This window comes from Aureimonas ureilytica (genome assembly GCF_001475935.1).
Lineage (GTDB): Bacteria > Pseudomonadota > Alphaproteobacteria > Rhizobiales > Rhizobiaceae > Aureimonas > Aureimonas ureilytica_A.
The window spans coordinates 113977-336888 of sequence record NZ_LDQA01000028.1; the positions used below are offsets into that span (position 1 = coordinate 113977).

227 protein-coding genes, 3 tRNA genes, 2 other RNA genes, 1 pseudogene and 1 other annotated feature (2 of these 234 cut by a window edge) are annotated in these 222912 nt (G+C 65.5%); of the genes and pseudogenes, 61 read left to right on the forward strand and 172 right to left on the reverse strand.

Annotated elements, in window-relative coordinates; all coding sequences use genetic code 11:
• The 23 genes from NS365_RS12965 to NS365_RS13075 all read right to left on the reverse strand — a co-directional run.
• Nucleotides 1–284, reverse strand: the beginning of a protein-coding gene (locus NS365_RS12965; protein WP_244498442.1) for an ATP-binding protein. It extends 1120 nt beyond the left edge of the window; 284 of the gene's 1404 nt are visible here — the first part of the coding sequence; the start codon lies at nt 282–284; its stop codon lies off the left edge, out of view.
• A 5-nt stretch (nt 285–289) separates the two neighbouring features.
• Nucleotides 290–952 (reverse strand): response regulator transcription factor, encoded by a 663-nt coding sequence (locus NS365_RS12970; RefSeq protein WP_058600709.1) that lies wholly within the window; start codon nt 950–952, stop codon nt 290–292.
• Nucleotides 953–987: 35 nt separating this feature from the next.
• Complete coding sequence (locus tag NS365_RS12975) at nt 988–1311, reverse strand: hypothetical protein (protein ID WP_058600710.1); 324 nt, start codon at nt 1309–1311, stop codon at nt 988–990.
• Between the two features lie 82 nt (nt 1312–1393).
• Complete coding sequence (locus NS365_RS12980) at nt 1394–1600, reverse strand: hypothetical protein (protein ID WP_058600711.1); 207 nt, start codon at nt 1598–1600, stop codon at nt 1394–1396.
• 22 nt (nt 1601–1622) lie between these two features.
• On the reverse strand, nt 1623–5498 hold the full coding sequence (locus tag NS365_RS12985) for a baseplate multidomain protein megatron (protein ID WP_058600712.1): 3876 nt from the start codon (nt 5496–5498) through the stop codon (nt 1623–1625).
• Between the two features lie 3 nt (nt 5499–5501).
• Nucleotides 5502–5939 carry an NlpC/P60 family protein gene (locus NS365_RS12990; RefSeq protein ID WP_430515422.1) on the reverse strand — a complete coding sequence of 146 codons (438 nt, stop codon included), beginning with the start codon at nt 5937–5939 and terminating at the stop codon, nt 5502–5504.
• Nucleotides 5939–6826, reverse strand: coding sequence for a DUF2163 domain-containing protein (locus NS365_RS12995; RefSeq protein ID WP_058600714.1), 888 nt, complete (start codon nt 6824–6826; stop codon nt 5939–5941). Before NS365_RS12995 ends, NS365_RS12990 begins: the two co-directional genes overlap by 1 nt.
• On the reverse strand, nt 6823–7446 hold the full coding sequence (locus NS365_RS13000) for a DUF2460 domain-containing protein (protein WP_058600934.1): 624 nt from the start codon (nt 7444–7446) through the stop codon (nt 6823–6825). The genes NS365_RS12995 and NS365_RS13000 overlap by 4 nt, the downstream gene beginning before the upstream one ends.
• Nucleotides 7447–7451: 5 nt before the next feature.
• On the reverse strand, nt 7452–8057 hold the full coding sequence (locus tag NS365_RS13005; protein WP_244498443.1) for a phage tail tape measure protein: 606 nt from the start codon (nt 8055–8057) through the stop codon (nt 7452–7454).
• Nucleotide 8058: 1 nt separating this feature from the next.
• Complete coding sequence (locus tag NS365_RS13010; RefSeq protein WP_058600715.1) at nt 8059–8286, reverse strand: phage tail assembly chaperone; 228 nt, start codon at nt 8284–8286, stop codon at nt 8059–8061.
• A complete protein-coding gene (locus NS365_RS13015; protein ID WP_058600716.1) occupies nt 8283–8618 on the reverse strand; it encodes a gene transfer agent family protein in 336 nt (111 codons plus the stop codon). The genes NS365_RS13010 and NS365_RS13015 overlap by 4 nt, the downstream gene beginning before the upstream one ends.
• On the reverse strand, nt 8618–9031 hold the full coding sequence (locus NS365_RS13020; RefSeq protein ID WP_058600717.1) for a phage major tail protein, TP901-1 family: 414 nt from the start codon (nt 9029–9031) through the stop codon (nt 8618–8620). Before NS365_RS13020 ends, NS365_RS13015 begins: the two co-directional genes overlap by 1 nt.
• 78 nt (nt 9032–9109) lie before the next feature.
• Nucleotides 9110–9523 carry a DUF3168 domain-containing protein gene (locus NS365_RS13025; RefSeq protein ID WP_058600718.1) on the reverse strand — a complete coding sequence of 138 codons (414 nt, stop codon included), beginning with the start codon at nt 9521–9523 and terminating at the stop codon, nt 9110–9112.
• A gap of 27 nt (nt 9524–9550) precedes the next feature.
• Nucleotides 9551–9769 (reverse strand): hypothetical protein, encoded by a 219-nt coding sequence (locus tag NS365_RS13030; RefSeq protein WP_058600719.1) that lies wholly within the window; start codon nt 9767–9769, stop codon nt 9551–9553.
• Nucleotides 9766–10098 (reverse strand): phage head closure protein, encoded by a 333-nt coding sequence (locus NS365_RS13035; RefSeq protein WP_058600720.1) that lies wholly within the window; start codon nt 10096–10098, stop codon nt 9766–9768. Before NS365_RS13035 ends, NS365_RS13030 begins: the two co-directional genes overlap by 4 nt.
• Before the next feature lies 1 nt (nt 10099).
• Nucleotides 10100–10660, reverse strand: coding sequence for a head-tail connector protein (locus NS365_RS13040; protein ID WP_058600721.1), 561 nt, complete (start codon nt 10658–10660; stop codon nt 10100–10102).
• 74 nt (nt 10661–10734) lie between these two features.
• Nucleotides 10735–11985, reverse strand: a complete 1251-nt coding sequence (locus NS365_RS13045) for a phage major capsid protein (protein ID WP_058600722.1) — start codon at nt 11983–11985, stop codon at nt 10735–10737.
• Nucleotides 11973–12527, reverse strand: coding sequence for an HK97 family phage prohead protease (locus NS365_RS13050; protein ID WP_082684589.1), 555 nt, complete (start codon nt 12525–12527; stop codon nt 11973–11975). Before NS365_RS13050 ends, NS365_RS13045 begins: the two co-directional genes overlap by 13 nt.
• Complete coding sequence (locus NS365_RS13055) at nt 12524–12871, reverse strand: DUF6107 family protein (protein ID WP_058600937.1); 348 nt, start codon at nt 12869–12871, stop codon at nt 12524–12526. Before NS365_RS13055 ends, NS365_RS13050 begins: the two co-directional genes overlap by 4 nt.
• Nucleotides 12872–12890: 19 nt before the next feature.
• On the reverse strand, nt 12891–14084 hold the full coding sequence (locus NS365_RS13060; RefSeq protein WP_058600723.1) for a phage portal protein: 1194 nt from the start codon (nt 14082–14084) through the stop codon (nt 12891–12893).
• 54 nt (nt 14085–14138) lie between these two features.
• Nucleotides 14139–15395: a DNA-packaging protein gene (locus tag NS365_RS13065; RefSeq protein WP_058600938.1), complete on the reverse strand. Its 1257-nt coding sequence runs from the start codon at nt 15393–15395 to the stop codon at nt 14139–14141.
• Nucleotides 15396–15457: 62 nt separating this feature from the next.
• Entirely contained in the window at nt 15458–15841 is a 384-nt protein-coding gene (locus NS365_RS13070) for a hypothetical protein (RefSeq protein WP_058600724.1), read from the reverse strand.
• A 110-nt stretch (nt 15842–15951) separates the two neighbouring features.
• Nucleotides 15952–16455, reverse strand: coding sequence for a YcgN family cysteine cluster protein (locus NS365_RS13075; protein ID WP_082684607.1), 504 nt, complete (start codon nt 16453–16455; stop codon nt 15952–15954).
• Nucleotides 16456–16621: 166 nt separating this feature from the next.
• On the opposite strand from NS365_RS13075, the gene NS365_RS13080 reads away from it, so the two are divergent.
• The 3 genes from NS365_RS13080 to NS365_RS13090 all read left to right on the forward strand — a co-directional run bounded on the left by NS365_RS13080 (nt 16622) and on the right by NS365_RS13090 (nt 20068).
• Nucleotides 16622–18808, forward strand: a complete 2187-nt coding sequence (locus tag NS365_RS13080) for a transglycosylase domain-containing protein (RefSeq protein WP_058600725.1) — start codon at nt 16622–16624, stop codon at nt 18806–18808.
• Between the two features lie 86 nt (nt 18809–18894).
• The gene (locus tag NS365_RS13085) at nt 18895–19482 is read left to right on the forward strand and encodes a DUF1214 domain-containing protein (RefSeq protein ID WP_058600726.1); all 588 of its coding nucleotides are present in this window, start codon (nt 18895–18897) and stop codon (nt 19480–19482) included.
• A complete protein-coding gene (locus tag NS365_RS13090) occupies nt 19475–20068 on the forward strand; it encodes a DUF1254 domain-containing protein (protein WP_058600727.1) in 594 nt (197 codons plus the stop codon). Before NS365_RS13085 ends, NS365_RS13090 begins: the two co-directional genes overlap by 8 nt.
• A 209-nt stretch (nt 20069–20277) precedes the next feature.
• Here the strand turns inward: NS365_RS13090 and NS365_RS13095 are convergent, their stop codons facing one another.
• Nucleotides 20278–20475: a hypothetical protein gene (locus NS365_RS13095; RefSeq protein ID WP_058600728.1), complete on the reverse strand. Its 198-nt coding sequence runs from the start codon at nt 20473–20475 to the stop codon at nt 20278–20280.
• 311 nt (nt 20476–20786) lie between these two features.
• On the opposite strand from NS365_RS13095, the gene NS365_RS24515 reads away from it, so the two are divergent.
• On the forward strand, nt 20787–21848 hold the full coding sequence (locus NS365_RS24515) for a hypothetical protein (protein ID WP_058600729.1): 1062 nt from the start codon (nt 20787–20789) through the stop codon (nt 21846–21848).
• A 116-nt stretch (nt 21849–21964) separates the two neighbouring features.
• Nucleotides 21965–22702, forward strand: a complete 738-nt coding sequence (locus tag NS365_RS13105; RefSeq protein ID WP_058600730.1) for a hypothetical protein — start codon at nt 21965–21967, stop codon at nt 22700–22702.
• A 160-nt stretch (nt 22703–22862) separates the two neighbouring features.
• Here NS365_RS13105 and NS365_RS13110 read toward each other — a convergent pair whose 3' ends face one another.
• Genes NS365_RS13110 through NS365_RS13120 form a run of 3 tightly spaced genes read right to left on the reverse strand, consistent with a single transcriptional unit; the run spans nt 22863 to nt 25735 of the window.
• Nucleotides 22863–23201, reverse strand: a complete 339-nt coding sequence (locus NS365_RS13110) for a DUF1491 family protein (protein WP_058600731.1) — start codon at nt 23199–23201, stop codon at nt 22863–22865.
• A 10-nt stretch (nt 23202–23211) separates the two neighbouring features.
• Nucleotides 23212–23961: a peptidoglycan-binding domain-containing protein gene (locus tag NS365_RS13115; protein WP_058600732.1), complete on the reverse strand. Its 750-nt coding sequence runs from the start codon at nt 23959–23961 to the stop codon at nt 23212–23214.
• A gap of 46 nt (nt 23962–24007) precedes the next feature.
• The gene (locus NS365_RS13120; protein ID WP_058600733.1) at nt 24008–25735 is read right to left on the reverse strand and encodes a sensor histidine kinase; all 1728 of its coding nucleotides are present in this window, start codon (nt 25733–25735) and stop codon (nt 24008–24010) included.
• A gap of 356 nt (nt 25736–26091) precedes the next feature.
• Between NS365_RS13120 and NS365_RS13125 the strand changes: the two genes are divergently transcribed.
• Nucleotides 26092–26844: a DUF5330 domain-containing protein gene (locus tag NS365_RS13125; RefSeq protein WP_058600734.1), complete on the forward strand. Its 753-nt coding sequence runs from the start codon at nt 26092–26094 to the stop codon at nt 26842–26844.
• A gap of 63 nt (nt 26845–26907) precedes the next feature.
• Nucleotides 26908–27333, forward strand: coding sequence for a SufE family protein (locus NS365_RS13130; protein WP_058600735.1), 426 nt, complete (start codon nt 26908–26910; stop codon nt 27331–27333).
• Between the two features lie 6 nt (nt 27334–27339).
• Here NS365_RS13130 and NS365_RS13135 read toward each other — a convergent pair whose 3' ends face one another.
• Nucleotides 27340–27810, reverse strand: a complete 471-nt coding sequence (locus NS365_RS13135; protein ID WP_058600736.1) for a DUF6456 domain-containing protein — start codon at nt 27808–27810, stop codon at nt 27340–27342.
• Complete coding sequence (locus NS365_RS13140) at nt 27810–28214, reverse strand: helix-turn-helix domain-containing protein (RefSeq protein WP_058600737.1); 405 nt, start codon at nt 28212–28214, stop codon at nt 27810–27812. Before NS365_RS13140 ends, NS365_RS13135 begins: the two co-directional genes overlap by 1 nt.
• 222 nt (nt 28215–28436) lie before the next feature.
• On the opposite strand from NS365_RS13140, the gene NS365_RS13145 reads away from it, so the two are divergent.
• Nucleotides 28437–28952: a hypothetical protein gene (locus NS365_RS13145; protein WP_058600738.1), complete on the forward strand. Its 516-nt coding sequence runs from the start codon at nt 28437–28439 to the stop codon at nt 28950–28952.
• Here the strand turns inward: NS365_RS13145 and NS365_RS13150 are convergent.
• From NS365_RS13150 to NS365_RS13160, 3 genes are all read right to left on the reverse strand, one after another.
• A complete protein-coding gene (locus NS365_RS13150) occupies nt 28856–29242 on the reverse strand; it encodes a winged helix-turn-helix domain-containing protein (RefSeq protein WP_058600739.1) in 387 nt (128 codons plus the stop codon). The genes NS365_RS13145 and NS365_RS13150 overlap by 97 nt on opposite strands.
• Before the next feature lie 77 nt (nt 29243–29319).
• The gene (locus NS365_RS13155) at nt 29320–30003 is read right to left on the reverse strand and encodes a dihydrofolate reductase family protein (protein WP_082684591.1); all 684 of its coding nucleotides are present in this window, start codon (nt 30001–30003) and stop codon (nt 29320–29322) included.
• Nucleotides 30004–30088: 85 nt separating this feature from the next.
• Nucleotides 30089–31156 carry an NAD(P)-dependent alcohol dehydrogenase gene (locus tag NS365_RS13160; protein WP_058600740.1) on the reverse strand — a complete coding sequence of 356 codons (1068 nt, stop codon included), beginning with the start codon at nt 31154–31156 and terminating at the stop codon, nt 30089–30091.
• Between the two features lie 213 nt (nt 31157–31369).
• On the opposite strand from NS365_RS13160, the gene NS365_RS13165 reads away from it, so the two are divergent.
• Nucleotides 31370–32293, forward strand: coding sequence for a ribokinase (locus NS365_RS13165; RefSeq protein ID WP_058600741.1), 924 nt, complete (start codon nt 31370–31372; stop codon nt 32291–32293).
• A complete protein-coding gene (locus NS365_RS13170; RefSeq protein ID WP_058600742.1) occupies nt 32293–33261 on the forward strand; it encodes a sugar kinase in 969 nt (322 codons plus the stop codon). Before NS365_RS13165 ends, NS365_RS13170 begins: the two co-directional genes overlap by 1 nt.
• Before the next feature lie 221 nt (nt 33262–33482).
• On the opposite strand, the gene NS365_RS13175 is transcribed toward NS365_RS13170, so the two are convergent.
• The 7 genes from NS365_RS13175 to NS365_RS13205 all read right to left on the reverse strand — a co-directional run bounded on the left by NS365_RS13175 (nt 33483) and on the right by NS365_RS13205 (nt 41245).
• The gene (locus NS365_RS13175; protein ID WP_058600743.1) at nt 33483–35729 is read right to left on the reverse strand and encodes a xanthine dehydrogenase family protein molybdopterin-binding subunit; all 2247 of its coding nucleotides are present in this window, start codon (nt 35727–35729) and stop codon (nt 33483–33485) included.
• On the reverse strand, nt 35729–36712 hold the full coding sequence (locus tag NS365_RS13180) for an FAD binding domain-containing protein (RefSeq protein ID WP_058600744.1): 984 nt from the start codon (nt 36710–36712) through the stop codon (nt 35729–35731). The genes NS365_RS13175 and NS365_RS13180 overlap by 1 nt, the downstream gene beginning before the upstream one ends.
• A complete protein-coding gene (locus NS365_RS13185; protein ID WP_082640248.1) occupies nt 36709–37212 on the reverse strand; it encodes a 2Fe-2S iron-sulfur cluster-binding protein in 504 nt (167 codons plus the stop codon). Before NS365_RS13185 ends, NS365_RS13180 begins: the two co-directional genes overlap by 4 nt.
• A 137-nt stretch (nt 37213–37349) precedes the next feature.
• Entirely contained in the window at nt 37350–38510 is a 1161-nt protein-coding gene (locus NS365_RS13190) for an anhydro-N-acetylmuramic acid kinase (protein WP_058600745.1), read from the reverse strand.
• A gap of 99 nt (nt 38511–38609) precedes the next feature.
• Nucleotides 38610–39461 carry a DUF2793 domain-containing protein gene (locus NS365_RS13195; protein WP_058600746.1) on the reverse strand — a complete coding sequence of 284 codons (852 nt, stop codon included), beginning with the start codon at nt 39459–39461 and terminating at the stop codon, nt 38610–38612.
• 96 nt (nt 39462–39557) lie between these two features.
• Nucleotides 39558–40520 (reverse strand): DMT family transporter, encoded by a 963-nt coding sequence (locus tag NS365_RS13200; protein WP_058600747.1) that lies wholly within the window; start codon nt 40518–40520, stop codon nt 39558–39560.
• Nucleotides 40521–40633: 113 nt separating this feature from the next.
• Entirely contained in the window at nt 40634–41245 is a 612-nt protein-coding gene (locus NS365_RS13205) for a DNA-3-methyladenine glycosylase (protein WP_058600748.1), read from the reverse strand.
• Between the two features lie 192 nt (nt 41246–41437).
• Between NS365_RS13205 and NS365_RS13210 the strand changes: the two genes are divergently transcribed.
• The 6 genes from NS365_RS13210 (at nt 41438) to NS365_RS13225 (ending at nt 45102) form a co-directional block, all read left to right on the forward strand.
• A tRNA-Met gene (locus NS365_RS13210) sits at nt 41438–41514 on the forward strand.
• Between the two features lie 432 nt (nt 41515–41946).
• A complete protein-coding gene (locus NS365_RS13215) occupies nt 41947–43140 on the forward strand; it encodes a hypothetical protein (protein WP_153003763.1) in 1194 nt (397 codons plus the stop codon).
• Nucleotides 43119–43721 (forward strand): hypothetical protein, encoded by a 603-nt coding sequence (locus NS365_RS24115; RefSeq protein WP_153003764.1) that lies wholly within the window; start codon nt 43119–43121, stop codon nt 43719–43721. Before NS365_RS13215 ends, NS365_RS24115 begins: the two co-directional genes overlap by 22 nt.
• Nucleotides 43722–43797: 76 nt before the next feature.
• A complete protein-coding gene (locus tag NS365_RS13220) occupies nt 43798–44172 on the forward strand; it encodes a DUF4113 domain-containing protein (RefSeq protein ID WP_058600750.1) in 375 nt (124 codons plus the stop codon).
• Between the two features lie 203 nt (nt 44173–44375).
• Nucleotides 44376–44768 carry a type II toxin-antitoxin system RelE/ParE family toxin gene (locus tag NS365_RS23595; protein ID WP_082684593.1) on the forward strand — a complete coding sequence of 131 codons (393 nt, stop codon included), beginning with the start codon at nt 44376–44378 and terminating at the stop codon, nt 44766–44768.
• Nucleotides 44749–45102: a helix-turn-helix domain-containing protein gene (locus NS365_RS13225; RefSeq protein WP_058600751.1), complete on the forward strand. Its 354-nt coding sequence runs from the start codon at nt 44749–44751 to the stop codon at nt 45100–45102. Before NS365_RS23595 ends, NS365_RS13225 begins: the two co-directional genes overlap by 20 nt.
• Before the next feature lie 106 nt (nt 45103–45208).
• Here the strand turns inward: NS365_RS13225 and NS365_RS13230 are convergent, their stop codons facing one another.
• The 8 genes from NS365_RS13230 to NS365_RS13265 all read right to left on the reverse strand — a co-directional run bounded on the left by NS365_RS13230 (nt 45209) and on the right by NS365_RS13265 (nt 52846).
• Nucleotides 45209–45658 (reverse strand): hypothetical protein, encoded by a 450-nt coding sequence (locus NS365_RS13230; RefSeq protein WP_153003765.1) that lies wholly within the window; start codon nt 45656–45658, stop codon nt 45209–45211.
• A gap of 39 nt (nt 45659–45697) precedes the next feature.
• Nucleotides 45698–46375: a hypothetical protein gene (locus tag NS365_RS13235; protein WP_058600753.1), complete on the reverse strand. Its 678-nt coding sequence runs from the start codon at nt 46373–46375 to the stop codon at nt 45698–45700.
• Nucleotides 46375–47166, reverse strand: coding sequence for a glycoside hydrolase family 108 protein (locus NS365_RS13240; protein WP_058600754.1), 792 nt, complete (start codon nt 47164–47166; stop codon nt 46375–46377). The genes NS365_RS13235 and NS365_RS13240 overlap by 1 nt, the downstream gene beginning before the upstream one ends.
• 54 nt (nt 47167–47220) lie before the next feature.
• Entirely contained in the window at nt 47221–50433 is a 3213-nt protein-coding gene (locus tag NS365_RS13245; RefSeq protein WP_058600755.1) for an SGNH/GDSL hydrolase family protein, read from the reverse strand.
• Nucleotides 50433–50831 carry a hypothetical protein gene (locus tag NS365_RS13250; RefSeq protein WP_058600756.1) on the reverse strand — a complete coding sequence of 133 codons (399 nt, stop codon included), beginning with the start codon at nt 50829–50831 and terminating at the stop codon, nt 50433–50435. The genes NS365_RS13245 and NS365_RS13250 overlap by 1 nt, the downstream gene beginning before the upstream one ends.
• Nucleotides 50832–50893: 62 nt before the next feature.
• Nucleotides 50894–51418, reverse strand: a complete 525-nt coding sequence (locus tag NS365_RS13255; RefSeq protein ID WP_058600757.1) for a hypothetical protein — start codon at nt 51416–51418, stop codon at nt 50894–50896.
• A gap of 11 nt (nt 51419–51429) precedes the next feature.
• Nucleotides 51430–52530 carry a hypothetical protein gene (locus NS365_RS13260; protein WP_058600758.1) on the reverse strand — a complete coding sequence of 367 codons (1101 nt, stop codon included), beginning with the start codon at nt 52528–52530 and terminating at the stop codon, nt 51430–51432.
• Nucleotides 52531–52582: 52 nt separating this feature from the next.
• Complete coding sequence (locus NS365_RS13265; RefSeq protein ID WP_058600759.1) at nt 52583–52846, reverse strand: hypothetical protein; 264 nt, start codon at nt 52844–52846, stop codon at nt 52583–52585.
• Nucleotides 52847–52909: 63 nt separating this feature from the next.
• Here NS365_RS13265 and NS365_RS13270 point away from each other — a divergent pair, with 63 nt between their 5' ends.
• Complete coding sequence (locus NS365_RS13270; RefSeq protein ID WP_153003766.1) at nt 52910–53326, forward strand: hypothetical protein; 417 nt, start codon at nt 52910–52912, stop codon at nt 53324–53326.
• 222 nt (nt 53327–53548) lie between these two features.
• Here the strand turns inward: NS365_RS13270 and NS365_RS13275 are convergent, their stop codons facing one another.
• The 21 genes from NS365_RS13275 to NS365_RS13370 form a co-directional block, all read right to left on the reverse strand.
• A complete protein-coding gene (locus NS365_RS13275) occupies nt 53549–55576 on the reverse strand; it encodes a hypothetical protein (protein ID WP_058600761.1) in 2028 nt (675 codons plus the stop codon).
• Entirely contained in the window at nt 55576–57831 is a 2256-nt protein-coding gene (locus NS365_RS13280; protein ID WP_058600762.1) for a phage tail tip lysozyme, read from the reverse strand. Before NS365_RS13280 ends, NS365_RS13275 begins: the two co-directional genes overlap by 1 nt.
• A complete protein-coding gene (locus NS365_RS13285) occupies nt 57831–59108 on the reverse strand; it encodes a tail fiber domain-containing protein (RefSeq protein ID WP_058600763.1) in 1278 nt (425 codons plus the stop codon). The genes NS365_RS13280 and NS365_RS13285 overlap by 1 nt, the downstream gene beginning before the upstream one ends.
• Entirely contained in the window at nt 59071–59544 is a 474-nt protein-coding gene (locus NS365_RS13290) for a GNAT family protein (protein ID WP_058600764.1), read from the reverse strand. The genes NS365_RS13285 and NS365_RS13290 overlap by 38 nt, the downstream gene beginning before the upstream one ends.
• A complete protein-coding gene (locus tag NS365_RS13295) occupies nt 59544–61154 on the reverse strand; it encodes a hypothetical protein (RefSeq protein WP_058600765.1) in 1611 nt (536 codons plus the stop codon). Before NS365_RS13295 ends, NS365_RS13290 begins: the two co-directional genes overlap by 1 nt.
• Nucleotides 61151–61834 carry a hypothetical protein gene (locus NS365_RS13300; RefSeq protein ID WP_058600766.1) on the reverse strand — a complete coding sequence of 228 codons (684 nt, stop codon included), beginning with the start codon at nt 61832–61834 and terminating at the stop codon, nt 61151–61153. The genes NS365_RS13295 and NS365_RS13300 overlap by 4 nt, the downstream gene beginning before the upstream one ends.
• A complete protein-coding gene (locus tag NS365_RS13305) occupies nt 61834–62607 on the reverse strand; it encodes a hypothetical protein (protein WP_058600767.1) in 774 nt (257 codons plus the stop codon). The genes NS365_RS13300 and NS365_RS13305 overlap by 1 nt, the downstream gene beginning before the upstream one ends.
• A 79-nt stretch (nt 62608–62686) precedes the next feature.
• The gene (locus tag NS365_RS13310) at nt 62687–63175 is read right to left on the reverse strand and encodes a hypothetical protein (protein WP_058600768.1); all 489 of its coding nucleotides are present in this window, start codon (nt 63173–63175) and stop codon (nt 62687–62689) included.
• A 10-nt stretch (nt 63176–63185) separates the two neighbouring features.
• Complete coding sequence (locus tag NS365_RS13315; protein ID WP_058600769.1) at nt 63186–64151, reverse strand: phage major capsid protein; 966 nt, start codon at nt 64149–64151, stop codon at nt 63186–63188.
• A 3-nt stretch (nt 64152–64154) separates the two neighbouring features.
• The gene (locus tag NS365_RS13320) at nt 64155–65207 is read right to left on the reverse strand and encodes a hypothetical protein (RefSeq protein ID WP_058600770.1); all 1053 of its coding nucleotides are present in this window, start codon (nt 65205–65207) and stop codon (nt 64155–64157) included.
• On the reverse strand, nt 65204–65611 hold the full coding sequence (locus NS365_RS13325) for a hypothetical protein (protein WP_058600771.1): 408 nt from the start codon (nt 65609–65611) through the stop codon (nt 65204–65206). Before NS365_RS13325 ends, NS365_RS13320 begins: the two co-directional genes overlap by 4 nt.
• Entirely contained in the window at nt 65608–65862 is a 255-nt protein-coding gene (locus NS365_RS13330) for a hypothetical protein (RefSeq protein ID WP_058600772.1), read from the reverse strand. Before NS365_RS13330 ends, NS365_RS13325 begins: the two co-directional genes overlap by 4 nt.
• Nucleotides 65859–66182, reverse strand: coding sequence for a hypothetical protein (locus NS365_RS13335; protein WP_244498444.1), 324 nt, complete (start codon nt 66180–66182; stop codon nt 65859–65861). Before NS365_RS13335 ends, NS365_RS13330 begins: the two co-directional genes overlap by 4 nt.
• The gene (locus NS365_RS13340; RefSeq protein WP_058600773.1) at nt 66179–68296 is read right to left on the reverse strand and encodes a hypothetical protein; all 2118 of its coding nucleotides are present in this window, start codon (nt 68294–68296) and stop codon (nt 66179–66181) included. Before NS365_RS13340 ends, NS365_RS13335 begins: the two co-directional genes overlap by 4 nt.
• A 62-nt stretch (nt 68297–68358) precedes the next feature.
• Nucleotides 68359–68766: a hypothetical protein gene (locus tag NS365_RS13345; RefSeq protein ID WP_058600774.1), complete on the reverse strand. Its 408-nt coding sequence runs from the start codon at nt 68764–68766 to the stop codon at nt 68359–68361.
• Between the two features lie 48 nt (nt 68767–68814).
• Nucleotides 68815–68997, reverse strand: coding sequence for a hypothetical protein (locus tag NS365_RS13350; RefSeq protein ID WP_058600775.1), 183 nt, complete (start codon nt 68995–68997; stop codon nt 68815–68817).
• 12 nt (nt 68998–69009) lie between these two features.
• Entirely contained in the window at nt 69010–70392 is a 1383-nt protein-coding gene (locus tag NS365_RS13355; RefSeq protein ID WP_058600776.1) for a hypothetical protein, read from the reverse strand.
• Nucleotides 70392–70850, reverse strand: a complete 459-nt coding sequence (locus NS365_RS13360) for a terminase small subunit protein (RefSeq protein ID WP_193753435.1) — start codon at nt 70848–70850, stop codon at nt 70392–70394. Before NS365_RS13360 ends, NS365_RS13355 begins: the two co-directional genes overlap by 1 nt.
• A 3-nt stretch (nt 70851–70853) precedes the next feature.
• Entirely contained in the window at nt 70854–71318 is a 465-nt protein-coding gene (locus NS365_RS13365) for a hypothetical protein (protein ID WP_058600777.1), read from the reverse strand.
• Nucleotides 71319–71422: 104 nt separating this feature from the next.
• Complete coding sequence (locus tag NS365_RS24125; RefSeq protein ID WP_153003768.1) at nt 71423–71668, reverse strand: hypothetical protein; 246 nt, start codon at nt 71666–71668, stop codon at nt 71423–71425.
• Between the two features lie 53 nt (nt 71669–71721).
• Nucleotides 71722–72162: a hypothetical protein gene (locus NS365_RS13370; protein ID WP_058600778.1), complete on the reverse strand. Its 441-nt coding sequence runs from the start codon at nt 72160–72162 to the stop codon at nt 71722–71724.
• A gap of 555 nt (nt 72163–72717) precedes the next feature.
• On the opposite strand from NS365_RS13370, the gene NS365_RS25340 reads away from it, so the two are divergent.
• Entirely contained in the window at nt 72718–72930 is a 213-nt protein-coding gene (locus tag NS365_RS25340; protein ID WP_082684594.1) for an AlpA family phage regulatory protein, read from the forward strand.
• A gap of 103 nt (nt 72931–73033) precedes the next feature.
• Here the strand turns inward: NS365_RS25340 and NS365_RS13375 are convergent, their stop codons facing one another.
• Nucleotides 73034–73318: an Arc family DNA-binding protein gene (locus NS365_RS13375; protein WP_082684595.1), complete on the reverse strand. Its 285-nt coding sequence runs from the start codon at nt 73316–73318 to the stop codon at nt 73034–73036.
• 683 nt (nt 73319–74001) lie between these two features.
• Between NS365_RS13375 and NS365_RS13390 the strand changes: the two genes are divergently transcribed.
• Nucleotides 74002–76449, forward strand: a complete 2448-nt coding sequence (locus NS365_RS13390) for a DUF5906 domain-containing protein (RefSeq protein WP_058600781.1) — start codon at nt 74002–74004, stop codon at nt 76447–76449.
• Between the two features lie 882 nt (nt 76450–77331).
• Nucleotides 77332–78567 (forward strand): tyrosine-type recombinase/integrase, encoded by a 1236-nt coding sequence (locus NS365_RS13395; RefSeq protein WP_058600782.1) that lies wholly within the window; start codon nt 77332–77334, stop codon nt 78565–78567.
• Between the two features lie 7 nt (nt 78568–78574).
• Here NS365_RS13395 and NS365_RS13400 read toward each other — a convergent pair whose 3' ends face one another.
• The gene (locus NS365_RS13400) at nt 78575–78853 is read right to left on the reverse strand and encodes a helix-turn-helix domain-containing protein (RefSeq protein WP_058600783.1); all 279 of its coding nucleotides are present in this window, start codon (nt 78851–78853) and stop codon (nt 78575–78577) included.
• Nucleotides 78822–79094, reverse strand: coding sequence for a BrnT family toxin (locus NS365_RS13405; protein ID WP_058600784.1), 273 nt, complete (start codon nt 79092–79094; stop codon nt 78822–78824). The genes NS365_RS13400 and NS365_RS13405 overlap by 32 nt, the downstream gene beginning before the upstream one ends.
• Before the next feature lie 357 nt (nt 79095–79451).
• Between NS365_RS13405 and NS365_RS13410 the strand changes: the two genes are divergently transcribed.
• A complete protein-coding gene (locus NS365_RS13410) occupies nt 79452–80408 on the forward strand; it encodes a Gfo/Idh/MocA family protein (RefSeq protein ID WP_058600943.1) in 957 nt (318 codons plus the stop codon).
• Nucleotides 80409–80415: 7 nt separating this feature from the next.
• On the opposite strand, the gene mnmA is transcribed toward NS365_RS13410, so the two are convergent.
• On the reverse strand, nt 80416–81570 hold the full coding sequence (mnmA, locus tag NS365_RS13415; protein ID WP_193753436.1) for a tRNA 2-thiouridine(34) synthase MnmA: 1155 nt from the start codon (nt 81568–81570) through the stop codon (nt 80416–80418).
• Nucleotides 81571–81824: 254 nt separating this feature from the next.
• On the opposite strand from mnmA, the gene NS365_RS13420 reads away from it, so the two are divergent.
• Entirely contained in the window at nt 81825–82115 is a 291-nt protein-coding gene (locus NS365_RS13420) for a DUF1153 domain-containing protein (RefSeq protein ID WP_026358527.1), read from the forward strand.
• 243 nt (nt 82116–82358) lie between these two features.
• Here the strand turns inward: NS365_RS13420 and NS365_RS13425 are convergent, their stop codons facing one another.
• Nucleotides 82359–82718: a flagellar FliJ family protein gene (locus NS365_RS13425; protein WP_058600785.1), complete on the reverse strand. Its 360-nt coding sequence runs from the start codon at nt 82716–82718 to the stop codon at nt 82359–82361.
• Between the two features lie 374 nt (nt 82719–83092).
• On the opposite strand from NS365_RS13425, the gene ctrA reads away from it, so the two are divergent.
• Nucleotides 83093–83788, forward strand: a complete 696-nt coding sequence (gene ctrA, locus NS365_RS13430; RefSeq protein WP_058600945.1) for a response regulator transcription factor CtrA — start codon at nt 83093–83095, stop codon at nt 83786–83788.
• A 266-nt stretch (nt 83789–84054) separates the two neighbouring features.
• Here ctrA and NS365_RS13435 read toward each other — a convergent pair whose 3' ends face one another.
• Together NS365_RS13435 and chpT are read right to left on the reverse strand one after the other, a co-directional pair.
• Entirely contained in the window at nt 84055–84429 is a 375-nt protein-coding gene (locus NS365_RS13435; RefSeq protein ID WP_058600786.1) for a response regulator, read from the reverse strand.
• Between the two features lie 113 nt (nt 84430–84542).
• A complete protein-coding gene (gene chpT, locus NS365_RS13440; protein WP_058600787.1) occupies nt 84543–85178 on the reverse strand; it encodes a histidine phosphotransferase ChpT in 636 nt (211 codons plus the stop codon).
• Nucleotides 85179–85466: 288 nt separating this feature from the next.
• On the opposite strand from chpT, the gene NS365_RS13445 reads away from it, so the two are divergent.
• Both NS365_RS13445 and NS365_RS13450 read left to right on the forward strand, forming a co-directional pair.
• On the forward strand, nt 85467–86060 hold the full coding sequence (locus tag NS365_RS13445; protein ID WP_058600788.1) for a DUF1134 domain-containing protein: 594 nt from the start codon (nt 85467–85469) through the stop codon (nt 86058–86060).
• Nucleotides 86061–86222: 162 nt separating this feature from the next.
• Complete coding sequence (locus NS365_RS13450) at nt 86223–87317, forward strand: hypothetical protein (protein ID WP_058600789.1); 1095 nt, start codon at nt 86223–86225, stop codon at nt 87315–87317.
• On the opposite strand, the gene NS365_RS13455 is transcribed toward NS365_RS13450, so the two are convergent.
• Entirely contained in the window at nt 87250–88074 is an 825-nt protein-coding gene (locus NS365_RS13455; protein WP_058600790.1) for a TrmH family RNA methyltransferase, read from the reverse strand. The two genes, NS365_RS13450 and NS365_RS13455, sit on opposite strands and share 68 nt — an antisense overlap.
• 99 nt (nt 88075–88173) lie before the next feature.
• On the opposite strand from NS365_RS13455, the gene NS365_RS13460 reads away from it, so the two are divergent.
• Together NS365_RS13460 and NS365_RS13465 are read left to right on the forward strand one after the other, a co-directional pair.
• The gene (locus NS365_RS13460; RefSeq protein ID WP_193753437.1) at nt 88174–88896 is read left to right on the forward strand and encodes a DUF2161 domain-containing phosphodiesterase; all 723 of its coding nucleotides are present in this window, start codon (nt 88174–88176) and stop codon (nt 88894–88896) included.
• On the forward strand, nt 88893–89420 hold the full coding sequence (locus tag NS365_RS13465; protein ID WP_058600791.1) for a metallophosphoesterase family protein: 528 nt from the start codon (nt 88893–88895) through the stop codon (nt 89418–89420). Before NS365_RS13460 ends, NS365_RS13465 begins: the two co-directional genes overlap by 4 nt.
• Here the strand turns inward: NS365_RS13465 and NS365_RS13470 are convergent.
• The 5 genes from NS365_RS13470 to NS365_RS13490 form a co-directional block, all read right to left on the reverse strand.
• A complete protein-coding gene (locus tag NS365_RS13470) occupies nt 89403–89792 on the reverse strand; it encodes a response regulator (RefSeq protein WP_058600792.1) in 390 nt (129 codons plus the stop codon). The genes NS365_RS13465 and NS365_RS13470 overlap by 18 nt on opposite strands.
• 403 nt (nt 89793–90195) lie before the next feature.
• The gene (locus NS365_RS13475) at nt 90196–90669 is read right to left on the reverse strand and encodes a YbaN family protein (RefSeq protein WP_244498445.1); all 474 of its coding nucleotides are present in this window, start codon (nt 90667–90669) and stop codon (nt 90196–90198) included.
• A 797-nt stretch (nt 90670–91466) separates the two neighbouring features.
• A tRNA-Glu gene (locus NS365_RS13480) sits at nt 91467–91541 on the reverse strand.
• Between the two features lie 261 nt (nt 91542–91802).
• Nucleotides 91803–91877: transfer RNA gene (locus tag NS365_RS13485), tRNA-Glu, on the reverse strand.
• 50 nt (nt 91878–91927) lie between these two features.
• A complete protein-coding gene (locus tag NS365_RS13490) occupies nt 91928–92293 on the reverse strand; it encodes a hypothetical protein (RefSeq protein WP_058600793.1) in 366 nt (121 codons plus the stop codon).
• Nucleotides 92294–92378: 85 nt separating this feature from the next.
• On the opposite strand from NS365_RS13490, the gene NS365_RS13495 reads away from it, so the two are divergent.
• From NS365_RS13495 to recQ, 3 genes are all read left to right on the forward strand, one after another.
• Nucleotides 92379–93365: an RluA family pseudouridine synthase gene (locus tag NS365_RS13495; RefSeq protein WP_244498446.1), complete on the forward strand. Its 987-nt coding sequence runs from the start codon at nt 92379–92381 to the stop codon at nt 93363–93365.
• Nucleotides 93366–93573: 208 nt separating this feature from the next.
• Nucleotides 93574–94485, forward strand: a complete 912-nt coding sequence (gene rpoH, locus NS365_RS13500; RefSeq protein WP_058600794.1) for an RNA polymerase sigma factor RpoH — start codon at nt 93574–93576, stop codon at nt 94483–94485.
• A gap of 147 nt (nt 94486–94632) precedes the next feature.
• A complete protein-coding gene (gene recQ, locus NS365_RS13505) occupies nt 94633–96513 on the forward strand; it encodes a DNA helicase RecQ (protein ID WP_058600795.1) in 1881 nt (626 codons plus the stop codon).
• Between the two features lie 70 nt (nt 96514–96583).
• Here recQ and NS365_RS13510 read toward each other — a convergent pair whose 3' ends face one another.
• The 3 genes from NS365_RS13510 to NS365_RS13520 form a co-directional block, all read right to left on the reverse strand.
• Nucleotides 96584–97375 (reverse strand): YfdX family protein, encoded by a 792-nt coding sequence (locus NS365_RS13510; RefSeq protein WP_058600796.1) that lies wholly within the window; start codon nt 97373–97375, stop codon nt 96584–96586.
• A gap of 275 nt (nt 97376–97650) precedes the next feature.
• Nucleotides 97651–99609 (reverse strand): hypothetical protein, encoded by a 1959-nt coding sequence (locus tag NS365_RS13515; RefSeq protein WP_058600797.1) that lies wholly within the window; start codon nt 99607–99609, stop codon nt 97651–97653.
• Between the two features lie 225 nt (nt 99610–99834).
• Nucleotides 99835–101127 (reverse strand): adenylosuccinate synthase, encoded by a 1293-nt coding sequence (locus NS365_RS13520; RefSeq protein WP_058600798.1) that lies wholly within the window; start codon nt 101125–101127, stop codon nt 99835–99837.
• Between the two features lie 297 nt (nt 101128–101424).
• Between NS365_RS13520 and NS365_RS13525 the strand changes: the two genes are divergently transcribed.
• Nucleotides 101425–102342, forward strand: a complete 918-nt coding sequence (locus tag NS365_RS13525; protein WP_058600799.1) for a DMT family transporter — start codon at nt 101425–101427, stop codon at nt 102340–102342.
• A 69-nt stretch (nt 102343–102411) separates the two neighbouring features.
• Here NS365_RS13525 and serA read toward each other — a convergent pair whose 3' ends face one another.
• The 14 genes from serA to ybgC all read right to left on the reverse strand — a co-directional run bounded on the left by serA (nt 102412) and on the right by ybgC (nt 119082).
• Nucleotides 102412–104004 (reverse strand): phosphoglycerate dehydrogenase, encoded by a 1593-nt coding sequence (serA, locus tag NS365_RS13530; RefSeq protein ID WP_058600800.1) that lies wholly within the window; start codon nt 104002–104004, stop codon nt 102412–102414.
• Between the two features lie 215 nt (nt 104005–104219).
• Nucleotides 104220–105395, reverse strand: coding sequence for a phosphoserine transaminase (locus tag NS365_RS13535; protein ID WP_058600801.1), 1176 nt, complete (start codon nt 105393–105395; stop codon nt 104220–104222).
• A 197-nt stretch (nt 105396–105592) separates the two neighbouring features.
• Nucleotides 105593–106375 carry an outer membrane protein gene (locus tag NS365_RS13540; RefSeq protein WP_058600802.1) on the reverse strand — a complete coding sequence of 261 codons (783 nt, stop codon included), beginning with the start codon at nt 106373–106375 and terminating at the stop codon, nt 105593–105595.
• Nucleotides 106376–106621: 246 nt separating this feature from the next.
• Nucleotides 106622–107422, reverse strand: coding sequence for an outer membrane protein (locus NS365_RS13545; protein WP_058600803.1), 801 nt, complete (start codon nt 107420–107422; stop codon nt 106622–106624).
• A 234-nt stretch (nt 107423–107656) separates the two neighbouring features.
• Entirely contained in the window at nt 107657–109006 is a 1350-nt protein-coding gene (gene glmM / locus NS365_RS13550) for a phosphoglucosamine mutase (RefSeq protein ID WP_058600804.1), read from the reverse strand.
• Between the two features lie 212 nt (nt 109007–109218).
• Nucleotides 109219–111156 (reverse strand): ATP-dependent zinc metalloprotease FtsH, encoded by a 1938-nt coding sequence (gene ftsH, locus NS365_RS13555; RefSeq protein ID WP_058600805.1) that lies wholly within the window; start codon nt 111154–111156, stop codon nt 109219–109221.
• A gap of 35 nt (nt 111157–111191) precedes the next feature.
• On the reverse strand, nt 111192–112550 hold the full coding sequence (tilS, locus tag NS365_RS23605) for a tRNA lysidine(34) synthetase TilS (RefSeq protein ID WP_193753438.1): 1359 nt from the start codon (nt 112548–112550) through the stop codon (nt 111192–111194).
• A gap of 74 nt (nt 112551–112624) precedes the next feature.
• Nucleotides 112625–113629: a tol-pal system protein YbgF gene (ybgF, locus tag NS365_RS13565; RefSeq protein ID WP_058600807.1), complete on the reverse strand. Its 1005-nt coding sequence runs from the start codon at nt 113627–113629 to the stop codon at nt 112625–112627.
• A gap of 194 nt (nt 113630–113823) precedes the next feature.
• Nucleotides 113824–114387, reverse strand: coding sequence for a peptidoglycan-associated lipoprotein Pal (gene pal, locus NS365_RS13570; protein ID WP_058600808.1), 564 nt, complete (start codon nt 114385–114387; stop codon nt 113824–113826).
• A gap of 88 nt (nt 114388–114475) precedes the next feature.
• Nucleotides 114476–115810, reverse strand: a complete 1335-nt coding sequence (tolB, locus tag NS365_RS13575; protein ID WP_193752856.1) for a Tol-Pal system beta propeller repeat protein TolB — start codon at nt 115808–115810, stop codon at nt 114476–114478.
• A gap of 114 nt (nt 115811–115924) precedes the next feature.
• Nucleotides 115925–117097, reverse strand: coding sequence for a hypothetical protein (locus NS365_RS13580; protein ID WP_058600809.1), 1173 nt, complete (start codon nt 117095–117097; stop codon nt 115925–115927).
• A gap of 6 nt (nt 117098–117103) precedes the next feature.
• Entirely contained in the window at nt 117104–117592 is a 489-nt protein-coding gene (tolR, locus tag NS365_RS13585) for a protein TolR (RefSeq protein WP_058600810.1), read from the reverse strand.
• A gap of 44 nt (nt 117593–117636) precedes the next feature.
• Nucleotides 117637–118356: a protein TolQ gene (tolQ, locus tag NS365_RS13590; protein ID WP_058600811.1), complete on the reverse strand. Its 720-nt coding sequence runs from the start codon at nt 118354–118356 to the stop codon at nt 117637–117639.
• Between the two features lie 270 nt (nt 118357–118626).
• Complete coding sequence (ybgC, locus tag NS365_RS13595) at nt 118627–119082, reverse strand: tol-pal system-associated acyl-CoA thioesterase (protein ID WP_058600950.1); 456 nt, start codon at nt 119080–119082, stop codon at nt 118627–118629.
• 140 nt (nt 119083–119222) lie between these two features.
• Here ybgC and NS365_RS13600 point away from each other — a divergent pair.
• Nucleotides 119223–121424, forward strand: a pseudogene (locus NS365_RS13600) (esterase-like activity of phytase family protein).
• Between the two features lie 60 nt (nt 121425–121484).
• Here NS365_RS13600 and NS365_RS13605 read toward each other — a convergent pair.
• Nucleotides 121485–122288, reverse strand: coding sequence for an MBL fold metallo-hydrolase (locus tag NS365_RS13605; protein WP_058600812.1), 804 nt, complete (start codon nt 122286–122288; stop codon nt 121485–121487).
• A 167-nt stretch (nt 122289–122455) separates the two neighbouring features.
• Here NS365_RS13605 and NS365_RS13610 point away from each other — a divergent pair, with 167 nt between their 5' ends.
• Nucleotides 122456–123205 carry a YebC/PmpR family DNA-binding transcriptional regulator gene (locus NS365_RS13610; RefSeq protein ID WP_058600813.1) on the forward strand — a complete coding sequence of 250 codons (750 nt, stop codon included), beginning with the start codon at nt 122456–122458 and terminating at the stop codon, nt 123203–123205.
• Nucleotides 123206–123267: 62 nt separating this feature from the next.
• Here the strand turns inward: NS365_RS13610 and NS365_RS13615 are convergent, their stop codons facing one another.
• Complete coding sequence (locus NS365_RS13615; protein WP_153003769.1) at nt 123268–124365, reverse strand: serine hydrolase domain-containing protein; 1098 nt, start codon at nt 124363–124365, stop codon at nt 123268–123270.
• Nucleotides 124366–124506: 141 nt separating this feature from the next.
• On the opposite strand from NS365_RS13615, the gene ruvC reads away from it, so the two are divergent.
• The 5 genes from ruvC (at nt 124507) to ruvB (ending at nt 127564) form a co-directional block, all read left to right on the forward strand.
• Nucleotides 124507–125025: a crossover junction endodeoxyribonuclease RuvC gene (gene ruvC / locus NS365_RS13620; protein WP_058600815.1), complete on the forward strand. Its 519-nt coding sequence runs from the start codon at nt 124507–124509 to the stop codon at nt 125023–125025.
• A gap of 68 nt (nt 125026–125093) precedes the next feature.
• A complete protein-coding gene (locus tag NS365_RS13625; RefSeq protein ID WP_058600816.1) occupies nt 125094–125363 on the forward strand; it encodes an AbrB/MazE/SpoVT family DNA-binding domain-containing protein in 270 nt (89 codons plus the stop codon).
• A complete protein-coding gene (locus NS365_RS13630) occupies nt 125341–125766 on the forward strand; it encodes a type II toxin-antitoxin system VapC family toxin (protein WP_058600817.1) in 426 nt (141 codons plus the stop codon). The genes NS365_RS13625 and NS365_RS13630 overlap by 23 nt, the downstream gene beginning before the upstream one ends.
• Nucleotides 125763–126383, forward strand: coding sequence for a Holliday junction branch migration protein RuvA (ruvA, locus tag NS365_RS13635; RefSeq protein WP_058600818.1), 621 nt, complete (start codon nt 125763–125765; stop codon nt 126381–126383). Before NS365_RS13630 ends, ruvA begins: the two co-directional genes overlap by 4 nt.
• Before the next feature lie 137 nt (nt 126384–126520).
• Nucleotides 126521–127564 carry a Holliday junction branch migration DNA helicase RuvB gene (ruvB, locus tag NS365_RS13640; RefSeq protein WP_058600819.1) on the forward strand — a complete coding sequence of 348 codons (1044 nt, stop codon included), beginning with the start codon at nt 126521–126523 and terminating at the stop codon, nt 127562–127564.
• Nucleotides 127565–127680: 116 nt separating this feature from the next.
• Here the strand turns inward: ruvB and NS365_RS13645 are convergent, their stop codons facing one another.
• The 3 genes from NS365_RS13645 to NS365_RS13655 all read right to left on the reverse strand — a co-directional run bounded on the left by NS365_RS13645 (nt 127681) and on the right by NS365_RS13655 (nt 129488).
• Nucleotides 127681–127911, reverse strand: coding sequence for a hypothetical protein (locus tag NS365_RS13645; RefSeq protein WP_153003770.1), 231 nt, complete (start codon nt 127909–127911; stop codon nt 127681–127683).
• A 111-nt stretch (nt 127912–128022) separates the two neighbouring features.
• The gene (locus NS365_RS13650; protein WP_058600821.1) at nt 128023–128844 is read right to left on the reverse strand and encodes a TIGR00282 family metallophosphoesterase; all 822 of its coding nucleotides are present in this window, start codon (nt 128842–128844) and stop codon (nt 128023–128025) included.
• Nucleotides 128841–129488 carry a glutathione S-transferase N-terminal domain-containing protein gene (locus NS365_RS13655; protein WP_058600822.1) on the reverse strand — a complete coding sequence of 216 codons (648 nt, stop codon included), beginning with the start codon at nt 129486–129488 and terminating at the stop codon, nt 128841–128843. Before NS365_RS13655 ends, NS365_RS13650 begins: the two co-directional genes overlap by 4 nt.
• A gap of 133 nt (nt 129489–129621) precedes the next feature.
• Between NS365_RS13655 and NS365_RS13660 the strand changes: the two genes are divergently transcribed.
• Nucleotides 129622–130176 carry a CAP domain-containing protein gene (locus NS365_RS13660; RefSeq protein WP_058600823.1) on the forward strand — a complete coding sequence of 185 codons (555 nt, stop codon included), beginning with the start codon at nt 129622–129624 and terminating at the stop codon, nt 130174–130176.
• Here NS365_RS13660 and NS365_RS13665 read toward each other — a convergent pair.
• The 5 genes from NS365_RS13665 to NS365_RS13680 form a co-directional block, all read right to left on the reverse strand.
• Nucleotides 130130–130708 carry a 5-formyltetrahydrofolate cyclo-ligase gene (locus tag NS365_RS13665; protein ID WP_058600824.1) on the reverse strand — a complete coding sequence of 193 codons (579 nt, stop codon included), beginning with the start codon at nt 130706–130708 and terminating at the stop codon, nt 130130–130132. The genes NS365_RS13660 and NS365_RS13665 overlap by 47 nt on opposite strands.
• Nucleotides 130709–130817: 109 nt before the next feature.
• Nucleotides 130818–130976: non-coding RNA, 6S RNA (ssrS, locus tag NS365_RS23610), on the reverse strand.
• 45 nt (nt 130977–131021) lie between these two features.
• Nucleotides 131022–131651, reverse strand: a complete 630-nt coding sequence (bluB, locus tag NS365_RS13670) for a 5,6-dimethylbenzimidazole synthase (RefSeq protein WP_058600825.1) — start codon at nt 131649–131651, stop codon at nt 131022–131024.
• Between the two features lie 2 nt (nt 131652–131653).
• Nucleotides 131654–132019: a cell division protein ZapA gene (locus NS365_RS13675; protein ID WP_058600826.1), complete on the reverse strand. Its 366-nt coding sequence runs from the start codon at nt 132017–132019 to the stop codon at nt 131654–131656.
• A gap of 47 nt (nt 132020–132066) precedes the next feature.
• On the reverse strand, nt 132067–132348 hold the full coding sequence (locus NS365_RS13680) for a DUF4164 domain-containing protein (RefSeq protein ID WP_058600827.1): 282 nt from the start codon (nt 132346–132348) through the stop codon (nt 132067–132069).
• A gap of 434 nt (nt 132349–132782) precedes the next feature.
• On the opposite strand from NS365_RS13680, the gene gap reads away from it, so the two are divergent.
• The 6 genes from gap to NS365_RS13710 all read left to right on the forward strand — a co-directional run bounded on the left by gap (nt 132783) and on the right by NS365_RS13710 (nt 138906).
• Complete coding sequence (gene gap, locus NS365_RS13685; RefSeq protein WP_058600828.1) at nt 132783–133796, forward strand: type I glyceraldehyde-3-phosphate dehydrogenase; 1014 nt, start codon at nt 132783–132785, stop codon at nt 133794–133796.
• 5 nt (nt 133797–133801) lie between these two features.
• Complete coding sequence (locus NS365_RS13690) at nt 133802–134362, forward strand: putative glycolipid-binding domain-containing protein (RefSeq protein WP_058600829.1); 561 nt, start codon at nt 133802–133804, stop codon at nt 134360–134362.
• Between the two features lie 45 nt (nt 134363–134407).
• Nucleotides 134408–135601: a phosphoglycerate kinase gene (locus tag NS365_RS13695; RefSeq protein ID WP_058600830.1), complete on the forward strand. Its 1194-nt coding sequence runs from the start codon at nt 134408–134410 to the stop codon at nt 135599–135601.
• A gap of 25 nt (nt 135602–135626) precedes the next feature.
• A complete protein-coding gene (locus tag NS365_RS13700; RefSeq protein WP_058600831.1) occupies nt 135627–136352 on the forward strand; it encodes an SGNH/GDSL hydrolase family protein in 726 nt (241 codons plus the stop codon).
• A 254-nt stretch (nt 136353–136606) separates the two neighbouring features.
• A complete protein-coding gene (locus tag NS365_RS13705) occupies nt 136607–138412 on the forward strand; it encodes a glucan ABC transporter ATP-binding protein/ permease (RefSeq protein WP_058600832.1) in 1806 nt (601 codons plus the stop codon).
• A gap of 71 nt (nt 138413–138483) precedes the next feature.
• Nucleotides 138484–138906: a VOC family protein gene (locus tag NS365_RS13710; RefSeq protein ID WP_058600833.1), complete on the forward strand. Its 423-nt coding sequence runs from the start codon at nt 138484–138486 to the stop codon at nt 138904–138906.
• Nucleotides 138907–138913: 7 nt separating this feature from the next.
• Here the strand turns inward: NS365_RS13710 and NS365_RS13715 are convergent, their stop codons facing one another.
• Complete coding sequence (locus NS365_RS13715) at nt 138914–139945, reverse strand: ligase-associated DNA damage response exonuclease (protein WP_058600951.1); 1032 nt, start codon at nt 139943–139945, stop codon at nt 138914–138916.
• Between the two features lie 135 nt (nt 139946–140080).
• Here NS365_RS13715 and NS365_RS13720 point away from each other — a divergent pair, with 135 nt between their 5' ends.
• The 4 genes from NS365_RS13720 to NS365_RS13735 all read left to right on the forward strand — a co-directional run bounded on the left by NS365_RS13720 (nt 140081) and on the right by NS365_RS13735 (nt 144948).
• Nucleotides 140081–140998: a class I SAM-dependent DNA methyltransferase gene (locus NS365_RS13720; RefSeq protein ID WP_058600834.1), complete on the forward strand. Its 918-nt coding sequence runs from the start codon at nt 140081–140083 to the stop codon at nt 140996–140998.
• Nucleotides 140999–141152: 154 nt separating this feature from the next.
• A complete protein-coding gene (locus tag NS365_RS13725) occupies nt 141153–141788 on the forward strand; it encodes a YitT family protein (protein WP_058600952.1) in 636 nt (211 codons plus the stop codon).
• Nucleotides 141789–141987: 199 nt separating this feature from the next.
• Nucleotides 141988–142347: a hypothetical protein gene (locus tag NS365_RS13730; protein WP_153003772.1), complete on the forward strand. Its 360-nt coding sequence runs from the start codon at nt 141988–141990 to the stop codon at nt 142345–142347.
• 54 nt (nt 142348–142401) lie between these two features.
• On the forward strand, nt 142402–144948 hold the full coding sequence (locus NS365_RS13735; protein WP_058600836.1) for a ligase-associated DNA damage response DEXH box helicase: 2547 nt from the start codon (nt 142402–142404) through the stop codon (nt 144946–144948).
• Here the strand turns inward: NS365_RS13735 and NS365_RS13740 are convergent.
• Together NS365_RS13740 and NS365_RS13745 are read right to left on the reverse strand one after the other, a co-directional pair.
• Entirely contained in the window at nt 144936–146108 is a 1173-nt protein-coding gene (locus tag NS365_RS13740; RefSeq protein WP_058600837.1) for an HPP family protein, read from the reverse strand. The two genes, NS365_RS13735 and NS365_RS13740, sit on opposite strands and share 13 nt — an antisense overlap.
• A gap of 107 nt (nt 146109–146215) precedes the next feature.
• The gene (locus tag NS365_RS13745) at nt 146216–147700 is read right to left on the reverse strand and encodes a SulP family inorganic anion transporter (protein ID WP_058600838.1); all 1485 of its coding nucleotides are present in this window, start codon (nt 147698–147700) and stop codon (nt 146216–146218) included.
• Between the two features lie 81 nt (nt 147701–147781).
• Nucleotides 147782–147834: a sequence feature (sul1 is cis-regulatory element that is thought to sense ions involved in sulfur or methionine metabolism; They are found in Alphaproteobacteria), on the reverse strand.
• 126 nt (nt 147835–147960) lie between these two features.
• Between NS365_RS13745 and pdeM the strand changes: the two genes are divergently transcribed.
• Entirely contained in the window at nt 147961–148680 is a 720-nt protein-coding gene (gene pdeM, locus NS365_RS13750; protein WP_058600839.1) for a ligase-associated DNA damage response endonuclease PdeM, read from the forward strand.
• On the opposite strand, the gene NS365_RS13755 is transcribed toward pdeM, so the two are convergent.
• The 6 genes from NS365_RS13755 to NS365_RS13780 all read right to left on the reverse strand — a co-directional run bounded on the left by NS365_RS13755 (nt 148644) and on the right by NS365_RS13780 (nt 157203).
• Complete coding sequence (locus NS365_RS13755; RefSeq protein ID WP_058600840.1) at nt 148644–150344, reverse strand: DUF4166 domain-containing protein; 1701 nt, start codon at nt 150342–150344, stop codon at nt 148644–148646. The genes pdeM and NS365_RS13755 overlap by 37 nt on opposite strands.
• Nucleotides 150345–150381: 37 nt before the next feature.
• A complete protein-coding gene (locus NS365_RS13760; protein WP_058600953.1) occupies nt 150382–150807 on the reverse strand; it encodes a thiol-disulfide oxidoreductase DCC family protein in 426 nt (141 codons plus the stop codon).
• 80 nt (nt 150808–150887) lie between these two features.
• Nucleotides 150888–151382 carry a DUF3429 domain-containing protein gene (locus NS365_RS13765; RefSeq protein WP_058600841.1) on the reverse strand — a complete coding sequence of 165 codons (495 nt, stop codon included), beginning with the start codon at nt 151380–151382 and terminating at the stop codon, nt 150888–150890.
• A 4-nt stretch (nt 151383–151386) separates the two neighbouring features.
• Entirely contained in the window at nt 151387–152196 is an 810-nt protein-coding gene (locus tag NS365_RS13770) for a TIGR02186 family protein (protein ID WP_058600842.1), read from the reverse strand.
• Nucleotides 152193–153122 (reverse strand): sulfite exporter TauE/SafE family protein, encoded by a 930-nt coding sequence (locus NS365_RS13775; RefSeq protein ID WP_058600843.1) that lies wholly within the window; start codon nt 153120–153122, stop codon nt 152193–152195. The genes NS365_RS13770 and NS365_RS13775 overlap by 4 nt, the downstream gene beginning before the upstream one ends.
• Nucleotides 153123–153240: 118 nt before the next feature.
• Complete coding sequence (locus tag NS365_RS13780; protein WP_058600844.1) at nt 153241–157203, reverse strand: peptidoglycan-binding protein; 3963 nt, start codon at nt 157201–157203, stop codon at nt 153241–153243.
• A 271-nt stretch (nt 157204–157474) separates the two neighbouring features.
• Between NS365_RS13780 and NS365_RS13785 the strand changes: the two genes are divergently transcribed.
• Nucleotides 157475–157942, forward strand: a complete 468-nt coding sequence (locus NS365_RS13785; RefSeq protein ID WP_244497002.1) for a MerR family transcriptional regulator — start codon at nt 157475–157477, stop codon at nt 157940–157942.
• 468 nt (nt 157943–158410) lie between these two features.
• Here NS365_RS13785 and NS365_RS13790 read toward each other — a convergent pair whose 3' ends face one another.
• Together NS365_RS13790 and NS365_RS13795 are read right to left on the reverse strand one after the other, a co-directional pair.
• A complete protein-coding gene (locus NS365_RS13790; RefSeq protein WP_058600845.1) occupies nt 158411–159289 on the reverse strand; it encodes a 50S ribosomal protein L11 methyltransferase in 879 nt (292 codons plus the stop codon).
• A gap of 34 nt (nt 159290–159323) precedes the next feature.
• The gene (locus NS365_RS13795; RefSeq protein WP_058600846.1) at nt 159324–159944 is read right to left on the reverse strand and encodes an SCO family protein; all 621 of its coding nucleotides are present in this window, start codon (nt 159942–159944) and stop codon (nt 159324–159326) included.
• A gap of 89 nt (nt 159945–160033) precedes the next feature.
• Between NS365_RS13795 and NS365_RS13800 the strand changes: the two genes are divergently transcribed.
• Nucleotides 160034–160702, forward strand: coding sequence for a DapH/DapD/GlmU-related protein (locus tag NS365_RS13800; protein ID WP_058600847.1), 669 nt, complete (start codon nt 160034–160036; stop codon nt 160700–160702).
• Here NS365_RS13800 and NS365_RS13805 read toward each other — a convergent pair.
• A complete protein-coding gene (locus NS365_RS13805; protein ID WP_082684599.1) occupies nt 160677–161873 on the reverse strand; it encodes an MFS transporter in 1197 nt (398 codons plus the stop codon). The genes NS365_RS13800 and NS365_RS13805 overlap by 26 nt on opposite strands.
• A 211-nt stretch (nt 161874–162084) precedes the next feature.
• On the opposite strand from NS365_RS13805, the gene NS365_RS13810 reads away from it, so the two are divergent.
• Nucleotides 162085–163071, forward strand: a complete 987-nt coding sequence (locus tag NS365_RS13810) for a TIM44-like domain-containing protein (protein ID WP_058600848.1) — start codon at nt 162085–162087, stop codon at nt 163069–163071.
• A 70-nt stretch (nt 163072–163141) separates the two neighbouring features.
• Here the strand turns inward: NS365_RS13810 and NS365_RS13815 are convergent, their stop codons facing one another.
• From NS365_RS13815 to NS365_RS24520, 28 genes are all read right to left on the reverse strand, one after another.
• Nucleotides 163142–163441, reverse strand: a complete 300-nt coding sequence (locus tag NS365_RS13815; protein ID WP_058600849.1) for an AzlD family protein — start codon at nt 163439–163441, stop codon at nt 163142–163144.
• Nucleotides 163438–164145, reverse strand: a complete 708-nt coding sequence (locus NS365_RS13820; protein WP_058600850.1) for an AzlC family ABC transporter permease — start codon at nt 164143–164145, stop codon at nt 163438–163440. Before NS365_RS13820 ends, NS365_RS13815 begins: the two co-directional genes overlap by 4 nt.
• 442 nt (nt 164146–164587) lie before the next feature.
• Nucleotides 164588–165463, reverse strand: coding sequence for a 3'-5' exonuclease (locus tag NS365_RS13825; RefSeq protein WP_058600851.1), 876 nt, complete (start codon nt 165461–165463; stop codon nt 164588–164590).
• A gap of 208 nt (nt 165464–165671) precedes the next feature.
• Nucleotides 165672–168152, reverse strand: coding sequence for an NAD-dependent DNA ligase LigA (gene ligA / locus NS365_RS13830; RefSeq protein ID WP_058600852.1), 2481 nt, complete (start codon nt 168150–168152; stop codon nt 165672–165674).
• 104 nt (nt 168153–168256) lie between these two features.
• Entirely contained in the window at nt 168257–169930 is a 1674-nt protein-coding gene (gene recN, locus NS365_RS13835; RefSeq protein WP_058600853.1) for a DNA repair protein RecN, read from the reverse strand.
• Nucleotides 169931–170068: 138 nt separating this feature from the next.
• The gene (locus tag NS365_RS13840; protein ID WP_244498450.1) at nt 170069–170953 is read right to left on the reverse strand and encodes an outer membrane protein assembly factor BamD; all 885 of its coding nucleotides are present in this window, start codon (nt 170951–170953) and stop codon (nt 170069–170071) included.
• Between the two features lie 264 nt (nt 170954–171217).
• Complete coding sequence (gene lpxC / locus NS365_RS13845; protein ID WP_058600855.1) at nt 171218–172159, reverse strand: UDP-3-O-acyl-N-acetylglucosamine deacetylase; 942 nt, start codon at nt 172157–172159, stop codon at nt 171218–171220.
• 320 nt (nt 172160–172479) lie between these two features.
• Nucleotides 172480–174087, reverse strand: coding sequence for a cell division protein FtsZ (gene ftsZ, locus NS365_RS13850; RefSeq protein ID WP_058600856.1), 1608 nt, complete (start codon nt 174085–174087; stop codon nt 172480–172482).
• Between the two features lie 122 nt (nt 174088–174209).
• Nucleotides 174210–175538, reverse strand: coding sequence for a cell division protein FtsA (gene ftsA, locus NS365_RS13855; protein ID WP_058600857.1), 1329 nt, complete (start codon nt 175536–175538; stop codon nt 174210–174212).
• A complete protein-coding gene (locus tag NS365_RS13860; protein WP_058600858.1) occupies nt 175535–176443 on the reverse strand; it encodes a cell division protein FtsQ/DivIB in 909 nt (302 codons plus the stop codon). Before NS365_RS13860 ends, ftsA begins: the two co-directional genes overlap by 4 nt.
• Nucleotides 176431–177354, reverse strand: coding sequence for a D-alanine--D-alanine ligase (locus NS365_RS13865; protein WP_058600859.1), 924 nt, complete (start codon nt 177352–177354; stop codon nt 176431–176433). The genes NS365_RS13860 and NS365_RS13865 overlap by 13 nt, the downstream gene beginning before the upstream one ends.
• Nucleotides 177355–177578: 224 nt before the next feature.
• Nucleotides 177579–178529, reverse strand: coding sequence for a UDP-N-acetylmuramate dehydrogenase (gene murB, locus NS365_RS13870; protein ID WP_244498447.1), 951 nt, complete (start codon nt 178527–178529; stop codon nt 177579–177581).
• On the reverse strand, nt 178526–179938 hold the full coding sequence (gene murC / locus NS365_RS13875; RefSeq protein WP_058600956.1) for a UDP-N-acetylmuramate--L-alanine ligase: 1413 nt from the start codon (nt 179936–179938) through the stop codon (nt 178526–178528). The genes murB and murC overlap by 4 nt, the downstream gene beginning before the upstream one ends.
• A gap of 26 nt (nt 179939–179964) precedes the next feature.
• A complete protein-coding gene (murG, locus tag NS365_RS13880) occupies nt 179965–181068 on the reverse strand; it encodes an undecaprenyldiphospho-muramoylpentapeptide beta-N-acetylglucosaminyltransferase (RefSeq protein WP_058600861.1) in 1104 nt (367 codons plus the stop codon).
• Nucleotides 181069–181073: 5 nt separating this feature from the next.
• Nucleotides 181074–182240: a putative lipid II flippase FtsW gene (ftsW, locus tag NS365_RS13885; RefSeq protein WP_058600862.1), complete on the reverse strand. Its 1167-nt coding sequence runs from the start codon at nt 182238–182240 to the stop codon at nt 181074–181076.
• Between the two features lie 3 nt (nt 182241–182243).
• Nucleotides 182244–183638, reverse strand: coding sequence for a UDP-N-acetylmuramoyl-L-alanine--D-glutamate ligase (gene murD, locus NS365_RS13890; protein WP_058600863.1), 1395 nt, complete (start codon nt 183636–183638; stop codon nt 182244–182246).
• Between the two features lie 10 nt (nt 183639–183648).
• Nucleotides 183649–184731 (reverse strand): phospho-N-acetylmuramoyl-pentapeptide-transferase, encoded by a 1083-nt coding sequence (gene mraY / locus NS365_RS13895; protein WP_058600864.1) that lies wholly within the window; start codon nt 184729–184731, stop codon nt 183649–183651.
• Between the two features lie 6 nt (nt 184732–184737).
• Complete coding sequence (locus NS365_RS13900) at nt 184738–186204, reverse strand: UDP-N-acetylmuramoylalanyl-D-glutamyl-2,6-diaminopimelate--D-alanyl-D-alanine ligase (protein WP_058600865.1); 1467 nt, start codon at nt 186202–186204, stop codon at nt 184738–184740.
• Nucleotides 186201–187652 (reverse strand): UDP-N-acetylmuramoyl-L-alanyl-D-glutamate--2,6-diaminopimelate ligase, encoded by a 1452-nt coding sequence (locus NS365_RS13905; protein WP_058600866.1) that lies wholly within the window; start codon nt 187650–187652, stop codon nt 186201–186203. Before NS365_RS13905 ends, NS365_RS13900 begins: the two co-directional genes overlap by 4 nt.
• A gap of 113 nt (nt 187653–187765) precedes the next feature.
• Nucleotides 187766–189487 (reverse strand): peptidoglycan D,D-transpeptidase FtsI family protein, encoded by a 1722-nt coding sequence (locus tag NS365_RS13910; protein ID WP_058600867.1) that lies wholly within the window; start codon nt 189485–189487, stop codon nt 187766–187768.
• The gene (ftsL, locus tag NS365_RS13915; RefSeq protein WP_058600868.1) at nt 189484–189843 is read right to left on the reverse strand and encodes a cell division protein FtsL; all 360 of its coding nucleotides are present in this window, start codon (nt 189841–189843) and stop codon (nt 189484–189486) included. Before ftsL ends, NS365_RS13910 begins: the two co-directional genes overlap by 4 nt.
• Before the next feature lie 8 nt (nt 189844–189851).
• A complete protein-coding gene (gene rsmH / locus NS365_RS13920) occupies nt 189852–190883 on the reverse strand; it encodes a 16S rRNA (cytosine(1402)-N(4))-methyltransferase RsmH (protein WP_058600869.1) in 1032 nt (343 codons plus the stop codon).
• The gene (gene mraZ / locus NS365_RS13925) at nt 190880–191341 is read right to left on the reverse strand and encodes a division/cell wall cluster transcriptional repressor MraZ (RefSeq protein WP_058600870.1); all 462 of its coding nucleotides are present in this window, start codon (nt 191339–191341) and stop codon (nt 190880–190882) included. Before mraZ ends, rsmH begins: the two co-directional genes overlap by 4 nt.
• Nucleotides 191342–192037: 696 nt before the next feature.
• Nucleotides 192038–192427, reverse strand: an RNA gene (rnpB, locus tag NS365_RS14240) — RNase P RNA component class A.
• Nucleotides 192428–192476: 49 nt separating this feature from the next.
• Nucleotides 192477–193037 (reverse strand): lytic transglycosylase domain-containing protein, encoded by a 561-nt coding sequence (locus NS365_RS13930; protein WP_082684601.1) that lies wholly within the window; start codon nt 193035–193037, stop codon nt 192477–192479.
• Nucleotides 193038–193226: 189 nt separating this feature from the next.
• Nucleotides 193227–193901 (reverse strand): peptidoglycan recognition protein family protein, encoded by a 675-nt coding sequence (locus NS365_RS13935; protein WP_082684602.1) that lies wholly within the window; start codon nt 193899–193901, stop codon nt 193227–193229.
• 77 nt (nt 193902–193978) lie between these two features.
• Entirely contained in the window at nt 193979–194698 is a 720-nt protein-coding gene (locus NS365_RS13940) for a J domain-containing protein (protein ID WP_058600873.1), read from the reverse strand.
• Nucleotides 194699–194866: 168 nt separating this feature from the next.
• Nucleotides 194867–195094, reverse strand: coding sequence for a hypothetical protein (locus NS365_RS24520; protein ID WP_058600874.1), 228 nt, complete (start codon nt 195092–195094; stop codon nt 194867–194869).
• 204 nt (nt 195095–195298) lie between these two features.
• On the opposite strand from NS365_RS24520, the gene NS365_RS13950 reads away from it, so the two are divergent.
• Complete coding sequence (locus NS365_RS13950; RefSeq protein WP_058600875.1) at nt 195299–196096, forward strand: glycoside hydrolase family 25 protein; 798 nt, start codon at nt 195299–195301, stop codon at nt 196094–196096.
• A gap of 70 nt (nt 196097–196166) precedes the next feature.
• Nucleotides 196167–197366 (forward strand): lytic murein transglycosylase, encoded by a 1200-nt coding sequence (locus NS365_RS13955; RefSeq protein ID WP_058600876.1) that lies wholly within the window; start codon nt 196167–196169, stop codon nt 197364–197366.
• A 64-nt stretch (nt 197367–197430) separates the two neighbouring features.
• On the opposite strand, the gene NS365_RS13960 is transcribed toward NS365_RS13955, so the two are convergent.
• The 5 genes from NS365_RS13960 to NS365_RS13980 all read right to left on the reverse strand — a co-directional run bounded on the left by NS365_RS13960 (nt 197431) and on the right by NS365_RS13980 (nt 200699).
• Nucleotides 197431–198384 (reverse strand): glycine--tRNA ligase subunit alpha, encoded by a 954-nt coding sequence (locus tag NS365_RS13960; protein ID WP_058600877.1) that lies wholly within the window; start codon nt 198382–198384, stop codon nt 197431–197433.
• A 117-nt stretch (nt 198385–198501) separates the two neighbouring features.
• The gene (locus NS365_RS13965; protein ID WP_058600878.1) at nt 198502–198693 is read right to left on the reverse strand and encodes a hypothetical protein; all 192 of its coding nucleotides are present in this window, start codon (nt 198691–198693) and stop codon (nt 198502–198504) included.
• 59 nt (nt 198694–198752) lie between these two features.
• Nucleotides 198753–199634 carry a S49 family peptidase gene (locus tag NS365_RS13970; protein ID WP_153003785.1) on the reverse strand — a complete coding sequence of 294 codons (882 nt, stop codon included), beginning with the start codon at nt 199632–199634 and terminating at the stop codon, nt 198753–198755.
• 71 nt (nt 199635–199705) lie between these two features.
• On the reverse strand, nt 199706–200494 hold the full coding sequence (locus tag NS365_RS13975; protein WP_058600880.1) for a tRNA1(Val) (adenine(37)-N6)-methyltransferase: 789 nt from the start codon (nt 200492–200494) through the stop codon (nt 199706–199708).
• On the reverse strand, nt 200472–200699 hold the full coding sequence (locus tag NS365_RS13980) for a DUF2007 domain-containing protein (protein WP_058600957.1): 228 nt from the start codon (nt 200697–200699) through the stop codon (nt 200472–200474). The genes NS365_RS13975 and NS365_RS13980 overlap by 23 nt, the downstream gene beginning before the upstream one ends.
• A 132-nt stretch (nt 200700–200831) precedes the next feature.
• Here NS365_RS13980 and NS365_RS13985 point away from each other — a divergent pair, with 132 nt between their 5' ends.
• From NS365_RS13985 to moaB, 4 genes are all read left to right on the forward strand, one after another.
• On the forward strand, nt 200832–201857 hold the full coding sequence (locus NS365_RS13985; RefSeq protein ID WP_058600881.1) for a polyprenyl synthetase family protein: 1026 nt from the start codon (nt 200832–200834) through the stop codon (nt 201855–201857).
• Between the two features lie 163 nt (nt 201858–202020).
• Nucleotides 202021–203850 carry a tetratricopeptide repeat protein gene (locus tag NS365_RS13990; protein ID WP_058600882.1) on the forward strand — a complete coding sequence of 610 codons (1830 nt, stop codon included), beginning with the start codon at nt 202021–202023 and terminating at the stop codon, nt 203848–203850.
• A gap of 8 nt (nt 203851–203858) precedes the next feature.
• Entirely contained in the window at nt 203859–204767 is a 909-nt protein-coding gene (locus NS365_RS13995) for a 4-(cytidine 5'-diphospho)-2-C-methyl-D-erythritol kinase (RefSeq protein WP_058600883.1), read from the forward strand.
• A complete protein-coding gene (moaB, locus tag NS365_RS14000) occupies nt 204767–205318 on the forward strand; it encodes a molybdenum cofactor biosynthesis protein B (RefSeq protein ID WP_058600884.1) in 552 nt (183 codons plus the stop codon). The genes NS365_RS13995 and moaB overlap by 1 nt, the downstream gene beginning before the upstream one ends.
• Nucleotides 205319–205334: 16 nt before the next feature.
• Here moaB and NS365_RS24525 read toward each other — a convergent pair whose 3' ends face one another.
• The gene (locus NS365_RS24525) at nt 205335–205826 is read right to left on the reverse strand and encodes a hypothetical protein (RefSeq protein WP_058600885.1); all 492 of its coding nucleotides are present in this window, start codon (nt 205824–205826) and stop codon (nt 205335–205337) included.
• A 132-nt stretch (nt 205827–205958) separates the two neighbouring features.
• On the opposite strand from NS365_RS24525, the gene NS365_RS14010 reads away from it, so the two are divergent.
• Both NS365_RS14010 and NS365_RS14015 read left to right on the forward strand, forming a co-directional pair.
• Nucleotides 205959–207116 (forward strand): PA0069 family radical SAM protein, encoded by a 1158-nt coding sequence (locus NS365_RS14010; RefSeq protein WP_058600886.1) that lies wholly within the window; start codon nt 205959–205961, stop codon nt 207114–207116.
• 211 nt (nt 207117–207327) lie between these two features.
• The gene (locus NS365_RS14015; RefSeq protein ID WP_058600958.1) at nt 207328–208017 is read left to right on the forward strand and encodes a ribonuclease HII; all 690 of its coding nucleotides are present in this window, start codon (nt 207328–207330) and stop codon (nt 208015–208017) included.
• A 143-nt stretch (nt 208018–208160) separates the two neighbouring features.
• Here the strand turns inward: NS365_RS14015 and NS365_RS14020 are convergent, their stop codons facing one another.
• The 18 genes from NS365_RS14020 to flgD form a co-directional block, all read right to left on the reverse strand.
• Entirely contained in the window at nt 208161–208643 is a 483-nt protein-coding gene (locus NS365_RS14020) for an ATP F0F1 synthase subunit B (RefSeq protein ID WP_058600887.1), read from the reverse strand.
• A 12-nt stretch (nt 208644–208655) separates the two neighbouring features.
• Nucleotides 208656–209264: a F0F1 ATP synthase subunit B gene (locus tag NS365_RS14025; RefSeq protein ID WP_058600888.1), complete on the reverse strand. Its 609-nt coding sequence runs from the start codon at nt 209262–209264 to the stop codon at nt 208656–208658.
• 73 nt (nt 209265–209337) lie between these two features.
• On the reverse strand, nt 209338–209562 hold the full coding sequence (locus NS365_RS14030) for a F0F1 ATP synthase subunit C (protein WP_058600889.1): 225 nt from the start codon (nt 209560–209562) through the stop codon (nt 209338–209340).
• 72 nt (nt 209563–209634) lie between these two features.
• Entirely contained in the window at nt 209635–210384 is a 750-nt protein-coding gene (locus NS365_RS14035) for a F0F1 ATP synthase subunit A (RefSeq protein WP_058600890.1), read from the reverse strand.
• 118 nt (nt 210385–210502) lie between these two features.
• Nucleotides 210503–210835, reverse strand: a complete 333-nt coding sequence (locus NS365_RS14040) for an AtpZ/AtpI family protein (RefSeq protein WP_244496496.1) — start codon at nt 210833–210835, stop codon at nt 210503–210505.
• A gap of 138 nt (nt 210836–210973) precedes the next feature.
• Nucleotides 210974–212110 (reverse strand): cell wall hydrolase, encoded by a 1137-nt coding sequence (locus tag NS365_RS14045; RefSeq protein ID WP_058600891.1) that lies wholly within the window; start codon nt 212108–212110, stop codon nt 210974–210976.
• Nucleotides 212111–212240: 130 nt separating this feature from the next.
• Nucleotides 212241–213650: a ribosome biogenesis GTPase Der gene (gene der / locus NS365_RS14050; protein WP_058600892.1), complete on the reverse strand. Its 1410-nt coding sequence runs from the start codon at nt 213648–213650 to the stop codon at nt 212241–212243.
• 26 nt (nt 213651–213676) lie between these two features.
• Nucleotides 213677–214465 (reverse strand): tetratricopeptide repeat protein, encoded by a 789-nt coding sequence (locus NS365_RS14055; RefSeq protein ID WP_153003774.1) that lies wholly within the window; start codon nt 214463–214465, stop codon nt 213677–213679.
• 261 nt (nt 214466–214726) lie between these two features.
• Nucleotides 214727–214987 carry a hypothetical protein gene (locus NS365_RS14060; protein WP_153003775.1) on the reverse strand — a complete coding sequence of 87 codons (261 nt, stop codon included), beginning with the start codon at nt 214985–214987 and terminating at the stop codon, nt 214727–214729.
• Between the two features lie 90 nt (nt 214988–215077).
• Nucleotides 215078–217213, reverse strand: coding sequence for a DUF1217 domain-containing protein (locus NS365_RS14065; protein WP_058600894.1), 2136 nt, complete (start codon nt 217211–217213; stop codon nt 215078–215080).
• Nucleotides 217214–217310: 97 nt separating this feature from the next.
• Nucleotides 217311–217826 (reverse strand): hypothetical protein, encoded by a 516-nt coding sequence (locus tag NS365_RS14070; RefSeq protein WP_058600895.1) that lies wholly within the window; start codon nt 217824–217826, stop codon nt 217311–217313.
• Entirely contained in the window at nt 217823–218176 is a 354-nt protein-coding gene (locus NS365_RS14075; RefSeq protein ID WP_058600896.1) for a flagellar protein FlgN, read from the reverse strand. The genes NS365_RS14070 and NS365_RS14075 overlap by 4 nt, the downstream gene beginning before the upstream one ends.
• Before the next feature lie 192 nt (nt 218177–218368).
• Nucleotides 218369–218836 (reverse strand): rod-binding protein, encoded by a 468-nt coding sequence (locus NS365_RS14080; RefSeq protein ID WP_058600897.1) that lies wholly within the window; start codon nt 218834–218836, stop codon nt 218369–218371.
• Nucleotides 218837–218862: 26 nt separating this feature from the next.
• Nucleotides 218863–219267: a hypothetical protein gene (locus tag NS365_RS14085; protein ID WP_058600898.1), complete on the reverse strand. Its 405-nt coding sequence runs from the start codon at nt 219265–219267 to the stop codon at nt 218863–218865.
• Complete coding sequence (locus tag NS365_RS14090; RefSeq protein ID WP_058600899.1) at nt 219264–220019, reverse strand: flagellar biosynthetic protein FliR; 756 nt, start codon at nt 220017–220019, stop codon at nt 219264–219266. Before NS365_RS14090 ends, NS365_RS14085 begins: the two co-directional genes overlap by 4 nt.
• Nucleotides 220016–222106, reverse strand: coding sequence for a flagellar biosynthesis protein FlhA (gene flhA / locus NS365_RS14095; protein ID WP_153003776.1), 2091 nt, complete (start codon nt 222104–222106; stop codon nt 220016–220018). Before flhA ends, NS365_RS14090 begins: the two co-directional genes overlap by 4 nt.
• Before the next feature lie 207 nt (nt 222107–222313).
• Nucleotides 222314–222580 carry a flagellar biosynthesis protein FliQ gene (gene fliQ, locus NS365_RS14100; RefSeq protein WP_058600901.1) on the reverse strand — a complete coding sequence of 89 codons (267 nt, stop codon included), beginning with the start codon at nt 222578–222580 and terminating at the stop codon, nt 222314–222316.
• Nucleotides 222581–222582: 2 nt separating this feature from the next.
• Nucleotides 222583–222912: the 3' portion of a flagellar hook assembly protein FlgD gene (gene flgD, locus NS365_RS14105; RefSeq protein ID WP_058600902.1), read on the reverse strand. 93 nt of this gene lie beyond the right edge of the window; the window shows 330 of its 423 coding nt (coding positions 94–423); its start codon lies beyond the right edge, outside the window; its stop codon occupies nt 222583–222585.

The window sequence follows — 222912 nt, forward strand, 5'->3', positions numbered from 1 at the left end:
AGAACCTCCCAGTACCAGCCCGACAAGGGCTGCGAATAGGCGAGATCGCCGAGATCGGGCACGCCGCGCAGCGCGCCGTTCTCGTCCACCGTCACGGCGTTGACGAGGTTGAACAGCTGTGCTCGCACCACCGCTTCGAAGCCCGATTGGGCCGTGCGCTCGTAGAGCTGTGAAATCAGACCGCCGATGACCAGAAAGGCCGCGATGGCCCAGAGGCTCGACATGCCGACGACGCGAACGGTCAGGCTGCGGCTCCAGCCGCCCGGGCCTTTGAAGATCGGCACGGCCCCTATCCCGAGCTCCGCATCCGATAGCCGAGGCCGCGAACCGTCTCGATCAGATCGATGCCGAGCTTGCGACGCAGCCGGCCGACGAAGACTTCGATCGTGTTGGAATCGCGGTCGAAATCCTGATCATACATATGTTCCGTCAGCTCGCTGCGCGAAACGATCTCGCCCTGATGATGCATGAGATAGGCCAGAAGCCGATACTCGTGCGAGGTCAGCTTCAGGGGCGTCCCATCGATCGTGGCGCGAGAGGATTTGGTGTCGAGGCGCAGCGGCCCGCAATGAATTTCGGACGAGGCGTGGCCGGCCGCACGGCGGATCAGGGCGCGCAGCCGGGCCAGCACCTCCTCCATATGGAAAGGCTTGGCGACATAATCGTCCGCACCCGCGTCGATACCCGCCACCTTGTCGCTCCAGCGATCGCGCGCCGTCAGAAGCAGAACCGGCATGGTGCGCCCGTCGCGCCGCCAGCGTTCCAGAACGCTGATCCCGTCCATCTTCGGCAGGCCGACATCGAGGATCACGGCGTCGTAAGGCTCGGTGTCTCCGAGAAAATGTCCATCCTCGCCGTCCGAGGCGCTGTCCACGACATAGCCAGCCGCGCGCAACGCTTCGCCCAGTTGGCGGCTCAGTTGCGCGTCATCCTCAACGACCAAGATACGCATCGGCTCTCCGGTTCGGCGTTTCGATTCGTGCCGATCTATTGCGGAATCGTGATCGTCTGACGGCGGGGTCGGCTGCCATCGCGCGCCGGCACCAAGACCGTGACGACGCAGACCGTTCGCCCGCCTTGATCGGCGATCTGGACCGACAGAACCTGGCCGCCGCTCTGCGCGGCGGCTTGCGCGGCGGCAGCGGAGCAGCCGCCTTGGGCCAGAAGCTCCGGCCGCTCATAGGCGGCGGCCGGAGCATGCGTCCAGGCCGCCGCCGATCCCGACGCGGACCAGTTCGCGGAGGCAGGCGCGGCCGCCGCCCAAAGCGAAAGGCCGGCGATGAGAAGGGAGAGAGGCGTTCGACGGGTCATCGGCTTTCCCGGTTCATGTCCTCCTTCTTCTAGGCGCTGGCCGCTGAATGTCGAATGAATGTCGGAAATTCGCCTTTTTCCGTCAGCGGATTTCCGATCGCGCCTGGAAGCGCCCGAGGATTGCCACCGCCGCGCCGATCGCCGAGGCCAAAGCCGCCAGTGTGCCGGCCAGTTGGTCCTGCGAGAGCCCGTCCAGTTCGAAGCCGCGCAGCGCCGCGAGGCTCGCGCCCATCGAAACGAGCGCGCCCCAGACCGTCTTGGATTTCCACCAGTCTTTGGTGTCGTTCATATATCCTCCTGAAAGTGCTGTTTCATGCCAATGTTGCAAAAGAGATGCGCCTCGCCTCGCCAGGGCCGACACTGGCGCTGACCTGCGCCACGGCGATGTCGAGCCGTGTGCCGCCGGATGGGAGCACCGCGCGCCAGACCGAAGACTCGACCCGCAAGGCCGGCTCATCGGCGTCGAGAGCGAGGTTCGAGCCGCCTTCGGCCGACAGGGTCACGCGATAGGCCTCGCGCTCCTCGCCGAGCGGCATGTCGGCCTCGTCCCAGCCTTCGACAGCGGCTCGGCTGCGGCGCACCCAGCGCAGCGACAGCGTTCCGTCCGCGGCGATCCGCCCCGCAAGATGGCAGGGTGACAAGGGCAGAAGCGCGCGCCGGCCGAGCGCAACCGTCTGCCGGTCGGCCGCATCGTCGCCCAAGGGTCGGCCGGAGGGCGCGGCCAGCCAATGCCGCTCCATCCCGAGGCCCGAGACAGCAGCGGGAACCGGCACACAGGCCCCGTCCAGGAGAACGAAGGCCGCGCCCTTCGGATGCCCGGCCCGCATTGCCGCCTCCGTTCCGTTGAGCGCACGCAGCAGATGTTGCAGGCGGAAGCGCCCCGGCGCCACCTCTTCGGCCTCGCCGAACTGGATCACTTCCCAGGCCCCCGAGGCCGAGCGGATCGCCGCCCGGTTCGCGCCCGCCATCAGCGCCGCCTCCGGCACGGAGGACAGGGCACCGAAAGCGAGTTCCACGACAGCTGCATGGGTGCGGTCGAAGACGCCTTCGCGCCCCGCCCCGAGCGGCTGGGCCAGCGCACCGAGCGTCGCGGGCCGCCCGATGCGGGCGAAGCTTTGAAACCCCGTATCCGTCACGGAAGCGAAGAGGTCGAGCGGCACGAAGGGCCGGCTCATGGCCGCCACCGCCGCGCCGCCGACCCCCTCGATCTTGGGCAGGTCCATCCAATGCACCACGGGGCGGGACGCGAAAGCGGGCTGGACGGAAGCCGGAGCCTCCGCATTCCCCGCCTCCACCGGACGCGGAACGAGACTGCGAAGGCGGGACGCCTCGACGCGCCGCATCAGGCCATCCTCGATCCGCTCGATCCGCCAGACGCCCTCGCCACCCGGCAGACGAACATGGTCCCCCGGAGACAGGCTCAGCGCTGCGGGAGACAGCGCGAAGCTTGCAGTCTCGCGCTCGCCCGTTTCCCGGTCGAGAAGATCGGCGGCGAGCCGCCGGGCCTGCCCCTCCGAGAGAACGATCGGCAGTTCGACATGGACCTGCTTCGGTCGATCGGCATCGCCGAGTGCCGCTTCCGCCACGGCGGATTGATAGGCCCGCGCCGGGTCGCTGAAGCCGACCAGAACCTCCTCCGCCATCTCGCTCGGCTCGGCTCGGCGAACCTCCAGGGGCGGCGCATCCCCCTCGTCCGCCAGCGCCTCCAGCAAGACGTCCCGCCCCCGCCGCGCCATGGAGCGAAACCGCAGGCGACCGCCTTCCGACCGTGCTTCGACGCCCGCGAGGCGCAGCAGTTCTTCCAACTCGGCCCGCGCCGAGCCCGGCCCCGGCACGAGAAAGCCGCCGAGATCGCCATCGACCTCCGCCGTATCCCCCAACGCGAACCCGTGATCGTGCAAAAGATGATCAATAAGCCCGTCCAGCGGCGCGCGGCCGAGACGGCCGGTCAACCAATGGCCGCGCTCCCAATTGCCGCCATCGGCCCAGACATCGGCCCGGTCGGGAAAGGCGGGAGCCGGCCGCGCGTCCCAGCACCAGACATGAATGGTCTCCGGCGGCACCATGCGGCCGCCATAGATCGGCGACACCGGATTGTTAGCCGCCTCGAAGCCGGCCGCCGCCGGGTTCCAATGGCGCAGATGCGCTTCCAGAAAGCGGCGCTGCGCGAGATCGTCCCGCCCGCCGTTGGAGAAATGCGGCCAGGCGCTTTCCGCCGATTTCGGATCGTAGAAAACATTGGGCTGGTTCGCCCCTTTGTCGATCGCCGGGCAGCCGAGTTCGGTGAACCAGATCGGCTTCGACATCGGCACCCAGGCTGTCGGTTGCGCCTGCTCCACGCCGCCGCGTCGCTCCACGTGCGGGTTCGACCACCAACTTTTCAAATCCTTGGCGCGGAAGACCCAAGGCTTGCCGAGCCCGTCGCTAATCGGGCTGCGCTGCCCCGCGCGCCGCGCCGCTTCGCTCGGATAGAACCAGTCGAAATATTCGCCGCTTGCGACCCCCTGCCCCAACGTCTCCCGATCATAGGGCGACGGCATTTCTTTCGCCGCGTCGCCGTCGCGCCAGTCGGCCAGCGGCAGGTAATTGTCGATCCCAACCGCCCCGATCGCCGGGTCGCTCCAGAGCGCATCGAGCTGAAAGAACACGTCGCCGGAGCCGTCCTGCGGCTGGTAGCCGAAATATTCGCTCCAATCGGCGGCATAGGTGACGAGCGTAGTTGGCAGAAGCGCCTTCACCTCCCGGGCGAGCGTCACCAGTCCTTCCACGAAGGGAAAGCGTCCCGCCTCGTCGCGGAGAGACGTGAGCCCGCGCATTTCCGACCCGATCACGAAGGCATCGACCCCGCCCGAAACTTTGGCCAGATGCGCGGCATGAAGGATCATGCGCCGGTAGGACCATTCGGGCGCGCCGCTATAGGTCACCTCACGTCCCGCCACCGCGAAGTCGGACACCTTCGCCTGTCCCAGAAAACGCGCGATGTCACCCCGCGCCACAGCCGTCCGATCAGCCGAGCCTTTGCGACCCGGTGCCAGATCGAGCGTCATCCGGCCGCGCCAGGGATAGGGCGCCTGCTCCGCCCCACCATAGGGATCGGGCAGCCCGTTGCCATCAGGCACGTCCATCATCAGGAAGGGATAGAGCGTCACCTTCAGCCCGCGCCCGCGCAATTCGGCGATGGCCCGCAGCACGCCCGCATCCGATGGCGTGCCGCCATAGGCCGGCGCGCCCTCGATCTGGCTGACGAGACGCGCCTCGTCGCGCGTCGCGCCGCCCCCGCGCAAAGGCACCGTCTCGTCGCGTTGGCGCACCTCGACGCCCGGTCGCACGCTGGCATGGCCGACACGTAGATCGTCCGCGAACCAGCTCACTACCAGCGCAGCGCGCTCCAAGCGAGGGCAAAGCGCCGTCAACTCATCCAGCGAGGCTGTGAGATCGCTCGCGCCGTGCAGCATGTTGCGATTGATGAGCCGATCCTCGCCGGGGCCGACCCGCTCGCGCACGGGCATGGGGTCGAGCCCATGCTCCGTCGCGCCGGGAATGATCGTGATCGCCCGCAGCCCCGCTTCCAGTTCGCCGACGGGTCGGATCACCTCGCAGGACATCTGCGGAATGCGGTTGCCCCAACGCTCCAGCGGCAGGCGCTCGAACACCAGATAAGCGAGCCCGCGATAGGCCGGCGCGTTGCCTTGCCCCTGCCGGGCCTCGATCAGCGGGTCGGGTTCCTGGTCCTCCGTTCCCTTGTGCAGGCGCCACGTCACCAGCGAGAGGTCGAGTTCCTCGCCATCGGCCCAGATGCGCCTGACATGGGCAATCGGCCCTTCGCACAGGCCGATCGCGACATTGCCGAAATAGCTGTAGGTCGTCACCTCGCCGCGCCCGCGCGCGGAACCCTTGCCGCCCGTGCGCTCGGTGGTCGCCGCTTCCTCGAAGCGCGTCGTCCAGATCACCTGCCCCGCGATCCGGGCCGTGCCGTAGAGACGCGCGACGCCCGCCCCCTCGTCGGCCTCCATGATGCGGCTCGCCGTCAGGCGTGGCCCCTGCCGCTTGGTGCGCGCGCCGAACAGCGCGCCGTCGATGGCCGAGCCGCCGAGCGCTCCGATGGCCCGCCCGGCCATCGCCCCGAAGGGCCCGCCGATCAAGCCGCCCAGCGCGCCGCCCGCCGCCTGCAAGAGGATGGTCGCCATGGATCAACTCCGCTCGATGAACTGGAAAAAGCCCGCGATCCGCCCGGCCCAGCCCGGCGTCAGCGGCGAGGAGACGACCGAAGCGCCCTCATAGGCATGAATGAGCCGCAGCCCCGGCCCGGCGCTCTCGTCCAGAATGCCGCAATGCTGCGCCGGTCGGCCGGGCCGCCAACAAAACAGAACGAGATCGCCCGGCGCAGCCGACGCGCGCTCCACGGGATGGAAATAACGACGAGCCGCCTCCATCATTGGGTCGCCCGCGCCGGTCTCCGCCCAGTCGGTGCTGTAGGGGCTGGGGCGCTCCGGCTCCGCGCCATAGACCTCGCGCCAGACCCCGCGCACGAGGCCGAGGCAATCGCAGCCGACGCCCGCCCGGCTTCCCTGATGGCGATAGGGCGTGCCCAGAAAGCCGCGCGCGGCCGCCAGCACTCGCGTCCGCATCATGGCACCACCGGCGAGCCATCATGCAGCCCGTCGCTCTTGGCGATGTTCAACGCCGCGTCCGCGCCCGGCAGATGCGGAAAGCCGCGAAAATTCACGCTATTGCCGAAGCGATCCCGGCAGGTGGCAAAGGCCCGGTCGCAGCCCGCGATGAGACGCACCCGGCTGCCAGCGGCCGGGACCTGCGCGGGGGTCCGCGCGAGGAATGCCAGCAGCGTCCCCGCCTCCGCACCCTCCGTCAGCCCCCGCAGCGGCACCACTTCGCCGCTCGCCCCCAAGAGAAGCCGACCCTGCGCAAAGAGCCCCTGATCGGCCCGCGCGATCGGCTCCACCGGCCGGATCACGAGCCGTTCGGCGCTGCCCGCCACAAGATCGACAAGCCGCGTCCAGGGGCCGAGATCGACACCGCAGCGCCGGTCGCCCAGCACGGCGTCGCAGCGTCGGCGATAGGTACGGCCTCGCTGCCGGTCGAGCTGCGCCGCGAGCCCTCGCAACTCGGCGCGAAACCCAGCCGGCCCGCGCGTCACCTCACCGAGATCGGCGCTGTCCATCAGGACGTGATGGGCGGGCTCTTGCCAATCGACGCGAAACGTCTCGACACTCGCGCCGTCGAAGAGACCGCGCTCAACCTCCTCCTCGCGGATCGCCTCGTCGGCAAAGCCGCCCTCCACGGCCTCCGTTCCCGCGCCGAGCCCGCGCGCCGTCTCGCTTTCGCCCGATGTCCAGCCCGTGCGGGCGCGAAACAGCGTGCCGGCGAATTGGAGGTCTTCGTCATGGTCGGTGAAGCCGAACACGGTTCCGTCCCGCCGGGTCAGACGCCAGGCGCTCGCCAGCGTCGTCGCCGGCTCCTTCAGCCGGGCTTGAAAGGCGTCGGACAGCACTCTCACGGACGGATCTCCACAAGCGGAATGGACGGGATGTCGCCGGCTTGGAAAGCCGCGAGATTGACGGCGAGATGGTCGATGTCGAAGCGCACCGGCACGTCGAATTCGAAACCGGCCGTGATGGCGCTGCCAGCCGCCGGCGGGGCTTTCAGGGTTACGAGACCCGTCGCCGTGTCGATGTCGGCCTCGACCGGCGCGCCGTTCAATGCCAGTCGAAACGTTCCGGCGACCGGCTTTCGGATCGGCCTCGCATAGGCTCCCTCGCCTTCGCCATAGCGCTTCACGAGTTGGAAGCTTGTGGTCGAGCCGTCGCCGGTTCCGATCCGCTGATCGAACCCTGTCACCGCCTGCCCCCAGCGCGCGGACGATGCGTCGAGCGGGTCGCGAAAGCGAAAGCCCACGAGCCGCCCCCGCCGCGCCTCGAAGAATTCGAGAACGCGCATGAGATCGCCGAGGCTCTTCACGCCCGATCCCGCGTCGTAGCGCCGCCAGGAATGGCGGCCGCGCTGGTTGCGATTCTCGTAGCCGGTGGAGAGGCGCACGATGTCGGTTCGCCGTTCCGGCCCGCCCGAGGTGCCGAAGGCGACCGAAAGCGGAAAGCGCTCCTCGCTGAAAGAGGCGATCCCCATCAGAGCCCCCTCTGCCCGCGCAGCGCCGCGCGCGCCAGCATGGCCTGAAGCTGCGTTTCGGCCTTGCGGAAGCTCGCCGCGTCCGGCGTCGAAACGTTGAAGACGACAGTTGTCACGCCGCGCTGGCCGCCCTCGACGGCAACGCCGAGAGAGCCGTCCGCGCCGCGCTTCAGCGGCATGATCGCCTCCGCCCCCGCCTCGCCCATCAAACCGACCTGCCCGCCGGCCGGAAAGAAGCTCGGCGCGCGCACCACCCCGCCCTTGGCGAAGGGCACGATGCCGCCCGCCTGCCCGCCACCCGGTGCAGAACTCGCGCCGCCGGCAAGCCCGGAGAGAACCTGCCCGAACGCGTTGCCGGCCAGTTGCGTCAGCGGTTTCAAGGCCGCGTCCAGCGCGATGGCCGAGATGCGCCCGCCCAGCCCCCGCAAAACGCCGTCGAGCGAGCGCCCGCCGCCGACCGCGCCTTTCAGCGCCGTCGAGAGCGCCGCGCCGAAACGGTCGGCGCGGGCGGAGAGATCGGTCAGCGCCCGCTCGAAGCCGCTCGTGTCGGCTTCCACCGCAATGCGCATCGTATCGACGGCGTCCCCGCCGTTTCCAACACTCATGTCATCTCCAGTCGGGATAAAGGGCCAAAAGCTGGTCGAGCCGCTCGCGGCTCGGCGCGGCCGCACGGGTTCGGGAAAAGGGCGCGACGAGGGCGGCGAGTTCGCGCGGCGTCAGAGCCCAGAAATCACGCGGACTGAGGCGAAACGTGCCGAAGCAGAGCGCCATCGCCTCGTCCCAGGGAAAAGCCGCCGCGTCCGGCTGCGGCCCGGCCGGCGCGGCGGCGCTCAAGGGCGGGCGGTGGTGTCTCCCCCCAGCCCGAAGGCGGCTTCCAGAAGCGCGCTCGCTGCGCCCACCGCGCCCGCCGCGCCGCCCTCGAAGCGCATCGCACCGACCTGGGCATCGCTCACCGTCTCCCCCGCGCCGCGCAACCCCGCACCGATGATGCGCGTCAGGTCGAAGGCCGAGAGTCGCCCCGAGCCGAAGCGCGCCGCCAGCGCGGAAATGTCGTCCAGCGCGAAGGCGGCTTCAAGTTCGGCCAGCGCGCCCAGCGTCAGGCAGAGCACGCGTTCGCGCCCGTCGATGGTGGCGGCGATCTCGCCGCGCCTGCGATTGGCCGCCATCACAGCGCCTCGAAGCTGAGCGCGCCGGCCGATTCCAGCGTCAGTTCGAAGGCGATTTCGCCATTGTGCTCGCCGGAATATTCGAGCGCCGTCACCTGAAACGGCCCGCTCACTCGGCCGAAATCGGGAATGATCGCCTGAAAGGCCCCGATCCGCCCTTCAAAGAAGAGCTTGCGCACCGCCATGTCGGAGGCCGCGTCCTTGAAGATGCCCGCGCCCGACAACGCCGCGCGCTGCACGCCCGCCCCGCCCAGAAGCTCGCGCCAGCGCCCGGCGCTGTCGCTATTGGTCACGTCCACCGTTTCCGCATTGAACGAGATGCGGCGCGAGCGAAGCCCCGCCACGGTCTGAAACGTGCCGCTGCCCTCCGCGTCGAGTTTGAGAAGAAAGTCCTTGCCCCTTTGCGCGCCCATGCGAACCGTCCGAATTCGAGCAACAAAAAAGGGCGGCTCGAAAGCCGCCCTCGCGTGAGATGAAACTGAGTGGAGCGATTAGGAGGCCAGCGGCTCCGTCACCGCGCGAAAGCGCATGATGCCGTGATAGGTCGGCGAATCCGCCTCCTGCCGCGCTTCGGCGAATTGAAGCTGGAGATTGACGAGCCGGTGCGTTTCCAGCGGCAGCGTCGCGTCGTTCAGCCGTTCGGAGATCATGTTCATGATCTCGTAGGTTTCCTGTTTCGACCCGCCCTTCGCCCAAACGTGCAGAGTCAGGATGTGCTCTGCCCCATCTTCGGTGCCGGTGGACCAGTCGATGACGGCCGTGCGGCCCAGCGTCAGATAGGGAAAGCTCGCCTTTTCCGGCACGTGGTCGAACACTTTCGGCCCGCCGAGAAGTCTGGTCAGCGCCGGGTCACCCTTCAGCGCGCCCACGATGGTCGTCTGCAATTCCGCGCTGGGATGCGACATGCTCCAAAGCCCTTTCGATGCCTGCGATCACACCTGATACATTTCATAATATGACGTGACAGGGCCGCCCGCCACGTCCGATTCGTTAATTTTTCGTGAGGGTTTGGACGCCGCATCGGAGGCTGCTGCAAAAGCTGCGGCGCGGCCCGCCTCCTCGATCCGCTTCGCCAGCTTCGCGCGTAGCGCACGTGCCATCGCCCGTCGCAGCGCCCCCTTGCGCAGCGTCGCGCGCACCGCCTCGATCACGTCTTCTCCTCGCAGCGGCAGACAAGCCAACGCCTGGTCTCGTCGGGGTCGAGAAGGCTGCGGATCAGGAGCCGCCGCCCGCGCAGGCGAAAGGCCATGCCGCGCTCCAGCCCTGCCCGAAAGCGCAGCGTCACGCGGTGCGTCAGCGTGCCGACCCGCTGGCCGAAGCGCTCCTCCGCTTCGGCCTTGAGCGGCTCCACCCGCACGGAGGTCTCGGCCATCTCCACCCATCTGTCCCGCGCGCCCCCAAAACCATCCGCCACCGGCTCGTTGCGCTCGATCGCCGCGCGCTGCGTGAGAAGGCTCGGGTCGAGAAACTGCATCGCCATCTCAGAGCCTCGGCGCGCGAAAGGGTGACATCAGCGCACGCGCCAGCGGCGGCATGAAGGCCGGCTGCAAACCGGAGCCGACCGCACCACGCGTCTCGAAGCTCGCCGCCGCCAGCCTGATGATGGCGAGCTTCAAAGCGTCCGGCACCTCCGCCTTCGCCTGCCCCACGCGGATTTCGACCTCGACCCCGTTCCGCGCGCGGTGCGCGAGGCCGGGCGGCAGGATCAGCCTCGCGCCGAAGGGCATGGCCTCCAGGTGAAACGAAGCGATGTCGAGCGGAGTCGCGACGCCCCCCTCGTCGTAGCCCACCGCGCCGAGGAGCGAGCGCACCGGCCGGCGGCGGATCGCGATCTCGTCCTGCGTCGGCTCCACCTCGAAGGCGAGCCGCACGCGCCGCTCGGTCAGCACCAGCCCCGTTTCCGCCTCCACCGCCTGCCGGGCCGCGCGAAGGCAGGTGCCCGCCAGCGCGTCCTCGTCGTCGCGGTCGAGCCGCAGAAAGGTCTTCAGCTCGGCCAGCGAGACCGGCTCCGTGCTCGCGGTTTCCAGTTCGATCCAGATCATGTCGCGCCAGCCTCCTAACTCCAAAGAAAAAGGCCGGGCTTGCGGCCCGGCCTCCTGTTGTTTTGTCGCTCAGCTCAGTTGGCGGAGAAGCGCAGATATTTCGCTGCGTCGAAATCCTGAATGCCGCCGCCCACGCGCTTGGTCGTATAGAAAAGGACGTAGGGCTTGGCGGAATACGGATCGCGCAACACGCGCACGCCCTGCCGGTCCACCACGAGATAGAAGCGCGAGAAGTCGCCGAAGGCGATGGCGTTCGCCCCAGCCGTCATATCCGGCATGGCCTCGGCCTCGACCACTGCAAAGCCCATCAGGCTGGCCTTGCCGCCCACGGCGACTGGGGGCTGCCAGAGATAGTTGCCCTCCGCGTCCTTCAGCTTGCGCACGGCGCTCTGCGTGCGCCGGTTCATCACGAAGGAGGCGTTCTGCCGGTAGCCGGCCTTCAGCGCATAAACGAGGTCGATCAGCGCGTCGGAGCCGGAGGCGGCGGCGAAATTGCCGGCCGCTCCCGAGGCCACGGTGCCGACCTTACCCCAGGCCCATTGGGCTTCCGGCACCGTATCATAGGCCATGAAGCCCTTGGGCTTGGCCGCGCCGTCGCCGGTCACGAAGGCCGTGCCCTCCTGCGTGGCGAAGGCCTGCTCGACCTCCTCGCCGATCCAGGCGTCGATATCGACCGCCGTGTCGTCCAGAAGCGCGTTGGTCGCCGCCGGCATGGCGTAGAGTTCCATGGTCGGGAACACGAGTTCGCCCAGCGCCGGCTGCGCCGTCTGCGGCCGCGCATCCGCTTCGCCGACCCAGCCCGTCTGCGCGCCGGCCAGCGCGAAGGGCTTCTTCAAGACAGCCGCCGAGACGGTGCGGATGCCCGCAATGGCGCGGATCGGCGAGACATTGGCGAGGCGGCGGCCGATCTCGGCTTCCGTCTCGGGCGGCACGAGGAAGCCACCATCCGCGCCGACCAGGCCCGACATGGCCTTTTCCTCCAGCCGGCGCATCCGCCCCTCGTCGCCGGCCCGCACATAGGCCTCGAAGGCGGAGCGATGCTCGCTCGGCAGCGCCTGCCCGCCCTCGCCACCAACAGGCGGGCGCAGGTTGCGCAGCACCAGCTTTTCCATGCGCTTCTCGTGCTCGTCCATCGCCTTGGACAGGCGATCGACCTTCTCCTCCGTCAGCGGGTCGGCGCCCATGCGCCGCTCGATCTGGCCGAGGCGCTCGTCATTGGCCTCGCGAAAGGCGTCGAAGGCGCGCATGAGCTCGTCGAGCGCATCCGCGCCCTCCGCGCCCGTGCCGGCCTTGGTTTCGATCGCGCCGTTCATCATCGTCTGCATGAGGTCTCCTTGAGAGAAGCGGAAAGGGTGGCCTCCGCGATCCGCCGTGCGGCGTCCGCGAACCGGGAAAGGAGATCGCCGCGCGCTTCGCGCACCCGCGCCGCTTCCTGCATGGGGAAGGTCACGATGGAGATCTCCAGAAGGTCGATGTCGAGGAGCAGCCGCCGCGCGCCGCCGCCTCGAAGCGGCCGGCTGTGCCGGGCGCGAAATCCGATCGAAAGCCCGTCGAGCGCCTCCTGGCGCAGAAGGGCGAAGGCGTCGCGCCCCTGCGCCGTGTCGAGCGCCAGACGCCCTTCGGCATAGAGGCCGCGCGCATCCTCCACGAGCTTGGTCCAGGCACCGATGGGCTGCGCCGGGTCGTGCTGCCAAAGCATCCGGATGCCGCCCGGCCCCCGCTCCCGCAAGGCGCGGGCGAAGGCCCCTGCCCGGATGCGATCGCCCGAGAGGTCGGTCCGCTCGAAGACGCTGGCATAACCTGAAACGAAGCCGGCCGGCCGGTTGTCTCCCGGCGCACCGCGCCGGATGGTCGGCACGCTCCTCACGCGCCGCCCCCGCGCCGCCCGGCGGCGGCCATCAGGCCGTCGGCGAAGCGCTGGAGCACGCCGAGCGCCCACCAGGCGCAAAGGCTGGCGGTGGCCGAGCCGATCAGCGCCATCTCCGCCGCGCCGATGCGCTCGGTGAAGCCCAGATGATCGGACAGGGCGAGCCCCGCCGGCCCGCCGAAGACGAGGCCCGTCACCGCGCCCGCCAGAAATCGCACCGCCGCCTCGCGCCGGCCGGCCGGCAAGAGATAGGCGACGGAGATCACCGAGCCGCCCACCGCTCCGGCGAGCTTGGCGATCCAGAGCGTCAGCGGCGAAACCATCTCGCCCGTCATCGTGTCCATGGTCGATCCTTTCGGGAGGTCAGCGGCGGCGCGGCCCATAGCCGACCGCCTCGCGCTTCTCGTCGTCGTCGAGGAAGCCGGCCGCGCCGAGCCGCGCCCAGAGCGCCTCGCGCTCGGCCGAAAGCCCTTCGATCCGGTCGGCGTCGAAGCCGAGCCGCAAGCGCCGGCCGGGCTCGAACCCCGCGCACAGCCAGTCGCCCAGCGCCGCCAGAAGGCGCGCGAGAAGCGGCAGGACGGTCAGGCGAAACAGGGCGCGGTTGGCTTCCGCATAGTTCGCATAGGTCGCGTCGCCTGGGATGCCGAGCAGCATGGGCGGCACGCCAAAGGCGACGGCGATGTCGCGCGCCGCGCCGTTGCGCGCTTCGATGAAGTCCATGTCGCGTGGGCTCAGCGCCATGCTCTTCCAGTCGAGCCCGCCCTCCAGAAGCATGGGCCGCCCGGCGCGCGCCGCGCCGGCATAGCCGCTTTCCAGTTCCGTCTTCAGCCGGTCGAACTGGTCGGACGACAAGGAGCCGCCATCGCCCGGCTGATAGACCAGCGCGCCCGAGGGCCGGGCCGAATTGTCGAGAAGCGCCTTGTTCCAGCGCGTCGCGGCATTGTGCAGGTCGAGCGCCGTCTGCGCGGCCTGAAGCGGCGCGAAACCCTCGCCCTCGCCCAGCGGATGAAACAGCCGGATCGCCAGAACCGGCGCCATGCCCTCCTCGGCCTCGAGGCTCATCCGGCGCAGGCTGGTGCCGGCGCGATATTCCACCGCCTGCGGCCAGCCATCCGCCCCGCAGAGAACGCGCACCCGGTCAGGCCGCAGCGCGTGAAGCTGGCGCGGCTGCCCGTCGAGGCTCAGCGCCTCGACATGCGCGGTGCCTGAGAGAAGGAGATGCCCGCAGAGCGCTTCCAGAAACCCCGCCCCATCCTGCGCCGGGTTGGGCCGGCGCAGGAGATCGAGGATCGGATGCGTCTCCACCTCCTGCGCGCCGTCATAGAGCAGCACCGGGACGGCTGCCGCCGTCTCGGCCACGAGCCGGACGCAGCGATAGACGATCGGGTTCTGCATGAAGCCGGCGCGCGACAGGCCGGCATAGGAGCGCTCGCTCCATTGCGCGGTCTCCGCTGCCCCGCCGAAGACGAGCGAGCCGCCCGTCGATTTGCGTTCGGGCACGCGCGCGCCCTCGCCGCCGAGGCGCGTCAGCGCCCACAGCCGTGAAGAGAGTGTCATGATGTCTCCGCTGTCAAAGGATGGGGCGCGCCGTCAGGCAGCCGCCCGGCCGCTTCAAAGGCTGCGAATGCGGGGCGTCTGCGCCGGCGCGGTCAGTGCCGTCACGGCCCAGACCAGCGCGTCGAGCCGGTCCGGCGAGCGTCCGGTCGACAACCCGTCCGGCCCGAAATCGCACATCTCGTCCTCCAGCTCGGCCAGACTGCCGACATGGTGGACGCGGTTCTGCTCGTAAAGCGCGGCCACGGGCTCGGCCCGCAGCCACTTGCCGCGCATGGCCCGGACGCTCGACACCGGCACATGAGGCGCGACGGCCTGGATCACCGATGTCACCATGTCGCCGCCCTGGTTCACCTCGACCACGAGCCGGTCGGCCTCCAACTCGCCGAACAACGCGACCGCCCGCGCCGCCCATTCGGGCGGCTTCAAGCCGCGCCGGCTGCGATCGGCCAGAACATAGACCTGCCCGTCCTCTCCCAGTCCGGCCGCGACGATGCCGCAGGCGTCCGAGCGATGGGTCGCCGTCGCCGGCGGATCGACAGCCACGACCACGCGCCGCAGCGCCGGCGCGGTGCGCCGCCGGTTGCGGTCGATCGTGGCGCGGTCGAACAGCGCGTCCTCGCGCCCTTCCACCAGTTCGCCGTCGAGTTCCTGCCGCCCGAGCCGCGAGCCGCCATAGCGCGCCTGCATCGCCTCGAAGAAGCCGGGGGCGAGATGGGCGCGGTTCTCGGCCGTGCGCATATGGGTCACGCGCGTTCCCGGCTCCGCCATCAGGCGTTTGAGAAGCGGCACGGCGCGCGGCGTCGTGGTCAGCGCCATGCGCGGGCTCACGCCCAGGCGCAGGGCCAGTTGCAGATTGTCGAAACAGTCTTCCGCATGGGTCCATTTGGCGAGTTCGTCGCCCCAGGCCGCGTCGAACTGATAGCCGCGCAAAGCGTCAGGGTCTTCCGAGGAGAAAATCTGCGCCACCGCGCCATTGGCAAACACCAGCCGGCGGCGCGTCGCCTCGAACACGGGCGGCGTCTCGTAATGCAGTCCGCGCAGCCCGCTCTCGCCCTCGATCATCACCTCGCGCGCGTCGCCCAGCGTTTCGGCCAGAAGCGCGATCCGCCCGTGAACGCGGCCGGCCAGCGGGGCGAGCCCCAGCGCCAGCGCGCGCACCCATTCGGCCCCCGCCCGCGTCTTGCCCGAGCCTCGGCCGCCGATCAGCAGCCATTGTCGCCAGTCGCCGGGCGGGGGAAGCTGAGCCGGCCGGGCGAGCGCGGCCCATTCCGGCATGGCGCGCGCCAGAACGCGCCGGGGCTGGCGGCCGATCTCCGCTTCCACCGCCTGCCAGAACTCGCCTTCGCTCAAAGCTCCCAGTGCCTCTTCCCCGCTCAAGCGCCAGCACCCGAAGCACCCAGCCCGTCGAACAAGCTCGCGCCCACCGGCCGGCGCGCGTCGAGCGCGCGCAGGCGCTTCAGCATTTCTTCGCGCAACCGCTCGGTGGCGGCATCGTCGCCCTCCGCCTGCGCGGTCAGGCCCAACGTCTCGATCTGGCGCAGTTCCAGAAGCTTCTCCAGGCTGCGGGTCAGATGGCCGATTGCCTCGATTCGCGCCTTCGTGTCCGCCGGGCGCGACGCGCCGTCCGCTTCCGTCTCGCCCTCCGCGCCGCGCTTTCGCTTGGTCGGCCGCGCCGCCTCCAGCGCCGTCATTTCCTGCGTCAGGGCCCGCAGCAGCCGATCCGACAAAAGCTTGCCGGCTTTGGTTCGTCCCGCCATGCCACCCCCTTGAATGCAAAAAGCGGCCGCTCCTGCCGGAACCGCCGCTTTTGAACCCACTCTCTCGATTGTGTCTGAAGACTACCCGAGCACCGTGACGCAGTCAAGGACTATTTTCCTATTTTGGAATCGTCGCCCGATAGCGCACCGGCATAGCCATCGCCTGGGTCCTCGCCCGGCCAATCCGCCAGATGGTCCTCGTAGTCCTCGGGCTCCAACCCTTCCTCGCTGACTGTCTGGCCTTGAACCGAGACGCCCGCCAGATGCACCGTCTCCGGATCGCCCGAAATCAACGGGTGCCACCATCGCAGATCCCGCCCTTCCGCCACAAGCCGATAGCCGCAGCTCGGCGGCAGCCAGGGGATGGAGCGCACCGTCGCGGGGTCGAGCGCCACGCAGTCCGGAACGCTCTCGAAACGGTCCACATAATTGGAACAGCGGCAACTCTCGCCGTCCAAGAGCTTGCAGGCGAGATGAGTCCAGATGATCTCGCCGGTGTCCCAATCCTCCAGCTTGTTCAGGCAGCAGCGCCCGCAGCCGTCGCAGAGGGATTCCCACTCCTCCGACGTCATTTCCTCCAGCGTCTTGCGCTTCCAGAAGGGTGTGTTGCTCAAAGACCGCACCTGACGAATTGCTTCATGATTTCCGCTTTCGGCCTTGTTCCGCCACGCAATCTCCACACCTCTTCCCTCAGGAAGGATCGCTAGGACAAGGCATTCGATTGTCTCTCGAATCGCTTCCTGTAGAATGAGCCGAAGGGCCAGAGAAGCCTGCCGGAGGATGGTGTCGCCCGTGCCCAGACCAGTTCCCGCCAAGCCCGGAAAACGCAAGCTTCCCTTCGGCCTGATCGAGATCGACGCCTGGCTGGACAGCAGCTTGTGGCGGTTTTTTCATGGCATTTCCAGGTTCTGGGAATCGGTCACGATCTTTTCGCGTCGCTTTCGCGTGCGCGGGCCGAACCGGATTGCTGTCGAACTGTGCTGCGAGGCGCTGACGCTCGGCCTCGTCGGCTTCGTCCTGCTGCTGACACTCGCCCAGCCCGCCATGAAGATGACGCGGCACGGCTTGCCCCAGCAGGCGGATTTCTCCGTCCAGTTTCTGGACCGGCACGGCAACGAGATCGGCCGGCGCGGCATCCTGAAGGCCAACGCCGTTCCCATCGACGAGATGCCCGATCACTTCGTGAAGGCGGTTCTGGCGACCGAAGATCGCCGCTTCTTCGAACATTGGGGCATCGATTTTCTCGGCCTCGCCCGCGCGCTGGGTGAGAACGCGCGCGCCGGCGGCGTCGTGCAGGGCGGCTCGACGCTGACCCAGCAGCTCGCCAAGAATGTCTTCCTGTCCAACGAGCGCTCGCTGGAGCGCAAGATCAACGAGGCCTTCCTCGCGCTCTGGCTCGAAGCCAATCTGACCAAGCGCGAGATTCTCGGCATGTATCTCGACCGCGCCTATATGGGCGGCGGCACCAATGGCGCAGCGGCGGCGGCCGAGTTCTATTTCGGCAAGAACATCCGCGACGTGAACCTGTCCGAAGCGGCCATGCTGGCGGGTCTGTTCAAGGCGCCGACGCAATATGCGCCGCACAACAATCTCCCGGCCGCGCGCGCTCGCGCCAATGTCGTGCTCGGCGCCATGGTGGATGCCGGCTTCATGACCGAGGGCCAGGTCGTCGCCGCGCGGCGTCATCCCGCCACCGCCGTCGACCGGGCCTCCGCGCTCCCCGCACCCGACTATTTCCTCGACTACGCCTTCGACGAAATCCAGCGCATCGCCTCCGACTTCCCCCAGCGCACCTTCGTCGCCCGCACCACGATCGACATGGGCCTCCAGAAGCTTGCGGACGAAAGCGTCGATTTTCACCTGCGTCAGTTCGGCAAGACCTATGGCGTGGAAGAAGGCGCGATGGCCGTGCTGGACGACGAAGGCGGGCTCGTCGCGCTGGTCGGCGGGCGCGACTATGGCCTGTCGCAGTTCAACCGCGCGACGCGCGCGCTCCGCCAGCCGGGCTCGTCCTTCAAGGCCTATGTCTATGCGAGCGCCATGGAAAACGGCCACAAGCCGACCGATTTCATCGTCGATGGTCCCGTGCGGGTCGGCAATTGGATGCCGCAAAACTACGGCAATTCCTTCGCCGGCCGCATCCAAATTCAGGACGCCATGGCCCGCTCGCTGAACACGGTCGCGGTGAAGCTCAGCCAGGAAGTGGGCCCCGGCAAGGTCGCCGCGCTCGCCAAATCCTTCGGCGTCGAGACCCCGCTGCGCGGCGACAAGACGATCGCGCTCGGCACCAACGAGGTCACGGTTCTGGATCAGGCCACCGGCTATTCCGTCTTTCCGGCGGGCGGCCTGTCCTCGCAGCGCCATTCCATCGAGCAGATCTCGCTCGCCGACGGCACGATCCTGTGGGACGCCCGGCGCGATCTTCCCCCGCGCCACCGCGTCCTGTCCGAGCAAGCGACCAAGAGCATGAACGAGATGTTCGTGCGCATTCCCGAGGTCGGCACGGCCCGCCGCGCGCGCCTTTCCATGACCCGTGCCGGCGGCAAGACCGGCACGACGCAGGGCTATCGCGACGCTTGGTTCGTCGGCTTCACTGGCAATTTCACAGCCGCCGTCTGGTATGGCAACGACAGTTTCAAGCCGACCAACAAGCTGACGGGCGGCGGTCTGCCGGCCATGACGTGGCAGCGCTTCATGGAATCGGCGCATCAGGGCATCGACCTTCGCCCCATTCCCTTCATCGACAATCCCATTCCCGCGCCGGGCTCGATCGAAGTGGCCAAGACCGAGGGGGCCGGCGACATTCCGCGCATCACCCGCCCGAGCCTCGTCAACAATCAGACGCAGAAGGTGCTGGCCGATCTGGAGCGTCTGATGCAGTCGGCCACGCCCGTTCCGCCGGGCAAGCTGGCCTCGGCAGCCGCGCGGAGCACTACCCGCCCACAGCCCGCTGTCGCCAATCCGTGACGCGTGGTTCGGACAGGCCCATTGCCTTGGCTGGCACAGGCCAGGGCTCTAGCGCGCGGCACCATTCGCGGCGATAAGGTCGGACGATGCGTTTTCTGTTCTTGATCCTTATCGCTCTTGCGATCGCGCTTGGTCTCGGCTCCTACTCGGCCGCCTGGATGATCGATCATTTCGAGGGCACCGAGATCGTCGTGGTCGGCCCTTGGCACGCCGATCGAACCGCCGGCTCGCCCAATGCCGATCCTTATGCCAAGGCGCGTCAGGCGCGTTCGGGCAATCTCACGCTCGGGCTCGGCGAAGGCGTCGCCTTTCGCGCGCGGGTCGATTCCCAAAACCGGGAATTGCGCCGCGAATGCACGTACCAGCTGGAGGGCGCCTATCCCCCGGCGCGCATCGCGACCCTCGCGGCCTATGATTTCGAAGGGCGGCTGATCGAGGCCGGCAACAACCGGCCGAACCACCTCGTCTCGCTCCATTGGATGCGCAACGACCGCAACGAGGCGATCATCTCGGTCGGCCCCGTGGCCCGGCCTGGAAACTGGCTGGCCACCGTCGGAGACGGCGGCTACATCCTGGCCCTCACCTTCTACGACACGCCGGTGAGCACCGACAGCGGCGCCGCGCCGATCGCCATGCCCCATATTGTGAGAACGGACTGCCAGACGAATGGGTAAGCTGCTTCTGGCCATTCTGGTCGGCCTCGTCGGGGCCGGAATCGTCCATATCGCGATCATCTTCGCCATTCCCGGCCAAGCCGACAACGACGCCTGGAGCCGCCTGTCCCGGCTCGGCCCCTTGTTCCAGACCGTGCGGATCGGCTTCGAAGAACCCGAAAGCGATCGGCACGCGGCCTCCCCCGCCGGCTTCGTCTTCGTGGACCCCGCCTTTATCGACGTCGCCTGCCGCTTCTCCTTGAAGGACGGACCCGCGCGCCTGTTTTCGGACGAGAAGACGCGCTTCTGGACGGCGTCGATCTACGCGCATAATGGCGACAATCTTTATTCGATCAGCGAGCGCGTGGCCCTCGAAGGCCGGCTCGACCTTCTGGTCGGCACCAGCGAGCAGCTCGATCTCGCGCGCATCGAAGGCTCGTCCGGCGATATTCCGACGGTGCCTGTCGCGGTTGCGGGTCAGGACGGCTATCTCACGGTTCGCGTTCTCGTACCGTCCGAAAGCGAGCGCCCCTTCGTGGATCGTTTCGCCCGTTCGGTTACCTGCCGCCCGGCAACGCCCGAGGAAGCCGGCACCACGGAGCCCTGACGGGGCCAGCGCGTTCTGACCACCTCTTTTCAGGCGGCATGAGATATCAGACGCCTCGTCTCACCGCCGAACCAAAACCCACGGCTTCCGGAAGCACGGGCGTGAGGCAAAGCTTCAGCTCCCAGCCCCATTCCAATCCTTATCGAGCGGGACTGCCGAACGCTCAGCGCGCCCGCAGAGTTCGCTCGGCATCAGCTCCCTGAGATGAATCAAGCATCCGCTTCGTCCGCCGCCTTGAAGCTTCGGCGGGCCAGGGCGCGATCGTCGCTGCGTACGGGCACGAATTCGGCGATCCGCTCCCGCCGGATGCACGGCAGGATCACGATGTTCCCGCCTTCCGGCCCCCGCCATGGGCGGCCTGCCAGATACGGCCTCGGCGACGGAACGAGTTGATGAACCTCAGCCATGTGTTTCCTCTCCTTGATTGAGCCTGACGTCCACTCCTTCCAACGACGCCATGCCCTGAGACGGAGCCCCTGGATCGGCGGGCTCATCAGTCGAACCGCCCGTCCTTGAGACTCGATTTATGTCCCGCCGATCGGGAAGCAACCCGACGATTGGCGGGGCAAAGCGCGAGACTGACCCCAGCCTTGCAGGCCCGAAAGGTCCCCGCGTTTGCTGATGTCGATTACACGTTTGCAAGGTTAACAGGTTGCTAAGAATTTTGCTCTAATCCTGACGGTTGCATGGCAGCCACACCCTACCCCCTCGGAGCACTATGAAGGACGCAGCACCGCGTATCTTCCGATCCCTTGAACGCCAGTTCGGCCAGGGGGAATTCGACACCGTCGTGGCTGCCGCTGTGGCGACCTTCGGCTCGTTGCGAAATCCGAGCGCCGCGCAGGTGGAGGATCTCAGCCGCCTCGTGGTTCCGCTCTGGAACCGCATCCGGACCGAGACCAAGCGCAATCTGGCGGCTTCCCTGTCCCATGCCGGCCGCGTGCCGCGCTCGCTAGTGGAGCTGATGCTGGAAAGCCCGGTCGAGGTGTCGGCCCCCTTCCTCGTGTCGAGCCCTGTTCTCAGCGAAGCCGATCTGGCAACGCTGGCCGCTTCGCCCGACGAGCGCGTGGCGCGGCTGGTGCGCAACCGGGATGCGCGCGGCATCACCCCGCCGCCCGTTTCCACCAAACCGCAGGTGCAGGTCACGGCGATGCCGCCCGCCGCGCCTTCGCTATCCTCCGAGACGCCCGCGCCCATCCAGGAACCAGAGATCGAAGCGCCTTCGCTGGCGGCCGACTTCCTGTCGGAAACCCCGTTCAATGCCCGCACACCCGCTCCGGGCCGGCGAATGCCGCCCCGCAACGCGGACGAGGCCCGCGAGCTTCTGCGTCGTCTGGCGACCGCCGGGCGCGGTCCGGCCAAGCCGCAAGCGGCCCCCGATCTGACGGATCTGATGAACGCCGCCTTCTCGCGGGAAGAGGTTCTGTTCTACGAGATTCTGACCGAAATCTTCTCGCTCGAAACCTCCATGCTGGAGCGCATCGTCTCCGAGCCGACGGGTGAAACCCTGGCTGTCGCGCTGAAAGCCCTGAAGGCCAGCCCCGCCGACGCCTTGAGCATTCTCATGCTCCTGAAGCCGGCTGTCGGGCTGGATGTCGCGACTTTCGATTCCATGGCCCGCTTCTACAAGGCGCTTCCCGCCGAAGAATGCCGCAGCCTCATCGTCAGCGCGCGCCACGCCCCCCTCACCTCGCCCGAGGTCTACCGCAATGTCGACAACACGCGGCGCGATTTCGGCCGCCGCATCGCCCGCCCGTTGAACCGCGAGGCGAAGGGCTGAGCCGGATTTGAGACGGAAGGCAAAGTCCTGCTCTTTGATGATGCGCATGCGCCCCGGCATAAGATCGGAGCGTCATCCGACCCTCATGGTCCGGGCATTATAGGAGAGCGTCACGCATGGGCGGCGTTGATGAGCAGGAAAGCGCCGAGGTCTCCGGCAACTGGCCCAATATCCCCAGCGCCTTTCCGAAGGAAGCGACGGACGACGCTCTGACAAGCCGGACGGTGCGCAAATACGCATCCATCGCATCGACTGTCGTGTCCACAGGTCTTTCCGCGACCAGCAATGCCAAGCATCTGGCTCTGGTGGGCGTCGGCGGCTTGGCGATCGGCGGAACAGCCGGTGTCGGCCTTCTGGTGGCTGGCGGCGTCATGACGGCGGCAGGCATGGCCACATCGGCCGTTTCGTTCAGCAGCACGATGGATCATCTGGAAGGCCTGAGCGACATCGAGCTCACGCACAAGATCGGCCGCAAGAAGCACGCCTGCAGATGCCTCGCCCATCACGAGACGGGCGTGCAGGATCACGCCATGATTCTGAATACGGTCTTGCCCTACATCATCGCCAAGAAGAAGGTCAAAGCCGGCAAGAAGGCAGCCGGCATGGTGGGCCTGTCATTAGTGACGGCCGCTCATCGCCTCGGCAAGGCCGTGTACAAGGGCGTGAAAGGGACAAAGGGCAAGAACCGCAGCCATTACGCCAATATTCTGGCGCGCCACGTCGTGACACATGACTGCGATCTGGTTCGCAGCATCGTCACCGAATTGTTTTCAGCCGAGGACTACAAAGCGATCCGCCAGATGGGCTCGACATTGGCGGGGGAATTGATCGCAGGGAAGATGAAATCCGTCTGAGCGCGTATCCTACGCGCCGATAGGCGGCGTTTGAGGGCGGGCCTGAAGCCGCTGCCGAACGGTTGGAGGCGATGTCGCCTATAGCTCCGGGAGCATGGGAGCGGTTCCTTGAAGGTCTTCTCCCGAGACACCGTTTCCTATGTCCGTCTAGGGCTCCCCCCTACCCTTCGTCCTCAATCAACGTCAGATAAACCTCCGGCGTCTCGGTCTCGATCTCCACCACCCAGAAGTCCGGGTCGAAGCGGGCTTCGCGCTCCAGGCGTTGGCGCAACCCGTCCTCGTCGCTCGCCGCCTCGCGCAGGAAGCGTCTTTCGCCGCCTTCGCCGGCCATGGTCTGCGGCGCGGGGCCGAGGAGTTGCAGCGCGCCCGATCGCCCGCGCACCGCCACGAAGATGGCGCCCGCCGCCTCCGAGCCGCGCCGCTCGACAGCCGCGAAGCCGCCATCGGCAAAGACGCGGCGCAGGAGCGCCGCGACGAAGATTTCACTGGTGAGCCGCATGGGACAGCCGTCAGCGCGACGCCGAAGCGCCGGTCTCGTTCAGCCGATCCAGCACCTCGCGGCTCGGCTCGCCCGTCACCTCCAAGCTTTCCAGCGCCTGAAAGGTGCGGATCGCCGCGCGCGTGCGCTCGCCCATGATGCCGTCCGCCTTGAGATCGGCGACGCGCGCTTCCGCGAGCTTGGCCTGGATCTGGCGCACCAGGTCCGTGTCGGGCGCCGCCCCGATGCCGCCCGTGGCGGCCGGGTCCACCGTGCCGCCCGCGGCCAGCCGCGCGATCGGATCGTCGCTCGCGGACGGCGGATTGGCGGCCTGTCGAAGTTGGCTGAGAAGCAGCGGCGTCGCCATGCCGTCCACCTTCAGCCCGCGCGCGGACTGAAAGTCGCGGATCGCCATGTCCGTCGCCTGACCCGGCCGGCCGTCAATATCGGCCTTGTAGTAGCCTTGCTGGGACAAGAGCACCTGCGCCTCGCGCACCAGCGGAAACGGCATGATGCGCGGATCATTGGCCACGGCGTTCGAGGGCGCGGCGACGGCGGCGCGCGCGGTCGGCACAGGCGCGGCCTGCGCCGCGCCGGTCAGACGTGTTTCGGCCAGCCGCGTCGTCTGGGCTCCACGCGTGGCGAGCATGGGATGGGGGTGACGCCCTGCCTGCCGGTTCAGCGCATTGTCGGCCACGATTCCGGCCAGCGTCGAGAACAGCGCGAGGCTGGCGAACAGAACCGGCCGGGCCGCGACGATGCCGGCCCCGGTGCGAAGCACGCGGGCTCCGGCGTGGCCGGCCGCAGCGCCAAGGCCCGGGCGCTTGTCAGGCCGAGCGACGGGTCGGGAAGGCTTGCGAGGAGAGACTGGCTTTTTGACGGGCATGGGTCAGGGCAACGACATTTTCGGATGGGGTTTCACCGGCGCGCGGGCGCTCGGCACAATCGGTGGGGATGCGCACCGTAACGGTGGTGCCGCGTCCCTCCAGGCTCGAGATCTCCATGGTTCCGTGGTGAAGTTCGGCAAAGCCGCGTACGAGCGACAGGCCGAGGCCGGTTCCCTCGTATTTGCGGCTAAGCCCCTGAGAGAGTTGCACGAAGGGACGTCCCAGGCGCGCGATGTCGCAAGACGCGATGCCGATGCCCGTATCCGTCACCTGCATCACCAACTCGTCGCGCTCGACCCGGGCGCTCAGGCACACCGTGCCTTCGTCCGTGAACTTGACGGCATTGGCCAAAAGATTGACCAGAATCTGCTGGCACGCCCGGCGGTCGGCCGTGACGGTTTCCGCCTCGGGCGCGGTGCGCAGCACGAGCCGCAGTTTCTTGCGCTCGACCTCGCAGCCGACCATCTCGGCAGCCGCCGCCGCGACATCGGCGACGACGAAAGGCTCCATCGAAAGCTCGTAGCGCCCCGCCTCGATCTTCGAGACGTCGAGCAGCCCGTTGACGATTTCCAGAAGATGCTGGCCTGAGCGACGGATCAGGCCGACATAATCCTTCTGGCGCGGGTCGGGAAACGGCCCGAAGGTCTCGCCCTCGAGAAGCTCCGAGAACCCGATAATGGCGTTGAGCGGCGTGCGCAGCTCATGCGACATGGCGGCCAGAAACGCCGTTTCCATGGTCGGCGCGGCGGGCTCGGATGCTTGCGTCTCCTCCGCCTCGGCTTCCAGAACCACCAGCTCGATGCGCAAGAGATCGCCGAGCTTGCCGCGCACCGGCTCCAGCCTGATAGCGTGGCTGCGGAACGAGCCGGGTTCGGCGCCATGAAGGCGCAGGCGGAGGTTCATTGCGTCGCTGCCCTGGCGCAGGCTGTCCAGAGCCTTGAGGAACAGGACGCGATCGAGAAGGTGCAGCTGCTGGCTGAAGGCGGTCCCCGCCTGGGCTCCATCGAGCGCACGCCCCTCGCCGTCCAGCATCACGCAAGCGCGAGGGTGCACGATTTCAGCACCCGCCTTGGAGCGAAGCGCAAGACGGTGCAGGACGAAGGCGACATAGGCCGTGATGAGAGGCAGCGCGACGACCGTGCCGGCAAAGCCCTGATCCGTCGGGCCCAACCCGTGCAGGGACAGGAAGCCCACGAGACCCGCGCCCAGAAACACGGCCGGCAGCATCAGGCGAAACAGGAGACGCTGGTGCGCCAGCCGCGCCTCGACCGGGCCGACCAGCAGAAGGCAGAGCGGCCAGAAACTGTCGATCTCCACCGCGAGAAGCGAGAGCATGGCCGCAACCAGCGTGTAAAGCCCAGCGGTCGCCAGATCGGTTTCGCCCGTCGCCGCAATGGTGACGGCAGCCATCAGCGCCGCGAAGCCCAGAACGAGCGCGCAGGCGATCGGCATGATCCCGAAGCCGGCCACGCCCAGAAGCGGGGCCGCCATGGCGCAGACAAGGCCCGACATCACGAGCCCGCCACAGATCGAGGCAAGACGGCGCTTGGCGCGCATCGTCGCCGCCGGCACATCGATCATCATCTGACACCGGGAAGCCCAGGCGCTGCCCACGCGGCGAAAGGCACCCGAATGTCCTTCCGTCTGCGCGTATTCCAATGGAATCATCACCGATCCACACGTCCCGGTCGGGGCATCGGGCGTCGTCATGACACCGCCGAACCGCACTTCAACATCCGTCGATCTTGGCTCTTAACCTTTTAAGGAAGCCATAAATTGGGGGTCGGGATCGCCGTTTCGGCGCTCCAAAGCCCGATCCCCGGCGAGTTCTCGAAACATGGTTAATGGTGGATTAACAATGCTTTTCCCTGCGATTACAGCCATTTGAGAATTGCATCCCGTCGGGCTTACCAAGCCCTACCCCCAGGTTTTCCGGCAGCACCCCCTGCAATTTGAAACGGATTCGAGTCAAAAGGGAGCGACCGGATCATGTGCCGGAACAGGGTCTTACGGGTCGTCCGTCCATGCGCTTCTTGATCAAGATCGCCTTCCTGATCGGCCTGATCGCCCTGTTCCTGCCGGGGCACAGGGACAAGGATGGCGCGAGCGACCCCGGCCTTTCGCCGGTGGTTCTTCTTTATGGCGTGCAGCAGGCCTTCTCGGACCTGGGCGGCTTCTGCGACCGATCGCCGGCGGCCTGCGCCAGCGCGCGGGATGCGGCGAGCTTCGTTGTGGCTCGGGTGCAGGAAGGGGCCGTGATCGGCTATGGCCTGATCCGCGAGAAGATGACCGGCGAAAAGCCCGCGCAGCCTGCCCCGACTGACCCGCCCGCGCCGCCGCGCGCCTATACGCCGCCCGGCACCGCCCGCCCCAACGCCTCGATCACGACCGGCAGCGTCGCGCTTGGTGCGCCGGCGGCCCTGTCCTTCGCCGCGCCCGAGCGCCCCGCGCCCACGCCCATCGCGATCCGGCCCGCCCTGCAGACGCCTGCGCCCAACGCGACCGCCGCGCGGCCGCTGCCGCAGCCCTATCGCAAGCCCGTGCCGGCTGATGCCCCCGCTTCCGCCAAGGCGCCCGAATCCAAGACGCCGGCGATCTCCCAAGCGGCGAAGACGGCCGAGGTCGCGCCGCCGATAGCCGACCGTGTTCCGGGTAGCCCCAAGCCGTTTCGGATGCCGGCCATGGCGGGCGGGGCCGACGAGCCGCTCCATCCGGTGCCGCAGGCGATTCTGCCGCCCGAGCGCGCGCCGTTGCCGCGCTTTGCGCCCCGTGCCTGACAAGCCAAGCCCCTCTCCTTATATGGAGGCTTGAAGAGCGGTACGCGGCAGGGAATCGACCATATGAGAACGATCGAAGACATCCAGAGCGATTTCGAGCTTCTGGACGATTGGGAAGATCGCTATCGCTATGTGATCGAGCTGGGCCGCGAGCTGCCGCCGCTGGCGCCCGAAGACATGAACGAGGCGACCAAGGTGCCCGGCTGCGTCAGCCAGGTCTGGCTGACCAGCGCCAGCGACGGCGCGAGCCCACCGCATCTGACCTTTGCCGGCGCGTCGGACGCCCATATCGTGCGCGGTCTCGTCGCCATCGCGCTGGCGCTTTATTCCGGCCGCAGCGCGCCCGAGATTCTCTCCACCGACGCCGAAACCCTGTTCACGAGCCTCGGCCTGAAAGAACACCTCACGCCGCAGCGCTCCAATGGTTTGCGCTCCATGGTGGCCCGCATCCAGCGCGACGCCAAGCTGGCGCTGGACGCGGCGGCCTGACATTCATCAGCCGGAGCCAGCCTTCCAGCCGCGCAGCCGGCCGCTCCCCTCCCCTGCCTGATGAACGAGGCCATAGTGCCGGGCGAGCGCGCCGAGCCCGGCCTTGAGCAAGAGCTTGGCCGAGCGCACGGGCCATTGGCGCTCGCGCTCCACCTGCTCCGTGCCTTTCAGGAAGCAGCAGATATCGATCAGCACGCCCGATAGTTCCGGGCCGACGGCCTGAAGCGCGGCCTGAACCCGCCGCCGGCAATCCAGCGCCGCGTCGGACAGATCGGCCTCGCCATTCCGGCTGCCGCCGCCGGGCAGACCATCCCAGCGCTGGGTGACCGAGGGTATCATCGCGCCGCGCGTCCAGTCGCGGCGCAGGCGCTCGCCGGCCTCCGCTTCCGGTCCCGAAAGCCAGGCTTGTCCATCGGCCCCCTTGCGGGTGGCCAGCCGCGCCAAAGGCGATTCGTCGTCGATCTTGCGAGCGCCCATCAGAACCCCTCCCCATGCTCGCCCGGCAACGTCAGCTGGCGGCAGGCGCGCGACAATTGCTCCATGCGCGTCAACAGCCGATCGAAATCGGGATCGTCGCGCTCGTCCTCGATCCGCTGCAAGGCATAGGCGACGCTTGTTCGGTCCCGCCCGAACCCTTTGGCGACGAAGACCAGCGGCAGCTGAAAGGCGACATGGGCGAGGTAGATCGCCGTGTGCCGAGCATGGGCGATGTCGGCGCGCGCCCGGCGCGGAGACAGGATGTCGGGCGCGGCAATACCGAAGAAGGCCGAGACGATCTCGGCCGACACCTGGCATTGCAGCCGCTGCTGCTGGGGGGGAATGGGCAGGAAGCGAGGCAGCGGTCGCGGACCCGGATTCGGCCGATGGCTTTGGTGAGGCATGAATGTCCTCTTTGGAATCACAAGGCCGAAGGCTAAGCCATGTCCAGCGCATGTAGGATTATTTTCTTATATGTTCTCTTTTTGTTCTAGCATCAAACCCAGGTCCGCCAAGGGTTTGGGACCCGCTTTTCCACAAGCGCAGAGCGAAAAGCCGGCGAACTTATCCCCCGATCGGCCGATGGCCTCACCCTCGCAGGACATCCCGATCCCGGAGACAGTCTCATGCCGCCCAAATTCGACAGCCCTGCCATCGCGCGTTTCGAAGCCGAGCTTCGTCAGGCGGCGCGCGCCTTTGCGGCCCGCGACCTCGCCCGCCCCGAAACGGGGGAAGCGGCCGCGCTCGCCTTTGCGCGCCGCTTCGGGCTCGTGTCGCTGAAGGAAAACCATTTGAACGAGATCGGCACGGATGTGCGCGCCAAACTCGCGGCCCGTCTGGAAGAGGAAAACGCACGTCTTTTGAGGGCAGCCCGCCGCCAAGCGCCCGGCTACGATCTCAATCGCCACATGACCGTACGCCGAGCCTTGAACGCACTCGTCGCCGGCTGCGCCGCCTCCGCCTTGGCCCAGCCGACGCCCGACAAGCCGCTTTCGGGCCGTGAATTGAACAACCGTTTCCGAGCCCGCCCGAGGCGACGGTTGGCTCACCCGGGTGAGACGGCGTCCGGCGCGAGCCGCGTCAGCAGCGCTTCGAGATCGCCGGCGATGGCCCTGTCGCTGGCCGCCTGCATGGCGCGGTAGCGCCTGACGATCTCCAGCCCGAGCGCGGTCAAGGCCGCGCCGCCATGCCCTGCGCCGCCGCGATGCATCTCGACCAGCGGCGCGTCGAACGTGGTGTTCAGTTCCTCCACCAGCGTCCAGGCGCGCTTGTAGCTCATGCCCATGCGCCGCCCGGCCGCCGCGATCGAACCGGTGTCTCCGATGCCTTCGAGAAGATCGATCCGCCCCGGCCCGACGATCCGTTTCTCGCCGAAGACGAATCGCAGGCGCGTGACATGGGAGGCGGTGGGTTTTGGCGGCGTCTCGTCCATGCGGGGCTGCTCGCGGTGGGTCTCCGGGTCGCCAGGCTAACGAGTGTCGCCGCCCCTGCCCAGACCCGCCGCCGGGCTCAGTCGTTGTGGACCCGGTAATGCAGTTTCACGATTCCGTCCTGGCCCGCCTCGCAGGAAAGAAGCTCCAGCTTGCGCGAGCCGCGCCAGTCCGGCCTGATATCGAAGAGGCTCGGCGCGTCCGGCCGCCCGTCCGTCAGCGGCAGGACGAACTGCACGATCTCGTCCACCAGCCCAGCATTCAGCACAGATCCGTTGACCCCGCCTCCGCCTTCCAGAAGCAGGCGCTGGATGCCGAGATCGCGCGCCAGCGTGTCCATCACCTTGGCAAAGTCGATCTCGTCCTTGCCGCCGAAGATATAGGACACGCCGCGCTTGCGCAGGAAGGCGAGATAATCGTCGGACACCCCCTCCGCGAGAATCGCGACGAAATGCTCGCCGTCGATATGGTCGCGCTTCCAGTTCAGCTTGCCGGTGCGATCGACCGCGATGGCGAACTTGCCCGCCTTCGGCTGGGCGTACCAGTTCGTGCGCTCGATCGGCCCGGTGGCGAGCCCTCGCTCCCATTCGCCGCCCGCGTCGAAATCCTCTTCCATCGTCACGCGCCCGACCAGCCAGGCATCGCCCTTCAGTTCTTCATGAGCCGATTCGAAGATGTCGGACGGAGCGTCGATCGCCCAGTCCTGCGTGAGGACGCGGCCGTCGATGGAGGTCATCATGAGGCAGAGAATATGAGGCTTCACAGAGGATCGCTTTCCAGAACACAAGTGAAAACGAAAATGCCGGCCCGAAGGCCGGCGTTCCCGAACTCGAAAGGCCGACGGCCGATCAGGCCGCCTGCTTCGTCTCGGCCAGCGAGGCCATGTCGATCACGAATCGATAATGAACGTCGCCCTTCACCGTGCGGTCGAAGGCTTCGTTGATTTCGGCGATCTTGATCGTCTCGATGTCGCAGGAAATCCCATGCTCGGCACAGAAATCGAGCATTTCCTGTGTTTCGGCGATGCCGCCGATCAGCGATCCGAGCACCGTCTTGCGGCCGAAGATGAGGTTGACGCCGCTCACCGGCGGGTCGAGCGGGCCGATCACGCCGACGATGATATGGGTGCCGTCGCGCTTCAGCGTCGCGATATAAGGGTTGAGGTCGTGCGGCACGGGCACCGTGTCGAGGATGAAGTCGAACGTGCCGGCGAGCGCCTTCATCTCTTCTTCGTTGGTGGAGAGCACGACATGGGTGCAGCCGAGTTCGCGCGCTTCGGCTTCCTTGGAAGCCGAGCGGGTGAAGAGCGTCACTTCAGCGCCCATGGCGACGCCGAACTTGATCGCCATATGGCCGAGGCCGCCGAGACCCACCACGGCCAGCTTCTGGCCCTTGGCAAGGCCGACATGCTTCAGCGGCGAATAGGTCGTGATGCCGGCGCAGAGCAGCGGGGCTGCGGCGGCGAGATCGAGATTCTCGGGCATCCGCAGAACGAACTTGTCGCGGACGATGATCTGATCGCTATAGCCGCCATAGGTCGGCTGCCCGTCACGACGATCCTCGCCGGCATAGGTCGGCGTCATGCCGTTCTCGCAATATTGTTCCAGCCCCTCGGCGCAGGACGGGCATTCCTGGCAGGAATCGACCATGCAGCCGACGCCGACTTTATCGCCGACCTTGTAAGTGCTGACAGCCGATCCGACCTCGACCACGCGGCCGACGATTTCGTGGCCCGGCACCAGCGGGAAGGTCGCGACGCCCCAGTCGTTGTGGGCCTGATGGATGTCGGAATGGCAGACGCCGCAATGGGTGATCTCGATGCGGACATCATCCTCGCGCAGGTCGCGCCGCTCGAAGCTCCAAGGCTTCATCGGGGCGCCGGCTTCCGTGCAGGCAAAACCGTAGCTGGGTGTCATGGTGCAATCCCTTCTGGCGCATCGGCTGTCACAACCGGTCGCGCGCGAAATATATGCTGCGATCGCTGCGCGGCCAGTGCAAAACGAAAGCTTGGCTGACGACCCCGGCCCCGCGCGTCTGTTCTCCACGGCTATTCCTGCATTCATGCCGCTTGTGGCGTCCGCCATTGTTGTCTAGCGATCAAAAGCATCAGGCTTGGGAGGCATTCGCCTATGATCGTGGTTTTCGGCTCGTTGAACGTCGATTTGGTCTGCCGGGTCGAGGCGATTCCCAAGCCCGGCGAAACCGTGCTCGCGCCGCGCTACGAGCGGATGCCCGGCGGCAAGGGCGCCAATCAGGCGACGGCTGCCGCGCGCGCCGGTGCGCAGACGCTGTTTGCCGGCGCGGTCGGGCGCGATTCCTTCGGCGAGGAAGAGGCTGCGATCCTGGAGCGCGAAGGGATCGACGTGTCCGCGCTCGCCCGTGTCGAGGAGGCAACGGGTTGCGCCTTCATCACGGTGGCGGCCGATGGCGAGAACGCCATCACGGTGGCGAGCGGCGCCAACCGCTTGGCCGACGCGGCGAGCCTTGCCTCGGTCTGGACGAAATCCCCCTCCGCGATCGTGCTCCAGATGGAACTGCCCTTCGAGGAGACCCTGCGGGCGGCGCGCGAGGCGCGCGACCATGGCGTGCGGGTGGTTCTCAATCTCGCCCCCGTGCCGGCTGTCGATTCGGCTTCGCTGCGCGCGCTCTTCGCCGCCAGCGACATTCTGATCGTCAACGAGCATGAGCTGGCCGAATCCGCCGCGATCCTCTCCGTTTCGGGCGGCGACGCCGATGCACTCGCCAACGCTTTGGCGACCGAGGCAGGCATCACCGTTCTCGCCACGCTCGGCGGCGACGGCGCGCTGATCGCGACGGGCCAAGGCGTGAGCGAACGTTTCCGCGCGCCTCGCATCGAGCCGGTGGACACGACCGGCGCGGGCGACACGCTGTGCGGCGTTCTGGCCGCCGGTCTCGACGCCGGCCTGTCGCTTTCCGACGCCACGCAGCGCGCCGTCGCGGCCGCTTCGCTCGCCTGTCTCTCGTTCGGCGCGCGCAGCGCCATGCCGAAGGCGGAGGCGATCGACGCGTTCCTGGTTGGGGGGCAGGCCTGATGGCGGGAGCCTCCAAGCCGCGTATCGCCTTTCTCGGCGAGTGCATGGTCGAACTCTATCACCGCCCCGGCGACGAGGTCAGCGTCATGCGCCGCACGGTGGGCGGCGACACGCTGAACGCCGCCGTCTATTGCCGCCGCGCGCTCGGCGAGACCGGCGCGGCCGATGTCCATTACGTGACCCGCGTCGGCGACGACGCCTTCGGCCTCGAAATTCCTGCCTTCATCCGTGACGAAGGCGTCGAGACGGAGCATGTCGAGATCGCCAAGGGCGAGACGACCGGGCTCTACGCCATCTCGCGCGACGACAAGGGCGAGCGGTCCTTTTCCTATTGGCGCTCGGCCTCGGCCGCGCGCCGCCTTTTTGCCGAGGGCCGCGACGAGGCACTGGAAGCGGAGATCGAAGGTTTCGACGGGCTCGTCTATTCCGGCATCTCGCTCGCCATTCTCTCCCCCGAAGGGCGCGAGCGGCTTCTGACACTCGCCGGCCGCATGAAGGCAGCGGGGCGCATTGTCGCCTTCGACGGCAATTATCGCCCTCGCCTCTGGGCTTCGAGGGAGGAAGCGGCAGAGACCATCGCCCGCGCCCATGCCCATGCCAGCCTCAGCCTGCCGGGTCTCGACGACGAGCAGGTTCTCTATTGCGATCCGGATGCGACCAGCGCTGTGCGCCGCCTCCTCGCGCTCGGCGCGACCAGCGCCATCGTGAAATCGGGCGGCGAACCGGCCCTTCTGGGTGACGCCACGGGCCTGCGCGAAGTCGCGGGCGTCCAAGCGCCGCGCATCGTGGACACGACCTCGGCCGGCGACAGTTTCAACGGCGCGGCGCTCGCCGCTCTCGTCAGCGGCGCGAGCCTGGAAGAGGCCGCGCGCGCGGGCCATCGCATGGCGAGCGCCGTGATCGGCGAATATGGCGCGATCGTCCCGCGCGAGGCGACATGGTGGGCCGAGGGCCCGCGCCAAGACTAAGAGCGGCTAACAAAATCTCCGGGCGGAGGATGGTCGAAGGATTTTCGCTCATGGACGAGGAGCGAAGCGCAGTCGATGCCGGCGGCATCGGCGAGCATTCGCGACGAAGGCCCTGACGAAAAGACTCGACCAGCCGACCCCGCGAGATTTTTGTTAGGTGGTCTAAAACAAACCAAAGGCGCCGGATCGCTCCAGCGCCTTTTCTCTTTGTGCCGGGCCGATCACTCGGCCGCGATACGATGTCCGTTCGTCGGCAGGCCGGCGAGGATCTTGTCCAGCGTCATCGGATAGTCGCGCACGCGCACGCCGCAAGCGTTGTAGATCGCGTTCGTCACCGCTGCGCCGACGCCGCAGATGGCAAGTTCGCCGATGCCCTTGCCGGCCAGCGGGCTTGCCGCGTGGTCGCGCTCCGGCATTAGAACCACCTCGAGCTGCGGAACGTCCGCATTCACCGGCACATGATATTCGGCCAGATCATGGTTCACGAGAAGGCCGTTGCGCACGTCCACGACCAATTCTTCCGTCAGCGCCGTGCCGATGCCGAAAATCTGCCCGCCATAGCACTGGGACGTCGCCGTCTTCTCGTTGAGAATGCGGCCCGCCGAACCGACCGTCAGAAGCCGGCGCACACGCACCTCGCCGGTGACGGCATTGACGCCGACCTCGCAGAAATGCGCGCCATAGCTCGCCTGATGGGTGTTCTGAGACGTCTTGCCCGGCTTGAAATTGCCGGTCATCACGATCGGGCCATCGGAGAGAACCTGCGACAGCGGCGTCTGGCGATTGCCCGAGATCACCGTCCCGTCCTTCAGCGTCATGTCCTCGGCCTTGACGCCGAGCTTCTTGGCGAGCGCCTCGACGATGCCCTCGCAGGCCGTGTAGACGGCCGAGCCCGAGGAGTTCGCGCCCCAGGAGCCGCCGGAGCCCGGTGCCTGCGGCAGGCGCGAATCGCCGAGGCTTACCTCGACATTCTCATGCGGCAGACCCAGCATCTCGGCCGCGATCTGCTGCAGGATCGTGTAGGTGCCGGTGCCGATATCGGTCATATCCGTCTCGACGCTGGCATGGCCGCTGCCGAGCAGCGTGACGCGAGCGGACGCTTGCTGGAGCATGTTCTTGCGCGAGGCCGCTGCCATGCCCATGCCGATCAGCCATTCGCCCTCGCGCCGCGTGCCGGGCTTGGCCGAGCGCTTCGCCCAACCGAAGCGGCGGGCGCCCTCGTCCATGCACTCCACCAACATGCGCGAGGAGAAGGGCAGCCCGTCCTGCGGATCGACCTCCGGCTCGTTGCGCTTGCGGAACTCGATCGGGTCGAGCCCCAGCTGCTCGGCCATCTCATCCATGGCGTTTTCGAGCGCCAGCATGCCGACCGCCTCGCCCGGCGCGCGCATGGAGGAGGAAAGCAGCAGGTTGAGGTTCACCTTGCGATGCGTCACCTGCCGGTTCTCGCCGGCATAGAGAAAGACGGTCGAGATGCCCGCCGGCTCGAAGAACTCGTCGCCGCGCGAATTGCTGGTGATCGTGTCATGGGCGATCGCCTGGATGCGCCCCGCCTTGTCGGTGGCGAGCCGCACGCGCTGAATCGTGTCGGAGCGGCGCGAGGTCGCCTGATAGACCTGCTGGCGCGTCAGCATCACCTTGACCGGCCGCCCCAGCTTGCGCGACGCCATGGAGGCGAAGACGCTTTCCGGCCCGATGCCGAGCTTGCCGCCGAAACCGCCGCCGATATAGCGGTTCACCATGTGAACCTTGGACGCGGAGATACCCAGCGCCTTGGCCAGCTGGCTCACATTGGTGGATACCAGCTGATAGCAGCCATAGAGCGTCAGCTCGCCGTCCTTCCAATCCGCCACGGCGGAATGGGGCTCCATGGCCGAATGGCTCTGGCTGGGCGTCGTATAGGTGACGTCGAACTGCACCTCCGCCTCGGCGAAGGCCTTATCGAAATTCCCGCGCTTCACGGTCGAGGGCATGGCCCCGGAGCCCTTGGGCGGCTCGTAGGCGTTCTCCTTCTCGGCCTCGAGGTCGTAGACGCCCTCGACCGGCTCGAACTCGACCTCGACCAGACGGGCGGCATCACGCGCGATCTCGAAGCTCGTCGCGACGACGAGGCAGATCGGCTGGCCGTAATGGACGACCTCGCCCTTGATCGCGGCCGGCATGTTGTCGTTCGGATCGGCCGAGGCGCGGGGTCCGTCGTCCTCGTAGATCACGTCGAGCACGCCCGCCTTGGCGAGTGCGGCCATCGTGTCGACGCGCTTGATGCGCCCCGCGCCGGTCCCCGCCGTCACGACGAAACCATAGGCGACCTCAGGCCCGGTCATGTTCTCATAGGCGTAGCGCGCCCGACCCGTGACCTTCAGCGGTCCCTCGAACCGGTCGATGCCCTTGCCGATGACGTTCTGTACGCCGGCGTCGAGACGGGTCTCACCGACCGGCTCGTTCATCTTGAGATTGAACGTATCCATCAGCTCTCTCCACGCGTTGCGTCATGCAGAACGGCCGGCAGGGTGCGGCGCGTCAGCTCGATCTTGAAGTCGTTCTCGCCGAAGCCCTTGGCGTCCTTCAGGAGGATATCGGCAGCCTTGGCGAAGAGCTGATCGCTGGGCGTCTCGCCCTTCAAGGCGTCCTCCACGGCCGCGTCGCGCCAAGGCACGGTGCCGAGACCGCCGAAAGCGAGCTTCGCCTCGGCGATACGCCCGCCTTCCATCCGCACGATCGCGGCGACGGACACAAGCGCGAAGGCATAGGACGCGCGGTCGCGCACCTTGCGATAGAGATGAACGCCGTCCACGGGCTTGGGCAGGCGGACGGCGGTGATGAGTTCGCCGGGCTCCAGATTGGTCTCGATCTGCGGCGTGCCACCCGGCAGGCGATGAAGCTCGGCGATCGGAATCTCGCGCGTCGAGCCGTCGCTCTTCTGCGTTTCGATCACCGCGTCCAGCGCCCGCATGGCGACCGCCATATCGGACGGATGGGTCGCGATACAGGCCTCCGACGTGCCGAGAATGGCGAGGATGCGGTTGAAGCCTTCCCGCCCGTCGCAGCCCGAGCCCGGCTCGCGCTTGTTGCAGCGCGCCGTCGTCTCGTAGAAATAGCCGCAGCGCGTGCGCTGGAGGAGATTGCCCCCGGTGGTCGCCTTGTTGCGCAGCTGGCCCGACGCACCCGCCAGAAGGGCGCGGGACAGAACGGCATAGTCGCGCCGCACACGCTCGTCGGCCGCCAGCTCGCTGTTGCTGACGAGCGCGCCGATCCGCAGGCCCCCGTCCACCTCCTCGATCGACTTCAGCGCCAGACGGTTGATGTCGACCAGCTTGCTCGGCGTCTCGATCTGGAGCTTCATCAGGTCGAGAAGATTGGTCCCGCCCGCGATGAACCGCGCACTGGCCTCGGCGGCGATATGGGCGGCCTCGCGCGGGTCGCTCGCGCGCTGATACTCGAACTGTTTCACGCCGCGTCCCTCCCCTTGGCGGTGCGGATCGCGTCCACGATGTTGGGATAGGCCGAACAGCGGCAGATATTGCCACTCATGCGCTCGGAAATCTCGGCGTCGGTGAGATCCACCTCGCCGTCCAGCGTCTCGGTGACATGGCTCGGCCAGTTCTCCCCGGCTTCCTTCAACATGCCGACGGCCGAGACGATCTGACCCGGCGTGCAATAACCGCACTGGTAGCCGTCGTGATGCAGGAAGCTTTCCTGCATCGGGTGCAGATGGCCGGGCTCACCCAGACCTTCGATCGTCGTGATCGCGTCGCCCTCGTGCATGATGGCGAGGGTCAGGCAGGAATTGATCCGCCGGCCGTTGACGAGAATTGTGCAGGCGCCGCACTGGCCGTGGTCGCAGCCCTTCTTCGTTCCCGTCAGCGCCAGATGCTCACGCAGAGCGTCGAGCAGCGAGGTCCGGGGGTCGAGGTCCAACTCGTGGTCGGCTCCATTGACGTTCAGTCGCATGACCGATGCCGCTCCTTGTAACGTTTCCAGATTGGACAACGCAGCTAGGGCGGGTTGGGTGCATGGAAATCCGCGAGGCGGATCGTCAGGGGTGACCTTTTGTCTTCAAACGCTTAGGCACGACCGAACACAGACGCTTAGAAGCCGTCCGTCAGCTCGCTCGGGGCGGGCTGCGCGCGGCCGGGCGGCAGGGCGAGACGCCCGCCGGTCATCGGCTCGGGCGCGCCTGTCGTGGTCGGGAAGCTGATCGGCAGGCCGCGCAACGAGCGCACGGCGAGATAGGCGAAGCATTCGGCCTCCACCGTGTCGCCACGCAGGCCCAGCGCGTCGGCATTCTCGACCTCGACATGCGCGCGTTCGGCGATCTCGCGCATCAGAACCGGATTGCGCCGCCCACCACCGGCGACGACAAGCCGCGTCGGCCGATGCGGCAGAAGATCGAGCGCGCGGCCCACCATGCCGGCCGTCACGGCAGTCAGCAACGCCGCGCCATCCTCGGTGGACAGGCCCTCCGCCATGGCGGCGGAAAAGTCGTTGCGGTCGAGCGATTTCGGATAGGGCCTCACACAATAGGGGTTGGCGAGAATCGAGGCGAGTCTCGCCTCGTCCACATGGCCCTTGGCGGCCGCCACGCCGTCGCGGTCCATCTCGGCGCCCAGGCGTCGGCCCATCCAGTCGTTGAGCGGGGCGTTGGCCGGGCCGGTGTCGAAGGCCTGCATCGAACCGTCGGCCGCGACCCAGGTCACGTTGGCGACACCGCCGAGATTGAGAAAGGCCGTCTCCTCGCCCGCGCCGATCCGCCGCAAAAGCGCGCGGTGATAGAGCGGCGCGAGCGGAGCACCCTGCCCGCCGGCCGCGACATCGGCCGAGCGGAAATCATAGACCACGGGAATGCCGAGCCGATCGGCCATCAGCTGGCCGTCTCCGAGCTGGCGCGTCGCGCCCAGCCGCTCGGGCGTGCGCGCCCGGTGCAGGACGGTTTGCCCATGGAAGCCGATCACCCCGACATCCTCGGCCGAGATGCCCTCGTCCTCCATCATCGCGGCGATGGCGTCGGCCTGGGCGATCGTCAGCGCGCGCTCGGCCTCGGCGAAGATCTCCGGCTCCGGCCCTTCGAAACCCCATTCGGCGGCTTCGGCCAGGGTTTCCTTCAGAAGAGGACGGATGTCGCGGCGATAGGGGGCGAGCAGGGTCGGGCCGAATTCCTCGATCCGCTCGCCGTCCGTGCGCAGCATGGCGATGTCGACATTTCCGTCCAACACCGTTCCGGTCATCAGACCGATCGCCCAGATCGCCATGGCTGCCCTCGAATCACTCACGAAAATGCTGCATGTGATGGCAGGCAGGCTTCGCGCCAAGCTGACCTGACGCTTTTCGCGGTGAGAGCCAAGTCACGCCTAGCTAACGATCGCGCGATCCGTCACCCGCCGCCAGGACGTTCCGTCGCTGAAGGCCAGGACCGCGCCACCCGCCTCATCCGAAACATGGACGATCTGCCCAGCGCCAGCGGAGGCCGCCGGCAGGGACGCCTTGGCATAGCTGCCGACGCGCAAGGCTCCGCCGAGGTCGAGTGCGCAGACCGGCGCTTCGCTTCGCCCGATAGCGACACGGCCCGAGCCGGCCGCAACGCGCACAGCATCGCGAAAGCTTGCCCCATCGGCCGAGACGCGAATCGTCAGGTCGTCGGAGCCCGTCAGGCCGATCTCGGCACGGCCCGACCAGTTGGTCTGGAACAGGACCGAGGCCGTCCGGCCGCTCGCGGCCTTGTTGATGATCTTTCGCGCGTCGCCGCTGCCGGGCGTTCGGGCGTCATGCGTCAGAAGTTCGCTATCGGCGGCAACGGTGAGGCGGTTCGTGCCGGTCGCATCCGCGTTGATGCCCAGCCGATCCGCCTGCCGTGGGCGGAACGGGCGGTCGGTCCAGCCGGCTCCATCGAACAGAAGAAACGCACCGGTATCCCCAACATAGGCCACCTGCCCCCCGACCGGGCTCACCTCCACGAAGCCGCCATCCTCGAACAGGGCGAGCGAGCCCGCTTTCATCGCCGCCCAGCGCGCGCCCTTGGCCGAGGACGGCAGAATGTAAAGCTCGCCCTCCTTGGCGCTGGCCGGCTCCTGCGCCAGCGTCGCCGAGACGACGGCGGTCTGCACGAGCACATCGAGCCGGCGCATCGCGTCGTTCACGGTGACGTGCTTTTGCGCCTGCTGCGGCAGAACGAAGGGAAGGTCGAGGCGGGGCGAGGCAGACATGGCGGCGCGTCCTTGGCACGGGTTTCATCGCGCCGAGCTTAGGTTCGCGCCGTCAGGGCGGGGATAGATGGGGGATAGTTCGCGGAGAGTTTCGCCTCAGTGCGGCGTCGCCTCGTCCACGATCTGCACCGCATCCGGCGCACCGGACACCGCAGCGGCCCCCGAAGCCGTGGTCGAGACGGCCAATTTCTGCTCGCGCAGGAAAATGAACACGCCCGACGCCGTGATGATCGCCGCGCCGAGAAGCAGGCTGACCCTCGGCGTTTCCCCAAACAACACCACGCCGAACAGAATCGCCCAGACGATCAGCGTGTACTGATAGGGCACGACGACGGAGGCCGGCGCGATCAGGAGCGAGCGGTTGACGCAGACATGCGCCACCATGGACACGATGCCGAGCAGGCAGAGAAAGCCGAGGTCGAAGGTGCTCGGATGCACCCAGCCGATCGGCGCCAGCACCATGCCGGCGATCAGCGCGGCACTTGTCTGCCAGGCGATCAGCGTCACCTCCCCGCTCTTGGCGAGAATGCGCGTCGAGATCATCAAAAGCGCGTAGCAGAAGCTCCCGCCGACCGCGATCAGCGCGGGCCAGCCGGCATTCACGAGGTCCGGCCCGAGCGCGACGAGCACGCCCACGAAACCGCAAAGCACCGCGCTCCAGCGCACCCAGCCGACGCGCTCCTTCAGAATCAGGGCCGACAGCGCCGTCACATAGATCGGCCCGGCCAGATAGAAGGTCATGACATTGGCGAGCGGAAGATAGCTCAGCGCCCAGTAGAAGAAGCCGACCTCCAGCGTCGAGCCCAGAGCGCGCGCGATCTGGAGCCTCGGTCGGGTCGGCCGGATCACGCGGCCCCAGCCCTCGCGCTGGACGAAGGGAGCGACCACGATCAGCGCCGCGATGCTGCGCAGGAGCAGAACCTGGCCGACCGTATAGGTGCTGACCAGCCATTTACCCATCGCGTCGTTCACCGCGAACAAGAACACGCCCAAGAGCATGAAACCGACGCCCAGAAGCGCGTTGGACGAGGCGGGAGAGGAAGCGGGCTGCGAACTCATGACGGACGGACATCCAGGCGGGCACGCGCTTCGGGCATGAAGCGCAGGTTGCGCCTATACCCTCGGCGGCATGGTTCCAAGCGGAATCGCGACCTCGATCGGCGGCTGCTTCGTTAGCTGTGTTCGGGCCGCTCGGCGCGGGCCTCGCGGAAGGCGCGGCTGAGATAGGGCGAGCCGGCCAGCCCGAATCGCCAGGGCTGTTCCACGCCCTTGGTGATGCCGATTCGCGGCCCCGTCACCAGCCGGTGCGGGCCGACCGGCGCCGTCAGGCGAAAGGGTGGTATGGACAAATCGAGGCCGTCCTGACCCCGATCGATCCCGAGCGCCTGGGTCAACCGCCCTGGCCCCGAGCACAGGAGCTTTGGCGCGTGCGTCCCCCTCCGCTCGGCCATCACCTCCAGTCCCGCCAAAGGCTCCAGCGCCCGAATCAGAACGGCGCTGCCGCGTGTCCCGGCATCGCAGACGATATTGAGGCACCAATGAATGCCATAGGAACGGTAGACATAGGCGCGCCCGACCGGGCCGAACATGGCGCGGTTGCGCTCGGTCTCGCCGCGAAAACTGTGCGAGGCCGGATCGTCCGCCCGGTAAGCCTCCGTTTCCACGATGCGCCCGCCGACGCCCCGCCAGAACAGCCCCGCTCCGATCAGCCGCGCGGCCAGCGTCACCGCATCGAGGGCCAGCCATTCGGCCGGGAAAAGAGGAGCATCAGCGGCGTCGGACATGCGGGCTCGGATCGTTCGATGGGCATTGCCTGCAAGTCAGCCTCCCTTGCAGGGCTTTCAACCCGATTTTCTCCGGTCGAGAAGCAAAGGAAGCGTCTTGACAGGAAGCGCCATCGATCCGTATATGCCGCCCATGCTCGAACGGCCCAACGGCCACGGGCGCTTGCGGCGATACGCCGCTTGTTTTGAAGTGGCAGTGTAGCTCAGCTGGTTAGAGCGTCGGATTCATAACCCGAAGGTCGGTGGTTCAAGTCCACCCACCGCCACCATTCAAACCTCAGTAAAAGCAATGAGTTAGCTGCTTATTGGCGTTAAAGCCGTATCGGTGGCATGTCGCATCTTGTTACGCTCCAATTCCCTTGAATTACCGGGGTTTCCCGGCAGCCTCGGCTAATCCGTGCAACATGGAACGCGACATGTCGCATGGTCTCCTACCACGTCAGCGGGATATCGACGCGACAGATGAGATGCGAGAGCCGTTGCGAGATCGGTTAAGCCGTGCTCATGAGGACGAACAAGCGACGAGGTCGGTGGCATACGTTCTCATGCTGCGAAGAGAAGCGGCTAGGGGCAACCTTGTTATTAAGCGAACCATCGGCAGGGATTTCCTCACTCCAGCAGCGATCGAAGCAATGAGAGAGCGGTGCCGGGTCTCATCTGTTGATTGTAGGGGTCCGTCGAAGTCCGCAGCCTAGACTTCAATGTACGATTATGCTCGTTTCAACCGTATGGACGAACGATCAATCGCAGCAGTTGAAGATATGGATGAAACTGGGCACCTGCCGCAGGCTGTCGAGCCGCTGCAGGAGGCGGGGGTCGACACATCCAATGAAGGCGAGCATCATTCTAGGCTTGTGTTCCTCAACCATATGATAAGCTCGAGCCGTAGCCGTGCCGCCCAAGAGCACAAGCCTCCGCTTCACAGTGCGGACGAATTGCTACGATTCCTCGAACGTCGAGTGCAACAAGGTTTCGCAATCGAGTTCTTCGACGCGGAGCGCAACGACTCAAACGACGATGCTGAACGCGTAAAGGATGGCGTCGGAAGCGATTTCATTCGGCTTAAGAAGATCACCTTCACAGAAGTTAACAGTCGTCGTTATGCCACTCTCCTCTTCGACGCAGTGGATCAAGCGATCCGTTCTATGCCGGTCCTTCATGTTGTAAGCATGAAAGGCCGGGATATCGCTGGCGACGAGCACGAGCGGGGCTCTTTCTCTGCCCACGTCGTCGTGCGCTTGCCGAGTGGAGACGACCGCGACGATGGCACGTATCGCTGCGTGGTGGAGTCGGTTGCGGGTATCAGCCGCCGGACAATTGGAACATTCTTTCGACGACAGTTGCGACGAGTAGCAAAGCTAAATGGCTTCGAATTCCCTATTCCTAGGGAAGGAAAACGAGGTCCAAAGAAACCTGGCAGCGCTAAATACCATCCTGATCTCACTTTGGTGGCTGACGTAAGTCGGGCGATGGCAGGGATCGACCGGGAGGTATCCCAAATGGTTTTCACCAAGCGTTCGGAGCGGCAAACGATTGCCGACCAAACCGAGGTAATTCAGGACGAAGTCGTTGCAGACGTTGAATTGCGCATATCTGCGAAGCAAGGGCCCTCCGACCCTAACGAACGGAAAGGTTGGCTGCTGACCTTGCGTCGAATCTACGAGGAACGCGGCTTCAAGACACGCCTGTTTTTCAAACATCGTAGCGGTAAATCTACCAGCGGTTCCCTACATGATGGAATGGACGCCGCCACCGATATGCTCTTGTGTCCAAAGGAAGAGATTGTCACTGAAGGCGCACCGCGGAAGTGGGTCGACGAAATTCAGACCGATGTTCGTGACGCAATGATAGCTCTGCTTGATCGGGACGAACTATGGAATCGCAACGCCGCGTAGGTCTTCCCGATATCCACCATGGACGCGCACGACGTCGATCGCCGCTGCTCGCCCCTCTACGCTACCTTTGGATTGAGGCAGCCACCAAGACGCGTTACGATTTCATTCTGCCAACGATCGTTGGGCTTTGTCTTTGGGGCTCTTACAACCTTGCTGGTTCACGCATTACCGTATTTGGGGCCGACGGGTTTCTTATTGATTTGCAGGGGCTGCTCCAAATGGCAGTGCCATTCTTGATCGGAGCGCTGGCAACAGTTGCGATGGCGTCGCCAGGGGAGGCAATCGATCGACGGCTTACAGGGGCACCTGTGACGTTGGACGGCGCAATGCTGACAACAAGGCAGTTCGTTTGCTACCTTCTCGGTTATCTCTCTTTCCTGGGTTTTTCTCTCCTCATATTCATAATAACCATAAAAGCTTTTCGTGAACCAGTTAGTTGGATCGTTCTTGGAACCCGATGGGCTGAGATCGCGGTGCAACAGTTAACAGCGGGCGTATTTTCGTTGCTACTCGCCTCATTTTGCTTGACAACGTTTTGGGCGCTGTTTTTTCTTACGGACGTTGTCAATCGACGTATTTAATTTTACTTGGCAAAATTGCGCACTGGACGATAGCTAAAGCGTTTCGAGGGATGCCAAAGGCCAGCGTGACCAGTGAATGGCCGGCTGGCTGATCGGCTTTGCGCATGAAAACGGCCGGAAGGCCAACGCGCCCTCCGCGCAGCGCTCCTGCCGCCTCTCTCCTCAGACCAACGACACCCGCGTCATCGTGTGCTGGGCGTCCCGCATGGTGGAGAGCATGTGGCAGGAGGGCGGCGTCTACACGAAATGCGGCGGAATGCTGGAAGACCTATGCGACGCGGGCCGGGAGCAGGCGGACCTCTTCGTCGCAACTGACAGCCGAGGCGCAGACCTGATGTCGGTCATGGACGCGATGAACTCCCGCTATGGACACGAGACGCTGGCGCTCGGGACGGTGGGGATCGGCGCGCAATCATTCGACACAAAGCGGGCGATGAAAAGCCCTGCGTAGACCACCAGGCTGACAGAGCTGCCGATCGCACGGTAGCTTTTCTACAGCAGGGTGGAACGCTGTGCGGTTGCCGCAGTTACGCCATTGACAATATGCCAAAAATGGCATAGCGATAAAAATGCTAAGGGGAGGTCACACCATGCCGAGAAGCAAAGACACCAAACGATACAGAGACGGGGTGAGCCGTCCTGGGAGGGTAAAGCATGCCGAAAGAAGTCTTCTGGATGGGGAACAGTCGCGCATCAATCCGTGCATTCCCGCGTGAGGTAAAGCAGGAAGTCGGCTTTGCTTTGGATCTCGCCCAGAAAGGTGAGAGAGCAATCAATTCTATCCCACTGTCGCATTTCGGCAGCGGAGGAGTTATCGAAGTTGTTTCTGACTTCGATACAGATACATACCGGGCAGTGTACACGGTATGTTTAGAAAATGCCGTGTACGTACTTCATGCGTTCCAGAAGAAGTCTACGTCTGGCAGAAAAACACCAAAGCGTGAGATGGACCTTGTTAGAGCTCGCTTAAAGGCGGCGAAGGCAGATCATGCTGCGCGGCTAGTAGACAGAAATAAGGAGAAAGCTAATGCCAGAAGTGAGAGATGACACGGTCATCATCGAGCGAGGCTCTGGCAATGTTTTCGATGACCTTGGGATCGAAAGAGACCCTGTAGATGAATTAAAGGCAGCTATAGCCTTTCACATCACCCGGACAATCAAGGATCGAAAACTAACGCAGGTTCAGGTTGCTGCAATTCTAGACACCGATCAAGCGAAGGTCTCGAAAATCACCCGTGGGCGCTTGGACACGTTCACGGTTGATCGGCTGTTCAACTATCTATTCGCTCTCGGTTTCGATGTTGACATGAACCTGCGTAAGAGCCCGAACGCAGTTGGCCGATTTCGTGTGAATTCGGAACCTGTGAAAGTCGCGATCTGAAATAGCAGAGACTTTGGTGAGCCGGAGGAGGTCGCCTCTCCCGGCTCTCGATAACAAGAATGGATATGGCAACCACGTTGTTCGGCTTGGCCACGAATGCGTAGCATCACGGCCCCGGCACAATGCTCGCACGACGTCCGGTCGGGGTCTGCATCTCAAGGCGCTGCGTCAGGACCGCGATCTTCGTATCTACCGATCCGAGCAGCTGGTTCATTTCGGCAATGCGCTGGCTGAGCGTCTGGAGGCTGGCATCAAGACGGGCGTTGGTCTGCTTCAGCGCCTCTTCCTGGGCGGTGATGCGATAGGCGAGGTTCGGGATCGCCTCAACCGTCCGCGTGATAGCCGCAAACTTCTCGTTCGAGAGCATTTCGACGCGGGACTGGTTGCGATCGACATTCTCGACACGGTTTTCGAGTTTGCCATACCCGTAGATCCCAGCGCACAACATGGTGATCAAGGTGATGACGTTGCCGAGCGTCAGGTTGTTCGAAAACCAGCTTGGCTTCTGCATGTTGCCGCCCTCGCCTGTCGTGCTCATTCTCTCAACGTCCTGCAATCGCGATTGTTCGCCTCGCTGACGGCATGAAAAACGCCGCTAGAATATCGTCACGAGGTCTTGGAGGGGCCGCGACGTGTCGAAGGGAGACGGCGCGTCGATCGAGGTATGGCGATAGTCCTCCTGCCCGCGCCAATAGGCCGTGACGAACCTGGGCGCGACGGACGCGATATCTTCGACGCGGGTCTCGCCCGACAGGACGGACAGGACGATTTCCGACACCACGTCGTCGCGCACGTGCGGCGGGTAGGAGCGGCTGACGGCGCGATCGGCAGCTGCGAACAGGTCGCTCTGGCGAGCCGCTTGGACATTCACTGGCACCGCCTCGGAGCGAGGCGCGGCGGGCTTCGCGCGGGATCGGCGGATTTCGTCCTGCACCTCCTGGATGGCCGTGTCGAAGGCGGGATCGTCGCGGCGCCATTCGTAGAGCCTGCGCGTCGCCGGCACGTCGTCGCCCAGGCGATCGAGATAGCGGCGCTCCCGCAACCTCTTCAGGACAAGAGCCTTCAGGGCGTCGGTGCGCGGGAATGGTCGGCGCTCGTTGCGCTGGCCGGCCAAGATCGAGCGGCAGGCCGCGTCAAAGCCAGGATCGGCAAGCCGCCATTGGTAGACGACATGGCGCGAAGGCATCCCGTCGCCCAGAGCATAGGGCTTGACCCCTGCCCTCATGGCCGACAGGATCGCGTCTCGCAGGTCGGGGGTTCGCTCGTATCGCATCAGGCCTCGATCGTCGCCAGAGCTTCCACATCCCTCTGTTTACCGGCATAGCGCCCGCGCTGGTAGATGATCCAGCCGCCGAGCGCGCCGGCCACCAGCACGATCGGCAGCGCCACCTTCCAGTCGAAGGCCGCAAAGCTGGTCATGCCGCCGAGCGCCGTCTGTGCGACCGAGCTCCATGCGATCGAGGACTTAGCGAGCGGCTTGTCGAGCCCCGGCACGGTGGCCGCGATAATCTCGGGGATGAACTGCGTCACGACGCCGGGCGCTTCTGGAGGCTGCGCGGCCATGCGTTGCGCTTCCTCTTCGACACGCTTCACCCGCGCCATCCAGCCACGGCCGAAGGTGGTAAAGTTGGGCTGGCGGCGCATGAACTGGAGCCGCGCGGTGTTGAGCGCCGTGATGACGCCCTTCGGCTCCATGGCGTTCACGGCGGCGAGCGTCGCCGGCCCCATGACGCCATCCTGCTTCGCGCCGACAACGGCCTGAAGATAGCGGATCGAGCGCGCCGGCCCCGAGTTCACGGCGAAGTCGAAGGCGGCATAGTCCACGCCTGCCGGCAGGTCCGAGCCCATGACCTTGGCCCAATACTGGCGCTTGTAGATGACGGCCACCTGATCGTCGCTGATGCGCTTCAAATCCTCGGCCGTGGCGTCGGGCTTCACATAGCGCCGGAACGTGTCGAGCGTGACGCCCTTCATCGTCGGGCCGCCCTTGTCGTCGGGGTGGTTCGAATAGCCGCCCTCATCCTTCAGGACGAGCGCGATCGAGGGGCGGAAGTTCTTTTCCATGATTGCCTCCAGCGGGCATGAAAAAGCCCGGCGCTATGGCCGGGCTGGTTTGGGTCAGGCAGCGGCTTCGTAGGCTGCCGCAAGAGACGCGATGGACGGCTTCGCCGCCGTCACCTGAGCGGCCATCAGAGCTTGCGCCATCTGGTTGGGGTGGATGCCGTCGTTCGTGAGCGACAGCTTGACCGTGGCACCGGCAGCGTGGCCGAATTGAAGCTGATAGGTCGGACCACCGGATTTCGTGAAGTCGGCGAAGCTGGGGCTTCGGGAGGCAGGCCGCAGCGTGGTGTCGAAGCCTCCGTTGGCGTTGGCCGCCGTCGTCAGCACGTTGTAGCTCCGCTGAAAATCGAGCCCTGAAGAGCCGGTGTTGGCCGTGCCCGGCTCGAAGACCAGCGTGGCCCCAACGGGGGCCTGCGCGGAGAGCCTGACGGTTGCCGTGCGCAGGTCGAGGCTCTGAGCCGCCGCATCCATGAACGTTGCCGAGAACGCCTGCTCCTTCCACTTCGTGCCGTTGCGGATCGGCGCTGCACTGTCGATCGGCACGTTGATGAGGCCATCGCCGCCCGCCAGCACCCAGGCTGTCCAGTCGGCCCAAGAACCAGTCGTGCCGTTGTTGGCGTCGGCTGTCTGGTCGGCCTCTGTCGTCCAAGCGGTGTTGTTCGACGGGGCTCCGCCGAAGTTGGTCGAGGGCGGGGTCGTCGTCTGGGCGATCGGGATGCCCGGCCATGCCTGCCGGATAGCGTTGTACATGGCAGTCGCCACGATCTTCATCGCCGCGAAGCCACGATTAACGTCGTTCCGCCCATGCTCGCTGACGACGACGTTGAAGGGCGGCTTGCTCTGGCCGAGCGCGCCGAAGATCGCCTTCAGGTGCGTCACCAGGGAACGTGTCGGCCCGTTCACGCCCGCCTGCCCGTCGCCAAGATTGTCCTGGTAGACGGTGGACATGTTGGTCGAGAAGCGCGCGGCCGAGAAGACATCGATCCGTGCGCCCTGCGAGTTGGCGTTCAGACCCTTCTGGATGAAGCCGGACACGCCGCGATCGTTGATGAAGGGCACACCATCGGTCGTGTAGTCCGCGATGGACGTTCCGATGAGAAGGGCGACCGCGCGCCCGGCTGGACATCCCTTGGCGATGAAGCAGCTCGGCCCGAACATACCGCCGATCGGCGTGAAAACCTGCGTCTTGTTGGGCGTGGTCAGCGAGAGATCGCTGTTGCCGGTGGTCGAGCACTCGCCTGCGAGATAGCGCGTGAGCATGACCGGGAAGGCGGACCCATCGGGCGAGTTGTCGTAGAGGTCCAGCCAATAGTCGGTATCGGGCTGGAGCGTGCCTACAAGCGGATCGTGCCAAATGAAGTCGTAAATCAGCGGCTGAAGAGTGTAGCTCGCCGCACCCTTGAATTTGCAGACCTCCACGAGGTTATCCGACATGTCCCGGTATTCGGCACGCTGAATGGTGATCGCGAATTTGCTCGGGCGAACGCCATAGATCGACATCGCGCTGTTATCGAAAAGGTGCATTGCCTCCGTGAGGGGAACGCCCCAGGCAGACGTGCGAACCTTGACGCGTCGATAATGGTACTTGGAACTGACCGTGGCGGTGCCGCCGTCCCATTTGGCAACGTCGTTGTTTGTCGTGAAGGCGGCACTACCCGTACCCCAATCACCGGCCATGACGTGGCGGCTGGACGCGATCATGTAGCGGTTCGGCTTATCCGCGCTGAGCCCGCGATAAATCGCGCGTAGATCAGTCGCAGCGGCCACATGGGCGGCCGTGGCCGCGTGCGTTCCGTCCGTGCCGATCGATGCTTTTACAGCCGATCCTGAGAGGTGCGCCTTTCCAGGCGTGCCAAGCGCACCGTCAGCCGTGTTATTCCAAGGGTTGGAAGTGCTCGGGACGAACGACACTGTGAATGGAGATGCGGCCCCGGAGACAGACGCCACGCGCGGCCCGCCCTGCCCGCCAATATCGACGTTCGAAGCGTTCCCCGGCTCGAACACGAGATTGTCCAGAGGGTCGGGCGCCGCGCTGGTTTGAATGTTGGTCGCGCCAGCCACGACATCGGCCGTCAGGGTGGCGTTGAAGGCCGGGACACGCCACAGGCTCGGGTTCGACGCGTCCGCGCAGTAGCTGGAGAACGGGAAGATGACATCGGGGCCGCCATTCACGCCGCGTTCGGCGGCCAGGGCGGCGTTGAACTGGTCGCGGCGACCGCCCGCTTCGAACCCGGCGACCGGCGATTGGTTGGCGAGGTCGGTGCACTTATAGGTGTTGTCCGTCACGCGCGGCTGGATATTGCTCTGCGTGATCGTTCGAATGCCGCCCCTGCGCGCAGAAGCCCAGAGCGCGCGATTGTCCGACATGATCAGCGACAGATCGCGCGAACCGGCGAGTTCATTCGTCCCGAGCCCCATGTGCAAATCAGTGAAGCGCCCAGCTTCCAATAGCGACAGGAGTTTCGGGGAATTCGCGGTCTGTTCGGCGGTTCTGCCGCCGACCGCCGCCGTCATGAATGGGATCCCCTCGGCATAGGCGGCTCGCTTCATGTAGCCGCCACCTGCGCGGCCGAGACCGCCCGTATCGTTCTGCTGACGGCCGATACTGTCGAAGAGGAAAACGAGCGAGGCGAAGCTGCCGATAAGCGGGCCGAGCATCATCGAGGGGAAGAAGATATTGAGCGCGTCGAGCGAGCCAGAAGCGGCCATCGGCCCGGTGCTGTCGATGTCGTCCGGCAAGTCGCCGGGCGCCGCCCGCCAAGACTGGTTGAAGTCGGTCGAGTAATCGCAGTAGGGCGCGCTCTGACCGGTCACCAAGTCGAACATGTGACGATATTCGAGGAAGGTCCGGCCAAGGAACTGCGACGCGCCGAAGTTCGAAGGGAAAACCGGATCGCACCGGAATTCGGCCACGCCCGCCGGGATCGTGAAAGTGCGTGCGCCATTGTAGGTCACAGGCACAGGCCGGCCGTTATAGACGAGTGCTGCCTTCGTGATGGTGATGTCCTGCGCAGCGGCCACCTCGCGCTGCCCGAACGTGCCGCCAGTCCAGAACGGACAGAAGGTCGGCTGGACGAACGCAGGCGGGAAGACCCCGAACGGATAGGCGCGACGGCCCTTAAAGCGGGTCTTGCTGCCAGAGGTTGGCAGGACGTTGTTGCAGATCAGGCCGCCCATCACCGTGTTGACGAGCGCACCCGAGATGACGGGCGTCGATTTGCTGAAGCCAGGCGCCAGCGGCCAGCCGTTGAGAAGCGCGCGGGAAACCATCAGAGCCCCGCTAGATTCGAGTAGAAGCCAGCCGGCGAGCCCGCCGTCACTGACACGCGAAGGCTAGACCCCTGCCCGATGCCCAGACCGACCTGCCCGTTGGCCGAGAGCGTCACATCGGCCGAGTTGGCGGCGTTGCGCAAATTGCGCCATGTCACGCCGTCCTGCCCGAGCACTTGGAGCGTGGCCGTCGCGCCGTTCCACGCCGTCGCCTCCGCCGCCCAAAGGTAGTCGCCGCCCCGGATGCTCGATGCGTTGGTGAGGGTGCCGTTCACCGCGAGCGCGTAGACTTGCGGCGTGACGGCGGCAATTTCGCCGTTCCCGTCCACGGCAATGGTCGCTGTCGCGGTGACGGCGGTCTGCGGCGTCAAGCCGACGCCGGGTCGCTGGAACGGCATGGATGCCCCTCATGAAAAAAGCCGCGCTCGGCGGCCATGCTTTCGGTCTGAGGGGGTGAGGGTCAGGCGCTCGGCCACATCCCGTCGATCTGCTCGCCCGTCAGGCCCAGCTTGGACGACAGGAGACCGAGCAGCGGGTGGTTTCGTTCGAACGAGGCGCGGTAGCGCATTTCGATCCGCGCCTTCTCGGCTTCGTCGCCGGGCAGCTTGTCGATCTCGGCCGACACCTTGTCCTCGGTGATGCCGAGCTTCAGCGCAGCCAGCCAGAAGTCCGCTTTCTGCATCGGCGGGAATTTGCGCTGCTGAGGACCGAATGCGCCGTCCACGAACGATGAGCCGATGGCGACTGTCGCGTCCGTCTCGACCACTTCCATTCCGCCACTCGGCACGAGCATTGTCGGATCGGCCGCGCCGAGGACAACGGCGCCCTCGTGGATGATGTAGAAGTTCGTGCCGGGCAACTCCAACGGCGCGCCCCGCTCATCGAAGCGGCAACGCGAGTTGGCATAATTGGCCCAATCGGTGCCGCCCTCGTTGACGAACCGGCCTGTCTCAGTCTGGGAGAACTTCCCGTGCGACGTGATCATACGTGCCCCCATCAAGCGAAGTTAACGTTCTGCCAACCGGCACCGTTTGTGTAGCGTTGGAGCGTCCGAGCAAAGGCGGTGCCGCTAGAACCGACGCCAGTCAGAACTCTGTTTAGGTTTTCGCCAGTTCCGACCGTTACGACGCTGACGAGACGTAGATCGCGGACGCAGTTTGCGGAAGCATCGTTCGACACGTCGCGCAATGATGTGATGTTCGTGCCGGCTTGGGGGAAGTTCACGTTCCCGTCCAGCTGGAACACGACCATCTGGCGACCGCCGCTGCTGTCGATGAAATCGACATCGCCGCTCGACAGGCCTCGCCATGCCCAAATCCGAACCCCTGGCGTATGAAGCTGAAACTGCGGATCGGCTTTCTGAATTTGCAGATTGCCGGTCAGGGTGTCGCCGGTGCGCAGGACGCGCGCGCCGATGTAGGTTGCCAAGTCGCCCAGCTGCTTGGTCGAAAGGCTACCATCGGCGCCAACCGAAAGCTTGTCCTCACCCGTGCCAGCGTCTCGCAGATGCCAGCGCGAATCCGAAGTTACGAGCATCCCGTAACGGATGATGCCGGGGTAATGGAGGATGCTTTCCGGGTTGGTCTTCTGAATTTCGATGTTCGCGAGGCTGTTGCGCCCTTCCCGCTGCAACTCCTGCCCGTTGTAGGTGATGCCGGTCCCGGTCATATCAAGGGAGCCCTGAACAGTCGTTCCATCCAAGGTAAAGCGTTGTAAATGCAGGGAATTGTCGCTCAACTGGCTGAACAGAAGGCCGGCCGACACGCCGTCGCCCTTCTGGAATAGCACGTGCCGGTTCGCCTCCGCGCCCTGCGGATCGGTGCCGCGAACGTTGAGATAATGGCGGACGCCAAGTGCGCCGGTGAGCGTCCCGCCGGTCAGGTCGAGCTTCTTGGCAAGCTCGTCGGTGACGCCGAGATTGGCACGCGCACCTGCCGCGTCCTGTGCGCCCGTGCCGCCTGCCGTGATGGGCCGCGCTTCATTTTGGAGGGCGGCCAGATCATCGATGACGGTGTTGTATTTGGCGCTCTGGATCGTGCCCCCAGGCGCGCCGTAGACGTTTGGCGGAAGCTGATAAATGCCGTTGACGCGGGGCATGGCGAATCCATGAAAAAGGCGGCCGGTTCGCCGCCTGATGGCTGTCTATCTGTCAGGCCCCGAAGAGCTTCATCAGCCGAGCCGACAGTCCGCCGCCCGGCGCCATACCGCCCGTCTCGCGCATCCCTGCCCACGGGTCGGCTGGCGTCTTGTTCGCATCCATCGCGCGATAGGCCAGCGCCTGCGCGACTGCCGACATGCCTTGACCGACATTCTGCGCCGGCTGGGCCGCACCTGCCGCAAGTGCATCCATGCCGCGCTTCTGGCGCGCCGCGCGCTGCTCGGGCGTCTCGTTGCCGTCGAAGATGAAAGACATGTTGGCTCGTTGCTCGCTCTCAGATTGTGCGCCATATTCTCGCCGCAGTTTGTGGGGGATCGCATGAAAAGACGCGCAATCGCTGGCATGGCCGCACTATTGATGAGTTATGCCCCTGCGGCTGCGGGATCTGGTTATATCTGCGTCATCGAGAAAACTGTTGGCTTCAAGCTGAAGGGGAAAACCTGGGAGGAAGCGTTTCTAAAAGGCCCTCCCGAAATATACATCGTCCAGCGTCTCCCGAATGGCGCCATAACAGCGAAGCAAACTGGGTTTGAACTGGAAGGCCAATGCGTTGAGCGGCTTTTTGCGAATGGAACCGCGACAGGAAGCCTTGATTGCCAAGTCATGTTGACGGACCTGACGATCAACACGAAGTCTATGCGGTTTCAAACCGTCTATCCGATCGGGTATCTCGACGGCAAAGATACCGACAGCGACACGCCAAGCCTAGCGATAGGCAAGTGCACCACCCTTTGATACAAACTGGATATGCCGCCAGTCATCGAACACGATCCGAACGAACCACCGCCCGATCGGTCCAAGTCTCCTTGGCTGCTGGGGTTCGGGCTGCTTGCGTTCGCTTGGATCGGATATTTCACCCTTTGGTCTCCAGACTGGACGGGCATCGCCTTGGGCGCTGCGTCTGGGATGGGCCTCGCCGGCTGGGCGATCGAAATGACCGGAAACCGCGTCCCGGCCTCATGGCGCGGCAAGCCGCCCCGCTCCTGATCCGCTCAGAGCATTCATGATCGCAAGGGCGCGGCCTCGAACCGCATCGTTCGTCGTCCCCTTCGCCTGCGCGGCCTCGAGCACGGCGCGCGCTGCGCGTGGGTCGGTCTCCATTAGGGCTTGAGCAACACGGTTCAGAACCGGCGGCGGCAGGCCCTTTCCCTCGTTCAACGCCTGGGCGACGAGGGACATGGCAGCAGCGACCGGCCGACCTTGCAGCAGAGCGCTAAAGGCGCCGGGATCGAAGCGCGCCATGTCCGCCTGATCGGCCAGATTGTCAGCCGTCTTGGAGTTGCCCAACGCGGCGTGGTTCGTCTCGAACATGGTCTGTTCGCGTCCGAGGCGACGCATGAGCAGATCGCCCTCGCCAGGCGCTGCGAACGCCGGAAGCTCGCGGCGTGCACTTTCCGAGATGTAGGGCCGGACTGCGTTCGCCCCGGTGCCGGCCTTCCCTTCCGCTGCACGGATCTTTGGATCGAAGAAGCCGACACGCGCAGCGGCGCGGGCCTCGTCGTCAGGCAGCTGCTCGAACGCTACGAGGTTGTCGTCGACCCGAGTTCGCCCAGCGTCCATTTTACGGCCCAGGCCAACTGCATCGACTCGCGCTGACGACGTTTTGTACGCGTCTCGGGCAGCAGCATAGGTCGGCGACGTGCGCGCCAAGGCATCATCCAGAGCCTGCTGAACGGGCAGAAGCGCTTCGACTTCGCCGCCTCGATTGTTGTCCGCCGCGTCTCGGATCATTCGGTCGAGGTTTGTCTTCGCGCGGAAGGCCTGACCAACATTCGATGCAGTCAGGTTCTCTCCTGCGAGATAGGACCGAGCCGTCTTGAGGGCTTCGCGGATCGGATCGCGCAATTGCGCCTCGCCGGCCTCGATCGAGGAACGGACAGAAAGGTCGGTCGGCACCGCGCCTTGCGAGCGCGCGAACTGGTCAGCAAGAGGACTGATGCGGCTGTTCGCCTGCGCCACCGCGCCGTTCACGTCGATGGGCGCGGTCTCACTCATGACAGGGCCATAATTGATGCCAGCCTCAGTCGATCGAAGGTTCTCAAGGGCCGTCTTGTATTCGTCAGCTGTCATCGGCGAGCCTGACGCGTCGGAGAATGCGCCGGCCACCCGTCGCCCCTGCTCCATCTGGCGGGCCTCCAGCGCTTCGACGACACCCTGTCGGGCATCATTCGGCGTCCGCGTCACGGTGGACAGCATCCGCCGCCCAGAATGCCCGATCGCGTCGGCCACGTTGAACGCCATCTGGCCGTCCGACGACGCGTCCTCCAGTCGCTGCACCACGTCGTCGGCAGACACGCCGCCGCGCCGCATGGCATCGGATAGGGCGTTGTTGGCGAAGCCCTGCGGCCGAACGCGTGACATGAGCGGCGCGATAAGGGGTTTCGCTGCAGCAGTTGCGCCGGCCACCGCATAGGGGGCGGCAGACCCAAGGGCGAAACCGCCACCAATGCCTGTGACCGCGCCCCCAAGGCGTCCTTCAAAATCCTCGCCAGCGCCCACTCCCTGAACCCCGCCCATCAGCGCGCCGTCGATACCTGACGTGAACGCAGTCCGAGCAAGACCGGCCCCGCTGCGCGCAGCATTTGCAGCCATGGACAGACCCGCGCCCGCCAGCCCGACCCCTTGCGCCACGCCGCCCGCGATCTGGCCGCCGAGATAGGCGGTCGGATATTCCTTCTGCGCCCCGGCGAACTCGTCTCGGTTGGTCTTCAGCAGCTCGTCATAGGATCGACCCCGCCGGCCCGGCAGCTTGTCCAGTGCCCAATCAATGCCGGACGCGGCTTCATCAAGAAACGGGATGCTGTCGAGCGCGCCCAGGATCGCCGCGTCCGCGCCGGACTGAACGCGCGGATTCGAGGGCTTCTGAGGTTCGGGTTTGGGTGCGCCGTAGTGCGAGCGCATCGCGGTCTCGATCACATCGCCGGGCGTTCCTTCGGGGAACGAGAACGACGAGCCATCCGGCCCCTGAATGCGGATTTCCGCCATCACATCGGCTCCATCTTACCGGTCGCAGGGTTCCAGCGGTAGTTGCCCGCCGCCGGGGCGGTTGCGGCGGGAGCCGAGGCCTGCGCGGGAGCGGCACCCTGCGCGCCCTGACCGGCCATCATCTCGACCTTGGCGACGCCTGAGCGAACTGCATCGCGGAACTCGGCAAGCGCCGCCCGGAACTGCTGCTCGCTCTGGGCGGTGGACAGCTGCGCCATGGCGGCTTCGGCACGCTGGCTTTCGAAGTCGGTGATGGAGCCCTGCCCGCGCAGGAACTCGCGCGCCTGAAGGAAGGTCTGCCCTTGAAGGCGCTCGAGCTTCTTGTCGAAGTCCACCGCCCCTTGTCGGAAGCTTGGAAGGCGCCCCTGGAAGGATCCGACCGAGCTATCAAGGTTCGGGTCGTCGAGCACACTCTGAATCTGCGCGTCGATCTGCGATGCGACCTGCCGGACGGTGCCAAGGCTGGCGACAGCATCACCCTTGCTCTTGCCCTCAGCCTTGCCCAACTCGGTGTCGGCCGCCGCGCCCCGATTGTCCTTCGGAACCTGCCCCACAGGCTGGCGGGTGATCGGATCGTAGAGGACATAGTGCGTCCCGGCATCGATCTTGATGGGCTCTTTCGACAGCGTGACGCCCTCGGGCATTGCAGTTCGATAAGCCTTGCCGTCCTTCCCCAACTGGATCAGGACCGGGTTGCCTTTCTCGTCGATGCCGTATTGCGGATTCAGGCCGAGGTCGCTCGGGGCAGCGCCAGGGGCGACCGGGATCTGATGCGTTTCGCCGGTCATGGGGTTGAAGAGCGTGTCGTCGTCGAGGCGCTGCCACTGCTTCAGGGCGGCGTCTTGGCGCGCATAGCCTTCCTGACGGACGCGATCCTGGTAGGCGCGCTGATCCAGCGTGTCGGCGCGATCGTAGGCGCGAGCCTGCGACAGCTGCGACTGCCGCTGCGTCTGCTGGAGCATCATGGTCGCCAGCTGGCGCTGCTCGTCTGACGCCCACGGGTTGGAGATGATCGACATGAGCAGGCGCGGATCAGCACCGCCGGCTTGCGCCATCTGCACCGGGGCCGGCGCGGGCGGTTCGGTCGCGAGCGGCGGGGCCTGCCCGCCAACATCACGCAGCCCGGCCCAATTGTCCTGCGGCGGCACCGGGTTCGCGCCGACCTCGCGCGGTGCGGGGAGCGGCTGAAGGCTGGGGTTCAGCGCGGCAGCGACGGGCGACAGGCCGGCGGTCTTCGTAGGTGCGCGACCGGAATTGAGCGCCGAGGCGACCGGTGACATGCCGGCAGCAGCCATTCCCTGCCCGACAGCCAGATTTCGCGGGTCGATCGCCTCGGCCATGCCGGCGGATGGATCAAGGCTCGCTACCTGCACCGGGCCGCGCTGGGGGGCTGGCGCGGGCGCAGCGTCCTGCTGCTGGCCGAAACCCATGCCGGCAAGGCGCTGGGCGTGGCCGAAACGATTGTCCCATCCGTGGCCGCCGGTCGGGTTCGCCGCGCTCCAGCCGGCGGGGCGCTCATAGGAGATGCCCGCCGCAGCCGCCGACTGGATGTCCCGCGCGTTCTTCAGCTGCTCGCCGGCTCGCGCTTCGGAGCCCCAGCCCGGAAGGCTGCGCCATTCGGGATCGCCAAGACCCATTTCGTGCAGCGTGAAGTCCAGCTGGGCGTTGATGTCGCCAACGTCTCGGCCGGTGCCTTTGGCGAACGCCATCAGGTTCCGCGCGCGGTCGCCGTTGGCCTGCATGATACCGATGCTGTCAGAGCCGTCCTGCCCGTCGCCGGCATTGCGCGCGCCCGTGTTGAGCGAGCTTTCCTGAATGAGGTTGCCCGTGAAGCCTGCCGCCTGATGAGGGGCCAAGCCTTTCCCCAGGTAGTAGTTCATCACGTAGTCTTCGCGCTCGGCGGGCTTGAGGTTCGCCATCGCCTGACCGCTCGGGGTCGGGCTCGCGTCCGCAATCGCGCCGGTCGCACCGCCATAGCCGGCTCCTGCGCCGAAGGACGAGCCAGCGCCGGCAGACAGCTGGCCCCAGATATCCTTCTGCTTCTCGGCCTGAAGCGCCTCGCCCTCCGCGACCTTGTTCTGTGCCAGCCGGTACTGAAGCGCCTTCGCGACCGCGCCTAGCCCCTCGCCGACATTCCGGGGCGTGGACGAGCGCGCCGCGCCCGCCAAGATCGCTTCAGCGACTGCCCGGTTTCGGCGAAGGCTCTCGGGCGTCTGGCCGGTGTCGCCGCCGAAAATGAACGAGTTGAGCGACATTATGCGGCCTCCTGCATCACGCGGGCATAGTCCACAGCCTTGAAGCCGTCCGGACGATCGATGACCGCCTCGGGCACGACAGAAGCTACCTCGTCGGCCATGAAGCCCAGCTGGACCGCCCCCTTCCCGCCGTAGCGATAGGTGTAGACGCCGAGACCGCGCGGGCCGGTGCCGACGCGGCGAATGTCGGACTTCAGGCGACGGTCGGACGCCATGATTGCCGCCGAACCGAGGCTGAACAGGCCGCCCAGCGTGCTCTGCTTCTGTGCCTGTTGCTGCTGCCAAGCCGCCATGCGGGACTGATAGTTCTGCTGGACGAGGCCGGCATAATCGACGGTCGGGATAGAAGCGGACTGCGGGTTGACGAAGTTGGGCGTCGAGACCTGGGAGCCGGACGTGAGTGCGGAAATCTCGTTCAGGGGCTGGTTCCGAAGAGCGAACATCTCGTTCAGCGCGTTCTGGCGCTGCGTGTTCGCCGCGTTGAAGCGGTTCGTCTGCGAGGCCTGCCGGCGGTCTTCCAGATTGTTGTTCGCGTCCGTCGTCGTCTGATCGTTGGCGAACATCTGTTGGAGCGCGGAGTTCGAGAAGCTGGCGCGCTGTGCTTCCAGCCCGGCAAGGCGCGACTGTTCCTGCCCCGCGCCGAGAATGATCGACGTGCGCTGATCGCTCACGCCCCGGTTATAGTCGTCCATCGCAGACTTGTAGGCCTCGGAGCCCACGCGAATGCCCTGGTTCGCGAGCGAGGTTTCGAGCGCGCTGCGGTCGCGGGTCAGCTGCGTGTTGGCGCGGGTGAACATGGCATCCTCGACCCGCTGCCGATCGGCCGAGAAGTCGGTGCCATAGGTCGTCGCCAGCTGCGGACCGCTGCCATACTGCTTGTAGTTCGCCGCCTGGATCGTAGACGCATCGCCGCCGGCCGGGAGCCCATCCGCATTCACGGGCCGCGCCAGATACCCGCCCAGAAAGCCGGACTGCTGGTTGGCGATCTGTGCGAGGTTCAGGGACGAGGCGTCGTTCTGGTCCTTGATCGCCTGCTGCGCGCCTGAAAGCGTCTGCGTCGCGGTGTAGCGCGGGATGTTGTAGGTCCGGCCGGTCGTGGGATCGGTGAACGCGGAGGTGCCGGTCTGGCTGAACGACAGGGTGCCGTCCGGCGTGACCTGATTGTAGTTCTGGAGCGCGTTGTTCGCGATGGCCGTTGCGACGTTCGTTCCGGTCTGCGCCGCCGCCGTCTGTGCCGGATCAGGCGCCTGCGGAGCGCTCCCGCCCTTCTTGCCCATGCGTGGCCCCCTTCTGAAAGCGGCCCGAGCGCCAAGCGTCGTCCGTCAGCGTGAAAATGATCTCTCCCTCGTCGCGACCGCGCAGGCGAGGAATGAAAAACTCCGCAAACCCGAAAGCGCGAAGGATACGATGAAGGTGCGTGTTGCGCTCGGAGACGCGCAGGGCGACCAATTGGCAGCCGATGCCCTCGAACGGGTAGCGGAAGATGGCGTCGAGCACCGGACGCGTCAGCCAGCGGCGCGACAGGCTGGCCGAACTCATCTCGATCACGCCGGCCTCGGGCTCCCATCCATGGTAGAGAACCCCGGCGACGAGCCGCCCGTCGTCGTCGAGGACCCCGATCCCACGCGCGTTGGCGAAGGCGGTTCGGTCGTTCGGCAGCATCATCGACACGAACTCGATCACGGCTCGGTCGTCTCCGTAGAGAAGCCGCATCAGACGATCACCCCGCCCGGCTCGTAGCTGACATCGATGCTCAGAAGCTCGGTGTCGGGAATGGCCGTCAGCGCGCCGGTGATCTGGACCTGATACTGCATCACCGTGCCGCTCAGGCCGATCGAGACCCATGCCTGCATGATCGAGGCGGGCGGCTCGGGCGCATCCCATTTCGCCTCATCCCATTTGCCGGCGTCCCATTCATTCGCGGTGACATTGGTTGCGGTCGGCGGCGGCGCGGGTAGCGCGGTCTGATAGTCCATCGAGGCCGACACTCGGTCGATGAAGGGCGTGGACGAGCGATAGGTGGCGCGCGCCTGCCGAACCGACTTCAGCACGCCGCGCGAGCCGAGGTGATCCGGGTTGCCGATCAGCGTGTAATAGATCGCCGCGCCATCGTCGTTGCCGCCGATCTCGGCTTCCTTGATCCGCCCGTCGCCGGTCCCAAAATAGAGCCGGCCAGCGTGCAGCAGCAGGCAGCGCACATCCCAATTCGTGTAGCGGCACCACGCGCCGGTCACGGTGTTGACGACGAACGCGGACGGCTCCTGCCCAGGCGCGGCAATCGGCGTCGAGACGATCGCATAGCCCTTCTCGGGCCACTTCACGACCTCCCAAGGGAGCGTTCGCCGATCGCGCGCCGCATCCTGCCAGTCGCGGAAGATCGGCTTGGAGATGGCTGCGAAGTTCAGGACGCTCGGGTCTTTGTTCACCGCCTCGCTCAGCGGGATCATGCCGTCTTCGGTCGCAATCACCAGATCGCCGCCGGCATACATGATCCCGCGCGGCCCAAGCGGGCGGGTGACCTCGTAGCGTCCCTGGAGAGACCATGACGACGCAGAGCTCGGGTCCGCGCCCGTGTAAACGGCGACCTCACCCTCTGTCGTGACGAACACGCATTTGTCGTCGAGCCCGTCGCCCGTGTCCACCGACCATGTTGCGCCGAACAGGAGCGCCCCGCCGCGCTGGAACACGCCGTTCATGTCGATCAGCTTGGCCTCGCCCGCGATCGAGTTGACCGGCAGATACCAAGCCCGCAGCGAATCTGCCTGGATGAAGAATTCCCGGTTCCGGTACACCCAGACATGCGACAGGAGGGAGGTCGAGACGCCCGTGATGGCCGGCGTCGATGTGCCGGTGATCTTCTTCCAGCCCTGCGACGGCTCGAACAGCAGGAGGGGGTCCGCGCCGTTGACGGCGGTCAGGAACGCGCCGCCCGAGGTCGTGAAGTTCTGGAAGGCGTAGTAGCCCTTGGTCTGCCCCGAGACCGCAGCGGCGGGCGGGACGACAGGATCGGCGGGCGTCGAGACATCGAAGATTGCGGTCTTGGACGCGGCGAACAGACGGCGCGCCGTCGATCCGTTGTAGGACATCAGGCTTGTGACGGGATCGCCGGCAAGCGAGATGGTCGCCCGTGTGATCGACCCGCCGCGCAGCGTGGCGCCGGTCTGCGTCGGCCGCCAATTGTCCATGACCAGAGCCGTGCCGGGCGATGCCATGGTCAGGTTCTCGGACGTGTTCCAGCCGCCGATAGGTGCCGGCAGGGTCGCAACGCGCGCACCACCGCCCCGCTTGCGGCTGGCGTTCATGGCGAGGCGGCGGCTCTTCATGGCGCGTCCGAGACTTTGCCGGGCCAGGTGTTGCCCCGCGCGCGGCACGTGTTGCCACTGACGATCGAGAGCGAGCCGCGATCCCGGCGCATCAGCTGCGCAAGCAGGATCTCATAATCGGAAAGCTCGGCCGTGAAGTCCTGCTGCTTGGCCTGCTTCCAGAGATAGATGGTGCAGAGCTTCAACAGGCGCTCGTCGAGGACGAACGTGTCGGTGTCATCGGTGAAGGCCGTCTTGTTGCCCGAGACGATCGTGTTCTTCACGTAGAAGAAGCGCGCAGTCTCGCTCGACGACATCACCGGGCGGATGTGCAGCTGGTCGCCGAAGAGGCACCAGACGCCGTTGTGAGGGACGACAGGCCGGGTGTCGAGCGCCAGCCAATCGTCCGCGTCCGCCAGATGGATGATGTTGTCCCGCACGCGGCTCGACCAAAGCGCGCCATCCATCTTCATGCGTCGGAAGTCGGACGGTAGGTCAAAGGCGTCCGCCGTCCCGTTGCCGGTGATCGTGTGGGTGCGCAGAAGCCGCTGCCAGTCGAAGGCGTCGGCGATGGTGGCCGCCGCCTCGTTGACGACGGCCTGCATCTCCGTCCACTGCCGGTCTGTGCTGGCGAAGACGGTGCTGGGGCTGGTGAGACCGAGCACCATGCTCGCCGCCTGGACGACGGACAGGACGGTCATCAGGCGGCCTCAGCCGTCAGCAGGGCGCGCAGCTTCGGCAGACCCCATTCCGGCTTGAACGAGACGCCCCGCTTCTCCAGTTCGGCGCGGATCGTGTCGGCGTCGGCGGTGTTCACGTCGAAATCGTCGCTTGCTGCAGCCTTGGGCGCGCCGAGCAGGCCCTTCAATTCTGCCAGCTGATCGCGCAAGCTTTCGAGTTCGAGGTCGCGCGCCGCCTCGCGCGCCGCCGCATCTGCCGCGCCGACGTTTTCGAGGAACAGCTTCGCCTGGGTGCGCAGATCGCGCATGTTCGGCAGGCGGACGCGATCGATTTGGGATTCGGAGAGGTCGCGGACCTCTTCCACGCTACGAATGCCGACCTGACGGAAGACTTCGACCTGATCGGCATTGATGCCGGGCCACGCGGCGAGCGGCGTGCCGCTGGAGGGAAGCTCTTGGCCCTTCATCCACGCCTCATAGGCGGGCTCGATCTGCGACCAGCGCGCCGTCATGAAGGCGAGCTTTGCGCCTTCCTCGTCGTTGCCCATGCGCTCAGGGTCGGGCCGCAGATGGCGAATGCGCTCGATGTTCTTCGTGTTCAGCGGCGAGTGCGCGGGCGCGTAGATCGCCCAATCCTCCCGCTGCATCTCCATGACGCGCCGGCCCTTCTCGTCGACCAGGAAGCCCTTGTCGTCCACCGTGTCGTTCAGCGGGTCGGTGCCGTGCTTCGGCAGCTTCTCGTAGGTCGTCTTGAAGCCCAGAACCCGGATCACGGGCTTTTCGTCGTTCGCCATCGGGCGCTCCTGTCTCGGAAATGAAAAAGGGCGGACCCGGAGGCCCGCCCTGCGTTCCATCTGTCGTGTGCGACCCCGATCAGTACGGGAAGGAGCACATCACCTGCTTGCCCGCCGCGTTCACGGCATAGGCCACCACCGAGTCCGTCACGGCGGCTGCGACCTTCAGCGTTCCGTCCGTGGTCGTGGACAGGACGAGCGACTGGCCGCTGGCACCGGAGACGAGCGCCGGGGTCAGCGTGGCGAGACCGCCAATCTGAATCCAGCAGTATTCGCCCGAGGCCACGTCGGACATCAGGATGCCCGCGCCGAGACCGGCCGTTTCCGACACGTCGGAGGTGACGACGTTCGTCAGGCCGGTAGAGACGCCGCCGGGGGCGTAGAAGCCCGCGACGTTGCCCTTCACGCCCGGCACGTTCACGCCGGCATTGTACTGAACGAACCGATAGCGGCGGTTGTCGTGGCTGACGTAGATGTCGCCGATGCCCGGAACGGAGCCGCTTTCGGCCCCGGTCAGCTGCGCCTGCGTCCACTTCTCGCCCAGCTGGGCGCCAACAAAAGCGGTCATGTCGGCCTCCTTATGCCGCGTCGAGCAGGACGCCCTGCAGCGAACGGTTCGAACAGGCCATGTTGCCCATCCAGTAGTAGGGGATCACGATGGCGTCCTGATTGATCGGGCGCTTCTCGTCGTCCTGCGTCCACTGCGCATCCTTGTGCTGGAAGATGTACAGGTAGTCGGTGTTCAGGAAGTAGGCCTTCTCCGCGTTGGTCGCGAAGTTCGCGTTGTCGTCGAAGATCACGTCGGCCGTCTTGTACTTCAACCCCGTGAAGCCGGCCTGGGCCTGATCGGCGTCGGTATAGCGCTGCAGCTGCTGCTGCGAGGCTTCGAAGACGCTGTAGAAGTCGTGGGACATGACGATCACGTCCGGCTTGTCCGCGCCACGATTGAGCGGAAGCCAGAGGCGGTTCATCTCGCCGACGATCGTGTCCTTCGTGTAGGCGTCGGTTCCGGGGATCTCGCGGAACTTGTTGCGCCAGAACGCCCACGTCGCCGCATCCAGACCGCCGACCGTGCCCTGCCCGTTCGACTGAACGATGTTTGCGAGGCCGTTGGTCTGGTAGGCCATCGAAGCGTCGGAATAGATGTCCACGGCGAAGTTGTTGGCGGCGGTCTTGAGCGCGTTCGCCTTCTTGGACTTCACCAGATTGACCATCGCGGACTTGCCGCTGTTCTGGCGAAGCTCGCGGCCGGACGACACGACATGCAGAGCGATCTGCGCCCAATCGAACTTCGCCGACGTGATGATGTCAGAGGCGTTCGTGTTCAGGGTGTCGTAGCCGCCATACCGCTGATAGGTCTGGTTCTCGGCATATTCGAGCGGCACCTGAATTTCCGTGCCACCATCCAGCGTGCGGATGTTGCCCTTCTTCTTCAGGCGGTTGAGCAGAGCATTGTGCTTGCTCACGTTGTCGGCAACGTCGGTTGCCGAATTGCGCATGGTCGTCGAGACCATCTGCGTGAAAACTGCGGATGGGGTCGCCATCGTTTATCGGTCCTTCTGAGCGTCGTCGAACGCCTGGGCGAGAAGCTCGTCCTCGGTCAGGTTTCGCGACTTGCCGGTGGATGTTGAGGTGACGTTGACGCTGGCGGCGCGCCGAGCGTCGGCCGTCCGCCTCGGGTCCGGCGCGGCAGCGGCCGGTTTCGCGGCGGCTGCGGCTTTCGCCCTCAGGTCGGGATCGGCGTTTACGGCCATGTCATAGGCCCGGTTGAACACGGCTTCGTTCGAAGCGGCGTCACCGAGCTTGGACCGCGCCATTCTGATGAAGTGAACCATGTCCGCTTCGGCGATTGAAGCGTAGAGCGGCTTGTCCTTCGACAAGCGGCTGATTTCCTCTTCCGCCGCGCGGGCCGTCTGGTCCGCGTCCAAGGTCTCCCGCACCATCGCCTGAACATCGGCGGGCTTCACGCCGGCCGAGGCCTGGGGCTGCGGTACGGGAGGAAGTCGGGCTTGGCCGGTCAGGACGGCAACGAGCATGTCGCGCGCCTCGTACCGGTCAGCAATCTGGATCAGGGTTCCGATGGGGTCCGCGTCCAGCTGGCGCTGCACTCCCATCAGGAAGTCCACGGCGAAGGTCGGCGTCACCGCGCGCCCGTCCGCCATCTGGCGACCCTCGAACAGGTCGCGGTTCTTCTCGATCACGTCCACGAACGGCTTGAACGCGCCGATCTGACGACCCTGCTCGGACATGCGGGCGTGAAGCTCGGTGTCGCGGGCGGCGATCTTCGCCTGAACATCGGCCGGGATTTTCTTCCAGTCCTCGTCCATGCCGTTCCAGTTGGGCGGCAGAGCAACGGCAGGCGTCTGGGTCTCGGTCGCGGTCTGGTCGTCACCACCCTCTTCGCCTTCTACGGCAGCAGGTTGAGCGTCATCGCCGGCCGGTTCGTCACCACCCTCGCCGGACGTGAACTTGCCGTCGTCGCCGCGCGCCGCGCCGTTGTCGCGCTCCAGCTGGTCCCAGACCGCACCGAGCGCGTCGTCATCGTTCAGCGCGGAGAAGTCGGGCGCCGCCTCGGTCTGGATGGCCTGAACGTCGCTCATTGGATTGTCGCCCCTTCTTCAGCGGTACCGCCCATTTCGTCGTAGATGCGGTTGAGGTCGACTTCTTCCTGGCGAGCGCGGGCTATCCGGCGGGCCATATCGACGCGCATGTTCGCTTCCGCACGCGCCTGCTCGGCAGCCGTCCAGTCCTGCACCTCGGCCTCAGTCGGCCGAACATTCGCACGGCAAGCGGCCTCGATTTCCCGCCGAGTGCGCTCCCGCGCCTCGTAATTGGCTGCCGCCTGAGCAGCTGCGACCATATCGGCGCGAACGATCTCCTCGACGAAAGCCGTCGCCACGCCGAAGATGAGCGCTACGTCCGCCGAGGAAAACTCGGAGTCCCGAGCCGTCTCGATGATGAGTTTTCGGCGAGCCCATGTCAGATGCGTGGGAAGCTCGCTCATCGGACGCCACCCCGAGCCAATCCGGCGCTCTGCTCAAAAATCGTGCCCAACCCTGCTTGGGCCTGCGGATTCGGCACAAACTGAGAGGCGAGCGCGTGGCGCTGCAGTTCATGGTTTTGCGCGAGATCAGTCCGACGCTGAATGTTGGCGAAATGGTCCTTCGCCAAGAACTCCACCGCCTCGATCAACTCTTCGCGGCTCAGTTCGGTGAGCGGCTTGGCCTTCCAGCAGATCACTCGGGAAATGCTCATCGAAACTCCTCGCTGACCTGCAACCCGCGCTTGGCGGCAAAGGCCTTGTTCCTGATCTTGCCGCCGGTCGGGCTCTTGAAGTCGCCCGCTTCGACGCAGTTGTTCCGCTTCAGATCCTCGCGGCGCTCATGCCGCGTGGTGATCGTCCGCCCGTCGATCGGGCTCGTGTATTCGGGCATGACCGGCGTCATCTGAGGGATCGCCAGCGGGCCGTCCGGCACCGTCATCGGCTCGCCGGTCGCCCGGTCTCGAAAGCACCCATCCCGCCAGACATACCGATCGGCCATCGCACCACCCGAAATGAAAAACGCGCCGATCAAGCCGGCGCCGGTCCACCGAATGAGGGAGGCGCGGGCGGCGTCATCAGCTGGCGCTGCTTCAGGCCGAGTTCGGCGCGCTTGATCTCCAGGTCGAGGCCCTTCAGCTGGAGGTCCATGCGCTTGATGTCCTGATCAAGCTGCTTGCCGGCGATGTCGGCCTGACCGGTCGCCTGCTTGATCTGGCCGTCGATCGCCCTGTTCTGGAGGTCGGCGTACAGCAGCTTCGCCTTGCCCTCCTGCTCGGCCTTCGCGGCCTCGGCAGCGGGATCGGTCTTCGGTTGTCCGGCAGCTTCCTTCGCCTGCGCCACCATCTCGTCCAGCGCGTCTTCGACCGATTTGCCCAAGTTGAACATGCGGGAGAAGGACGAGAAGATTTCGACGGCGACGTTCATGGGCAGCGCGCCCTGCTGCACCAGCGGGCCGACAGCGGCGAAATAGCCCGACGCGGCAGTCATGAACTCGGTCGCCTCCTGCTTCTGGCGCGTCAGGTCGGCCTTGATCGTCGAGTCCGTCTCCACGTCGATGCGATAGTAGGTCGCCACGCGCTGGCGCATGAGGGCTTGCAGCTGCATGAGGTGCTGGAGCTTGGCCTGTCGCGCCTGCTGGAACACCTGCATCGCTTGCGGGTCGGGCTGGCCGGTCTGCGGGGTCGGCTGAGGCGGCATCGGCGCGGGCGCCTGCTGCATCTCTTCAGGCGTCGGCTCGATCTGGATTTCGGTCATGGCGGTGAGCGTGGCCGGCGAGAACTTCGTCGGGATGATCTCGGCCATCATCAGGAACAGGTCGCGGGCGGCCCGCTCCATCATGCGCTGCATCTTCTGGATTCGCAGCGAACCCCATTGTGCCTTGATCTGCTGCGCGCCCAGCGTCTCGGCCGCCTTGGACGCGCCGCGCACGATGTCCGAAATGCCGGTGATCTCGTAGATGGCCTGCTTCGTCAGGTCACGGTTCTTGTAGAGCTCGGCCAGGACGACGACGAGCTTTTCGACAGGCCAGAACGCGATGGCGCCAGCGATCCCGCCGTTCTGCGCCCACTGTTCGAAATCCTTGATCGGCACGAACTCGTTGTCGTCAGCGTCGAGAAGCGACTGAAGCTCGGTCTGGTCGCCCCCATACCAGCCTTTGACGCGCAGTTGCTTCGTCACCATGCGAATGCGCTGCGTGGTGATGTCTAGTTCGTCGGCCAGCTTACGGTAGATCGAGAACGGGTTCACCGGCATGAGCCGGCCCGTGACCTCGATGGGCTGAACCGGCGTCGCGATCGGGAAGAAATTCGAGAGCCCGAGCGGGTCGTCTACCATCTTCAGAATGGTGCCCTGCCCGGCCGAGATAAACAGGACGCGCTTCGTCCGCTTGTCCCAGACCTCCCAGACGATGCGGTCGGCGTCGTCGTCCTCTTCGACCTCGCCCGGCTCGGCCTGGGAAGACACGAGGCCGGCGTCGGCAAACCCGGAGATGTCCTCCTTCTGCATCGCATGGCGGAAGGCCCACCAAGGCACATCGCTCCAGCGCCGGGCCGGGCCATGCCTCGCGTCCCGCCAGCTGACCGCCTCGAACGAGATGCGCTCGTTGGACTGCTGCGCGGCTTCAGTCGGCTCTACCGGGGCTGGCGCGTCCGATGCCGCCTCGTCGCGCTCTTCCATCTCCGCGCGGCCGGTGTCGGCATCCACGAAATCGCTGTGAAAGCGCAGACGGATCAAGCCGCGCCCGGCCAGGAAGCCATCCTGTGCCATGCCTTCCATCTCGACTTGCAGCTTGCCGTCATCGACCTGAACGCGGATCGCGCGCTCCAGCATCTCGGCGAAGTCCTTGGCGACAGGATCGTCCGAGCCATAGCGGCGGCGCACATCCGGGGCCGGGGCCGAGTTGATGACGGCCGGAACGATCGTCTCCACGTTCGCGAAGAGGATGTTGAAATCGTAGTTCGTGGAGCCGGGCGCTTCTGTGTTCTCGGCCGTGGACCGCTCACCCGTATAGGCCGCCGTCGCCTTCGCCGCGTCTTCCAGCCAGTTCTTCTCGCGCTTCCCGGCGTCTTCGATCCGGCCGAGCCATTTGCGCGCCTCGTCTCGCAGTGCGCGGCCCTGATCGGTCTGGCTATCGGCGGTCTTGGACATGCGGCCCCTCAAAGAAAAGCCCTGTCCGGCGCCAGTGCCGGGCGGGGCATGTCATCGCTCGATCAGTTCTTGCGGCCGGACTTGCCGGTCTTCACCGCGCCGTCATCCACCCCGGCCGCTTCCGGGTTCAGCTTGTCCTCGGGCTCGCCGCCGACATGCTCATCGATCGCGGCCTGCTCGTCCTTCGCCTGATCGTCGCTGACGTTCGAGGCGTTGTTGCCCTGGTCCACCGTGCCAGCGTCTTCGGCCAGCGGGTTTCCGCCGTTGTCCTCGGCCGGGGGCGTGATCCCATCGTTCGACAGGTAGCGGCCGATCTCGGGAAGCTCTTCGGTGAAGCGGTCGAGAAGCTTCGTGTTGGGCTTCTTGCCGCTGTAGATCAGCAGGGAGGCGCGGCGGCCCGCCAAGGCGCGCTCACCGCCACGGAACTGCTTCAAGACGCTCTGGAACGCCTGTTCGTCGATGTCGGCCATGTGATCCTCACGAATGAAAAAGCCCGCAGAGCGCGGGCCGGTTGGTCTTCATGGGTCTGGGCTGCAATAGCTGGCAGCAGGGTGCAAGCATCGCCGCAAGTCGTTGACTTGCTTTTCCAAAGCGCTGATCCTGTCCTCAGCAGTCGGCGCCGTCAGCGCAGTTGAGGCGAGATCGATCATCGCGCAGGCGCTTAGCGTCGCGATAAATATGTAGGCCACATTCTTCAGCATGATCGGCTTCCTTCATCTGCGCCTTTTGCGCCGGCGCACCATGGCGTCCACCGCCTCCCTCACCGACAGATTGCCCTGGATCACGCCGTCATCGCCGGCCACGTAGCCCAAATCCTTCGGCTTGGTCGGCGGCTGGTAGGCGGGAGCGGCGTCCTTCCACGACAGGCCGAGATAGCGGAAGCTGGAGCCGATATGCTCGGCCCAATCCTTCACCGGGTTGTCGCGGAACGTCTTTCGCTCGTCGTCCCACTCCCGGCGATAGCTCTTCAGGCCTTCCAGCCCGTCGCCGCATCGGCCCTCGTCGAAATAGGCCACCTTGATCGTCTCGCGCCCGGCATGGATGCCCTCGGCCACGCTCACCATCGGCACGACCTTGGGGTTCCGCTTCATCGACTTCAGCAGGTCGAAGCGAGTGCGGTTCACGCCCCATCCGGCCGGCGCCATGATGTCGTGGGGCACATAGTCGGTGCCGTGATAACCGCGCTCGTCGAGCCAGGCGCACCACTGAGCAAGGTCGTCGCTGTCCGGCCGGTAGAAGTCCACGACATGCGGTCGGCCGTCGTAGACCTGGAAGCACCAGATCGGATTGTTGACCGCCTTGCCCAAGTCCCATGCCGTGTGAACGGGATGGTGCGGGTTGATCGGCACAAGGCCGATGCGCCCTTCCCGCTCGGCCCGGTTCATCTCCGAGCCCCAATACGCGCCGACCATCGCGCCAGAGAACGAACACTCGTATTCTTGTTCGAAGATGGCGAGGCCTAAGTCCTCACCGTGCAGCGTCTGATATTCCTCCAGCGCCTCTCCCAGATCAGCTTCCGTCAACGCGCGGGTGTCGCGGATACTGAGCACTTCGGAGAACCACAATGGGTTGCTCGTAGCCTTATCCAGCATCGCCTTAGCGTGATTGTTGCCACGCGGCGTGGTGATGAAGGCGGCGAAACCTTTCGTCTCGCGGATCATGGGCGAGTGATAGGCCCAGGCGGAAGGGTTGGAGAGCGCCCATTCGGAATAGGCGATGCCCTTGGGACCGGCACCTACCGTTGCGTCGTATCGATCAGAACCGATCAGCTGAAACGTCGCCCCGTTCGTCAGTTCGATGAACATGTCATCGTCCTGCATCCGCTTGATGATCTCAGGCGGGAAGGCTTCGAAGATGCGGCGCTTTCCCGTGTGGCCATTCACGCCGTTCCAGATCGCCTTGCGGGCCTGCTTGTACTCGGGGAAGCAATGCCAATAGGTGCCGGGGTCTTTCCACGCGATTTCCCGCATGGCGTTCAGAACGATTTCGTCTTTGCCCGCCCGGCGATGCCAGATCGCCATAAGGCGGTCGTGGGTGCGGTTCACCAGCGCCTCGTGGAAGCGGCGCTGATACCAGCGAACCCGGAACTCGTGCATCACTTCTTCGGCTCGGCCTCGTAGACGGTCTGGAACACGACACCCACCGGGCCGCCATCCTTGCCAATCAGCTCCATCTGGCTTCGATCGCCATATTTCTTCGGCTGGAGCTTGCCAGCCATCCATTTGCGAGCATCAACCCGCAGGACAGATCGTTTCAGCACCTCGCCATTCTCGCGCCAGCCCTGTTGCGCGCCATCGGCGTCGAACTTTTCCATGAGGTCGTTTCGGCCGTCATCGGCGATGTCGAGGATCTCGTCGAACAGGGCGTCGGCCTGGGCCTCGCGCGCGCGGGCGTATTGCTCCGCAAAGGCCGCGTTGGAAGCCAACCATTTGAACACCGTCGATTGCGCGGGCGTGTCAGGGTCACGGCAGATAGCCCGCAAGCTCTCCCCGTTCGCGATCCGCTCGCAGATCATGTCTCCCGTCTCTTCGGTGAACTCGCTGACCCGTGTCATGCCCTAGCTTGCCTGCAATGCGATGATGGAGAAGCGGACACCGGCCGCTGGTTCGGTCGGCACATAGCCGGAGAGCTTCAGCAGATCCGTGAGGACGGCCGAGACACCGGGGAGCGCCCTAGTCCGCGTCCCGTAGATGATCGCGCCTCCATAGAGCTTGCCCGCCACCCAAGGCTGCTGCTGGTCATCGAGAAACTGCATCACCTTGAAGTCGGGCGGGCTCTTCGTGTTGTTCTCCACGGCGAGGATCGACACGGCGGGCTCGGCGGTGAATGTCCGGGTGAACATCATTGTGGCCATGCCGGCATTATCCAGCGCTCCGGTCTGGGCTGACGTGATGCGCGGGTGCTGGTGATCGGCGCGAGGGACCAGTGTCATGTTGCCGGGCTTGGCCGTTCCTGTCTCGGGAAGCGGAGCCACGTCGGCAAGCTGGATGCCCTGCTGCTGGTCGTAGGTGATCGCGGGCATGTCGCGCTCCCTAAAACGCAAAAAGGCCCGCCGAAGCGAGCCCTTCTCATAGTTCCTGACACTATCAATACTTGTAGGGGCTTATGTGAAAAGGGTCAAGCGTATCAATTTTGGATTTCTGCAAATCCGTCCTCCGTCAATTCAACGGCGCCATTCGCCTTATCTTTTGTCCATCCCCGTGTAGCGCAAGCATCCAGCGCTGGGCCTATATCCTCATGGCTCAAACCAACCTCTGCAGCACGCGAGGAGAATACGTTTGTTGGCAGGGCTTCCCCTGGCTTGATGTTATAGAAGCTGAATATTTTCAGAATCTTCTGCGTATTCATATCGGCTGATGGGATAAAAGCCATTATGCGTTCCTGTCCGATGCCTTGAAGCCTACCGGCGGCTTATCAACTTCCACTTACTGCACAACCCGCACGAGTTCCAGCAAGTCGCAGTCGAGGATATTCGCCATCGCGTTCGGCGTGATGACATCGCCGTAAGTCCTGGCTATTTCCTTCGGCGTCAGACCCTCCACACAATAGGCGACGAGCCTGCGCGTGATCGGGCCGCCGAGCGCCTTTGTCGTCGTGAGAACGCGATCGAGGGCCATCACGCGCTCATCGGGCAATCCCTTCCATCCACCACCCCCGCCGATCGAAGCACCGCCCATGAGGGCAGACGGCAGCGTGATGCCGGAGCGCTCCCAATCCCGCGCGAAGGCACTCCCGGCGTGATACTGCGGGCTTCCCTGCCGTGCGTACCGCCATTCGAACGAGCCGGTGCGGCAACGAACGACCGTTTGGTTCGAACCATAGCCCGCGCCACCACCGACGCGAATCTGAACACCTGCCTCGCTCATAACTGCGTCTCCAAATGTAGAGGTGCCCTGTCGGTCTTACGATCCCTGTATTCTCAGCCCGATTTAGAATGCGACACTCATACCATCAAGTTGAATATAAATCTTTTTATATTTACGTTTTTTACTTGGCAATTTAGATGGTTTCCACGACGCTGGGACAATTTAGGATGCACCCCTGACCTCACTGACCAAAAACCTCTTACCCTGACCATTAATATCATTATATATCAATGACTTAATAAGAATGGTCAGGGAGGTCAGAGTGGTCAGGGTACATTCTCCGTATGCGCAATGGGATAGAAAAAGTCACAACGGACGATCAGAAAAATTCGTTATCCATTGCGTGTATACGAATTTCCAAAACCAACTTGACCACCCTGACCACTATGAAAATCTCTGATTCCATTAAGAAAATTTGGTCAAGGCGCGAAGCGCGGTCAGCGCTGGAACCTTGACTGCGCTTCAGATCGAGCTATTGCGTCCATTTGGGCAATGTATGACACTCAGAAAGTAACGCGTTTGAGATATCCCATGTAATCAACAATGGGTTGAATTATGTCGAACGGAACACCGAACAACGATTGGGCGAGCAAGGTAACGTTCATACGACTGCGCGACATTATCGAAATAGTACCGATAAGCCGCGCAACCGTGTACCGCCTCGCTAAAAATGGGCAATTTCCAAAACCGATCAGGTTGGGTTCGTCTTCGCTTTGGGTCGAGGCCGAGGTGCAAGCGTGGCTGTCGGAAAGAATGGCGAACCGCTAATCTGAAGCGAGCCTAAACCACCACATCAACGCCGGCTGCCAACAAACCGGTGCGTGGCACTGGATCGAAGAGTAGTTGCTAAATCGTGCGAGGGTGCTCGCGTTTACTCGCGGCGCTTTTTAACGGCCGACTGCTCTGAGTCTGAGCCAAGCAGATCTTCAAACATCGTATCCATGCGCGATTTCATATTCGTCTCGACACTATCAAGAATCTTCTGAATCAGGGCCTCATAGGGGCTAGCGAGTTCTTGCGGCGCTTCGAAGCTTGCCTCCAGGCGAGCTATGATTTCGGCAGTCATAGATCTTCGGTTTTCAAGAGAAGCCTTCTCAACTTGCTCTTTCAAAGACTCCGGTATTCGCAGCCGGAAATGCAAATCTTCTCGCGCCATGCCCCACCAATGCCACTAATTGCTCTTGACCGCCATGCCCCACCCATGACACACAGTCAATGACACACCGTGTGTTATCTTCAAGTAGGGTTACATTGATGGCCAAGGAAGCACATCAAAGCATAGATCTCGTTTGGGGAATCAGTGGGATCGCTAAGGTCATCGGTCGAACTGACCGGCAGACCTATTCGATGCTCACAGCAGGGCAGCTGCCCGCTCGGCAGGTCGGTGAGCGGTGGGTCGCTTCCCGTGAGAAGCTCGTCGCCTTCTTCGACGAGCCAACAAGCACGGCAAACTAACGTACGATACCGAGCAACCGACCACGTCGGATTCCTATCCCAATCCCTAGAATTCGGAGTCCCTAAAATGATTGACCTATCGAACACAGTCTCTCCGCAGCTCGAACTTCCCCCCGCATCGGATGACTGGTCCGCTGACAACAGGGCGGGACATTGCTACGCCGATCGCATCGTTGGCGCGATGAGGGAGAAGGAAGCTCCGATCTATCTGGCGCAGGTCGTCGAGAACCTGATTGCGGCATCCCGGTATGACGGCGTGACCGTTGGCTTTTTTCACCGCATAGCTGAGTACGCAATCGGCGCACACAGGGTTTGAACGCATCTTGGCGGTTACTCCTTCGTGAGCCCCCGCCCGCCAAGGGGTAACCTAGTCAGCAGGTCGTGATGCTCAAAGACATTGGACACCTGGTCAGCGCCGGGTTCGCCATTCATCGCCTACATCCGAAATCCAAGAGGCCCATCGGGGACGATTGGAGCACCAAGCCTGTTTTGACACTTGATAAGCTCAAAGCGTCATATCGGGCCGGTGAGAACGTCGGCTTGCGGCTCGGCCAATGGTCCCGTGTCGGCGGCGGCTATCTGCATGTCCTCGACTTGGACATCCGCGACCCCAAGCGCGTCGAGGAGGCTCGTGCGCGCCTCAGTTCCATGTTCCCCGAGTGGAAGAACCTGCCGACCGTCATCTCGGGCTCGGGCGGCGCCAGCCGACACTTCTATCTGATCACCGATAAGCCGTTCCCCTCGAAGAAGCTCGCGCACAGCGCCGACAAGATCAACGGTGCAGACGGCAAGGCGCATTGGGCTTGGGAGATCGAGCTATTCGGGACCGGCAAACAGGTTGCCATCCCCCCTTCCATTCATCCCGACACCGGCAAGCCCTATCGTTGGGAGAGCCCGTTCGATTTCTCGATGCTGGACCTCGGCATCGGACCCTTCATCGCCGCACCGCGCATCGAAAAGCTCATTGGCGAGGACGACCGGCCGGCCGATGCCGGTGATGAGCGCAGCGCGCCGCTCGGTTTGTCGGAAAACGAGATCAGGGCCACGCTCGCGGGCATCCCAGCCGCCACCTATTGCGATGATCGCGACGGCTGGCTCACGGTCGGCATGGCGCTTCACCACGAGTTCGGCGGATCGGACAAAGGCTTTGAGCTCTGGTGCGAGTTCTCGAAGCGCTCAGACAAGTTTGACAAGCGCGACCAGAAGCGCGTCTGGCGCTCATTCAAGGGCAAGAACAAGCCTGTGCGGATGGCGACTCTCGTCACCGCAGCTCGCGAAGCCCGGCTTGAGGCAGAATTCGAGAACCTGGACGACAACGAGTTCGATGATCTCGGTGAGGAAGAGTCGGACCAGCCTTCGGGTATGTTCGATGAACTCCTGGGCGGTGAACCCGAGAAGCGCAAAATCTCGAAGCGCGAGCAGAAGCTCAACAAGGCCAACGTGGAGCACGCGCTCGGCCATGTGCCGCCAAAGGTCGCCCGCATCAACCGCAAACACGCTGTCGCCTTCATTAACGGCAAGACGGTGATCATCACGGAGAACCGGGACAGCACCGTTTCCTACGGCACGGTCGGAGATCTCCACAATTTCTATGAGAACGATCGCGTCAACACCGAGAAGGCAACCGAGCCGGTCACAAAGGCATGGCTGCGCCATAAGGCGCGCCGCGAATATCCGAATGGCGTGGTCTTTTCGCCGGGTGAGGACGTCGAGGGCGCGTATAACCACTGGCGCGGGTTCGCCGTCGAGCCTGATGAAAGCGGGTCGTGCGAACTGATCCTCGCCCATATCCGAACGGTGCTCTGCAATGGTAACGAGGAATCGTACAGTTATTTCATCGGCTGGCTCGCGCACATGATCCAACGGCCGGCCGATAAGCCAGGCGTGGCAGTTGTGCTGCGAGGTTTGAAGGGAACGGGTAAGGACACATTAGGCGACTATATCGGCAGTCTGTTTCCGAACCACCACGTTAAAATCGCTAACCAAGATCAGCTTGTCGGTCGATTCAATCAGCATCAGGAAAAAGCACTCTTGCTGCATGTCGAAGAAGGCTTCTGGGCCGGCAACAAGCAGGCTGAAGGCACCCTCAAACACCTCATCACCTCTGAAAAGGTTTTCATCGAGCCCAAGGGCTTAAACGGTTTCCACGTTCGAAGCGTTTTACGGCTCTTCATTTCCTCAAATGAAAAATGGGTTGTCCCTGCCACCGAGGATGAGCGGCGGTATTTCGTTTCAGATGCCAGTGATAAATATAGCGTTAGAAAAGCCACGCCTCAGCAGCGCAAGAGATACTTTGACGCAATTCGAGATGAGATGAACGGCACAGGACGGGCAGCACTACTGCATTTCCTGATGAACTACGATCTTTCGAAGTTTGACATCCGCGACGTACCGAACACTAGCGCTCTGGCAGTCCAGAAGACGGAAGGACTGAAGAACGTTAAGCTCTGGTGGTTCAACATACTCCAGTCGGGCGAACCGGATTTCGAGGTTTTGGATGGTGATCGGGGCTGGTTTCATGAACCGATCGCCGTCACCAAAAGCGAACTGCGGGATGCTTACGGTAGATGGATGAGAACTCGCCGCTACGAGGGCAACGAAGTCTCCGCCGAAGCTCTTGGAAAGGAGTTGGTCGAACTTTGCCCGACGCTCCTCATGCCGCGCCCTCGGATCGCGGGCAGACGGGTGACAACTTACCGGTTTCCCACCCTTCCGGACTGCCGATCGCAGTTCGAAGGCTGGATCGGATCAACACTAGAATGGGAGGACATCGCCGATGATAGTATGGAAGAAACCACGAACTACGACGACCTCGCAGACCAATTAAACTAACTAAAAGGGAGATAAAATGCATTTCTTAGAATTTTCCGACGATAACGGCACCGTCCATATCGCAGAAAATCAAATTAGATCAGTCTTCACGCCAAACGACACACACAAGCCGGCGGTCGTAACAACACTGGATGACGCCAGATACCGTATCCGTCGCAACGACGCGGCTCGGATCAAGGGGGGAAGACCGAAACTGATACCTGCCACGCAAGGCGAAATAACCCTAGTGCCCAACTTCCCGTTCAACCACGGAGCGGACGTAAACGAGTTTTTCACCAGTTATCCGATCGTAGCATGGTCAATCGACCAACATGGTATCGCATCACCCATTCCGTTCGTCGGTATCGGCGGCTGCTTGGAAGAGACGGAGTACGGGGTCCTGTTCGCATCTGGAATCGTTGTTTCACACGACGGCCGGCCGTTCACATCCGCCTTGGATTATAAGATTCACCTGGTCGACACATCAGGCCCAAGTTCTTAGGCGAACCGGCGAAAACCCATTCTACAGCGGGTTCGCGGGTTTTCGTCGGTTCGCTAGGATATTGCATCGATGCTCTGACAGTCTCTCTCCCAGATATCTTAGATACGCAGCATGGACATTCGCCCTATGCGCACGGACGAGGATACCCCTCCCTGACCGAGATCGGGCGCCTATGGAATGCCGATGTCAGAACGCCCGAGGGCGAACGTCTGGATGTTTTCGCGACACGGATTGGGGCCAGCGCTCCAACTCGCAGGCCCCGATTGAGGCTCCCGATCCGGTCGCGTGTGTCGGAGGTGGTCGGCCGCCGGCGCGCCTTACGATCAACACGGTCCACAAGATTTCCACGCAACGCCGTGATGCGGCAAGCCAACAGCCCATACCTTTTTAATGGATGTTCCATGAGCGTTCGCAAACGAGAATGGACGACGCCGGCCGGCGAAACGAAAACCGCGTGGGTCGTCGACTATATGGACGGCACCGGCAAACGCCGCCTCAAAACCTTTCGGCTCAAGAAACAGGCCGACGCCTTCGCTGCTACGGCCACGGTCGAGGTTCGACAGGGCGTCCATGTAGCCGATAGCGCGAGCACGACTATAGCGGCGGCCGGGAACCTCTGGCTGGCGAGCGTCGATGCAGCGGGGCTGGAGCGCACCACATACGCCAGCTACGAGGGCCATCTTCGGCTTCACATCAGGCCTTTCATCGGCGCATCCAAGATTTCCACCCTTACAATACCAGCCGTTCGGGCATTCGAGGATCAGCTTCGCGCGGCCGGGCGCTCGCCGGCGATGATCAAGAAAGTTCTGGTGTCTCTTGGAACGCTCCTAGCGGACGCCCAGGAGCGGGGCCTGACGAACCGCAATGTGATTCGCGACGTGCGCGGCCGACGCGGCGGGAGCGAGCGCCGGCAGGAGAGACGGCAAAAGGGCAAGCTCAAGATCGGCGTGGACATTCCGACCCGCGACGAGATCAGGGCGCTCGTCGGCGCGCTGGAAGGCCGCTGGCGTCCTGTGCTTCTTACGGCAATCTTCACCGGCCTGCGCGCATCCGAGCTGCGCGGCCTGCGTTGGGAAGACGTGGACCTGGACCGCCGCGAAATCCGCGTCCATCAGCGGGCCGACCGCTTCAACGAGATCGGCGCTCCCAAATCCTCTTCAGGCGAGCGCACCGTCCCTGCCCCGCCGATCGTCATCAACACGCTTCGGGAATGGAAGCTCAAATGCCCGCGCCGCGCCACGGGCAAGCGCAACGCAGACGGCGAACCGATCTTTGTCTTGGACCTCGTGTTCCCAAATGGGTCGGGCAAGGTCGAACAATTGAACAACATCGTCCGACGCGGCCTCCAGCCGGCTTGGATCGCAGCCGGCGTGACGGTGGAGACCGACGAACTGGACGAGGACGGCCTCCCGGTGCTGGCCGCGAAATACACAGGGATGCACGCCCTGCGGCATTGGTTCGCATCGTGGTGCATCAACAGGCGCGAAGACGGCGGCCTCGCGCTGCCACCGAAGACGGTGCAGGATCGCATGGGCCATTCCACGATCGCATTGACCATGGACCGCTATTCGCACCTGTTCCCGAAGGCCGACGACGCCGATGAAATGGCGGCGGCCGAGGCCAGCCTACTCGGCTAGGCAAAAGTCAGGCTACAGCCTTCGCCACCATGTCCGGCTGCGCGCCGATCACCCGCATGTAGGCTATCGCGAAGTCCGGGGCCGTCGCTCGCGCCTGTTCCCAATCCCGCAAGGTGCCGACTGGAACGCGAAAGCGGCTGGCGAACTCAGCTTGCGAAAGGCCGAGCCCTGTGCGGATTTTGCGAATCAGGCGCGCCCGCTGCCCCCGGTCCAGGGCCGCCGACGTTGCGTCGAAATCCTGATCATCGGCCGGATCAGCCGGCAGAACGGTATGCTCGCTCTTCACCTGTGTTGCTCCTTCTCACCGATATGAAGCGGGGCAGTTCACCCCGCCAGACGAAGACGGCTGTGAACAGTTTCTCGTCCACGATCCCGACCACCTTGAACCGCTCTTCGCCGTCAATCTCGCGGATTGAGGGAATTACGAGATGGTCGGCATCTTCGAAGATGCGATCACCGAAGGCCAATGGCAGGCCGTGTTTCTGCCGATTGGTGATATCCTTGGCCGGATCGAACCTGTCTTCCATAGCCCACCTATACGGGATTTCCGTATAGTTGAAAAGAGCTTCGCTATGGGTCTGGAAGGCGCGAGGGGAGCCGTTCGGCGAAATCGATGCAACATGCTTGCAACATGAGGGTTCAAAACCCTTACTTTCGGCCTTCCTGATCGTCTTCATAACCCGAAGGTCGGTGGTTCAAGTCCACCCACCGCCACCATTCAAACTTCCACCCCCTGCTTATCCATGACAAGATGATGCGAGTTCATGCCGATCGCATGTGCTGAATCATCTGGCATTTCCTCACCTGCACGGCCAATAGAGACTCATGCGATGCCGCGCGAAGGCGCGGGGTCGGTGCAGATGCAGCGCATGAGGACATCCATCATGACCATTCGGATCGCCGTGATCGGCTGCGGCCAGTGGGGGCAGAACCATGTTCGCACCCTCAAGGAGATCGGCGCCCTCGCCGCCCTGTCGGACGGCAATCCCGAGCGGGCCGCCGCCCTATCCGAGCGATTCGACGTTCCGGCGCGCTCTACCGACGACATTCTGGCCGACGAGACGATCCAGGGTCTCGTCCTCGCCCTGCCCCCGCGCCTGCATGGGCCGACGGCGCGGCGCGCCTTTCAGGCGGGCAAGGATGTGCTGATCGAAAAGCCGATCGGGCTCGACCTGTCGGATGCCGAGGAGACCGCGCGGGTCGCCAAGGTCGAGGGCCGGCTTCTCATGGTCGGCCATGTCCTGCGCTTTCATCCCGTGTTCGAGGCACTGGACACGCTGGTGCGCGGGGGGGCGATCGGCGAGCTGCGCCATATCCTCTCGACCCGCCTCGGGCTCGGCCGGTTCCTCGGCATGGATGCCGTCTGGGATCTCGCGCCGCACGATCTGTCTCTGGTTCTGCATATGGCGGGCGGCGCGCCGGAGTGTGTCGAGACGCTGCGCCGCACCGTGCTCAGCGACGAGACGGACGCCGCCGACATCGCGCTTCGGTTCGCGAACGGCCTGACCGGCGAGATCCATGTCTCGCGCGTCTCGCCCTATCGCGACCGGCGCTTCTCAGTGATCGGAACGGAGGGGATGCTGACCTTCGACGATCTGGCACCGGAAGGGCAGAAGCTCGCGCTCTACCGACACAAGGTCTGGCGGGACGGCGCGCATTTCGCCTTCCAGGGCGCGGACGCTGATTACCAGCAGACCGAGCCCGGCCTGCCGCTCGACCGGGAACTGCGTCATTTCATCGACTGCATCGCGACGCGCGCCGAGCCGCGCACGGGCGCGGCGGAAGCGGTCGAGACGGTGCGTATCCTCAACCTCGCCTCGCCCCGCGCGCCGGCGGCCTGACGCGCCCTCAGGCCGCGCGCGACGCCGCCGATACGGGCTCGGTGCGCGCGATGACGCCGCCGCCCAGAACCTCAACGCCGGCCCCTTCGCCGTCGTAGAAGACGCAGGCCTGCCCCGGCGAGACGCCCTCTTCGCCAGCGGCGAGTTCCACGAAGACCTCACCGCCACCCAGCCCGAGGCGGGCCGGCGCCGGTGGGCGGGTGGAGCGAATCTTGACGAAGAGCGACCGCTCGCGCGCGGCCGCCTCGTGCAAGGGCTCGCCGCCCAGCCAGTTGACGTCGCGCAGCGCCAGACGGCGCGTGGCCAGCGCCTCGCGCGGGCCGACGGTGACGGTGCGCGTCCGGGCGTTGATCGCCACGACGTAGAGCGGCTCGCCGGAGGCAAGACCCAGGCCCCGCCGCTGGCCGATCGTGAAGTTCACGATGCCCGCATGTTCGCCGAGATGACGCCCGTCCACATGCACGAGATCGCCCGGCGCGCCCGCATCGGGCTTCAGCTTGGCGATCACATCGCTATAGCGCCCCTTGGCGACGAAGCAGATATCCTGGCTGTCGGGCTTGGATGCGACACCCAGATCGAAGCGGGCCGCGATCTCGCGCGTTTCCGGCTTGGTGAGACGGCCGAGCGGAAAGCGCAGAAAATCGATCTGCTCCTGCGTCGTCGCATAGAGAAAATAGCTCTGATCGCGGTCGAGGTCGGCGGGGCGATACAGGCTGCGGTGCGCCCCGTTCAGCCGCGACTCGATATAATGCCCGGTCGCCAGAGCGTCGGCCCCCAGATCCCGCGCCGTCGCGAGAAGATCGCGGAACTTCACGGTCTGATTGCAGGCCACGCAGGGGATGGGCGTTTCGCCGGCCAGATAGCTTTCCGCAAACGGATTGATCACCGACTGACGAAACTTGTCCTCGTAATCGAGGACATAGTGCGGAATTCCCAGAATCTCGGCCGTGCGCCTTGCATCGGCGATATCCTGTCCCGCGCAGCAGGCGCCGGCGCGCTTGGGCGTCGCGCCGCCATCATAGAGCTGCAAGGTGATTCCAACGACGTCGTATCCCTCCGCCTTGAGAAGGGCGGCGGTGACGGACGAATCGACGCCGCCCGACATGGCGACGACAATTCGTGTCTCGGCGGGCGCCTTCGGAAGATCGAGGCTGTTCAGCATGGCGAAGACTCTCGCGAAGTTCCGCGCGTGGCGGCCAGTCAAAGCCCGTATGTAAAGGCTGCGACCGCCCCTGCCAACCGCCTGATCGGGAATGGCTTTTCACCCATTCCGAGAGACCGCCCAGGCAGGCCATCCTTGCGCCGGACTTGAGACAACCTCTTATCAAAGTGTTTCAAGGGGCTTAGCGGATTTTTTAGATGCTCAGGGCTAACTTACGACAGCGATTAGGTCTTTGCGTGAGTGTAGAGAGTTCAATGACCGATCAGGTTAGACCAAGAGTGAAATACGTCATCGGGCCCGACGGCAGCCCCCTGACGATCGCCGATCTGCCGCCATCCAACACTAGACGTTGGGTGATCCGTCGCAAGGCCGAAGTCGTGGCAGCGGTTCGTGGTGGGCTTCTCAGCCTCGACGAAGCCTGCTCGCGTTATACGCTGACCGTGGAAGAGTTCCTGTCCTGGCAGGTGTCGATCGACAGTCACGGCCTGGCCGGGCTGCGCACGACGCAGATTCAGGAGTACCGCAAGAAGGCCGATCTCCACTAGGGAGACGAGCCCCTTCCCTCATGATGAGGCAGGACGACGGGACTGGCGAAAGCCGGTCCTTTTCGTTTTTGCCCTCGAGGGTTTTCGCATGTGACGCGCGACGAAGTCCTCGGACGGCGGTTTTGCACGGCCTTCGTCTCGCTGGTGTTTAGAGTCGCAAGCTTGCTTCAGGCTTGAACACGAAAAAAGGCCCGCGCCGGAGCGCTAGGCCTTTGTAACGCGATCGAAGGCTCGCCTTGAATGTCAGGCGACGGCGGAGCGCCGATCATCGGTCGATTCGCGCTGTTCGAGTTTTTCGGCATTGGCGTATTCCGCCTCCGCCTCTTCCAGCGAGATTCGGGCGGCGTTCATCTGAATGCGCAGGTCGCCTACGGAATTCATCAGATTGTCGCGGCGGGTCCGGGCGGCCTTGGCGAAGGTCGGATAGGCGAAATGGGCCATATCCGTGATGCCGGACTTCTTTTCTTCGTTGCTGATCTGAGCGTCCAGTTCGGCCGCCATGCGCTCGAATTCATTGAGCATCAGTTGGAGCTGCTCCACCTGCCGCCGCTTCTCCGTCACCTTGAAGCGGCTCAGGCGCATGATATTCTCACGTTTCGGCATCACGCTTCACTCTCCTCTTCCATAGGGCCTCTCACATGTGGCCCCGTGACGCGTCGCGAGGTGAGGTTTCGGGCAAGCCTCGAAAGCTAGCTTTAACCACCTGTTTACGCGCACCGTTAATCATATGGGGCGAGGATTTAAGGCCCAGTAAATCGAACGGTTCAAACACACGTCTTCTTTGTTTCTCAGCTCGCAGTTTGTGGCTTCAAGGTAACACCGGCGATCTTAAGCAAAAGCTGCCACAACAATTCGACAGGAAGCCAGAAATTGAAGCGATTGTTAACCATTCGATGCGAAGCTCGATCCAGCAGAACACGAACTCCAACCTCGTCGGTTTCAAGGCGATCGACTGGGCTGACGCAGAGGAATAGATGATGCGCGTTCTTTTGATCGAGGATGACAGCGCGGTCGCGCAAAGCATCGAACTCATGCTGAAGTCCGAGAGCTTCAACGTGTATACGACCGACCTGGGCGAGGAAGGCGTAGATCTCGGCAAACTGTATGATTACGACATCATCCTGCTGGATCTGAACCTCCCCGACATGTCCGGCTATGAAGTTCTTCGGACGCTTCGTCTGGCCAAGGTCAAGACGCCGATTCTCATCCTGTCCGGCATGGCGGGAATCGAGGACAAGGTTCGCGGCCTCGGGTTCGGCGCGGACGACTATATGACCAAGCCCTTCCATAAGGACGAGCTGGTTGCCCGCATTCATGCGATCGTGCGCCGCTCCAAGGGCCACGCTCAGTCGGTGATCGTGACCGGCGATCTGACGGTGAATCTCGATGCCAAGACCGTCGAGGTCAACGGCCAGCGCGTCCACCTGACGGGCAAGGAATATGCAATGCTGGAGCTGCTTTCGCTCCGCAAGGGCACGACGCTCACCAAGGAAATGTTCCTGAACCATCTCTATGGCGGCATGGACGAGCCGGAACTGAAGATCATCGACGTCTTCATCTGCAAGCTGCGCAAGAAGCTGGCGACCGCGACCGACGGCAAGAACTATATCGAGACAGTCTGGGGTCGCGGCTATGTGCTGCGCGAGCCGGACGCAGATACCCGCGCAGCCTGATTTCTCCAGGCCTGCCGCCGACAACAAAGCCCGTGAGCCCATGAGGGGCCGCGGGCTTTTTGCTGTGCCCGCTCATGGGTCGATCAGCTTCGGAAGGATCGCGTGCGACGGCCTTTGCGCCCTGCTTCGAGCGCACGCGTGCTGGCAGCCGGCGCGGAAGGCGAGACGACTTCGAACGCCATCGACGCCCCGTTCCAAGCCTCGCACCCGAATCACGCCGTCCGTTTGTCAGGACAGGCCTTCATCGCTTGGGAGCTGCCGGAGCCTCAAGCGGCCACGGGGAGATAGGGCTGGACCCAGGCCGTCAGCGTCGCGCGATCGAAGGGACGAAACAGGAAACCGCTGGCGCCCGCGCGCTTGCTGCGGGTCATCAATCCGAGATTCGATTCCACCAGCGAAACGAGAATCGGTGCTCTCGGCACCGCGCCGGCGCGCAAGGTTCGCAGCGCCACATCGACCGGCATATCGGGCATGGTGGCCGACAGGAGAACCAGATCGAACCCATTGCTTCTCTGAGCGAGAGCCGCCAGCGCCTCGTTCATGTTGAGGGCGCCCACCGTCTCCGCACCCAGGCCGGAAAGAACGCGGCTGGCGACCTTCAGGACGATGTTGTTCTCGTCGATCACAAGACAGGAGGGCATGGCGCGGGACTCTCGGCACGGGGGCAATACCCCACCCTAGAGCCTCGCGCTTTTCCGTTCGGTTCCCAAACGCGGCGAAGGAAGCGTAAAGGAAACCGGAAAAATGAGGGCGATCAGTCGCGCTCGACGCTGAACACCGCCGTTTCGCCTTCCTGCGCCAGGGTGATCGTCGCCCCGCACTCGCGAGCCAGAAGCAGCGTGTAATATTGCTGGACGCCATGGGCGTCGATCGGCTCGGCCATGGTCTCGCCGCCGAGCAGCGCGCGGAAGGTCGCCGGCACGCGCAAGGGCTTGCCACTGGCCGTCAGATTGATGCGAAGGCGCGGCTCCAGTTCCTCGACGCGCACCGTGACGGTGCGGCCGCGCGGCACGGAAGCGTTGGCGATCACGATCAGATTGAGAACCAGCTTGGCGACGTTTTTCGGAACATAGGCGCGCTGGCCTTCCCAATGGAGTTCCGCCTTTTCGAAGGACATGAAGCCTTCGGCCACCGTCTTGGCGTCGCCCATATCGATCTGGGCGACGGTGGAGCCCGACGAGCCGTAGGCGATCCGCGCGAACTGGAGCTTGGCGACGGCGCTCTGCGTCGAACGCCGCACCAAGGCCATGGCCTCGGGATCGTTCGGCATCTCGTCCAGAAGTTCCAGACCGGCCTGCACCGCACCGACGGGAGAGATGATGTCGTGGCACAGACGGCTGGCGAGAAGAGCGGCCAGATCCGCAGCGGACAAGTCGGGCAGGTGCGTCATCTCGGCTCCGTGCGTCCTGATGGTTAAAATTGTCTGATACGCCGCCTAACATGTGGCGGGCCGCCACACGAGGGCGGATCGCGGCTTCCTCCCATTTCCGCCGCTCGCGTGCGGTAACGGCAACAGGCTAGCCCGCCGCGCGGATGCCGCTCTTCGTCGTTCGGGCACTCAGCACACGGCTTTTGCGCTTTTGTTCCGCCATCTTAGGATTTCGGAAACCATGTCAAATCTAGGCTGTGCCGAACATGCGCAGCCGCACGCGCCCGCTCGTTCCGAGGGATACGATCCATGCAGCGCCTCCTCCGGCCACTCCGCCTTCTGTCTCTCGCCGCTCTGACGATGGGAGCCACTCTGTCGCCCCCGCTTCTCGCGCCGGCCTCGGCTCAGCAGAAATCGGGCGGTGGCTATACGATGCAGGAGATCGTCACCGAAGGGCACCGCTTCTTCGGCGCGACCGCAGGGGGCCTTGCCACCGTCATCGAGCGAGCCTTCCAGGAGCGCGGCCTGCCGAACGGCTATATTCTCGGCGAGGAAGGCTCGGGCGCCTTCATCGGCGGCCTGCGCTACGGCGAGGGCACGCTCTTCACCAAGAACGCGGGCGAGCATCACGTCTATTGGCAAGGTCCGTCGATCGGCTTCGATGCCGGGGGCGACGGGGCGCGCACCATGATGCTGGTCTATGATCTGCCCTCGGTGAACAGCCTCTACGGGCGCTATGCCGGTGTGTCGGGCAATGCCTATCTCGTGGGGGGCGTCGGCATGACCTTGCTCCAGCGCGATTCCATCACGCTCGTTCCGATCCGCACGGGGCTCGGCGCGCGTCTGGGCGTCAATATCGGCTATCTCAAACTGACGCCGGCGCCCACCTGGAACCCGTTCTAAACCGCTACCCGAAGCCAATCCGGCTGCCATATAACGACGTCTAGTCAATGCGGCGGGGCTCGGCGTAGAAGGCCTCGGCCGGCTGCGTCGCGGCCTGCGCCAAGCCCATTCGTTCCCTTTCCGAGGGACAAGGCCTGCGCGCCGGGGAGCGCTGGGATAGTGATGATCGCGACAGCCCTTATCTTTCTGCTCGGCGCGCTGACGGCGACCTTGATCCTCCTCCTGCTGATCCCGCTCGTCTGGCGGCGGGCACAGCGGCTGGCCCGACGCGAATTCAATGCCACGATCCCCACCAGCGTAAACGAAATCCGCGCCGAGATGGATCTGGTGCGCGCCACCTCCGCCTTCGACATCCGGCGCGAGGAGCGCCGCGCGCAGGAGTTGATGGAGCAGGCCGTGCGCGAGCGCGGCGAAGCCGGGCGGGTGATCGTCGAGAACGGCCACCTCGTCACGCGCGGTCGGGAGCTGGAAGGCCATCTTGCCGAGCGCGACAGGACGATCGCCAAACTCGAAGAGCGTCTGCACACCGTGATCGTCGAGCGGGACGAGCTGGTGCAGCATCGCCACGACCTGCGCGCCAAGCTTCAGGCGCGGGCCGAGGAGATGGAAGCGCTGGCTTTGCGCCATCAGGCTCTCAAGGAACGCTCCGACGAACAGCGCCGGCATATCGCCGCGGCCGATGCGCGCGTGGTGGACCTGTCGGAGGCGCTGCGCGTCGCGCGCGAACGCGTGCCTGCACGCGCCTCGCAGCCCGAAGGCGCAGTCCCTCCAGTCCCCGCTCCGATCGCCGCCGTCGAGCCCGACGCGGCGCTCGCAGCCATGGCGACGTCAAACGCCCGCCCCAGCGGCAGCGCCCGTCTTCGAGCCGTGTTGCAGAGCAATCAGGCGACCACCGACATCAAGTCTGGCCCGGAGCGCGGCGATGGGAGTGAGAACGCCGAGATTCGCGAGCGGATCAGCGACATCGCGGCGCGCGTCATCCAGAAAGAAATCGAGGCCGAAGGGCCGAACTCGCGCTTGCGCGAGATGATCGAGCGGCCCGAGCCTCCGCGCGAAGGTGGCGTGCCCAGCCTGGCAGCCCGCGTCCGCTCGCTTCTCTCCGACACGCCCGCAATCTCGCCGACGCCCGTTGCGAACGCGCCTGCCATGGCGGCGACATCGCCTGCAGAACCCGACCCCGCTCCGGCGGTCAGCTCGGCTCGAACCGCCGGGAAAAGAAATGGTGGAGCGCGATCGCGGCCGAAGTCGCGACGTTGAGACTGTCGAGACCGGGCGCCATGGCGATGCGCAGCGAGCGCACGTCGCTGAGAAAGGCCGGGTCGAGCCCCTCGCCTTCCGTGCCCAGGAACAGAGCCCGCGCCCGGTGGGTGCCCAGTTCATGCAGGGCGATGTCGCCGGCCGGCGACAGGCACAGGCATTCGAAGCCCAGGCCCGCCAGCCAGGCGTGAATGGCCCGCACCCCCTCCATCCGCCGAAACGGGATGGTGAGGACCGAGCCGACGGAAACGCGGATGGATTTGCGATACAGCGGGTCGCAGGCCATCTGGTCGAGGATCACGGCGCCCACACCGAACGCATCGCCATTGCGAAACAGCGCTCCCATATTGTCGTGGTTCGACAGGCCGCAGGCGACGACGACAAAGCCCCTATCGCGCTGGATCGCGGATAGACGAGCATTCCAGTCCGCGTCGGTTTCTAGCTCGGCCGCGACACCATAGGCCAGAACGCCGCGATGAACCGGAAAGCCGGCGATCGCGTCGAAGACTTCCGAATCGGCCACATAAATGGGCACGTCCGGCCCGAAGCTCGCCAAGCGTGGCTCCAATCCCGCCAGGCGATTGCGCAGGATGAGAAGCGCGCCCGCCCGAAAGCGCTCCGAGCGCGCGAGCTGATCCAGCACCACGCTGCCTTCCGCCATGAACCCGTCCCGCCCACGCAGGTCGCGGTCACGCACATCGCGAAAGGGCTCGATCCGTGGATCGGTGGGGTCGAAGATCTCGATGATGGGGGGCATGGCTGTGCCGTCTTCCCTTGTGCTGCGACAGGGCGACGCGCCTTGGCCGGAGCCGAAAGGCGGGTGCCACGGCAAGGCTTGTCCTGTATGCGGGGGCGCATGTCCACTGCGCCTGCCGCCATCGGCGAAACCGCCCTGTATCTGCCGGTCAAACGCTTTCTCGAAACGCTGGGCTTCAGCGTGAAGGGCGAGATTGGTTCCTGTGATCTTCTGGCGTTGAAGGACGGCGAGCCGCCCATTGTCGTGGTCTGCGAGTTGAAGCTTCAGTTCAATCTCGAACTCGTGCTGCAGGGCGTCGACCGCGCGCCCATGGCCGACGAAATCTGGCTGGCCGGCCCGTTGTCGGCACGCGGCAAGGGGCGCGAGGGCGATCGGCGTTTTCGCGATCTGTGCCGGCGGCTTGGCTTCGGCGTGCTGGCGGTGGATGGCAACGGCGGCGTCCATGTTCTCCTGTCGCCCGAATCGCCCGCCCCCCGCCGCAATGCCAAGCGCCGCTCGCGCCTCGTCGCCGAGCATCGACGCCGGCGCGGCGATCCGGCGACCGGCGGTGCCACCCGCCAACCGATCATGACGGCGTACCGGCAGGAGGCGCTGCGCTGTGCGCTGGCGCTCGAAAACGGCCCGAAGCGGCCGAAGGACCTGCGCCCCGCCTGTCCCAACGCGCAAAAAATCCTGCATCGAAATGTCTACGGCTGGTTCTCCAGCCCCGCGCGCGGCACTTACGAGCTGACGCCGGCCGGCTTCGAAGCGCTGAAGCGCTGGCCGCAGGAAGGAGACGGCGCCCCGAACGAAGCGCCGGCCAGCGCGTTGCAGGAGCCATGATCTTCTTCACCGCCGACACGCATTTTTCCGATCCGCGCATTCTGCGCTTGGACAAGCGCCCCTTTCCCAACCTCGCCGCACATGACGACGCGCTGATCGAACAATGGAACGCGGCGGTCGGACCGGAGGACGAGGTCTGGCATCTCGGCGATTTCGCCAAAGGAACAGCCGACGAAAAGGCCACCCTTCTCGCTCGGCTCAACGGGCGCAAGCATCTCGTTGCGGGCAACAATGACGACGAGGCGACGCTGAGCCTCCCCGGCTGGAGCAGCGTCTCGTCCTATCGGGAACTGGTGGTGGACGGCCGAAAGCTGGTGCTCTGCCACTACGCGTTTCGAACCTGGAACGGCAGCGGCAAGGGAGCGCTCAATCTCCACGGCCATTCGCACGGCAAGCTGATGCCGATGTCCGGTCAGTATGATGTCGGGGTGGACGTGTTCCCGTTTCGGCCCGTGACGCTCGGCGACATTCTCATATCGCGACGGCGGCGAAAGCCGGAAACGACATCAGTGGGCGAGTTTTGAGGAGATGTTCCGCAGCGCCTGCACGATCGAGGCCGGCGGATAAGGCTTGGCGAAGAAGAGCCCGTTTTCCGGCAGATCTTCGTCCGTCACCTTCACATGGCCCGATGCGATAAAGATCGAGACCGGAGGCCAACGGTCGCGCACCGCTTGGGCGAGCTTCAATCCGTCCATGGAACCAGGCATATCGACATCGGTGAAAAGGACGCGGATGTCGGAATGACGCTCCAGAAGCCGGATCGCCTCGTCTGCGTTCGACGCCGCATAGGCCTTGAACCCTGCCTCCTCCACGAGATCGACCGCGTCCCACAGCAGAAGAGGTTCATCTTCCACGACGAGTACGGCGAAATGGTTCGGGTCGAAGGATTGGGCCATGATGAGAAAATGCTTAGAACGGAGGCTCTGGTTCAGGACGCAGTGACGGACGATAGAAGGATTTCAAACTGAGCCTTCAAAGGCGTAAACACGGTGCTGTCGCAAGTCCCGCGAGGGATCTTTCAAACAGGAATATGAGCAGCCAACCATGCGCCTCCCAGGAAGAGCGGGCCCGATCTTCCTGGGAGGCGCATGGGCATCCTCCCCTTTTCAAGCTTCTGCCTCCGTCGCTCTCACGTTTGACAACGGGCGTGATCTAATCGTGATCTTTCGCGAAGCGACCATCTGTCTTTCACTTATTCGTGAAATCCAGAGAGAAGGTGAGGATTCCAGCCCCTCGGAACAAGAGGCTGACTTGGGATCGAAGACGGGATTGCCGGGGACGAAACTTTGCCGACCATCATCACGCGGACGGCCGCGTCACGAGATAGGACGCCACGCAGACGAGAATGAGACCGATGGTCCAGAGCGCGAGAGCCGGCGCACCGCTGACGAACAAGAGCGCGTAGCTCAGCGCCATTGAGCCGACCGCAAGACATTTGGCCTTCACGGGCACGGCGCGCCGCTCGCGCCAATTGCGCAAGGTTGGCCCGAAACGCGGATCGCGCTCCACGCGCGCGGCCCATTCCGGAGAGCCACGACCGAAGGCCCAAACGGAGAGAAGGGCAAAAGGCGTGGCGGGCAGGCCCGGCAGCACCACACCCGCGATCGCCAACCCCAGGCTGACAAATCCCAATGTCCGATAGGCCATTCGCGCAGCCCGGCCGACGACATGGGTGGACGTGAGGGTCGCAGTATCTGCGCAGACCGCCTCGTCGGCCGGCATGGCGAGCGCTGGCGCGGGATTGTGATGGGGGATCATTTTCTCCGCCAGCATACGCCTTCCGTTCCTTTCCGCGCATCATTCGCCCCGCTTGGTTCTGATCCATCGAACCACGCAGAGGAACAAGCTTGGAAGACGTTTCGACCGAGGGGGGTTCCCGTTTCGTGTCGAAGCCTATGAATCCTGTTCGGATTTTGAAGACGATTTCGCGAAAAAGAAGGAGACGGGGTCGATTTCGCTCGTTAACCTCCCTTGCGTCATCTGCCCTCACCGGGCCAGCCAAGAGGATGTCAACGTGGAGTTCACGCTGCTCGCTTCCGTCGCAACCGCCTGTCTCGGCGCATCGGCGCTCGTCTGGATCGCCCGCTCCCGCATGGAGACTGCCCGCGTAGCGGTGCGAGCGCGCAAAGCCCGCCGCTGACGCGGCGAGCCACCCAGAGAGGAAAGGGCGCGGCGCGATCGGTTCGGTCGCCCGGCGTGGTAGGCATCCCATATGGGACGATGCGGACGTGCCGAAGCGGCCATCGGCTCACCGGCTATGGGCTGCATTGTGTTTCCTCGATATAGTCCGAGTGGAATGGGCTGAGCACGCAGAGCCGTCGAGACAGGCGCGACTATGCGACCGGCCTATTCTCTTGTCTCTCGTGGAAACGCGTGCGAGCCGAAACCTCAGCCGTCAAGCAAAGCGCCAGACCTGGCGCGCCGGAGCCCACCCCGTGCGTCTGACTCCGCGACATATGGCGAGCGAGACTTGATCGGCTGTCGCCCATCGCAATGATGACGGACACGAGCACACGTCAAACCGCAGACGGTTTGGCTTTCGTCGATCGCTCATTTTGAAGATATCAAACTGGTACGCCCAAGGGGAATCGAACCCCTGTTTGCGCCGTGAGAGGGCGCCGTCCTAACCGCTAGACGATGGGCGCGAACCAGTGAGGGGCTGTATAGCGGCAGCGGGCTTGGGCCGCAAGCCCTATTTCAAATGGGCTCACAAACCTGCCGCCCTACGGCAAACGGCAGGCGACATGCCCCGGCCCGATAGGCATTCTACAGCTTGCCGTCCCCCAAAAGGCATAAGAAACGAGCGAAACCGCCGCCTGTCGTCAGCAGGCAGCAACGACCACAGCCAGAAACGCGAGCGCCACAGCGTTGCGCGTCCGAACATCAAGGAAGGAGAGGATTTCTATTGGTACGCCCAAGGGGAATCGAACCCCTGTTTGCGCCGTGAGAGGGCGCCGTCCTAACCGCTAGACGATGGGCGCGAACCAATGAGAGCCGTATAGCTGCGGCGACCGGTAGCCGCAAGCCCTTTTTAGGGCGCGGAGGAATTCGTGGCGCCCAAGTCGGCGCGGATGGGATAGCGAGACACGACCTCCCCCGTCGCGCGGCTGACGAGAAGAATCTCCTGCCTTCCGCCGGCTTCGACCCGCAGGAGGATCGCGTCCGCGCCGAGGCTCGATTCGAGAATGCGAGCGTCCGCAGGCAGGTGGATCGGCGCGCCGCGCTCGGCTAGGGCCGTGACGGTCGGACCCGAGCTGCGATAGACAACGGCGCTCAGAACCGCGATAAGACCCACGAACAGCACGGCGATCGACAGCGCCAGAAGCCGCACCATCTTGCGCCGGATCTTTTCGAAGGCCGGGTCCAGGGGGGGCTGCGCACCCGTCTCGTCGTTCATGACTGTCTTGTCCGGTTTATCGTGGGAGGTTGCCATTCCGGCTGTTGGTACAAGCGGATCGGAAGCGGACGCAAGCTGCTTCCTCGTGTCGGAGGAAGATGCCGGCAAGCGTCTCGACCAGTTTCTGGCCCAAGCGCTGGATGGCGAATTGTCGCGTTCGCGCATCCAGTCGCTGATCGAGGCGGGGCAAGTCTGCATCGACGAAGCCCCCGTCCTCTCTCCCAAGCGGCGAATGCAGCCGGGCGAATCCGTGTCGCTCGAAATGCCCGAACCCGAGGCGCCCGAGCCCGAGCCCGAGAATATCCCGATCACGATCCTTTATGAGGATGCCGATCTCGTCGTGATCGACAAACCGGCCGGGCTCGTCGTGCATCCCGGCCCCGGCAACTGGACGGGAACCCTCGTCAACGCCCTCCTCTATCATTGCGGCGACACACTTTCCGGCATTGGTGGCGTGCGCCGGCCGGGCATCGTGCATCGGCTGGACAAGGACACGAGCGGCGTCATGGTGGTGGCCAAGAACGATCTGGCTCATCGTTCGCTGGCCGATCAGTTCGCGGCTCACGGCTCGGACGGGCGCATGGAGCGGGCCTATCAGGCGGTTGTCTGGGGCATTCCGCTGCGCCCGATCGGCACGGTGGACGCGCCGCTCGGCCGCTCCAACACCGACCGCACCAAGCGGACCGTGGTGAAGGAAGGCCGCGCCGACGCGCGCCATGCGGTGACGCATTTCGAGGTTCTGGAGCGCTACGGCGAGGGTGCGACCAGCGCCTCGCTCGTCGCCTGCATTCTGGAAACGGGGCGCACGCATCAGATCCGCGTCCACATGTCCCATATCGGCCATCCGCTGGTCGGCGACGAAACCTACGGCGCGCGTCTGAAGACCAAGGCCAAGAAGTTCGGCTCGGCGGCCGAGGTGATCGGCGCGTTCCCGCGTCAGGCGCTGCATGCCTTCCGTCTGGTCTTCGAACATCCGACCACGGGTGAGCCGATGGAATTCGAGACGGATCTGCCTGATGATCTAGAGGAACTTGTGGAAGCCCTCAGGCATTTCACCCCCGACGCCGCGTAAAGGATAGCGGATCGCCGGTCTCTCGAAACGACCCGCTCCGAGCGTCAATGGTGGGTGAACGATTTGTAACCTCGTTCGCCCTCATGAGGCCGTGCAATACGGCTATCGGATCACCATATCGGAGTGGAAGGGTTTGCGCCTGCGGGGCAGACCATCAGGCGACCGGCTCGGCCACGAGCGATCGCCGACAGAGAAGGAGGGTTCCCTTATGGCGAGAGCCAATCTTCCGAGCATTGCGTCGGGCGAAGGCGGTCTGGCGCGTTATCTCGATGAGATCCGCCGGTTTCCCATGTTGGAGCCGCAGGAAGAATACATGCTGGCCAAGCGCTATGCCGAGCACGACGATCGTGGCGCGGCGCATCGACTGGTGACGAGCCATCTGCGTCTCGTGGCGAAGATCGCCATGGGCTATCGCGGCTATGGCTTGCCGATCGGCGAAGTCGTGTCGGAAGGCAATGTCGGTCTGATGCAGGCGGTGAAGCGCTTCGATCCCGATCGCGGCTTCCGTCTCGCGACCTACGCGATGTGGTGGATCAAGGCTTCGATCCAGGAATATATCCTGCGGTCGTGGAGCCTTGTGAAAATGGGCACGACGGCCAATCAGAAGCGCCTATTCTTTAATCTGCGGAAGATGAAGAGCCGCATTCAAGCGCTGGACGAGGGCGACCTTCGCCCTGACCAAGTGCAGCAGATCGCGACCCAGCTCGGCGTCAGCGAGGAAGAGGTCGTCTCGATGAACCGCCGCCTGTCCGGCGACGCCTCGCTCAACGCGCCCATCCGCGCGACCGAGGGCGAAAGCGGCGAGTGGCAGGATTGGCTGGTGGATCAGTCCGAAAGCCAGGAAGACATCCTGGTCGAGCAGGACGAGCTGGATCAGCGGCGGGGCATGTTGCGCTCGGCCATGAACGTGCTCAACGACCGCGAGCGCCGCATCTTCGAGGCGCGCCGCCTCGCGGAAGACCCGATCACGCTGGAAGCTTTGTCCGGAGAGTTCGACATCAGCCGCGAGCGCGTGCGCCAGATCGAGGTGCGCGCCTTCGAGAAGGTCCAGAAGGCCGTGAAGGACACGGCCGAGGCCGCGCGTCGCCAGTTGCGGGTCGTCTCCGAAGCGACGGCCTGATCGGGCATATGACCATGAATGAACGAAGCCTCCGGTTCCGCCGGGGGCTTTTTCTTTGCCCAAATGGCCGCGCGTAAAAAGGTGAAGGAGTGCTTGCGATCAAGAGCCCGATCCACGACATTCCGGCGCGACGATGCGGAGTTTCCCATGCCAGATCCCGGACGCGCAGCCGCGCGCTCCAGCGCCACTGATGCCCTGTTCTCGGAGGCCGGCGCCTCGAACAACGACCCGACCCATATTCTGCAAACCGTGTTCGGCCATCCGGGCTTTCGCGGCCAGCAAGGCGCGGTCGTGGAACAGGTCGTCTCGGGCGGCGATGCGCTGGTTCTGTTTCCGACCGGCGCGGGCAAATCGATCTGCTATCAGGTGCCGGCCCTCTGCCGGCCCGGTGTCGCCATCGTCATCTCTCCCTTGATTGCCTTGATGCGCGATCAGGTTCAGGCGCTGCGCCAGCTCGGCATTCGCGCGGCCTCACTCAACTCCGCACAGAGCGAGGACGAGCGCAACGCCATCTGGCGCGATCTGACGAGCGGCCAGCTCGACCTTCTCTATGTCACGCCCGAGCGGATGACGGCCGAGGGCTTTCGCCGCACCTTGTCGCGCCTCGACATCTCGCTCTTCGCGATCGACGAAGCCCATTGCGTCAGCCAATGGGGCCATGATTTCCGGCCGGAATATCGCGAGTTGGCGAGTCTTGCCGACGAGTTCCCCCATGTGCCCCGTGTCGCGCTGACGGCGACCGCCGATGCCGCGACGCGGGCCGACATTGCCGAGCGGCTGCGCCTCGAACATGCACCGGTCTTCGCCACGTCCTTCGACCGGCCCAATATCCGCTATGCGATTGTCGAGCGCGACAATGCGCGCAAGCAGCTTCTCCAGTTCCTTCAGGGGCATAAGGGCAATAGCGGCATCGTCTATTGCCTGTCGCGCCGCAAGGTGGAGGAAACGGCCGAGTGGCTGAACGCGCAAGGCATCTATGCCCTGCCCTACCATGCCGGCATGGAGCCGGAGGTGAAGGCGCGCCATCAGGACGCCTTCCTGCGCGAGGAAAACCTTTGCCTCGTCGCGACCGTCGCCTTCGGCATGGGCATCGACAAGCCGGACGTGCGCTTCGTCGCCCATCTCGACCTGCCGTCCTCGGTCGAGGCCTATTATCAGGAAACGGGGCGCGCGGGCCGCGACGGCCAGCCCTCCGAAGCCTGGATGGCTTATGGCTTGCAGGATGTCGTCCAGCGGCGGCGGATGATCGACGAGAGCGGCTCGGAGGAAACGATCAAGCGGGTGGAGCGCGGCAAGCTCGACGCGCTGCTCGGCATCTGCGAGACGCCCGAATGCCGGCGCGCGGCGATCCTGCGCCATTTCGGCGAGGCGCATGACGGGCGTTGCGGCAATTGCGACACCTGCCTTTCGCCTGTCGAAACCTGGGATGGAACGGACGCAGCGGTCAAACTCATGGCCGCCGTGTATCGCACGGGCGAGCGCTTCGGCCTCGCCTATGTCATCGACGTGCTCACCGGCAAGGCGAGTGACAAGGTGCGCCAGAACGGGCACGACACGATCCCCGTCTTCGGGCAGGGGCGCGATCTCGACGCGCGCGCCTGGAATTCCGTTGCTCGGCAGCTGACGGCGGCCAGCCTGCTCTTGGTAGATCACCAATCCTATGGCGCGCTGTATCTCGGCGAAGGCGCGCGCGCGGTCTTCAAGGGCGAGCGGCGCATCGTCCTGCGGAAGGACCGCACGCGCAAGGCGACCGAGTTCCGCCGCTCCGCTCCGGTGGCGGACGGACTGAGCCAGGAAAGCGCCTTCATCTTCGAAACCTTGCGCAAGCTGCGCTCGCGCTTGTCGCGGGAACAGAGCCTGCCCGCCTATATGGTCTTTTCCGACGCGACGCTGCGCGCCATGGCGGAGCTGCGACCGGGCACGTTGCGCTTGATGGGAAAGGTTCCGGGCGTCGGCGCGGCCAAGCTGGAGCGCTATGGCGAGCTCTTTCTCCAGGCGATCCGCGACGCCGAAGAGGCCATGCCCTGACATCGGAGTCTCCCGCCCACTGAAAAAGGCCCCTCCGGAGGAAGGGCCTTTTGAGCCGACGCGTCACGGGTCAATCGACCTTGGTGGCTGGCTGGGTGTTCGTCTTGCTGGGCGTGTGTGCCTCGGCCGTCTTGGTGGTCTTGGCCTTGTAGGGCTGGCCGTAAATGTCCACGACATTGATCATGGCCTGATCGGTCGTGTCCTTCAGGACGGCGTTCGCCTCGTAATAGTGGCCCTGATCGATCAGGTCGGCGGCCTTGTTCACGTCGCTGATCGTATGATCCAGCGGCAGAACGGCGGTCGCGAACTGCACATCCACATCGGCCAGCGCGAGTTTCTCGAGTGCGCCTTGGCGATCGTCCGTCTTGAGGTGCTGGCTGGCGTTCGTCACGGCGGCGATCTTTTCAGGCGTCGCCTGGAAGGCCTCGCCCAGCGACATCTGCGAGTCGACCGGTAGCCATGCGATGACCTTGCCCGCATCCGCCGGCTTCGCATCGGCCTTCGCGTCAGTCGAAACGGGCTGCGCCTTCATCGGTGCTTCCAGTTCCGAGGCGGCCTTCATGAAGACCGAGTCGTCCTTCGCCGCTTTCTGCAATTCGTCCTTCGCCTTATGGATAAAGGTCTTGGCCTGATCCGTTTGAGCATTGAAGATCGCGAACCGCGCGGCCTGAATATCGCTCAGCGCCTGAGCGCCATCCGTGGACAGCCGCCCGACATCCTTGTCGACCGCCCGTTCCAGACGAACCTCCTGCTTGGTTTGCGTGGGCGCCGGCGCCTGGGGCACCGCGTCGGCCGCATAGGCGACACCTCCCAGAACAGTACTGGCAACCAGAAGAGCAGCAAATCCCTTGTAGACCCTCATTTTACTTCTCCATCATTCGATATTATCATCGACAAGGTTTTTTCCTTGTTGTGATGACAGTATAACGCCATCCCGGTGGGGCTGTTGCGTTACAAACTCGTCATGACGAAGGCTTAATGTTGCGGGAGGGAGCCTCCTTCCAGTGTCCCGGGGCGACTCCTGACGCTGCGGAATGCGATGCCGCGATGACCGTTCGCCGCCCCCAGACGCGCAAAAGGCCGGAGATGCGATCTCCGGCCTTTTCGGGTTGGGGTTCGATCCGTCCTGCGTGTCGGTCAGTTCTTCTTGGCGGCCCAGGCGTCCAGCGCCTGCTTGAACACCCGTGCGCCGGGTATCCCCTTCTCGATCGACATGAGCGCCCGCTGGCCGCTGTTGTAGGCCAAGGGAATGTCGATCCATTCCTCCTTGCCGAGCAAGGCCAGATTGCTGCGCACGGCTTCGGGCAGATCGTTCAGCGCGATGATGAAGAACCCGTCCGAAATCTTGCCGGAAATGCCGATCAGCGGCTCGCCGCGCGCCTGCTCGGTGGGCTTCAGCGCCAGTCGCTGGACATTTTCGATACCGCCACCCGGCGCGCCGTTTGGCGTATCGAACATGACTTCGATCACATGGCTGGCAGGCAGCGTCTGATCCGCGTTGCGGCGGATCGTCATGGTCATCTTCATGCCCGTCGAGGGAATGTCGGCGACCGCCTGGATCGCAGGCTCGGCGGGTTTGCCCTCGGCCGGCGGCTCCTGCACGAGGCTCCAAACGACGTTTCCGTCCTGCTGGGTGCCTTCGCGATTGGCCGAGCGCTCTTCATAGAACACCGCCCGCTGGCCGACGGGGATCGCCCCTTGAGCCGGAGTCTGGGTTGGTGTCGTGGGAGCGGGCTCGGCCGCTGTGGGCGGCGGCTGCGTTGCGGCCGGATTGATCTCGGCCGCCACCACGTTGGTGCCCTCCTCCAGCGGATTGACGCCGCCGACGCCGGGGCCTTCGTCCACTTCGCTGCCATCGGGCAGAAGCCGCTGCGTGAACTGGCGCGCCGTGGACGTGTTGGTCGCCGGCGAGGTGGCGGCCGGCGCGGTGTCGTTGACCGCCCCTTGCGGCGCGGCAGCCGTTGCCGGCGTCTCGTTGGCGGGAACGCTGGCCGGGGGTTCGGCGGAATCCGTCGTGTTGGACGAATTGGACGCGACCTGGCCCGAGCCGCCGCCTGTGACGAGCGAGCGGATGTCGTCGAGATAATAGGTGCCGAGCCCGCCCAGGAGAACGATCGCGCCGATCGCAACGCCGAGGCTTAGCCGCGAGCGGTCCTTGCCTTGCGCGCGGCGCGCGGGATAGCGCGGCGCGGCGAGATCGGGCTCGGGAATGCCGGCATAGGGCGGTGCTCCGCCGCCCGAGCGCTCCGCCGTCGGCAGCGGCAGCGAGGCCGGCCGCAGCTGCCGAGACGCGCGCGGATCGACCGGCGCGGGCGGGGCCGGCTCAGTGGGGCCGACTTCGCCGACGCGCGGCAGCTCGGTGTCTGCGCGCTCCAGCCCGCCGGGCAGCACCGTCCGCTCCGGGCCGGAGGACGGCGCGCGAACCGGCGGGAGCGAGCCGGGGAAGGCCGGGCGCATGGCCGGCGTCTCGCCGGGACGCGCAGAACCCACCGTCTCGTTCAGCGGTGCGCGCGGCGTGGGCGGCAGCGGAGGCGGGCGGGTCGTGGGCGTCGCGCGCGGCGTAAAGACAGGCGGCAAAGGACGCTCCGCCGCCGGCTGCGGCGGCAGATCGCGGCGCGGCTCTTCGATCCGCACGGGTGCGGACCATTCCTCGGCCGGCTCCTGCGGCTCGGGAATGATGGGTGGCGGCGACGGCTGATAGCCCGGCACAGGCGGCAGCGGGCGCGGCGCGGCAAACCCCGGCGGCGGGGCCTGCGGCAAGGCGGGCGCGGGTGGCGCCGGGACCGCCACAGGGGCCGGCTCGGCTCGCACCGGCTCGAGCGCCGGCGTCTCGGCTCTCTCCGGCGCACGGGCGTCTAGCTCGGCCGGAGGCACCTCGTCCTGAGGCGGGTTATAATGCGCCTCGGTTTCGCGGATCGCGTCTTCCAGAACGCGATAGCGCGCTTCCACGACATGATCTTCGAGCGGCGGGTTCGCCGCTTCGATCTGCCGTGTGATCGCAGCTCTCGCCTTTTCGTAAACCTTCGCGCGCAGCTGCGGCGACGCGTTGGGCAATCCGTCGATCGTCTTGCGGAGAACGGCGGTCAGGTTCGCCATGAAGGGCTGCACTCGCTAAGCTTGAAGGCCACACCATTCGAACCGTCATGGCTCATGCATCGATCCGCACCCAACCGCGGGCCTTGGATCGCGCCCGTACGCCCCGAAGCTGGCGTCCATCTGAATCCCCTCGCGGAGACATGGGATGGAACCGCCGCCGGGGCGTAGCGCCCGAAGCTTCGCCCGAAAAATCGAACGGTGCGGAGAACTTATATCAACCCTTCCTTAATCCTGAAACGGATCGCGGACAAGGATCGTATCGTCCCGTTCGGGAGAGGTGGACAGGAGGGTCACGGGCGCCCCGACCAGCTCTTCGATCTGGCGAACATATTTGACCGCCTGCGCCGGAAGATCGCCCCAGGAGCGCGCGCCCGCCGTGGTGCCCTTCCAGCCTTCGAAGCTCTCGTAGATCGGAACGACGCGGCGCTGCGAGGCCAAGCTTGCCGGGAAATAGTCGATCCGCTCGCCGTCCAATTCGTAGCCGACGCAGATTTTAATCTCGTCCATGCCGTCCAGCACGTCGAGCTTGGTGAGCGCCAGACCATGGATGCCGTTGATCGCGACGGCCTGACGCACCAGCACCGCGTCGAACCAGCCGCAGCGGCGCTTGCGGCCCGTGACGGTGCCGAACTCGTGACCCTTGGTGCCCAGGAACTCGCCCACCGCATTGTCCTGTTCGGTCGGGAACGGTCCTTCGCCGACGCGCGTCGTATAGGCCTTGGTGATCCCGAGCACGAATCCGGCCGCAGAGGGGCCAAGGCCCGAGCCCGCCGCCGCCTGCCCCGCCACGGTGTTGGATGAGGTCACATACGGATAGGTGCCGTGGTCGATGTCGAGCAGCGTGCCCTGCGCGCCTTCGAACAGGATGCGGTCGCCGGCCTTGCGGCGCTCGTCGAGCAGGCGCCACACGCGGTCGATATAGGGCGTGATCTCCGCGGCAACCGAGGTCAGCTCCTCCAGGATCGCCTCGGCCGAGATCTCCGGCTGGCCGAGGCCTCGACGCAGCGGATTGTGATGGGCGAGAAGCCGCTCGATCCGCTCGGGCAGAACGTCAAGCTCGGCCAGATCCATCACGCGCAGCGCGCGGCGGCCGACCTTGTCTTCGTAGGCGGGACCGATCCCGCGCCCGGTGGTGCCGATCTTGGTGCCGGCGGCGGCGGACTCGCGCGCCGCATCCAGCTCGCGGTGGAGCGACAGGATCAGCGTGGCATTGTCGGCGATGCGCAACGTGTCGGGGCCGATCGTCACGCCCTGTGCCTCGATGCGCTTCTTTTCGGCGACGAAGGCGTGCGGGTCGAAGACGACGCCATTGCCGATCACCGACAGCTTGCCCTGGCGCACCACACCGGAGGGCAGCAGCGAGAGCTTGTAGGACACGCCGTCCACCACCAGCGTGTGACCGGCATTGTGGCCGCCCTGGAAGCGCACGACCACGTCGGCGCGCTCCGAAAGCCAGTCCACGATCTTGCCCTTTCCTTCGTCACCCCACTGCGATCCGACGACGACGACGTTTGCCATGAATGCTCCTTGGCAGCCCGAAGGCCCGTTCCGCGCGCCATCGACCCAAGCGAGGACGCGCCAAAACGCGCGGAACCTCTCCGATTCCGACGCAAAATTCCCTCGGACTATAAAGAAGCCGCGCGCGACATGCGAGGGCGCAATCCCCGATCTTTCCCCGCTTTTCCCAGAAACATCCGCCCGGCCTCGCGCACCCGCCTACGGGGAAGTTGGTTTCCTGAAGGCTGCGAAGAGCGCTAAGGAAAGGCGAAGCCCGCATGGGCTCACTGACGATCCGCTCGCCATGGAATTCCACAGATGCTCTCCCGCCTCGGCCATCCCTACATGCTGCTCGGCCTGACCTCGCTGATCTGGGGCGCCAACGCCGTGGCGGGCAAGCTTGCCGTCGGCCACGTCTCGCCGATGATGATGACGCTTCTGCGCTGGGCACTGGCGAGCCTCGTTCTCCTGCCCTTCGCCTGGCCGCATCTCCAGCGAGACCGCGCGGCCCTTCGCGGGCAGGCGGGCTATTTCGTCCTGGCCGGGCTCCTGGGTTTCACAGGCTTCAACTCGATCTTCTATCTCGCCCTCAACTACACGACCGCGATCCATTCGATGATCGTTCAGTCCTCCATGCCGCTCGTCGTCTTCGCGGGCATGTTCCTGGTGTTCCGGGCGCGAACCTCGCGGCTCCAGCTTCTGGGCTTCGGCCTCACGCTGGTCGGCGTTCTTCTGACCGCCGCGCACGGCGATCTGACGACGCTCCTGCATCTGGAGATCAATCGCGGCGACGGGTTGATGGTTCTCGCCGTCCTCTCGTTCGGTGCCTACACGATCCTTCTGTCACGCAAGCCCAAGGTGCATTGGCTGACCTCGATCTTCCTGATCTCGCTGACGGCCACCCTCACTTCGATCCCCGTGGCACTGGCGGAATCCGCGATGGGCTACACGCAATGGCCGGACTCGCAGGGCTGGGCCGTGCTGGCCTTCTCGGTTCTCCTGCCCTCGATCGCCTCCCAGAGCCTTTATATCCGGGGCATCGAGATGATCGGCGCGAACCGGGCCAATCTCTTCGTCAATCTCGTCCCGATCTTCGGCACGCTTCTGGCCGTCCTGATTCTCGGCGAGCCGCTGTTCGCCTATCACGTCGTGGCGCTGACCCTGGTTCTCGGCGGCATTCTTCTGGCTGAAGTCGGCAAGCGGAACCAGCGGGTCGTGGGTCGCCCGAAGGCCTGACGGAGCCTACGAAAAAGGGCAGAGCGGTCGCCCGCCCTGCCCTTTCGCAATTTGAATCGTCCGATAAGATCAGACGTCGAAGGTCAGCATCTTGGCCTGACCGATGGCATTGAGGCCACGGATCTCTTCCAGGAATTCCTCGCTCAGCGGGCCATCGAGATAGATGATGGCGATGGCGCTGCCGCCCTGCTCGTCGCGGCCGAGGTGGAAGTTCGCAATGTTGATGCCCGCTTTGCCGAAGGCGGTGCCGAGCTGGCCGATGACGCCCGGAACGTCCTTGTTGGCGGTGTAGAGCATGTAGCGGCCGACATCGGCCTCCATGTTGATGCCCTTGATCTGGATGAAGCGCGGCTTGCCGTCCGAGAAGGTCGTGCCCGCCACCGAGCGCGTCTGCTTCTTGGTCTTCACCGTCACCATGACATAGCCGTCGAACACGCCCGACTTGTCGCGGCGCACTTCGGTGACGGCGATGCCGCGCTCCTTGGCCATCAAAGGCGCGGAGACCATGTTGATCGTCTGGACCTGCGCCTTCAGAAGACCGGCAATGGCGGCCGCCGACAGGGCGCGGGTGTTCATCGTGCCCGGCGCGCCATCATACAGAATCTCGATCGCGTCGATCGGCTCGTCGGTCAGCTGGCCCGCGAAGGAGCCGAGGATTTCGGCAAGCTTCACATAGGGCGTCAGGATCGGCGCTTCCTCGGCGGTGATCGAGGGCATGTTCAGGGCGTTCGACACCGCGCCATTGACGAGATAGTCGGCCATCTGCTCGGCCACCTGAAGCGCCACATTCTCCTGCGCTTCCGTGGTGGAGGCGCCCAGATGCGGCGTGCAGACGACATTCTCGAGGCCAAACAGCGGGGAGTCGGTCGCCGGCTCGACCTCGAACACGTCGATGCCCGCGCCCGCCACCTTGCCGGCCTTGATCGCGTCGGCCAGATCCTGCTCGACGATCAGCCCGCCGCGCGCGCAGTTGATGATGCGCACGCCCTTCTTCATCGTCGCAATGGCTTTCGCGTCGATGATGTTCTTGGTCTTGTCGGTCAGCGGCGTGTGCAGCGTGATGAAGTCGGCGCGCTTGAACAGGTCTTCCAGTTCGACCTTCTCGATGCCGAGTTCACGGGCGCGCTCCTCCGACAGGAACGGATCGAAGCCGATGACCTTCATGCGCAGGCCGACGCCGCGCGAGGCGACGATGGAGCCGATATTGCCGCAGCCGATGACGCCCAGCACCTTGCCGGTGATCTCGACGCCCATGAAGCGGTTCTTCTCCCACTTGCCGGCCTGGGTCGAGGCATCGGCGGCGGGCATCTGGCGGGCCACCGCGAACATCATCGCGATGGCATGCTCGGCTGTGGTGATCGAATTGCCGAAGGGCGTGTTCATCACGATGATGCCCTTCCGGCTGGCGGCCGGAATATCGACATTGTCGACGCCGATGCCGGCGCGGCCGATAACCTTCAGATTGGTGGCGGCGTCGATGATCTTCTCGGTCACCTTGGTCGCGGAACGGATCGCGAGGCCGTCATACTGGCCGATGACTTCGAGAAGCTTGTCCTTGTCCTTGCCGAGATCGGGCAGGTAATCGACCTCGACGCCGCGATCCTTGAAGATCTGGACGGCCGTGGGAGAAAGCTTGTCGGAAACGAGAACGCGGGGTGCCATGGGAATGGTCCTTTGAACGAGAGCGCCGGCCGCAGCGGGGCCGCGCGTGAAAGGGGAAATCGCGAGGCGAGGCGCGCGGCACTCAAGGGCCGGGCGCAGGACCGGCGCGCACGGAGGGCACTGCCGATCGATCGTCAGGAAGCTGTCACGCCATCAGGAGCGACAGCTCCACGCGGAGACGGACCCCCTCCCCGAACGGGAGGGGCAAGAACGCGTCAGGCCGCGTGAGCCAGCGATGCCTTCTGCGTCTCATAGGCATAGGCGAGCCAGGGCATCAGCGCTTCGAGATCAGCCGTCTCGACGGTCGCGCCAGTCCAGATGCGCAGGCCCGGAGGGGCATCGCGATAGGCTGATATATCGAGGGCGACGCCCTCCTTCTCCAGAAGCGAGGCGACGCCCTTGGCGAAGGCTTCCTGACTTTCCTTCGGCAGAGCCGTCAGCGCCGGATCGGTGAACTGAAGGCAGACCGACGTGTTGGAGCGGATGTCCGGCGTCTTGGCGAGGAAACCAATCCAGTTGTTGGCTTCCACGAAACGCTCGATCACAGCGAGGTTCGCATCGGCGCGCGCCTTCAGGCCTTCCAGTCCGCCGACCGACTTGCCCCATTGGAGCGCATCCAGATAGTCCTCGACGCAGAGCATGGAGGGCGTGTTGATCGTCTCGCCCTTGAAGATGCCCTCGATCAGCTTACCGCCCGAGGTCAGGCGGAAAATCTTCGGCAGCGGCCAGGCCGGCTTGTAGGTCGTCAGGCGCTCCACGGCGCGGGGGCTCAGGATCAACATGCCATGGGCCGCCTCGCCGCCCATGACCTTCTGCCAGGAGAAGGTGACGACATCGAGCTTGTCCCAGGGCAGGTCTTGCGCGAAGGCGGCCGAGGTCGCGTCGCAGATGGTCAGGCCCTGGCGATCGGCCGGGATCTTGTCGCCATTGGGAACGCGCACGCCCGAGGTTGTGCCGTTCCAGGTGAAGACGACGTCATGATCGAAATTCACGTCAGCGAAATCGACGATGTCGCCATAGCCCGCTTCCAGAACGCGGGCGTCGCTCAGCTTCAGCTGCTTGACGGCATCCGTCACCCAACCCGAACCAAAGCTTTCCCAGGCGACCATATCGACCGGGCGCGCGCCGAGCAGCGACCACATCGCCATCTCGACTGCGCCGGTGTCGGACGCGGGAACGATGCCGATGCGATAATCGTCGGGAACCTGAAGAATTTCGCGCGTGTCCTCGATGGCCTGGGCCAGCTTGTTCTTGCCAAGCTTGGCGCGGTGCGAGCGGCCGAGAGCGGCATCGCTCAGGGCATCCAGCGTCCAGCCGGGACGCTTGGCACAAGGACCAGAGGAAAAGCGGGGGTTTGCCGGACGCGTGGTCGGCTTGGTGGCATTGGCCATCTGAAGCTACCCTTACAGATAGAAGCACCTCGTTGGGGAGGTGTGTCCCGCTCATGGGGATAGGCGCGAGACATCGCGCAGTCAAGTGACATCGTGATGAAGCCGGTCTCGACGGCGCCTTCGCCGTGAAGAAGGTGAATGAAAAAAGGGCGACTTGCGCCGCCCTTTCGATCAACACCGCGAGATAATCTGCGCGCCTACCAAAGACTATAGCGCAGACCAGCTGAAATCGTGTGCCGCTCGAAGCCGCCGTCCGATCCTGTCATCGACCAGCCGGGGCGGCCCGACGATGCGCCGTCGAACTTGTAGACGTCCCCGCCTTCGGCGTTCAGGTAGCGATAGCCGATGTCAAGCGCCAGGTTCTTGCTGACATCATAGGCAACGCCGCCGGAAAGCGACCAGGCGAAACGCCAGCTCTCCTGCCCCGGTGCACCGCTGACAGAGCAGAGCGCCGAGTTGCAGACATTGAGCTTGGTATCGTCATATCCGACATGCACCGCGCCGAGACCGCCGCCGATGTAGGGCGTAAAGCCCGCCACGGTTCCGAGATCGACATAGGCATTCGCCATGACATCCCACATCGCCGCTTCCGTGCGCTCGCCGATGGCGCATTGGGTCGTACAGAAGATCGAACTGTTGGTGGCCGAGCCGAAATCGGCCTTCGAATAGCGCGCCGTCACATCCGCGCGCAGCATGTCGGTGAAGCGATAGCCGATACCTGCACCGCCGCCGAACGCCTCATCGAGGCTCGCCTGGTTGTAGGATTCGGCCACCGAACCGGACGGCCAGCTGACGCGGCGGTCTCCGTCGAGGTCGGAGCGAAAATCATAGGTCACGTCGCCGCGCAGATACCAGCCCGTGCCGATCTCGACCGGCACCAGTTCGGGCGCCTCGCGGTAGATCGGTCCCAGATCGGCTGCGGACGCGGCAGAAGACAAAAGCACGGCTGTGCCGAAAAGAAGAAGGGTCTTGAGTTTCATCGCGCTCGACCTTGGGAAACGGGAAGCCTTGGAAGCGGACGCTGCCCCGTCTTCCGACATTAACCATGACGCAGGATGCTTAATGTCGGGTTAACCGTGTTTCTTAACTTCTCGAGGCACGTGTTCGGCCCTGAGTGCCCGGCCCTCTCGAGCGGACGCCCCTCCCTTCATCCAAACGAAAACCGCCGACCCTTGCGGGCCGGCGGCTGGCAGTCATGACTGGGCGCGCTCGAAAGCGCGTGGCGCTCAGAAGAACGAGTAGCGCAGACCCGCACGAACCGTGTGGATATTGAAGCCGTTGTCGCGGCCCTGCACGCCCGTCGCGCCCGCGGCGCGGTCGCTGGCGTCGAAGCGGAACGCATCGCCCTCGAACACGCGGGTGTAGCGATAGCCGACATCCAGAGCCAGCGAATGGGTCAGATCCACGCTCGCACCCGCCATGAGCGAAGAGGCGAAGCGCCAGGAATCCACGCCCTCGTGGACGCCGTAATAGTTGTTCGGATCGCCGCAGGTGACCGAGCAGATCTCGTTGCGCATGTCGCCGTAGTTGACGTTGGCGACGCCGACGCCCGCGCCGAAATAAGGGGTGATCGGGCCGAAATAGGGCAGATCGACATAGGCATTGGCCATGACGGTCCACAGGCCCGCGTCGGAATGATCGTTGAAGCGGCAATCACCGCTACCGAACGAGTAGGCGCAGGCGCTCGTGCCCTTGATGTCGAAATCGTAGTAGTCGGCCGTCAGATCGGTGCGGAAATGTTCGGCCCAGCGATAGCCGACGCCGCCGCCCACAGTGTAGCCGTTCTGAAGCTCGATCGAGGAGTAGCGGAAGTCATCGCCGTAAAGGCCGGTCTGCGCGCTGAAGAAGCGGAACGAGCCGGACGTTTCCGACGAGAACATGTAGCCGGCATCGGCGCGGATATACCAGCCGCTGTAATCGGCGGGCGCTTCTTCCACGACCGGAACGGGCTCGATGATGTCGGCGGCGCGAGCCGCGACGGGGGCAAAGGACGCGCTGGCCAGCAGAACGACGACAAGCCGGTTCATATCAAAGATCTCCAGACTTCGAATTCACAGCGGCTCGGGTTCCGCGTTCGATCGAAATCTAAAGATTAATGATTAACTGGAGATTACCTCCCGCTGGGGAAGAGGGTAAACCTGTGACGATTGTGTTACAGTTGCTCAGCCAGATGACACAGTCATCCTCGAGCCACCGATCCGCGCACAGCCGCGCGGATCTTTTTCGTGAAGCGTTCAGCCCCACTATTGCCTCATGGGTGCTCAGGCCGCGCTGCGACGAAGCACATCCACGATGTCATCCACGACATCGGACACGAGCCGGGCATCGTCTCCTTCCGCCATGACGCGGATCAGCGGTTCCGTGCCCGATGGGCGAATGACAAGGCGACCCGTATCGCCCAGGCGTTCGCGACCGATATTGATGATTTCTTGAACCTTCGGAAGTTCCAGAGGTGCGCCGCCGCTATGGCGCACGTTCTTCAGGATTTGCGGCACGGGCTCGAACTTGCGGCAGACCTCCGACACGGTGCCGCCGGCTTTGCGCACCACCGCCAGTATCTGAAGCGCCGACACGAGCCCGTCGCCCGTCGTGCCGAAATCCGACAGGACGATGTGACCGCTCTGTTCGCCGCCGACATTGTAGCCGTGCTGGCGCATATGTTCCACGACATAGCGGTCGCCGACCTTGGTGCGGGCAAGCTGCAATTGCCGATCGTTGAAGAAGCGCTCCAGACCGAGGTTCGACATGATGGTGGCCACCACGCCGCCTGCGGCCAGCCGCCCATCCTCGGCCCAGGCTTCGCCGATCACGGCCATGATCTGGTCGCCATCCACGATCTCGCCGCGCTCGTCGACGATCAGCACGCGGTCGGCGTCGCCATCCAGCGCGATACCGATGTCTGCGCGCACTTCCTGCACCTTGGCCCGCAGAGCCTCAGGGCTCGTGGAGCCGCAATTCAGGTTGATATTGGTGCCGTTGGGCTCGACGCCGAGCTTGACAACCTCGGCTCCCAGTTCCCAGAGAACGTCGGGCGCCACGCGATAGGCCGCGCCATTGGCGCAATCGATGGCGACCCTCACGCCATCGAGCGACAACTCGCGGGGCAAGGTGCGCTTGGCGAATTCGACGTAGCGGTCGCGCCCACCATCGTCGTAACGCTTGGCACGTCCCAGATGCGAGCCGACCGCCAAGCGCGGTGCCAAGTCCTCGTCGATCAGACGGTTGATCTCGGCCTCCAACTCGTCCGACAGCTTGTAGCCATCCGGACCGAAGAGCTTGATGCCGTTGTCATCATAGGGATTGTGCGAGGCGGAGATCATCACGCCGATGTCCGCGCGCATGGAGCGCGTCAGCATGGCGACGGCCGGCGTCGGCATGGGGCCGAGCATCAGGACGTCCATACCAACGGCCGTGAAGCCGGCACAGAGCGCAGGTTCCAGCATATAGCCGGACAGGCGCGTGTCCTTCCCGATAACGACGCGGTGCCGATAGTTGCCGCGCTTGAAGGCAAGGCCCGCCGCCATGCCGACCTTCATCGCGATCTCGGGCGTCATCGGATGGCGGTTGGCTCGGCCTCGAATGCCGTCCGTGCCGAAATAGGATTTCGCCATAATACCCCTCGAAACTGAATGGATGGGCCGTATCAGCGTCAGCGCCGTCGAGAAAGCCCGAAACAGACGGCCAGGCGATCATCAGGCCATATGATGAACGGGCCTGCATTGCGCGGAGCCGGTTTCGGATCGAAGACGAAGCTTGCCGCGAAGCCCGCGTTATAAAAAAGGCGGGCTCGAAGCCCGCCTTCCCATCATGTCTTGGTCGTGTTTCAGGCTGTAGGCTGCGGTTCCAGCCCGCCTTCGCTGTCGTCGCGCGGTCCGCTCGGCTTGGCGGAACCGGCCTTCGGCACAGCCGAACCGCGCGAGGGCGGCGTGTCGTCGCCCATGTCGCGAGCGAGCGGCTTGCCAGCCAGAAGATCGCGGACTTCGTCACCCGACAGGGTTTCGTATTCCAGCAGACCGTTGGCCAGCGTGTGCAGATCCTCGATATGCTCGCGCAGAATGCGACGGGCCTTGTTCTCGGCGACTTCGATGATGCCGCGCACTTCGGAGTCGATCAGACGGGCCGTTTCTTCCGACATGTTCTGCTGCTGCGACACGGAATGGCCAAGGAAGATTTCCTCCTGGTTCTGCCGGTAGCGCAGGCGGCCGAGCTTGTCGCTCATGCCATATTCCATGACCATGGCGCGGGACATGTTGGTCGCCTGCTGGATGTCGTTGGACGCGCCGGTGGTCACGTTGTCGAGGCCGTAGATAATTTCTTCCGCGGCCCGGCCGCCGAAGATCATGGCCAGACGCGCTTCCATCTCGTTCTTACGCATTCCGTAGCGGTCGCGCTCCGGCAAGTTCATGGTGACGCCCAGGGCGCGGCCGCGCGGGATGATCGTGACCTTGTGCAGAGGGTCGTTGAAAGGCTCGTAGATGCCCACCAGCGCGTGGCCGGCCTCGTGGTAGGCGGTCAGCTTCTTCTCGTCCTCGGTCATGGCCATCGACCGGCGTTCGGCGCCCATCATAACCTTGTCCTTGGCGTCTTCGAATTCCAGCATGGTGACGAGGCGCTTGGAGCGGCGCGCCGCCATCAGCGCGGCCTCGTTCACGAGATTGGCGAGATCGGCGCCGGAGAAGCCCGGCGTGCCGCGCGCGATGGTCTTGAGATCCACATTCGGGGCCAGCGGCACGTTGCGCACATGGACCTTGAGGATCTTCTCGCGGCCGCCGACATCGGGGTTCGGCACCATGACCTGCCGGTCGAAGCGGCCCGGACGAAGCAGCGCGGGATCGAGAACATCGGGACGGTTGGTCGCTGCGATGAGGATGATGCCCTCATTGGCCTCGAACCCGTCCATCTCCACCAGAAGCTGGTTCAGCGTCTGCTCGCGCTCGTCATTGCCGCCCCCGAGGCCCGCGCCGCGATGGCGACCGACGGCGTCGATTTCGTCGATGAAGATGATGCAGGGCGCATTCTTCTTGGCTTGCTCGAACATGTCGCGCACGCGGCTGGCGCCGACGCCCACGAACATTTCCACGAAGTCCGAACCGGAGATCGTGAAGAAGGGCACGTTGGCTTCGCCCGCGACAGCGCGCGCCGTCAGCGTCTTACCCGTGCCCGGAGGGCCGACGAGGAGGACACCGCGCGGAATCTTGCCGCCAAGACGCTGGAACTTCTGCGGCTCGCGCAGGAATTCGACGATCTCTTCCAGGTCCTGCTTGGCTTCGTCCACACCCGCGACATCGGCGAAGGTCACGCGGCCATGGGCTTCGGTCAGAAGCTTGGCCTTGGACTTGCCGAAGCCCATGGCCTTGCCACCGGCTCCGCCCTGCATCTGGCGCATCAGGAAGATCCAGACGCCGAGGATGAGGAGAATCGGGCCGAAGGACATCAGGATCGACCAGATCGGATTGACATTGTCCGACGGCGGGCTGGCGTTGATCTGGACGTTGCGCTGCTCAAGCCGGCTGACGAGTTGCGGATCGCCGGGCGAGTAGGTCTGGAAGGGGCTTGCGCCGTCCGTATAGGAGCCCGAAATCCGCTGCCCCTGGATGGTGACGGAGCGCACGCGGCCGGCATCCACGTCGGAGAGGAACTGCGAATAGGGCACGTCGCGCGTGTTCGCATTCTGCGAGCTGTTCGAGAACAGCTGGAACAGCGCGATCAGCAGGAGCGCGATGATCGCCCAAACGGCGAAATTGCGGAAGTTCTGGTTCATTATCCGTCCTGGAAGTGCGCTCGGGCAACCATGCGTCATACAACGTCGGCGGCTTTGACTTGCCTGCGAATGTAGGTGGACGCCACCCCCTTGCCAACAGGTTCACCGCGATTTGCGGCATTTTGGAGCCCACAGGTTAATGTGAGGCCAGCAGGAAGAACCAAATCGGCCGCAAGGCGCCACGCAACCCGACACGAAAGCGAGAGCGCGGGAGGTTGAGGCGCGGTCTTGAAGCGCAAAAGCGGATGGGCGGCTAGGATCTCGCCGGACGCCCCGAGCGCTACGGGCAGCGTGCGGTGGGCGAGTGGCCCCCTCCCCCATCGCCCATAGGGAGCCAGGGTACTCCAATCGCTCGACCCCGTCTGACGGGGAACGTCGAAGCGTCCGTCGAAGCAAGCCGAAGCCTGCCTGTCGTCCCAATCGAGCGTCGGGGGACCCGCACGACCATATTCGCGCGCAAGCCGCAACAGGCCGCTTTGCCAACGCAGGAGGCAGCCGCCCAATGTCGCGGCTCCTTGCTCATTTGAATGAATCTGCTGAGCCAGAGCGTCGATGCTGAGGCGCGTGGGAGGAACCGAGGCGCCAGCCACAGCTGTTACGGCGCGGGACAGAAGAGCGGGATCGATTGCGCCATCGTCCAGAAACAACGAGATGTCGCCGGATGGCGAGACATCGAGCCGCCCTTCGGTCGCAAACTTCGCCAGAATCGAGGTGATGCGATCGTCCTCGTCCTGTCGCTGCACACGTGCGGCCTGGATGGTCTGCTCCGCCAGCGCGTCCTCGGCAGCAGTCAGCCCCTGCAGTCGCAACCGCGCGCGAGCAAAACGCGGATTGCGGTTGGATGGATCATCCGCCGCTCGCACGCCCGCCTCAGCCACGAAAGCTTCCAGCGCCCGCTTGCGCCAGCCGAGCAGTGGCCGAACGAGAACGAGACCGGGTTCCAGATCGCGCCAGACTCGCATTCCCGCGAGTGCGGCGCCGGATGCTCCGCGCTGAACGGCGAGCCGATGGGTTTCGATCTGGTCGTCATGGTGATGGGCTGTTGCGAGCAGCCCCGCACGGAGGCGGCGCGCTTCATCGGCCAGAAGGCGGTAGCGCGCCTCACGGGCGGCGCCCGAAACATTCCCCTCGATCTGCCCGGCATGGTGCCAGACGAGAATGCGATGAGGAACGCCCAGCGCGCCGCATAGACGCGCGACCTCCTGGGCCTCCGCCGCGCTGCCGCGCCTCAAAGCATGATCGACGGTCGCGACATGGAGCGGACGGGCGAGGCGCCCCGACGATCGCAACTGCGCGGCAGCCAGAAGCAGAGCCAGCGAGTCCGGCCCGCCGGAGACACCCAAGAGCAGCGCCCCCTCCCCCCGCCCGGCCGGCAGGGCCCCAAGGGTGCGCAAGATATCCTCGCGAAGAGCCGAGCCCGGATCGCCGCCACGCTCTGCATCGCCCGGCAAGGCGAGACTCAGGGATATCAGCTACAGCGCGCCGTTTTTTCCTCGGCCTGAAGCTTGCGTTTCACGTTGGCGCTCATCGTGGGATAGCGCTTGCCGATCTCGGCATAGGTGATGCAGGCCGTCTCGCGATTGTCGAGATGCACCAGCGACATGCCGAGCTTCAGCATCATCTCCGGCGCCTTGGGTGCCTGGGGATGCGCCTTCTGCGCGTTCAGGAAGACCTCCGCCGCCTCGCGATACTTCGCTTGTGCGTAGAGACTCTCGCCCAGCCAATATTGCGCATCGGCCGCGTCGCCCGAATTCGGGTAGGTCTGCGTGTATTGACGGAAGGTCTGCTCGGCGAGCGCGTAATCGCCCGACAGCATGTGATTGTATCCGAGCCCATAGAGCTCGCCCGGCCCGTTCGCCTTGATCGAGGCGGTTTTGACATTGGGCTGCGGCGCGGCAGCAGGCGCGGCAGCGGGTTTGGCGCTCTCGTTGCCGAAGCCCTCCCCGATCAACGCGCCGATCTCGTCGCCCCCTTGCGCGCTGGCCGGAGCGGCGCTGGCAGACGGCGTGGGCCGCGCGGCCCCCTCATTCATCGTGGAGGGCGTGGCCGAAGCCACGCGCGAGGACGCCTCGCTCGCCGGTGCGCCGGCTGCGGGAAGCGCGGGCTGCGCTTCGGAGCGCCGCTGCGGCGTGGTCTGCGAGGCGCCGCCGGACTTGCCGCCCTTTTCCAGATCCTGGAAGCGGAACTCGTTGTCTTCCTGCGTCTTGCGCAGCTGTTCCTGCAATTGCAGAACCAGGAAGGACAGCTCTTCCACCTTGCCGGTCAGCCGGCGCATTTCCTCTTCCATCTGGCTGATGCGCACGCTGGAATCGCCCATCTGCGCCATCAGCACGGGCGGCGCGGTCTCGCGCGGCTGGCTTTGCACTTGCCGGCCGCCGAGGCCGAACGGCAGGTCGAGCGCATGAGCCGGGCCGGCCAGAGCCCCGGCCGCAACCGTCATTGCGAGAAAGCGCGTGAGAAGCTTGCCAGCCATCCGAGAATCCCTTCCGGGCGCCGAAGGTGGGCCGCGATCCCGGCCGGATGCGTCTTCGGCGCCGTGTCGATGTCCACTTGTTTACGGGGTGTGAACGCGTCCAAAATTTGTCCGCTTCTATCATGCCGCCGGGTTCGGGAACGCAAAACGGCCCCGGAGGGCCGTTTCGACTGGAGGATTGTTGCCGAAATGCTTCAGGAGCCGCTGCCCGAGAGCACGGTGACCGCGCGGCGGTTCTGCGACCAGCAAGAGATGTCGTCGCAAACGGCGACCGGACGTTCCTTGCCGTAGGAGATCGTGCGCATCCGGTTGGACGACACGCCCTGCGAGGCCAGGAAGTCGCGCGTGGCGGCGGCGCGGCGCGCGCCGAGCGCCAGATTGTATTCGCGCGTGCCGCGCTCGTCGGCATGGCCTTCGACGACGATCTGATAGCGCGGATACTGGTTGAGCCACTGGGCCTGGCGGCTCAGCGTCTGCTGCGCGTCGGCGCGGATCGAGGTCGAGTCCGTATCGAAGAAGATGCGGTCGCCGACATTGACGGTGAAGTCCTGGCTCGTGCCGGGAGCGGCCGAGCCGCGGCCATTGGCGCCGTTCGCGCCATAGCCACCGGCTCCGCCGGCACCACCCGCGCCGCCGAGGCCGAGGCCGGCCGCGTTGTCGGGAAGGGCGTTGTTCTTCTTGGCGCAGGCCGAGAGCGCCAGCGCAGCGACCAGCGCGAGGGCGATTCGACCATGGACCCCAGTAGCGATGCGGCGCATGGCCGTCTCCTTCGGTCAGTGGATAAGGATAGGGTCATTTACCATTTTCAGGGTTAACGACCGGTCAACAGAACGTTGATTGTTAAGTCTATTCGAGCGCCGGCGACCAAGCGGGGTCGGACGCGAAATTGGGTGTCGCGACACGCTGCTCGTTGCGCCCGGTCAGGTCGATCGAGAAGAGTTGCGGACCGCCGCCCTGATCCCGGAAGAACATGATCACGCGCCCGTTCGGCGCCCAGGTCGGGCCTTCGGCATGGAAGGACGAGGTCAGAATGCGCTCGCCCGAGCCGTCCGGCTTCATGACGCCGATCTGGAACTGGCCGCCCGACTGCTTGGTGAAGGCGATGAGATCGCCGCGCGGGCTCCAGACGGGCGTGTTGTAGCTGCCCTGTCCGAAGGAAATGCGCTGCTGGCCCGAGCCGTCGGCGTTCATCGTGTAGATCTGCGGCCGGCCGCCCCGGTCCGATTCGAAGACGATCTTCGAGCTGTCCGGCGAATAGGACGGCGAGGTGTCGATCGCGTTGGTGGAGGTCAGGCGCGTGGTCGCGCGCGAGCGCAGATCCATGGCGTAGAGATTGGCGTTGCCCTCCTGCTGAAGGCTCATCACCACCTTCTGGCCATCGGGCGAGAAGCGCGGCGCGAAGGTCATGCCGGGGAAATTGCCCACGACCTCGCGCTGTCCGGTTTCCAGCTGAAGGAGATAGACGCGCGGCTCCCCCTTGCCGAAGCTCATATAGGTGATTTCCTGCCGGTTGGGCGAGAAACGTGGGGTGAGCACGAGGTCGCCGCCTTCGGTGAGATAGCGCACATTCGCGCCGTCCTGGTCCATGATGGCAAGGCGCTTGCGGCGCTTGTCCTTGGAACCGGTCTCGTCCACGAAGACGATGCGCGTGTCGAAATAGCCCTTCTCGCCCGTCAGACGCTCATAGATCGCGTCGGCGATGATATGGGCGATGCGGCGCCAATTGTCGGGGCTGGCATAGAACTGCTGCCCGTCGAGCTGCGTGCCGGCATAGGTGTCCCACAGGCGGAATTCGACGCGCAGACGCCCGTCCGCTTCCGGCGTAACGCGGCCCGAAACGAGGGCCTGCGCGTTGATCACCGTCCAGTCCTGGAAGCGGGGCGTGGCATCCGGCGACAGGTCCTTCTGGATGAAGGCGGTCGGATTGATCGGCGCAAAGAGGCCGGAGCGCTTCAGGTCGGCGGCGACGACTTCCATGAGCTTGGCGCCCAGGCCATCGCGCGACTGGAAGGCCGGCAGCGCGATCGGCAACGGCTGCACATTGCCCTGATTGACGTTGATCTCGACCTTCGCATGAGCGGGCAAGGACGCGCCAAGACAGGCTGCGGTGGCGGCGAGCGCGAGGCCGAGGGTCCGCAGGCTGCGGCGAAGGGTCGAAGAGGTCGTGCTGGGGCGAGTCATGGGATGGAACCTTCCCGTTCGGTCATCGGGCCTGTGTCGCGCTGTCAGGCGCACCCGTTGTCTCGGAAGCGATGGACGAGAGGACGGCCGAAACCGTCCCGAGGGATTGGAGGCTTAGAACATCTGGCTCGGGTCGAAATTGACGGTGACTTCGGACCAGGTCTCGTATTTGTCGGCCGGCAGGTTGTAGGGTGCGCAGCGGCGAACCGCGCGAACCGCCGCCTCGGCCGCCGCGCGCTGGGCCGGGGACGAACCGCTGCCGGATTCGATCTGCGGCATGCCCTGCACCGCGCCGGACGGATCGAGCTGCATCGAGATCTTCACCTGGAAGGACCCGGCGTCGGAATTGCCGGCGGGCGGATTCCAGCATTTGGAAATCTGCCCGCGCAGGGCGTCCATCTCGCTTTGAGACAGAGTGCCGCCCGTCTGCGTCTTGCCACCGAGCGAAGCGTGCTGGGTCGACCGCTTGGCACCGCCGCCAGTCGTTTCCTGCGTGTTCTTGAGAGCGGCCAGAACCGCGTCCTCAAGAGGATCGTTCTGCGAGTTGCTCTTGCCCGGCTTCTTCGCTTCCTTGACCTTCTCCTTGGAGGTCTCGGCGGACTTCGCCTTCTCGGTCGCCTTCGCCTTTTCCGGCGGCTTTTCCTTCACCGGCTCGGGCTTGGGCTCAGGCTTCGTCTCGGCGACCTTCACAGGCTCCGGCGGCTTGGGCTTCACCTGCGGCGCGGGCACGTTCTTAGGGGGCGCGGGCGGCTTTTCGGCCTCAGCCTTGGCGATCTCGGCGGCCAGCGGGTCGATCTCGGGCGTCGTGTCCTCCTCGGCCGAATCCTCTTCCGGCTCGGGCGGCTTGGGCTCGGGCGGCGGCGGGGTCGGCTCGGGCACGCGAGCGGGCGCGGGCTTCGGCTCGGGCTTGGGTTCCGGCTTCGGCTCAGGCTTGGGCTCGGGCGGCTGGGCGGCCGGCGGGGGCGGCGGCGCGTCGTCCACCTTGGTCTTCTGCGTTTCGCGCGGCGCGGCTTTCGGCGCAGGCGGCGTCGGGAGATCGACTTCGTTGTCGCCGACATTCTGGGCCGGCATGGGGAGCTTTTCGGGCGTCTTGGTCGGCTGGGGCGCCGGCTTGTCGGTCTGCGGCGCCTTTTCGTCGCCGATCATCGACTGGCTGACCTCAGTCACCAGTTCCACGGGCACGGCTTCGCTGCCCATGTCCAGCTTTTCGGGCGCGCCCAACGACCAGAGCCCCCATGTGAGCACGAGGGCATGGACCGCAACGGAGGTGGAAAGCGACGACTTCATGATGCGTCAGCTCTTCGCCCCTGGCTTCGGCGCGCCTGCGTGAGAGGCCGCCTTTTCCTGGGATGTGACAAGTCCGATATTCTTGAAGCCGGCGGCCGAGATTCGGGCCATGACCTGCATGACCGTGCCGTAACTCGCCTCGCCATCGGCGCGCAGGAAGATGCGCTCGTCATAGCCCGCTTCCGCGATGGCCTTGAGCTGCTCCACCACCGCATCCGCCTGGACCGGGGTTTCCTGAAGATAGATTTCGCCGCCGCGCTGCACCGAGATGGTGATGGGCTGCTTGTCGGCGCTGAGCGCCTTGGCGGCCGTCTTCGGCAGTTCCAGCGGCACGCCGACGGTCATCAGCGGCGCGGCCACCATGAAGATGATGAGCAGAACCAGCATGACATCCACCATGGGCGTCATGTTGATTTCGGCCATCGGCTGCCGGCGCTTGCCGCGGCGGCGTCGTGATCCTCCGCCCGATGATGCGGCGCCCGTCGACATGCCCATAGTGTCTGATCCCCTCGTCTATTCTGGCCAAAGGCGCGGCGCGATCAGCGGCCGGCGCTCGCCTTCTCGTCGATCTGACGCGACAGGATGGAGGAAAATTCGTCCGCGAAGGCTTCGAGCCGCATGCCGAGCTTGCCCGCGTCCGCCGAAAGCTTGTTGTAGGCAATGACGGCCGGGATCGCGGCGACGAGGCCGATGGCGGTGGCGAGCAGCGCTTCGGCGATACCGGGTGCGACGACGGCCAGACTCGTCTGCTCTGAGGCGGCGATGCCCTGGAAGGCCGTCATGATGCCGACCACCGTGCCGAACAGGCCGATGAAGGGCGAGGCCGAGCCGACGGTGGCCAGGAAGCCCAGGCGCGATTCCAGCTCGTCCATCTCGCGCGCCATGGTCACGTCCATGGCCTTCTCGATGCGGGTCTGAAGGCCGATGGGCGAACGGGCGCCCTTCTCGAAGCTCTTTTTCCATTCGCGCATGGCGGCGACGAACAGCGCGCCCATGCCCGACGTCTTGCGGTCGGACAGGGTGTGATACAGCTCTTCCAGCGACTGGCCGCTCCAGAAGGTGCTTTCGAACGTGTTGAGCTGGCGGCGGAAGCGGCCGAACCGCGCCCATTTGTCGAAGATGATGGCCCAGGACCAGACCGACGCCGACAAGAGACCCAGCATCACGAACTTCACGACGAAGCCGGCCTGCCAGAAAAGTCCCATCAGAGACATGTCGCTGCCATGGGCGGCGAGCGCAGTCTGTGCGACGTCGTTCATTCCTCTGTCCCTCGAATTCGTGGGGCCGGCGATCGTCCGCGCAGCGGCGCCCTTTCGCACCCGCACGGTGCCGGCCTGACGGGCAGCGGCCCCGACGCGCCATTCCCCAAGGGCTCTTTCGCCGGGGATTCCGGTAAAAGAATGGCGCGACAAGGGTTTCGCCGCGATCCCATGAAGCACCGTTAGGGTTAACAATTCGTTTCGCAGGCGTGAGGAATAGCAGATTTCCCCTCGCGCTTCCGAATTTTCTACCGCAGTGCGGCGTGGATATCAGGCCTCGCCCGTGCTTGGCGCCGGCGTCAAGCGCTCGGCCACCGCCGGCGGCATCCGGCGCGGCTTACCGTCGGGCGAGATCACGGCGACCTTCACCCGCGCCTCGATCAGAAGCTCCTCGCCTTTCAGGATGCGCTGGTCGAGAACCACGCGAGCGCCGCCCATAAGCGCCGTGCGGGTCTCGACGGTCAACACATCGTCGATCCGCGCCGGGCGCAGGAACTCGATCTCCATGCGCCGGACGGCAAAGGCCATGGGCTCGCCGAAAGCCCCGTCCATCAGCTCGCGATGGCCGATGCCGTGCAGGCGAAGATAGTCCGTGCGCCCGCGCTCCAGAAAATGCAGGTAGCGGGCGTGGTACACGACGCCGGAAAAATCCGTGTCCTCGAAATAGACCCGCACATCGAGGCGGTGGCCGAATTCGGTGAGCCGGCCTGCAAGTTGTTCGTTCATGCCGGCCTCATAGCGATCTTGTGATCGGGATGCCAGCGCGGCGGCCATCTGTCATCGCGCCGTCATGGACATGTCACCCCGCCGTCATGCCCGGATGCTTGACCGCGCGGGACGTCAGACCATCGGAACCGGAGTGTCCCATGCCGACCCGTCTTGCCATCTCGTTGGCGCTTCTCGCCTCGACGGCGCTGCCCGCTCTCGCCGAGCCCGTCTTCAACCGCGTCGCCGCCTTTCCGGTCGCCGCCAACCTGCCGAAGGAAACGGCGGGCGAGCTCCCGACATCGGCCGAGATCGTCACCGCCTCCGAAGACGGCATGACCCTCGTCTATTCCGACAGCCCGCATGGCGGCATCGGCTTCATCGACATCACGGACGCCCATGCGCCCAAACCCGCCGGCTATCTCAAGCTCGACGGCGAGCCGACCTCGGTGGCGGTCGCGCGCGGCAACGTTCTGGTGGCGCTCAACACCTCGGAGAGCAAGGCCAATCCGAGCGGGCGTCTCGTCGCGGTCGATCTGGCCGGCCATGCGATCGGCGCGGCTTGCGATCTCGGCGGCCAGCCCGACAGCGTCGCCGTGTCGCCCGACCGCAGCTTCGCGGCCGTCGCGATCGAGAACGAGCGGGACGAGAAGCTCAATGACGGCACCCTGCCCCAGATGCCGGCCGGATACCTCGCACTCGTGCCGCTGAAGGACGGCACGCCGGACTGCGCCAACCTGCGGCGCGTCGACATGACGGGCCTGGCCGCCATCGCGCCCGAAGACCCCGAGCCCGAATTCGTCGACATCAACGACCAGAACGAAGTCGTCGTCTCGCTTCAGGAAAACAACCACATCGTCATCGTGGACGGGGCGAGCGGCAAGATCAAAGGCCATTTCCCGGCCGGCAGCGTGGCGCTGGAAGGCGTCGATGCCGAGAAGGACGGCAAGCTCGACTTCACGGGCAAGATCGAGGCGCGCCCGCGCGAGCCCGACGCCGTGAAATGGCTGAAGGACGGGCGGATTGCCGCCGCCGACGAGGGCGACTGGAAGGGCGGCACGCGCGGCTTCACCATCTTCAACCATGACGGCAGCGTGTCCTACGAGTCGGGCGCGACGCTGGAGCGCGAGGTCGCGCGCATGGGCCACTTCCCCGAAAAGCGCGCCGACAAGAAGGGCATCGAGCCCGAAGGTCTCGCCAAGGGCACGTTCGGCGGGCAGGACTATCTCTTCGTTCTGGCCGAGCGCGGTTCGGTGGTCGCCGTCTATCGCGACACCGGCGCCGCGCCGGAACTGATGCAGATCCTGCCGTCCGGCATCTCGCCCGAAGGCGCGGTGACGATCCCCTCCCGCAACCTTCTCGTCACCGCCAACGAGGCCGATCTCGGCAAGGACGGCGGCGCGCGCTCGCATGTCATGATCTACGAGCGGGCAGAAGGCGAGAAGGCCTATCCGACCATCGTCTCGATCGACGACAAGGCCGGCAACCCGATCGGCTTCGGCGCGCTTTCGGCGCTCGCCGCGATCGAGGGCAAGCCGAACCAGTTCTGGTCGGTCAGCGATAGCGTCTACGGCAAGATGCCGCGCATCTACACGATCGACGCCGCGACCAAGCCCGCGCGCATCGTCTCGGCCCTGAACGTGACGCGGGACGGCAAGCCCGCCGCCAAGCTCGACCTGGAAAGCCTGACGCCGGACGGCAAGGGCGGCTTCTGGCTCGGCAGCGAAGGCAACCCGGAAAAGGAGGTGCCGCACCTTCTTCTCCACGTGGACGGCAAGGGCGCCATCCTCGAAGAGATCGCCTTCCCGGAAAAGCTTCTGGAGTCGCAGACGCGCTTCGGCGCGGAGGGTGTGGCGCTCGCCAACGGCAAGGTCTGAGTCGCCATCCAGCGCCCCTGGAAGGACGATCCCAAGAACGAGACCAAGCTTCTTGCCTATGACCCGGCGACCAAGGAGTGGGGCGCGGTGCTCTATCCCCTCGACAAGCCGGCCGATGGCGCCTGGAACGGCCTGTCGGAGATGACCGTCCACGGCGACCATGCCTATTTCATCGAGCGCGACAACCAGATCGGCGACAAGGCCAAGCTCAAGGCCGTGACGCGCGTTCCCCTGTCGGAACTGAAGCCCGCCCCGCTCGGCGACAAGCTGCCCGTCGTGAGCAAGGAGACCGTGCGCGATCTCGTGCCCATCCTCGCCGAGGCGACCCATGGCTATGTCGTGGACAAGGTCGAGGGTCTGGCCATCGACGCCCAAGGCGAGATGACCATCGTCACCGACAATGACGGCGTGGACGAGTCCTCGGGCGAGACGCTGTTTCTCAAGATCGGCAATGTCAACGACAAGGCCGCCTCGCTCAAGAAGTGAGGTCGAGGCCCGCGAGGCAAAGGGGCCGGCAGATCACCCGCCGGCCTTTTCGTGGGGCGCTCAAACGCCGCTGAGCAAGATCACGGTCGGCGCCTTCGGCAGGGTGCGGGCGGAAAGCGTCAGCGAATCCTCGGCCCGCCGATCCACGACGAAATCCGGGATCTGCTCCAGAAAGCGCTCGATCGGCGTCCGGAAGCGGTGCATCGGCAGCACGACAGACGAATGGAGCCGCGCGGCGATCTCTCCCATGCCCTTCTGACTCATGGTCCAGGACCCGTCCACCGGCACCATCAACACGTCGAGCCGGCCGATCGCGGCATAATCGTCTTCGGTCAGCTGATGGTGGAGATGTCCGAGATGGCCGATGCACAGGCCCGCCACCTCGAAGATGAAGATGGAATTGCCGTCCGCCTCGAACGTGCCGAAGCGGTTGATGTCGGTCGGCACGTTGCGGATCAGGACATCCCCCACCGTGACATTGTGCTGGGCCGGCCCGCCGGCCGGGTTCCAGCCGCGCAGCACGGTCGCGATGCCGGGGTCGGGAAACTCGGTGTAGTGGGTCGAATGCGCCTTGTTCATCGTCACGACGTCGGGCACGCGGCCCTCGCCGGCAAAGCCGGCATAGTCGGTGGCGACGCGTATCCCCTCCCCGCTCTCGATCAGATAGGTCGCGTGGTGGACATAGGTGATGCGCACCTCGCCCCGCTCGCGCGCGGCCAGGCGATAAGGCGCGTCCAAGGAGGCGTAACGGACACCGGCGCGCTTGGCGATGGCAAGGCAGGTGCTCGGCGTCTCCTCCCGGTCTTGAGCCATCGCGCCCGAAGGCAGCCAGAGAAGGGGCAGAGCCAGAAGAAGCCGTCGCATCGCGTCACCTTTCGGACGGAGGCATTTGCTTCTGCGAGCTTATCGCTTGGGATATCCCGGCCAAGTCATATTCCCGCGAGCGGGCCTCTTGCCGAAGCTGGACGATGGCGGCTCGAAAACCTATAGAACCTTCATTCATCTGAAATCTTGACGAGACAGGTGCCCCGATGGCCGGTCATTCCCAATTCAAGAACATCATGCATCGCAAGGGCCGGCAGGACGCCGTGCGCTCCAAGATGTTCTCCAAGCTGGCGCGCGAAATCACGGTGGCGGCCAAGAGCGGCACGCCCGATCCCGACATGAACCCGCGTCTTCGCCTGGCGATCAACAACGCCAAGGCGCAGTCCATGCCCAAGGACAATATCCAGCGCGCCATCTCCAAGGGCTCGGGCGCCGACACCGAGAACTATGACGAGGTCCGCTACGAGGGCTATGGCCCGGGCGGCGTCGCCGTCATCGTCGAAGCGCTGACCGACAACCGCAACCGCACCGCCTCCAATGTGCGCTCCTACTTCACCAAGTCGGGCGGTGCGCTCGGCGAAACCAATTCGGTCTCCTTCCTGTGGGATCGCATCGGCGAGATCGTCTATCCCGCCAAGGTCGGCGATGCCGACAAGGTGATGGAAGCGGCGATCGAAGCGGGCGCGGACGATGTTCAGTCCGACGAGGACGGCCACCGCATCCTCACCGCCTTCGCCGATCTCGGCGACGTGTCGGCCGCTCTCGAAAAGACGCTGGGCGAAGCCGAGAGCGTCAAGATCATCTGGCGTCCGCAGACCGGCGTGCCGGTGGACGAGGAAAAGGCGCAGAGCGTCCTGCGCCTCATCAACAATCTCGAAGACGATGACGACGTGCAGAACGTCTACGCCAATTTCGAAGTGGACGAGGAGGTCATGGCGAAGCTCTCCGCCGCCTGACGTCTTCCGCATGCGAGTTCAAAGGCCGCGCCGGCTCCACGCCGCGCGGCCTTTTTCGTGGCTCAGCTTTTGGGCGGCGTCGGCGTGAGCCGCGCTTGTGCCGCAGGCACGATCGTCTCCGACACGAGCCGATGAAGATCGGCCACATAGCCCGAGCGCGCCGAGGGCTGGCCTTCGTCCGAGGTGATGGCGACGGTCAATTGAAGGTCGGGGATGACATAGATCATCTGCCCGCCATAGCCCCAGCCATAGAAGCCGTCATGACCGGCGAAACGGTCGATGAACCAGCCATAGCCATAGCGCCCGTCATGGAAACGCGAGGTGGTGCGCGGCGTCCAGCTCTGCTCGATCCACGCCTCCGACAGGACTCGCTCGCCGGACACGTTCACCCCGCCGCGCCGGTAGAGTTCGCCGAAGGCCAGAAGCGAGCGCGGCGTCATGGCCATCTGGTTGCCGCCGAGATAGATGCCTTGCGGATCGCGCTCCCAATCGCTCACCCGCACGCCCGCCGGCCCCAGCCAGTCGCGCGACAATTGAAGCGTCGAGCGGCCGGTGGCCTTGGTCAGGATCGCCGAGAGAAGATGGGTGGAGCCGGTGGAATAAAGCATCGGCCCGCCGGGATCGGTGACGAAGGGTCGGCGCAGCGCGTCGCGAACCCAGTTGCGCGAGGCAATCCAGGCGCCGTAATTCCCGCCCGAAGTGCGCTCCAGCCCGGCCTGCATCGACAGGAGATGGCCGACCGTGATCTGGTTCAGGCGCGGATCGGGATCGGCGGGAAAGTCGGCCCGCAGAAAATCCGCGATCGGCTGGTCCGTCCCTTTGATCGCGCCCTTGTCGATGGCGATGCCGACGAGTGCGGCGACGACGGATTTCGACGCCGATTTGATGTTGGTCGCCCGGTCGGTCCGGTTGCCACGAAAACCCTGATCGACCAGGGTCTCGCCGCCCTGCGCGATCAGCAGCGTTTCGAGCGGCTCGAGCGCCTCGGCCCGTATCCGCACCGCTTCGAAGCTCGGGGCGGACGGGTCCGGCGGCACAGCGCCTCGCGCATCGGCAGGTACGGCCGAAGGCTCGGAGCCCGGCGGCCTCTCCTGCGCAAGGGCGGGTGAGGAAAGAAGCCCGCCAGAGAGAGCGAGCGCCAAAGCGATTTTCGAGATCATGTTCGTCAGATGGAGACGGGTGGACCTGCCCAACAGGGCGCGTCACCGCAACTTGATCCCGGAGCCGTTCCGCTTCGTTTTCGATCCGTTCACTCTTTGTCTTTAAATCCAGAATCCGTTAAGCAAGGCGGAGACAGGATCATGCTGCAGGAGCGGACCATCAGGATCATCGGAATCGATCCCGGCCTTCGCCGCACCGGCTGGGGCGTGGTGGAAACGGTGGGCAACTCGCTGCGCTTCGTGGCGAGCGGCACGGTCACGTCGGACGCCAAGATGGACCTCGCTTCCCGCCTGCGGCAGCTCTACGATGGGCTCTCGGCCGTGATCCATCATCACCTGCCGGACGAGGCGGCGGTGGAGCAGACCTTCGTCAACAAGGATGCGGTCGCGACCCTGAAGCTCGGTCAGGCACGCGGCATCGCCCTGCTCGTTCCCGCGCTCGCCGGCCTGCCTGTCGCCGAATATGCGCCGAATGCCGTGAAGAAGGCCGTGATCGGCGTCGGCCATGGTGAAAAGGCGCAGATTCATATGATGGTGAAGGTGCTGATGCCTCGCGCTACGTTCGACGGCGACGACGCCGCCGACGCGCTCGCCATCGCCATCTGCCACACCCATCATCGCCAGTCGGCGCAAGCGCGCGCGGCCTTCGCGGGCCTGTGATGTTCTTGACTTGTTCACTCCGCCATTATAGGTAATACCTCAAGGTATTACTCGACGGAGAGTCGATCATGCGCGTGACGGAAAAGGGGCAAGTGACGATCCCCAAGCCGATCCGGGACAAGCTCAGCATCGGTCCTGGGAGCGAAGTCGCTTTCGTGGATCGCGGTGACTTCGTCGAGCTTGTGCGAGGTGAAGCTGTTCACGACTCGCAAGGCCGTCGGGAAGAAATCAGCAAGGCGATAGCCGCCATGCGTGGATCGCGCGATTTCGATGGGCTGACGACGGATGAGTACATGGACACAATCCGGGGACCGCGTGACGATCTCGACCCTCGTTGATTCCAACATCCTGATCGACATTCTCAATCCGCGCTCCCGGCCGGAGCATCAGGACTGGTCGGCCACGTATCTGCACGACGCGGCGCTGCGCGGCCCTCTCTACATGAGTGCCGTTGCTTGGGCGGAAATCTCGCAGCCATATCAGGACGAACAGATGCTCGTGACCATTCTGCGTCCCTTCGGCTTCGTCTATGAGCCCTTCCCGTTCGAAGCCGCCTATCCCGCAGGGCAGGCTCAAACGCTTTACCGCCGACGCGGCGGACGACGCGACCGCACCCTGCCCGACTTCCTGATCGGCGCTCATGCCCAAACCGCCGGTCATCGCCTCCTGACGCGCGATGCCAGCCGCTACCGCGCCTATTTTCCCGACCTCACCATCATCTGCCCGGAGACGCATCCTTGATCGGCAAGCTCAAAGGCACCGTGGACGAAGCGGATGAGGAAAGCGTGACGGTGGACGTGCACGGTGTCGGTTATGTGGCGTTTTGCGGCGCGCGCACGCTGGCGCAACTGCCTGGGCGCGGCGAGGCGGCCGAACTCTTCATTGAAACCTATGTGCGCGAGGACATGATCCGCCTCTATGGTTTCGCCACCAAGGCCGAACGCGAATGGTTCCGCCTGCTCCAGAGCGTGCAGGGTGTCGGCGCCAAGGTGGCGCTGGCGGTCGTCGGCACGCTGACGCCGGGCGACCTCGCCAATGCCGTCGCCTTGCAGGACCGCGCGACCGTCTCGCGCGCGCCGGGCGTCGGGCCGAAGGTCGCCGCGCGCATCGTCGCCGAACTCAAGGACAAGGTGCCGGCCTTTTCGGGCGCGGCGGGTGAGGAGTCGCTCGGCCTCAAGCGCGAGATCGGCGAGGGTGTCGCGCCCGCCCCCGTGGCGGATGCGGTGTCGGCGCTGGTCAATCTCGGCTATTCGCGCGAGCAGGCGGCGAGCGCCATCGCGACGGCCCTCAGGGAAGCCGGCGAGGGCGCAGCCTCCACCTCCCTGATCCGGCTCGGCCTGAAGGCGCTCAGCCGCTAGGGCGCCGGTTGACCGGAGCGATCCGGGGCCTTTGATTTTACCGCATGATCCGATGGCGGGGTCCTACCGCCCGCCCGGACATGCCCTCATCGCAAGCCCGCCCTACCCTTCAGGCCGAGGCGGAACGGACCCGACCCATGAGCGACAACCGCCTGATCACTCCCGAAAAGCGCGGCGAAGACGTCGATAGCACGCTGCGGCCGCAGCGGCTGGACGATTTCGTCGGGCAGGCGGCGGCGCGCGCCAACCTGAAGATCTTCATCGAAGCGGCCAAGACGCGCGGCGAGGCGCTCGATCACGTGCTCTTCGTCGGCCCGCCGGGCCTGGGCAAGACGACGCTGGCGCAGATCATGGCCAAGGAACTCGGCGTCAATTTTCGCTCAACCTCCGGCCCGGTCATCGCCAAGGCGGGCGACCTCGCCGCGCTTCTGACCAATCTCGAAGAGCGAGACGTTCTCTTCATCGACGAGATTCACCGGCTGAGTCCGGCCGTGGAAGAAATCCTTTATCCCGCCATGGAGGATTTCCAGCTCGATCTCATTATCGGTGAAGGGCCGGCGGCACGCTCGGTGAAGATCGATCTGTCGAAATTCACGCTGGTGGCGGCGACGACGCGTCTCGGCCTTCTGACCACGCCCTTACGCGATCGCTTCGGCATTCCCGTCCGCCTGAACTTCTACACGGTGGACGAGCTCGAACATATCGTGAAGCGCGGCGCGCGGCTGATGAGCCTTCCCATGAGCGAGGACGGCGCGCGGGAGATCGCGCGGCGCGCGCGCGGAACGCCCCGCATCGCCGGCCGTCTGCTGCGCCGCGTGCGCGATTTCGCAACCATGGCCGGCGCCGAGATCGTGGACCGGCGCACCGCCGACGAGGCGCTCACGCGGCTGGACGTGGATTCGCTCGGGCTCGACCAGCTCGACCGGCGCTATCTCGACCTGATCGCCCTGAATTTCGGCGGCGGCCCGGTCGGCATCGAGACCATCGCTGCTGCCCTGTCGGAACCGCGCGACGCGATCGAGGACATCGTGGAGCCCTATCTTCTTCAACAGGGCTTCATCCAGCGCACCCCGCGCGGACGCCTCCTGACCCAGCACGCTTTCCGGCATCTCGGGCTGGCGGTCCCGGCGACCTATCAGGGCGTGCAGTCGAGTCTGTTCGAAAGCGGCGACGAAGACTGAGACGGGCAAGGCGTCAACGCGGAGCCGGGTTCGCTCGACGGGACGCGGAGGCCAGTGCCCGAGAAACAGCGGCGGATTCGTACAGCCCAGCAGGGCAGTTTGAGGTCGCCTGCCCGTCACCCTTCGGTTTCGCGGGCGTTGGGATCATCGTCCCGCTCTTCGCGGTCCCGCTCGAACAAAGCCGCTCCCGGCTCGCGGTCCACATCGTCATCGAGTTGCACGACGGCGGACGGGCGGAGCTTGGCGCCGGGATGGAGATGCAGATGCAGCGCGCCGGGGGTCGAGGTCGCGAACCCGACCCCAGCCAGCAACAGACCCACGACATGATGACGACGTTTGAATGGCATAGACCCCCGGCCACAAAACGTACGGGCGCTGCCGCGCCTCTGTCCCGCATTGCACAAGACACGGCGTTCGGGGCGCCAATAGGGCGCTCCCGCCCAAGGGCTGCCGCTTGGCTACCAGAAGCTGGGGACGACCTCTTCGAGCCTCGGCCCGATCCGCACGGCCGAAACCTTTTCGGCAAGCCCCGTGCGGTCGGAAATCTCCACCGCGAGGCCGCAGATCGTCGCCGGGCCGCTCGCCGCCTCGAAGCGCCCGCGCGGAATGCGCGTCAGAAAGCGGTTCAGCGGCTCTTCCTTTTCCATGCCGAGCGACGAATCATAGTCACCGCACATGCCGGCATCCGATTGATAGGCCGTGCCGTTGACGAGGATCTGGTGATCGCCCGTCGGGACATGCGTATGCGTGCCCACCACGACCGACACGCGCCCGTCGAGATAATGGCCCATGGCGAGCTTTTCGCTCGTCGCCTCGGCGTGCATGTCGATGATGATGGCGTCGGCTTGCTCGCCGAGCGGACAGGCCGAGACGATCTCGCCCGCCGCGCGGAACGGGTCGTCCAGTTCGGGGTGCATGAAGGCGCGGCCCATGAGATTGGCGACGAGCACGCGAGCGCCGTTGCGCGCCTCATAAAAGCCCGAGCCCTTGCCGGGTGTGCCGGGCGGATAATTGGCCGGGCGCAGGAAACGGTCCTGCCGCGCGGCGAAGACCAGGGCCTCGCGCTGGTCGAAGACATGGTTGCCGGTCGTCATGACATCGGCGCCCGCGCTGATCGTGTCCTCGAAAATATCTTCCGTGACGCCGAAGCCGCCGGCTGCATTCTCGCCGTTCACGACCGTGAAATCGAGCTTCCAGTCGGCGATCAGCCCCGGAAGCTTTTCGAAAACCGCCATGCGGCCGGTGCGGCCAACCATGTCACCCAGAAACAGAAATCTCATGCGTTGGACGCCCTTTCGGCGGCAGCGAGCTTGGCATCCTGCAATCGGGCGAGAGCCGCCTTCACGGCCGGCCGCGCACCGACGCGCTCGACCCAAGCGGCGAGCGCGGGAAAGCGCGAAGCGGCGTCGAGGTCGCGCAGGCCCGAGCGGGCCCAGCTCCAGTTCATCATGTCGGCGATGGAATAGTCTCCGGCGAGATAGTCGGCCTGCGACAATCTCGCATCGAGAACACCCAGCAGCCGCTCGCTTTCGCGCTCGAAGCGGCGGATCGCGAAATCGCTGCGCTCCTCGGCATTCTTGAAATAATGGATCTGCCCGATCATCGGGCCTGTGCCGCCGGCCTGAAAGAAGGTCCAGGCGAAGGCTTCCGATCGTGCGGGGCCGGACGCGGCCAAAAATCGGCCGGTCTTTTCGGCAAGATGCACGAGGATCGCGCCGGACTCGAAGACCCGGTGCCCCTCTCCCGCCTCGCGATCCACGATGGCGGGAATGCGCCCGTTCGGATTGATCGCAAGAAAGCCGGATTCTTTTTGTTGTCCGGTCGAAATATCGACGAGGCGCAGGTCGTAGTCGAGCCCGCACTCCTCCAGCATGATCGCAGGCTTTTCGCCGTTCGGCGTGGTCCAGGTGTACAGCTCGATCATGAGCACGCTCCGATTTCCCGATACTCGATCAGCTAGCGCAGGATCGGGCAAAGGGGGAATGATTTTTGACGAAAACCATCCCGGCGGATTCATCACCGGGGCGACGCCCCTTCGGGCATGAAAGAGAATTTGCGTGACGACCCGTTTCTCCCTGCCTGTGATCGCCGTGCTCCTGAGCGGCCTCGCCCTTTCGGGCTGCGTCACCGCCAAGCCGGTGGACACCAGCCAGACGCAGCCGGCCGCCATCGGGCGCGACCAAGCGCTGGCCCTCGTCAATGATTTCCGCGCCAAGAACGGCGTGAAGCCGCTGCGCATCAACGAGAAGCTGATGCAAGCCGCCGCCTGGCAGACGGCCGCCATGGCCGAGCGCAACAAGATGGACCATCAGGTGGCCGGCGCGCTGCCGGGGCGCGTCGCGCGCTTCGGCTACCAATGGAGCACGGTGGCCGAGAATATCGGGCGCAACTATGCCGATTACGGCGCGGCCATGGTCGGCTGGATCAACTCGCCCGGCCACCGTAAGAACCTCCTCAACCCCAACGTCACCGAAATCGGCTTCGCGGGCGGACGTCTGCGCGAGGGCGGCCCGGCCTATTGGACGCAGATCTTCGGCGCGCCGAAGCCTGACGCGCCCCGGCTGGTCAGCCAGAAGCCGATGCGCTGGGGTCCAGAACTCCGCTTTCCCTGACGATCCGATCCAGGAACCGATCCCCCGCCGTCATCGGCACGGCGGGCACTTCCTGCACGTCGAAGGCGAGGCCCCAAGTCTCCACGGGGGCAAGGCGCGCGATGGCGCGGTCGTAGAAGCCCTTGCCATAGCCGATGCGCCCGCCGCGCCGGTCGAAGGCGAGCAAGGGCACGAGAAGAAGGGTGGGGTTGAGGTCCGGCGCGTCCTCGCCCGGCCCGTGCGTGCCGAAGCCCTGCGGCACGAGCGGCGCGCCGCGCACGAGTTCGCGGAACACGAGATCACCTGCCACGATACAGGGCAGCGCCAGACGCGCGCCACGATCCTGCAACCGAGCCATGAGCGGGCGGGCGTCGATCTCGGAGCCGATGGGCAGAAAGCCGCCGATGACCGTTCCCGGCTCGAAATGCAGGGCCGCATCGGCGTGATCGGCGATCGCGAGCGAGGCCTCGATGCGTGCGCTAGCGGGCATCGCATCGCGCAGCGCCATCATGCGCCGGCGCAGAAGGCGCTTGTCGATCATGCCGTCGCTCATTCCTGCCTCCCTTTTGATAGGCCAGAAGGCTTTAGCAGCCTTCCGATGAGCGGGCCAAGAGCGCGCGCGTCTCGGGCATGAGACAGAAGCGGAGGAGAAAGGGAGGAAGTGGCGAGCCGCCTCGGCCGATGAGAAAGTCGATCCCGGGAACCTACAAAGTAGGTGGGCGCCGTGTGCCGCAGTCCACGGACCGCAGCAGGGACAGCTCCCTAAGGGATGAGTAAGGCCCCGGGGAATAAGTTATCCCTGTCGAACCGCACAGCCCGCCGAGACCGAATATAGGCCGCCGCCGGCGCGAGCGCCAGAGGCGCGATCACCGATAAAGAAGCTTTTCCGGCAGACGCCGCCGGGTCTCCCAGCCCGCGCGCTGAAGCTCGGGGGTGTCGCTTTCCAGCATGGGAAATCCCAGGCAGAAATAACCGATGAAGCGCCAGGATTCCGGCACGTCCAGAACATCGCGCAGGGTCGCGGGATCGAGGATCGACACCCAGCCGAGGCCCAGTCCCTCGGCGCGCGCGGCCAGCCAGAGCGTATGGACGGCCAGCGCCGCGCTATAGGTGGCTGTCTCCGGCATACTCCGCCGGCCGAGCCCGTGGCCCTGTTCGGGATCGCCTTCGGCAAAGACGGCGAACTGCACGGGCGCCGCTTCCATGCCCTCGAGCTTCAGCCGGGCATAGAGCGCCGCGCGCTCGGCCGTTTGGGCGCAGGCGGCTTGCGTATTGCAGCGCTGGAAGTCGGCGCGGATCGCGGCGCGCCTGGTGGGATCGGCCACCACCACGAAACGCCAGGGCTCGCTGAGACCGACGGAGGGTGCGAGCGTCGCGATTTCGAGAAGGCGCTCCAGCGTGCCATCCGGCAAGGCATCGGGGCGGAAATGCCGGACATCGCGCCGCCACTGGAACAGTCGCAGAAGCTCGGCCCGGAAGCCGGCGTCGAAATTCATGGTCAGCGCCCGGTCTCCAGCCGCTCGGCGATACGCTCCACGATCTCGCTGACCCCCAGGAGATGCTCCACCAGCCGCTGGTCCCCCGTGGCGGCAGCCCGCAGGGCCGCCTGCTCTTCGGCCACATGGAGGCGCGCCACTTCGGCTTCCAGTTCGGCCACGCGCCGGCGCTGCTCGGACAGTTCGTCATTGACCATGATCGCGGCCATGACCGACAGGCGCAGCTCGCCGATCTCGCCGAACGAGCCGCGCAACTCGTTGATGCGCGCGTCGATATCGGCGGCCAGCGAGGTCAGATGCGCTTCCTCGCCCTCGGCACAGGCCATCCGGTAGGTCTTGCCATCGATGGTAACGACGATCTGGGGCATGTCTGTCCTTGGGTGGGCGCGAGGGTCGGAAGGAGACGGCGGCCGCGCTATCCCCGGCGCTGGGCCAGAACGTCGCGAATGGTCTCCATGGCGGCGACGAGACGGCGCGAGACTTCGCGATTGGCCGCATCGAGACGCGAGGCGCGCGTCAGCGCCGTGTCCAGCTCGCCGGCGAGGCGCGAGCGGTCGGCGGTCATGCGCTGCACCTCCTCCTCGGCGGAAATCACGACATGGTCGCGCGACAGACGGCGATCCACCGCGCGCTCCAAACGTTCCAGAGACGCTTGCAGGCGATTCGTGGCGTCGGTCAGCGGCCCCGCGTCCGGCATGAAAACCCCTTTTCCCGTCGTGCTTCCAACCTCTTGCACGCTCGGCTTCATTCACAGAAGCCAAGCTGCCGAACCGCTTTAACGGGAACGCAAGGGCGTGAAAAGCTTTTCCACCGCCGGAGCTTCGCGTTGCGCCAATTGACATGCGCGAAGAACCTATGATGAGTGCGCGCGAACGCGCCGTGCCGCTTCGGCAGGGCGCATCGGGAGGACGTTAAATCCATGCCTTTCGCCCAGAGGCCCGCTTCCCCCTCGCGCCCGGCCGCAAGCCGTTTGAGCGCGTTCGGCGCGCCCGGTGCGGCGGGCATCGCCTTCTCCTGACCTCGTTTTGCCCGGCGCCCGCCGGCGCCACGCCATCTCAGCCCGCCGCGCTCTCCGGAGCGCCGGCGAATTCGGACGAAGCTTCCCGCCTCGTCCTTCAGGAAAGGAAGACCATGGCAGTACGTGTCGCCATCAACGGATTCGGCCGCATCGGCCGCAACGTTCTCCGCGCCATCGTGGAGTCGGGCCGCACCGACATCGAGGTCGTCGCGATCAACGATCTCGGCCCGGTGGAAACCAACGCCCACCTCATCCGCTACGATTCGGTCCATGGCCGCTTCCCCGGCACGGTGAAGGTCGACGGCAACACGATCGACGTCGGCCGCGGCCCGATGCGTGTGACCGCCGAGCGCGATCCCAAGAATCTCCCCTGGGGCGAGATGGGCATCGACATCGCGATGGAATGCACGGGCATCTTCACCGATCCGGCGAAGGCCTCGGCCCATCTCGAAGCGGGTGCCAAGAAGGTGCTGATCTCCGGCCCGCTGACCAACGCGGCCGACGAGAAGACCGTGGTCTTCGGCGTCAACCACGACACGCTGACGGCCAACGATAAGATCGTCTCCAACGCGTCCTGCACGACCAACTGCCTCGCGCCGGTCGCCAAGGTGCTGCATGAAGCGATCGGCATCGACACCGGCTTCATGACGACGATCCATTCCTACACGGGCGACCAGCCGACGCTCGACACGATGCACAAGGATCTCTACCGCGCCCGCGCGGCGGCCCTGTCGATGATCCCGACCTCGACCGGCGCGGCCAAGGCGCTCGGTCTCGTCCTGCCCGAACTCAAGGGCAAGCTCGACGGCTCGTCCATCCGCGTGCCGACCCCGAACGTTTCGGTGGTGGACTTCAAGTTCGTCGCCAAGCGCGCCACCACGATCGAGGAAGTGCAGAACGCCATCCGCGCGGCCGCCGACGGCCCGCTGAAGGGCATTCTGGGCTACACGCTCGACCCGAACGTGTCGCACGACTTCAACCACGACCCGCATTCCTCGGTCTTCGCGATGGACCAGACCAAGGTCATGGACGGCACCTTCGTGCGCATCCTCTCCTGGTACGACAACGAGTGGGGCTTCTCCAACCGCATGTCGGACACCGCGCTCGCCATGCACAACGCGGGCTGAAACCCATGAGCTTCCAGCCCCTTCTCGCGCGCGATGTCCGCTGGGCGCCCGTGTCCGGGGCGGGGCTGGAGCATCTGCATCTGACGACGACGCCGGACGGCGTCGTCGCTCGCTCCGTCGTGATCGGTGAGCGTGGCGGCCGGCCGTACGGCGTATCGTATGAGCTTCGCCTCGATGCCGAATGGCATGTCCAGAGCTTCGATATCCGCGCCGCGCATGGCGACCGGCTGGCGCTGACGCAGAGCGCGCCGGGCTTCTGGATCGGCTCTGACGGCACCGAGCGCGCGGACCTTGCCGGCTGCATCGACATCGACCTTGCCGGCACGCCCTTCACCAACACGCTGCCGATCCGGCGCCTCGGCGAGCGCTTGACGGAGCCGACCGAGCTTCGAATGCTCTACGTGCCCTTCGACACGTTCGAGCCAGTTGTGGACGAGCAGCGCTACACCGAGATTTCCGAGCGCCTGTTCCGCTACGAGGCAGTGGATCGCAGCTTCGCGGCGGAGCTACCCGTCGATGAGGACGGGCTCGTGCTCGACTATCCGACCCTGTTCAAACGCCTCTAGAATTCACGCGTCCGACCACGCTTTTCCTTGCTTTGGAGCCATGAGATGACCCTCTTCAAGACGCTCGACACTGCCGACCTTCAGGGCAAGCGCGTTCTCGTGCGGGTGGATCTCAACGTTCCCATGAAGGACGGCAAGGTGAGCGATGCCACGCGCATCGACCGCATCCTGCCGACCATCCGCGAAATCTCCGACAAGGGCGGCCGCGTTCTGCTTCTCGCCCATTTCGGCCGGCCCAAGGGCAAGGTCGATCCCGAGCAGTCGCTCGGCCCCATCGCGCCGGTTCTGGCGGAAAAGCTCGGCCGCCCGGTGGGCTTTGCGGAAGACTGCGTCGGCCCGGTGGCGGACGGGATCGTCGCCAATATGCAGGATGGCGACGTCCTGCTTCTGGAAAACACCCGCTTCCATGCCGGCGAGGAAAAGAACGACGAGGCTTTCGTCTCGCAGCTCGCCTCGCTGGGTGATGTCTATGTGAACGACGCCTTCTCAGCTGCGCACCGCGCCCATGCTTCGACCGAAGGCCTCGCCCATCACCTGCCCTCCTATTGCGGGCGCACGATGCAGGCCGAGCTGGAAGCGCTCGAAAAGGGCCTCGGCAACCCGGAAAAGCCCGTGATCGCCATTGTCGGCGGTGCCAAGGTCTCGACCAAGATCGACCTTCTCCAGAACCTCGTCGCCAAGGTGGACTGCCTTGTGATCGGCGGCGGCATGGCCAACACGTTCCTGGCGGCCCAGGGGATCGATGTCGGCAAGTCGCTCTGCGAGCATGATCTCGCCGACACCGCCCGCCAAATCCTGGAAAAGGCCAAGGCGGCGAACTGCACAATCCTGCTGCCGACCGACGCGGTCGTGGCGCGCGAGTTCAAGGCCAATGCCGCGAACGAGACGGTGTCTGTCTCCGCCGTTCCGTCCGACGCCATGATCCTCGATGTCGGCCCCGCCAGCGTCGAGGCGATTTCGGCCTGGATTGACAAGTCGAAGACCCTCGTCTGGAACGGCCCGCTCGGCGCCTTCGAAATCGAGCCCTTCGACCGCGCCACCATGGCAGCGGCGCGCCATGCGGCCGACCGCACGGCGGCCGGTCAGCTCGTGTCGGTCGCTGGCGGCGGCGATACGGTGGCCGCGCTCAATCAGGCCGGCGTGGCCGAGCGCTTCACCTATGTATCGACGGCGGGCGGCGCCTTCCTGGAATGGATGGAGGGCAAGGCCCTGCCGGGCGTCGAAGCGCTCAAGGCCTGATTCACTCGAGAAAGGGGCGTTTTTCGTGAAGGATACGCTTCTCTCCTGGCTGCTCCTGCCGGTCTATATCTGGCAGGGCATCGGCATTCGCCGCCGCATCGAGCGAATGCCGCCGGCGGCCGGCCCCCATAGCGGGCAGGTCGGCGCGGGCGAGGACGCGCCCGCCATTCGCCTTCTCCTGATCGGCGATTCCTCGGCGGCCGGCGTCGGCGTGGACCGGATCGAGCAAAGCCTCGCGCCGCGTCTGGCCGAGCGCCTCTATGCGCTGACGGGCGCGGTGGTCGCGTGGCGTGCGGCAGGCTCGAATTCGGCGGTCTGCGCCGAAGTGCGCGATTTCGTTGTGCCCAATATCGCGCGCGAGGGTTTCACCCATATCGTCTTGTCGATCGGCACGAACGACGTGAAGAATTTCCACTCGGCGCGCCGTTTCAAGCGCAGCTTCGGCACGCTGCTTTATGCCCTGCGCGCCCGCTGGCCGGAAGCGCGCATCGTCTGGTCGCCGCCGGTGGACATGCTGCGCGTGCCCGCCCTGCCGCGCGGCCTCGCCCTGGTGCTGGAACTGCGCAGCCGCATTTTGAGGCGCGTCGGAACGCGTCTTTGCCTGGAGCGCGGGGCTATTCCCGCCACGCAGATTCCCCGCGTCGAGCCGGCCGGCTTCTCGCGCGACGGGTTCCACGCCTCGGTCGAAGGCCATGCCTATGTGGCCGGCCATCTGGCGGCCTATGTGCTGGGCGACATGACCCACGCCTGAGCGGATCAAGGGGCGTTCGAGCCCTCCGATCACGCGTCCGGGCCAAATCGAAACAAAGCATAAAAAAATTTCATCGAGCACGATGCAGTCGCGCATGATTCGCGCCGCACTCTATGTTTAAGAGCGGCGCTTAGCGCAGCCTCTCACGGTTTCAAGAGCTCAAGATGAGTTTTCGGAGCCCGGCGAAAGAAAGCCGCGCAGCCCGCTTTCAGCCTTCGCCCCGATGCGGTCGGCGCGACTTCGGATGCCTCGCCATGTCTGCCCTGTCCAAGACCCTGTCCGCCTACGCCCAAGCCCTCACCCTCCTCGCCCCAGAACGCGGCAAGGCGATCGGCATCGTCCTCGCCGGCATGGCGGTGGCCGGCATTCAGGTGGCCGAGCCCGTGCTCTTCGGCCATGCCATCAACGCGCTGCTTTCGGGCGGTAACGCGCTCTCGCTCGTCCTCGTCTGGGGCGCGGCGAGCTTCGTCTCCTTCCTGTCGGCCATGGTGATCTCGCTCCTAGCGGATCGGCTGATGCATCGCCGCCGCCTGTCGGCCATGGCAACCTTTCTGGAACATGTCCTCGCCCTGCCCGCCTCGTTTCATTCGCGCTCGCAGTCCGGCCGGCTGATGCGGGTGATGATCTCGGGCGTCGATACGCTGTTCGGCTTCTGGCTGCCGCTGTTTCGCGAGCAGATCGGCAATATGGTGGCGCTGACCATCCTGCTGCCCGTTGCCTTCTGGATGAACTGGCGCTTGGCCTCGCTGCTCGGCGTGCTGATCGTCGTCTATACGCTGGTCAATCTCGCCGTGGTGAAGCGCACCTCGGGCGGGCAGAACGAGGTGGAAGGTCACTTCACCGAGGTTTCGGGCACGGTCGGCGAACTCTTCGGCAATGTCTCGATGCTGCAAAGCTTCCTTGCCGTGCCGCGCGAGCTTCATTCCGTGCGCTCGTCGCTCGACCGTATCCTCGCCGCGCAATATCCCGTTCTCAACTGGTGGGCGGTCATGTCGGTGCTGACACGGGGCGCGTCGTCCATCTCGATCGTCTCGATCTTCGCCTATGGCGCCTTCCTCGCCTCGCGCGGTCAGGCTTCGGTGGGTGAGATCGTCTCCTTCGTGGGCTTTGCGACGCTCCTGATCGGCCGGCTCGACCAGTTCACCGGCTTTCTCATGGGCCTGTTCGGCCGCGCGCCCATGCTGGTGCAGTTCTTCGCCGTCCTGCGCGAGCGCACCGATGTCGTGGAGTTCACGGACGCCCAGCCGCTGGCCATCACGGAAGGGCGCGTGCGCTTCGAGAACGTGACCTTCCGCTACCCGGAAGGCTCGGGCGCGGTGCGCGGCATCTCCTTCGAGGCCGCGCCCGGCGAGACGGTTGCGATCGTCGGCCCGACCGGCTCGGGCAAATCCACAGCGCTCGCCCTTCTCCAGCGCGCCTACGACCCCGAACAGGGCCGCATCACCATCGACGGGCAGGACATCCGCAACGTCACGCTGACCTCGCTGCGCGGCTCCATCGGCGTCGTGTTCCAAGAGGCCGGGCTTTTCAGCCGCACGATCCAGGAGAATATCGCGATCGGCCGGCCGGAAGCCACGATGGCCGAAATCGAAGAAGCGGCAAAGCTCGCCGGCGCGCTGGACTTCATCCAGCGCAAGGACGACGGGTTCGCCTCAATGGTGGGCGAGCGGGGCGCGGGGCTTTCGGGCGGCGAGCGCCAGCGCCTCGCCATCGCCCGCGCGCTTCTGAAAGATGCGCCGATCCTGATCTTGGACGAGGCGACCTCGGCGCTCGACACGGCGACCGAGACCCGGCTTCAGGCCGCCTTGGAGCGGCTGCGCGCGGGGCGCACCACCTTCGTGATCGCCCATCGCCTCTCCACCATCCGCTCGGCGGACAAAATCATCGTGCTCGACGGCGGCCAGATCATCGAGACCGGCACGTTCGACGATCTGGTGGCGCAGGGCGGCGTCTTCGCGGGTCTGGCGCGCGATGCCGGCGTCTCCTCGCTGCGCCGGCCGCTGCCCGAAACGGCGCAGGACAACGAAGCCGAGACGACGTTCCGCGAGGCTGCGGAATAAGATTAGGATGGAGCGGGGTCGGCCCCGCTCCTTTCGGACTGGCGGCTGCGGGCGACCCGGGAGGAAACATCATGCAGCCCCTGATCTTCATCAATCTGCCCGTGCGCGATCTGGCAGCCTCCATCGCCTTCTACAAGGCGCTCGGCTACCGGCGAAATCCGCAGTTTTCTGACGAGACGGCCGCCTGCATCGTGGTGTCGGAGGTGATCCACGTCATGCTGCTGACCCATGAGAAGTTCATGCAGTTCTCGCCGCGCCCGATCTCCGATGCCCATGCAAGCGCGCAGGCGCTGTTCTGCCTGTCGGCGGAGAGCCGCGCGGCGGTGGACGAGCGCGTCGCCCGAGCGACACAGGCCGGCGGCACGGCCGATCCGACGCCGACCCAGGAGTTCGGCGTCATGTACGGTCGCTCCTACGAGGACCCGGACGGCCATATCTGGGAGGTGATGTGGATGGACCCGGCCACCATTGCAGGCGAACCGGCTTCGTCCTGACGCTCCCCTATTCCGACTCGTCCTCGTAGCCGACGAGATGCAGGGGGCGGGCGCGTACGCCGCGAAGGGAGCACCAGCGCACCAGGGCCTCCTCGCGCCCATGCGTGACCCAGACCTCCTGTGGGGCGATCTCCGCGATGGTCTCGATCAGCTCGTCCCAGTCGCAATGGTCCGACAGGATCAGCGGCAGCTCGACGCCGCGCTGGCGCGCTCGCCCGCGCACGCGCATCCAGCCCGATGCGAAACAGGCGACCGGGTCTGGAAAGCGCCGCGCCCATTTGTCGGCAAAGGCGGAAGGCGGGCCGACGACGATCGCGCCGGCGAACTCCCCCTTGGCCGCGCCCTCCTCGCTCTTGCCGCGCGCGATCGTGGCGGGGCGCAGGTCGCCGAGCGCGATGCCCTCGCTCTCGTAGAAGTCGCAGAGCTTCTTCAGCGCGCCATGGATATAGATCGGCGCGTCATAGGCTTCCTCGCGCACCATGCGGATGACGCGCTGCGCCTTGCCCAGCGCATAGGCGCCAACGAGATGCGCGCGCTCGGGAAACTGCTTGGTGGAGGCGATGAGCTTTCGCACCTCGCCGCGCGAATCCGGGTGGCGGAACACCGGCAGCGCGAAGGTCGCCTCGGTGATGAAGACATCGCAGGGCACGGGCTCGAAGGGCTCGGCCGTCGGGTCTTCGCGCCGCTTGTAGTCGCCGGACGCCACGATCCGCATTCCGCCCCATTCCACGAGGATTTGCGCCGAGCCCAGCACATGGCCGGCCGGATGGAAGGAGACCGTAACGCCGTTGACGTTGATCGCCCGCCCCCAATCGGCCACCTGCCGCGCCCCGGCAAAATCCTCGCCATAGCGCAGCGCCATGATCGAGAGCGTGCGCCGCGTCGCCAGAACATGGCTGTGGCCCGAGCGCGCATGGTCGGCATGGCCATGGGTGATCAGCGCGCGCTCCACCGGGCGCACGGGGTCGATATAGAAGCCGCCGGGCGGGCAATAGAGCCCTTCGGGCGTCGGGCGGAGCAGGTCTTCGAAACGGGCCATGGGCATGAGATAGAGGCCGGCAGCGCGAGCGGAAGCGCCTACGGGAAAGCTAGGCCCTCTCAAGCGGAAAATCCGCTTGCGCGCGGCGGAGCCCGGCCCGATAAGCGCATCGCCCCTCCCCGGAAGACAGACCCCGTGTCCCAAGACTCTCACCGTTCCGGCAACCCGCTGGCCGACCGGCGCGCCGACTATGCCGAATCCTATGCCGGCGCGCGCGACTATGTGGCGGCGGCCGATCTGATGCGGCAGGCCGTGGACCTCGCGCCCGGCTGGACGCTCGGCCGGATGCGCCTCGCCGCCTTTCTGGAGGAAACAGGCGAGCGGGACGAGGCGCTCTCGCTCTACCGCGCGGTCGTCGGACAGGACGAGGCCGACCCTTATGGCGCGGGCCTGAAGCTCGCCGCGCTGGGGGCCGCCCCCGTGCCCGGCGCGCCGCCGCCCGCCTTCGTCGCCGGCCTGTTCGATCAATATGCCGAAGGGTTCGAGACGGCGCTGGTGAAGCGGCTGGGCTACCGCGTGCCCGATCTCCTGTTCGACGCGGTGATGGCGCAGTGTCCCGAAGAGCGCTTTGCTCGCGCCATGGATCTCGGCTGCGGCACGGGGCTGATGGGCGAGCGGCTGCGCCCGGTCTGCGGCGCGTTGCATGGCATGGACCTCTCCCCCGGCATGCTGGAGCAGGCGCGGCGCAAGCGGCTCTACGATCATCTGGCGGAAGGCGACGTGGCATTGGCCGAAGCGCCCGACGGCGCGCCTTACGACCTTCTGACGGCCGCCGATGTCCTCACCTATCTCGGCGATCTCTCGCCGGTCTTCGCGCGGGCGGCCCGGCTTCTGTCCCCCGGCGGCCTGCTCGCCTTCTCGGTGGAAGCCGACGACGCGGCAGAGGGCGGCTACGCGCTTCGCCCTTCCTTACGCTACGCCCATGCGCCGGCCGCGCTCGCCGCGCAGTTGGACGCGGCGGGTTTCATTCTTCTGTCGGAGCGGCGCGAGGAATTGCGGCGCGACCGGGGCGAACCCGTGCGCGGTGCACTGATGGTCGCTCGAAGACGGTAGAACGCCCTCGGCAACGCGCCGCAGCGAGGGCCTTTGCACTGCACCATCGCGGCGTTACCCTGGACATCAGAAGAACAGCAGGCAGCGGGTTTCCCCCTTGAACGCATCGTCCAACCAGATCGCCACGCCCGAGGACGAGCAGCACGAAACCGAGATGCTGCGCCGCGCCCACCGCTTTGGCAATTGGGCGGCCACCGCCACGAAGCACAGCCCCTGGGAAGACGCGCTCGGCATCATCGCGGGCGTCACGCTGACGGCGCTCGGCATCGCCATTCTCGGTCAACTCGGCTTTCTGACCGGCGGCATGGCGGGTCTCGCCTTCGTCGTCCACTATTGGACCGGCTGGAATTTCGGCCTCGTCTTTTTCGTGCTCAACCTGCCCTTCTATGTCCTCGCCATCGGGCGCATGGGGCGTGCCTTCACGATCAAGACTGCCTTCGCCGTCGCGCTTCTCTCCGTCATGACGGCCTTCAGCGGCGACTTCATCCGCTTCGCCAGCGTCCAGCCGCTGCTCGGCGCCTGTCTCGGCGGGCTTCTGATCGGCTTCGGCCTGCTGGCGCTGTTTCGTCACCGTTCCTCGGCCGGCGGCGTCGGCATCCTCGCCGTGTATTTGCAGGACCGCTTCGGCTGGCGCGCGGGGCTGACGCAGCTCGGCGTCGATCTGCTCGTGCTGGTCACGGCCTTTCTCGCCGTCTCGCCGCTGGCAGTCTTCTATTCCGTGCTCGGCGCGCTGGTTCTGAACCTGTTTCTCGCCATCAATCACCGCGCCGATCGCTATCTCGCCCGTTGAACAATATGTCCAAATTGAAGCAAAGCCTGCAAGCTTACTGAAGTTTCATCCCGCTTCGATTGACGAATCTCTCGCCGAGGCGCCTGCCTCCTCTGACTTCCCGTTGGGGAAAGTCGAATTTCAGAGGATCGGGAAGACGATGAGATATAAGATTGCCGCTCTTTCAGCTTCACTGTTGACTTTGCCTTTGTCGGGCTGCGTGACGACCAGCGCAGACGGCGTCAAAGTCACTCAGGCGCATGTCACCGTTGCAGCGGGTGAGCGGACGCAAATTCGCAAGAATTGGTCCATCGCCAATGATTGCTCGGCCGATGGCCTCCCGAAGGTGCGCGTGACGCAGCCGCCGGCCCATGGGCAGATTTCCATCGTCAACGAGGATGTGTACCCCAACACGACCTCACGCCGGTTCGCCAAATGCCGAACGCATAAGGTCAAGGGCACTGCCACCTATTATACGCCCAACAAGGGTTATGTCGGCAACGATCAGGTTCGGCTTCGCCAATCCTATGTCGTCGATGGCGTGACCGACACGGACGTTTATATCAAGGTCGTGCGGTAGGACGCACCCTCACCCTCCCTTCTCGGACGGCGATCCCCGCTTACATAAGAGCGCGTGTCCATCGCGCTCGCTTCCCCGCCCACTCTCCTCCCTCCACGCTTTGCCGAGTGGTTCGCGGCCAAGGGCTGGAGCCCGCGCCCTCATCAGCTCGACCTTCTGGAGCGCGCAGAACTGGGCGCTTCCGTTCTTCTGATCGCGCCGACCGGGGCGGGCAAGACATTGGCGGGCTTCCTGCCCTCGCTGGTCGATCTCGCGCGCCGGCCGAAGCGGGTGCCCGGACGCAAGCCGCCCGGCGTCCACACGCTCTACATTTCGCCGCTGAAGGCGCTCGCCACCGACATCCACCGCAATCTGGAAAAGCCGGTGGAGGAGATGGGCCTCTCCATATCTATGGAAGCGCGCACCGGCGACACGTCGCAATCCAAGCGCCAGCGCCAGAAACTGAAGCCGCCCGACATTCTGCTGACCACGCCCGAACAGCTCGCCCTTCTGATCGCGAGCCCGGACGCCGACATTTTCTTCTCGGACCTCAAGACCGTGATCTTCGACGAGTTGCACTCGCTCGTCGCTTCCAAGCGCGGCCATCTTCTGGCGCTCGGCCTCGCGCGCTTGCGCAAGCTGCGGCCCGAGCTTCGCACGGTCGGTCTTTCGGCCACGGTCTCCAATCCCGACGAATTGCGCCAATGGCTGGTGGCGCAAGCGCCCGGCACCGCGCCCATGGCCGATCTCGTGACCGTGGACGGCGGCGTGAAGCCGGAGATCACGATCCTCAAATCCTCGGCCCGCGTGCCCTGGCAGGGGCACATGGCGCGCTACGCCATGCCGGAAATCTACGAGGCGATTCAGGCGCACCGCACGACGCTGCTCTTCGTCAACACGCGCTCCCAGGCCGAGCTTCTGTTTCAGGAGCTGTGGCGCATCAACGAGGACACGCTGCCCATCGCGCTCCATCACGGCTCGCTGGATGTGACGCAGCGCCGGCGCGTGGAAGCGGCGATGGCGGCCAACGAGCTGCGCGCCGTGGTCGCGACCTCGACGCTCGATCTCGGGATCGACTGGGGCGATGTCGATCTCGTGGTGCATGTCGGCGCGCCCAAAGGGGCCTCGCGCCTCGCCCAGCGCATCGGCCGCGCCAACCACCGGATGGACGAGGCCTCCAAGGCCATTCTCGTGCCGGCCAACCGGTTCGAGGTCATGGAATGTCAGGCGGCGCTCGACGCCAACTATCTCGGCGATCAGGACTCGCCGCCGATGCGCGAGGGCTGTCTCGACGTGCTCGCTCAGCATGTTTTGGGCATGGCCTGCGCCGCCCCCTTCCGCGCCGACGATCTGCATCGCGAGGTGACGGCTGCCCTGCCCTATCGCGATCTCGACCGCGAGACCTTCGACCGCGTGGTGGATTTCGTGGCGACGGGTGGTTATGCGCTGCGCGTCTACGAGCGCTATGCGAAGATTCGGCTGACCGAAGACGGGACATGGCGCGTGACGCACCCGGCCGTCGCGCAGGCCTATCGTATGAACGCGGGCACGATCATCGAGTCGGAATCGCTTCTGGTGCGCCTCATCCGCGCCAAGACCAAGTCGGGCATGGCGCGCGGCGGGCCGGTTCTCGGCAAGATCGAGGAAAACTTCCTGGAGACGCTGGCTACCGGCGACACGTTCCTGTTTTCCGGTCAGGTCCTGCGCTTCGAGGGCATCCACGAGATGGAATGTCTCGTCACCAAGACGCACGACGACGAAGCCAAGGTGCCCTATTACGGCGGGCAGAAATTCCCGCTGACGACCTTTCTGGCCGAGAAGGTCCGCGAGATGCTGGCCGACCCCAAGAAATGGGGCAGCCTGCCCTCACAGGTCGGCGAATGGCTGGCGATCCAGAAGCGCAAGAGCGCCATTCCCGGCCCGAACGATCTGCTGATCGAGACCTTTCCCAACGGCAATCGCTTTTTTCTGGTGGCCTATCCCTTCGAAGGGCGGCTGGCGCATCAGACGCTCGGCATGTTGCTCACGCGCCGGCTGGAGCGCGCCCGCGCCAAGCCGCTCGGCTTCGTCGCGACCGACTACGCGCTCTCCATCTGGGGCCGGGCCGATATGGGCGCGATGATCGGGGATGGCCGCCTGTCGCTGGACGATCTCTTCGACGAGGACATGCTGGGCGACGATCTGGAAGCCTGGATGGCGGATTCCTGGCTCCTGAAACGCACCTTCCGCCAATGCGCCATCATCAGCGGCCTCGTCATGAAGAACCAGCCGGGGCGCGAGAAGACCGGGCGGCAGATGACCGTCTCGTCCGATCTCGTCTATGACGTGCTGCGCGCGCACGAGCCGGACCATATCTTGCTGCGCGCCACCTGGGCGGATGCGGCGACCGGCCTTCTCGACGTGCGCCGCGTCTCGGACCTGCTCGGGCGCATCAAGCGCCATATCCTGCACAAGGATCTCGAGGAGATTTCCCCCCTCGCCGTGCCGATCATGCTGGAGGCGGGCCGCGAGCGCATCGAAGGCGAGGCGCGCGACGATCTGCTCGCCGAGGCCATGGAGGAGGACCTCATCATCAAGGCGCTGGGCGAGGTGAAGGACTTCCGCTCGAATTATCTGGGCTGAGCGTCCGCCGCCTCCGCCCGCCGGTCGCTTTCGGCGAGGAGCGCGACGATCAGGTCGGATTGCGAGACGATGCCGGCCAGCCGCCCGTCCGGCTCCACCACGGGCAGATGATGCAGGCCTGTCGCGGCCATGAAGCGCACGAGGTCGGCCAGCGGCGTGTCCGGCGAGACGGTGCGCACCGGGCTCGTCATGATGTCTTCGATGGAGCCATTAGGCGCGCGCATCCGGTTGAGCGTCAGTTGCAGCCGCCGGCCGACGCCGAGCCTGGGACCGCGCGGACCCCAGGTCGGCTTGTCCAGAAGATCGGTCTGGGTCACGATCCCGACCACGCGCGCGTCCTCAGTGGTGACGGGCAGAGACTTGATATGGTGCGAGCGCAGAAGCTCCAGCGCCTCTGCCATCGGCGCGTCGGGCGCGATGGCGACCACATCCCGCGACATGATCGAGGCGCAGCTCATCTGACCCGAGCGGCGGCGATAGGAGCGGATTTCGGCCTGCCGGAGGATGGTTTCGAGATCGCCGCGATCGACGTCGAGCAGCTGGTCATATTCGGCCAGAACCGCGTCGAGGTCTTCCGAGGTGAAGCCGACGCGCGCGGCGGGCGATTTGTCGGCGGTCTGTCGGCTTGGCACCGCCGCAAGCGGCCGGTGCGGATAGGTGCGCCCCGCCATGCGATTGAACACGATGGCGACGATCACCATCAGAAGCGAATTGGCCATGACGGGCCAGAGAACGAAACCATAGCCGAGTGTGTGAATGCCGGGGCCGCCGAGCACGGCCGTCAGCGCCACCGCGCCGCTCGGCGGATGGAGGCAGCGTAGGCCCATCATCAGGGCGATGGCGATACCGATGGCGAGCGCGGCCCCCACGAAGGGGTCGGGTACCAGCAGGGCCACGCTGACCCCGACCAGCGAGGACACGAGATTGCCGCCGATGATGGACCAGGGCTGGGCCAGCGGGCTGGCCGGCACGGCGAAGAGCAGCACGGCCGAAGCGCCCATCGGCGCGATCAAGACGGGCAGCGCGCTGCCGGGTCCGAGTGCGAGACGGCACACGATGCCGGTCAGTAAAATGCCGATCAGCGCGCCGAACGCGGAGCGAAGCCGCTCCTTGACGCTGACCGGCGGGGACGAGGGAAGAAAGGACGCGAAGACACTCATAGCGCCCCTTATCGACGGGACGTGAAACCGTGCCAAGAGGCCCTGAGAGAACCGGCGTCGCCCGCTGCACCGGAGAGCAGCGGGCCACGGGGATCAAGACCCTGCGGTCAGTGTCCGGCCGTCAGCTCCAAAGCGTCGGCTCGGTTCTGGATCGTCAGCTTGTCGACCATCGTGCGCGAGGCCTCGTTCAGACCGACGGTTTCCACCTCAACACCTGCCTTGCGGAAGCGCAGCACCACCTTGTCCAGCGCGCCAACGCCCGTGAGGTCCCAGATATGGGCGTGGGTCACATCGATCGCGACGCGCTCCAGCTTTTCCCTCACATCGAAGCTCTCGATGAAGCGCCCGGCCGAGGCGAAGAAGACCTGCCCCTCGACACGGTAGGTCCGCGTCCGCCCATCGGCCGAAAGCTCGGACGAGACGGCGAAGATCTGCGCGATCTTGGAGGCGAAGAAGAGGCCGGACAAAAGCACGCCCGCAAAAACGCCGAGCGCCAGATTGTGCGTCCAGACCACGATCACCACGGTCGCCACCATGACGACGGAGGAGCGGCGCGGATGGGTGACGAGGCTTTTGAGCGAGCCCCAGTCGAACGTGCCGATCGAGACCATGATCATGATCGCGACGAGCGCCGGCATGGGGATCACGGCGACCCAGTCTCCCAGCACCACGATCAGGAACAGAAGCGCGACGCCGGCAAAGAAGCAGGACAGACGCCCGCGCCCGCCCGAGCGGATATTGATGCCGCTCTGGCCGATCATGGCGCAGCCCGCCATGCCGCCGAAGAAGCCGGTGACGGAATTGGCGATGCCCTGCCCCACGCATTCGCGGTTCTTGTCCGACCCCGTGTCGGTGAGATCGTCTACGACCTGCGCGGTCATCAGCGATTCCAGAAGGCCGACCAGCGCGATGCCCACGGAATAGGGCGCGATGATGCGCAGCGTCTCGAAGGTGAAGGGCACATCCGGCAGGAGGAAGACCGGCAGGCTGGAGGGCAATTGCCCCATGTCGCCGACCGTGCGCACTTCGATGCCGAAGACGAGCGCGGCCGCCGTGATCACAACGATCGCGACGAGCGGCGACGGCACGGCCTTGGTGATCCGGGGGAAGAGATAGATGATGGCGAGCGCACCCGCGCAGAGGACATAGGTCATGGCGGGCACGCCGATCAGCTCGGGCAGCTGGGCCATGAAGATGAGGATCGCCAGCGCGTTGACGAAGCCGGTCATGACCGAGCGCGAGACGAAGCGCATGAGATCGCCGAGCCGGCAGAAGCCCGCGACGATCTGGATGAGGCCGGCGAAGATAGTCGCGGCGAAGAGATATGGGAGGCCGTGGTCGCGCACCAGCGTGACCATGAGAACGGCGGTCGCGGCGGTGGCCGCCGAGATCATGCCCGGCCGGCCGCCGAAGATGGAAATGAGAACGGCGATGGAAAAGGAGGCGTAGAGGCCGACCTTCGGATCGACGCCCGCTATGATGGAGAAGGCGATGGCCTCGGGGATCAGCGCCAGGGCCACGACCAGCCCGGACAGGAGATCGCCCCGGACATTGCCGAACCATTCGGCACGCCAATTGCGTGTTGAGAACATGGGGAAACAACGAAATCTCGACGACGTCCCACCGGCCATATCAGGCGCGCGGCGGTCGCATCACACTATCAACGTCGTCTGGATGGGCCGAGGGATAGGCGCCCGGCATAGCCACTTGGTGACCCAAGTCCTTGTGCGCGACCATGACTGCCTCATTTCGCCGGACGAATCAAGCCGAGCCCGAATGCCGCACCGCCTTGTCTTTGCCATGGATGTGGATTCACAAAGGAACAAGAGAAGAACGGGTCAGGCAGACGCGCATGAACATGATCGACCGGCGCTTCGGACAGGCGAGCGGCGAAGGCGTGGAGACCACGGTGAATGGTGGGCGCCTGGTCTGCCACCCCTGCGGCACGCTGTTTGCGCCCGAGTTCGGCCTGCTGATCGTGTCGGATCTGCATCTGGAAAAAGGCGCGGCCTTTGCCCGGCGCGGAATGATGCTGCCGCCCTACGACACGGCGGCGACGCTGGCGCTGCTTGCCGGCACGATCACGCGTCTGAACCCTCGCCATGTCGTGGCGCTGGGCGACAGTTTTCACGACCGGCACGGCGCGGCTCATATGCCCGAGCCCTTCCGCGAGCGCTTGGGCGCGCTGATGGCGGGCCGGCGCTGGACCTGGATTTCCGGCAACCACGACCCCGAGCCCCCGGCGGGTCTGAGCGGCGACACGGCCGAGACGATCGAACTCGGCCCCTGGACGCTCCGCCACGAGCCCTCGCCCCGCCCCTGCGCTGGCGAAATCGCAGGGCATCTCCACCCCGTGGCGCGGGTGTCCGGTCGGGGACGCTCGGTGCGCGGGGCGTGTTTCGCCACGGACGGCGAGCGCATGATCATGCCCTCCTTCGGCGTGACGACGGGTGGGCTGAACGTCCTCGATCGCGCCTTCAACGGACTGTTTCGGCCCGAACAGGCGAAAGCCTATGTGATCGGCACCGCGCGCATCTACCCGATCCCGTTCCGCGCGCTCTCGGCGGGCTGAGCCCTCGGCGCTTCGAGCGACAGCGACCCGCGATAATGGACGATCGGCCCGATCCAGGGCGCGCGGATATTGATGTCGAAGACGAAGCGATCGTCCCGCGCCGTCTCGATCATCTCGCCCCCCGGCAGGAGGCAGGCGGGCATAGGCAGGCCGGCGAGCGTCCAGCGCCTCGGCACCAGACGCAGCCGATCCCCTTCGCAAAGTAGCGCGACGGAAAAGCGGGCGATTCCGAATTTCTCGATCAAGAGAAACTGGTCCCGACCCGTTCCGGCCCATTGAACCGAGCGCAAGGTCTTGCCGCCGATCCGCCGCGTCCAGCGCTCGACCTCGCCATCGGGCGCGAAGGTCACGGAGGCCGGCACTGCGTCGCCCGTTCGGGGAAAGCCTGTGAGGGCGCAGATCAGCCGCGCCGCGAGCCCCTGTCCCCGTCGCACCTCGGCCGTGCCGACCCAGCGGCTCGTGGCGCGCCCGCCGTGCAGGGCGCGGATTACGGGCGGGAGCGTGTCGAAGGCCGGCCCCAGAACGCGGCGATAGATGGTGTCGCAGCTTCGCTCCTCACGAAAGCCCGTCGTGATCGCCCGGTTCTGGAACAAGGCGTCGTAATCGGCGAGGTCCAACGCATGAACGGCCGAGCGCGCGCCCGGCGCGGACCGCTCGCCCTTCAGGCGCTTGCGGATCAACGCCTCAATTGCCATGGACGGGATGAACGGGCCGTCATCGCCTTCCGCCAGAAGATGCCAGCTCTTGACGAGTTCCCGCCCCTCCCGCGTTCCCGTTACGCGCACGATCATGCCGCCGCGATGCTCGCCGAAGCGCATCCGGTTCAAGACGGCGTAGAAGAGCGGCGACAGGGGCGTCAGGGCGGGCAGACCGAAGCGCGCCCGCGCGCGGGCGAGGCCATTCAGGATCCGATGAAGCAATCCGGGGATCGGCCCCGCGCCCATCCAGATATCGGACATTCCGGGATGCTCGGGCGGAATGACCTGAAGATCGGGAACATCCACCAGTGAGAACCGGCGGCTATGGAGCGGCAGCTGGCTGGGAACGGCGATGGTAAAGCGCCGGCTTTCCGTCAGCCCCTTGGCCACGAACGGACGGCCGCCCCGGCGCAGCTTCACCGGGGCGCCGGCATAGGACACCACCGCGCGCATGACATTGAGGCCGACCCCGGCAAAGGGCGATGGCGCAATGCCGCCTTCGACGGAGCGGATCTCCATGCTCCGCCCGATTTCACGCAGGACGGCGGCGGTGAGAACGGGAAAGCTGCTGACGCCGGAGAGGATGGAAACCCCGCCCGCCTTGGCGCGCGCGTCGAAGCGCGACACGCCGAAGACGAAAGCGGCGGCATCCGCGAAATCGAGATAATCGACGCCTTCAGCCAGACAGGCTTCGATCACGGGGTAAGGGTCGTCCCCGTAATTCTGAAACGGACCGGACGCATCCACCACGAGATCGGGCCGGTGCGCGGCGAGCGCGTCCGCGATTTGCGCGCGGTCGAGCGCGAGAGGCTGGACGCGGGCCGCGCCCCGATAGGCCGCGCAGAAGGCCTCGGCCCGCGCAAGGCTGCGCCCGGCAATCAAAAGGTCGAGCGCTTCGACATCGGCGAGAAGCGTCGCCAGCCGCCCACCGAAGGTGCCGTAGCCACCGAGGATCAGAACCTTCATGCGAACAGGCTTCGCAAAAGGCGAACGGGCCGCTGCCTCACAGGATGCGATCGCGCATATGGGCAGGCGCGATCCAGCAGGTGTCTCGCTTGCCGAAGATCTTGTAGCGATGGCGCGCGACGAAGCGATAAACGGGATCGCGGATCACCGACGGCACGATCCGAAAGAGCGCCGCGAGCTTCCAGGGATAGCCGAGCCGCTCATAGATGCTGAGCACGGCGTCGCTGTCCCGCCTCATGCGCTCACCCTCCACGATGATCATGCTGGAGGGATCGTTCGGATCCATGCCGTGCCGGCGATAGAGCGCCTGCCCCACCTCCCCTTGCATGGAGGCCAGGCGAAACACGGCCCGGCGATCCCGCTCCAGAACGAAGCGCGCATTGGCCGAGCAGAGAACGCATTCGGCGTCGAACAGGATGATCGGGCCGGCGCTGTCGCCGGGGGAGCGGGGCGAGGACATCATGCTGGAGTTGTAGTCCATTGCGCCGGAAAAATGGAGTCGCGCCGCTCCATTTCGCTCCGGCGGATGGCGGTTCCAGCCGCTTAGAAGGCGACGGGCTGGCTCGTGGCGAAGGCGACCGCCACCATGCAGAGCACCACGACCACGGTCAGCACCAGTCGGAGCTGCGCGTACCAGGGCGCGGCGATGCGCCCCTCGCGCGTCGCGGTATAGTCCCAGACGCCCTGCACGCAGAAGGCGACGGCGAAGCCGACGAAGTTCCACGGCTGGGGAAGCTGGATGCAGACCCAGCCTGCGAGCGCCGGCAGAACCGAGAGCGCTAGCGTCGTCGGGCTCTTGCGCGGCGTCTCGTTCAGCGCCGCGCCCCAGCGCGCGCCGCCCAGAAAGGACAGGATGACCGCCGCCCAGGCGGACACGGCCAGCCAGAGATAGGACGGGTCCGCGATCTCCGAATAGGTCGCGATCAGGAGCGATCCCACGACGAAGGGCACGAGCCCGCCGACTCCCAGAATCCAAGCGGCGCGAACGAACTGGTCGGCGCGCGAGCGAAGCGGGGCGTCGTGAGAATTGGTCTGCATGTGGTCAGTCCCGTTTGAACATGAGGCGGCCGAACCAGCCGGTGAAAACGGCGACCATCACGGCCACGAGGCCGTAGAGCGCGCCGTTGCGGGCGGCAAACACCGAAATCTGGTTTTCGATCCCGGTCTTCACGACCCAAAGATCCTCCGACCGCTCACGGACGAAAGACCCTTCCCGGAATAGAATAGCGCGCGCGACATGCCGGCCCACGGGCAGGTCGGCCGGAAGCGCCAGATTGGCGCGAAACAAGGTGGCGCTGACGAACTCGATCGCGCCTGATGTTTCGCTGTAGAGCCCACTTTCGGTCTTCAGCCGAAACAGCGCGTCGGCATATTGCTGGGTGTCGCTGCGCTGCCCCTTGGTCGGCGGGGTGCGTTCGAAGGCCTGGTTCTGCGTGCCGATGCCGAGCTGGCGCAGCGTCACAGCCGGGGCGATGTCGCGGATCGGCCGCGTGGAGGCGAGCGCATAGGAGGCGGGCACAGCCTCGAACCGCTCCGAGCCCCGGTTGATCCAGATGCCGAAGGTGCGCTTCTTCTCGCGCACCACGAGATTGCTGCGTGGCCCCTCCAGGATCACCACGATGTCGTAGCGGCCCTGACGCATGACACGCGGATCGGCATTGTCGAGCGCGCCGAAGACCACGAGCCGCTGCCCGCCGGACGAGGCGCCGACCGCAATCGTCTCCGTGGACAGCCCGATCTGGAAGCTTTCGGGCACGGGCGGCGGATCGCTGGGTGCTGGCGCGGTTTGTGCCGAGGCGCAGAGCGGCGCGCCGAGAAGCGAAAGGGCGAGGAGAAGCGCGCGCCCCTTCATCCGCTTTCTCCGCTCGGCAGGCTGATCGAGAAGATTTCTCCCGGCACCACCACGAGTTCCACGAACAGGCGCACGGCCACCGCCAGCACCAGGAGCGCCAGAAGCGCACGCAGCTGCTCCCCGCGCAGCTTGCGTCCCGCTTCCGCGCCGAACTGCGCCCCGACAACGCCGCCGATCATCAGGAGGAAAGCCAGCACCACGTCCACCGTGCCGTTGCTGGCGGATTGGAGCACGGTCGTCACCGCCGCCGTGAACATGATCTGGACGAGCGACGTGCCGATCACGACGCTGGTCGGCACGCGCAGAAGATAGATCATGGCCGGCACCATGATGAAGCCGCCGCCCACGCCCATGACCGAGCCGAGCACACCGATCGCAAAGCCGAGGCCGAGCACGGGCACGACCGAGACATAAAGCTTGGAGCGCTTGAAGCGCATCTTGAACGGCAGGCGGTGCACCCAGCTGTGCTGGCCGGTGCGCCGGATTTCGCCCGAGCCGCCGCCCTTGACCCGCCTGATCGCGCGCAGGCTCTCGGCCAGCATCAACCCGCCCACCGTACCGAGCAGGATGACGTAGAGAACCGAGACGGCGAAATCGAGCTGCCCCAGACGCCGAAGGAGCGAGTAGAGCCAGACGCCGAGGCCGGACCCGACCGCGCCGCCGAGGATCAGCATGAAGCCGAGCTTCAAATCCACCGTGCCGCGCTTGTAATGGGCGAGCGCGCCGGACACCGACGAGGCGATGACCTGATTGGCGCCGGTCGCGACCGCGACAGCGGGCGGGATGTTGTAGAAGATCAGAAGCGGCGTGATCAGGAAGCCGCCACCTACCCCGAACATGCCCGACAGGAAGCCGACGGCCGCCCCCATCCCGACGATGATGAAGATGTTGACCGAGATTTCGGCGATCGGAAGATACAGCGTCACGGAGGTCGGCTCGCCGATGTCGGTTGCGCACGGGCAAAAAGAAAGGGCAGCCCTGTCTTTGGGCCGCCCTTTCCGTCAAGTCAAATCGATTGCGCCTGGCTGTCGAGCCCTTTCGCGATCAGCTGTCCTTGCGCTCCAGAAGAGCGCGGATCAGCGGCTCGTCGATCTGCCCGGTGGTCTGAAGGCCGGTCTTCTCCTGGAACTTGCGGATGGCGGCGGTGGTCTGCTCGCCGACCACGCCGTCCGGGCGGCCCGGATTGTAACCGAGCTTCAGGAGAATGGCCTGCACGTTGCGGATCGCCTTGCTCATGTCGACCGAGGCGGTCTGGCCCGACTTCTCGTTCCAGCTCGCAGGGATATCGACCGTGTTGGCGGCGTCGATGCGCGGCTCGGGCTTCCAGGCCGCCGTTTCGGCGTCGATCTGGGCGCGGAGTTCGGGAGCGAGGCTCTTGCCGACCTCTTCCATCTTGTTCTGAGCGTCCTTGTCACCGGCCGCGCCGACGATGCGGAACCAGCGATAGGACTCGCCGAGATTGGGCTCGACGCCCACACCGCGCGCATACAGGATGCCGAGATTGTACTGGCTGTCGCGCATCCCGTGCTGGGCGGCCCGCAGGAACCATCCGGCCGCAGCCTTGGGGTCCGATGCGCCTTCGATGCCGGTGGCATAGAGAACGGCGAGATTGTGCATGGCGCGGATATTGCCCTGGTCAGCTGCGAGCCGATACCAGTCGCGCGCCGCGCCCGTGTCGCGCGCCACGCCATTGCCCTTCTCGAAGAGCGTGCCGACGCTGTACTGCGCCGGCGCATAGCCGCGCGAGGCCGCCTGACCGAACCAGGCCATGGCGGCCCTCGGGTCGGACGGGGCGGCGCGGCCTTCCATGACGCGCAGACCCACCTCGAACAGCGCCATCGGCTCGCCTTCGACCGCGGCGGTCTTCAGCGCCGCAGGGCCGATCTTCTCGGGCAATGTCGGCAGAGCGCCCTGCGCATCGGCGGGAAGCTTGGACTGAGCGGCCACGAGAAGCGGCGACGCCGAACCAGCGTTCGTCGCGTCGGCGGCGGGCGCAACGTCGGCGGCGGGCGCTGCCGGCGCGACGGACGCGGTTTCGATCGGGGACGTATCGGCTTGCGCGACCGTTACGGCTGCGTCCTCGACCTTCGCCACGGATGTGTCTTCGGCAGCGGGCATCGAGGCTTCCACGACGGGCGCGGGCGCTGTCTCGGCCGATGGCGCGCTCGTTTCCGTCGCCATCGCGGCAACCTGCGGCTCGGACACGGGCGTCACGATCTCGCCGGTGCGCTCGGGGCTGGCCTGTTCGGGCGGGGTCTCGGCGGGAGCCTCGGGCGCGGGAGCCGCCATGGTCGGAGCGGGCATGATCTCGGATGCCGAGCCGGTGGCCGGACGCTCGAGAGCGGGAGCGGACAGGGTGTTGTTCACCGCATCATTGTGCGAGGCGAGATAACGCTGGCCGAGCGGGATCGCCATCAGCGCCAGAAGAACGGCGCCGACCGCCATCAGGATCGGCTTGCGACGGCGGCTCGCGCCATCGACCTCGGGATCGGCCATCGACGCATCGGACTTCAGCGCTTCGGCTTCCGCCGCCGCCGCCATGGCGGCCTTGCGGGCCGCCGCGATGAAATCGGCTTTGGCGACCGGATCGGAGGCTTCCGCACCGGCGCGCTGCTGGGTGCGAACGCGCTCGATCAGAGCGGCGATGTCCGGCACGCCGGAGCCGGGCTCCAGCGGGCGATCGGCCTCGCGCTCGACGAAGCTGTCGGCGGCGTCCAGCGACGGGGCCTCGACCTCGAGCGAGGGCTCGGCGCGCGGGGGAACCGAAACGGCTTCGGGCTGCGGGCGAATACGGTCGGCCAGGCTCGGCTTGGCTTCTACCGGCTTCTCGGCGCGTCGCAGACGGCGAGCAAGCGCGCCGCGCAGGCCGCGCGACTCCTGCTGCTCGGTCTCGTCCTCGATCGGGTCGATCTCGGCCACCGTCTCGAACGTCGGGTCAGCGGCGACCGGCGTTTCGACGAAGGCGACAGGGCTCGGGGTCATGGCGGGCTTGGAAGCCGCCTGCCCGCGCTCCAGACGCAGGTCGCCCTCGATCGTGGTCAACCGATCGACGATCTTGACCAGCGTGGCGTGAACGGCGTCGAACACGCCGACCGCGCGCTCGTCGGAGCGGCGGCAGAGTTCTTCCAAGCGGCGCAGATCGTCGGCGAGATCGCGGACATAGGCGTTCTGGCGATCGTTCTCGCCGGCCTGCATCCGGCGCACGGCCTCTTCGGCGGCGGCGCGGGCTGCGGCCACGACGCTGTCGCGATCTTGGTCGAACTTCTGCTCCAGGGCTTCCAGACGCTGGGCGACCTCGGACGAGTCCGACTCCAAAAGCGCCGGCGCGCCCGCCAGGATTTCGGCCAGACGGCCGATCTGCATTTCGAGCGAGCGGATGACGTCGTTATCGACACCGACCGCGCTGGCCGATTGTTCGAGACGCTCGGCCAGGGCCTGAAGACGAGCCTCCAGCGCGTGAGAGGCGATCTCGCCGCCGGTGGTCTTGAACAGACGCTCGACGCGCTCCGACAGGCGGTCGATGCGCGAGCCCAGTTCGTCGGCGGCCGGGCGGGCCGAAAGCTCTTCGATCTGAGCCGACATGGCGGCGATCTGCGCTGACAGAAGCTCGGCATCGCCCGCTTCCGCGATCTGATCGACGCGGGCCGCCAGGTCCATGACACGCGCTTCGATGCGCTGAAGCGGGGCGGCCGCCATCTCGCCGGACGCCGACAGACCGCCATTGAGGATCGCGGCCGAGATTTCGTCCAGACGCTCTTCCAGAAGCGCGAAATGGCTGAGGTCGGGCTCGCGGATTTCGGCCGCCAGCGTCTCGATGCTGCTCGCCAGCGCCTGGATGCGGCCTTCCATCTGGTCGAGCTGGAGGATTTCGGGCAGGCCCACCAGCGCGCGCTCGACTTCGCCCATGCGCTCGGACAGGCGGCTGATGCCCGCTTCCAGATCGCGGATCGGCAGCTTGGCCGTCATCGCCTCGAAGCGCGCCTCGATGGCCGCTCCGCTGGCTTCGGAGGCCAGAGCGTCGAGCTTGGAGCGCAGCGTGTCCAGCTCGCCCTTGAGAATGCGCGTCAGCGTTTCTTCGGTCTGGCTGCGCACCGTATCGACATAGCGCGCCTCGAACTCTTCCCAGCGCTGCTGGACGGCGAGGATCTGCTCCTCGGTCGAAAGCGAGCGGAGCGAGCCGCGCAGGCGCTCCAGCTCGACACGCAGGTCGCGCTGGGCCTGGCTGTCGAGCTCGATCCGGGCCGCGATGCGCGCCTCGAACTCGTCCCAGCGGCGCTGCACGGCCTGAACCGATTCCTCGCGCGCCATCTGCGCCACCAGCGAGGACACGGTGTCGAGCTCGGCCCGCAGCTCCATCAGCGAGGCCTGATCGGCGTTGCTGGCGGTCAGCTCGGTGAGCTGTTCCATAATGGAGAAGATTTCGGCGCCGATCTTGTCCGCGCCCTTGGACTCGCCGACCAGACGCTTGATCTCGCCCAGCGACTTGCGCATGTCCTCGAAGCGCAGCGACAACTGGGCATCGGCCACGCTTTCGTGAATCTCGCTGCGCAGCGTGCTGAGGTCTTTCGCCAAGCTCTTGACGGCGGCGAGCGTCGCGCCTTGCGCCTGCAGCTGCTCGACTTCGCCGGCCACATGGCCAAGACGCTTCTCGACCGAAGGCGCTGGAGCGCGCGGGGCCGGCCGGGGGCGCGGCGCGGGTTGGCCGGAGGCGGGGTCGGAATCCATCTGGCGCTCCAGCGCGATGCTGGACGTGCCTGCGCCGAGCGCGGGACGCGCGGCACGGCGCTGCGCCGAAATGGCGCGCAGGCGCGCCGCGGCGTCCTGGGCCGAATGGTCCTCGATGGCCACGGCCTCCTTGGCGTCCTCGGTGGGACGCTTACCCATCGAAAGCCGCGTCAGCCGGGCTTCCAGGTCTTCCAGCGTCTTGGATAGAGACGTGAAGGACCCTTCCGCCGCGGGCGCGTCGACATCGGCCCTGGCCTTCAGCTGCGGATCGTTGCGAGACATGCCGTCTTCCCCTTCGTCCAACAAGCGAGCGGCTGACAAGGGCCTGCGATGGGCCAGAAGCGCTGCCGCTGGGTTGGCGATCCGTTAAGATCGAACCTCATCGTTAAGGGAATATAAAGACAAGCGGGATTGAAGCTGGATTTTGCTTTGAGCGTCGCCTTGTGCGACATCAGGGAATATTCGAACAATCCCGAGCGATCCTTGCGAGCGACAAGGCCATCGCAGTCACGAATCGGCAGGCACGCTTTCGGCGTGAAAGAGAATGACGAATATGAACGAGGACGGAAGCGAGCAGGAATTCCGGATCACGGCCGAGCAGCTCCTGCGACTGGACACCGAGTCCAGCGAGGAAAAGCGCGCCGAGTTTCGGATCGGCGATCTCTCGCGCGAGTTCGGCGTCACGCTGCGTACGCTACGCTTCTATGAAGACCGCGGCCTTCTTTCCCCCGAAAGGAGGGGAACGACGCGCATCTATTCGCGCCGGGATCGCATGCGGCTTCGACTGGTTTTGCTCGCAAAGATACTTGGATTTTCCCTAACGGAAGCCAAGCAGCTGATCGACGTCTACCACCAACCCGACGGCCAGCGCAAGCAGTTAAAAGTTGCATTATCTCGGTTCGAGGAGCAGCGCGAAATTCTGGAGGAGCAGCGGCGCGAGATCGAGGAATCGCTCGACGCCATGCGCCTGACGACGAATTTCGTCAGCGACTGCCTGTCCAAGCTGGGCGGCGCGGACTGATCGGGCCGCATTCGGCGGCATCGTCTCTTCATGAAGGAAGTATGAAGATTTTGCCGAAATAGCCTTGCATTATGCTCAGGCGACCTATGCAAGGCGAGGCATGGCAGTTCTTGCTGCAGTGCATCATATGGAATGTGGGAGATCGAAAAAATCCCCAGACCGTATCGAGGCTCTTATGATGACCGCCCCTACCGAACGCTTTGGAGCCATGCCGGCTCATCTCGGCTACTCCCCGCGCCGCCCTTTCGGCGCAGACCGTTCGCGTCCCTCCAACCGCTCCATCCAGAGCGGCCGAGCCGTGTTTCTCGAGGCTGACCCGTTGGCCAGCTTGTCGGGCGCTCGCGGCTCGATGTTCGAAGCCTCAGCGCCCCAGCGCTTCTGAGGCCCGCGCCCCGCGAACGGGCACCCCTTCCCTCTCCGCGAGCCCGGCCGCTTTCCGCGTCCGGGCTCGTTTCGTTTCAGCCGAGATCAGGCCAGAGGCCGGTCGTTGCGCGTGAGGTGCAGCGTCACCCATTCGTCGCGGCGCAAGGTCTTGCGGTGATACAGGCCCTGAAGGCGATAGGCCGCGAGCACGGCGTCGCGCTGTTTGGCCAGAATGCCAGAGAGAACGAGATCGCCCCCGACGGCCAATTGGCGCGCCATCTCGGGCGCGAGCTGCATCAGCGGCCGTGCGAGAATATTGGCAACGATCAGCGAGAAGGGCGCATAGGCGGCGAAGGCCGGCCCTCCGAAGCCAACAGCCGTTTCGGCCCGCACAAAGGCGTGCGCACCATTGGCCCGGATGTTCTCGCGCGCCACCTTGGTCGCCACCGGGTCGATATCGGTCGCCAGAACCGGGATGCGGGCGAGCTTGGCAATGGCGATGGCCAGAACCGCGCTACCCGTGCCGAGATCCAGCGCGTTCAACGGGCGGCGGCGGCGCACCACTTCCTCGATCATCGACAGGCAACCGGCCGTGGTGCCGTGGTGACCCGTGCCGAAAGCCTGGCCCGCCTCGATCTCGATGGCGAGATCGTGCGCGCGAACCTTGTCGCGGTCATGCGCGCCATGCACCAGGAAGCGCCCGGCCCGCACGGGCTTGAGGTCGGCCAGGACCTGCGCCATCCAGTCGATCTCGGGCAGGTCCTCGCGCTCCGGCGTCAGCGGCGCGAAGGCCGCCGCGACGGCGTCTTCGTCCACGGCGTCGGCATCCTCGAAATAGACCGAGGTCTCATGGATGTCGGCGGCCTCGTCGATCTCGATATGGGCGATCGGGCAGCCCTCGTCGGCGAAGGCGGCGTCCAGCCTGTCATAGAGCGCTTGCGTGGCCTGCCGGTGCGAGCGGGCGAAATATCGAACCTGGCCCAAGGGCGGTTCCTTCCTGATGTTGACGGTCGAAAGGTCAGGAGGCGCTGAGGCGCTCCAGCTTGGCCTTGGCGGCGGCCGGGTCCTCGCCATAGGCGATCGTGCCCTTGAACTGGCCTTGCCGGTCGAGGAGCAGGATGGAGGCCGTGTGATCCATCGTGTAATCGTCGCCCTGCGGAACCTTGCGGGCATAAATACCGAAGCTCTTCAGCATGGATTCCACCGAGGCCGGGTCGCCGGTCAGCGCCGTGACATCGTCCGACAAGGCGCCGACATAGGTGCGCAACGTGTCGGGCTTGTCGCGCTCGGGATCGACGGTCACGAAGACGATGCCGAGATCCTTTCCTTCCGCCTTGAGAGCCTTCTGGTAGCCAGCCAGTTCATACAGGGTCGTCGGGCAGACGTCGGGGCAATGGGTGAAACCGAAGAACAGCGCGGTCGGCCGGCCGCGCAGAACCTCTTCCGTCACCGGCGCGCCCGCCTGATTCACCAGTTGGAACGGCCCTCCGTAAGCGCCCGCGCTGAGCACGCCCTCGGCCTCCTTCCGGCCCATCGCGAAGACAAGGACCATCAAGGCCAGAACGGCGGCGACCAGAAACCACAGGGCATAGCGCAGCGCGACGGTACGGCGGCTCGGCTTGTGAGGCGTGTTGGCCATGATGTTTGCTCCTGTCCTGGCACCTGCGATACATCAGCCGCGCCGGGCGGCAAAGCCGTCCCCTCTCCTTTCCGCCGAAGGCCACCGAAATGACCGACCCCGCCCCGCCGGACCTGCGCTTTCGCGACGACGAGCCAAAGCAGCATCCGAGCGCCGAGTTGAAGGGCGTCAAGCTCGGCCGCTTCTGCGAGATCGGCCAGCGCGTGAAGCTTCGGGACGTGAGCGTCGGCGACTACACCTATTTCGAGCGCGGCGGCGAAGCCACGCAGGCCGATATCGGCAAGTTCGGCTCGATCGCAGCCCATGTGCGGATCAACGCGCTGGAGCATCCCGTCGAGCGCGTCACGACGCACAAGGTCACCTATCGGCCCAACGAGTATTTCCGCTTCCTCGGCGTCGACCACGATTTTCGCGAGCGGCGCGAAACGAGGCGCGTCATGATCGGCCACGATGTCTGGATCGGCCATGGCGCGGTGATTTTGCCGGGCGTCACCGTGGGCACGGGGGCGGTGATCGGCGCCGGCGCGGTGGTGACGCGCGACGTGGAGCCCTATGCGATCGTCGTCGGCGTTCCCGCCAAGCCGCTTCGGATGCGCTTTTCGCCCGAGATCGCCGCGCGGCTTCTCAAGCTCGCCTGGTGGGACTGGCCGCGCGACTGGCTGTTCGAGGCCATCCCCGACATGCAGGAATTGGCGGTCGAGGCGTTTCTCCTGCGTTGGGAGGAGCGAGCGCTCAACCCGGACGCCGCTCGCCCGTGAGGAAATAGGCGAGCGCCAAGGCCGGGAAGAGACAGCCCATCAGCGCCACGCCATGCCAGCCGAAATGCTCGAGTACCGGGCTCGTCAGACTGGAGCCGAGCGCGCCGCCGAGAAAGAAGGTCGTCATATAGACGGCGTTCAGCCGGTTGCGGATCGCGGCATCCAGCTGAAAGATCTCGCGCTGCCCGATGACGAGATTGGCCTGCACGCCGAGATCCACCAGAATGCCGGCGAGCACCAGGGCGATGAGCGAGTGCGTGCCGAGAAACGCGATCGCCATGGCCCCGAGCGCCAGCGAAATGGCGATGAGCGTGCCGCGCCGGGAATGGCCGCGATCGGCCATGCGGCCGGCCACCGGCGCGGCCAGCACGCCCAGCGCGCCGCTCAGCGTGAACAGCGCCACCCATTGCGGCGAAAGATTATAGGGCTCGCGCAGGAGGAGGATCGGCGCACCGGTCCAGAAGATGCCGAAGGCGGCAAAGAGCGCCGCGTGGTAGAGCGCGCGGCGGCGGAGCACGGGTTCTCGAACGAAGAGCGTGCCGAGCGAGCGGATCAGCGCGCCATAACGCTCGCGCCCTTCCGGCTGGCGGCTCGGAAAGGCTCGCGACCCGGCCAGTGTCAGAAGCGCGACGAACACGGCCGATAAGAGAAAGATGCCCCGCCAGCCCAGGAACCCGGCAACGAAGCTCGACAGCGGCCGGGCCAGCAGGATGCCGCCTAGAAGCCCCGTCATGATATTGCCGACGATGCGCCCGCGCTCCTCCGGCCGGGCGAAGCTCGCCGCCAGCGGCACGATCATCTGCGCGGCGGTGGAGGCGATGCCGACCAGGAGCGTCAGCGCGAAGAGAAGCGGCAGGCTCGGCGTCAGGGCCAAGCCGATCAGCCCCAGCACGGCGGCGCTCATGGTGAGGAGAATGAGCCGGCGATTTTCCAGGACGTCGCCCAGCGGCACGAGCAGCACCAGCCCCAGCGCGTAGCCGATCTGCGAGGCCGTGACGATCGTGCTTTCCAGCGCCGGGTCCATGCCGAGATCCGCTCCGATCAGGGCGACGATGGGCTGCGCGTAATAGAGATTGGCCGCGAGCGCCCCGGCCGACAGGGCCATGGTGAAGGCCGCCGCGCCCGACAGGGCGGGCCGCGTCTGGGGTTCGGCAAGGTTTGGCAAAGTCATGGCGCCCCGATCCGTCAGGCATGCTGCGCAATAGGATGCTTATAGGGTGGCCCGTGCAGCAGCGAAAGCGGGCGCGGCGCGCTTCGCGGTTGCGAGATGGCGAAATCTTGATCGCTCATCCCCGGATCGTGGTCGGTCACTGCTTCTCAGGCCCGTCACCCTCTTCCTATATGAGAGTGCAGATATTCAACGCTTGCCGAAGGACTTCTCCATGAACCCCTCCCGAACCGGACGTTTCACGGCGCTTCTGGCCGTGCTGACGCTGGTCTTCTCGACGATGGTCGTGGACTATGCCGAAGCGCGGCGCGGCGGCAGCTTCGGCAGCCGAGGTGGCCGGACCTACCAGTCCGCGCCCGCCACCAACACCGCGCCGGCCGCAGCGCCCGTTCAGCGCTCCATGACCTCGCCCGGACAGGCGTCCAGTGCAGCGGCCGCCGCCCGCCCGGCCGCAGGCCAGCGCTCCGGCCTGTTCGGCGGCGGCTTCGGCGGCGCGATGATGCGCGGCCTTCTGATCGGCGGTCTGTTCGGCCTGTTGATGGGCTCGGGCTTCGGCGGCCTCGCCGGAATGCTCGGCCTTCTCGTGCAGGTCGCGCTGATCGGCCTTCTGGTCATGCTGGCGCTGCGCTTCTTCCGCTCGCGTTCCGGCCAGACGGCCTCGGCCAACGGCGCATCGCCCTTGAACCAGCAGCGCAGCGCCTACCAGGGGCAAAATCCCAATGCCGGCAACGGCACCTACGGGTCGGGCCTCGGCAGCCGCTCGGCCGCCGCGCCGAAGGCGGGCGTCGGGCGCGACGAGATCGGCGTGACGCAGCAGGATCTCGGCATGTTCGAGAGCCGGTTGAAGGCGCTTCAGGACGCCTATAGCCGCGAGGACTACAAGGCGCTGGAAGAGATCGCGACGCCGGAAGTCGTGTCCTATCTCGCGCAGGAACTGGCCCAGAACGCCGCGCGCGGCGTGCGCAACGAGGCGCGCGACGTGGAGCTTCTCCAGGGCGACGTGTCCGAAAGCTGGCGCGAAGGCCCACGCGACTATGCCACCGTCGCGATGCGCTACGGCATGATCGACGTGGTGCGCGACCGCCAGTCGGGCCGCATCGTGGAAGGCGACGAGCGCACGCGCGTCGAGTCCACCGAGGTCTGGACCTTTGTGCGCGAGCGTGGCGGTGCCTGGAAGCTGTCGGCCATTCAGGAAGCGTAAGCTTTCGCCGCATCACCGAAACACAAAAGGCCGCTGGATCACTCCGGCGGCCTTTTTCGTGGCACCCCTGTCAGGCCAGCCCGGCCGCGCGGGCGAGCGCCACGAGAACGGTCCCCACGATGACGGTCGATAGGAGGGACAGACGCAGCGCGAACACGGCGCAGAGCACGATCACCACCTTCTCGGCCATGTCCCCATCGATGAAGACCGGCATCACGATAGCCGTCAGAACGGCGGCGGGCACGGCATCGAGCGCGGCCTCCAGCCGGGGCGGCACCCGCTCCAGCCGCGCCAGCACGAGATAGCCGCCGACGCGTGTGAGATAGGTGAGGACGGCGGAGGCGAGGATCAGAAACCAAATCTCGCTCACGCGCCCTCTCCCTCTGCCGGCTCGCCGCCTGCCGGCGTGCGCAACACGGCGACGAGAATGCCGGCCAGGCCGCCGAGCGTGACGTGCCAGGGCGAGCCGAGCGTTCCGTAGGCGATGACGGCGGCCAGCGCGCTTGCCCCCGCCACCGGCCAGAACTGGCGGCGATGGCGAAAGGCCATGGTCTGCGCGAGGAAATAGATCGGCAGCGCGAAGTCGAGCGCATAACGCTCCGGGTTCTCGATCAGCCGGCCGAACAGCGCGCCGAGCAGCGTCGCCAAGGCCCAGCCGACATAGAGCAACAGCGCGAAGGTGAAGTAATAGGTCTTGCGCACCACGCCGTCCGACGCGCGCGCTTCCGCCGCCGCGAAGGAGGGATCCACCATCAGGAAGAAGGCCAGCGCCTTTTCCCAGCCGTTGAAGCGGCCAAGATGCCGACCGATCGACGCGGAATAGAGGACATGCCGGAAGTTGATGGCGAAGACGCCGATCAGAATGGCCCAGACCGGCGCGCCCGTGCCGATCATCTGCAGCGCCAGAAACTGGCTGGAGCCGGCATAGACGCTGAGCGAGAAGCCCAGTGTTTCGGGCAGCGAAAGACCCATGCGGGTGGCCAGGGCCCCGTAGACGCCGCCAAAGGGCACGAGGGCCAGGAGCAGCGGCACCGAATGGGCAAGGCCGGCACGAAATTCGGAAGAACGGGACAAAACGGGAAACCGGAACGGGTGTGATCCGCCCGTTCTAGAGGCTGTCACGGCGCAGGGACAAGCCTCATGCTGCGGCGGGGCGATTCAAACTCATGGCTGCCCATCCAGCGCGCTCGGCCGGGCACTGTTGGAGTTTTCGATAGCGGGGCGCGCAGTGTGAGTTGCCTTGCGCAACGGATCGGAGCTGAGAACTCGTGGACCCAACCTCGCGGCGGAGAACCGGTAAGGACGTTTCGTTGCTGCCGAGATGCCAAGCCAAAAAGCGGCTTGGCGGGGCCAGACCGGCGCAACGATCTTGGATGGCAAAAGCCCGCCGGCCCTCAAGGCGCTTCCCTGGTTCCCCGTATCAAGAGAAAGCACGGCGGGATGGACGCAACATCCGGCTTGCGCTCACCGCGAAAACGCGAGCGGAAAAGACTGCGGGGTGAACCCGGCGGCTTTGTCAAACAGGCTCTCCGAGCCCCGCCTTTTCCATCACGAAGCGTTCGAGCCGCGCCATGGCCTGCGCTTCGACAGGCAGAAGATCGGTGAAGTCGCCCTCGTGCAGGGCGCGCACATGGCGGCATTCGTCCCGGAAGCGCGCGCCGGGGCAGGAGCAGGCGAGCCGCCAAGCCCCCGCCCGGCCGAAGGGCGCCAGAAGCACGTCATAGGGCGTGCCGCGCGAACCGCGCACCGTGTAGCGAAAGCTCCCCTGCCCTGCGCCGGCCGGGCGCACCTGCGCCTTCAGGGCGCGCTCGGCTACGCCGCCCTCTCGCCGCGCCGGCTGCGAGGCGACCGCGCGGCGCAGGCTCAAGCGATCGGCCATGTCGGCGATGTCGAGCGCTCCCGACGCTGCGACGCCCTCCAGCGCGATATGGGCGCAGGCATAGGCGTCGTCGCCGGCATGGTGATGGCGAAAGCCGAGGCCGAAGCGCGTGGCCATGGTGGACAACTTGTGGTTGGGCGAGTCCGGCCAGAGACGGCGCGACAGCGCGACGGTGCAGAGCGCGGAAAAGCGCGGCTGCGCCAACCCGTACAGCGCCAAGCTCTCGCGCAGCACTTTCAGGTCGAAGCTCGCATTGTGCGCGACAACCAGCGCGCCATCCATCTCGGCGGCGAAGGAGGCGAAGATGTCGGCAAAGCTCGGCGCGTCCAGAACATCGTGCGGGCGAATGCCGTGAACGCGGATATTGCCGGGGTCGAAGCGCAGGTCGCGCGGCCGGATCAGACTATAGGCCTGCCTCGTGACGCGCCCCTCCTCCACGAAGGCGAGCCCGACGGCACAGGCGCTCGCCGCCTCGCTGGTGGCGGTCTCGAAATCGATGGCGAGGATCGTCATGCAGCTCTTTCAACGGGTTGTACGCACCCTATCCCTCTCATCGGGGCAGGAGCAAGGCGCGCGGTGCCTCATCCGAGCGTCCCACGGCACGGCGGAGCAATCGAGCCGTGCCTGCTCGCAAGCGCCGCGCCCAGAAGTGGGACGCTGCCCGACAGCCCCCGCCCACGAAAAGCCACGGTGAGGCGAACCGGCGAAACCGATCAGACGATCAGGCGATGAGCGCCAGCCATTCGTCCTCTGAGATCACCTTGACGCCGTGCTTCTGCGCATCCGCGAGCTTCGAGCCTGCGCCGGGGCCGGCGACGACAAGATCGGTTTTCTTCGACACCGAGCCCGAGACTTTCGCCCCCAACGCCTCGGCCCGCTCCTTCGCCTCCGAGCGCGTCATCTTCTCCAGCGTGCCGGTGAAGACCACGATCTTGTCCTTGACCGGCGAGGAGGATGGCGGCGGCGCGGCGCGCTCGTTGGTGGTGGAGACGCCCGCCTCCAACAAGGCCTCCACCGCCTCGCGATTATGCGTCTCGTCGAAGAAATGGATGAGCGAAAGCGTCGCCACCGTGCCGATGTCGCTGTCTCCCGTCAGACGCAGGAAGGCCTCGCCCGGCGCGCCGGCCTTGGCGCGGCGCAGGGCCTCGGCAAAGCCCTCCGCTTCTTCGCCATAGCGCTCGCGCAGCGCCACGCGCTGATTGGCCTTGAGGCCGAGTTCGCCGGCGCGCAGCGGCTTCCAAGCGGGGTCGGCCAGCTTGGCCTCGTCCACCGCCATCAGCCGCTCGAAGGTGACGCCGCCGATCGTGTTCAGGGCGCTGAGTTCGGCCCAGTCCTCCGAGGGCTGGCCGTCGCGCGCGGCGTCGATGCCCGCGATCAGCGCGCGCACATCGTCGAAATGCTTGGCCAGCGCCTTGGCCGAGGCTTCGCCGATTTCGGGAATGCCGAGCGCGAAGATGAAACGGTCGAGCGAGACGCTCTTGCGCGCCTCGATCGCCGCCAGAAGATTGTCGATCGCCTTGGTGGTTTCGCCCTTCTTGGCGGGCTTCACCGGCTCGCTCTTGCCCTCGGCCTGCCGGCGCGCTTCGGAGAGCGCCTTGCGCCGCGCCTCGATCACCTCGCGCAGCGCCTCGAAGGCCATGCGGAAGAGATCGGCGGGCTGGCGCACGAGGCCGGCGTCGAACAACTCTTCCACGAAGGTCTCGCCCAGCCCTTCGATGTCGAAGGCGTTGCGCGAGACGAAATGCTTGAGCCCTTCCTTGGCCTGCGCCGGACAGGTCATGGCCGCCGTGCAGCGGCGCACCGAGTCCAAGCGGCCGGTGCGCGGATTGATCTCGCGCTCGGCCTTGGAGCCGCAGATCGGGCAATGGTCGGGGTAGCGGAAGGGCTCGGCACGTTCGGGCCGCTTCTCGATCACGACATCCACGACCTGCGGAATGACGTCGCCCGCACGCTGGATCACCACGGTGTCGCCGATGCGGATGTCGCGCCCGCTCCGGATCGGGTCGCCGTCCGCGTCCCGCCCCGCCACATAGTCCTCGTTGTGCAGCGTCACGTTGGACACGACGACGCCGCCGACGGTCACCGGCGTCAGCTTGGCGAGCGGCGCGAGCTTGCCTGTGCGCCCGACATTGATGACGATGTCCTCGACCACGGTCGTCGCCTGCTCGGCGGAGAACTTGTGCGCGATGGCCCAGCGTGGGGCCCGCGAGACGAAGCCGAGTTCGCGCTGCTGGTCGAGATCGTCCACCTTATAGACGACGCCGTCGATGTCATAGCCGAGCCCCGCCCGCTCGGCCTCAATGCGGCGGTAATGCTCGATCAACCCTTCCACTGTCTCGAGCCGCCGCATCAGCGGCTCGGCACGACCGTTCTGCGGCACGGCGTTGGTCTGGAAGCCCATGGTCTGGAGCGCGGCGACAACCTCGCTTTGCGTCTTGCCCGGCAGCTCGCTCGTCTCGCCCCAGGCATAGGCGAAGAAGCGCAAGGGGCGCTGGCGCGTAACGCCAGCATCCTTCTGGCGCAGCGAGCCAGCGGCGGCATTGCGCGGATTGGCGAACTGGCGCGCGGCCTTTGCACCCTCCCCCTCGCCGGCCTCCGCCAGAAGCCGCGCATTGAGGCCCGCGAAATCGGCATGGGTCATATAGACCTCGCCGCGCACCTCGAAGATTTCGGGCTGGAAGCCCGTCAATTCGTCCGGGATATCGTCCAGCGTACGCGCATTGGCGGTGACATCCTCACCCACCTGCCCGTCGCCGCGCGTCGCGGCGGACACCAGCTTGCCCTTCTCGTAGCGCAGCGACAGGGACAGGCCGTCGATCTTGGGCTCAGCCGTGATGGCGAGCTTGGCGCTCTCCGATAGACCGAGGAAGCGGCGCACCCGCCGGGCGAAATCCGCCACGTCCTCGTCCGAAAAGGCGTTGTCGAGCGAGAGCATCGGCACGGCATGGCGGATCTTGGCAAATTTCGAGGACGGCGCGGAGCCGACCTTCGCGGATGGCGAGTCCGCCCGCACCAGACCCGGAAAGCGGCGCTCCAGCTCGGCATTGCGCCGGCGCAGCGCGTCGAACTCGGCATCCGTAATATCGGGCGCATCATCCTCGTAATAACGCCGGTCATGCTCGGCCATTTCGAGCGCGAGCCGTTCCAGCTCGGCCGCCGCCTCAGCCTCGGTCATCACGTCGAGTTCGGGAAATTCGGACATGGCGGATCGCACTCAAAGCAAAAGACATGGACGCGCAGCGATACACCGATTCTGGGGCGTCCGGCCGGAAAATCCCTTTCCCGGCCCTGCGATCTTTGCGCGCCTTAGCCGGCCACGCCGATCAGCCGCGCGGCGGCCGCACGCGCCTCGTCGGTCACGATGTCGCCGGCCAGCATCCGCGCGATCTCCTCGCGCCGGGCCGGGATGTCGATGGTCGCGACGCGCGTCGACAGGCGCTCGTCGCCCGGCACGGTCTCGGCCTTGGAAATCAGAAGATGCGTCGTCGCGCGCGCCGCCACCTGCGGCGCGTGGGTGACGGAGAGAACCTGCACCGTGCCGGCAAGCCGCGCCAACCGGCGGCCGATAGCGTCCGCCACCGCCCCGCCGACGCCCGTATCGATCTCGTCAAAGACCAGCGTCGGCGCCGAGCCCTTGTCGGCCAGCGCCACTTTCAGCGCGAGAAGGAAGCGCGACAGCTCGCCGCCGGAGGCGACCTTCATCATCGGCCCCGCGCGCGTGCCGGGATTGGTGCGCACCCAGAACTCGGCGGTGTCGATGCCGCTCGCCGCCCGCACGTTCGGATCGCGCGTCAGCTCCACGATAAAGGCGGCGCGTTCCAGCTTCATGTCGGGCAGCTCGGCCATGACGGCCGCTTCCAGAAGCTTGGCGGCCTCGACACGCTTCACCGACAGCGCCTCGGCGCGTTCATCGAACACGGCGCGCCGCTCGGCCACATCGGCGCTGAGCTTCACCAGCCGCTCCTCGCCCGCATCCAGCTCGGCGAGATCGGCCACCATCTTGGCCGTCAGAGTGGCGAGATCGTCCACCGGCACGTTGAACTTGCGGCCCGCCGCGCGCAGCGCGAACAGGCGCTCCTCGCACTGCTCCAGCGCGCGCGGATCGAACTCCAGCGTGCGCAGCGCACCTTGAAGGCTCATCTGCGCATCCGACAAGGCGTCCAGCGCCGTCTCGACGCGCGCCAGGGCTTCGTCCAGCAAGCCGGGTAATTCGTCCTTCTTGCGGTCGAGCCGGCGCAAGAGGCTGGCCAGACCGGGAATCGGCGACTGCGGACCGGAGAGTTCTTCATGCGCGTCGTTGACGTCGGTCGCGATCTTCTCGGACCGCATCATGGTCTGACGCTTTTCGGCCAGTTCCTCTTCTTCGCCCGCAACAGGGGCGAGCGCGGTCAGCTCTTCCACGGAGGCGCGCAGGTAATCGGCCTCACGGGCGGCGGCTTCCACCCGCGCGCGGTGGCGGGACAATTCGCTCTCGGCCTTGCGCCAGGCCCCGAAGGCTTCCGCGACGGAGGCCGCTTCCGCTCCGAGGCCGCCATATTCGTCCAGTAGCTGGCGATGCGCTTCGGGATCCACCAGCGCGCGGTCGTCATGCTGGCCGTGGATTTCGACCAGGGTTGCGCCGAGTTCCTTCATCAGGGAGACGCTGGAGGGCCGGTCGTTGATGAAGACGCGGGTGCGCCCGTCCGCACTCTGGACGCGGCGCAGGATGACGTCGCCATCATCGTCGAAGCCGTTGTCGGACAGGATGCGGCGCGCGGGATGGGTGGCCGACAGGTCGAAGACCGCCGAAACCTCGCCCTGTTTGGAGCCATGGCGCACCAGGCCGCCATCACCCCGCCCGCCCAAAGCGAGCGACAGGGCGTCGAGCAGGATCGACTTGCCGGCGCCGGTCTCACCCGTGAGCACGGACAGGCCATGATTCAGCCCGAGGTCGAGCCGATCGATAAGAACGATGTCGCGGATCGAAAGGTGAACAAGCATGCGCGCGAAGGGCTAGTCCGTGTTGGGACGCAAGGCAAGCGCGAAGATATGGTCGAGACCCGAGCGCTGGAAGAGGCGCTCAAGCCCCAGACATGAAAAAGGCCGGCGCGAAGCCGGCCTCGATCTCGTGCGCGGGGATCAGGCGCGGGGCGGGCGAACCTCGCCCTTGGCGGCCTGCGCATCGGGAACCTGATCGCGGCCGGCTCCCGTGATGAGGCGGGTCGCATTGCCGAACCAGGAGGCGCCGGCGCCGGCGCGCGGCTCCAGGCCCTTGCTCTGGAGCAGAGCGTAGGAATCCTTGTACCACTGCGATTCCGGGAAGTTCTGCCCGAGCACCGAGGCCGCCGCCTGCGCTTCCTGGGTCAGGCCCATCGCGTAATAGGCTTCCGTCAGGCGCGCCAGAGCTTCTTCGACGTGGCGCGTCTGCGGATAGGTGTCCACCACGTTCTTGAAGCGATTGATCGCGGCGATGTATTCGCGGCGCTCCAGATAATAGCGGCCGACCTGCATCTCCTTGCCGGCGAGCTGGTCGCGGGCGATGCGCATCTTGGATTTGGCGTCCTCGACATATTCGGACTGCGGGTAGCGATCCACCACCTCCTGCAGGGCAGCGGCGGCGCGCGCGGTGTCGGTCTGGTCGCGCGTCACATCGGGGATCTGCCGGAAATAGGACAGGCCGATAATGTACTGGGCGTAGGCCGCCTCGCTGGAGCCTGGATAGGTCGCGAGGTAGCGCCGGGCGGAGCTGATCGCGTCGTCATAGTCGCCCTTGCGGTAGCTGGCGAAGGCACGCATCACCAAGGCCTTGCGGGCGAATTCCGAATAGGGATGCTGCTTGTCGATGGCCTCGAACTTCTTGGCGGCTTCCCCCAGACGCCCCGCTTCCAGATTGGCGAGGCCCTGATTGTAGAGCTTGTCGGCCGGCTCGGTCTGCGAGGCGAGCGCCAGCGCGTCGATGTCCTTGTCCTTCGACGACATGCAGCCCGAGAGCAGCGCCGTCGATGTGGCCAGAGCCAGAACCATTGGGGCCGCGCGACCACGGCCGAACAGCGGCGTCTTGATACCCATCGAACTCAAGTCCCCCTGGCTTTCGAACGCGTCTGACACAGCGTTCCGCCCCCGCCCCTACTAACGCGCGGGCGACAGCGCATACAACGGTTCAAGGCGGGTTAACACGCCTTTTTTGTGGCATCCAGCGCCATGAGCGCCGTCTCCCCTTTCAAAACGAAAACGGCAGGAGCGCCAACTGCGCCCCTGCCGCCTGATCGGGAATGCCGGATGGGCAGTTCAGAGAACCTGCGGGCCGAAGGCCGGCGCGGCGGCGGCCACCAGCGGCGGCTGGCGCAGCGGCGTGCCGCGCTGCGCGCCCTCGACGATCTCGTAGGCCGAGCGATCTGCCATCAGCGCTTCCAGCGCCATCGCGTTCAGGCGATGGCCGCCGCGGAAGGAGCGGTAGCAGCCGAGAATCCGTGCGCCCACCAGCGACTGGTCGCCGATCGCGTCCAGCGTCTTGTGGCGCACGAACTCGTCCGTGTAGCGCAGGCCGCCCGGATTGATGACCTTGTCGTCGTCGCCGATCACGACGGAGTTCTCGAGCGAGGAGCCGAGCGCGTGGCCCGAGGCCCAAAGGCGCTCCACATCCTTCATGAAGCCGAAGGTGCGCGCATTGGCGAGTTCGTCGCGAAACAGGGTCGGCGTCAGGTCGGCGGCAAAGCCCTGGCGGCCGATGGCAGCGGTCGCGAACTCGATCTCGACCTCGAAGCGCGTGCCCTCGTAGGGGCGGTACTCGGCAAAGCCGCCATTGCGCTCGACCCGCACGGTCTTGAGAACGCGAATGAAGCGGCGCGAGGCGCGCTGGGCGACAAGACCGGCCGCCTCGATGGCGCGCACGAAAGCGCCGGCGCCGCCATCCATGATCGGGATTTCGCGGCCCTCGATCTGGACGACGACATTGTCGACTTCCATCGCGTAGAGCGCGGCCATTAGATGCTCGATCGTGGCGACATGCGGCCCCTTGAGATCGCCCACGATCGTGGACAGATCCGTCGAGGACACATTGGCCGAAACGGCGCGGATCTCGTGGATGAGACCCGAAGGTTCGAAGACATGGAACACGATGCCGGTATCGGGCTCGGCCGGATGCAGGGACAATTCGACCGTGGCGCCGGTGTGAACCCCCACGCCCTCGAACCCGATCCGTGCGCCAATCGTGTGCTGCTTCGTGACCACGTGACTCAAATCCTACTCAATGCCGAGGCTTCGGGATGGGGCCCATCCGGACGGACAGGATGCCGAGGCTCGGCTACACATCCCCTCGCAAGCGGTTCACCCGGCCTTCTAGCCCGGCGGACCGATACGTCGCGCGGGACGATCGAACCTGAGATCAAATTAGGTCGGGGACCGAATGTGGCCAAATCACGCTTTCTTACCCGATGTTACTGGAAAGCCGGTTAATGAAAGGGTTTAGGCCCCGATCCCTCGTGCACAAACGAAAGAGCCCGCCCCCATGGGGCGGGCTCGTTAAGACTTTTGCGACAGGTTTGTGAAGATCAGTTCGACTGGCGGCGCAGGAAGGCCGGGATTTCGAGCTGGTCTTCCTCGCCGACCGGGCGCGTCGCCGTCTGCGGACGGGCTGCGGAATCGGCGGCCTGACGGCGCGGCGCATAGGGGCTGGCCTCGGCCGGGCGGCGCTCGGTGGTCTGGCGCTGAACGCGCGAGGGATCACCCAGCACGGCCTCGTCCTCGTCGCGGCGCGACAGGCCGGTCGTCAGGCGGCGCAAAAGCCCCATCGGACCGCGATCCTCGCTGGCCGTCTCGGCACCAGCGCTGCGACGCTCGATCTCGGCCTGCACCACGGGCGGGAAGTCCTCCACGCGGGGCATACGGGTCTGGGCGGCCTGGGTCACCGGCTGCTGGCGCGGCGCGGCGGCGCGGGGCTGAACCTGAGCGATCTCGGCCTGAAGGGCGGCGGTGAAGTCGTCCTCCATGTCGTGCGAAGCCGAAGCGGCGACGGGGGCGGCGGCATAGGCCGGCGCCTGGTAGGCGGGCTGCTGCGGCGCGGCAGCGGCCGGCTGCAGGACAGGCGCGACCGGAACCGGAGCGGGCTGCGGCGCGGGCTGAGCCGCGACAGGTGCCGGCGCGCGGGCGCTGGCAAGCTGCGTCTCGGCGTTGCGGCCGTAGACTTCCATGGCGGCCTTGTCGATGCCGGTGGCGACCACCGACACGCGGATCACGCCTTCCAGGCTCTCATCGAAGGTCGCGCCGAGAATGATGTTGGCGTCCTGGTCCACTTCCTCGCGGATGCGGGTGGCGGCCTCGTCCACCTCGAAGAGCGTGAGGTCACGCCCGCCGGTGATGGAGATGAGGAGGCCCTTGGCGCCCTTCATCGAGGTTTCGTCCAGAAGCGGGTTGGCGATCGCGGCCTCGGCGGCGGCCATGGCGCGGCCCTCGCCGGACGCTTCGCCCGTGCCCATCATGGCCTTGCCCATCTCGCGCATCACGGAGCGAACGTCCGCGAAGTCGAGGTTGATGAGGCCTTCCTTGACCATCAGGTCGGTGATGCAGGCGACGCCCGAATAGAGAACCTGATCGGCCATGCCGAAGGCGTCGGCGAAGGTCGTCTTGTCGTTGGCGATGCGGAAGAGGTTCTGGTTCGGAATGACGATCAGCGTGTCGACATTCTTCTGCAGCTCTTCGATGCCCTGCTCGGCGATGCGAAGACGGCGCTGGCCTTCGAAGTGGAAGGGCTTGGTGACGACGCCGACCGTCAGGATGCCCTTTTCGCGCGCCGCGCGGGCGACGACGGGGGCCGCGCCCGTGCCGGTGCCGCCGCCCATGCCGGCGGTGACGAAGCACATGTGCGAGCCCAGGAGGTGATCGCAGATTTCATCCAGCGATTCCTCGGCGGCCGCGCGGCCGACCTCGGGCTGGGAGCCGGCACCGAGACCTTCGGTGACGGCGACGCCCATCTGGATCACGCGCTCGGCGCGCGAGGAGCGGAGGGCCTGCGCGTCCGTATTGGCGATCACGAACTCGACGCCTTCGAGACCGGCGTTGATCATGTTGTTGACGGCGTTGCAGCCGCCGCCGCCGACACCGAACACGGTGATCCGGGGCTTGAGCTCCGTGATGTCGGGCTTCTGCAAGGTGATGCTCATCTCGTTTCCTTTCGGGGTCGGCTGGGCCGCCGCCGCGCCCGCCTGAAGTTTTGAAACCTGCCCGGTGCACGCAAGGCGCCGGTTGCGAAATGGTCGTTGGTCAGTGTCCCACACGAACCTTGTCAGAAGCTCTGCCGAAGCCAGGAGCCGAAGCGCCCGACCCGCGTGCGCCGGTCGAAGGCGAAGTCGAGGGCGGAATGCTCGGGAACGTGTTCGAGCATGGCCACCTGGGGGTAGATCAGGAGCCCCACGGACGTGGCGAAGGCAGGGCTCTTGTTGGCAGCCGCAAGACCGGCGACGCCGACCGGGCGCCCGAGGCGCACATTGCGGTTCAGAATCTGGCGGGCCGCGTCGTTCAGGCCCGCAAGCTGGCTGGCGCCGCCGGTCAGCACCACGCGCTTGCCGATCACATGTCCGAGATTGGACTGGTTCAACCGGTCGCGAATCAGCTCCAGCGTTTCTTCGACGCGCGGGCGAATGATGCGCGCGATCAGCGAACGCGAAACCTGAATCGTCGCTTCGTTGCCCTCGTCGCCGAGCGGCTCGACCGACACCGTGTCGCCATCGGCCATCATGCTCGGCAGCGCGTTGCCATGCATGACCTTCAGGCGCTCGGCCTGTTCGGGCCGGATCGACAGGCCGCGCGCCAGATCCATCGTGATGTGATGGCCGCCGAGCGCCACGGCGTCGGCATAGGCGAAATGGCCGTTCTGGAAGATCGAGATCGTGGTGGACCCCGCCCCCATGTCGATGCAGGCCGAGCCCATCTTGGCCTCGTCGTCCACCAGCGTCGACAGGCCGCTGGCATAGGGCGTCGCCACGAAGGCTTCGACCACGAGATGCGCGCGATTGATCGCCGCTTCCAGGTTGCGCAGCGGCGTTTCCTCGGCCGAGAGGATGTGCAGCTCCGCACCCAGCTCCGCGCCGGTCATCCCGACGGGGTTTTCGAGGCCGGTCTCGTTGTCCAGCATCAGATCGAACGGAACCCGGTGCAGCGCGACGCGCCCTTCGCGCATCGGCGTGCGGGCGGCCTGGTTGAGGACGCGCTTCAAGTCCAGCTCGGACACTTCGGTGCCTTCGACCTGTGCGCGCGCCGAGCCGCGAAGGCTCTTGAGGCGCCCGGCACAGACCGAGACGATCAAGGATTCGATCGTCAGCCCGGCCATGCGCTCGGCCGCGTCCACGCAGTAGCGGATCGACTTCTCGGCCGCTTCCAGATCCACCACCACGCCCGACTTCACGCCGCGCGAGCGCTGGTGGCCGATGCCGATGACCTCTACCACATGGGTGCGGCCCGGCAGGACCTCGCTTTCGGGGCGCGGCTTCAGCTTGGCGATGAGGCAGGTCACCTTGGAGGAGCCGATATCGAGCACCGAAATGGTGCGCGGGCGGCGGTCCGAGGGCTTCTTCATGCGCGGAAGTTGGTCCACGGGTTTGGAGAACAGCGTCATACCGGCTTCTCCTTGCGGGCCTGCTTCACGATCTTGTCCCGTTCCTTGAGCGCCTTGAGGCGGCGTTCCTGCGCCGCCGGCGTCAGTTTGATCACGATGCGATCCTCGAGCCGCATGTCGACCGCCTCGATGTCGCGCGACAGGAGGCCGTTGTCGCGATCGAGCCGCATCACGGCCGCCGCCGCCTCGATCGGGTCGAGTTCGGGCAGGCGGATCACCACGCCATTGTCGAGGCGCAGATCCCAACGCCGGTCGCCGACGCGCACATAGGCCTTGATGCGCTGGTCGAGTTCGGGAACCAGCGCCATCTTGTCGAGGATGTCGGTCGCCTCGCGCGCCGCGCCCGGCCCCACCACGAAGGGCAGATCGGTGAAGCGCGTCGTGGCGTAGGGCACGATTTCCTTGCCGTCGCGATCGACGATCCAGAGATCCTTGTCGCGCTGCCAGAGGGCGAAGGGCTTCTTCTCCACCAGCGTGATCTTCACGTGGTTGGGATATTCCTTCTCGATCTTGGCGCTTTCGATCCAAGGCATGGCCTCGATCGCTTTGCGGGCGGCCTCGGCATCGAGCGCGGGGAGCGTCGTCGCCCCCGTCGCCCAAAGCTCCTGGAGAATGTCGATCTCGCTGGTCTCGCTATAGCCGGCGACATCCACCCGATCGATCGACAGGCCGAGCGGCTCGGAGATCGTGTCGATCACCTTCACCGTATGGCCGCCGAGAACCATGCCGTAGAGCGCGGTCGAGCCCAGAAGCCCGATCGAGAGCGTGCGGAAGCGCGGCAGCGACAATTCGCGCAGGTTCTTGATCCAGACGATCAGCTTGCGCGCCAGACGCTGCGCGCGCAGGACGATCGGATGCATCCGCTCGAAATCGGTCAGCGAAAGACGGTGGTTCAGCGCTTGCATGAGGCGTCCCTCACCATCCAGCTCAACAGCTCGCCGAAGGAATGGCCGGCCGCGCGCGCGATATCGGGCACGAGCGAGGTGGCCGTCATGCCGGGCTGGGTGTTGATCTCCAGCCAGATCAGCTCGCCGCCCTCGCCGAAGCGGTCGTCATAGCGGAAGTCCGAGCGCGTCACGCCCCGGCAGCCGAGCGCGCGGTGCGCGGCGAGAGCCGCTTCCTGCACGCGCTTCGTCACCTGCGGAGGCAGGTTGGCCGGGATGATGTGCTGCGAGCCACCCGGCAGATATTTGGAATCGTAATCGTAGAAGGCGTGGCCTTCGGTGGTGATCTCGCAGACCGGCAGCGCCACGTCGCCCATGACGGCGCAGGTCAACTCGCGCCCATGCACGAAGCGCTCGATCATGACCTCTTCGCCGAAGCTCCAGTCCGCGCCATGGAGCTGCTGCGGGGGATGGGGCTGATCCTCGCGCACGATCAGGACGCCGAAGGACGAGCCTTCCGCGATCGGCTTTACGACATAGGGCGGCGCGATGACATGAGCCTCTGCCGCGCGCCGACGCTCCACCACCAGCGTTTCCAGAACCGGCACGCCGGCTGCGCGCGCGATGGCCTTGGCCTTCACCTTGTTCATGGCGAGGGCCGAGGCTAGGACGCCCGAATGGGTGTAGGGAATTTCCAGGAATTCGAGCACGCCCTGAATGGCGCCGTCCTCGCCGAACGGGCCGTGCAGCGCGTTGAACGCGACATCCGGGCGAAGCTCGGAGAGAACCTGCGCCACATCCCGGCCGACATCGACGCGGCTGACGCGGAAGCCCTCGGCCTCCAGCGTCTCGGCGCAGGCCGCGCCGGAGTTCAGGCTTACGGGCCGTTCCGACGAGAAGCCACCCAACAGCACCGCCACATGCAAGGTCATAGACCCACGATCCCATCAACCGAATTTCAGGGACCATTCTTGCGGCCGGTTTGGTTAAGCGTTGGTTAATCGAATCGCCGCGTTGAAAGAAAATCGTAAGGGCGTTTCCGAACCGGGCATTAACCTTTGCGCGCTGTGGCTTCCGCGCGATGGATTCTCATGGCCCTCGCCCACGCGACCATGAAAAAAGGGCGCCGAGAGGGCGCCCTTGGGTATCAGCTATCTTAAGAAGGTCGGAACGGCTCGACCTCCCGCCCCGGCTCGAAGCGGCCGAGGCGCTTGATCTCCCATTCCAGAAGAATGCCGGATGTCTCGAAGACGCGTCGGCGCACGGTCTCGCCTAGAAGCTCCAGATCGTGCCCGCTCGCCTCGCCGGCATTGATCATGAAATTGCAATGCAGCGCCGACATTTCGGCCCCGCCGATGCGAAGCCCCCGACAGCCCGCGCGGTCGATCTCCTTCCAGGCGGAGGTGCCGGGCGGGTTCTTGAAGGTGGAGCCGCCCGTCTTCTCGCGCACCGGCTGCACCGTTTCGCGGTGATGCTGCACTTCGTCCATCGCCGCGCGGATCGCCTCGCGCTCGGCCGCCGGTCCTTCGAAGAGGGCGGAGACGAAGATCAGGTCTTCCGGCGCGTCCGCATGGCGGTAGCTGTAGCCCATGTCGGCGCGAGACAGGAGGTGCCGGTCGCCCGCGCGGTCATAGGCCACGGCCTCCACCAGCCGCTCGGCCGTCTCGACGCCGTTGGCCCCACCGTTCATGCGGATCGCCCCGCCGACCGAGCCGGGAATGCCATGAAAGAAGTGAAAGCCGCCCAGCCCCACCTCCAGTGCGACAGCTGCCAGGCGCTTGTCGCTCGCCGCCGCACCTGCCCGAATGCGCCCCTTGCCCGTCGCGTCCACCTCGCCGAACCCTTTGGCCGGCAGGCGCAGCGTCACACCAGGGACGCCCCCGTCGCGGATCAGAAGGTTGGAACCGATGCCGACCACGGTCAGCGGAACCTCGGCCGGGAGTGCCTTCAGGAAGGCCTCCAGATCGGCCTCGTCCGCCGGCTGGTAGACGAGATCGGCCGGGCCGCCGGTGCGGAACCAGGTGATCTTCGAGAGGTCCGCCCGCTCCGTCAGCTTGCCGCGCAGGCCAAGAGCCGGATCGGCCAGATGGGAGCCCAGTTCGCTCACGCCCGCGCGCCCAGCGCATCCAGCTCCTTGGGCAGCGCATAGGCCCATTGCGTGATGGAGCCGGCGCCCAAGCACACGACCATATCGCCCGGCTGCGCGATGCGATGGACGAGCGGGGCCAGATCCTGCGGCCCGTCGATCAGCTGCGCGTCGCGATGGCCGCCGAGGCGCAGGCGCTCGGCCAGCATCTCGGAATTGACGAACTCGATCGGCTCCTCGCCCGCCGCATAGACCGGCGCGAGGATCACCGTGTCGGCGTCGTTGAAGCAGGCCGCGAAATCGGCGAACAGGCTCTGGAGGCGGGAATAGCGATGCGGCTGGACGACGGCGATGACCCGGCCCGAGGCCGCCGAACGCGCGGCCGAGAGCACGGCGCGGATTTCGACCGGGTGATGGCCGTAATCATCGTAGACGTCGATGCCGTGGCTCTGACCGGTATGCGTGAAGCGCCGCTTCACGCCGCCGAAGGCCCCGAGCCCCTTGCGAATCGCCTCCGCCGAAAGCCCGATGCGATGGGCGACGGCCACGGCCGCCGTCGCGTTCGAGACATTGTGCCGGCCCGGCATGGGCAGAACGAGGTCGGGAAGCTCCTCGACCCGGCCGGTCACGCGGTCGCGGATCGTCACGTCGAAGGTCGAGCGCGCGCCTTCCATGCGCAGGTTCTGGAAGCGCACGTCGGCCTGGAGGTTCTCGCCATAGGTGATGATGCGCCGGTCCTCGATCTCGGCCACCAGCGTCTGCACCTCGGGATGGTCGAGGCACATGACGGCGAAGCCATAGAAGGGCACGTTCTCGACAAAGGCGCGGAAGGCCGCGCGCACCTTATCGAATGTGCCGTAATGGTCGAGATGCTCGGGGTCGATATTGGTGACGACCGCGACATCGGCCGGCAGCTTCAGGAAGGTGCCGTCGGATTCGTCGGCTTCCACCACCATCCAGTCGCCCGCGCCCATGCGGGCATTGGTGCCATAGGCGTTGATAATGCCGCCATTGACCACGGTCGGGTCCATGCCGCCGGCATCGAGCAAGGTCGCGACCATGGAGGTGGTGGTCGTCTTGCCATGCGTGCCGCCGATGGCGATGGCCTGGCGGAAGCGCATCAGCTCGGCCAGCATCTCGGCGCGGCGCACGATCGGCAGAAGCCGGGCGCGGGCGGCCGAGAGCTCTGGATTGGTGCGCTTGATGGCGGTCGAGACGACCACCACTTCGGCCAGACCCAGATTCTCGGCGGCGTGTCCGATATGGACGGTGACGCCCTTTTCGCGCAGGCGCTGGACATTGGCGTTCTCGGCCGCGTCCGATCCTTGCACGGTATAGCCGAGATTGACGAGCACCTCGGCGATGCCGCTCATGCCGATGCCCCCGATCCCGATGAAATGCACAGGGCCGATATTGGGCGGCATCTTCATGAGACGCTCCTTCTTGTCGTTGGTTGTCATCGTGTGGAGGCCGCGCCGGTGAGGCGCGCGAGGAGATCGGCGAGTTGCGCGGCGGCATCGGGAATGCCGACCGAGCGCGCGACGGTGGCCATGGCTTCGGCCGACGCCGGGTCTTCGGCCACGTCGCGGATATGCTGGGCGAGACGCTCGGGCGAAAGCTCGGATTGCTGGGCCAGAACCGCGCCGCCGCCTTCGGTCAGCCGCGCCGCGTTGGCCGCCTGATCGTGGTCGAGGGCGTAAGGATACGGCACGAGAACGGACGGCCGACCGATCACGCAGATTTCCGAAACGGTGGACGCGCCCGAGCGGCTGACCACGAGATGCGCGCGCCCGATCCGATCCGCCATGTCGCCGAAGAAGGGCGAGACATCGGCGGGAATGCTCATGCGCTGATAGAAGGCGCGCACCTCCGCCTCGTCCTCGCGGCGCGCCTGCTGCGTCACACGCAGCCGGGCCTGAAGCGGTGCGGGCAAAAGCTCGATCGCAGCGGGAACGGCCTTGGAGAAGAACTGCGCGCCTTGGCTCCCGCCGAAGACCACGAGGTTGAAGGGCTCCGCGCCACGGCTCGCCACATAAGGCTGCTCGGCCGCCTTGAGCACGGCCGGGCGCACCGGATTGCCGGTCACCGTGATCTTCGACGCGATGGCGGGGTCGGCATGGCTTTGCGGAATGCCGGCGGCGATGGCCTTCACGCGGCCCGCCAGAAAGCGGTTGGCGCGGCCCATCACGGCGTTCTGCTCGTGGATCAGCGTCGGGCAGCCCGCCTTCACGGCCGCCAGCATGGGCGGCACGGTCGGATAGCCGCCAAAGCCGATCACGGCGGCGGGCTTGATCTCGCGCATCAGGCGCAGCGCCTGCCGGTAGCCGTTGAGGAGTTTCAGCCCGGAGCGCAGGACAGCAATCGGGTTCTTCGAGCCGAAGGTGGCCGACGGGATCACATGCGTCGCATCCGCCGGGAAGCTGCCGGCATAGCGCCCGGCGCGCTCGTCGGTCGCCAGATGCACGGCGAAGCCCCGCGCGCGAAGTTCGTGCGCCAGCGCCTCGGCCGGGAAGAGATGGCCGCCCGTGCCACCGGCGCACAGAAGGATCGGTCCTGCCATGCCTGTCACCGCGCGCTCACGGCGTTCTGGAAGAACAGGGTACGGTCCACCAGACGGTCGGTCTGCGAGACGTTCTCGGCGCGCTTGCGTGTCAGTGCCAGAACGAAGCCGGCCGTGATGGCGACGGCCATCATGGACGAGCCGCCATAGGAGATGAAGGGCAGCGTCATGCCCTTGGCGGGCATGAGATGGAGATTCACCGCCATGTTGATGATCGACTGGAGGCCGAACAGCATGACCAAGCCGGAGATCGCCAAGCGGTTGAACGTGTCGCGCTGGCGGAAGCCGACCGAAAGGCCCCGGATCACGATGAACGCGAAGATCGAGGTCAGCGCCATGCAGGAGATGATGCCGAACTCTTCCGCGATCACCGAATAGGCGAAGTCGGTGTGGCTATCGGGCAGGATGCGCTTGACCGTCCCCTCGCCCGGCCCCTGGCCGAGCCAGCCGCCGCGCATGATCGCCTCGCGCGCCGTGTCCACCTGGAACGTGTCGCCCTCGCCCGTCATGAAGCGGTCGATACGCGAGGCGACGTGCGGGAAGACGAAATAGGCCGAGCAGAAGCCGAGAACCGCGATGCTGCCCAGCATGACGATCCAGATCCAGGGCAGGCCCGCCATGAAGAACAGCGCGCCCCAGACGGAGCTGGACAGAATGGTCTGGCCGAGATCGGGCTGCGCGACCAAGAGCGCGCAGACCACCATCAGGATCAGGATCGAGAAGAGATTGCCCGGGATATCCTTGCGGCGCGAATGCTCGGCGAAGAGCCATGCGCAGACGACCACGAAGGCCGGCTTCATGAACTCCGAGGGCTGAATGCTGAGCGGGCCGATATCGACCCAGCGCCGCGCGCCCTTCACCTCGGTTCCGAAGAACAGCGCGAGCAGCATGAGCCCGAGCGCGCCGCAAAGCATGACCACCGACATGCGGCGGATGCCGCGCGGGCTGAGCAGCGAGGTCGCGAGCATCACCGCAATGCTCGGAAACAGGAACAGGGCGTGGCGCTTGACGAAGTGGAAGGGCTCCAGCCCGATGCGCTCGGCCACGGGTGGGCTGGCGGCGAAGGACAGGACCATGCCGCCGATCATCAGGATCAGGAAGGCGGCAAGGAACCAGCGGTCGATCGACCGCCACCAGTCGGTGATGAGGCCCTTCTGAGCGCGACTGACCATGCTCTATCCCTTGCGGAAGACGTCGATTCCGGGCAGCGCTTCCACCAGCTGGCGGAAGCTGTCGCCCCGGACCTCGAAATTGCGAAACTGGTCGAAGCTCGCACAGGCGGGCGACAGGAGAACGACCTCCTCGGCCCCCGAGCGGGCGGCGTCGCGCGCCGCATTCTCGACCGCGACGTCCAGTGTACCTGATATTTCGTAAGGAATTCGTTCACCAAGAGTCGCGGCAAAAGCCGGCGCGGCCTCGCCGATCAGATAGGCCTTGGCGACGCGGGGGAACAGCGATTCCAGCGAGGCGATCCCACCCTCCTTGGGCAAGCCGCCCGCGATCCAGTGAATGCGCTCGAAGCTCGCCAGTGCGGGGGCTGCGGCGTCGGCATTGGTGGCCTTGGAATCGTTGACGAAGAGAACCGGGCCGGCGCGCCCGACCTGCTCCATGCGATGCACGAGGCCGGGGAAACTTTCGAGACCGGCCTGGATTTCTGCCGCGCGCAGACCCAGCGCCGTCAGCGCGGCGACGGCGGCGGCGGCGTTCTGCCCATTGTGCCGGCCACGCAGCGAACCGATGCCGGCCAGCGGAAACTCGGCTTCAATGCGCCCGTCCCGCATCGAAAGCAGCGTGCCATCACGATACACGATCCCGTCGTCCAGCGCCTTCTCCTTGGAGATGCGCACCACGACATTGCCTTCGCTTTCGTGCCAGTCGGCGATGCCGACACCGTAATCGTCATCGACGCCGATCACGGCCGTCCCGGCGTCTTTCAGAAGGCGGGCCTTGATCGCGGCATAGTTCTCCATCGTCCCGTGCCGGTCGAGATGATCGGGCGTCAGGTTCAGAAGGATGCCGACAGTGGGGGCCAGCGAGGGCGCCAGATCGATCTGGTAGGAGGAGCATTCCACGACATAATGCCGCTCGGGCGCGGGCGGCTCCAGCGTCAGAACGGCGACGCCGATATTGCCGCCGAGCTGCGTGTCGCGCCCGGCATGGCGCAGACAATGGGCGATCAGCGCCGTGGTGGTGGACTTGCCGTTGGTGCCGGTGATGGCGACGAAGGGCGCGCGCGGGCACAGCGCGGCGCGCTCGCGCACGAAGATTTCGATGTCGCCGATGATGGGCACGCCCGCCTCGCGCGCCAGTTCCGCCGCCCAATGGGGTTTGGGATGGGTCAGCGGCACGCCGGGCGAGAGCACGAGCGCGTCCAGCCCGGACCAGTCGAGCCCATGCAGATCGCCGGTCGGCAAGCCTTGCGAGGCGGCGAGTTCCACGCTCTTCGGGTTGTCGTCGAAGGCCGTCAGCTCGGCCCCGCCCGCTTGGAGCGCGTGCGCTGTGGCAAGGCCCGAGCCGCCGAGACCGAACAGCGCGACCCGCTGGCCCGCAAAACTCGTCGCCGGGATCATGGCTCTCTCCTCAGCGCAGCTTGAGCGTCGAGAGGCCGACGAAAGCCAGCATCAGGGCGATGATCCAGAAGCGGACGACGACCTGACTCTCGGTCCAGCCGAGCTTCTCGAAATGGTGGTGGATCGGCGCCATGAGGAAGACGCGCTTGCCGGTGAGCTTGAAGGACGCGACCTGGATAATGACCGACAGAGCCTCCATGACGAAGAGGCCGCCGATCACGACCAGAACCAACTCGTGCTTGGTGGCGACGGCGACGGTGCCGACGAGGCCACCCAGCGCCAGCGAGCCGGTGTCGCCCATGAAGATGGCGGCGGGCGGCGCGTTGAACCAGAGGAAGCCCAGCCCCGCCCCGATCACCGCGCCGCAGACCACGGCCAGTTCGCCCGTGCCGACGACATAGTGGATCTGGAGATAGTTGGCGAAATTCGTATTGCCCGCGAGATAGGCGATCAGCGCGAAGGCCGCCGAGGCGATCATGATGGGCATGATGGCGAGCCCGTCGAGACCGTCCGTCAGGTTCACGGCATTGGCCGCGCCGACCACGACCACCGCCGCGAAGGCCGCGTAGAACCAGCCGAGATCGATCAGCAGCGACTTGATGAAGGGCACCGACAGCGAGGTCGCGAAGCTGCCGGACTGCGCCATGATGATGAGGACGCCCGCCACCAAGGCGATCGCGAACTCGATGGCGAGGCGCGCCTTGCCCGAGAAGCCTTTGTGGCTCTGCTTGGTAACCTTCAGATAATCGTCATAGAAGCCGATGGCGCCGAAGCCCATGGTGACGAGCAGCACCGTCCAGACATAGAGATTGCTGAGATCGGCCCAGAGCAGCGTCGCGGCCAGAAAGCCCGCCAGGATCATCAGCCCGCCCATGGTAGGCGTGCCGGCCTTCTTGAAATGGGTCTGCGGCCCGTCGGCGCGGATCGGCTGCCCCCGCCCCTGCCGGATGCGCAGATTGGCGATGATGGCGGGGCCGAACAGAAACACCACGATGAACGAGGTGATCATCGCGCCGCCGGTGCGGAAGGTGATGTAGCGGAAGACGTTGAAGACCTGCGCGTCTTCGGTCAGCGCGGCCAGATAGGTGAACATGGTGCGTCAGGCTCCCTGCCAGGACTGGGATGGGGCAGGTTCGCCCGTGGATGGGGCGGGCGGCGCAAACTCGGCGACGAGATCGTCCACCATTTTCGAGAAGCCGATGCTCTTGGACGCTTTGATCATCACGACGTCACCCGGCCGAAGGTGACGCACCAAGCTTGCGCGAAGCTCGCCGGTCGAAGAATGCCACTCGTGGCGCACCAAGCGCTCCAGCGCCGCGTCGAGCGCGGTCATCTCGGTTCCGGCCAGAAGCACGAGGTCGGGATGGGCGTCGAGAACGGCGGCGGCGAGTTCCACATGCATGGCGCGCGAAAAGGCGCCGAGTTCCAGCATGTCGCCCAGAACCGCGATGCGGCGCGCTTCCGGCCCCGGCGCGCATTGCGCCAGAAGCGAGAGCGAGGCGCGCATGGAGGCGGGGTTGGCGTTGTAGCTTTCGTCGATCAGCGTCCAGGTTCCGCCGCCCGGCAGCGGCAGAACATGGCGCGCCCCGCGCCCCTTGCTGGCGCGCCAGTCGGCGAGCGCGGCTGCGGCGGCTTCGACATCGGCGCCCATCAGGTCGGCCGCGCCGAGAACGGCCAGCGCGTTCTGCGCGATATGGCGCCCGCCCGCCCCGATCTCCGTCATCACGTCCGTGCCGTCGATGCGCGCGGCCAGGCGCTGTCCGGCTCCGGTGGAGCGCAGGGCCGTCAGGCGATAATCGGCATCAGGCGCTTCGCCGAAGGTGGTGATGCGCGTGACGCCGACGGCGCGGGCGCGCGCCGTCAGGCGAGGCAGTTGCGGATCGTCGGCGTTTAGAACCGCCGTGCCGCCGGGCACCAGCCCTTCGAAAATCTCGGCCTTGGCATCGGCGATCTCGTCGATGTCGCGGAAGAAACCGAGATGCGCCGGGGCGATCAGCGTGATCACAGCCACATGCGGCTGCACCATCTTGACCAGCGGCCGGATCTCGTTCGGGTGATTCATCCCGATCTCGAACACGGCGAAACGCGCGTCGGCCGGCAGGCGCGCCAGCGTCAGCGGTACGCCCCAGTGATTGTTGAAGGAGGCGATCGAAGCGTGCACCTCGCCCTGGCGTTCCAGGATATGGCGCAGCGCGTCCTTGGTGGTGGTCTTGCCGACGCTGCCCGTCACCGCGACGATGCGCGCCTTCGACCGGGCGCGCGCCGCAAGCGCCAAGCGCTCCAGCGCCTTCAACACGTCATCCACCACGAGCAGCGGAACCGTGACGCTGCCGAGCGCCGGCAGTTTCTTTTCGGCGACGACCAGCAGCGCCGCGCCGGCCGCGATGGCTTGGCGCAGAAAGGCGTGGCCGTCGAAGCTCTCGCCCTTGATGGCGAAGAAGGCGTCGCCCGGCTGGAGCGTGCGCGTATCGATCGAAAGACCGGAAATGCCAGTGGGCATGGTGCCGATCGGCCGCCCGCCCGTCGCCTGGACGATCTCCTGCGGGGTCCAGAGCACGGTGGTCATGCGCTCTCCTTGTCGGCGATGGCGCGCCGAACTTCCTCATGGTCGCTGAAGGGGAAGGTCTCGCCAGCGATCGTCTGGCCGTTCTCGTGCCCCTTGCCGGCCACGATCACCGTATCGCCCGCCTCGGCCATGGCGATGGCCGTCGCAATAGCTTCGCGCCGGTCGGCGATCTCGCGTGCGCCGGGTGCCGCGGCCAGGATGGCGGCGCGGATTGTCGCCGGAACCTCGGAGCGCGGATTGTCGTCCGTGACGATCACGACATCGGAAAGACGCGACGCGATTTCGCCCATGATCGGGCGTTTGCCCGTATCCCGGTCGCCGCCGCAGCCGAACACGGCGATGACCCGGCCCGTGGTGAAGGGGCGCACGGACTGAAGCACGTTTTCCAGCGCCTCGGGCTTGTGCGCGTAATCCACGAAGACCGGCACGCCCTCGCGCGTGGTGCCCGCGAGTTCCAGCCGGCCCGGCGCGCCGCGAAGTCCCTCCAGCGCGCGCAGGGCGATAGCGGGCTCGACGCCCGTCGAGATCGCGAGACCAGCGGCGACCAGCGCGTTCGCCATCTGGAACTCGCCCGCCAGCGGCAGGACGATGCGATGGATCTGCCCGGCCGCCTCGATCTCGGCGATCTGACGATGGCGCTCGTGCTCCAGGCGCTTGAGAACCAGAAAGTCCCCTGCCCGCCCGACGAGGCGAACGTCGGCGCCGGCCTGCCGCGCCGCATCGGCGGCGCGCGCCGACCATTCGTCGTCCGCGAAGATCACGGCCGGCGCGCCCTTGGGCAGCAGCGTGTCGAACAGGCGCATCTTGGCGCGGAAATAATCCTCGACCGTGGGATGATAATCCATGTGGTCGCGGCCGAGATTGATGAAGCCGGCCGCCGAAAGCCTAATGCCGTCCAGCCGGCGCTGGTCCAGCCCATGGCTGGACGCCTCCATGGAAGCGTGCGTGACGCCCTCGTCGGCCAGTTCCGCCATGAGCTTGGCAAGCGCCACGGGCTCGGGCGTCGTCAGCGTGCCGTAATCGTTTCGACCGGGCGAGACGACGCCGGTCGTGCCGATCGAAGCGGCGGCGAGGCCGGCGGCGGCCCAGATCTGGCGTGTGAAGGCGGCGATCGAGGTCTTGCCGCTGGTTCCCGTGACGGCCACCACGCAGCCCGGCTGCCGGCCATAAAAGCGCGTCGCCATCAGGGAGAGGGCGCGGCGCGGATCGTCCACCCGCACCAGAGGCAGGCGACTATCGATGGTGGCCTCTTTCGAGACGAGAAGCGCGGCGGCGCCCCGCCGCTCGGCGTCCGCGAGGAAGCTTTCGCCATTGGCCTTGGTGCCGGCGAGGGCGGCAAACAGGAAGCCGGGCTCCACGCGCCGGGAATCCGAGGTCAGGCCCGTGATGTCGATATGGGCTCCGTCTGGTCCGGTTTCGAACTCACCGGCGAGGTCGCAAAGCTTCATTCACCATCTTCCACGTCGCAGAAAAAAGCCGGCGGCGCGCCGCCGGCTTTCGAATTGGATCGTCTGGGCGGGCTTCTTAGAGCACCCTGCCCGACGATTGAAGCCTTTTGGCGTCAGTACGATACGAGGAGCTGCTTGCCCGCGTCGCCGAAATCGGGCTTCACATTGAGAAAAGTCGCGGCTCGGCGAATGATGTTGCCCACCAGCGGCGCGGCGTTCCAGCCGGCCTGCGCGTTGGGCTTGCCCGGCTCGATCTGCGGATCGTCCACGATCGACATGACGATGTAGCGCGGCTTCTCGATCGGGAAGGCGCCGACATAGGCGTTGAAGCGGCGGTCCTTGGCGTAATGGCCGTTGATGACCTTTTCGGCCGTGCCCGTCTTGCCGCCCACATGATAGCCGGGAACGTTGGCCGCGCGGCCCGAGCCTTCCTCGCCGTTGATGCGGAAGATCGTGCGCATGTCGAGCGAGGTCTTTTCCTGCAGGACGCGATGCTTGACCTCGTCAGCCTGCGCCTGGGTGCGCGGCAGGAAGGTCGGCGGAATGAGGAAGCCGCCATTGATCACGGCCGCCGCCGCGACCGCCGTGTTCAGCGGCGTCGTGGAGACGCCATGGCCGAAGGCGATGGTCATGGAATTGATCTTCTTCCAGGTCCTCGGCTGCGTCGGCATCGCGACTTCCGGCAGCTCGGTCTTGAGGCGGCTGAGAACACCCAGCCGCGTCAGGAATTCCTGGTGGTTTTCGAGACCCACCATATCCGCCTCGCGGGCCGAGCCGACGTTGGACGAATATTTGAAGATGTCGGGCACCGAGAGCGAAGCGCCCTTGTTGTGGAATTCCTTGATCGTATGGCCGGCCACGAAGAACGGCCGGGTGTCGACCATCGAATTGATGTTCACCTTGCCGAAGTCGAGCGCCATTGCGGTGGTGAAGATCTTGAAGGTCGATCCCATCTCGAACGTGCCGGCCGAGAAGCGGTTGAGATTTTCCTTCTTCAGCGCGTCGCCCGGGCTGTTGGGGTCGAAGTCGGGCATGGAGGCCATGGCGATGACTTCGCCCGTGTTCACATCGAGCACCAGCGCGCCGATCGCGACGGCGCGGTACTTCTGCATGGCGAGCACCAGCTCGTCGCGCACGATGTGCTGGACGCGCAGGTCGATCGAAAGCTTCACCGGTTCCAGGCTGTCGTTCGAGGCGAAGCCGCTCGACTGCAGCGCCCGGAAGCCGCTGTCGTCGACATATTTCTCCATGCCGGCAATGCCCTGATTGTCGACATTGGTGAAGCCGACAATGTGAGCCGCCGTCGGGCCGCCGGGGTAGAAACGACGCTTCTCGGTGCGGAAGCCGATACCGGGAATGCCGAGCGCCAGGATTTCCTGCTGCTGGCGCGGCGTCAGCTCGCGCTTGAGCCAGGCAAAGCCCGCCTTGGACGACAGGCGATCGTGCAGGACCTTCGGGTTGAGATCCGGCAGGACGGTCAGCAGCGCCTCGGTCGCCTCGTCGGCGTCGAGAATGCGGCGCGGCTCGGCAAAGAGCGAGGCGGTCTTGATGTCGGTCGCCAGCACTTCGCCGTTGCGATCCACGATATCGGGCCGCGTCACGGGGCCGGCATTGGCCATCGCGCGATAGGCGTCGTTGGGGTCCGCCATCGCGCCCCACATGAGGAGCCGCGCGCCGATGACGCCATAGATCGAGCAGAAGAGGCCCGTGGCGATGATGAAGCGCGCCTTGTTGCGCGGCGCTTCGCTGCGGCGCGGGCGCAGAGATCCAACGGCCGACGTCTCGGATGCACCGCGACGCCGCAGAAAGTTCAGGTTACGGCGAAAATCGATCATCGCGACTTGCTCCCGTCCACGGCGGCGAACCGTTCGCGGTTCTTCTGGTCGGTCTCAGGCACGACGGGCAGCGGAGGCGAAGGAAGCTGGTTCGGCTCCACGATCTGCTCGGGAGCGGTCGGGTTGAGCTTCAGCGTGTCTTGGAAGGATTTGGCGAGCTGCTCCAGACGATTGGGCTGGTTGAGAAGACTCCAGTCCGCGTCGAGCAGCTGGATCGTCTCCTTTTCCAAGGCGATCTTGCGGTCGAGAAGCGCGATCTGATGCTCCACCGATTCGGCCTGATACTTCTGTCCGAAGGTCCAGGCGGCGGCGCCAAGCATGAGGATGACGAGGAGAACGTCGAGCGTCTTCGACATGGGACGGTTCAAGCTCCGGACGGCAGGTCTGCCAGCGACGGCAGATCGATGAAATCCGTCGCCTCGCTTTCCGGGCGCGGGGGCGCGTCGGTGCGGACGGCGGAACGCAACTTGGCGGAACGAGCGCGAGGGTTGGACGAGATTTCGTCCTCGTCACCCGTCACCGGCCGGTTACGAGATTCGAATGTGCGGTCCTTATGCTGAACATCTGGTAAATGGCGCGAGGTCGAAGCCGCTTCCGATCGATCGCGCAGGAAGCGCTTGACGATCCGATCCTCCAGCGAATGGAAGGTAACGATCGCCAGCCGGCCGCCGGGCTTCAGGACGCGCTCGGCCGCGACCAGCGCGCGCGCCAGTTCGCCCAACTCGTCGTTCACATAGATGCGCAGCGCCTGGAAGGTGCGCGTGGCCGGATCGATGCGATCCTTGGGCGCGCGGCCGACGACGCGGCCGACGACCTGCGCCAGATCCAGCGTGCGCTCGAACGGACGCTCGGCCCGGCGCGCCTCGATGGCGCGCGCGATGCGCCCGGCCTGTCGCTCCTCGCCCAGGAAATTCAGGACGCGCGCGAGATCGCCGACCTTCAGTCGGTTGACCACATCGGCCGCGCTCGGCCCCGAGCGGCTCATGCGCATGTCGAGCGGGCCGTCCTTCTGGAAGGAGAAGCCCCTCTCCGCCTCGTCGATCTGCATGGAGGAGACGCCGATATCGAGCACGACGCCATCGACCGAGCCCCCCGCCTCACGCGCGACGATCTCCTCCAGGTCGCCGAAGCGACCGTGGACGAGACGCAGATTCGGCTGCGCCGCCAGCATGGGCGCGGCGGCGGCGATGGCGGTTGGGTCGCGGTCGATGCCCAGAACACTGGCGCCCGACATGAGAAGGGCGGCCGAATAGCCGCCCGCCCCGAAGGTCCCATCGACGATCATATCGCCGGAGCCAGGGTCGAGCGCCTCCAGCACAGGCCGGAGGAGCACCGGAATGTGACGAACCGGTCCGCCATCGGCAGGTTCCTCAACCATGCCGTGATCCGTCATCATTCCGGCGCACCCTCGGACATGCCTCGGCTGGATCGACGCGCCGTCAAACGCGCGCGCGCCTCCGCTCGATAGGCCTCGAACCGGGATGGCTCCCAGAGTTGGAAGAAATGATTGCGCCCCACGAAGGTCACGCGATCGGTGATGCCCGTGTGAGAGCGAATGAAGTCCGACACCATGATGCGCCCCTCGGCATCGAATTTCAGAAAGGCGCCATCGCCATAGGCAAAGAGCGACATGTCCGAATAGTCCTCGCTGAAAGGGTCCGCATCCGCCATGCGGGCCTCGTAGCGCTCCAGAAGATCCATGCCGCCGACATCGATGGCCGGCTGCCCGATCGCCTGAAGGGCGTAAAGCTCGCGAAACCCGCGCGCCGCCAAGACCTGACGAAACAGGGCCGGCACCGACACCCGGCCTTTGGCGTCGATATTGTTGACCGAGTTGGAGAGAAACCGGTCCATCGTCGCCGCCGACCGCCCCTCTGATCCCTCGCTTTGCCACGACACCCTCGCCCACGCTCAACGCCGAATTTCAGCACACAAACTCACCCGCCGGCAGCACAACAGCCGACGTCGCCCCAGCCAAAACACGCTGAAACGGATGCTCGCCAATGTTCGAATTCGACCCAAAACCGGGCCTTCAGGATGAGATTTGGGATATCATGGGCTCCCATGGGGGTCAATGGGAACGGCCCGGCCGAGCGGGAGCGGGCAGCCTGTTGCAGGCTTGCAGCACGACATGATTTTAATATGATTTAACAGTATATTAAGATGATCGGTTCTGCGCTCGGTTGAACTCGCTCAACGTGGCCCGAAGGGCCATCACAGCCCGGCGCGCGGGTCTTTGAATCCAGCATTTACAAAGGGTAAACGGCAGACGACCGACCCAAACTGCTAAGGGTCTCCATTTTCTTAGGCCTGCCCAAGGCCGGCGTAAAATGCGCGAAAGCCGCTCTTGAACTTTTGGTAAAACAGGAAATCTAAGCGCGGCCGGCTTGAGTCGTGCTGCACCCGAAGGCAGGCGAGCGGATCGGCGGAGAATCGGGGAGAGCGTGGTGGAGCTTCATCCCATCCCGCGTCCCATGTCGGGGGACAGTCTCGGCTTGAGTGCCGAACGCCTCTGCGGGCGCCGATCATGATGGGGCGTGTCGATGGTCGAAGGCCAGCCGGCCTATAAGCCGGGTTCTGTGCGGCGGCTTTCGCCGCCCGGCGACCATTCCTCTGGGACGCCGCTCGCGCGACGCCTCAAGCAACCCACCCGAACGACAGGGCCGGAGAGGCCTGGCGGTTTCCCGCCGCGTCGTTCCTATTCGGTCTTGCTCCCGGTGGGGTTTGCCCTGCCGTCGCCATTGCTGGAAACGCGGTGGGCTCTTACCCCACCGTTTCACCCTTACCTTCGGCCGAAGCCGAAGGCGGTTTGTTTTCTGTGGCACTTTCCCTGGGGTCACCCCCGCCGGGCGTTACCCGGCACCGTTTCTCCGTGGAGCCCGGACTTTCCTCCCCCGCCGCCTTTCGACATATGACGGGAGCGGCCGCCCGGCCGGCTGGCGTGCGTGGTCTCGCGCGCCGGGGGGTCCGCTGTCAAGCGTCGGTCGGCTCAGAGCGATGCCAGAACCAGCTTCACCTTCTCGCAATAGCGGGCCGAAGTCGGGTTCATGCGTTTGGAATAATGGCCGGCATTGTATTTGAGAATCGTGCCGCACAGCGTGCCGCCGCCCCGGCGCTCGGCGCCGGCGAGATATTTCATGCCGTATTTGATGTTGACGATCGGATTGTAGAGATCGGTCGCATCGCCGGTGAAGCCCATGTCGCGGGCCGTGGCGGGCTTGATCTGCATCAGGCCGATCTCACCGGCCCGGCCAGTGACGTCGACGCGGTAGTGGCTTTCGACGGAGACGATGGCATGGGCGAGTTCCACCGGCACGCCATTGGCCTTGGCTTCGCGCTCGATGATGTCGGCGAAGGGTTTCTGGGCGAGGCGGGCCGCCTCGTCATCGACCGCATCGATCTGGCGGGCGGCGGGGTCTGTCAAATCCTGATCGGTCGAGGTCTTCTCGATAGGCGCGGTGGAAGTCGAAGAGGCGGTGTCGGCGTCGGCGGCGGTCATAGGCGCAAGCAGAAGCGTCACGGCGGTGGCCATGGCAGGCAGTCGTCTCATTTCGGTCCTGTGGTCTTCGACGCTCCCGGCCTAACAATCCGGTTCCGTCGTCCCCTCTCGGCCGCAGATGCGCAGCGGCGGTACCCCCTCCTTTTGCCCGAAAAATCGAACCGGAAAGCGGCAATTCAGTAACGGAATATTAATAACTGAAACAAAACGCGCTTGAACAAACCTCTGGTCCGCGCGCTTTCAGCCTCCAGTTTGCACTGTTTGGAGGAGTTGCGTCAGCACCTCACCCGTTTCCTGATCGACACATCCATCGACGCGAACGGGCCGAAAATGACGCTGGAAGGCGCGGGTCACCGAGGCCGTCTCAGGCCCGAAGATTCCGTCGTTTCGGATGCCATAACCATAGGCCGCGAGCTGGCTTTGATAGGCGGCGACCGCCGCGCCTCGATCCCCCTCGGCCAGCAAAGCTTTGTTTTGCTTATGTTTGCTGGCAAACCAAAGGCCGACACCGGCTGAAAAAAGTTGATCCCAAGGAAACAACTCGCCCGGATCTTCCTTCCTCGCAGGCGCAATATCGGAATGCGCCAAGACCAATTGTGGCAAGATCGACCAGCGATTGCCACAATCTTTGCACAATTCGATGACCGCATCGATCTGCCGTTGCGGAAATGGTCGGTAGCCATGCTCATGGCCGGGATTGACGATCTCGATACCGATGGCGCGCGAGTTTACATCCTCCCTCCCCTGCCAAGAGCCCCGCCCTGCGTGCCAGGCGCGACGCGCTTCGGGCACAAGCTGAATAATCTCGCCGTCTTCCTCGACGACATAATGAGCCGAGACTTCGCTCGCCGGGTCGGTCAGGCGCGCGAGCGCGGCCGCGCCCGTGCGCATCCCCGTGTAGTGGAGCAACAGCATGTCCGGCCCCGCCTGCCCCCGCCGCTCGTTATGGCTGGGCGACGGCACGCAGCGCGACACGAGTGCACTGTCGGGGCTCACTCGGCGGGCGCCATCTTGCCAAGCGTCGCCCAGGCGGCGTTGATCGCCTTCATGCGCTCGGTCGCGATCGCCAGAAACTCCTGCGGCACGCCGCGCGCGACGAGACGGTCCGGGTGGTTTTCCTTGACGAGTTCGAGATAGCGCCGTCGGATCGTCTCGGGACTGTCGCTCGGCTCGACGCCCAGAACCGCATAGGCCCCGGCCTCGCCGCCGATGATATGGCGGGCCTTGAGGCGCTCGAACTGCGGTTCGCTGATCTCGAAGAGTTCGGCCACGCGCTCGAGAAAGGCGAGTTCGCGGTCATGAACGAACCCGTCCGCCCCGGCGATGAAGAACAGGCCGTCGAGAACGTCGGTCAGGAGCGCGCAGTCGCGCTCGCCGCTGCCACACAATCCGCGCATCCGCAGCGCATAGGCCTCGAACCCGGCCGTATCCTGCTTGGCGAGGTCATAGAGCCGGAAGACGTTTCGCACTTCCTCGGGCGGAATGTCGAAGATACGGCGGAACGCGTTGATTTCGTTCTGACTCACCACGCCATCGGCCTTTGCCATCTTGGCCGAGAGCGCGATCATCGCCACGGAGAAGGCGACGCGCTTTCGCGTTTCGCGATCGGCTTCAAAGGCCGAGCGAATGCGCTCTACCAGAGCTTCGACGGTGGCCGCGCCACTGGCCGCGAGATCCCGCACGAGTTGCGCGAGGCTCGAAAAGATCGACATGGTTTCTTTCGTTTCAGCCGCGCCGCCAAGGGCGCCCGACTCGGCACTTTATCGCAGCGCGCTCTCTCGCGACAGCGAAAGCAGGCGGCAGCCAGCCCCTCTCTCGACGAAAAAGGCCCGCGCTGGTGGCGCGGGCCCGGTCGGTGGCGCTGTGGGCCGCCCCTGCCTTTACGGCGTGGTGGTCGTCGTGCCCGTCGTGCCCGTGGCACCCGGCGTCGCGGTCATGCCGGTCGTTCCCGTTGTGCCGGTGGCCGGCGTGGTCGTGGTGGTTCCCGTCGCCGGAGCGGTCGTGGTGCTGGCGGCCGGCGTGGTCGTGTTCGAATTGCTTTTGTTGTCCGAGCAGGCCGTCAGCGCCAGAAGGGCGACGGCGCTAAGAGCAAGAGAGATCGTCTTCATGAGATACGGTCCTGTTGTTGGTCTGCTGCCCTTACAACGAGCCAAATGGGGTTCGGTTCGCCTATTTCCTGTTCACGCTGCATTTCATCGGTCACATCTGCGCCAGATCACAGCAAAGCGAGCCGCAGGGTAACGCCAGCCCGGCGTAAGGTCCCGTGCGCACTTTGCCGCCGCATGGGACGCCATGGCAGGGATACGGAACCGATGCGATCATCACCGAACACGGATCGCGCGCCGCTCGCCTCGGCCGGCCGGGCGCTGACCCTCGCGCTGTTCGCCTGCCTCGCTCTCACCAGCTGTCGGTCCGTTTCGCTGGATGCGACCGAGTTGGGCCTTGTCGGCATCAAGGGATCGAAGCCCGAGCATTATCCGGTCCACGGCATCGACGTGTCCAAATACCAGGGCGAGGTGGATTGGGAGGCGGCGCGCGCGGGCGGTGTCGCCTTCGCCTATATCAAGTCCACCGAGGGCGGAGACCGGATCGACAGCGCCTTCGCGCGCAACTGGAAATATGCCAAGGCCGCCGGCGTGCCGCGTGGGGCCTATCATTTCTTCTACTGGTGCCGGCCAGGCATCGAGCAGGCACGCTGGTTCATCGAGAACGTGCCGCGCGACCCCGACGCCCTCCCCCCGGTGCTCGACGTCGAATGGACGCCGGATTCGCCGACCTGCACCCGCCGCCCGCCGCGCGAGGAGATGGTGCGCGAGATGAGCGCCTTCCTGAACGCGGTGGAGCGCTATTACGGCGTGCGCCCGATCATCTACGCGCCGATCGACATTCACCGCGATCGGCTGATCGGCACCTTCCCCAAGCACCAGTTCTGGCTGCGCGGCGTGAAGGATCATCCGAGCGAGAACTATCCCGGCCGCGACTGGCGCTTCTGGCAATGGACGGCCACGGGCACCGTGCCGGGGGTCCCGGGCGGGGTCGATCGCAATGCATTCTCGGGCACGAAAGCCGATTGGGACGCGTGGCTGAAGGCGCATCGACCGGCTTCTTGACCACCTCTTCTTCAAAGCGCCGCACTTTGCCTGTTAGGGCGACGCATCCCTTTTCTATGACGGACCGACCATGACCCTTTCGCTGAAACCTCTGCTTCTTGCTTCCACGCTGCTGCTAGTGGGCGTCGGCGCGGCCGCCGCGCAGGGCGCGCAGTGCGGCGGCGACTGGAACAGCTTCCTGAAAGGCGTTCGCGCGGAAGCTCTGGCCAAGGGCCTGTCGCAGAACGGCGTGGACCGGGCGCTGGCCCATGTCCGGCAGGATGAGAAGGTGCTGGCGCGCGATCGCGGCCAGGCCGTGTTCCAGCAGGAATGGCTGCGCTTCCAGGGCCGCATGGTCAACAAGGACCGGCTTGCGCGCGGCAAGGCGAACCTTCAGAAATACGCCTCGACCTTCCGCGAGGTGGAGGCCAAGACCGGCGTTCCCGGCCCGGTGATCGCAAGCTTCTGGGGCCTCGAGACCGATTACGGCGCGGTGCTCGGCGATTTCGACACGCTGTCGGCACTGGCGACGCTCGCCCATGACTGCCGCCGCCCGGAAATCTTCCGCCCGCATCTCATCGGCGCGATAGAGCTGGTGGATCGCGGCTACCTGACGCCCGAGCAGATGAAGGGCGCCTGGGCCGGCGAACTCGGCCAGACGCAGATCCTGCCCGAGGACTATATCGCCTTCGGCACGGACCAGGACGGCAACGGCACGATCAATCTCCTGACCGACGTGCCCGACGTCCTGATGACGACCGGCCAGTTCATCCAGTCCATGGGCTGGCGCAAGGGCGAGCCCTGGCTGGAAGCCATCCGTATGCCGGCCGATTTCCCCTATGATCGCGCCGCGCTCGTCAACAAGGAGCCGCGCTCAGAATTCGCCAAGCTCGGCGTCACCAAGTCGGACGGCTCGCCGCTGGAGCGCGACGGCATGATGGCATCGATCATCCTGCCCCAGGGCAAGGGCGGCCCGGCCTTCCTCGCCTTCCCGAATTTCGACGTCTATCTCAAGTGGAACAATTCGCTGACCTATTCGCTGACCGCCGGCTATTTCGGCACGCGGCTGGCGGGCGGGCCGGAGGTTGCGGTCGGCAATCCGCAGCCGGGCCTCGACGGCGAGCAGATGAAGCGCCTTCAGCAGCGCCTCGTGTCGCTCGGCTACGATGTCGGCAAGGTGGACGGGATTCTGGGTGCCAACACGCGCGCGGCCGTCGCCACCGAGCAGCAGAAGCACGGCATGGCGCCGGACGGCTGGCCCACGACCGAGCTTCTCGCCAAGCTCGGCTGATACGAAAAAAGGGCGGCCTTCGAGCCGCCCTTCTTATGTCGATCAGAGTTTCAGTTTCGAAGGCTCAGGCCACGGCCTTCCAGTTCAGCCCGCCCGCCTCGGTTTGCAGGAAGGCTTCGCCGCAGGCCTTGGCGAGCGTGCGCACCCGCAGGATATAGCTCTGGCGCTCCGTTACGGAGATCACGCCGCGCGCGTCGAGCAGGTTGAAGACATGGCTGGCCTTGATCGCCTGATCGTACGCCGGCAGCACGCATTTGTGCAGAGTCTGGTTGCCACCCGAAACCGGCGCGCCGGCCTGGAGCAGCGCGCGGCACTCAGCCTCGGCATCCTCGAAATGCTTGAGCAGCATCGCCGTGTTGGCGAACTCGAAATTGTGCCTCGAATATTCCTGCTCGGCTTGCAGGAAGACGTCGCCATAGGTGACCTTCTCGTCGCCCTCGCGGCCGTTGAAGTTCAGGTCGTACACATTGTCGACATTCTGGACATACATGGCGAGGCGTTCGAGACCATAGGTCAGCTCGCCCGCCACGGGCGCGCATTCAATGCCGCAGACCTGCTGAAAATAGGTGAACTGGGAGACTTCCATCCCGTCGCACCAGCATTCCCAGCCGAGGCCCCAGGCGCCCAGCGTCGGCGACTCCCAGTCGTCCTCCACGAAGCGGATGTCGTGCAGACCCGTGTCGATGCCGATCGCCTTCAGTGAGCCGAGATAGAGTTCCTGAAGGTTGGGCGGGTTGGGCTTCAGGAGCACCTGATACTGGTAGTAATGCTGGAGCCGGTTCGGGTTCTCGCCATAGCGCCCGTCCTTGGGCCGGCGCGAGGGCTGAACATAGGCCGCGTTCCAGGGCTTGGGGCCGAGCGCGCGCAGCGTCGTGGCGGGGTGGAACGTGCCCGCGCCGACTTCCATGTCATAGGGCTGGAGCACGACGCAGCCATAATCGGCCCAGTAGCGATGCAGCGCCAGGATCAGGCCCTGAAACGAGCGTTCGGGCCGCATATGGGGGGCGAGTTCGGACATGTCGTGCCTTTCCGGCCAAGCAGCGTCGCGGCCCGCCAGAAGGCGAAGCCGCTCTTTGGCGCGGGAGTTGCCACGCCGGCGCGGGAAGGGTCAAGCCTTGCCGCGTCTTGGCGGCTCTCAGTCCTCCTGAAGACGGAAGACCCCGTCCTCGCCGCGCACGAGCGTGCCTTGCGCGCCGGTGCGCATTTCCGCTTCCGAGCGGCGGTTGCGCTCCGAGACGCGCGCGGCGTCCCGCTGCATCTGCTGGTATCCGAAATAGGCCGCCGCGCCGACGAGGCCGAAGAGAAAGATGGGCATCAGATCCGCCATGGTTCGTCCGCCTCAAGTTTCGTCGTCAAACCCGGCAAAGGCAAGGCATGAGCCGCCGATCACAAGCCGTAGCGCGCCCAGAGCACGCGCTCCTCGGCTGCCTCCACCAGAGCGCCGCCCAAGCCCGCGCCGGCCTGCGACAGGTCGAGGCTGCCCCCCAGCCGGCTCGCCCCGCCGCCCGAGCCGCGAAGCGAGAACAAGCCGCGCTTGGGGCCGATCACCTGAAGCTTGACCTTATCGCCGTAATGGCCGCGCAGGACGGTGCGCAGATCGCCCAGGCGATCCACGAGGCCAAGTTCCAGCCCCCGCACGCCCGACCAGAAAAGGCCGGTGAAGAGATCGGGATGATCGGCGAGCTTGGCCCCGCGCCGGGACTGCACGAGGTCGATGAAGGTCTTGTGGACGTCCAGCTGGAGCGATTTCAGATGCTCGACGTCCTCGGCCCGCTCGGGGCGGAACGGATCGAGCGTCGCCTTGTTCTGACCGGCCGTGTGCACGCGACGCTCGACGCCGATCTTGCGGATCAGCTCCACGAAGCCGAAGCCGCCCGACACGACGCCGATCGAGCCGACGACGCTGGAGGGATCGGCCACGATCTCGTCGCCCGCGCAGGCGATCATGTAACCGCCCGACGCCGCGACATCCTCGCAGGCGACGATCACATGCTTGCGCTTTTCCTCGGCGAGATCGCGGATGCGCTGGAACACGAGGCGGGACTGGACGGGCGAACCGCCCGGCGAGTTGATCGAAATGGCGACGGCCGGCGCATCCTTCATCGCGAAGGCACGCTCCAGAAGCGGGGCGACCGAAGCCAGCGAGATGGACTGGCGGAACGGCCCCGACGCGCCGGCCATGATGACCCCCTGAAGCCGCACGACCGGAATGACGGTCGCCTCGGAGCGAAAGCGCTTGGGCAGAAGCTTCTTCAGGCGGTTGGGCACGGGCAAAACCTCGGGGTCGCGAATCGTCGCCTCCATGTAGGAAGAGCCGGGCGCGGAAGAAAGCGCCCTCGTTACGAAACCGAAATCTCCGCCTCGCCCGATGAGACGGCGCGCCGAAGCCCTTCGTCCAGCACGAGCGGCGGCCGCATGAGAAGCGGCGCGCGAGAGCCCCGAATGGCTGAGGCCAGAAGCCGGATCGCGGGATCGTCCGGCGCGGAATGAACGGCGCGGAGGGACAGCGCGCCGAAGCGCCCCTCCATGCCCTCCAGAAGTTCGGGCAAATTGTCCGGCCGCAGGATCATGGTGAGGCGCGCCCCATGCCGCGACAGCGCACCGGCCACCGCCAGCCAGCGCAGGAGAAACCCCGGTTCCGGCATGGATTTCGCCACGCCGCGCCTTGCATCGGGCGACAGGCGCCCACCGGCGGGATGAAAGGGCGGATTGGAGAGGACGAGATCGAAGCGGCCATCGGTCAGTCCCGCCGCTTCCCGCACCGGGCGCGGGGCCAGAAGGTCGAGTTCCACCACATCGAGGCGCGGGGCAAGAGCCGCGTTCTCAGGCAGCGCAATGGCGGCGCGCGCCAGCGCCGCCATGCTCGGCTCGCGCTCGGCGAGTACGAGCGACAGGCCGGGCGCGCGCACGGCTGCCGCCAGCGCAACGGCCCCCGCCCCGCTTCCCATGTCGAGCGCGTGGCCCGCAGCGTTTCTCGGCACGGTGGCCGCCAGAAGCAGCGCGTCATGCCCGGCGCGAAACCCGCCGCGTCGAGGCTGGAGCAGGTGGAAGGTTCCGCCGAGGAAGGCGTCCTTCGAGATGTCCTCCGCTGCTGGAGGAGCGACCTCAGGAGGGGTCGGAGAGTTCATGGCCGAGTTCCGCGTCGTGCAGCAGCCGGCGCGCCGTGTCGATTTCGCCTTCGTCCACCAGAAGCCGGCGCGGGATGGCGCCGATCGAGCCGTCGAGAATGCTCATATGGCCGTCCGCGACGAAATGCGCGATCCCGGCATCCTTCAGGAGCACGGAGAGAAAGGACAGGAGAACGGGGTCGTTGGAACGCACAAGTTCGATCATGGGCTGACTTGGCGTGAAACGCGGCTGCACCGCAAGGGCCGCGTTCGCGCCCTTTCACCCTCCGTGACCGATCTTGTCGTGCCATTCGCTCTTGCCGCCCGCCGCCCGCCCCGCTATTGCCCCGGCAACCGAATGGAGGATATCGTGAGCCTAGCCAGCCCCGTGGGTACCGTCAGGCCCATCGCCTCGATCGATCCGATCCTCGGTCTGACGCGCGTCGATATGAACCGCGTCAACGACATGATCCTGGCCATGGCCGGGTCTAATGTCGAACTGATCCCTGAGATCGCCGACCATCTGATCTCGTCCGGCGGCAAGCGCCTGCGCCCCATGCTGACGATCGCCTCGGCGCTGCTCTTCGGCTACGAGGGCGAAGGTCATGTGAAGCTCGCCGCCAGCGTCGAGTTTCTCCATACCGCGACGCTCCTGCATGACGACGTGGTGGACGAAAGCGACCTGCGCCGGGGGCGCAAGACCGCGCGTACCATCTGGGGCAACCAGGCGAGCGTGCTCGTCGGCGACTTTCTGCTCGGCCAAGCGTTCAAGATGATGGTCGAGGTCGGCTCCATGCGTGCCCTCGCGATCCTGTCCAACGCCTCGGCCGTGATCGCCGAAGGCGAGGTCTGGCAGCTCTCCGCCGCCAAGAAGATGACCACCAGCGAGGCCGATTATCGCGCCGTGATCGCCGCCAAGACGGCCGAGCTTTTCGCGGCCGCCGCCGAAGTCGGCCCCGTGATCGCCAAGTCGGGCGATGCGGCCGAGCGCGCCATGCGCGCCTATGGCATGCATCTCGGCATGGCGTTCCAGCTCGTGGACGATGTTCTCGACTATGGCGGCTCGGCCGACGATCTCGGCAAGAATGTCGGGGACGACTTCCGCGAGGGCAAGATCACCCTGCCCGTCATCCTCGCCCATGCGGCGGGCGACGAGAGCGAGCGCCAGTTCTGGCGTGAGGCCATGGAAGAGGGCCGCAACGACGACGCGGCGCTGGCGCGCGCGCGCGCGATCATGCAGCGCCATGGCGCGCTGGAAGCGACCAAACAGCGCGCCCGCGAAGAAGGCCGGCTGGCATCGGACGCTCTGTCGGCCATGCCGCCCGGCCCGGCGCGGGACGCGTTGGAGGCGGTCGTTGAATTCTGCATCGACCGGATTTCGTAAGGCGCGTTTCGCGCCCGCACTTGCGCCCGGCCGTAAAATGAACAAGCTGGCTTGACAAGGGAACGGGTCGGCGCTTGCTGCCCGCTCAGCGGCGACGATCTTTAGAGGTCTCGCCTGCGACGGCCGCTTCGGGCCGCTTTCGTCCTTCGCAAAGGAATTCGACGTGGATACATCGCGCATTTCGCGGATCGCTCTGGCGGCAGCCCTCGCGGCCTCGATGATGGCGATCGGCGTGGCCGAAGCGCAGGCGAAGAAGGTCGAGCCGGCTCCGGCCGCCGCCAGCGGCAAGCCGCCGATCGAGGTGAACACCCTTTCGGGCGCCTATCTCGCCGCCAAGCAGGCGCGCGAGAACCGCCAGCCGGACATCGCGGCGGATTACTACGCCAAGGCGCTATCGCTCGACCCCAATTCCGAAACGCTCCAGCAGGAGGCGATGTTCGCCTATCTCGCGGACGGGCGCTTCGCAGAAGGCGTAAAGCTCGCCACCAAGCTGGCGGGCAACGAAGATGTCGGCAAGGTCGCCCATATCGCACTGGCGCTCGATGCGCTGCGCTCCAGCCGCTTCGATGCGGCCATCGGCCAGCTCAAGCTGGAAGACACGAGCGACCTCGACACGCTGCTGATCGGCCATCTCTCGGCCTGGGCCGAGCTTGGCGCCGGTCGCTCGCGCGAAGCGCTGGCGCGCATTCAAGGTCTCTCGGGTGCCTCCTGGTTCTCCGTTTTCAACCAGTATCAGGCCGGTCTCCTCGCAGGCCTCGCCGGCAACCTGCCGGCCGCGCGCACGGCGCTGAACAGCGTCATCTCCGATCAGGCCTCCGCTCAGACCTCGGTGGACGCCTTCCTTGCCAGCGCCGAGGCGCTCGGCCGCCTGGAAGCGCGCGCCGGCAAGAAGGCCGACGCGCTGGCTGCCATCGACAAGGGTCTGGAACTCGCCCCCGGCTACGAGCCGCTGACGCAGCTGCGCAGCGAGGTCGAGGCCGGCAAGAAGATCGCCGCGCCCATCGAAAGCGCCCAGGAAGGCGCGGCTGAAACGCTCTATATCCTCGGTCAGGCCATCAACCGGGGCGACGGGCAGGACGTGGCGCTTCTCTACTTCCAGTTCGCCAAGGCCGTGTCGCCGACGCCCAATCCGAAGCTTCTGACGGCGCTGGCCGGCGTCGCCGATCGCACGCAGCAGATCGACCTCGCGCTGTCCTATTACGCGCAGATCCCCAAGGCTTCGCCCTATCACCGCACGGCCGAGCTTCAGATGGGCCTCGACCTCTGGCAGGCCGACCGCAAGGACCAGGCCAAGGATCATCTGCGCAAGGCCGTGAAGGATTATCCCAACGACCTTCAGGCGCATCTGGCCTTTGCCGACGTGCTCGCCGCCGACAAATCCTATGGCGAGGCGGTGAAGCTTCTCGACCGCGCGCTGGAACTGGCGCCCAAGGACGCGCCCAATCTCTGGAACATCTACTACCAGCGCGGCATCGCCTATGAGCGCCTGAAGGAATGGGACAAGGCCGAGCCCGACTTCAAGAAGGCGCTGGAGCTTTCGCCCGACCAGCCGCAGGTGCTGAACTATCTCGGCTATAGCTGGGTGGACATGAACAAGAACCTCGACGAGGGGCTGAACATGATCCGCACCGCCGTCGATCTGCGCCCCAACGACGGCTATATCATCGACTCACTCGGCTGGGCCTATTACCGCCTGGGTCGCTATCCCGACGCGGTGGAGCAGCTGGAGCGGGCCATTCTCCTGACCCCGGCCGATCCGACCATCAACGACCATCTGGGCGACGCCTATTGGCGCGTCGGACGCACCCGCGAGGCCAAGTTCCAATGGAACCGCGCCCTCACGGGCGAGCCCAAGCCCGAGCAGGCACAGGTCGATACGATCAAGCGCAAGCTCGCAGAAGGCCTCGACGCCGTGTCGCCGGCCTCCGCCAACGAGCCGCCCGCCGCCCAGCGCGCAGCCAACGAGGCCCCGGCGGCCACGCAGCCGAACTGAGCGGGGGCGTGGACGCGCTCGCAGCTGACCGCGCCGCTCTTGGCGGAGCGGTCTCGGCCCCCGCCAAGATCAATCTCGCGCTGCATGTCACCGGGCGGCGCGAGAACGGCTATCACGACCTCGACAGTCTCGTCGTCTTCGCACGGGACGGCGATCACCTCTCCATCACCCCGGCCGATCAGGATCAGCTGACGATCGAGGGCCCTTTTGCCGCCGGCCTGCCGCTCGATCGCGGCAATCTCGTTCTGCGCGCGCTGGATCTGGCGCGCTCGCTGGCCGCGCGCGACGGGATCGATCTCCCCCCTGTTCACATCCATCTCCAGAAGAACCTGCCGCTTTCCTCCGGCATTGGTGGCGGCTCGGCAGACGCGGCGGCGCTTCTGCGCTGGATCGCCGATGCCTATCCCGTGCTGGCGGACGGGCTGTCGGCGGAGTGTCTGAGCCTCGGGGCCGATGTGCCTATGTGCTGGGCCGGCCGTGCGGCCCGCGTGCGCGGCATAGGCGAAGTCTCGGCCCCGGTCGCGCGCCTCGGCCGGTTTGCCATGGTCCTGGTGAATTGCGGCACGCCGGTCTCGACGCCGGCGGCTTTCTCCGGCTTGGAGAGGCGCGACAATCCCCCCCTGCCCGCGCTGCCGGCGGGCGGCTTCACCGATCTTGGGCAGCTCGTCTCCTACCTCCGCGACACGCGAAACGATCTGGAAGCGCCGGCCCTGCGCATCGTGCCCGAGATCGCCGCCGTGTCCCGCACGCTGGCCGATGAGGGCGCGGCGTTTCAGCGCATGTCCGGCTCGGGGGCCACGGTCTTCGCTCTGTTCGAAAATACAAGCCAGGCGGATGCGGCGGCGGCGAGGCTGCGAACGCGCCAGCCGCATTGGTGGGTTGCGGCCACCGAAATCCAGCCGATGGGAGAGGCGTGATGACATCGCCGGACCGAGAATTCCTTCCGCTCGGCATCGCCATTCTCACCGTCTCCGACACGCGAACCCTCGCGGACGACAAGTCGGGCGACACGTTGGTGGCCCGTCTGGAGGAGGCCGGCCATCGCCTCGCCGCCCGCGCCATCGTACCCGATGATCGCGACGCCATTCGCGACACGGTTCTCGGCTGGTCGCGCGACACGCAGGTGGATGTGGTGATCACCACAGGGGGAACCGGATTCACCGGCCGCGACGTGACGCCCGAGGCGCTGGAGCCTATCTTCGAAAAGCGGATGGACGGGTTCTCCGCCGTGTTCCACCGTGTCTCCTTCGAGAAGATCGGCGTCTCGACCATCCAGTCCCGTGCGACGGGCGGCGTGGTGAACGCCACGTTCGTCTTCGTTCTGCCGGGCTCCCCCGGCGCCTGCCGCGACGCTTGGGACCATATTCTAAAAGCCCAGCTCGACTATCGGCACAAGCCCTGCAATTTCGTGGAAATCATGCCGCGTCTGGACGAGCATCTGCGGCGCAAGGGCGGCGCGTCAGCCTGACGATACCAGGTTCCGTCTAGCCCTCGCGATCGGCCAAACGGTCAAGGCCGATGCCTTTGGCAACGCCCTGCCAAGGGGCGCCCGCCGAGAGGCGCGACATCGCATAGACTTTCGGCACGAGATAAGCGCTTTGACGCGGCGCCAGCCATCGACACCATCCCCTCGCCTCGCGCGCGGGCAGAACGAAGCGTCCGCCCCGCGGCGTTTTCGCCCGTGACTGATCCTCGCCATGGCGGGCGGCCCGCTCGGGCCAGTTGGCGGGCAGGCGGTCGCCCGCGCGCATCACGATCAGCCAATCCCCCTTCAGAGCCAGCAGAGTATGGCCCAGCTCCGCGCGGGAGAGGACGGAGCATCCCGCATGGTCGGCCACCTTCAGCGCGGCTTCGCCCTGCGGCTCCACCACGACAACCTCGCGCAGCACGCCCTCCACCACCCCCGCCACGAGAGAGGATAGGGTGATGGTCAGGTCCATCGGCTCGTCGGCATCGAAAACCAGAACGCTCAGCATGGCTCATCGCCATAGCCGACACGCGTCGGCGTGACCAGCGATTCAGAGGTTGCGAAGTTTGTTCTTGAAATGTTCTCAAAGGATGAATAGGACTATGGTCACAACGCGAACAACCGGACGGAAGGTTGTCCCATGCACGAGATCAACACCGCCGATCGCATCGCCTTCTCGCAGCGCGACGGCATCGACATGGCCCAGCATGTGGTGGCTCAGTCCGGTCTGCGCATCGGGTTCGAGCGGCGGCGCGGCCGCGCGGCGGGCCTGAACCCGACAGGACGTTTCGAGCCCTTCGCGCGCTCGGCCTTCGATGACGGCTGGTCCTCGCTGGACGAGTTGCCGAGCCTCAAGACCGAGGTGCAGACCGAGATGGCGCGCAGCGTCATCACGCGCAATTCCTCGCCCGACATCTCCTTCGATCGCTCGGTTAACCCCTATCGCGGCTGCGAGCACGGCTGCATCTACTGCTTCGCGCGGCCGACGCACAGCTATGTCGGCCTGTCGCCGGGGCTTGATTTCGAGACCAAGCTCTTCGCCAAGCCGAACGCGGCGGAACTTCTGGAAGAAGAGATCGCCAAGACCGGCTACGAGGTCAGGCCGATCGCCATCGGCACCAACACCGATCCTTATCAGCCGATCGAGCGCGAACGCCGGATCATGCGGCAGATGCTGGAAGTGTTGGAGGCGGCCAACCATCCGGTCGGCATCGTCACCAAGTCAGCGCTCGTGCTGCGCGATCTCGACATCCTCTCGCGCATGGCCGCGAAGGGACTGGCCAAGGTGGCCGTATCGATCACGACGCTGGATCGGCGTCTGGCCCGCACCATGGAGCCTCGCGCGGCGACGCCCACAAAGCGGCTGGAAGCCGTACGCGAGCTGACCAAGGCCGGCATTCCCACCATGGTGATGACCGCGCCGATCATTCCGGGCCTGACGGATTCGGAGATCGAGCGGCTGCTGGAAGCCGCTTCGGAGGCCGGGGCGCGGGAAGTCGGCTATGTGCTTCTGCGCCTGCCGCTGGAGGTCGCGCCCCTCTTCAAGGATTGGCTGCTTCAGCACTATCCCGACAGGTATCGCCACGTCTTGTCTCTGTTGCGCTCCATGCGCGGCGGTAAGGATTACGATCCCGAATGGGGCAAGCGGATGACCGGCGGCGGCCCCTATGCCACGCAGATCAAGCATCGGTTCGAGATGGCGGCCCGGCGCTTCCATCTCAACCTCGAACGCACGCAATTGCGCACCGATCTGTTCAAGGCGCCGAAGGGTGCCGGTGTTCAACTGTCCTTGCTGTAAGGCTCGCGCCGTCTGAGCATTTGCGTGGGCCGGCGTCCTACGCCAACCGCTCGGCGACAGCAGACCGCGCCAGAGCTTCAATCCCCATCGGCGCTCCGGTGCATCCGGAACGGCCTTGAAGCCAGAGCCCATCTTCCGGCGTATGTTCCCGACGCCGGATCGCTCGTGCACCATCCGCACCATGGTTCGCGAGCTTGAGGAGGATCGGAGAATGAGCGAGTCTCGCCGCACCATGGCTCGCCGTTCCTCCGATTCTCCCTCCTTATCCTCCCCTCGCCCGGCGCGCACCAAGCCGCCCGGCCCCGACTTCTCGCGCGAAGCCGCATGGCATCAGGGTGGTGGTGGCCGGATCGCCGGCGTGGACGAGGCCGGTCGTGGCCCTCTGGCCGGCCCCGTCGTCGCGGCGGCCGTGGTTCTCCGGCCTGATCGCATCCCGGCTGGTCTCGACGATTCCAAGAAGCTCGGCGCCAGGCAGCGTGAACAGCTTTTCGAAGCCATTCTCGCGGATGCCGAAGTGGGCATCGGAACGGCCAGCGCCGCCGAGATCGACCGCGTGAACATCCGCCAGGCGACATTCCTCGCGATGCGGCGCGCGGTCTCGGCGCTCGCTTACGAGCCGGACCATGTTCTGGTGGACGGGCGGGACATTCCCACCGGCTGCCTGGTCCCCGCGACGGCTTTGATCGGTGGGGACGCGCTGTGCCTGTCCATTGCGGCCGCCTCCATCGTCGCCAAGGTGACGCGAGATCGGATCATGACGGAGCTTTGCATCGCCGACCCGCGCTACGGGTTTCGCCAGCATATGGGCTACCCCACGGCCGCTCACGTCGAAGCGCTCAAAGTCCACGGCCCAGGGCCGCATCATCGCAGAACCTTCGGCCCCGTCCGAGCGCTCCTGTAAAGCGAAGGGCTTCGCAGCGTCCTGCAATATTGGCGCGGACTCTAGTGAACGGCTCACCCATCCGAGCCGCACCGCAAGGTGACCGCAATAAAAAAGGTCGGCTCGCGCCGACCTTTGGAGTCATTCGATCTGTGCGGACAGCGTCAATTGAGACGGCGGCGGACTTCCGCGATCGACTGGTCGATGACGCGGGGGTCGGCGGCGACGTTGCGCTCCACCATCAGCTGCGTGGCGGCGTCGATCGCGATGTTGACGGCGCGGGCACGAACCTCGGAAACGGCTTCGGCTTCCGCCTGGGCGATCTTCTGCTCGGCGACCTGCGTGCGGCGAGCGACATACTCCTCGCTCTTGACGCGAGCTTCGTTGACGATGGCGTCGGCTTCGCGCTGCGCCATGGCGAGGATGTCCTGCGCCTCGGCCTCGGCCTCGCGGCGGCGGCGCTGGTATTCGGCAAGCTGCTGCTTGGCCTCTTCCTTGAGCTGACGTGCTTCGTCGATCTCATTGCGGATCTGCGCGGCGCGCTTGTCGAGCGCCTTCGTCATCATCGCCGGCGCGCCCAGATACATGACGAGCGCAAGGAACAGGATCAGGCCGACAAGAGCCCAGAACGTATTGTCGAAAGCCATGACGACGCCCTCTTAGGAACGAACGGAACGGACGGCGCGCGCGACGTCCTCGCGAGACACGTTCAGGCCGGCCAGATCGGTCAGGATCGCCTCGGCGGCGTCTTCCGCGATCGTATCGACCTCGGCGAGTGCGCGGACCTTCACCTCTTCGATGCGCGCCTGAGCCGCACTCAAACGGGAATCGAGATCGGCCTCGATCGTCTTGCGCTGCGCATCGGCGTCGGCGCGAGCCGTGTCGCGGGCCTCGGTCGCAATGCGCGTGGAATTCTTGCGAGCGGACGCGAGTTCCTGCTCATAGGCGGCCTGCGCCTCGTCGGCGTCGGCCTGCATACGTTCGGCGGCCTGGAGATCCAGAGCGATCCGGTCGCGGCGATTCTCCAGAACGGTGGAGATGCGCGGCACGATCGTCTTCGAGATGACGTAGTAGAACACGCCGAACGTGATCGCGAGCCACAGGATCTGGGACGCGAAGAATTCGGGATTCATCGGCGGGAAGCCGGCTTCCTCGTGGTGGCCGGGATCGACTGCGATCGCTTCGCCGGTCGGCGGAACGGGGGTTTCCATCAGGGTCGGACCTGCATCTGGGGATTGGACCTGGGCTAATGCCTGAGTGACGAACATGTCGGACTCCGATGATACGGGTCCGGCCGCCCCAGCAGGGGCGGCCGGCTGCACAATCCCTTGAAGCGCGTGCTTAGACGAAGAGCAGCAGGAGCGCGATCAGGAGCGAGAAAATGCCGAGAGCTTCCGTCACGGCGAAGCCGAACACGAGACGGCCGAACTGGCCATCAGCAGCCGACGGGTTGCGCAGGGCACCCGAGAGGAAGCTCGAGAAGATGTTGCCGAGCGCGAGAGCGGTGCCGGCCATGCCGAAGCAAGCGAGACCAGCGCCGATGTAACGTGCAGCTTCCGCGTCCATGGAGAACTCCTTTGGTTGGATCGTGCGGGGGTAGGATTCGCAGGCCTGAGCGACCGCGAAAGGACGGAGCGGTCAGTGGTGAACGTGAACCGCGTCGTTGAGGTACATGCAGGTCAGGATCGCGAAGACGTAAGCCTGCAGGAAGGCGACAAGGAATTCGAGCGCGGTGATGCCGACCGTCATCAGCATCGGCAGAAGCGCGCCGACGACGCCGACGGCACCGAGGCTTCCCATGGAAACCACGAAACCGGCGAAGACCTTGAGCGTGATATGCCCCGCCAGCATGTTGGCGAAGAGACGAACCGAGAGCGAGATCGGGCGCGACAGGAACGAGATGACCTCGATCAGCACCACGAAGGGCAGAACGGCGCCCGGAACGCCCGACGGTACGAAGACCTTGAACCAGCCGAGGCCGTTATGGCGAATGCCGTAGACGACGACGGTTCCGATCACGAGCAACGCCAGGGCGAAGGTCACGATCAGATGGCTGGTGACGGTGAAGAAATAGGGGAACATCCCGATCAGGTTGGCCGTCAGGATGAACAGGAACAGCGAGAACACGAAGGGGAAGAACTGCATTCCGTGCGAGCCTGTGGCGTCGCGCAGCATCTTCGCGATGAACTCGTAGGAGAGCTCGGAGACCGACTGGGCCCGGTTCGGAACGAGACCGCGACCACGCGTCGACCAATACAGGAAGCCGGTCGCGACGGCGACGGTCGCCACCATGAACAGCGACGAGTTGGTGAACGACAGATCAAGGCCGCCGATCTCGATCGGAACGAGCCGAGAAATCTGGAACTGGTGAAGCGGATCGTTCGCCAAAACGTCTGGTCCTCTTAATGCGGAGCCCTTTGAGAGCGCCACTGCCATAGCGTCCCGTTCCGCGCTTCGCAACTCCCTGACGTCGAATTGCACCTGTCCTTTCCGAACGATCTCTCGTTCAGGCTCCGGGAGGAGGCCCTGTTTCGCCCTGCGCCGAGCGAACCACGTTGAGAACACCGGCCGCAAAGCCCAGCATCAGGAAGATGATGAGCCCAAACGGCGTGGTGCCGAAAAATCGATCGATCCCGTATCCGATCGCCCCGCCGACCATGATGCCGGCAATGAATTCGCTCGCGATCTTCAGGCCTTTCGCCATGCCCTGCATGCTCGCCTGGCCCTGTTCGGGCACGGGCTCTTCGGCGGTCGCCGCCTTCAACTTGGCGATCCGCTCCTGCAGCTTGCGGTGATCTGCGGCCAGTTCCGCGTCGCTTCGGGAATGGGGATCGCTCATCGACATCGGTTCCACAGGGCGCATCGTTTCCTTCCGGAAGTGGCGAAACGAAGGCGGTTCAAGTTTGCGTGTTCACCGAGCTTCCCGGCGCGCGTCTCTCGAACATAAGCATTCTCACGCTGAAACGAAGAGGGCTGGCTAGCGCCAGCCCCCACCGAAGGTCCGGTAGAAGATGTGAAGGCCGATCTTGTCGACCTTCTCCATCGTCTTTGCCCAGCGCGGGTGGACATAGGTTGCGTGGTAATGCGTGGCCGAGCCGACTTCGGGGAGCCAGATTTCGCCGTTCGTCGTCTGGCGAGCGATTCGCTCGGCCAGCGCGTAGGCGGGCTTGTTCCAGATGATGTCCTTCACCCCATCGCAGGCAAAGGAGAACTGGCAGCGACCGAACCAGTCCTGATTCTGATACACGACGCCGCAGATCGTCTTGGGATAGGCCGGATTGCGGACCCGGTTGAGCACGACCTGCGCAACGGCGGCCTGCCCCTTCTCGGTTTCGCCGCGCGCTTCGAAATAGATCGCCGTCGCCAGACAGGTCTGTTCGGAGGGCGTGGTGGCGGAGGCCGGCAGCGGCGTCGCCACCCAGGAATGGTCGTTCTCGCCCTTGGGCGGCACGAAGCCGCGCGAAGGGCCGAGAACGGCGTCGAACAGGCTGGCCAAGGCGGGGCGATCGGTTCCCGCATAGGCGGCCGCGGACGAAACGGAGGCAGGGCTGTTTCGTGCGGGCGCGGCAAGCGCAGCCAGCGCCACGTTGGCGCGCTCACCCTTTGCCGCCCTCCCCTGCCCTCCCCGCTTGAGCGAGGCCGGCGCGGCGAAGCTCGCGGCGATCTGAATCGGGGCCATATCGGCCGGCAGCTTCGCCAGCGCTTCGCGGATCGTTTCGTCCCCCTTCGCGAGGCCAGGCCGCAGAAGGCTGGTGACGCTGCCGATCTGGCCGGCGGCGAATTTGGGCTGCACGGGCGGCAGGGGCGCGGCGGCGACGCGCCCGCCCTTGTCCGCGACCACGCGGCGGTTGGGGTCCTGAACATAGAGCGCATCGCCAGAGCCGGACGGCGGCAGGACAGCCAGCGCATGAGCCAGGGCGGCAGGCACGGGAACGGGCGACACCAAAGCAGCCAGATCGCCCAGCGGCGCGGGCGTCGGCGATAGGGCGAGCGAAGGAAAGATCGGCGCGAAGGCGAGGCTCAGCACTGACGACGCGACCACGCGGCGCAAAGCCAAGCGGCGGCGTGCGGCAGGCGCGAGGCGACGCTTGCGCGGTCGGACGTCAGGGGCCATCGTCGGTTTCCCGAAGGTTTCAGGGATAACCAACAATCTCCTATTAACCTTAGTGAGTGGTTAATGGCGGACATGAGGGAGCAGAGAGCGCCTTACCAACGCCCTCTGCCCTTTTAACGTCGAGCGACCCTCAGAACTTCTTCGCCTTATGCGCGTAAGGATTATCCGACTTGCGCATGGTCATGCGAATCGGAATGCCCGTCAGACCGAACTGTTCGCGCAACCCGTTGATGAGGTAGCGCAGATAGGCGGTGCCGACGGCCTCGGGACGCGAGGTCGAGAGAACGAAGGTCGGCGGGCGGGTCTTCACCTGCGTGATATATTTGATGTTCACGCGGCGCCCCGCCACAGCCGGAGGCGGATGATGGGACACCATTCGCTCCAGCCACTGGTTGAGCTTGGCGGTGGAGACACGCTTGTTCCAGATCTCGTGCGTTTCCGCGACGGCCTTCATCAGGCGGTCCAGCCCGTCGCCGGTTTCGCCCGACACGGTCACGGCCTTGACGCCGCGCATCTGCGGCAGGAGCCGATCGGTCTTTTCGCGCAGGTCGGCCAGAACCGCCTGACGATCCTCCACGAGGTCCCATTTGTTGAAGGCCAGAACCGGCGCGCGGCCTTCGCGCGCGATCAGGTCGGCGATCGACAGATCCTGCTTCTCGAACGGAATGGTCACGTCGAACACGACGATCACGACTTCGGCAAAACGCATGGCTCGCAGTGCGTCGGCGACCGACAGCTTCTCGAGCTTTTCCTGAACGCGGGCGCGCCGCCGAAGGCCGGCCGTGTCGAACATCTTGACGCGGCGTCCACGCCATTCCCATTCGACGGAAATGGAATCGCGCGTGATGCCCGCCTCGGGACCTGTCAGCAGGCGATCTTCGCCCAGAAAACGGTTCACCAGCGTCGATTTGCCGGCATTGGGCCGGCCGACGATCGCGATGTTCAGCGGCTTGGTCGCGTCGTAGCGCTGGACGGGTTCGCCGTCCTCGTCGAACTCGATCTCGTCGCTTTCGCCATCCTCGTCATCGCGCTCGTCGCGGAAGGCCGCGATGCCGAGCTTCTCGACGATCGCATGGCGCAGATCGGCCATGCCCTCGCCATGCTCGGCCGAAATCGCGCAAGGCTCGCCCAGCCCAAGGCTGAAGGCGTCATAGAAGCCGGCGTCGGAACCCCGCGCCTCGGACTTGTTGGCCACCAGAATCACCGGCTTGTCGCGGCGGCGCAGAAGCTCGCCGAAGACTTCGTCCTGCGGCGTCATACCGGCCTTGGCGTCCACCACGAAGAGCGACAGGTCGGCGTCGTCGATGGCGCGCTCGGTCTGGGCGCGCATACGCCCTTCCAAGGATTCGGCGCTCGCCTCCTCCAGACCGGCGGTATCGATGACCCGGAATTCGAGGTCCTGCAGCGTCGCGTCCCCCTCGCGCCGGTCGCGCGTGACACCGGGACGATCGTCCACCAGCGCCAGCTTGCGGCCGACCAGACGGTTGAAGAGCGTGGACTTGCCGACATTCGGCCGTCCGATAATGGCGATGGTCACCATGAGAGTGTTCTCGCTCCTGTTTCGGTTCAGGCCGGGGGCTGGTTGGGTTTGGCGGCGGCGGGCGGCGCGTCGCTCGGCTGCGGCGGGCTCTGAGCCTCGCTCGCCTCGGCATCGTCGGCAACGGGCTTGGCCGGCGCGTTTGCTGCCGGCGCGTCCTTGGCGCCATGCTCGGCTTCGATCAGTTCCACCATCAGCCCGGCGCGGCGCTTGATCCCGGCAGGGGTGCCGAAATCCTCCTGAAGTTCGGTGAAGAAGCTGCGCGCCGTATCGACATCGCCTGCCTTCCAGGCCGCCAAGCCGATCGCCTCCCGCGCGCCGTAGCGCAGCGGCTCGCCATCGGTCGTCAGGCGCTCGGCGCGCTGGCGCACATCCGCCAGCGACCCGTGATCCACCAGAGCGTAGGCGGCGCGAAGCGCGGCCATGTCGCGCAGATCCTGCGGAACGCTCGCATCGCCGGCGATCGCGTCGAAAGCGGCCACGCCCTTGGCGGGATCATCAGCCAGATCCAGTTCGGCCAGCCTGAGACGCGCGAGTGCGGGATAGGTGGCAACGCCCGTCTGCGTCAGCCCCTCCAGGATCGTGCGTCCCTCCTGGGTCTTGCCGTCCTCGATCAGCGTCGTCGCCGACAGAAGCTTGTCGCCATCGGCCGCCTCGACGCCACGCAGATGGCGCTGCCACAGGACATAGCCGCCGACACCCAGCACGATCACGACAGCGGCGACGATGGCCATCGTTCCATAGCGCAGCCAAAGGGCGCGGGCGCGCTCCTGGCGAAGCTCCTCGTTCACCTCGCGAATGAAGATGTCGTTGCTCATGAGCGGATGAACCCTGCGAATAGGCGCGATACGGACGGATTGATACGAGCACGCAGCTCGTCTTGATCCGGCTTTCTAACGATTTTTCGCCAGAGCGGAAGTCAGGACGCGTGCAAGCGCCCATCGGCGCGGCTTTCCTTGGGCTACAAGGCCCCTCCCCGTCCCCGCACTGTCATGCATCGGAACAGCAAAAGCCCGACGCGTTGGGGCGTCGGGCTTTTGCGAGAGAGTTCGCCCTGAACGAGGGCCGGATCGGTCCGGTCAGCTTTTCGGCAGACGGCTCGCGACGTCGCGTCGGGCGTCCGCCGTCGCCCTTTGGCGCTCGAGATCGTCTTGCGCCGAGTTGCCTTCGGGCTGCGCGTGCGAGCTGTCGGTCTGCTCCCGCAGACCCGCCGCCGCGTCTGGAGCCGGGGCTCCGCCGACGCGCGAAACCTTGGGTTCGCCGCCTCGATCATCGCCCAGAACGCTGACATCGGCATCGAGGCGGGTATCGTTCAGGCGGTTCGGTTCGTTGTCACTCATCATAGGGCTCCCATCCGTGTTGAGATGGGAAGCCGCGAGCAAGAGCGTTGTTCCCTCGCTGGCGACTATCGTCAGTACCCGCGACTGCCGTCAGAGATAGCTCAAGATGTTCGATCCGCCCGAAGAGCCCCCGAACAGCTGGAGGATCGGGGACGAGGACGAGTCGGCGTTCTGGGTGTCGTACATTCCGGCGAAGCGTGCGACGAATTTGTCGAGCTTCTTCTCGTCCGCGAAGTCTTTCACGTTGAGCTTCTTGTCCAGCATCGACGCCTGCTGATCGACATTCATGTTCACCATGCCCTCGGGCAGACCCAGCGCGGTGCGCACCACCGAATAAAGCGCCTTGTCGGCGAGGATGCCATAGGAGCTGGTCAGACCCGGCGCCTTGCGCAGGAAATAAAGCGCCAGACGGGTGCCCTCGCTCGTATCGCCGGCCTGCTCTTCCATCTTCTGCAGGAGATAAAGCTTGTCGGTGGCGAGACGATCCTTCGCCGACTGGCCGCCCGTCTCGCTGTTGCGCACGCTGCCGTCGGCCTCGAAATTGAACGCGGCGGCGAACTTTGCGATGGCCTTGTCGGTCTGCGTGTTGGCGTAGCTCTTCGGGTCCCCGAGATCGCTGGTCAGAATCTTCTTCAGCTCGTCCTTCGACAGATCCTTGTTCTTCACGCCGAAGGCGGTCAGCGCATATTGGATCGTCTTCTTGTCGGTCAGGAGATCGTTCAGCGAAACGGCTGAGCCGACGGCGGCGAGATAGGCCTTGGTGTCGGCCTTGATGGTGGCCTTCTTGTCGTTGCTCAGATTGGAGCCGAAAGTCGCGGCATAGAGCTGGCCGATCTTGGTCTGATCGCTCACATCCTGGATCAGGCGTTCGGGACGCAGCTTGCCGTTCTCATCGAAATTGAAGGCTGCGGCAAGCTGGGTGTAGCGATCGTCCTTCAGCCTGGAGACATAGCTGTCCGGGTCCGTCGGGTCGCTGGTCAGAACAGCGCGAATCTTGGTAAGGCTCGCCGTCGCCGGATCAATGCCGACCGCCTTCAAGACGAAGTTCAGCGTGCGGCGCTTGCCGTCGACCGACGATGTCGCCATCAGATCGGTGACGGACTTGATGTCCACGAGCGCGGCTTTGAACTCGGTCGTGTCGAAATTGACCGATTTGTTGAAGGCCGTCTTGTAGTTGTTGCCATAGCCGGTGATCAGCTTGTCCAGCCCGTTCGTTGCGGGCGGCGACATCGTGCCGTTGCTTTGAACGCTCAATGCGTCGTGCAGCGCCTGGAAGCGCGCCTTCTCGACATCGGACACCGTGCTCGGAATAGAGGACGGATTCTGAAGATAGCTCGCGGCCGCGCTCGCGGCGTAGGTGATCTCCGAGCCCATGGCCGTCATCGCGAAGGTCAGCAGACGCTCGTCGCTGGTGAACGCGGAAACCGTCTGGGTCGTGTTGCTCGCCGAAAAGAACGCATTGAGATAGTCGATATTGGCCTGCTTGGCCTGGGGGCTCGTCGCGTTGCCTGTCAGGTTGTTGTAGGTATAGACGGTATTCGACGCCATCTGAGCGGTTTGGGCGATCCATGTCCGCGTTGTGGCGGGGGCTGTGGGAGCGGCGCTGAACTGGGTCCGCAGCGTTGCCCAAGCGGCATCGCCATTGCTGACGTCACCCTTCAGGACCGAGGCGGCGTAGTCGGACGAGATCGCGCTGGGGTCGGAGAAGCCCGACGCACGCAACGCGACGTCGAGAAGGCCACGATCCGCCACGAAACCGTCGATCGAGCTGACCGATCCGATATTCTGGGTGTAATAGCTCGTCGCCTTCGCCGCGATCGGCGCGGACGTATCGACGCGCTCCGCATAGGCCTCGACCAATCGCTCGGTCTGCGACGTGGACTGCGCGGTCGGGGTCGTGTCGGAATTGAAGTTGAAGGCCGCCGCGAAGTCGCGATAGCGCTGATCCGACAGCTTGTTGGCGAAGGACGAGGAATCCGTCAGGTCGCTCTGAAGCACCTTCTTCATGATGCCCTTGGCGTTGATCTGATCCTCCAGACCATAGGCCTTCATCGCATAGGAATAGAGCTTGTAGTTCCCGAGGAACTGATCGACCGATGTGACCTTGCCGATATTCTGGTCGTAATAGGCCTTGTCGCGCTCGACCTGCGCCTGGCTCGACAAGCGCTCCAGCGTCTTGGCCATGTCGTTCGTGTAGAGGCGATAGTTGAGAAGAGTCGAAATCACCACCGGTCTCCAAACGAGAAGACGCCGGCTTGAGCGAGGCCGGCGCTGAAGAGAAGTCTATCGAAACAGGGTTGCCATGCCGTAAAGGCCGGTTCGATCAGGTCTTGCCGCGCGACTGAAGCTGCTCGATCTCGCCCTTGGACTGATTGCCGCCCATCGCCCCGCCCATCTGGTTCTTGGGCAGGAAGTCGAACTGATCGATCATCACGTCCTCGACCACCTTCTGGCCGTAACGCTTGTTGACCGTTTCCTTGATCGAGGCGAGGAGAGCGGCCACGTCGTAGCGCTCGGGATGGCGGAAATCGAAGCCCGAGACGGAGTAGACCGCGCGAAAGGCCTCATCCAGAATGATCGGATCGGGCGGCACGGCCAGCGTCGCGGAAAGCTTGCCGTCGATCGTGTAGACGAAGCGCGCCAGGACATAGCCCTGGATCGCGTTTTCCGAGATCAGCGGCACGGCGATGCTGGTGGTCTTCTTGTAGTCGAGACCTTCGAAATAGGTCGGCTGCTTGGGCGCGGGCGCCTCGCCGCCGCCGCTCAGCTTGGCCATGGCAAAGCCCGAGCCCAGCGTGACCACCATCACCCAGACGCCGATCCCGAGAAGCTTGATCATTTGGCGACCCGCGCACCGGACAGGCTGGAGCCGTAGGTTCCGTCCGACTCGGCCGCGGCGATGGCGCGCGTGATGACGTCGGCCACCTCGGCGGTCGCCTCGATATGGATCTGCAGGAGACGGCTGTTCTCCGTCAGGTGCTCGCGCAGGGTGCCGAGGCGATCGCGCATCTCGGCGCTGAGCGAGGCCGGCTCGATGCCGCGCTGCAGGCGCGTCAGTTCGAACAGGCTCTGGTTCTTGCGATTGCTGATGTCGCTGAGGCCCGTGCTGTCGCCCGAGCGCAGCGCGAGGCTTTCGCCCGCCAGAACGGATTCCAGACGATTGATGGCCTGAGTGAGAACCGCTTCCACGTGCCCATGTCCTTTTCTGTCGCGGCTTCGCCGCCTCTCGCCTCGCTCATGCTCATCCCATTGGGGGCGCAAGCGAAACTCGTTGACGGCTCCGTGCCTCGCAATGGTCAGACGCATCCTGCCCACGCCAGACGAACGAGCCGCTGTGATCGGTGCGCTCCGGGCCCTCGACGGCCCAAGAGCTCTGATAGGTTAGCTTTTGTCCGGCCCACCCGGCTCGCGCTTGGCCAGCATGTCGGCGATCCCGATGCCGCCAGAGGCGGCCATCTCGTCGCCGATGCGCTCGGCCAGCATGGATTTCCAGATCTGGCCGGCCGTACCGGAGCCGAAGAAGCTCGTGTCCTTCTGCGGCAGCATCGTTTCCACGAAATTGCGCAGGAAGAAGCTCTCGAACTTCTGCAGCGGCTTCAGCTCGCCGCTATGCGACGACTGATGGAAGAAGCGCTCGCCCCGCTCTTCCTGCGCGCGCGCGGCCCCTTGCAGGTTCTGCGCCGCCAGAAGATCGGCAAAGCTGCCGGCGTCCGTCGCCGAGACGGGCGCGGCCGGCACCGCCGAGGCGGGCGCACTGCGCTCGCTCGCAGCAGTCGGCGACAAGGGGGAGAGCGGGTCCACGGTCATGGCGTGATGGTCCGAAAGGAGATCGCGACCTTGGGGCCGCATGTCACTCTTCTTCTAGCGCGCCGCACTTATTCCAGGCTTGCGGCGCGGGCGACGAGGTGGTCTTCGAGGGCAGAAAGAAGTTCGACCGCGTCCTGTGCGATCCGGTCCTCCACGAGGGCCGCCTCCGCCGCGCGCTCGACACGCTTCTCCGTCATGTTCTCTGTCCGAACGCGCTCGCGCGCGTCCACCTGCTTGGCCGAGACGGCCGCCAGCGCCAGATCGTTGCGCCGGAGCGCGGAGACCTTGGCGTCGAGAAACAGGCCCTGCATCAGCGACTGCGCGCCCAAGGTATCGAGCAGCTCGTCGCGCGTGTCTTCCAGGCCCTTTTGCTCGCGCACGAGTTCGGCGAGCGCCCATTCGGCCTGCTGGCGCTTGCGCTCCTGCACGGCCAGAACACGGGCCAGCCGGTCGGATCGTTTGCCCTCGCTCATCCCATGACCACCCATTGACGATAGGCGCCCGCGAAGATCGACAGGATATTGCCGGCGCTGAACCAGAGAAGCAGAAGTCCGCCCGCCAGAACGAAGGGCATGGAGATGAAGTAGATCGGGATGGCCGGCGTCATCTTGTTGGCCAGGCCGATCGCGAAATTGACGATCACGGCATAGACGACGAAGGGGCTGGAAATGCGCAGGCACAGCATGAAGGTCTGCGCCAGATTGTCCACCAGCGAGTTGAGGCCGGAGCGGATCGAGAAACCGAGTTCCACCGGCATCGCCTTGTAGGACGCCACCAGCGCGTTGACGATCTCGGCGTGAAGGTTCAGCGAGAAGATCATCACCGTCGCCGTCAGCGTGATCAGCGAAACGAGCGCGGGGTCGGCCTCGTGGCCTTCCAGGGGCACGCCGAGCGACTGGCCCATGCCGATCGCGTTGGCCATGACGCTGCCCGAAAATTGCAGCGCCAGCATGAAGACGCGCCCCAGAAGGCCGATCAGGAGCCCGTTCAGGATTTCGCCGACGGTCATGTAGATCCGCATGTCGTCGCTGGCCATCTGCACCAGCGGCAACACCTGCGGCAGAAGCCGGGGCGCGACGGACAACGCCACCGCGATCGCCACGAAAAGGCGGATATGCGTCGGGATACGCGCGCTGGAATATCCCGGCAGCATCATCAGGCAGGAGCCGATGCGGCAGAAGATCAGGAACAGCGCGATGATCAGCGCCTGCGCGTCGGCGGTCACGAGATCGATCCGAGCGCCTTGATGTCGACGCCGCGCGCGATTTCGAGATGCGAGAGAACAGGCAGATTGACGAAGATGCGCTCGATCATCATGCGCACATAGGGGCGCGCGTCCGGCGAGGCGACGAGCACGAAATTCTCGCCCTGGTCGGTCTTCTCGCGGATCATCTTGGTGGCTTCCGTGGCGAACTGCTCCACGAGGCGCGGGTCGATGTCGAACTCGATGACGTCGCCCTTGGCGTCGCGCTTAAGCGCCTGATGGAAGGCGAGATCCCAGCGGTTGCCCAGGCGCAGAACGCCCAGCTGACCATGGTGCAGAAGATCGCCGCAGATCTGCTGCGCCATGCGGGTGCGCACATGTTCCACGATGCGCTCTGACCGGCGCACATGGGGCGCGATTTCCGCGATGGCTTCCAGGATCAGCGTCAGGTTCCGCACGGAGACGCGCTCGGCCAGCAGCAGCTTCAGCACCGCCTGAAGACCGGAATAGCTCATATGGGCCGGCACGATCTCGTCGATCAGGCGCTTGTATTCGGGCTCCAGCCGGTCGAGCAGCGAGCGCATATCCTTGTAGGACAGGAGATGGGCGAGGTTGTTGCGGATCACCTCCGACAGATGCGTCAGGATGATCGACAGCGTATCCACCGGCTCGAAGCCCGAGCGCCGCGCGGCGGCCGCGAAGGTCTCGGAAATCCAGGCGGCGCGCAGGCCGAAGGCCGGCTCCTTGGTCAGGTCGTGCGGAATATCGGGCACGGGCGCATCGCCCAAGACGATCAGGAGATCGCCGAGGCGGATCGGCTGGCTGGCGACCGTCGTGCCATGAACCTTGATGGCATAGGAGCGCGGGTCGAGCGCCAGATCGTCCGAAAGCTTGATTTCGGGGATGACGAAGCCGTAGCGCGAGGCGAAGCGGCGGCGCATCTTGGCGACGCGGTTGGCGAGTTCGTCGCGCGAGAAGTTGAGATGGGCGGCGACCTGTTTGCCGAGCACCAGTTCCACTTCGATGATGCGCAGCGATTCCTTAACCGACTGGCGTTCCGCTTCGAGCGCCTTTTCCTCGGCGGCCTTCTGTTCGGCCTGTTCCTTCTGAACCACTTCGGCGCGGCGACGCGGAATGACATAGGCGATGCCGGCGAGCGCGCAGGCCGTCAATGCGAAGGGCAGCATGGGCAGGCCGGGCAGCAGCGAGAGAACGCCGAGCAGCGCGGCGGCCACCATCAGAGCGCGGGGATAGTGCCCGAGCTGCGTCATGATGGCCTGTTCGGCGGCGCCGCGCGTTCCGCCCTTGGAGACGAGAAGACCGGCGGCGAGCGAGACGATCAGGGCCGGGATCTGCGTGACGAGACCGTCACCGACCGACAGCTTCACGAAGACGTCGGCCGCGTGGCTGGCGTCCATGCCGTGGCGCGTGACGCCGATGATGATACCGCCGAAGATGTTGACGGCCGTGATGATGAGGCCGGCGATCGCGTCGCCGCGCACGAATTTCGAGGCACCGTCCATCGAACCGAAGAAGGAGCTTTCCTCTTCCAGTTCGCGCCGGCGGGTCTGTGCCTGCTTCTCGTCGATGAGGCCGGCCGAGAGATCGGCGTCGATCGCCATCTGCTTGCCGGGAATGGCGTCGAGCGTGAAGCGCGCGCCGACTTCCGCGATACGCGTCGCGCCCTTGGTGATGACGAGGAAGTTGACCGTGATCAGGATGATGAAGACAACGATGCCGATGACGAAGTCGCCGCCCATGACGAACTGCGAGAAGCCGCCGATGACATAGCCGGCCGCGTTGTGGCCCTGGTCGCCATGGCTGAGGATGACGCGCGTCGTCGCGATGTTGAGCGACAGGCGCAGCATGGTGGCCAGGAGCAGCACGGTCGGAAAGGCCGAGAATTCCAGCGGCTTCTGAATCCAGAGCGACACCATCAGGATCAGGATCGACAGCGCGATCGAGATCACCAGCCCGACGTCGATCAGGAAGGCGGGAATGGGCACGAACAGAACCGCCAGCATCGCGATGATGCCGACGGCAAAGCCGATGTCGCGGCGTGAATTGCCCGGCAGGCTGGGCGCGATCTTGAGCGTGTCGACCGACATACGGCGCATTCCCCGAAAAACGGCGCGCGGGCGAACGGAGCCCGGCTCGGCACAGATCCCGCGACGGTCGGGTCGCGGCACAATCCTTAACGCTTTATTTCAGGGCTCACTGGTGCCGGGCTGGCGCGATGCGGAGCGTATCGCAAGCAAAAACGCCCGCCGGAGCGAACCGACGGGCGTCTCGATCAAATCAAGATACGAGAAAGCTCAGAACCCGTGTTCGATGCGGGAATAGCTTTCCTGCGTGAAGGCATAGACCTGCGCGCCAGTGAAGGAGGCCGTCAGCGCGATGATGACGAAGATCGCGAGGATCTTCGGCACGAAGGTCAGCGTGACCTCCTGAATCTGCGTCAGCGCCTGGAACAGCGCGATCAGAATGCCGACCAGCATGGCGCCGGCCACGGCCGGACCGCAGGCGAGAACCACCGTCCAGATCGCGTGCTGAACGATGTCGATGGCATCGGCCTCGTTCATGGCTACTCGACCTTCACGCCGTTGCCGAGCGTCATGCTTTTGCCCGAGGAGAGCGTGGCCACCGTGCCGTCGCTGGTGACCTGCACGGACTTCACCACGCCGCTCAGCGTCTGGTCGCCATTGGTGATGGTGCGGCCGATCAGCGAGTTGGCGTTGGTGAGCGCGTTCAGCGTCGTCATCGCCTCCAGCTTCTGGTTCAGCTTGATCGACTGTTCCACGTTGGAGAACGAGGCGAGCTGGCTCATCTGCTGGGTTGGATCGGTCGGGTTCAACGGGTCCTGGTTCTTCATCTGTGTGACGAGAAGCTGCAGGAAGGCGTTGTAGTCGAGGCC

Excerpts from the sequence above, each read along its gene's own strand:
- NS365_RS13130 (WP_058600735.1), top strand. The coding sequence starts at position 26,908 with ATGAGAACGATCGAAGACATCCAGAGCGATTTCGAGCTTCTGGACGAT.
- der (WP_058600892.1), bottom strand. The coding sequence starts at position 213,650 with ATGGTGACCATCGCCATTATCGGACGGCCGAATGTCGGCAAGTCCACG.
- NS365_RS13360 (WP_193753435.1), bottom strand. The coding sequence starts at position 70,850 with ATGACACGGGTCAGCGAGTTCACCGAAGAGACGGGAGACATGATCTGC.
- NS365_RS13800 (WP_058600847.1), top strand. The coding sequence starts at position 160,034 with ATGACCGACCCCGCCCCGCCGGACCTGCGCTTTCGCGACGACGAGCCA.
- NS365_RS24115 (WP_153003764.1), top strand. The coding sequence starts at position 43,119 with ATGGAATCGCAACGCCGCGTAGGTCTTCCCGATATCCACCATGGACGC.
- NS365_RS13690 (WP_058600829.1), top strand. The coding sequence starts at position 133,802 with ATGAGCTTCCAGCCCCTTCTCGCGCGCGATGTCCGCTGGGCGCCCGTG.
- NS365_RS13615 (WP_153003769.1), bottom strand. The coding sequence starts at position 124,365 with ATGATCTCGAAAATCGCTTTGGCGCTCGCTCTCTCTGGCGGGCTTCTT.
- mnmA (WP_193753436.1), bottom strand. The coding sequence starts at position 81,570 with ATGCTGAACAGCCTCGATCTTCCGAAGGCGCCCGCCGAGACACGAATT.
- NS365_RS13645 (WP_153003770.1), bottom strand. The coding sequence starts at position 127,911 with ATGCCATTCAAACGTCGTCATCATGTCGTGGGTCTGTTGCTGGCTGGG.
- pdeM (WP_058600839.1), top strand. The coding sequence starts at position 147,961 with ATGAACATGATCGACCGGCGCTTCGGACAGGCGAGCGGCGAAGGCGTG.
- NS365_RS13805 (WP_082684599.1), bottom strand. The coding sequence starts at position 161,873 with ATGACTTTGCCAAACCTTGCCGAACCCCAGACGCGGCCCGCCCTGTCG.
- NS365_RS13370 (WP_058600778.1), bottom strand. The coding sequence starts at position 72,162 with ATGAGCGAGGCAGGTGTTCAGATTCGCGTCGGTGGTGGCGCGGGCTAT.
- NS365_RS14055 (WP_153003774.1), bottom strand. The coding sequence starts at position 214,465 with ATGAGCAACGACATCTTCATTCGCGAGGTGAACGAGGAGCTTCGCCAG.
- NS365_RS13035 (WP_058600720.1), bottom strand. The coding sequence starts at position 10,098 with ATGGCGATGCAGTTTCTCGACCCGAGCCTTCTCACGCAGCGCGCGGCG.
- NS365_RS13025 (WP_058600718.1), bottom strand. The coding sequence starts at position 9,523 with ATGTCGCATCCCAGCGCGGAATTGCAGACGACCATCGTGGGCGCGCTG.
- NS365_RS13605 (WP_058600812.1), bottom strand. The coding sequence starts at position 122,288 with ATGCGACGGCTTCTTCTGGCTCTGCCCCTTCTCTGGCTGCCTTCGGGC.
- recN (WP_058600853.1), bottom strand. The coding sequence starts at position 169,930 with ATGCTTGTTCACCTTTCGATCCGCGACATCGTTCTTATCGATCGGCTC.
- NS365_RS13190 (WP_058600745.1), bottom strand. The coding sequence starts at position 38,510 with ATGGCGATCTGGGCGATCGGTCTGATGACCGGAACGGTGTTGGACGGA.
- NS365_RS12980 (WP_058600711.1), bottom strand. The coding sequence starts at position 1,600 with ATGAACGACACCAAAGACTGGTGGAAATCCAAGACGGTCTGGGGCGCG.
- NS365_RS13225 (WP_058600751.1), top strand. The coding sequence starts at position 44,749 with ATGCCAGAAGTGAGAGATGACACGGTCATCATCGAGCGAGGCTCTGGC.
- NS365_RS13930 (WP_082684601.1), bottom strand. The coding sequence starts at position 193,037 with ATGAGACGACTGCCTGCCATGGCCACCGCCGTGACGCTTCTGCTTGCG.
- NS365_RS13170 (WP_058600742.1), top strand. The coding sequence starts at position 32,293 with ATGGCGGGAGCCTCCAAGCCGCGTATCGCCTTTCTCGGCGAGTGCATG.
- NS365_RS13965 (WP_058600878.1), bottom strand. The coding sequence starts at position 198,693 with ATGGCGGATCTGATGCCCATCTTTCTCTTCGGCCTCGTCGGCGCGGCG.
- ybgC (WP_058600950.1), bottom strand. The coding sequence starts at position 119,082 with ATGAACGAACAACTTGCAGGCCGGCTCACCGAATTCGGCCACCGCCTC.
- NS365_RS14020 (WP_058600887.1), bottom strand. The coding sequence starts at position 208,643 with ATGGCTTTCGACAATACGTTCTGGGCTCTTGTCGGCCTGATCCTGTTC.
- NS365_RS13475 (WP_244498445.1), bottom strand. The coding sequence starts at position 90,669 with ATGCTGGCGGAGAAAATGATCCCCCATCACAATCCCGCGCCAGCGCTC.
- ftsH (WP_058600805.1), bottom strand. The coding sequence starts at position 111,156 with ATGAACCAGAACTTCCGCAATTTCGCCGTTTGGGCGATCATCGCGCTC.
- NS365_RS13080 (WP_058600725.1), top strand. The coding sequence starts at position 16,622 with ATGGTGTCGCCCGTGCCCAGACCAGTTCCCGCCAAGCCCGGAAAACGC.
- NS365_RS13205 (WP_058600748.1), bottom strand. The coding sequence starts at position 41,245 with ATGTCCGACGCCGCTGATGCTCCTCTTTTCCCGGCCGAATGGCTGGCC.
- NS365_RS13950 (WP_058600875.1), top strand. The coding sequence starts at position 195,299 with ATGCGATCATCACCGAACACGGATCGCGCGCCGCTCGCCTCGGCCGGC.
- NS365_RS13345 (WP_058600774.1), bottom strand. The coding sequence starts at position 68,766 with ATGGCCGACATCGACGAACAGGCGTTCCAGAGCGTCTTGAAGCAGTTC.
- NS365_RS13520 (WP_058600798.1), bottom strand. The coding sequence starts at position 101,127 with ATGGCAAACGTCGTCGTCGTCGGATCGCAGTGGGGTGACGAAGGAAAG.
- ctrA (WP_058600945.1), top strand. The coding sequence starts at position 83,093 with ATGCGCGTTCTTTTGATCGAGGATGACAGCGCGGTCGCGCAAAGCATC.
- NS365_RS12970 (WP_058600709.1), bottom strand. The coding sequence starts at position 952 with ATGCGTATCTTGGTCGTTGAGGATGACGCGCAACTGAGCCGCCAACTG.
- NS365_RS13040 (WP_058600721.1), bottom strand. The coding sequence starts at position 10,660 with ATGATCTGGATCGAACTGGAAACCGCGAGCACGGAGCCGGTCTCGCTG.
- ftsL (WP_058600868.1), bottom strand. The coding sequence starts at position 189,843 with ATGTCGAAGACGCTCGACGTTCTCCTCGTCATCCTCATGCTTGGCGCC.
- NS365_RS13110 (WP_058600731.1), bottom strand. The coding sequence starts at position 23,201 with ATGCGGCTCACCAGTGAAATCTTCGTCGCGGCGCTCCTGCGCCGCGTC.
- NS365_RS13140 (WP_058600737.1), bottom strand. The coding sequence starts at position 28,214 with ATGCCTCACCAAAGCCATCGGCCGAATCCGGGTCCGCGACCGCTGCCT.
- NS365_RS13365 (WP_058600777.1), bottom strand. The coding sequence starts at position 71,318 with ATGCCCGCGATCACCTACGACCAGCAGCAGGGCATCCAGCTTGCCGAC.
- gap (WP_058600828.1), top strand. The coding sequence starts at position 132,783 with ATGGCAGTACGTGTCGCCATCAACGGATTCGGCCGCATCGGCCGCAAC.
- NS365_RS13320 (WP_058600770.1), bottom strand. The coding sequence starts at position 65,207 with ATGAGCGACGTTCAGGCCATCCAGACCGAGGCGGCGCCCGACTTCTCC.
- NS365_RS14080 (WP_058600897.1), bottom strand. The coding sequence starts at position 218,836 with ATGCGGCCCCAAGGTCGCGATCTCCTTTCGGACCATCACGCCATGACC.
- NS365_RS13675 (WP_058600826.1), bottom strand. The coding sequence starts at position 132,019 with ATGCCCCAGATCGTCGTTACCATCGATGGCAAGACCTACCGGATGGCC.
- NS365_RS13260 (WP_058600758.1), bottom strand. The coding sequence starts at position 52,530 with ATGCCCCGCGTCAACGGCATTTATCAGCTTCCGCCAAACGTCTACGGC.
- NS365_RS13865 (WP_058600859.1), bottom strand. The coding sequence starts at position 177,354 with ATGACCTTGCATGTGGCGGTGCTGTTGGGTGGCTTCTCGTCGGAACGG.
- NS365_RS13325 (WP_058600771.1), bottom strand. The coding sequence starts at position 65,611 with ATGAGCGAGCTTCCCACGCATCTGACATGGGCTCGCCGAAAACTCATC.
- NS365_RS13860 (WP_058600858.1), bottom strand. The coding sequence starts at position 176,443 with ATGCAAGCGCTGAACCACCGTCTTTCGCTGACCGATTTCGAGCGGATG.
- NS365_RS13435 (WP_058600786.1), bottom strand. The coding sequence starts at position 84,429 with ATGCCCTCCTGTCTTGTGATCGACGAGAACAACATCGTCCTGAAGGTC.
- NS365_RS13145 (WP_058600738.1), top strand. The coding sequence starts at position 28,437 with ATGCCGCCCAAATTCGACAGCCCTGCCATCGCGCGTTTCGAAGCCGAG.
- NS365_RS13350 (WP_058600775.1), bottom strand. The coding sequence starts at position 68,997 with ATGCTGAAGAATGTGGCCTACATATTTATCGCGACGCTAAGCGCCTGC.
- serA (WP_058600800.1), bottom strand. The coding sequence starts at position 104,004 with ATGGCACCCCGCGTTCTCGTTTCCGACAAGCTTTCTCCCACGGCCGTC.
- ruvC (WP_058600815.1), top strand. The coding sequence starts at position 124,507 with ATGCTGCAGGAGCGGACCATCAGGATCATCGGAATCGATCCCGGCCTT.
- NS365_RS13340 (WP_058600773.1), bottom strand. The coding sequence starts at position 68,296 with ATGTCCAAGACCGCCGATAGCCAGACCGATCAGGGCCGCGCACTGCGA.
- NS365_RS13770 (WP_058600842.1), bottom strand. The coding sequence starts at position 152,196 with ATGAAGGGGCGCGCGCTTCTCCTCGCCCTTTCGCTTCTCGGCGCGCCG.
- NS365_RS13695 (WP_058600830.1), top strand. The coding sequence starts at position 134,408 with ATGACCCTCTTCAAGACGCTCGACACTGCCGACCTTCAGGGCAAGCGC.
- NS365_RS13900 (WP_058600865.1), bottom strand. The coding sequence starts at position 186,204 with ATGACCACCGTGCTCTGGACCCCGCAGGAGATCGTCCAGGCGACGGGC.
- tolQ (WP_058600811.1), bottom strand. The coding sequence starts at position 118,356 with ATGAACGACGTCGCACAGACTGCGCTCGCCGCCCATGGCAGCGACATG.
- NS365_RS14030 (WP_058600889.1), bottom strand. The coding sequence starts at position 209,562 with ATGGACGCGGAAGCTGCACGTTACATCGGCGCTGGTCTCGCTTGCTTC.
- NS365_RS13310 (WP_058600768.1), bottom strand. The coding sequence starts at position 63,175 with ATGACCGCTTTTGTTGGCGCCCAGCTGGGCGAGAAGTGGACGCAGGCG.
- NS365_RS13245 (WP_058600755.1), bottom strand. The coding sequence starts at position 50,433 with ATGGTTTCCCGCGCGCTTCTCAACGGCTGGCCGCTGGCGCCTGGCTTC.
- NS365_RS13270 (WP_153003766.1), top strand. The coding sequence starts at position 52,910 with ATGAAAAGACGCGCAATCGCTGGCATGGCCGCACTATTGATGAGTTAT.
- ftsZ (WP_058600856.1), bottom strand. The coding sequence starts at position 174,087 with ATGAGCATCACCTTGCAGAAGCCCGACATCACGGAGCTCAAGCCCCGG.
- glmM (WP_058600804.1), bottom strand. The coding sequence starts at position 109,006 with ATGGCGAAATCCTATTTCGGCACGGACGGCATTCGAGGCCGAGCCAAC.
- NS365_RS13150 (WP_058600739.1), bottom strand. The coding sequence starts at position 29,242 with ATGGACGAGACGCCGCCAAAACCCACCGCCTCCCATGTCACGCGCCTG.
- NS365_RS13825 (WP_058600851.1), bottom strand. The coding sequence starts at position 165,463 with ATGACGATCCTCGCCATCGATTTCGAGACCGCCACCAGCGAGGCGGCG.
- NS365_RS13095 (WP_058600728.1), bottom strand. The coding sequence starts at position 20,475 with ATGGCTGAGGTTCATCAACTCGTTCCGTCGCCGAGGCCGTATCTGGCA.
- NS365_RS13405 (WP_058600784.1), bottom strand. The coding sequence starts at position 79,094 with ATGGAAGACAGGTTCGATCCGGCCAAGGATATCACCAATCGGCAGAAA.
- NS365_RS13120 (WP_058600733.1), bottom strand. The coding sequence starts at position 25,735 with ATGATTCCATTGGAATACGCGCAGACGGAAGGACATTCGGGTGCCTTT.
- NS365_RS13390 (WP_058600781.1), top strand. The coding sequence starts at position 74,002 with ATGCTCAAAGACATTGGACACCTGGTCAGCGCCGGGTTCGCCATTCAT.
- NS365_RS13785 (WP_244497002.1), top strand. The coding sequence starts at position 157,475 with ATGAACGAGGACGGAAGCGAGCAGGAATTCCGGATCACGGCCGAGCAG.
- NS365_RS24520 (WP_058600874.1), bottom strand. The coding sequence starts at position 195,094 with ATGAAGACGATCTCTCTTGCTCTTAGCGCCGTCGCCCTTCTGGCGCTG.
- NS365_RS13295 (WP_058600765.1), bottom strand. The coding sequence starts at position 61,154 with ATGAAGAGCCGCCGCCTCGCCATGAACGCCAGCCGCAAGCGGGGCGGT.
- NS365_RS14060 (WP_153003775.1), bottom strand. The coding sequence starts at position 214,987 with ATGAGTGACAACGAACCGAACCGCCTGAACGATACCCGCCTCGATGCC.
- NS365_RS13265 (WP_058600759.1), bottom strand. The coding sequence starts at position 52,846 with ATGTCTTTCATCTTCGACGGCAACGAGACGCCCGAGCAGCGCGCGGCG.
- NS365_RS13715 (WP_058600951.1), bottom strand. The coding sequence starts at position 139,945 with ATGGCCCGTTTCGAAGACCTGCTCCGCCCGACGCCCGAAGGGCTCTAT.
- NS365_RS14015 (WP_058600958.1), top strand. The coding sequence starts at position 207,328 with ATGAGCGAGTCTCGCCGCACCATGGCTCGCCGTTCCTCCGATTCTCCC.
- NS365_RS13465 (WP_058600791.1), top strand. The coding sequence starts at position 88,893 with ATGATCTTCTTCACCGCCGACACGCATTTTTCCGATCCGCGCATTCTG.
- flhA (WP_153003776.1), bottom strand. The coding sequence starts at position 222,106 with ATGTCGGTCGACACGCTCAAGATCGCGCCCAGCCTGCCGGGCAATTCA.
- NS365_RS13395 (WP_058600782.1), top strand. The coding sequence starts at position 77,332 with ATGAGCGTTCGCAAACGAGAATGGACGACGCCGGCCGGCGAAACGAAA.
- NS365_RS13625 (WP_058600816.1), top strand. The coding sequence starts at position 125,094 with ATGCGCGTGACGGAAAAGGGGCAAGTGACGATCCCCAAGCCGATCCGG.
- mraZ (WP_058600870.1), bottom strand. The coding sequence starts at position 191,341 with ATGGACCGGTTTCTCTCCAACTCGGTCAACAATATCGACGCCAAAGGC.
- NS365_RS13175 (WP_058600743.1), bottom strand. The coding sequence starts at position 35,729 with ATGGATACGTTCAATCTCAAGATGAACGAGCCGGTCGGTGAGACCCGT.
- NS365_RS13330 (WP_058600772.1), bottom strand. The coding sequence starts at position 65,862 with ATGAGCATTTCCCGAGTGATCTGCTGGAAGGCCAAGCCGCTCACCGAA.
- NS365_RS13455 (WP_058600790.1), bottom strand. The coding sequence starts at position 88,074 with ATGCCCCCCATCATCGAGATCTTCGACCCCACCGATCCACGGATCGAG.
- NS365_RS13070 (WP_058600724.1), bottom strand. The coding sequence starts at position 15,841 with ATGGCGGGACGAACCAAAGCCGGCAAGCTTTTGTCGGATCGGCTGCTG.
- recQ (WP_058600795.1), top strand. The coding sequence starts at position 94,633 with ATGCCAGATCCCGGACGCGCAGCCGCGCGCTCCAGCGCCACTGATGCC.
- NS365_RS23595 (WP_082684593.1), top strand. The coding sequence starts at position 44,376 with ATGCCGAAAGAAGTCTTCTGGATGGGGAACAGTCGCGCATCAATCCGT.
- NS365_RS13290 (WP_058600764.1), bottom strand. The coding sequence starts at position 59,544 with ATGCGGCTTCTCTACGGAGACGACCGAGCCGTGATCGAGTTCGTGTCG.
- NS365_RS13105 (WP_058600730.1), top strand. The coding sequence starts at position 21,965 with ATGGGCGGCGTTGATGAGCAGGAAAGCGCCGAGGTCTCCGGCAACTGG.
- NS365_RS13650 (WP_058600821.1), bottom strand. The coding sequence starts at position 128,844 with ATGAGATTTCTGTTTCTGGGTGACATGGTTGGCCGCACCGGCCGCATG.
- NS365_RS13460 (WP_193753437.1), top strand. The coding sequence starts at position 88,174 with ATGTCCACTGCGCCTGCCGCCATCGGCGAAACCGCCCTGTATCTGCCG.
- NS365_RS13015 (WP_058600716.1), bottom strand. The coding sequence starts at position 8,618 with ATGGCGGCCAATCGCAGGCGCGGCGAGATCGCCGCCACCATCGACGGG.
- NS365_RS13795 (WP_058600846.1), bottom strand. The coding sequence starts at position 159,944 with ATGGCCAACACGCCTCACAAGCCGAGCCGCCGTACCGTCGCGCTGCGC.
- NS365_RS13235 (WP_058600753.1), bottom strand. The coding sequence starts at position 46,375 with ATGCGATACGAGCGAACCCCCGACCTGCGAGACGCGATCCTGTCGGCC.
- NS365_RS13810 (WP_058600848.1), top strand. The coding sequence starts at position 162,085 with ATGAACCCCTCCCGAACCGGACGTTTCACGGCGCTTCTGGCCGTGCTG.
- NS365_RS24125 (WP_153003768.1), bottom strand. The coding sequence starts at position 71,668 with ATGGCTTTTATCCCATCAGCCGATATGAATACGCAGAAGATTCTGAAA.
- NS365_RS13940 (WP_058600873.1), bottom strand. The coding sequence starts at position 194,698 with ATGTCGATCTTTTCGAGCCTCGCGCAACTCGTGCGGGATCTCGCGGCC.
- NS365_RS13255 (WP_058600757.1), bottom strand. The coding sequence starts at position 51,418 with ATGATCACGTCGCACGGGAAGTTCTCCCAGACTGAGACAGGCCGGTTC.
- NS365_RS13725 (WP_058600952.1), top strand. The coding sequence starts at position 141,153 with ATGCTGCGCCGCGCCCACCGCTTTGGCAATTGGGCGGCCACCGCCACG.
- NS365_RS13410 (WP_058600943.1), top strand. The coding sequence starts at position 79,452 with ATGACCATTCGGATCGCCGTGATCGGCTGCGGCCAGTGGGGGCAGAAC.
- NS365_RS13510 (WP_058600796.1), bottom strand. The coding sequence starts at position 97,375 with ATGAGGGTCTACAAGGGATTTGCTGCTCTTCTGGTTGCCAGTACTGTT.
- ftsW (WP_058600862.1), bottom strand. The coding sequence starts at position 182,240 with ATGGTCAGTCGCGCTCAGAAGGGCCTCATCACCGACTGGTGGCGGTCG.
- NS365_RS14070 (WP_058600895.1), bottom strand. The coding sequence starts at position 217,826 with ATGATCAAGCTTCTCGGGATCGGCGTCTGGGTGATGGTGGTCACGCTG.
- NS365_RS13055 (WP_058600937.1), bottom strand. The coding sequence starts at position 12,871 with ATGGACACGATGACGGGCGAGATGGTTTCGCCGCTGACGCTCTGGATC.
- bluB (WP_058600825.1), bottom strand. The coding sequence starts at position 131,651 with ATGAATTTCGACGCCGGCTTCCGGGCCGAGCTTCTGCGACTGTTCCAG.
- NS365_RS13165 (WP_058600741.1), top strand. The coding sequence starts at position 31,370 with ATGATCGTGGTTTTCGGCTCGTTGAACGTCGATTTGGTCTGCCGGGTC.
- NS365_RS12985 (WP_058600712.1), bottom strand. The coding sequence starts at position 5,498 with ATGGCGACCATCCTCTTGCAGGCGGCGGGCGGCGCGCTGGGCGGCTTG.
- NS365_RS13960 (WP_058600877.1), bottom strand. The coding sequence starts at position 198,384 with ATGTCCGAACTCGCCCCCCATATGCGGCCCGAACGCTCGTTTCAGGGC.
- NS365_RS13755 (WP_058600840.1), bottom strand. The coding sequence starts at position 150,344 with ATGAAGGTTCTGATCCTCGGTGGCTACGGCACCTTCGGTGGGCGGCTG.
- NS365_RS13935 (WP_082684602.1), bottom strand. The coding sequence starts at position 193,901 with ATGCTGTTGCTCCACTACACGGGGATGCGCACGGGCGCGGCCGCGCTC.
- ligA (WP_058600852.1), bottom strand. The coding sequence starts at position 168,152 with ATGTCCGAATTTCCCGAACTCGACGTGATGACCGAGGCTGAGGCGGCG.
- NS365_RS13250 (WP_058600756.1), bottom strand. The coding sequence starts at position 50,831 with ATGCCGTTCCAGCGACCCGGCGTCGGCTTGACGCCGCAGACCGCCGTC.
- NS365_RS13060 (WP_058600723.1), bottom strand. The coding sequence starts at position 14,084 with ATGACACTCTCTTCACGGCTGTGGGCGCTGACGCGCCTCGGCGGCGAG.
- NS365_RS13975 (WP_058600880.1), bottom strand. The coding sequence starts at position 200,494 with ATGAACTCTCCGACCCCTCCTGAGGTCGCTCCTCCAGCAGCGGAGGAC.
- NS365_RS13980 (WP_058600957.1), bottom strand. The coding sequence starts at position 200,699 with ATGATCGAACTTGTGCGTTCCAACGACCCCGTTCTCCTGTCCTTTCTC.
- NS365_RS13655 (WP_058600822.1), bottom strand. The coding sequence starts at position 129,488 with ATGATCGAGCTGTACACCTGGACCACGCCGAACGGCGAAAAGCCTGCG.
- NS365_RS13020 (WP_058600717.1), bottom strand. The coding sequence starts at position 9,031 with ATGGGCGCGCAAAGGGGCAAGGACTTTCTTCTCAAACTCGACGCGGAG.
- NS365_RS13515 (WP_058600797.1), bottom strand. The coding sequence starts at position 99,609 with ATGGCGAACCTGACCGCCGTTCTCCGCAAGACGATCGACGGATTGCCC.
- NS365_RS13680 (WP_058600827.1), bottom strand. The coding sequence starts at position 132,348 with ATGCCGGACGCGGGGCCGCTGACCGACGCCACGAATCGCCTGCAAGCG.
- tolB (WP_193752856.1), bottom strand. The coding sequence starts at position 115,810 with ATGACTCGCCCCAGCACGACCTCTTCGACCCTTCGCCGCAGCCTGCGG.
- NS365_RS24515 (WP_058600729.1), top strand. The coding sequence starts at position 20,787 with ATGAAGGACGCAGCACCGCGTATCTTCCGATCCCTTGAACGCCAGTTC.
- NS365_RS14045 (WP_058600891.1), bottom strand. The coding sequence starts at position 212,110 with ATGGCCCCTGACGTCCGACCGCGCAAGCGTCGCCTCGCGCCTGCCGCA.
- NS365_RS13760 (WP_058600953.1), bottom strand. The coding sequence starts at position 150,807 with ATGATGTCCTCGCCCCGCTCCCCCGGCGACAGCGCCGGCCCGATCATC.
- NS365_RS13665 (WP_058600824.1), bottom strand. The coding sequence starts at position 130,708 with ATGAGCGACGGCATGATCGACAAGCGCCTTCTGCGCCGGCGCATGATG.
- NS365_RS13200 (WP_058600747.1), bottom strand. The coding sequence starts at position 40,520 with ATGAGTTCGCAGCCCGCTTCCTCTCCCGCCTCGTCCAACGCGCTTCTG.
- NS365_RS13285 (WP_058600763.1), bottom strand. The coding sequence starts at position 59,108 with ATGGGCAAGAAGGGCGGGAGCGCTCCGCAGGCGCCTGATCCGGCACAG.
- NS365_RS13580 (WP_058600809.1), bottom strand. The coding sequence starts at position 117,097 with ATGAAGTCGTCGCTTTCCACCTCCGTTGCGGTCCATGCCCTCGTGCTC.
- NS365_RS14010 (WP_058600886.1), top strand. The coding sequence starts at position 205,959 with ATGCACGAGATCAACACCGCCGATCGCATCGCCTTCTCGCAGCGCGAC.
- NS365_RS13280 (WP_058600762.1), bottom strand. The coding sequence starts at position 57,831 with ATGTCGCTCAACTCGTTCATTTTCGGCGGCGACACCGGCCAGACGCCC.
- NS365_RS13375 (WP_082684595.1), bottom strand. The coding sequence starts at position 73,318 with ATGGCGCGAGAAGATTTGCATTTCCGGCTGCGAATACCGGAGTCTTTG.
- murG (WP_058600861.1), bottom strand. The coding sequence starts at position 181,068 with ATGGCAGGACCGATCCTTCTGTGCGCCGGTGGCACGGGCGGCCATCTC.
- NS365_RS13955 (WP_058600876.1), top strand. The coding sequence starts at position 196,167 with ATGACCCTTTCGCTGAAACCTCTGCTTCTTGCTTCCACGCTGCTGCTA.
- rsmH (WP_058600869.1), bottom strand. The coding sequence starts at position 190,883 with ATGATGACGGATCACGGCATGGTTGAGGAACCTGCCGATGGCGGACCG.
- NS365_RS13160 (WP_058600740.1), bottom strand. The coding sequence starts at position 31,156 with ATGACACCCAGCTACGGTTTTGCCTGCACGGAAGCCGGCGCCCCGATG.
- NS365_RS13745 (WP_058600838.1), bottom strand. The coding sequence starts at position 147,700 with ATGTTCTCAACACGCAATTGGCGTGCCGAATGGTTCGGCAATGTCCGG.
- NS365_RS13045 (WP_058600722.1), bottom strand. The coding sequence starts at position 11,985 with ATGCAGACGATGATGAACGGCGCGATCGAAACCAAGGCCGGCACGGGC.
- NS365_RS14085 (WP_058600898.1), bottom strand. The coding sequence starts at position 219,267 with ATGAGCGAGGGCAAACGATCCGACCGGCTGGCCCGTGTTCTGGCCGTG.
- NS365_RS13355 (WP_058600776.1), bottom strand. The coding sequence starts at position 70,392 with ATGCACGAGTTCCGGGTTCGCTGGTATCAGCGCCGCTTCCACGAGGCG.
- ruvB (WP_058600819.1), top strand. The coding sequence starts at position 126,521 with ATGAGCGACAACCGCCTGATCACTCCCGAAAAGCGCGGCGAAGACGTC.
- NS365_RS13135 (WP_058600736.1), bottom strand. The coding sequence starts at position 27,810 with ATGGGCGCTCGCAAGATCGACGACGAATCGCCTTTGGCGCGGCTGGCC.
- NS365_RS12975 (WP_058600710.1), bottom strand. The coding sequence starts at position 1,311 with ATGACCCGTCGAACGCCTCTCTCCCTTCTCATCGCCGGCCTTTCGCTT.
- NS365_RS13985 (WP_058600881.1), top strand. The coding sequence starts at position 200,832 with ATGGAGGATATCGTGAGCCTAGCCAGCCCCGTGGGTACCGTCAGGCCC.
- NS365_RS13545 (WP_058600803.1), bottom strand. The coding sequence starts at position 107,422 with ATGAACCGGCTTGTCGTCGTTCTGCTGGCCAGCGCGTCCTTTGCCCCC.
- NS365_RS13610 (WP_058600813.1), top strand. The coding sequence starts at position 122,456 with ATGGCCGGTCATTCCCAATTCAAGAACATCATGCATCGCAAGGGCCGG.
- NS365_RS13525 (WP_058600799.1), top strand. The coding sequence starts at position 101,425 with ATGCTCTCCCGCCTCGGCCATCCCTACATGCTGCTCGGCCTGACCTCG.
- fliQ (WP_058600901.1), bottom strand. The coding sequence starts at position 222,580 with ATGAACGAGGCCGATGCCATCGACATCGTTCAGCACGCGATCTGGACG.
- ftsA (WP_058600857.1), bottom strand. The coding sequence starts at position 175,538 with ATGACGCTGTTCTCCAAACCCGTGGACCAACTTCCGCGCATGAAGAAG.
- NS365_RS13535 (WP_058600801.1), bottom strand. The coding sequence starts at position 105,395 with ATGGCCAATGCCACCAAGCCGACCACGCGTCCGGCAAACCCCCGCTTT.
- NS365_RS13305 (WP_058600767.1), bottom strand. The coding sequence starts at position 62,607 with ATGGCGAACGACGAAAAGCCCGTGATCCGGGTTCTGGGCTTCAAGACG.
- NS365_RS13275 (WP_058600761.1), bottom strand. The coding sequence starts at position 55,576 with ATGGCGGAAATCCGCATTCAGGGGCCGGATGGCTCGTCGTTCTCGTTC.
- NS365_RS24525 (WP_058600885.1), bottom strand. The coding sequence starts at position 205,826 with ATGCTGAGCGTTCTGGTTTTCGATGCCGACGAGCCGATGGACCTGACC.
- NS365_RS13085 (WP_058600726.1), top strand. The coding sequence starts at position 18,895 with ATGCGTTTTCTGTTCTTGATCCTTATCGCTCTTGCGATCGCGCTTGGT.
- NS365_RS13220 (WP_058600750.1), top strand. The coding sequence starts at position 43,798 with ATGGCCGGCTGGCTGATCGGCTTTGCGCATGAAAACGGCCGGAAGGCC.
- tolR (WP_058600810.1), bottom strand. The coding sequence starts at position 117,592 with ATGGGCATGTCGACGGGCGCCGCATCATCGGGCGGAGGATCACGACGC.
- NS365_RS13195 (WP_058600746.1), bottom strand. The coding sequence starts at position 39,461 with ATGTCTGCCTCGCCCCGCCTCGACCTTCCCTTCGTTCTGCCGCAGCAG.
- moaB (WP_058600884.1), top strand. The coding sequence starts at position 204,767 with ATGACATCGCCGGACCGAGAATTCCTTCCGCTCGGCATCGCCATTCTC.
- NS365_RS13910 (WP_058600867.1), bottom strand. The coding sequence starts at position 189,487 with ATGATCGATTTTCGCCGTAACCTGAACTTTCTGCGGCGTCGCGGTGCA.
- NS365_RS13765 (WP_058600841.1), bottom strand. The coding sequence starts at position 151,382 with ATGCAGACCAATTCTCACGACGCCCCGCTTCGCTCGCGCGCCGACCAG.
- NS365_RS13470 (WP_058600792.1), bottom strand. The coding sequence starts at position 89,792 with ATGGCCCAATCCTTCGACCCGAACCATTTCGCCGTACTCGTCGTGGAA.
- chpT (WP_058600787.1), bottom strand. The coding sequence starts at position 85,178 with ATGACGCACCTGCCCGACTTGTCCGCTGCGGATCTGGCCGCTCTTCTC.
- NS365_RS14040 (WP_244496496.1), bottom strand. The coding sequence starts at position 210,835 with ATGAGCGATCCCCATTCCCGAAGCGACGCGGAACTGGCCGCAGATCAC.
- NS365_RS14025 (WP_058600888.1), bottom strand. The coding sequence starts at position 209,264 with ATGTTCGTCACTCAGGCATTAGCCCAGGTCCAATCCCCAGATGCAGGT.
- NS365_RS13125 (WP_058600734.1), top strand. The coding sequence starts at position 26,092 with ATGCGCTTCTTGATCAAGATCGCCTTCCTGATCGGCCTGATCGCCCTG.
- murD (WP_058600863.1), bottom strand. The coding sequence starts at position 183,638 with ATGATCCCGGCGACGAGTTTTGCGGGCCAGCGGGTCGCGCTGTTCGGT.
- pal (WP_058600808.1), bottom strand. The coding sequence starts at position 114,387 with ATGCGCCGCATCGCTACTGGGGTCCATGGTCGAATCGCCCTCGCGCTG.
- NS365_RS13300 (WP_058600766.1), bottom strand. The coding sequence starts at position 61,834 with ATGACCGTCCTGTCCGTCGTCCAGGCGGCGAGCATGGTGCTCGGTCTC.
- NS365_RS13090 (WP_058600727.1), top strand. The coding sequence starts at position 19,475 with ATGGGTAAGCTGCTTCTGGCCATTCTGGTCGGCCTCGTCGGGGCCGGA.
- ybgF (WP_058600807.1), bottom strand. The coding sequence starts at position 113,629 with ATGGCTGGCAAGCTTCTCACGCGCTTTCTCGCAATGACGGTTGCGGCC.
- NS365_RS13540 (WP_058600802.1), bottom strand. The coding sequence starts at position 106,375 with ATGAAACTCAAGACCCTTCTTCTTTTCGGCACAGCCGTGCTTTTGTCT.
- NS365_RS13905 (WP_058600866.1), bottom strand. The coding sequence starts at position 187,652 with ATGAAGCTTTGCGACCTCGCCGGTGAGTTCGAAACCGGACCAGACGGA.
- NS365_RS13420 (WP_026358527.1), top strand. The coding sequence starts at position 81,825 with ATGACCGATCAGGTTAGACCAAGAGTGAAATACGTCATCGGGCCCGAC.
- NS365_RS13425 (WP_058600785.1), bottom strand. The coding sequence starts at position 82,718 with ATGCCGAAACGTGAGAATATCATGCGCCTGAGCCGCTTCAAGGTGACG.
- mraY (WP_058600864.1), bottom strand. The coding sequence starts at position 184,731 with ATGTTCACCTATCTGGCCGCGCTGACCGAAGACGCGCAGGTCTTCAAC.
- rpoH (WP_058600794.1), top strand. The coding sequence starts at position 93,574 with ATGGCGAGAGCCAATCTTCCGAGCATTGCGTCGGGCGAAGGCGGTCTG.
- NS365_RS13450 (WP_058600789.1), top strand. The coding sequence starts at position 86,223 with ATGATCGCGACAGCCCTTATCTTTCTGCTCGGCGCGCTGACGGCGACC.
- NS365_RS13490 (WP_058600793.1), bottom strand. The coding sequence starts at position 92,293 with ATGAACGACGAGACGGGTGCGCAGCCCCCCCTGGACCCGGCCTTCGAA.
- NS365_RS13215 (WP_153003763.1), top strand. The coding sequence starts at position 41,947 with ATGTACGATTATGCTCGTTTCAACCGTATGGACGAACGATCAATCGCA.
- NS365_RS13005 (WP_244498443.1), bottom strand. The coding sequence starts at position 8,057 with ATGAGTGTTGGAAACGGCGGGGACGCCGTCGATACGATGCGCATTGCG.
- NS365_RS13740 (WP_058600837.1), bottom strand. The coding sequence starts at position 146,108 with ATGAGTGTCTTCGCGTCCTTTCTTCCCTCGTCCCCGCCGGTCAGCGTC.
- NS365_RS13840 (WP_244498450.1), bottom strand. The coding sequence starts at position 170,953 with ATGGTTCTGGCTCTGGCCACATCGACGGCGCTGCTCTCGGGCTGCATG.
- murC (WP_058600956.1), bottom strand. The coding sequence starts at position 179,938 with ATGAAGATGCCGCCCAATATCGGCCCTGTGCATTTCATCGGGATCGGG.
- NS365_RS13710 (WP_058600833.1), top strand. The coding sequence starts at position 138,484 with ATGCAGCCCCTGATCTTCATCAATCTGCCCGTGCGCGATCTGGCAGCC.
- NS365_RS13240 (WP_058600754.1), bottom strand. The coding sequence starts at position 47,166 with ATGGAAAAGAACTTCCGCCCCTCGATCGCGCTCGTCCTGAAGGATGAG.
- NS365_RS12990 (WP_430515422.1), bottom strand. The coding sequence starts at position 5,939 with ATGCGGACGCGAGTGCTGGCGGCCGCGCGCGGCTTTCTGGGCACGCCC.
- NS365_RS13705 (WP_058600832.1), top strand. The coding sequence starts at position 136,607 with ATGTCTGCCCTGTCCAAGACCCTGTCCGCCTACGCCCAAGCCCTCACC.
- NS365_RS13445 (WP_058600788.1), top strand. The coding sequence starts at position 85,467 with ATGCAGCGCCTCCTCCGGCCACTCCGCCTTCTGTCTCTCGCCGCTCTG.
- NS365_RS13315 (WP_058600769.1), bottom strand. The coding sequence starts at position 64,151 with ATGGCGACCCCATCCGCAGTTTTCACGCAGATGGTCTCGACGACCATG.
- NS365_RS25340 (WP_082684594.1), top strand. The coding sequence starts at position 72,718 with ATGTCGAACGGAACACCGAACAACGATTGGGCGAGCAAGGTAACGTTC.
- NS365_RS13185 (WP_082640248.1), bottom strand. The coding sequence starts at position 37,212 with ATGCGACTGAACGTCAATGGAGCCGACCACGAGTTGGACCTCGACCCC.
- NS365_RS13780 (WP_058600844.1), bottom strand. The coding sequence starts at position 157,203 with ATGTCTCGCAACGATCCGCAGCTGAAGGCCAGGGCCGATGTCGACGCG.